The sequence below is a fragment of the Methylobacterium sp. D53M genome, from assembly GCF_053345625.1.
Genome location: NZ_JBKFAL010000007.1, coordinates 56,343 through 227,613, shown reverse-complemented (window position 1 = coordinate 227,613; position 171,271 = coordinate 56,343). Strand labels below are relative to the sequence as shown.

Below are 171,271 nucleotides of genomic sequence, written 5' to 3'. Positions count from 1 at the left end.
CAGGTAGAAGGCGCCGTCGACGAGGCGGCGGGCGAGGCGGTGGGCCTCGGCCGTGTCGGGCTTCGGCAGGGCGGCCGCCTCCCCCTCCCCTTCACGTCCGGCGCGGCGGCGCGCGAGGGCGTGCAGGAGCGGGTTGATGCCGGCGCGGACGAGGTGGGGATGGGCGGCGAGGTAGGCGGCGGAGTCGAAGTCGGGGCGCGGGTCGCGGCCCGCGCGCCAGCCGTGGACGAGGTAGTCGCGCACCGGGTCGGCCGCGATCCCGTACCAGTTCGCGTAGAACGCCGTGTCAAAGTGCGGGGCCAGGGCGGCGATCAGGCGCGCCTCGAGATCCGCGCCGGTCGCCGCGCCCGCCCAGCGTCGGTGCAGCGCCGCCGGCGTGGCCAGCGGGTCGCGCAGCCGGCCGAGGCGGCGTCGCATCCGCGTCAGGGCCGAGATCCGGCCGGTCCCGTCGGAGTCGCGGCGCATCTCAGGACTCTGCGGAGGGGCGTTCGCCGCGGGCCGTCACGGGGCGCGGGATCCATCGGCCGCCCGCCGGGCGGGCGCCGTCGAGGCGCGGGGCTCTGATCGGGTCATGGGCGGCAGCTGGCGGGCAGCGTCGGAGGCGCGAGGCGGCGCGGGAGCGATCGTCCTGTCGGACACAAGTCGCACTAGCGGAACCGGCCGAATCCGTAAACCGCGGGGCGCCGCCGGCGTCCGCGCCGCGGGCCATGCCGCGGGTCATGCCGCGGACCGGCGGAGGGGACTTGCTGTCGACCGTATTTCGATATATCTGAAAATTCGTCATATCGAAATCGAGTCGTCTCCATGCATCCCTATGTCTCGGACGGCCTGCACGCCGATCCCTTCGACGCCTTCCGCGTCCGCGCCCATCGCGGGCCGATGGGCGGCGACCCCCGCGGACGGCACGGGCCCCACGGCCACCCGGGTCGCGGTCCCGGCGACCGCCGGATGTTCGGCCGCGGCGGCCGCGGCGACCTCGCGCGCTTCTTCGCCCACGGCGACCTGCGCCTCGTCATCCTCCACCTGATCGCCGAGAAGCCGCGCCACGGCTACGAGATCATCAAGGCGATCGAGGAGCGGGTCGGCGGCGCCTACAGCCCGAGCCCCGGGACCGTCTACCCGACGCTGACCCTCCTGGAGGAACTCGGCCACGTCACGGTGACCCCCGGGGAGGGCACCAAGCGGCTGCACGCGATCACGCCCGAGGGGCAGGCCTTCCTGGACGGCAACCGCCCGACCCTCGAGGCGATCCTCGCCCGGATGGCGGAGGCCGAGGCCGCCCGGGGCGACGGTCCCCCGCCCTCGGTCGTGCGCGCCAAGGAGGGGCTGAAGCTCGCCCTGCAGATGCGGCTCGCCCGCGGCCCGCTCAGCGCCGAGCAGGCCGCCGCCATCACGGCGGCCCTGGAGGCGGCGACCGCCGCGGTGGAGCGGGCGTGACGGGCCGTCCCGCGCCCGTTACCGGGACGCGGCCGGTGCCCGACCCGCGGCTCGGCAGCCTCGTCCTCGGGATCACCCTGTTCCGGCCGCGGCCGGACCAGGTGGCGCGCGTCCGGGCCCTGGCCTCGGCCGGCGACGCCGCGGTGATCGCCTTCGACAATGGCGGCCTCCCGGCCGGGACGGCCGACCAGCTCGCCCGGGCCGGCGTGACCCTGCTGTCGGCGGGCACGAATCTCGGCATCGCCGAGGCGCTCAACCGGATCGCGGCGGCCGCCCGTGCCGCGGGGGGCGGGACCCTCCTCCTCCTCGACCAGGACGCCGAGCCGCCCGCGGATCTCGCCGCCGCGCTGCTGGCGGCGCGGGACCGGCTGCGGGAGGCCGGGATCCCGGCGGCGGTGGTGGGCCCGGCGCCCGCGCCGGCACCGGGCCACAAGGCGCCGGCCTACCCGCCCCGTCCCGGCGCGCCGGCACGCGACGGCCTCGCTCCCGTGCAGTTCCTGGCGACCTCGGGCTCGCTCCTCGACCTCGACGCCTTCGCGCGGGTCGGGCCGTTCCGCGGCGACTTCTTCATCGACGGGGTCGAGCTCGAATGGTGCTTCCGTGCCTGGAGCCTCGGCTACGGCTGCTACCGAGCCGACGCCGTCGCGATCCCGCACCGCGTCGGCGGCGGGACGATCCGGGCCTTCGGGATCACGATGCCGCGCCAGCCCCTGTTCCGCATGGCGACCTACCTGCGCAACGCGATCTACGCGTGGCGGCTGCCGCACGTGCCGCCGCGTTGGAAACTCGCCCAGGCCGCCTACCTGCCGCTCCAGGCCGGGCTGTACTGGGCGGATTCGGGCTTCCGGCCCGCCGTGCTGCTCAGGCTCCTCGCGGCCGCGCGCGACGGCGCCCTCGGGCGCCTCGGGCCGCCCCGGGACCTGCCCCGGGACCTGCCGTGACCGACCGCCCTGCCCTCGACGTCGTGATCGTCAACTGGAACGGCGGCGGCCTGCTGCGCGCCTGCCTCGCGAGCCTCGCGGCCGCGCGGGACGCCGCGGCCGTGCAGGTCACCGTGGTGGACAACGCCTCGACGGACGGCTCCGCCGAGACCCTGCCCGCCCTGCCCCGCCCGCTGCGGCTGATCCAGAACACCGCGAATCTCGGCTTCGGCCGGGCCTGCGACCAGGGCGCCGCCGCCGGCGACGCCCCCGCGATCCTGTTCCTGAACCCGGACACGCAGGTCGCGCCCGACGCGCTCGGCGTGGCCCTGGCCGCCCTGGCGGCCGACCCGCGGACCGGGATCGTGGGCGCGCGGCTCGTCGACCCGGACGGGCGGACCGCGCGCTCCTGCGCCCGGGCGCCCTCGGCGCTGGGCCTCCTCGGCCGCGCCCTGGCGCTGGACCGTCTCGGCCTCGTGCGGCCGCACTTCCTGCTGGAGTGGGACCATGCGGAGGACCGCGCCGTCGACCAGGTGATGGGCGCCTTCCTGATGATCCGCCGCGACCTGTTCCGGAGCCTCGGCGGGTTCGACCCGCGCTTCTTCGTCTACTGGGAGGATGCCGACCTCTGCGAACGGGCCCGGGCGGCGGGCTTCGCGGTGCGGCACGTGGCCGGGGCGGTCGCCCGCCATGTCGGCCAGGGCACGACCCGGCAGGTGCGGGCGCGGCGGCTGTTCTACTTCCTGCGCAGCCAGATCCTCTACGCCGGCAAGCACCACGGCGCCGCGACGGCCCTCGCCCTGGCGGCGGCGAGCTTCGGCGCGCAGGTGCCCCTGCGGCTCGCCCTGGCCCTCGCCCGCCGCTCCCCCCGGGAGGCCGCGGAGGTCCTGCGGGCGGCGGGCCTCCTGGCCGCGGCGCTGCCGGGGCTCGTGCCGGACCTCCTGCGGGCCGCGCGCGCGCGGCCCGCCGCTTGAGCGGGCCGGCGATGCCGCGCCCTGTCCGCGCGCCCGCCGCGCAGGGGCCGGCCGCCCGCGCGACCCGGACGGGGCCGTGAGCCTGCCGATCACCGGCGACGGCCGGTTCTGGGCCCTTGCCTTCCTGGGCCTCGGCTTCCCGGCCTGCCTCGCGCTGGCCTGGATCGGCCTCACCGGCGAGACCCCGTCCGCCCTCGCCGTCTGCGGCCGGCTCGCCGGCATCGCGGCGTTCCTGGGCCTGGGGCTCGCCGCCCTGGCCCTGGCGACCCGGGGCCGGGCCGCGCTGTTCGCGCTGCTGTGCTTCCCGGCCTCGCTCGCGGCCGCGCTGCTCAGCCCCCGGCCGATGACGGGCCGGCACGGATCGGCGCGCCGCGCCGGCGCGGCGCTGGCGATCGCCCTGGTGGTGCTGGCGCGGCCGGCCTGCGCGCCCCTCGTGGGGATGCTGCTGGTGCCGTTCCCGCCCCCGGGGCGACGCGTCCGCGCCTGGCGGGAGCGACTGCCGCTCGCCGCGCTCGCCCTGCTGCCGGCTCTCCTGCCGGCTCTCCTGCCGGCGCTCCTGCCGGCCGCGAGCCCCGGGCTTCCGCCCCCCGGCGCGGCGGGGGGCGGATTGGTGTCCCTGCCCGTCCCGCTGCCCGGGTTCCTCACCGGGGTCTGGGCCGCCGCGCTGCTGGTGCCGCCCGTCGCGCTGCGGCGCGGCCCCCTGCCCCCGCGCGCGGAGCGGCTGTGGCTCTCGGGCTGCGCGCTGCTCGGCCTCTGGCTGGCGGTGCTGCCGCAGGCCCTCGCCCCGGCGGGCGGCCTCGGGGGGATGCAGGCCCGGGACCTGCTGCCGCTGGCGCCGATGCTGATCCTGGCCTTCGCCCGGGGGCGGATCGGCACCGCGGCGGCCTTGCGCTGGCCGGCCCTGCTCCCGGTGCTGGCCGCCGCCCTCGACGCGGTGGTGCTGCCGATGATCGCGCTGCGGGCGTAGCGGGCGCTCAGTCCCGGTCCAGGAACTCCAGGAGCGCCCGGTTGAAGGCCTCGGGCCGGGTGACGCTGTGGGCGTGGCCGCCCTCCGGGGCGAGGGCGAGCCGGGCCTTGGGCAGCGCCGCCGCCAGCCGCTCGGACCGGGTGTAGGGCACCAGCACGTCGTCCCGGGCGGCCATGACCAGGGTCTCGTGGCCGATCGACCCGAGACGGTCCGCGATGGTGAAGCGCTCCAGGGCGGCGATGCGGGTCAGCACGGTCTCGGCGCCGGGGAAATGCGCCAGGGCCTGCGCCGCGTCGGCTTCGACCCGGTCGGCCTCCGCGGAGAGCCAGGGGGCCGGGTACAGGAAGATCGCCTGGGCCCGCACGTAGGCCTCCGGCCCGCCCCCGGCCAGGATCGCCCGGCGGGCCGCGAAGCAGCGGCGCGTGGCCGGGTCCATCGCGTCCCAGCCGTTGATCACGACGAGGCGCCCGACCCGCCCGGGGGCGTCCAGCGCCATCTGGAGGGCGATCAGGCCGCCGAGCGCGTGGCCGACCACGTCGGCCCGGTCGATCCCGGCCGCGTCCAGCACCCCGAGCGCGTCCCGCGCCATGGCGGGAACGTCGTGGTCCGGCGCGAGCCGGCCGGGCGAGCGCCCGGTGCCGCGGTGGTCGTAGGTGACGACCCGGAACCGCGCGGTCAGGGCCGCCATCTGCGGCGCGAAGTAGCCCGCCGCGCCGCCGAGGCCCGGCGAGAGCAGCACCGGCCGCCCGCCCGCCGGGCCGGCCACCGCGTGGGGGAGCGGGCCCATCAGCGGCCGATATGGGCGATCGCGGCGATCTCCACGCGGGCCTCGGGCTTCACGAGGCCGCACTGGATGCAGTAGCGCGCGGGCTTCTCGCCCGGGAAATACTCGGCGTAGACGGCGTTGATCGCCGCGTAGTCGGCCCAGTCCGCCAGGAAGACGTGGTTGAAGGTGACGTCGTCCATGGTGCCGCCCGCGGCCTCGACCACGCCCCGGATGGTCTCCAGCACGTGGCGGGTCTGGGCCGCCGCGTCGCCGACATGGACCACGTTGGCCTCCGCATCGAGCGGCAGCGTGCCCGAGACGTACAGGATCCCGTCGGCCAGGGTGCCCGGCACGTAGGGGGCCAGCGGCTTGCCGGTCCCCGGCGGTATCACGACCTGCTTGGGCATTCCCCTGCGCCTCCCGCGCGCGACCTGTCGGCCGGGCCGGGCAGGCCGCGCGGGAGGCCGCGTCGCGGCGGTCTTCGCGCACCCTGCCGGTCACCGGCCGGGGGCGCGATGCACTTATCCGGCCAGATCGCCGCCGGATGTACCGCCGGATGTATCGATCCCGGCATGTGAGGACGCCCCGAGGGCGGCCTCGAAGGCGGCGACGTCCGAGACCCAGCCGAAGAAGGTCTCGATGTTGGCGAGCGCCGCGTGCTGCAGGCTCTCCGGCCCGGCCTGGTGCGTGGCGTCGGCCAGCACGATCCCGAAATACTCCCGGTGGAACCCGTCCCGCAGCGTCGACTCGACGCAGACGTTGGTGGCGATGCCGGTGAAGACCAGCGTGGTCACGCCCCGGGCCCGCAGGGTGCTGTCGAGGGGCGTGTTGTAGAAGCCGCTGTAGCGCGACTTACCCATCACGATGTCGCCGGGCGCCGGATTCAGGGCGTCCACCAGCGCGTAGTCCCAGGATCCCTTGGCGAGGAGCTGCGCGTTCGCTTCAGGATTCCGCCGCATCGTCTTGAGCGCGTTGGATTTGTGCCAGTTCGGCGAGCCCGGGCCACCGGCCTCGACATAGGCCGGGTCCCAGCCGTTCTGGAACCACAGGACCCGGATGCCGGCGGATCGCGCCGCCGCCACCGCCCGGGCGATCCGGGCGATCACCGGGCCGGTGCCCGAGACGTCGAAGCCGGCCCGGTCGAGGTAGCCGCCCGGGCTCGCGTAGGCGTTCTGGACGTCCACCACGATGAGGACCGTGGTCGCGGGATCGAGGGCGATCGGCTCCGGGCGGGCCGGCAGGACGACGCCGCCGTGCCGGCCCTGGGCGTCGCGGAATCCGGCGGGGCGATCCATCTGGCGATCCATCTGGCGATCCATCGGGCGGTCCATCGGGCGGTCCATCAGGCGACCTCGGGCAGTGCCGCCGCCGTCACGTGCCGGCGCGACCGCATCAGGGGCTGGATCCGGGTCCCGAAATCGTCGAGGCCCTTGAGGAAATCGTCGAAGACGAGCAGCACGCCCTCGACGCCGTCGATGGTCATGACGGCGTCGAGCATCGCGGCCACGCTGGCGTAGCTGCCCACCAGGGTGCCCATGTTGAGGTTCACCGCCGAGGTCGGGTCGGCGAGCTGGCGCACGTTGGTGTCGCTGCCGGACTTGGTGTCGGCCGCGCCCTGGACGCCGAGCCACGCGATCGCCTCGGCATCCGCGCCCGCCTTGTAGTGCGCCCAGGTCGCCATCGCGGCGTCGTCGGTCTCGTCGGCGATGATCATGAACAGCGCGAAGGCGGTCACCCGCCGCCCGGTCCGCGCGCCGGCCTCGGCGAGCTTCTCCACCACGGGCGCGAAGGCGGTCGGCGTGTTGAGCCCCTTGCCCAAGCAGAAATTGTAGTCGGCGTACTGGGCCGTGAAGGCCAGTCCGGCGCCGCTCTGGCCGGCGCAGATGATCTTCACCGGCGCCTGCGGCCGGGGGCTCAGCCGGCAATCGTTCATCTGGAAGTACGTGCCCTTGCGGTCGCTGGCGCCCGTCTCCCACAGGTCGCGCAGTATCTGGGCGTACTCGGCCAGATAGTCGTAGCGCCTGGCAAAATACTCATCCCCGGGCCACAGGCCCATCTGGTCGTATTCCGGCTTCTGCCAGCCGGTGACGAGGTTCAGGCCGAAGCGCCCGTCGGAGATCGAATCGATGGTCGCGGCCATGCGGGCCACGATGGCGGGCGGCAGGCACAGGGTCGCCGCGGTGGCGAACAGCCGGATCCGGGTGGTGACGGCGGCGAGCCCCGCCATCAGGGTGAAGGATTCGAGGTTGTGGTCCCAGAACTCGGTCTTGCCGCCGAAGCCGCGGAGCTTGATCATCGACAGGGCGAAGTCGAGCCCGTAGCCCTCCGCCTTCAGGGTGATCGCCTTGTTGAGCGCGAAGCTCGGGCGGTACTGCGGGGCGTTCTCCGACAGCAGCCAGCCGTTGTTGCCTATGGGGATGAACACCCCGACACTCATGGCCTGTGCCGGACGGGCATCGGCGCTGTCGTCCGCGTGGCTCTGCATCGTCGTCCCGCGCTCCGCCCGGTCGGTTCCCCGCCGGAACCGAGTCGGCAAGCGGAGGCTCGCAAAACCGCCGCGGAGGGTCAAACCCGCGGCGCCCGTCGGGCGCGAAAATGCCTATCTTTCCAGCGACTTGCACAACCAGGGCGCGATGCCTGCCCAACCCATGCGCGCTTCCCGTCCGGCCGCACCTTCCCGCCGGCCCGCGCTTCCGCGCGGCGCGATGATCGGTCACGATGCGGTGACGGTGCGGCGATCACTGTCGGCAGGGTCACAAACATTGTCGTGGGCGTGGCGAAGACCATCTTCCCGTGACGATGACGGATCTCGGTCCGACCCTGCCGGACCTTGCCTGACCTTGCCGGAGTGACAGCGATGCGCGCGTGGCCCGCCCTGCTCCTCGTCCTCGGCCTCGCGGGGCCGGTGGCGGCCGACGAGGCGGGGCGCGCGGCGGCCCGGGCGGTCATCGCCAAGCAGGAGCAGGCGCTCGGCCGCGACGACGCGCAGACCGCCTACGAGCAGGCCGCGCCCGGGATCCGGGACCTGTTCCCGAATGCCGACCTGTTCATCAGCATGGTCCGGAACCAGTACCGTCCGGTCTACCGCCACCGCAGCTTCGTGTTCGGCGAGGCGCGGGACACGGACGCGGCGGGCGTGGTCCAGTCTGTGGCGATCCAGGACGAGTACGGCGACGACTGGACGGCCGAGTACAGCCTCGCCCGCGACGCGGACGGGCAGTGGCGCATCACCGGCTGCCGCCTCACCAAGGCGCCCGGCACGCGCGCCTGAGGACGCGCGCAGGAGAGCGCGCAGGAGAGCGCGCCCCCGAGGGGCACCCGCCGCCGGCACGGCGGGCGCGGAGGCCGAGCTCAGGGCCGGAACGTCCCGAGCTTCTCGAGCATCTGCAGGGTGACGTCGGCGCAGGCCTTGGTCGTGTCGTCGTCGGCGCACTTCACGTCGACCCGCGCGTCGCCGCGCTCCAGCACGATGTGGGCGGCCCGCGACGGCGGAGGTGGGGGCGGAGGCGGCGGGGGGCCGTCCGGGCCGGGACCGCGGCGCGGGTCGCCGGGGGGCGGGGGTGGCGCGCCGGCCTCGGGGCCGGGCCTCGGGCCGCCGGGCGGCGGCGGGGCCTGCGCGAAGGCGACGGTGCCGGACAGCAGTGCCGCGACGCCCGCGAGGGCGATGATTCGGGTCATGTCGGCTCTCTCCGAGACGGGATCCGCCCCGGCGGCTCAGGGCCGCGGGGCGGTCCGGCTCTAGGACGCGGCCGGGCAACCGGCCCTGAACCGGCCCGTTCAGCCCCGGTTAAACCGCCGGCCCCGCCCCGTGCGCGCCCGGCAGCCAGAGCGGCGGCGCTCGGCTTTCGACAGGTCCGCCGGCATCGTGTAGAGGGGGCGCCTTCCCTCGGAGGACCCCGTGCTCCACGTCTCGACTCGCGGCGCGGCCGCGCCGCTCTCGTTCTCGGACGCGCTCCTGGCGGGCCTCGCCCGCGACGGCGGGCTCTACGTGCCGCAGACCTGGCCGCAGATCGGCCGTTCGGAGATCGCCGACCTGGCGGGCCGGCCCTACGCGGAGGCCGCCAAAAGGGTGCTGCGCCCGCTGATCGACGGCGACGTCGCCGGTCTGGACCTCGACCGGATGATCGACGCGGCCTATGCGACGTTCCGCCACCCGGCGGTCTGCCCGCTGACCCAGCTCGACGACAACCTGTTCCTGCTGGAGCTCTTCCACGGGCCGACGCTCGCCTTCAAGGACGTGGCGATGCAGCTGCTCGGGCGGCTGATGGACCACGTCCTGGCCGAGCGCGGCGCCCGCGCCACCATCGTGGGCGCGACCTCGGGCGACACGGGCTCCGCCGCCGTGGAGGCCTTCGGCGGCCTCGACCGGGTCGACGTGTTCATCCTCTACCCGCACGGGCGGGTCTCGGAGGTGCAGCGGCGGCAGATGACCTCGGTGCCGGCGCAGAACGTCCACGCGCTGGCCGTCGACGGCACCTTCGACGATTGCCAGAACCTCGTCAAAGCCCTGTTCCAGCACGCCGATTTCGCCGACGCGGTGCGGCTGTCGGGCGTCAACTCGATCAACTGGGCCCGGGTCGCGGCGCAGGCGGTCTACTACTTCACCAGCGCCGTGGCGCTGGGCTCCCCCCACCGCCCGGTCTCCTTCGCGGTGCCGACCGGCAATTTCGGCGACGTGCTCGCCGGCTGGGTCGCCAAGCAGATGGGTCTGCCGGTCGAGCGGCTGATGATCGGCACCAACGCCAACGACATCCTGGTGCGGACCCTGGAGCACGGCGCCTACGAGCTGCGCGGCGTGGTCCCCACCACCTCGCCCTCCATGGACATCCAGATCTCGTCGAACTTCGAGCGGCTGCTGTTCGAGGCGCTGGGGCGCGACGCCGCGTCCCTGTCGCGGCTGATGGCCGGTCTGAAGCAGTCCGGCGGGTTCTCGCTGAGCCCCGAGGTGCTGGCGACGGTGCGGTCAGAGTTCGACGCCGTGGCGGTGCCGGAGCCCGACGTCATGGCGGAGATCGCCCTGACCCAGGCCGCCACCGGCGTGGTGCTCGATCCCCACAGCGCCATCGGCGTCCGGGCCGGGCGGCGGCTCCTGGAGCGGGACCCGGCGACCCCCGTGGTGGCGCTCGCCACCGCGCATCCCGCGAAGTTCCCGGACGCGGTCGCCCGGGCGACCGGCGGCCTGCGCCCCGCCCTGCCCCCGCACCTCGCCGACCTGATGGACCGGCCCGAGCGCCTGACCCGGGTCGCCAACGACCAGGCCGCCCTGGAGGCGCTCATCCGCGAGCGCGCCCGCATCACGAGGGGTGCGTGAGCCCGGCGCGCGTCACGCGACGCGCCCCCTCTCCCGTGCGGGAGCGGGGACCCGCGCCGCATCCGGCCCCCTCCGCGACGAGCCGTCGATGAACCAGCATTTCTCCACCCACGCCGCCTCGCCGTCCCTGCGCACCACGCGGCTTCCGAACGGCGTCACGGTGGTGACCGAGCCGATGCCCGGGGTCGCCACCGCGAGCCTCGGCGTCTGGGTCGGCGCCGGCTCGCGCAACGAGCGGGCCGACGAGGCGGGCCTGTCCCACCTCATCGAGCACATGGCCTTCAAGGGCACCCGCACCCGGTCGGCGCAGAAGATCGCGGAAGAGATCGAGAATGTCGGCGGCGAGATCAACGCCGCAACCTCCACGGAGGGGACGAGCTACACCGCCCGGGTGCTCGGCGAGGATGCCGGCCTCGCCCTCGACGTGATCGGCGACATCCTCACCGACTCGGTGTTCGACGCGGGCGAGCTCGCCCGGGAGAAAGGCGTCATCCTGCAGGAATACGCCGCCGTCGAGGACACGCCGGACGACGTGGTCTACGACGCCTTCACGGAGGCGGCCTTCCCGGACCAGCCGGTCGGCCGGCCGATCCTCGGGCGGCCCGAGACGATCCGGAGCTTCGACGAGGCCGGGATCCGCGCCTATCTCGACCGGGAATACACGCCGGACCGCATCGTCGTGGCCGGCGCCGGGGCCGTGACCCACGAGGCGATCGTGGCGGCGGCCGAGCGCCATTTCGGCGCTCTGCCGGCCAAGACCGCCCCCGCCTCGGTGCCGGGAATCTACGGCGGCGGCGAGCGGCGGATGCCGCGCAAGCTCGAGCAGGCCAACGTGGTGATCGGCCTGCCGGGCCTCTCCTTCCGGGACGACCGCTACTACGCGCTCCACATGTTCGCGCAGGTGCTGGGCGGCGGCCTGACCTCGCGGCTCTGGCAGGAGGTGCGCGAGACCCGCGGCCTCGCCTACGAGATCCAGGCCTTCCACTGGCCCTTCTCCGATTGCGGCCTGTTCGGAATCGGCGCCGGCACCGCCGGGGCGGACCTGCCCGAGCTCGTCGACGTGACCCTGGCGGCCACCGCCCGGGCGGCCCGCGACCTCGACGCCACCGAGATCGCCCGCGCCAAGGCGCAGCTGAAGGTCTCGCTGCTCTCGGCCCTGGAGACGCCGGGCGGGCGCATCGAGCGCAACGCCCGCCAGATCCTGGCCTGGGGCCGGGTGATTCCCGCCGGGGAGGTGATCGACAAGGTCGATGCCGTCACGGTCGAGGACGTCCGCGCCGCGGCGGCCGCGATGCTGCGGGGCACGCCGACGCTGGCGGCGATCGGCCCGATCCGCAAGCTGCCCGCCCTCGACAGGATCGCGGGCGCGCTCAGGGGAGCGTAGGGCAGCTTCGGTCGGTCGCCGCGCCACCGTCTTTGCGAGCGGAGCCCCCCGCAACGGCCGGCCCCCGCCCCGCCCAACTTGATTTGGCCGCAAAGGGGCGCGATCCGCGGGCGGTGGACCGGCCCCGGGGCGACCTTGCCCCAGGTCAGGTCCGCGCCTATCGATCGAGGCCGCCCGGGCGGCCGATGCCGAAGCTCGCACGGCCGGAAGTCAAGACACCCTTGCGCATCCTCGCCCTCCTCCTGACCCTGGTCGGCGGTCTCGTCGGTGCCCTCGCGCTCACGCTCGCCGCGAGCGCGCCCGCCCAGGCCGTGGAGGCGGTCCGCGTCACCCTCGACGCGCCGGTGATCGACCTGACCACCGCGATCGAGCGCTACCGCTCCGACGGCGACCTGATCCAGATCTCCACGGCGCCCGGCAAGGACGGCATCGTCCGGCGCATCGTCGTGAAGGCGCGCGACGCCGGCGCCCGGCCCGACTGGATCGTGTTCGCGCTCACCAACGACACCGACGAGCAGATCGACCGCATCCTGGTCGCCCCGCATTTCCGGCTGGTCGATTCCGGGGTGATCTGGCCCGATCTCGGCGGCTCGCGCATCGCCGCCATCACGGCGAGCCAGGGCATCCGGCCCGAGCGGGACGAGAACCCGGAGGCCGACCAGTTCACCATCACGCTCGATCCCGGCGCCACCGTCACTTACGTGGCCGAGCTGCGTGGCTCCAACGTCCCCCAGCTGCGCCTCTGGGACCAGGACGCCTACCGCCGCAAGACCGCCGGCCTGACCCTCTACAAGGGCATCATCATCGGGATCAGCGGCCTGCTGGCCCTGTTCCTGACCATCGTGTTCGTGGTCAAGGGCGCGATCATCTTCCCGGCCGCCGCCGCGCTCGCGTGGTCGGTGCTGGCCTATGCCTGCATCGATTTCGGCTTCCTGCAGCGGGTGTTCCCGGTCACCGAGCTCGCCGAGCGGGTCTACCGGGCCTCCGCGGAGGCGGTGCTCGGGGCGACGCTGCTGGTCTTCCTGTTCGCCTATCTCAACCTCGCCCGCTGGCACGTGCGCTACAGCCACGTGGCGTTCTTCTGGCTCGCCTTCCTGGCGGGCCTCGTCGGGCTCGCGGTGTTCGACCCGCCGGTGGCGGCGGGCGTGGCGCGGATCTCGATCGCCGCGGTGGCCGGGATCGGCCTGCTGCTGATCGTCTACCTCGCCGCCCATAACGGCTACGACCGGGCGATCCTGCTGGTGCCGACCTGGCTCATGCTCGTCGTCTGGGTGACGGCGGCGGGCTTCGCGGTCACCGGCCAGATCGGCAGCGACCTCGTGCAGCCGGCCCTGATCGGCGGCCTCGTGCTGATCGTGATGCTGATCGGCTTCACGGTGCTCCAGCACGCCTTCGCGGGCGGCGGCCTCAGCCACACCCTGGTCTCCGACACGGAGCGGCGGGCGCTGGCGCTGACCGGCGCCGGCGACGTGGTGTTCGACTGGGACGTGCCCGCCGACCGGGTCTTCGTCGGCCCTGAGATCGAGGGCCAGCTCGGCCTCGCCCGCGGCACCCTGGAGGGGCCGGCCACCAACTGGCTGGGCGCGCTCCACCCCTTCGACGTGGAGCGCTACTCGGCCGCCCTCGACACGGTGATCGAGGAGCGGCGCGGCCGCATCGTCCACGATTTCCGCCTGCGCTCGGAGGCCGGCACGTTCTTCTGGTACCGCCTGAAGGCGCGGCCGGTGATCGGCGCCGACGGCGAGGTGATCCGGGTGGTCGGCACCATCGCGGACGTCACCGAGATCAAGACCGCCGAGGAGCGCCTGCTCCACGACGCCGTGCACGACAGCCTCACCGGCCTGCCGAACCGCGAATTGTTCGGCGACCGCCTCGACGCGGCTCTGGCCTTCGCCGGCCAGGACCAGCGCCTCAAGCCCACCGTGATCGTCCTCGACGTCGACCGGTTCAAGGGCATCAACGACGCGATCGGCCTGTCGGCGGGCGACTCGATCCTGCTGACCCTGTCGCGGCGCCTCGGCCGCCTGCTGCGGCCGCAGGACACGCTGGCCCGGGTCGCCGGCGACGAGTTCGCGGTGATCCTGCTCTCCGAGCGCGACCCGGACCGGATCCTGGCCTTCGCCGAGATGATCCGCCGGGCGATCGCCACGCCGATCACCTACGCCGACCGCGAGATCTTCCTGACCGTCTCGATCGGCCTCGCCCTCTACGAGGCCGGCGCCAACCTGAAGCGCGACGAGGTGTTCAAGAGCGCCGAGATCGCCATGATCCAGGCCAAGCGCAACGGCGGCGACCGGATCGAGGTGTTCCGCGCTCACATGCGCACCGACCGCTCGGACCGGCTGATGCTGGAGAGCGACCTGCGCAAGGCGATCGAGCGCAACGAGATGCGGGTGCTGTTCCTGCCGGTGGTGCGGCTCGAGGACCGCACCGTGGCGGGGTTCGAGACCGTGCTGCGCTGGGACCACCCGAAGCTCGGGCGCATCCCCGCCTCGACCTTCCTGCCGCTCGCCGAGGAGAGCGGCTTCGTGGTCAATCTCGGCATCTTCGCCCTGGAGCGCACGGCTCTCGAACTCGCGGCGTGGCAGCGCTCCCTGGAGGTCGAGCCGCCGATCTTCGCGGCCTGCAACCTGTCCTCGCGCCAGCTCCTGCGCCACGACCTCCTGCACGACGTGAAGACCGTGCTGGCCCGCTCCGGGGCCCTGCCCGGCTCGCTCAAGCTGGAATTCAGCGAGAGCCTCGTGATGGAGAACCCGGAATACGCCGCCCAGATGCTGGCGCGGATCCACGACCTCGGCGCCGGCCTGTGCCTGTCGGATTTCGGCACCGGCTACTCGGCCCTCTCCTATCTCCAGCGCTTCCCGTTCGACACGATCAAGGTCGACGCGACCTTCGTGCGCCAGATCGGCACCGGGCAGACCGCGATCCTCCGCTCCATCGTGCGCATGGCGAGCGAGCTGAACCTCGCCATCGTGGCGGAGGGCTGCGAGTCCGAGGCCGACGCCCAGGCGCTCGCCGGTCTCGGCTGCGAGTACGCCCTCGGCCCGGCCTTCGGCGAGCCGATGACCATGCTGCAGGCCCGCCAGATCGTCGGGGCCGCCCCGGAAGCGGCCTGAGGGCTGCTCCCAGGACCCGATCCGGCGAAAGTCGCGGATCGGTTTAAGTCTGCCTTAACCATGTCCGATCAAGCTCCTGTTGATAGACGGGCCCTCCAGCGCCCGCGATGGGGATGGGTCGGATGGCCGAGGCGGCACGGCGTTACCAGCAGGCGGGCGGCTCGGACCTCGTGCGCCGCCTGATGGCCCGGCCGGTCCGGCTGGAGCAGCAGGTCCGGACCCGGATGCCCCTCCGCGACCCGCGCCGCGTCGACGCGTTCGCCGACGCCTATGCCGACGAGGCCGCGGACGACGCGGAGGCGCGGGACGAGGCCGACGCGATCGCCCGCCTCGAGACCGAGCTGCAGGTGATGAAGGCGGTGCTCCGGGCCCAGCGGCAGGAGGTCGAGTCGCTGCGGGCGCAGCGCCAGCTCCTGACCGAATCGGCCCCGACCGACGATGTCCGCGCGACCCGCGAGCGCTGGGCGGCCCTGGTCGACTCGCTCCTGATCCGCGCCCGCTGATCCGTCACCAGGGCATGCGGGGGAGAGCCATGGGGGCGCGCTGCTCGCTCGTCGTCAACGGTCGGTCGGTCCGCGTCTCGACCGGCGACACGCCGCTGGAGGCGGCGCTGGCCGAGGGCATGATCGCGCCGCTGCAGGCGCAGTCCGGCAACCTGCTCGCCGGCCAGGGGATCGCTCAGGGGATCGCTCAGGGCAGCGCGGCGCCGTCCGGCCGCCGCCATCCGGCCCGCCGGGCCCGGGCCGAGGCCCTGCGCCCGGCCCTCCCCGGCGCCCCGATCCAGGGCCAGGAGGAGGCGCCGCCGCCGCCGGTCGCCGTCCGCAAGGGCACGGTCACGGAGATCCGCCGGCTCAGTCCCGGCATCCTCGAGATCGTCGCGACCCTGACCCGGCGCCCGACCGGCGAGCCCGGCCACCAGGCACTGGTGACCTTCGCGGGTCTGCCGACGCGGACGCTGTCCCCGACCATGCGGCTCGACGGCACGACCGAGATCAACGACGTGGTGTTCCACGTCGCCCGCGACCCCGAGGGCGATCCCCTCGACGGGCTCCGCCTCGACCAGCCGGTGCGTCTCAAGGGCCCCGTCGGCCGGGGGCAGTACCGCCCCGGGGGCGGCCGGCTCGTGCTGGTGGCGGCCGGCGCCGGCTTCGGCGCGATCTGGGCGATCGCCCGGGCGGCCCGCTACGTCGAGCCCGCCCGCGAGATGGCCCTGGCCGTCGGCGCCCGCGACGCCCTGGACCTCTACATGCGCGAGAGCCTGGACTGGCTGCGCCGCACCGGCGTCGGCCGGATCGTGCTCTGCGCCGATCGCGGCCGCCAGCGGCCGCCGGACGTGCGCTCCGGCCCGCTCAGCGCCCACCTGCCGAGCCTGCGCGCCACCGACGTGGTCCACGTGGCGGGCGACCACTCGACGGTCGGCGCCGTGCAGGTGCTCGCCGCCGCGGTGGGCGCCCGCTGCTACCCGATCGTGATCGACTGACCGGCGTCGCCTCGACGCGGCGGCGCCCGGCTGCTACCGGCGCCGGGCCGGCCGCACGGGGCCGATCCCGAGCCCGATCCGAGTCCGATCCGAGCCCCGATGGTCCGCGTCCTCTGCCTCGGCTACAGCGTCACGGAGCTGCCGGGCTACGTCGAGCGGGCCAACGCCCTGGCCGAGGCCGAGGGGCGCCCGGTCACGTTCCTCCGCAGCGGCTGGGGCGGCCATTCCCTGCCCTCCATCGCCGCGCTGATCGACGAGATCCTGGACGCGATCCCCTGCGACCGCGTCCTCCTCGAGCTGTTCACCGGCAACGTCCGCTACTTCGACGGCGCGACGATGCGGGCCTATCTCGACGACATCCTCGCGGCGACCGCCCGGCGGGACCTGCCCGTCGCCTTCCTCAACCTCCACCAGGGCGGCGTCGACTACGCGGCCGAGCCCGTCGCCGGCCTGCTGGCGGAGTACCGCGCCCTCTACGGGATCCCCTATCTGGACATCGCCGCCCCGGTGGCGGCCGCGGGCGCGGGCGACATCACCTACCTGCTGAAGGACGCGACCCACGTCACGCCGGCGGGCGCCGACCTCTACGGCACCCTGGTCTACAGCTTCCTGCGCGCGCCGCCGCCGGGGCGGGCCTATATCGACCGGTTCCGGACCCTGCCGGGCCGGTTCGAGGTCTTGCCGCTGCGCGCCCTCCCCGGCCTGACCTGCGGGTTCGCCCTGCGCCGCAACGGCATCCCGCTGGACTTCCTGGAGATCCCGGAGGGCACGCGCGTCGCCGTTCCCCTGGGGCGCCCCCGCGACGTGATCGGGCTCCTCGTGACCTACGGGCCGCGGGCGGGCACGCTGACGGTCGAGGACCCGGCGACCGGGCGGGCGCGGACCCTCATCGCCTACGACGAGTTTTCCTACTACACGCGCGCGATGTTCCGCAGCGTGACTCTCCCGGCGGCGCGCGCGCTGACGATCGCGCAGTCGGCGGAGCGCCCGGACATCGCCCTGCGCAAGGGCGCGCCGGATCCGGGCCCGCGGATCGGGCGCGTGTCGCACGTCGTCTGCCGGCGCAGACTCGGCCTCGCCCCGCGCGCCGCCCGCCAGCTTCACCGGCTGCGGCGCGGCCTGCGCCGCGTCGGGTTGCGGCTCGGGCTCGTCCGAGGCGCCTGACCCCGGCCCCGTTCGGGCATAGTCATGCAGGCACGAGCGTTTGAATAACGCACCATTATGGCATTCGATTTATCGATCTCTGTAATTATCAATTCAGTCTCTGTATCGGTTCGCGTACTCATGCGCGCGAAGAGTGATCTGATCGATCGTGGCTTCCTGTTCGTAGCGTGTGATAAGCTGTGCCGGTGACGCCGGCGGAGATCGAACGGAATGCGGATCCTGCGCGATGCGAACCTGCATGTAAAAATGTCCGCGCCGCTCTTGTTCATGGTGATCGTGTGCGCCGCCTCTGCCGCGTACTCGCTCAGAGAACTCAGAGCGATCGAGGAGAGAGATAGATTTTTGGTGGATTACTATTTCGTGAGGCTCGAGATCTTCTCACGTGTCCGCGAAAAATTCGTCGATGCGGCGCTCATGAACCGCAATCTCATCATCGGCGAGCCGAAAGGCGACATCCCCCTCTTCCGCAAGCGCTACGACGCCTCCGTCAAGGCCGTGGCCGACGGCATCGAGACGCTGGAACAGGGCTCGCGGCGCGCGGAGATCGCGGCTCTGCAGCACCAGATCGGCACGGTCGCCCGGGACTATTTCGACCTGCTCGACCGCTCCAACTACCTCGCGCTCCGGAATGACCGGCCGGCGGCGATCCAGGTCGGCGTGGTCGCCAGCCGGGAGGTCCGGGCGCAGTTCGATCGCGCGGCCCAGGCGTACGAGGCGGCGGCGGCGGCCCGCCTCGGCGAGGCGAAGATCGCCACGCAGCAGGGGGCCGAGCAGGCCCGGTCGGTCCTGATCGGCGCCACGGTGGCGGGCCTGCTCGTCGCCCTGGGACTCTCCGCGGCCATCGTCGTGGTCGGTGTCACGCGGCCGCTCCACCGCCTCGTCGCCGCGCTGCGGCGCATGGCGCAGGGCGACGGCGCGGCCACGATCCCGGAGGCGCGGCGCGGCGACGAGATCGGAGCGGTCGGCCGGGCGGTCGAGGCGATCCGGAGCTTGATCATCCGCAACGCCGAGGCGGAAGCCGAGGGCCGGCGGCGCGCGGACGCCGCCGCGGCCGCGGCCCGCAAGGAGGCCACGATGGGCCTCGCCCGGACCTTCGAGGCGGCGGTGGCCAGGATCGTGGACCGGGTCTCGACCGCCGCGGGCGAACTCGAAGGCACCGCCCACCAGATGACCGCGACCGCCCAGGAGACGGCCAGCCAGTCCGGCGCGGTGGCGCTGGCGGCCGAGGCTGCGGCGGTCAACATCGGCGCGGTGGCGGCCGCGACCGAGCGGCTCGGCAGCGCCATCCAGGCGATCGGCCGTCAGGCGGGCGGCTCGTCCGAACTCGCCCAGCAGGCGGTCGGCGAGGCCGATCAAACCGCCGGGCTCGTGGCCGAGTTGCGGCAGGCGGCCTCCGAGATCGGCGAGGTGGTGCGGCTGATCGCGTCCATCGCCGAGCAGACCAACCTGCTGGCCCTCAACGCCACCATCGAGGCGGCGCGGGCCGGCGAGGCCGGCCGCGGCTTCGCGGTCGTGGCGGGCGAGGTGAAGGCCCTGGCCGAGAAGACCGCGCGGGCGACCGACGGGATCGCCGCGCAGATCGGCCGGATCCAGGGCGTGACCGGATCCGCGGTCGGCGCCATCGGCGCGATCATCGACCGGATCCGCGAAATCAACGGGGTGGCGATCGCGATCGCCGCGGCCGTGGAGGAGCAGGGCGCCGCGACCCAGGAGATCGTGCGCACCATCGCCCAGGCAACGCGGGGCGCCGCGGAGGTGACCGGCACCATCGCCGGGGTGGCCGAGGCCTCCGAGCGGACGGGGGTCGCGGCCGACCACGTGCTCACGGCCGCCACCGCCCTGTCCCGTCAGTCCGAGGGGCTCTCGGCGGAGGTCGGGCGGTTCCTGGCCGACGTGCGCGCAGCCTGAGGGCGGCGCGCGGCCCGCTCCCGCGCGGGAGCGGGCCGGTGGCGGCTCAGCCCAGGCGGACCCGCCAGATCTCCTCGGCGTACTCGCGCATGGCGCGATCGGAGGAGAACCACGCCATGCGGGCGGTGTTGCGGATCGCCTTCGCCCACCAGCCGCGGGGATCGCGCCACGCGGCGTCGATCGACCGCTGCACCCGCCAGTAATCGTCGAAATCGGCGGTGAGCAGGTACTGGTCGCGCCGGCGCAGGTCGTCGGTGAGCGGCCGGAACCGGCCCGGCTCCTCCGGCGAGAACCGTCCCGAGGCGATCATGTCGAGGGCGGCGGCCAGCCGCGGCGAGGCCTGGATCGCCCGGGCCGCGTAGTCCGGCTCGGCCTGCCGGGCGCGGACGCCGTCGGCCTCCAGGCCGAAGATGAAGATGTTGTCCGCCCCGACATGGTCGCGGATCTCGATGTTGGCGCCGTCGAGGGTCCCCACCGTGAGCGCGCCGTTGAGGGCGAACTTCATGTTGCCGGTGCCCGAGGCCTCCATGCCGGCGGTGGAGATCTGCTCGGACAGGTCGGCGGCCGGGATGATCGATTCGGCGAGGCTCACCGAGTAGTTCGGCAGGAACACCACCTTCAGCCGGTCCGCGACCTCGGGATCGTCGTTCACCGCCTTGGCGACGTCGCAGGCGAGCTTGATGATCAGCTTGGCCTGGACGTAGCTCGGCGCCGCCTTGCCGGCGAAGATCTTCACCCGGGGCGTCCAGTCCCGGTGCGGCTCGGCCTTGATCGCCTGGTAGAGCGCCACGGTCTCGACCACGTTGAGGAGCTGGCGCTTGTACTCGTGGATGCGCTTGACCTGGATGTCGAACAAAGCGGCCGGATCGACGTCGATGCCGGTGCGCTCGGCGATGATCGCCGCCAGGGCCTCCTTGCGCTCCCGGCGCACGGCCGCGTAGCGCGCCACGAAGGCCGGATCCTCGGCGTGGGCCTCCAGGCCCCGGAGCAGCTCGGGATTGTCGAGCACGCCCGCGCCCACCGTCTCCACGGCGAGCCGGGTGAGACCGGGATTGGCGTTGTGGAACCAGCGGCGGAAGGTGATGCCGTTGGTCTTGTTGACGATCTTGTCCGGATCCAGCGCGTGCAGGTCGGAGAAGACCGTCGAGCGCATCAGGTCGGTGTGCAGGGCCGAGACGCCGTTGACCCGGCGCGCGCCGTGGAAGGCGAGGTGCCCCATCCGGACCCGCCGCCCGTGCGACTCGTCGATCAGCGAGATCGACGCGAGGTAGGCCGCGGCATCCGCCGATCCCTGGCGGCCGTGCTTGGCCTGCTCCTCCAGGTGCATCCAGTTGATCAGGTAGATGATCTGCATGTGGCGCGGCAGCAGCCGCTCCATCAGCTCCACCGGCCAGGTCTCCAGGGCCTCGGGCAGGAGGGTGTGGTTCGTGTAGTGCAGCGTGTGCGTGGTGACGTGCCACGCGTCCTCCCAGGAGAGGCCGTAGACGTCGAGGAGGACGCGCATCAGCTCCGGCACCGCGATGGCCGGGTGCGTGTCGTTGAGCTGGATCGCCGCGTGGTCCGGCAGGGACCGGACGTCGCCGCGCTCGGCCACGTGGCGGGCCACGAGATCCTGGATCGAGGCCGCGGTGAAGAAGTATTCCTGGCGCAGGCGCAGCTCCTGGCCCTCGGCCGAGGAATCGCTCGGGTAGAGCACCCGCGAGATCGCCTCGGCGCGCATCCGCGCCGCGACCGCGCCGACATGGTCGCCGCCGTTGAAGCGGGCGAGGTCGACGGGCTCGCCGGCTTCGGCCTTCCAGAGGCGCAGGCCGTTGACGTGGCGGCCGCGCCAGCCGACCACCGGCACGTCGTGGGCCACCGCCCGCACGGTCTCGGCCGGCTGCCAGTGGCGCCGGATCACGCCCTCCTCCGGCGAGGACAGCGTGACGGTGCCGCCGAAGCCGATCGCGTAGGTCGCCTCGGGCCGGGCGAATTCCCAGGGGTTGCCCTCGGCCAGCCAGGTCTCCGGCGCCTCGCGCTGCCAGCCGTCCTCGAAGGACTGGCGGAACAGGCCGTGGTCGTAGCGGATGCCGTAGCCCATGGCCGGGATGCCGATGCTGGCCATGCTCTCCATGAAGCAGGCGGCGAGCCGCCCGAGGCCGCCATTGCCCAGCGCCGCGTCGGGCTCGGCCTCCTGCACGGCGTCCAGATCGATCCCGAGCTCCCGGAGCGCGCCGCGGGTCGTCTCGGTGAGGCCGAGATTGTTCAGCGCGTCCGACATCAGCCGGCCGATCAGGAATTCCAGCGACAGGTAGTAGACGCGCTTGTTCGGCACGCTCCGCTCGGAGGCCAGCGCGGCGGCCACGATCCGCTCGCGCAGGGCCAGCGCCGTCGCGGCGAACCAGTCGCGCGGGCGGGCGGTCTCGGGCGTGCGGCCGAGCGTGAAGGTGAGCTTGGCGCGGATCGCCTCGCGCAGGTCCACCACCGCGTCGCCGCTGCCGGACAGCGCCGGGGCGGTCCAGGCGGCCGAGGCGGGCGCCTCGGTTGCGCGCTCGTCGCGCGAGACATCTTGTGGCACAGGCCGGGTCAGAACATCGTTCAACACGTGCGGGTCCCCCAAAGTCGTCGCCCCGGATTCTAGCGCCGGGGGTATCGTGGGCGGATTATCTCTTTTGATGGATTGCCGCCGCATGAACGGACAAGCGATCCGTGCCCCGAAGCGTCCGACGATGCGGTCGGCTTCCGGCGAAGTCGTGGCAGCGCCGCTCCGGCGGAGTGCACGGGCACGCCGGAGGAGATATGGCAGGGCGGCGTGACATTCCAGGCACAGCCGCGCGGCGTCGCCCTGCGTGAGGGGCATGCGCACAGGTTTTGGGGGCCGCAGCCATTCCCTGGACGACGCTGGCCCGGGGCGTGCCGCGCGCGGCGCGCGCTCTGAGCGCAACCATCGCCGGTCGCCAGGGCGCGGGTCAGCGGTTAAGCGTGGGCCGCCGATGCGAGGGGCGCAGCATGACCGACACCGTCTGGTGGAAGCGCGGGACCGTCTACCAAGTCTATCCGCGCTCCTTTCAGGACACGAACGGCGACGGGGTCGGCGACCTGCCGGGCATCACGGCGCGGCTGGACTACCTCGCATGGCTAGGGGTCGACGCCGTGTGGATCTCGCCGGTCTACCCCTCGCCCATGGCCGATTTCGGCTACGACGTGGCGGATTACTGCGGGATCGACCCGCTGTTCGGCACGCTGGCCGATTTCGACGCCCTCGTGGCGGAGGCCCATCGGCGTCGGCTGAAGGTGATCCTCGACTTCGTGCCGAACCACTCCTCGATCGCGCATCCCTGGTTCTCCGAGAGCCGGTCGTCGCGCGCGAGCCCGAAGCGGGACTGGTACATCTGGCGCGACCCGGCGCCCGGCGGCGGCCCGCCCAACAACTGGCTGTCGAACTTCGGCGGCCCGGCCTGGACGCTGGATGAGACCACCGGCCAGTACTACTACCACGCCTTCCTGGCGGAGCAGCCGGACCTGAACTGGCGGAACCCCGCGGTGCGGGCGGCCATGCACGACGTGCTCCGCTTCTGGCTGGAGCGCGGAGTCGACGGGTTCCGGGTCGACGTGATCTGGCACCTGATGAAGGATGCGGGATTCCGCGACAACCCGGCCAATCCCGACTACGCGCCGGGCTCGCCCGAGATCAACCGCTTCACCCAGGTCTACTCCGCCGACCGGCCCGAGATCTTCGACGTGATCGCCGGGATGCGGGCGGTGCTGCGCCAGTACGGCGAGCGCGTGCTGATCGGCGAGATCTACCTGCCGGTGGAGCGGCTGGTCGCCTATTACGGCCCGGACCTGACCGGGGCCGACCTACCGTTCAATTTCCAGCTGATCCAGACCCCGTGGCGGGCCGACGCGGTGGCCGACCTCGTGGCGCAGTACGAGGCGGCCCTGCCCGAGGGCGGCTGGCCGAACTGGGTGCTGGGCAACCACGACCAGCCGCGCATCGCCGCGCGGGTCGGGCCGGCGCAGGCCCGCATCGCCGCGATGCTGCTGCTGACCCTTCGGGGCACGCCGACCCTCTACTACGGCGACGAGATCGGCCTCGGCCACGTGCCGATTCCCGCGGACCGCGCCCGGGATCCCTGGGAGCACAACGAGCCCGGGCACGGCCGCGACCCGGAGCGCACGCCGATGCAGTGGGACGACAGTCCGCAGGCGGGCTTCTCCACGGCCGAGCCCTGGCTGCCGCTGGCGGCGGATTGGGCCGCCTGCAACGTCGAGAGCCAGCGCTCGGACCCGGGCTCGATGCTCACCCTGCACCGGCGGCTGCTCGCCCTGCGCCGCGACCACGCGGCGCTCGCCGTGGGCGGCTACCGCGAGGTGCCGCTCGGGATCGCCGAGGTGTTCGCCTACGAGCGCTTCGCCGACGGGGACGTCCTGCGCGTGCTCCTGAATTTCGGCGCGGCGTCGCAGGACCTGCCGCTCCCCGAGGGGGCCTGGACCGTGCTGCTCTCGACCCGTCCGGGGCGCGCGGGCGAGCCGGCCGGCCTCACCCTCGCGCTGGAGCCCGCCGAGGGGGTGATTCTGCGCCGCGCCGGGTGACGCGAGGCCGCCCCGGCTCCGGCACCCGTCAGGCCGGGGACCGAATCAGGGGCTCGGCGGGCACCGCCGATCGGGCGAAGACGGACGTGCGGGACCCGTCCGGTTACGCCGGGCGCCGTCGTTCCGGGCCGAAGATCTGTATCCAGCGGCCGAAATCCGCCGTGGCGGCGCGATTTCTCGCTGCGATGCCACATAGGTAAGTGACGCTTAATCACCACGGTGGCCTATTTTGTGCGTCGCAACGGAACCGTCGCGGCGAAGGAGCATTGGCCGTGGTTGAGATCGTGACAGCCGTGCCTGCCCGGTCGACTGCCAGACCGGGGCATTCCGCCCGGCCAGGATCAATGCTGATGCTCGATGCGCGCCGTGGTGGTCCCTTCGCCGAGTGGTCGTCCGGCGAGAGGAACGGCGTCGGTCCCGTACCGGTTCCGGCCCGGCCGGCCTCGCTGCGCCGCCGCATCCTCTACGCGACGCCCGAGATGGCGGATTTCGTGAAGACCGGCGGCCTCGGCGAGGTCTCGGCCGCCCTGCCCCGGGCCCTGGTCCCGCACTACGACATCCGCGTCCTGATCCCGGGCTACCGGCAGGTCCGGGCCGCCTTCCCGGAGATCCCGGTCGTCGCCCGCCTCGAGGGCTTCGCGGGCATTCCCGCCTGCGACCTCGGCTTGGTCGAGGCGGCCGACGGCCTGCGGATCTACGTCCTGCTCAGCCCCGACCTCTACGAGCGCGACGGCACGCCCTACGGCGACCAGCACGGCGATTTCGGCGACAACGACCTGCGCTTCGCCCGCCTCAGCCTCGCGGCGGCGGACCTCGCCACCGGCGCCGATCCCGACTGGGCGGCCGACCTCCTGCACCTCAACGACTGGCAGGCGGCCCTGGCGCCGGCCTATCTCGCGTGGCGCGGCCGGCGGGTCCCGAGCGTGCTGACCATCCACAACCTCGCCTACCAGGGCCTGTTCCCCCGGGACGCCCTGCCCCGGCTCGGCGTGCCGGACGCGGCCTTCCAGGTCGACGGCGCCGAGTTCTACGGACAGCTCTCCTTCCTGAAGGCCGGCATCTTCTACGCCTCGCAGGTCACCACGGTGAGCGAGACCTACGCGCGGGAGATCCAGACGCCCGAGCTGGGCTGCGGCCTCGACGGGCTGCTGCGCACCCGCGCCGGCCAGGGCCGGCTCGCCGGCATCCTGAACGGCATCGACGAGAGCTGGGATCCGACCACCGACCCGCACCTCGCCACGCGCTTCGAGATCGACGACTGGAAGGGCAAGCGCGCCAACACCGAGGCGGTGCGCCAGCAATTCGGCCTCGCGGTCTCCCGCGGGCCTCTCTTCGCCATCGTGTCGCGCCTCGTGCACCAGAAGGGCATCGACCTGAGCCTGCAGGCGGCCGAGACCATCGTGGCCGGGGGCGGCCAGCTCGTGGTGATCGGCCAGGGCGAGGGCCGGTTCGAGCAGGCGCTCCGCGGCCTCGCCCAGCGCCATCCCAACGCGGTCGGCGTGCATGTCGGCTTCGAGGAGGCGCAGGCCCGGCGGATGTTCGCCGGCAGCGACTTCCTGCTGATGCCCTCGCGCTTCGAGCCCTGCGGCCTCGCCCAGATGTACGCGCAGCGCTTCGGCTCCCTGCCGATCGTGCGCCGGACCGGCGGCCTCGCCGACACGGTCGAGGACGGCGTGACGGGCTTCACCTTCGGGGAAGCCTCGGCCGCCTCCTTCGGGGCGGCGGTGCGGCGGGCGCTGGAGGCCTTCGGCCAGAAGAAGCGCCTCAACGCCATGCGGCGGCGGGCCATGGCGGCCCATTTCGGCTGGGACCGGGCCGCCGAGAACTATGCCGGGCTCTACGGCCGGGCCATCGGCAACAGCGTCGGGCTGCGCTGGCGAGCCGCGTAGGGACTTCTCGCGGGCCCCCTGCGGGGCGGGGAGGTCCGGTCGGGTCAGATCATCTCTGCCAACGGCGCGGGCGCTTCCCCTCGCGCCGCTTCACCGCGCCCGTCGTCCCGGGGCGTCGCAGCCGGACCCGGACGGATATGCCGGAGGGGGGCAACCCGGACCGCCGTCGGTGCGGACCTTGACCGCCGGCGGGCCTGGATCCCGGGCTCCGCTGCGCGGCCCCGGGACGACGCGGTGACGCCTGGGCGAAGGCGAAAGTCTCCTCACCCCTCCAGCAGGAAGATCATCGTGGCGAGCGGCGGCAGGGTCAGCGACAGGCTCTGACCCTGGCCGTGGCTCGCCTGATCGTCGGTGTGGCGGCCGCCCTGGTTGCCCAGGTTGGACCCACCGTAGACCCCGGCATCCGAGTTGAACGCCTCGCGATAGAAACCCGCCTGCGGCACGCCGATCCGGTAGCCCTCGCGCGGCACCGGCGTGAAGTTCGACACCACGATCGCCACCTCGCCGGGCTTGGCACCCTTGCGGGCCCAGGCGATGACGCTGTTGTCCTGGTCGTCCGCCACCAGCCACTGGAAGCCGGTATGCTCGACGTCGCGGCCGTAGAGGGCCGGGGTCGAGACGTAGAGCCGGTTCAGGTCGCGGATCACGCTCTGGACGCCCTTGTGCAGGGGATCGTCCAGGAGGTGCCAGTCCAGGCTGTTGTCGTGGTTCCACTCCCGCTCCTGGCCGAACTCGCCGCCCATGAACAGCAGCTTCTTGCCGGGATGCCCCCACATGAAGCCGTAATAGGCCCGGAGATTCGCGAATTTCTGCCAGCGGTCGCCCGGCATCTTGCCGAGCAGCGAGCCCTTCCCGTGCACGACCTCGTCGTGGGAGAGCGGCAGGATGAAATTCTCCGAGAAGGCGTAGAGCAGCCCGAAGGTCAGGTTGTGGTGGTGGTAGCGGCGATGGATCGGATCCTCCTGCATGAAATGCAGGGTGTCGTGCATCCAGCCCATGTTCCACTTGAAGCCGAAGCCGAGGCCGCCCGTGTAGGTCGGGTGCGAGACGCCCGGCCAGGAGGTCGATTCCTCCGCCACCGTGATCGTCCCCGGGGCGTGGCTGTAGGTCGCCTCGTTGGTCTTGCGCAGGAAGTCGATGGCGTCGAGGTTCTCGTTGCCGCCATAGCGGTTCGGGATCCACTCGCCCTGGCGGCGCGAGTAGTCGAGGTAGAGCATCGACGCGACGGCATCGACGCGCAGGCCGTCGAGGTGGTAGTGCTCCAGCCAGAACCGGGCGTTGGCGGCGAGAAAGGTCGCGACCTCGGTCCGCCCGAAATTGTAGATGTAGGTGCCCCAGTCCTGGTGGAAGCCCTGGCGCGGGTCGGCGTGCTCGTAGAGGTGGGTGCCGTCGAACAGGCCTAGCCCGTGGGCGTCGAGCGGGAAGTGGCCCGGCACCCAGTCGAGCAGCACGCCGATTCCGGCCTCGTGGGCCGCGTCCACGAAGGCGGCGAAGTCCTCAGGGCTTCCGAAGCGGCTCGTCGGCGCGAACAGCGAGACCGGCTGGTAGCCCCAGGACCCGTCGAACGGGAACTCGGTGATCGGCAGCATCTCGATATGGGTGAAGCCCAGATCCTTGACGTAGGGGATCAGCCGGTCGCCGAGTTCCTTGTAGGTGAGGTAGCGGTTGCCCTCCTCGGGCACCCGCGCCCAGGAGCCGAGATGGACCTCGTAGACCGAGATCGCCGCGTGGCGCGGGTCCTTGGCGCCGCGGGTGCTCATCCAGCCGGAATCGCGCCAGTCGAAGTCGCTCGACCCGTGGGTGACCGAGGCGGTCTCCGGCGGGTGCTGGGCCGCGAAGGCGACCGGGTCGGCCTTGAGCGGGACCAGGGATCCGTCGGGGCCGCGGATCTCGAACTTGTAGCGCACGCCGGCCTTGAGGCCCGGCACGAACAGCTCCCAGATGCCGCCGTCCTGCCAGAGGCGCATCGGGTGGCGCCGCCCGTCCCAGTCGTTGAAGTCGCCGACGACGCTGACCTTGCGGGCGTTGGGCGCCCAGACGGCGAAGCGGAAGCCGTCGATGCCGTCGAGCTGCCCCGACTGGGCGCCGAGCATCCGGTAGACGAGGTTGGTGCCGACCTCGCGGAGCGCCGCCACGTCGTACTGCTCGATCGAGGAGCCGAAGCCGTAGGGGTCGTAGCGGCGCCGCTTCGTCCCGTCCCAGGACTCGACCTCGATCTCGTAGAGCGGCCGGTGCTCGCCCTCGACCTTGGCGACCCAGAACCCGTCCGGATGGCGCTTCTCGAAGGGCGCGGTGCGGCCGTCCATCACCAGGGTGGCGGCCCGCGCCTCGGGCAGCACGGCGCGCACCTCCCAGGCCTTCGGCCCGACCCTGTGGGGCCCGAGCACCGCGAAGGGGTCGCCGTGGTTGGCGGCCATCAGCGCGGCGATCGCGTCCGGGTGGACGCTCGGCGGCTGCGCGGCGCCGGAGCCCGGGACATCCGCGGTCCGCGCCGTCCCCGCGCCCGGGTCGGCCCGTCGTGCGAAGGTCTCGTCGATCGCCGTCATTCAGATGCTCCGGGCTCGTGTCCGTCCGTGTCCAGAATGGTGAGAACCCCACGGGCGGGGATTTCGATCCAGTCCGGCCGGTTGTTGGCCTCGTAGTCGACCTCGTAGAGCGCCTTGGTCAGCAGGCAGAGGCGCAGCAGACGGGTCCGGCTCTCCGAATCGGTCACCGCCGCCCGGGAGCCCTCGACCGCCGTCTCGTAGCCGGCGAGGAACGCCGCCTCGATCATGCCGCGCCACGCGGTCGCCGCGTCCCGCGCCCGCTCCTCGGAATCGGCGAACCGCGCGGTGATCTCCCGGATCACCGTCTCGGCGCCGTACGCGAAGGAGCGCATCAGCCCGGCGACGTCCCGCAGGGGCATCGACTTGGCCCGGCGCTCGTCGGCCGGCCGCGAGGGCTCGCCCTCGAAATCGACGATGATCAGGTCGTTCTCGGCGACCAGCACCTGGCCCAGGTGGTAGTCGCCGTGGATGCGGGTCTTGTGGGCGCCCCGGACCGGCGCTTCGGTGAGCGCGGCGATCAGCGCCTCGACCTCGCCCCGGCGCTGGGCGAGCTCCGCGCAGGCCGGCTTGCCGGCGTCGAGGCCGCGGTCGGCGAGGCCCTTGAGCGCCCGGAAGGCGCGCTCGGCCTGGTGGCGGGCGTCGCGCGCCAGCACGGCGAGGTCGTCCCCGGTGAACGGCTCGGCTGCGAAGGCCGGGTCGTCGGTCTCGATGGCGAGCGCCGCGTGCAGCTCGGCGGTGCGCCGGCCGAGCAGGTCGGCCCAGGGCCGGTGGGCCTGGAACGCCTCCTCGGGGGTCGCGGCCTCGCTCTCGGGCGTGAGCACCACGGTCTCGAAGTCCCGGCGCAGGCCCTCCAGCATCAGGGTCCAGGCGTCGCCCTGGTTCATCACGAACTTCTGCAGGACCGCCAGGGCGGTCCGGGTGCCGTCCTCGGCGACGTGCTCCAGGGTGCCGAGCAGGGCGGGGGTGTTCGAGAACCCCGCCTGCTCGGTGAGGAAGCGGCCGACCTCGATCTCGGGGTGCAGGCCCGGCTGCAGGCGGCGCAGCAGCTTGAGCATCATCTTCGAGCCGATGGCGATCGAGGTGTTGCTCTGCTCGCCCGAGAGCCGGCGGATGTCGGCCACGTCGACCGTGACGTCCGGGTCGAAGGCCGAGGTGACGGCGAAGACGAGCCGCCCGGTCTCCGTGGGGATCTCGCGGGCCTGCCGCATGTCGTCGATCAGGCAGGCGGCGAAGTCGTTGGAGCCGGCCGCCCCGTAGAGCAGGCCGGTGCGCGGCCCCCGGCGCACCCGCGCCACCGCGAAGGGCATGAGGGTCTCGTCCTCGCGGCCCTCCTCGACGCCCACGGGCACGAAGTATTCCTGGGTCTCGCCGCTGGCGAGCTGCACCTGCAGCCGCGGCAGCAGGAAGCGCGCGCTGCCGTCGACGTCCTTCAGGGCGGCGCAGTCGACGACCTTCGTGGCCTTGATCCGCGAGCCCTTGGCGCCGAACCAGCGCCGGCTCGTCAGGAACGGCGGCACCACGGTGCGCTCGAAGGCGACGCGCTCGCGCCCGCTCATCAGGGTCTCGATCCCGCCGGTGAGCACGAGGGTGAACAGCTCGGGCGGCTCCTGCTGCGGGCCGATCACCCCCGACCGGGCGGCGCTCAAGGAGAACCAGTAGAAGCCGTAGGACGGCAGGGTCAGCAGGTAGGGCAGGTCGCCGATCGGCGGGAACTCGGTGCCGCCGGTCAGCTCGATTGGCACCGCGGTGCGCAGCTCCGACAGGTCGAGCTGCACCGCCTGCGGCGCGCGCGACAGGTTCGCCACGCACAGGATCCGCTCGTCCTCGTGCTCGCGGATCCAGGCGAGCACCTTCCGGTTCGACGGGTACAGGAACTGGATGGTGCCGCGCCCCAGCGCGACGCTGTTGTTGCGGATCGCGATCATGCGCCGCGTCCAGTTCAGCAGGCTCGTCTGGGCCTGGGTCTGCGCCTCGACGTTGATCGCGTCGAACCCGTAGATCGGGTCCTGGATCGCCGGCAGGAACAGCTTCTGCGGGTTCGCCCGCGAGAAGCCGCCGTTCCGGTCGGGCGACCACTGCATCGGCGTGCGCACGCCGTCGCGGTCGCCGAGGTAGATGTTGTCGCCCATGCCGACCTCGTCGCCGTAGTAGAGCACCGGCGTGCCGGGCATCGACAGGACGAGGGACTTCATCAGCTCGATCTTGCGCCGGTCGTTCTCGAGGAGCGGCGCGAGGCGTCGGCGGATGCCGAGGTTGATCCGGGCCCGCCGCTCGGCGGCGTAGAACGACCAGAGGTAGTCACGCTCCTCGGCCGTGACCATCTCGAGCGTCAGCTCATCGTGGTTGCGCAGGAAGATCGCCCACTGGCAGCCCTCCGGGATCTCCGGGGTCTGGCGCATGATGTCGGTGATCGGGTGCCGGTCCTCCCGGGCGATCGCCATGTACATCCGCGGCATCAGCGGGAAGTGGAAGGCCATGTGGCACTCGTCGCCGTCGCCGAAATACTGCGCGGTCTCCTCGGGCCACTGGTTGGCCTCGGCGAGCAGCATCCGGTCGGGGTAGCTCGCGTCCAGCGCGGCGCGGATCGCCTTGATGACGTCGTGGGTCTCGGCGAGGTTCTCGCAGTTCGTGCCGTCGCGCTCGATCAGGTAGGGGATCGCGTCGAGCCGCAGGCCGTCGACGCCCATGTCGAGCCAGTAGCGCATCACGTCGATGACCGCTTCCAGCACCTTCGGGTTGTCGAAGTTGAGATCCGGCTGGTGACTGTAGAACCGGTGCCAGAAATACTGCTTGGCGACCGGGTCCCAGGTCCAGTTCGACGCCTCGGTGTCGAGGAAGATGATCCGCGTGTCCTTGTACGGCTCGTCGGTGTCCGACCAGACGTAGAAGTCGCGCTCGGGCGAGCCGGGAGGGGCCTCGCGGGCGGCCTGGAACCAGGGGTGCTGGTCCGAGGTGTGGTTGATGACGAGCTCGGTGATGACCCGCAGACCCCGCTCGTGCGCCGCCTCCACGAAGGCCTTGAAGTCCTCCATGGTCCCGTAGGACGGGTTGATGTCCCGGTAATCGGCGATGTCGTAGCCGTCATCGCGCAGCGGCGAGGGATAGAACGGCATCAGCCAGATCGCCGTCACGCCGAGATCGCGCACGTAGTCGAGGCGCTGGGTCAGACCCTCGAAATCCCCGATCCCGTCGTTGTTCGAGTCGAAGAACGACTTGACGTGGATCTGGTAGATGATGGCGTCACGGTACCATTGCGGGTCGCTGCGATCGATCATCGCGTCGCTGCCTCATCGGTCGAGTCTGACGGGACCGGCGGGGGACCCGGCCGGGGCGCGGGCGGCGGGCCGCCGCGCGGGTGCGAGGGTCGGCGACGGGAATTCCCGCCGCCGCATTCAAGGGCCATGGCCGAGTGCCACGCGCGGCCTCAGCCCGCAACCCGCCGCGGCGCCCGGAGGCGCCAGATCACGCAGGATCGCTCGGCCGGATCGAGGGCGATGCGGTGGGTCTTGCCGCGCAACTCGAACGTGTAGCCCTGGAGCAGGTCCTCGACCTCGACGGCGCCGTCGTCGGGCAGGCCGAACAGCCAGAGCGGCACCTCGTAGGTGCATTCCTGGCGGTTCTTCGGGTCGAGGTTGACCATGGTGAAGACGCAGTTGTCGCGCTCCGGCGTCGCCTTGGCGTAGGCGATGATGTTGTCGTTCCAGGCACCCGTGAAGGTCACGTTGCGGAAGTCCCAGAGGGCGGGGTTCTCGCGCCGGATCCTGTTGAGCTTGACGATGTGCTCGCGGATGTTGCCCGGCCGGTCGTAGTCCCAGGCCTTCAGCTCGTATTTCTCGGAGTTGAGATACTCCTCCTTGCCCGGGTACGGCGCGGCCTCGCACAGCTCGAAGCCGTTGTAGATGCCGTAGACCGACGACAGGGTCGCGGCGAGCGTGCCGCGGATGACGAACCCCGCCCGCCCGCTGGTCTGGAGGAAGTACGGGTTGATGTCGGGCGTGTTGGCGAAGAAGTTGGGGCGGTAGTACTCGCCCATCTCGCCGGCCAGCTCCAGGGCGTAGTCGGTGAGCTCCTGCTTGGTGTTGCGCCACGTGAAGTAGGTGTAGCTCTGCTGGTAGCCGGCCTTGGCGAGCTTCATCATCATCTTCGGCCGGGTGAAGGCCTCGGCGAGGAAGATCGCGTCCGGGTAGCAGCCGTTGACCTCGCCGATCACCCATTCCCAGAACGGGATCGGCTTGGTGTGCGGGTTGTCGACCCGGAAGATGCGCACGCCGCGCGCGCACCAGCCGAGCAGGATGTCGCGCAATTCGATCCAGAGCGAGGGCAGGGCGCCCCCGTAGAAGTGGACGTTCGAGATGTCCTCGTACTTCTTCGGCGGGTTCTCGGCGAATTTCAGGGTGCCGTCGGGGCGCCACTCGAACCATTCCGGGTGGTTCTTGATCCAAGGATGGTCCGGCGAGCACTGGATCGCGAAGTCGAGGGCGATCTCCATGCCGTAGGCGTGGCTCGCCGCGACCAACCGCTCGAAATCCGCGAGCGTGCCGAGGTCGGGATGCACGGCCTCGTGGCCGCCCTCCTCCGCGCCGACCGCGTAGACCGAGCCGACATCGCCGGGCTCGGCCTTGAGGGTGTTGTTCTTCCCCTTGCGGTTGGTCCGGCCCACGGGGTGGATCGGCGTGAAGTAGAGGACGTCGAAGCCGAGCTCGCGGATCTCGGGCAGGCGCCGGATGACGTCGTCGAAGGTGCCGTGGCGGTTCACGTCCATCGACTGGGAGCGCGGGAAGATCTCGTACCAGGCGGAGAACCGGGCCGCGAGGCGGTCGGCGATCACCGGAAGGGTCACGGGATAGCGGGTCAGGTTCACCCGCTCGGCGTTCCGGCGCACGAGGCTCGACGCGTCGGGGGCGAGGATCCGGTCGAGCTGGGCGGCCGAGCCGGTCTCCTCGGCGGCGAGCGCGGCCACGAGCGCGGCGAGGCGCTCGGCGTCGCGGCCGCCGCGAGTCCGGGCGAGCGAGGCCGCGGTCCCGACGAGCGCCACGCCCTCGATCGTCTCGAGCCGCACGTCGACGCCGGCAACGCGCTTCTTCAGGGTGTCGCGCACCCAGGACGAGAAGGCGTCGCGCCACGCGATCAAGGTGAACTCGTAGCGGGCGTTCCGCTCCAGGGGGAAGTGCCCGGCCCAGCGGTCGTTGTCGACGAAGACCATCGGGTCCTCGCGCCAAGTCTCGCCTCCAGACGCCTCGGTGCCGGCGACCCGCGACAGGATCGCGGCGTCGATGATCTCGTGGCCGTCGGAGAAGATGTCGGCCTCGACCCGCAGGGACTCGCCGACGATCCGCTTCACCGCCGAGCGGCCGCCGTCGAGTTCGGGGCTGACCGCCTCGATCACCACCCGCCCCTCGCCGTCCGGGGTGCCGCGCCCGGGGAGCCGGGCGACCTCCTGGGTGCTTGCCGCGAGGATGCGCAGCTCGCCCGGCATCAGGTCGATGGCGCTGCCGGGATGGAACGCGATCGGCTCGGCCTCCGGGGTCCGGTCGACGAAGGCGCCGAGCATGCCGCCGGTGCGGGCGATGAGCGACCCGGCCTCGACCGGCACCGGCTTGTCGGTCGGGTTGTAGAGCACGATCAACCCGTGCCGCGCCGAGGCCGGGTGGCCGGTGTCGAAGCGGGCGAGCGCCACCAGATCGCTGTCGGGGGCCGAGATCCGGATCTGCGCGCCCTCGACATTGGCGGCCGGCAGCTCCGCCCGCAGGGCGTTGATCGCCCGAATGGAGCCGGAGATGTCGATGCCGGTCTCGTTCTCGCGGTCGCGCGGGGTAGTCTCGACCACGTGCAGCGCCCGCCGGTAGCCCCACTCGTAGCCGATCGGCATGAGCACGCCGGCCGAGAAGAAGGCCGCGAGCGCGTAGCGGGTGCGCAGGTGCGCCGCCACCGCCTCCGGGCCGCCGCCGATCTCGGCGGCGAGCCGCGTCATGTCGTGGTTCTCGGGGAAGGCGATCGAGGGGGCCAGCACCCGCAGGCGCTCGTACTGCTCGAGCGCCCAGGGCTTCCTCAAGTCCCACCACGCGAAGGAGTTGAACAGGTAGTCGAAGCCGGCGCCGGCCGTGGCCCGGGCCTCCTCGAAGGTGCAGCCCAGGGTCTCGGCGGCAAACAGGCAGGCGGGGTCTTGGCTCTTGGCCTGCCCGATCAGCACCCGCCAGGTCTCCGGCGGCACCTTGTAGGCGGCGTCGCACCGGAAGCCCTTCACGCCGAGGCCCTGGAGATGCGCCACGTAGGCGCCCCAGATCCGGGTGAGTTCGTCCCGGGCGGAGGGGGTGTGGTAGTCGAGCTCGGCCAAGTCGCCCCAGACGGTGCGGATCGACGGGTCGTCCGGGTCGACGGCCGCCGGGTGCATGATCGAGCCGTCGGGCTCCTTCATGAACAGGTCGGGCCGCTCGGTGGCGAGCCGGGCGTTGTCGGCGGTGTGGTTGATCACGAGGTCGGTCATCACCGACAGGCCCAGAGCCGCGGCGGCGGTGCAAAAGCGGCGGATTTGCTCGTCGTCGGGCGTGCCGTCGGGGTCGCGGAACCGCTCGTCCAGGCGCTCGGGATCGGCGACCGCGTAGAGGCTCCGCGAGCCGCCGGTCTGGTGGAACGGGTTGAGGTAGACCCAGTCGAAGCCGAGGGCGGCGATCCGCGGCAACTCGGCCGTCCAGTCCGAGACGCGCCCGACCAGGAGCGGGAACAGGTTGTAGATCCGCGGCCCCTCGGCCCGGGGGGCCAGCGCGGCCGGCAGGACGGCCGCGGCCCCGGACGTCGCAGCGGCTTTGGTCGGTGCGTTCATGCTGCCTCTCGGCTCCCGTTCCCAGTGTCGTAACGCCCGAACCGCCGGGCTGTGCCGCGCGATCCGGTCCGACGTGTCTCAGCAGAGGCGCGTGACAGGGCTGCGGCGGGGCCACCGGAAGACGCGCCCGGACCGCCGCCGTCTCTGCGAGCGGCGCCACGCTGATCCAGGTCGCGCTGCCCTGGGTCGCCTCGCTCCGCTCGCGATGACGGCGCGGTCACGGTTCCCGCCGCAGCACCGCGTAGGGGAGGTCGCGCAGGAGAGCGCCGAGATCGGCCCCCTCCCCCTCCACCACCCGCCCCGAGGCGAGGTCCCGCCAGCGCGTCCCCGCCCCGAGATCGACCCGGGTGCCGGCAAAGGCCTCGCCCGACCAGACGGCTTCCCCGACGAAGCCCGCCACCAGCCGCGGCACCGCCACGAACAGGTCGCCGCCCTCTTGGACGGGGTCGGTCCGCCGGTAGGCGATGACGTGGTCGGCCCGGGCGCCGGTGGCCGCGACGGGCTCGTAGGCGGCGCTGGCGTAGAAGTCCGGGCGCTCGGCCCGCTCGGCGAGGAGCCGCGTCAGCGTCGCCTGCTTGACCCGCCCGTCCGGCCAGTGGCCTAGCAGCTCCGCGGGCGCCCCGCCCTCTTCCAGCATCCGCTCCAGGGCCGGGTAATCCACCGGGCGGCGGTTGTCGGGATCGACGAAGGAGAAATCCCAGATCTCCGTGCCCTGGTAGGTGTCGGGCAGGCCCGGCAGGGTGCATTTCAGGACCGTCCGGCCGAGGCTCGCCAGCATGCCGAGATGGGCGAGCCGTCGGGCGAAGGGCCGGAGTTCGCTCAGGAAATCCGACCCCGGGGCGATCAGCGCCGTGAACAGCCGCTTGACCGCGCCCTCGTAGACCTCGTCGACGTTGACCCAGCTCGACCGGCGCTTGCCCTCCCGCATGGCCTTCTCGCCGTAGGCGATCAGCCGGTCCCGGAAATCCGCGATCGCCCCGGCCTCGTCCCGCTCCAGAAGCTCCAGCGGCCAGGCGCCCAGGATCGCCTGGAAGAACATCCACTGGTCGTTGGCGTCCGGGGCCGGCTCGCCGTCGATCCGGGCGAGGTGCGGGCCGGCGACCCGCTGCCACAAGTCCCAGGCCTTGGCCCATTCCTCGGGGATCTCCGAGAGGGCGAGCAGCCGCGTGCGGGCATCCTCGCCGCGCTTGGTGTCGTGGGTCGCGGTGGTGATCATGGCGCTCGGCCAGTCCCGGGCGCGGGCGATCTGCAGATCGTGGAAGTGCTCCGCGTCGATCCCGTACTCGCCCGGATCGCCGCCGACCTCGTTGAGGCCGAGGAGACAGGCGTAGCGGTAGAACAGCGTGTCCTCCAGGCTCTTGGCCATGACCGGGCCGGTGAGCTGCTGGAACCGGCGGCGGAAGCGCAGCACCACCCGCGGGTCCGGCCGGCCGGGCCCCGCCGTCTCGACCCGCCCGAGCAGGACGTCGGCGGCGAAATCGTGGACCGAGCGGTCGGGCAGGCTCGACCAGCGCTTGGCCTTCGCGACGGCGCCCTCGATCAGGCGGACATCCTCGGGCTCGACCTCGCCCTCCTCCAGATCCGACGGCAGGTAGCTCCGGTAGGTCGGGAAGCGCGCGATGATCTCGATCAGCGCCCGGCGCAGCGCGTTGACGGTGAAGTCGCGGGTGCGCCGGTCGGCGTCGGCGACCTCCTTGAGGTCGGTGGTCAGCACCTCCAGCTCGCTCGCGAAGCTGATCTCGAGAATCTCGGCCTTGGCGGCGCGGAGCTGGAAGCCGTAGGGCTCGTCGAACCCCGTGGCCCAGGTGTAGAGCCGCTCGATTTTCCCGCGCCGGCTCTTGTCGACCAGGATCCCGTCGAGCTGGTTGAGCACGTCGTAGCCCGTGGTCCCGGCCACTGGCCAGGGCCGCAGCCGCTCGCCCGGCTCCAGGATCTTCTCGACGACGACGTAGAAGCCCGGTCCGACAGCCGCCTGGAGCGCCCTTGCGTAGCCCAGCGGGTCGGCGAGGCCGTCGATATGGTCGATGCGCAGGCCGTCGATCCGGCCCTCGCGGACGTGCCGGAACACGGTCTCGTGCGAGCGGTGGAAGATGTCGGACAGCTCGACCCGCAGGCCGGCGAGCGAGTTCACGTCGAAGAAGCGGCGGTAGTTGATGTCGCTCGACGCCACCCGCCAGTGGGCCAGCCGGTAGGCCTGCGCCTCCAGCAGCCGGTGCAGCGGCCCGAAACTGTCCGGGCGGCCTTTGAAGCCGTTGAGCAGCGCCAGCGTGCTGGCGGTGGCCTCCTGGATCAGCGGCGACACGCCGTAGATCTCGGCGAGCCGGCGCTTCAGCCCCTCGGCCTCCTCGGGGAAGCCTTTGCGGCGGGTCTCGTCGGTATCGATCGACATCGCCCGCAGCCGCTCGGAGATGGCGAGCAGTTCCGCGGTGGTGTCGTCGTCCACCGCCCCGATCGCGGCGATCACCCGGTTGAGGATGGTCGGGTAGCTCAAGGGCCGGATCGGCAGCTGGTGCTCGTAGTGCCAGACGCTGAAGGCGCCCGTCTCGGGGTCGAACTTCAGCTCCAGCGTGCCCTTCTCCAAGGCCTCACCGTAGCGGTCGCCGAGGAACGGGATCACGAGGTTGCGCCCGGCCCCGAGCCGCTGCCAGTCGATGTCGAAGGCGTCGGCGAAGGGCGACAGGGAGCCCCATTCGAGCACCGAGAGCCACCACGGATTGTCGGAGCCGCCGACGCCCATGTGGTTCGGGACGATGTCGAGCAGGAGCTTGATCCCGTGGGCGTGGAGCGTCTCGGAGAGCGCGATGAAGCCCTCCTCGCCGCCGAGCTCCGGGTTGATCGCGCCGTGATCGACGATGTCGTAGCCGTGGGTCGAGCCGGGCCGCGCCTTCTGGAGCGGCGAGGCGTAGACGTGGCTGATCCCGAGCCGGTGCAGGTAGGGGACGATCCGGCCCGCATCCGCGAAGGTGAAGTCCTTGTGGAACTGCAGCCGGTAGGTCGCGCGCGGCGGCGGCGCGGCGAGCCGCGCGGCGCCCGAGCGCGGGCCCCGCGCCTCGGCCGAGAGGGACGCCGCGAGCTTCGCCAGCGGCCCGCCGGGGGCGGCGATGTCCACGAGATCCCGGTCGAGCTTGCGCCGCCAGTTCGGGTAGCCCTCGGTCGAGCCGGGCACGTTGGCCTGGGCGAGTTCCGAGACCACGTCCTCGTACTGGACGGCGGTGAGCATCGCGGGCGCGCGGGCGAGGTAGCGGGCGGCGGCCTCGAAGGGCGCGGAATCCGGCGGCTCGGCGGAGGGCAGCAGCTGCTCGGCCGCCAGCGCCTCGGCGAGGCGGCGGCGCTCGACGACGCGCTCGCCCCGCTCGGTCTCGGCCCGCTCCTGGTCGTAGAGGCCGAGCGACTGGCGGGTGTCGGTGTCGACCCCGCGCCACCAGCCGACGAAGGTCGGCAGGTCGTGGGTGGTGATGGCGGTGAGCGCGTCCCGCGGGTAGGCCGAGGGCGGCTTGAACCGGCCGTCGGCCTCGCGCTCGAAGGCGAGGATCCGGTAGCTCAGCACCCCGGCCCGCATCAGCGCGTCGGAGAAGCCCTCGGGCGCGGTGCCGAGGTCTTCCGCGATCACCAGGCACTTGTTGCGGTGGCTCTCCAGCCGCAGCACCGCCAGCATCGGCTCGAACGGCATGGCCACGTAGGCGCCGGCCTGGGCCCCCGCGCCCAGCGGGATCAGGAACAGCCGGGCGAGCTGGAAGGCGTGGTCGATCCGGATCGCGCCGGCGTGGCGCATGTTGGCCTGGACCAGGGCGCGGAAGGCCGCGAGCCCGTCGCGCTCCATCGCCAGCGGGTCGAAGGCCGGCAGGCCCCAGTTCTGGCCCTTCGGTGCCAGCAGGTCCGGCGGCGCGCCGATCGAGACCTTGTCGGCGAAGCGCTCCGGATGCGACCAGATCTCGGAGCCGCCCCGGTCGGCACCGACCGCGAGGTCGCGGTAGAGCCCGACCCGCATGCCCGCGCCGAGCGCTGCCGCGGAGGCCTCGGCGAGCTGCCGGTCGGCGAGGTATTGCAGCCACGCGTGGTAGCCGACCAGCTCGGCACTCTCCGCCGCGAAGGCGCGCACCGCCTCCGTGCCGGCGCGGCGATAATCCTCCGGCCAGTCGCCCAGCCAGTGGGCGCCCTGCTGCCGGAAATGCTCGGACAGCGCCTCGAACACGGCGTGCGACTCGAGATCCTCGCCGCCCTCCTGACGGAAGCGCTCGAAACCCGCATCGGTCCCGGCCCGAGCCGGCGACTCCGCCCAGAGCGCCCGGAGCACCGGATCGAGCACGTCATGCACGCCCTGGTGATCGACGAGGGCGGCCTCGCGCAGTGCCCGGATCGCGTCTTCCCGCTCGGCGAGCAGCGCCTCGGCCCGGGATCCGGCAAGCCCCGGCAGGCTGCGCGGCGCGATGAACAGGGTCTCCAGGAACAGCCGCGAGGAGGGCGAGTAGGGCGAGATCTTGGTCCGGTCTGATCCGAACAGAGCGTGGACCGGGCTGAGCCCCAGGAACGCCGCGCCGCGCAGGGCGGCCTCGCGGGCGGCCTCGCCGGCATCCGCGTAGGTGCCGATGCCGATATTGCTGCCCGAGCGCAGGCCGTAGAGCTGGGCGGCCATGCCCCAGTCCGAAGCCCCCTCCTCCGTGTAGGGGCGCGGGCGCCAGCAGCGCTGGGGCGCGGCGATCACCCAGGCTTCGGTGCGGGTCTGCCCGGCCTGGACGGTCAGGCGATGGTAGCCCGGGGTCAGGGGCGGCAGCTCGAAGCCCGGCTCGGACCCGTGCGGGTTGGCCCTGCCCTCCCGGGCCGTGCCGCGCTCGTCCACGAGGCGCCAGACCAGGGTGTGGGGCGCGCCGTTCTGCGGACGCACCGGGACGCGGGCCGCCCGGCGGGCCTCCACCGGCAGGAGCGGCGGGATCAGGCCGCGGCGCAGGCGCTCGACCTCCGCGAGGCTCGCGGCGATCGCCGCCTCGTCCTCCACCGCGAAGCCGAGGGCCGCCAGCAGGCCGCGGCGCACCTCCAGCGACGTCTCGACGGGCTGGCCGAAGGCGTCGGTGTAGCCGGGGGCGACGCCGACGAGGTCGGCGAGTGTCTCGAGGCGGCTCACGCGCGGGACTCCGTCAGGAACACGCCCGTCCAGGACGGGAGATCGCGTCCGGCCCCGTCCGGGGCGTTGGTCCAGACCGGCCGGGCACCGCCCGGATCCAGCGCGAAGGGTTCGGTCCCGACATTGGCGACGAAGCGCAGGGTGCCGGTGCCGAAGCGCCACGTGCAGTCGACCACGTCCGGGCGCGGCATCGCGGCGGCGGCGCCGTCGTAGCCGGACTTCGCCAGGGGCACGACCACGTCGCGGCGCAGCCCCAGGAGCCGCGTCGTCTCGGCCAGCACCTCGCGGTGGGGCGAGCGCTCCCGCTCGGACCAGTCGAGCTTCGAGGCCGCGAAGGTCTCGGCCTCGGTCGGGTCCGGGATCTTGGAGGTGTCGTCCGCGAAGGCCGCGAAGCTCTTGAACTCCCGGCGGCGTCCGTCGCGCACCGCCTTGTTCAGGTCCGCGTCGGGCGCGAAGTCGACGAAGAACAGGAACGGCGCGGAGGCCGACCATTCCTCGCCCATCCAGAGCATCGGGATCTGCGGCGCCAGGAGGAGCCCGGCCCGGGCGAGGTCGAGTTTCTTGGGATCCGCGAGGTGGTTGAGCCGCTCGCCGAGCGCCCGGTTGCCGACCTGATCGTGGTTCTGCAGGAAGGTCACGAAGGCGGAGGGCGGCAGGTGCCCGGAGGGCTCGCCGCGCGGGTGGTTGTCGAGCGTCGGGAAGGGCTCGCCCTGGTAGGCGAAGCCCTCGGCGAGGCAGCGGGCCAGGTGGGCGACCGGTTTGTCGGCAAAGCTTTTATAGTAGCCGGCGTCCTCGCCGGTGAGCAGGACGTGCCAGCAATGGTGCAGGTCGTCGGCCCACTGGGCGTCGTGCATCTTCGGGCGCCCGGCGGCGTCGCGCTCCAGCCAGCGGGCCTGGTTGGCCTCGTTCTCCAGCATCAGGTGGATCTGCCGGTTCGGGAAGATCCTCCGGACCGTCTCGCCGAGCTCGGCCAGGAAGTGGCGGGGCGAATCGTCGAGGATGGCATGGACGGCGTCGAAGCGCAGGCCGTCGAAATGGTACTCCTCCAGCCAGTACAGGGCGTTCTGGATGAAGAACTGCCGCACCGTGGCGCCGCTCTCCTTGCCGTCGAAGTTGATGCCCGCGCCCCAGGGGGTCTGGTGGCGCTCGGTGAAGAACGTCCCGGCATAGGCGTGGAGGTAGTTCCCGGCCGGCCCGAAGTGGTTGTAGACCGCGTCGAGATAGACCATCAGGCCGAGCCCGTGGGCGGCGTCGATCAGGCGCTTGAGATCGTCCGGTCGACCGTAGGCGCCGTCCGGCGCGTAGGGCTGGACGCCGTCGTAGCCCCAGTTGCGCGAGCCCTTGAAGTCGGCGAGCGGCAGCAGCTCGAGGGCGGTGACGCCGAGCGCCTTGAGGTCGGGAAGCCGGGCCTGCAGGCCGGCATAGGTGCCCTCCGGCGTCGCGGTGCCGACATGGCACTCGTAGATCACCGCCTCCTCGAAGGGCCGCCCGGTCCAGCCCGCGTCGGACCACTCGAAGCTCCGCGGGTCGATCACCTCGCTGAGGCCCGAGACGTCGTCCGGCTGGAAGCGGGAGGCGGGATCGGGCACGACGAGGTCGCCGTCGACGCGGAAGCCGTAGCGGGCGCCGGGCTTCACCCCCGGCAGGGCCGTGCGGCGCCAGCCGCCGCCGGATTCGGGCAGCGGGTGGTCGACGCCGTCGACGACGAGGTCGACGCTCCGGGCGGTGGGCGCCCAGAGGGCGAAGCGGACGCCGCCCCCGACCATCTCGGCCCCGAAATCCATGCTGTGGGCGCGCCGCATCGGGCCACCGTCCTCGTCATTGGCCGCGCGACCGGGACGCAAGCGCGGCAGGATCATCTGTCGTGGGAGAAGGCCCCGGGCCCGATCCGGTTCCCGCAGCGCAGCTATGGCGGAGCGGCCGCGTGGCAATGGGGTATCGGCGGGCGTGACGGCGAGGTGACGGCCAGGTGACGGCGGAGGGCAGCGGCGTGACGGCGGGCCGCGCGGAAACTAAGCCGCAGTTCCGTCCGCGCGGGGCGGCCCTATCTTGCCCGGCCGGCACTCTCGTCGGTCTGGGAGCGGACACTGGGTCGGGCGCACATCATCGGCATCCACGGGCTCGCCAACAAGCCGCCCCGGGACGAGAAGGCCGCCTGGTGGCGCGCCGCGATCCGCGAGGGGCTCGACCGCAATCTCGGGCTCCGGGTCGCGGAGCCCGACCTGCCCTTCACCTTCGTCTACTGGGCGGACCTGCGCTACCCGCAGCCGCTCGCGGGCGACCGCAACCGCGAGCCCTACCGCCCCGATCACGGCCTCGGGCCGTTCCCCTCCCCGGCGGGGGAGCCGGAGCGCGCCGAGCCGACCCTCACCGACCGGATCTACCGCGGCCTGTCGCATCTGCAGGAGGCCGCCGGGCTGACGCCGGTGGACGACCTGATCCTGGAATACCGCCTCGACGACCTCTGGGGCTACTACGAGGACGCGGACTTCCGGGCGGCGGCGCGGGCGCGCCTGCGCGACGCCCTGGCGGCGGCCGCGGCGGACCGCGTGCTGATCGCCGCGCACTCGATGGGCGGCCTGATCGCCTACGACGTGCTGCGCGCCGCCGAGGCGGACGGGATGCCGATGCCCCGCTGCGACCTCGTCACCCTCGGCGCGCCCCTCGGGCTCGCCGAATTGAAGCTGAAGCTCGCCGACGAGCACGGCGACCTCCGGGTGCCTGCGGCGCTCGCCGCCTGGACCAACCTGATGGATCGCCAGGACATCGCCACGGTGGGCGACGACCTCGCGGCCCTCTACGCGCCGAACGCCGCCGGGGTGCGGGTGCGGGACGTACCGGTGATCAACGCCTACCGGAGGCCGGACGGCGCCGAGAACCGGCACAAATCCTACGGCTACCTGCGGACTCCGGAATTCGCCCGGGTCGTGGCCCGGTTCCTGGACGCCGCGGCGTGAGCGATCCGGGAGAGGTGCCGCGCTCCGCCGCGCGCCGCCGCCCCGACCCGGGACGCGCGCCGCCCGGGTCGGGGCGCGGGCCTGCCGGGCCTCAGAGCCGGCCCGGCACCACCTCGCGCAGGACGCGCTCCGTGGCGGCGTCCTCGATCTTGTTGATCAGCCGCTTCGCCTCGTGCTCGTCGCGCAGGGTCTTGGCCAGGGTGAAGGTCGTGCCCGTGAGGAACAGCGACGCCATGGCGAGGTAGCCCTTGATCCAGATGTCGGCGGGCAGGAAGAAGATGCCGAACGTCAGCATGGCGGCGGCGACGGCGAAGCTGACCAGCGTGAAGGTCTTCCAGGCGCCGGTATGGGGCATCTGCGGTGTCATGGTGCGGTCTCCTGAGGAAGGATCGAAGGGGAAGCGGTGCGGCGCCGGTCAGGCGCCGGCCCTGAGGCGGTCGAGCACGGCCCGCGGGTCGGTGCGGCGGCGGCCGTAGCCCGCCGCCTCGAGATCGGCCTCGATCCCGCCCGCGGCCTCGGCCTCGAGCGCGGTCAGCGCGGCGGCGACGTCCGCCTCGGCCGCCTGCCGCTCGCGCAGGCGCGCCAGCGTCCGCTCCGCCTCCCCGAGCGCCCCCGCCGACAGGGTCGTCACCCGGCGGCCCTCCAGTCCGGCCCGCCGCAGCGCCTCGGTGGTGCGGGCGGTCTGGAGCCCGCGGTCGAGGTCCCGCAGGCGCTCGCCGCCCTGCGCGACCAGGCGCTTCAGCCGCTCGACCTCCGCGGCGAAGCGCTCGGCGGCGGCCCGGCGGTCGGCCCGCTCGTCCTCCAGGGCGGCGATGTGGATCGCCGCCTCGGTCCCGAGATCCTCGCGCCCGTCGCTGAGCGCCCGCCGCGCCCCGTCCGACAGGGTGTCGATGCGGGTGCCGATGGCGTCGAGGGCGCGCGCCTCGGCGGCGTGGTAGGCCATGGCGACGGCGAGTTCCCGCCGGGCGGTCGCCAGGGCGCCGGCGGCGTCCCGGATCTGCTGGCGCAGGATCGTCACGGCATGGGCGTCGTGGATCGCCTGGGCGTTGTCGGCGATCACGCCGCGCATCAGGAAGGAGAGGGTCCTCATCACGGTTCACCTCGCGGGAACGACGGGCCGGACCGCGTCCGGATTTGATTGAACGTCGTTCATGAAACAAGTAAACACGGGACGTGCCGGGCTGCAAGGGATAAAATGAACGAGGTTCATAAAAAAGTGAGGGGGCGGCCGCGGAAGGAGCCCGGCGATCGGGCGGCCGATCGCCAGGCCCTGATCGCGGCCGCGGTGGCGATCCTGAACGCGGGCGGCGCGGCGGCGCTGACCGCCCGCGGCGTCGCGGAGCGGGCCGGCACGGCGGTCGGCTCGGTCTACACGCAGTTCGACAGCCTGGAAGTGCTGCGCCTGGAGGCGAACGCCGTCACCATGCGCCGGCTCCGGGACACCCTCGCGGGGGCGCTGGCGGCCTGTCCGTCGCGGGAGACGGAGGCGCGGCTCCTGTGCCTGGCCGACGCGTATCTCGCCTTCGCGGCCGAGCACCACGCCGCCTGGGCGGCGATCTTCGAGCGGCGCACGGTGGCGGCGCCGGACTCGGTGCAGGCCGACATCGCGGCCCTGTTCAGGATCCTGGAGGGGGTGCTGCGCGACGGCGGCCGCCTCGGCGAGGCGGCGATCCCCGTGATGGCGCGGGCGCTGTGGTCCAGCGTCCACGGCATGACCTATCTCGCCGATCTCGGCAGCCTGGGTCCCCTCGGGGTCAGCGACGTGCGGCCGATGATCGACGCGCTGGTGCGGGCCGCGGTCCGGGGCTTCTCCGCGGGCTGAGCGCCGCCCTGCCCGCCCGCGGGGCCCCGCCCCTCAGGCCACCCTCAGGCCACCCTCAGGCCGCGCCCTCAGGCAGCCTGGACCTCCGCCAGGAAGGCCTTCACGGCGTGGTCGAGCTCGTCCGAGCCGCGGGTGAGGTCGCGGGCGGCCGCCAGCACCTGCTCGGAGGCGCTGCCGGTCTCGTCGGCGCCGCGGCGCAGGTCGACGACGTTCTCGGACACGCCCTGCGCCCCGGTGGCGGCGCTCGCCACGCCGCGGACGATCTCCTGGATGGCGGCGTTCTGCTCCTCCATGGCGGCCGCGACCCCGACCGCGATGCCGCGCATCTCCTCGATGGTCCGGCCGACCGCGCCGATCGCCGCGACCGCGTCCCGGGTCTCGCCCTGGATCCGGCCGATCTGGCCGGAGATCTCCTCGGTCGCCTTGGCGGTCTGCTCGGCCAGCGCCTTCACCTCGGAGGCGACGACAGCGAAGCCGCGCCCGGCCGCGCCCGCGCGGGCCGCCTCGATCGTGGCGTTGAGCGCCAGCAGGTTGGTCTGGCCGGCGATCGAGGCGATCAGGCCGACCACGTCGCCGATCTTCTCGGTGCCGGCGGCGAGCGCCCGCACGGTCGCCTCGCCCTGGCGGGTGCTGATCGCGGCCTGCCCGGCGATCTCCGAGGCGCGGTTCACCTGCCCGGCGATCTCCTGGACCGAGGCCGACATCTCCTCAGTGGCCGCCGCGGCGGTCTGGACGTCGGCGGAGGTGCCGGCCGCCTGCGCGGCCACCGCGCCGGTGCGCTCGGTGGTGTGGGCGGCCGTGACGGTCAGCGTCCGCGCCGTCGCCTCGAGGTCGGCGGCCGCCGTCGCGAGGCCGCGGCTCAGGGTCCCGGCCCGGGTCTCGAAGGACCGGGTCAGCCGGTCGAGGGCGGCGGCCCGCCGGGCATCCCCGTCGGCGCTGGCGGCGGCGCGGGCGTCGGTCTCGGCCTTGGCGATCAGCGCGTCCTTGAACACCTGCACGGCGCCCGCCATGGCGCCGATCTCGTCCCGGCGCTCCCGTGCCGGCACCGGCACGGCGGTCTCGCCGGCCGCGAGGCGGTGCATGGCGCCGTTCAGCGCGCGCAGCGGCCGCGTCAGCCGCCGGCCGATCAGCGCCGCGAGCAGGCCGATCAGCGCCACCACCACGAGCATGCCGGCCGCCGCCTTCCAGGCCGCGTCCCGCAGGATCGCCGCGGTGTCGTCGGCGTAGATGCCGGTGCCGATCACCCAGCCCCAGGGGGCGAAGCCGCGCACGTAGGAGAGCTTCGGCACGGGGGCGTCGGCGCCGGGCTTCGGCCAGTAATAGTCGACGAAGCCCTGCCCCTGCCGCTTCACCGTCTCGACGAAGTCGACGAACAGGCGCTTGCCGGTGGGATCCTGCACGGCGGCGAGATCCTTGCCCTCCAGCTCGGGCTTGATCGGGTGGGCGACCATGCGGGGCTGCATGTCGTTGACCCAGAAGTACTCCTTGTCGTCGTAGCGCAGGGCCTTGAGGGCCCGGATCGCGGCGCCTTGCGCGTCCGCCCGGGACAGGCGCCCGGCCCGCTCCTCGCCCTCGAAATAGGCCGCGACCCCGTAGGCGACGTCCGTGAGGTTCCGCGTCTTGGCCATCCGGTCCTGCTCGACCTGGGATTTCAGGCTGACGAGCCCGATGCCCGAGACCGCGACGATGCCGACCAGCGCGGTGGCCGTGATGGTGTGGAGCTTCGCTCCGAGCCCGATCTTCACCCGCGCCCCCACGATGATGATTGCAAGAAGATGATTTCAACCTGCGATATTTTGCAGCTTCTGCGTTAGCGGAGCGTGAAGACGGCCTTGCGCGCGCCGGCCCGAGCCTGTCCACTCCCCGTCCAACGAAAGCCCGGCGCCGCTCAGGATCGCGCCGGGCCACAGGGAGAAGCGTCATGGTGCGTACGTCTCGGACGGGCTCGCTGCTGCCGGGCCGCCGTCGGCTCCTGCGGGCGGGATCGGTCCTCCTGCTGGCCGGGCTGGCGCTCGCCACCCCCGCCCGGGCCGACGATGCCAAGGTCCGGATCAGCCGGCAGCCGGGCTTCGTCTACCTGCCCGCGGTGCTGGCCGAGCAGCACAAGCTGATCGAGAAGCACGCCAAGGGCGCGGGCCTCGGGGACGTCACGGTGGAGTGGGTCAACCTGACGAGCGGCGCCGCCGGCAACGACGCGCTGCTCTCGGGCAACATCGACATCGTCGACAGCGGCTCGACCAACATGCTGCTGCTCAACGACCGCACCAAGGGCGACGTGAAGGGCCTGTGCGGGGTCGGCACCACGCCGATGATGCTGCTCACCCGCAATCCGGACGTGAAGGAACTCAAGGACTTCTCGTCCAAGGACAAGATCGCCCTGCCCTCCGTGAAGGTCTCGTCCCAGGCTGTGCTGCTGCAGATCGCCGCCAAGAAGGCGTTCGGGCCCGAGAACGCCACCAAGCTCGACCCGCTCACCGTCCAGCTCGGCCATCCCGACGCCGTGGCGGCGCTGGCGAGCCCGCACAACGAGGTCAACAGCCATTTCTCGCTGCCGCCGTTCCAGCAGCGTGAGCTGCAGGACCCGGCGATCCACAAGGTGCTCAATTCCTACGAGATGGTCGGCGAGCCGGTGAGCAACGCGATCTTCTACGCCCGGACCGGCTGGTACAACCGCAACCCGAAGCTCGCCGCCGCTATCGTGGCCGCCATCGACGAGGCCAATGCCGAGATCGCCCGGGATCCGCTGAAGGCCGCCAAGGACTACGTCGCGGCCACCAACGAGAAGACGCCCCCCGAGACCCTGGTCGAGATCATGAAGGAGCCCGGGACGAACTTCTCCACCACGCCCTACGGCATCATGCTCCAGGCCCGGCACTTCTACGCGATGAAGACCATCAAGACCGAGCCCAAGGACTGGAAGGACACGTTCTTCCCGATCGTCCACAACCTGCCGGGGCGGTAGGACCCCGGCCGCTCAGTGCGCCTCCACGGGTCCGGCGGCGCGCTGCGGCTTCTTGAGGATGGCCACCACGGCGAGGCTCGCCACGAGGCTCACGCCCACCAGCCAGAACCCGTCCGCGTAGGCCATCACGTAGGCCTCGCGGCGGACCTGGGCGGCGAGCTGGCCCAGCGCGACGCCCTTGGCGGCCAGCGGGTCGGCGATGCGGGCGTGCATCCCGGCGGCGAGCGCCGCGAGCCGGTCCTGGGTGCGGGTGGCGTTGACGGTGATCGCCTCAGCCAGCATCGAGAAGTGGAAGTGCTCCCGCCGGTCGATCATCGTCGACAGCATGGCGATGCCGATCGAGCCGCCGAGGTTGCGCATCATGTTCGACAGGGCGGAGGCGTCCGCGGTGTCGCGCGGGGCGAGGCCGACGGTGGAGAGCTGCGACAGCGGGATGGTGAAGAGCGGCTGGCCGACGGCCCGCATCAGCTGCGGCAGGATCAGCTGGTCGGCGCCGACATCGTGGGTCAGGCCGACGTTGATCCAGCAGCTCGCGATGAAGAACAGCGTGCCGGTGACCACCAGCACCCGGGCGTCGAAGGTCCGCATCAGCAGTGGCATCATCGGGAAGAGGACGAGCTGCGGCAGGCCCGACCACATCACCACGTAGCCGATCTGCTGGGCGTTGTAGCCCTGGATCTGCGCGCAGTAGACCGGGATGATGTAGATCGACCCGAACGAGACTGCGCCCAGCACGGTCATCAGCACGCAGGCGCCGCCGACCGAGCGGTTGGCCAGGACCCGCAGGTTGATGAACGGGCGCTCGGTCGTGAGCTCGCGGACGATGAAGCCGGCGATGCCGGCCACCGCCAGCAGCGACATGTTCACGATGACCTGCGAGCCGAACCAGTCCTTGCGCTGGCCCTCCTCCAGCACGTAGGTCAGGGCCGGCAGGCCGATCGCCATCAGGCCGATGCCGATCCAGTCGCCCTTGAGCAGCTCGCCCCAGCGCGCCGGCACGCTGTCGAAGGCGCCGAGCTGGATCGCCGCCGCCACGGGTCCGAAGATCAGGTTCAGGTAGAAGATGTAGTGCCACGACAGGTTGTCGGTGAGCCAGCCGCCGACCGTCGGGCCGATCGCCGGCGCGAAGGTCGCGGTCAGCCCGAACAGGGCGATGCCGACCGCCTGCTGGCTCCTGGGCAGCCGCGTGCGCACGATCACGATCGCGGTGGGGATCAGCACGCCGCCCGTGAAGCCCTGTCCGGCCCGGAACAGGATCATCTGGCTCAAGGACGTCGAGAGCGCGCAGGCCAGCGAGAAGGCGGTGAACAGGATGGTGTTCACCGCGAGGTAGCGGCGCAGGCCGATCACCGAGGACAGCCAGCCGGTGAGCGGGATCACGATGATCTCGGCCATCAGGTAGGCGGTGGAGATCCAGCTGCCCTCCTCGGTGGAGGCGCCGAGCGCCCCCTGGATGTCGGCGAGCGACGCGTTGGTGATCTGGATGTCGAGGATCGCCGTGAAGGCGCCGAGGATCGCGCCGAACACGGCGAGCCAGTCCCGGGCGCTCGCCTTCGCCTCGGGCACGGCCACGGCCGGCACGGGGCTGGTCGGGGCCGGACTCATCGGGGCAGGGCCTCGCTGACGAGGGCCGGAGCGGGCCTCGGCCGGGCGGGCCGCACCGGCTCGACCGGATCCTGGGTGTGGACCGTGGCCTCCACCGACAGGCCCGGGCGCAGGCGGGCGATGAGCGGATCCGACGGGTCGAGGGCGACGCGCACCGGCACGCGCTGCACCACCTTGGTGAAGTTGCCGGTGGCGTTCTCCGGCGGCAGCAGCGCGAATTGCGAGCCGGTGCCCGGGGAGAAGCTCTCGATCCGGCCCCGGAACGCGTGGTCGCCGAAGGCGTCGACCGTGAAGGTGACGCGCTGGCCCTCGACCATGCGGCCGGTCTGGGTCTCCTTGAAGTTCGCCACGAGGTAGATGTCGCGGCCCATCGGCACGACGGTCAGGAGCCCGGTGCCGGCCGAGACGACCTGCCCGATCCGCAGCGCCCGGTCGCCGGCCACGCCGTCGATCGGCGCCACGATGGTGGTGTAGCTCAGGTCGAGCCTCACCCCCTCGACCTTGGCCTGCGCGCCCTCCAGGCTCGCGCGGGTGCTGGCCTCGAGCGCCTGCAGGCTGTCGATCTGCTTCTGCGCGGCGTCGAGCGAGGCGGCGGCCTTGTCGCGGGCGGCGTGGCGCTGGCGCAGGTCGGACTCCGCCTGCTGCTGGCGCTGCACCGTGCCGGACCCGGTCTGCAGCAGGTTCTGGTAGCGGGTGTATTCCTGCTGCGCGAAGGTGAGGGCGGCCTCGGCGTTGGCGAGGTCGGCCCGCGACGAGGCGACCTGCGCCCGCTGCTGGACGATCGCCGAGGCGACGCCCAGGATCTGCGCCCGGTCCTTCTCGACCTCGGCCTCGGCCTGCCTGAGCTGGACCCGGTAGGACCGGTCGTCCAGGCGGGCGATGACGTCCCCGGCCTTCACCGGCTGGTTGTCGCCGACCAGCACCGCCGCGACGGTGCCGGCGATGCGCGGCGCCACCGTGACCTTGTCGGACTGGAGATAGGCGTCGTCGGTCACCTCGAGGAAGCGCCCGACACTCCACCAGTGCCAGCCGTAGGTCCCGGCCCCGCCCAGCGCGAGCAGGCCGAGGAGGGGCAGCACGATCCGCGCGCGGCGGCGGCGCGGCGCCGGTGCGGAGACAGTGGCCGGGACCGGCGCGGAGACCGGGGGCGTGACAGCCGCGGTGGCCGGCGCGGTGACCGGCGCACCCGCGACCGGGTCGGCGCTCTTGAAGCTGTCGCTGCGACGTGCGTCCATCGGGTCTGGCCAGAATCAAAACGGTACGGTATCGTTTTAATAGGACGAACGGCGGTGGTGAGCAAGGAGGATCGCGGGGTGACGGTCACGGAGATCGAGCGGGCGGAGGCGGGCCCGCGGCGCGGCGGCCGGCCGACCCGCGCGGAGGCGGCCCGGCGCGAGGCGCACCTGATCGCCGTCGCCACGACCCTGTTCCTGGAGCGCGGCTTCGACGCTACCTCCATCGACGCGGTGGCCGAGGCCGCCGGGATGAGCAAGCCGACGGTCTACGCGCGCTACCGCGACAAGCGGGCCCTGTTCGAGGCGGTCCTGCGCGAGCGGATCGCCGCGTGGCTGGCGCCTCTCTCCGCCGCGGCCGAGGCCCAGGCCGCGCAGGGCGGGAGCGACGACGTCGAGACCGCCCTGGAGGATCTCAGCCGCACCCTGCTGGCCCACGGGCAGTCGCCGGGCGCGGCGATGCTCAAGCGCAACCTCGTGGCCCAGGCGCTGCAGTTCCCCGAGCTCGCCCGCCTCGCCCACGAGGAGGGCTGGCTGCGCGGCGTGCGCGCGGTGGCGCAGCTGCTCGACGCCTTCGCGCGGCGCGGGCGGATCGCCGTGGCGGATCCGGAGATCGCGGCCGACCTGTTCCTCAGCCTCGTCCTCGGCCGGTCGTCCCAGGCGACCCTCTACGGCATCGCCACCGACCCGGAGGCGCAGGAGCGGCGGCGGCAGGCGGCGGTGCGGCTGTTCCTCGACGGGGTGCGCCCGCGCTGAGGGCGACCAGTCGGCGCCGGTGATCCGGCCGCCGGTAGAATCGGCACGCCGGGCTCCGAACGGGTCCAACCCGCGATTGCGCCCCTCCCCGCCCGGGCCTATAGTGCGTCATCCCCATTCGACAGCGTGAGACGGGACATCCGGATCGGTCATCCGGAGCCCGCGGCCCGATGCCCGGCCCCCGTCCCGCCAGGCCGGAGCACGAGAAGCATGTCCCAGGGTCCGCTGATGCCGAAGGCGACCGCCGTCTGGCTGGTCGAGAACACCTCGCTCGCCTTCGAGCAGATCGCCGATTTCTGCAAGCTGCACCCGCTGGAGGTGAAGGGCATCGCCGACGGCGAGGTCGCGGCCGGCATCAAGGGGCTCGACCCGGTCTCCACCGGCCAGCTCACCCGCGACGAGATCGAGAAGGCCCAGAAGGCGCCGCACTACAAGCTCAAGCCCGCCGTCTCGAAGGTGAAGCTGCCGGAGGTGAAGCGCACCACCAAGGGCCCGCGCTACACCCCGCTCTCCCGCCGCCAGGACCGGCCGAACGCCATCCTGTGGCTGCTGCGCAACCACCCCGAGCTGAAGGATTCGCAGATCATCCGGCTCGTGGGCACCACCAAGTCGACGATCCAGCAGATCCGCGAGCGCACCCACTGGAACTCGGGCTCGCTCCAGCCGATGGACCCGGTCACCCTCGGCCTGACCACCCAGATCAACCTCGATTTCGAGGTCCAGCGCGCGGCGGCCGACCGCCCGGCCGCGGTGGCGGCCGAGTCCGGCGCCTCGCTGCTGCCGACCGAGGTCTCCACGGCCCGCGACGCCGACGAGCGGGACCACGAGGACGATCACGGCGGCCGCGAGGAGCGGCTCGACGCCGATTCGGTCTTCGCCAAGCTCAAGGGCCGGCACCAGGACGAGGACGACGAGGACTAGGACCAGGACCGGCCCCCGCTCCGACCGAGCGGGGGCCGGACCGACCTATTCCGGCAGCGGCCGGCCCCGCGTCTCCGGCATGAACCACGGCACCACGAGGCCGATCACGTAGACGCTCGACAGGGTCAGCGCCGCCGCGGCGACGCCCCCGAAGGCGGTCACGATCTGCCCGGCCAGGATCGGGAAGATCCAGGCGATCAGCCGCGCGCCGTTGAAGACCGCGCTCGACGCCGTCGCCCGGACCGCCGGGGTGAACAGCTCCGCGAGGTAGATCGCCATCCACGAGAAGGCGAAGCCCAGGGTGAAGAACCCGTTCAGGAAGGCGAGCGCCATGAACGGCACGAGCCCGCCGGTCCAGAGGTAGCAGGCGAGCGACGTGGCGATGCAGCCGGCATAGGTCACGAGCAGGAAGGCGCGGCGCCCGATCGCGTCGGCCACGAAGCCCGAGATCACGTAGGCGGTGATCGCCCCAATATTGTAGACGATGCCCATGCGCGGGCCCCAGACATTGGCCGGCGCGCCCGCGGCCTTGGCGAGCCCCTCCGTGTAGGCCGGCAGCCAGGACGAGACCGCCCACCAGCCCACCGTGGTGGCGAAGGACAGGAGCGTGGCGAGGAGGACCCGCCGCCGGCTCTCGGGCTCGCGGAAGATCTCCGTCAGGGAGAACGGGCGCCGCGCGCTCCGCGGGGCCCGGTCCACGTCCTCCGCATCCTCGGCGGTGGCCGCCCAGCGCTGCGCCTTGAGCGCCCGCATCCACTGCTCGGATTCCTCCAGCGCCCGGCGCAGGTACAGGCACACGAAGGCCGGCAGCGCGCCCAGCGCGAACAGGATCCGCCAGGATTCCGCGCCCAGGGGCTCGGTGGCGGCGAGCACGGCCCACACGATGGCGGCGAGCACCGCGCCGCCGCCGAAGCCCGATTGCAGGAAGCCGCAGCCCTTCGGGCGGGCCCGGTTCGGCCAGGTCTCGGCCACGAGGGCGATGCCGGTGGACCATTCCGAGCCGATGGCGAGCCCGGTGATGAAGCGCAGGACGGCGAGCTGCGTGAAGCTCTCCGCGAAGGCGGTGAGCCCCGTGAACAGCGCGTAGCCCAGGATCGACACCATCATCATGCGCTTGCGGCCGATGTAGTCGGCCGCGATCCCGCCGATCAGGCCGCCGATCCCCCAGCCGAGCAGCGTGATGCCGATGGCGAGGCCCACGTAGAAGGCCGGCGCCTGGGCCTGCTCGGGGGTGAGGATCGAGGCCAAAGCCGGGCGCAGGGCGTAGACCAGGGCCACCGCCTCGTAGCCGTCGAAGATCCAGCCGAGATAGCTGCCCCACAGGATCCGCCAGTGGCGCCGGGTGAGACCCGCGTGCCACGGGGCGCCGGCCGCCTCGCGCATGCCCACGTCGCCCGCGTCCATCGCCCGTTCCTCCCGCCCGGGACGCGTCTGCGGCGCCCGCCCCGCCCTGATAGGTCGGTTGTGGCATCGGGTCGACCATATCCGGGCGGCCGATCCGGCGCCCCGGCGATCACGATCGCATCACGCCTTCACTGCGCAGCTTCACTGCGCACCTTGCACTGGGCACCTTCTGCGCGCCCGCGGCGTTCGGCCTAGCGCGCGGCGTCGAAGGCGGCGAGGAAGGCCGCGAGGTTGTCCGGCAGGGCCGCGCAGAGGTAGCCGCCCTCCTGGACCAGCGCCGTGGGCAGCCCGGCCCGGGCGATCCGCTCCGCCGCCCCGACGAAGCCCGCCCGGGAGACCGCGAGGGCGCCGATCGGGTCGTCCGCGGCGGCGTCGAGGCCGAGCGCCACCACGAGCGCCCGGGGCCGGTGCGCGGCGATCGCCGCGAGGCCCGCCTCGACGGCCTCGAGCCAGGGCGCGTCCCCCGAGCCCGGCGGCAGCGGCAGGTTGCGGTTGAACCCCGCCCCCGCCCCGGCGCCGGTCTCGTCGGCGTAGCCGGCGAAGAACGGGAAGTAGTCGGACGGGTCGGCGTGGACCGAGACGGTCAGCACGTCGGCGCGGTCGTAGAAGATCCCCTGCGTGCCGTTGCCGTGATGGACGTCGATGTCGAGGATCGCCACCGGGCCGCCGGTCGCGGCGCGCATCCGCTCGGCCGCGATGGCGCTGTTGTTGAGGAAGCAGAAGCCGCCGGCGGAATCCGCGTAGGCGTGGTGGCCGGGCGGGCGGCACAGGGCGTAGGCGTGCCCCGCCGCCAGCGCAGCGTCGGCGGCCGCGACCGCGCACTGCGCCGATCCGTAGACCGCCGCCCAGGTGCCGGCGCGGATCGGCGTCGAGGTGTCGGCGGTGTAGAGGCCCAGGCGCCCGAGGAGGCCGGCGGGCTTCCGGTGCATCTGCGGCCGGGCGAAGGCCCCGGTCAGGATCTCGTCGCCGATGCCGGGGATCGCGTCCCGGCGCGCCCAGGCCTCGGCCAGGAACGCCACGTAGTCGGGATCGTGCACCGCCCGGATCGGGTCGAGGCCCTGATCGGCCGGCTCGGCGAGGTCGTGGCCGCCCCGGACGGCCGCGTCCCGCAGGATCGCGTAGCGGGCCGCCTGCTCGGGATGCGGGATCGGCGCGCCGCGGCGCATGTAGCGCTCGGGATCGTGCCGGCTCGAATCGGGCGTGTGGACGATGCGCATGCCGGCAGGTTAGGGCCCGCCGGGCCGCGCGTCATCCGCCCGGGACGGCCTCGCGGGGCGCGCCCGCATGGGATGCACCCGGATGGGACGGGCTCAGATGAGGTAGACGGTGCCGTCCGCGCGGAAGACCTTCGGGCAGTTCGCCCCGTCCACGAGGCGCTGGGCATCCTCCAGGGAGATCCCGTGCGCCAGGGCGATCTCCGGCAGCGTCTTCCAGGTCGGGGTCATGGTCCGGCTCCGTCCGTGATCCGTGCGGGTCGGGGATCAACGGCGCAAACGCCTCCGGGTTCGCCGACAGGGCCGATGACGGCTCCAGGATCCTGTCGAGGGTGTCGGCGCGCCACCCCGTCGGGTCGGGCGCGGCGGGGGCGACCTCGCGCAGGAGGGTCGGGACCCGGGCCCAGGGTTCCGTGACCGGCCCGGCGCTCGGCCGCATGCCCGCCCGGGTCCGCCCGCCGGCGACGCGGATGTCCGGGAAGCGCGCGCAGAACGCCGCCACGCAGTCGGGGTCGAAATGGCGGCCGCTCTCGGCGCGGATGCAGTCCAGGGCCGCCTCGAAGGGCATCGCGTCCTTGTAGGGCCGCGCCGTGGTCAGGGCGTCGAACACGTCCGCCACCGCGACGATCCGGGCCGAGAGGGGAATGGCGGCGCCGGCGAGCCCGTGCGGGTAGCCGCCGCCGTCCCATTTCTCGTGGTGGAACTCGGCGATCTCCGCGGCCAGCCGGATCAGCTCGGAGGCGCTCCCGCCCAGGATGCGCCGGCCGATCGCGGGGTGCGTCTTGACGAGGTCGAACTCGTCCCGGTCGAGCCGGCCCGGCTTCAGCAGGACGCCGTCCGGGATGCCGACCTTGCCGACATCGTGCAGCGGCGCCGCGAGGTAAAGGTTGCGGCAGATCTCCGGTGCCAGCCCGAGCCCCTCGGCCACGATCTGGCTGTAGCGGGCCACCCGCCACGTGTGATCGCCGGTGTCGTTGTCGCGGTACTCCACCGCCAGCGCGAGGCGGAAGATGATCTCCTCCTCGCGCTCGCGCATGTGGCGCAGGGCGGCCTCCACCTCGCCGTCGAGCCAAGCGGCCTGCTCGGCCAGCCGCCGCACCGCCCGGGCGAGCCGGATCAGGTTGCGCAGGCGGACGGTGAGCTCGACGCCCTGCATGGACTTGTCGAGGAAATCGGTCGCCCCGGCCTCCAGGGCGGCGAGCCGCACCGCGTCCGAGATGTCGCTGGTGACCATCACGATGGGCACCTGGGCGTAGTGCGGGATGGTCCGCATCTGCCGGATGAAGGCGATCCCGTCGATGTCGGGCATGTGGCAGTCGACCAGGACGAGGTCGAAGGCCCGCGTCCGCGCCTCGACCATGGCGGCGACCGGGTCGCCGTGATCGGTGACGGACACGTCGGGCTTGGCCTCCAGCAGCAGGCGCAGCCGCATCCGCATGGTGGCGCTGTCGTCGACGAGGAGCGCGTCCATCAGCGGCTCCCGGGCCGGCGCAGGCGATCCCGGGGCGGCCGCCGGACCGGGTATGTCGACACAGGAACCATCGCCGCGACGCCTCGCAAGACTGTCGAGCAGCATTGAATGATCCGGCATTAACGGGTGGTAAATCGTCGCTCTGGGCTATATTGAGGAGATTTACTTTACTCGGAGCCTTGGCGGGTGCGAATTCGGGTCTTCGTTTGTCGGAGACCGGTGGGGCCGCGGCGATCGACCCGCGGAGAGTTGGCTTCGCCCGCTCCGGGGCGCCTGAGGGATCGGCGTGTCTGTAACCGGGATCGCCGCGGCGGCCCCGGCGCGGCCCCGGGATGGCGGGGTTGACGCGGTCGCCAAGCCCCCCGACGGAGACGCGGATCAGGACGGGTCCCGGGCGGCCTGGGACGCGCCGGCCGGACGGCGCGGCGGGAGGCGCCTTCGCGATGATGCGGTTCGATCTCGTCGATCTCGGCCTGTTCCGGCACGTGGTCGAGGCCGGCTCGATCACCCACGGGGCCGCGCGGGCGAACCTCGCCCTGGCGGCCGCCTCGACGCGGATCCGGCTGATGGAGGAATCCCTCGGCGCCGCCCTGCTGACCCGGGGCCGGCAGGGCGTCAGCCCGACCCCGGCCGGGCGCGCGCTCCTCGTCCATGCCCGGGAGGTCCTGGCCGGGGTGGAGCGCCTGCGCGAGGAGATGGCGGCCTTCTCGGGGAGCGCCTTCGGGCAGATCCGGGTGCTGGCCAACACCAACGCGCTCACCGAATTCCTGCCGGAGGCGCTCTCGGCCTTCCTGGCCGATCACCCCGGGATCGGCGTCGAGATCGACGAGCGCACCTCCGAGGAGATCGTCGGGCTGGTGGCCGAGGGGGCGGCCGATCTCGGCATCCTGTCCGGCACGGTGGATACCGGCTCGCTGCAGACCTTCCCGTTCCGGGAGGACCGGTTCGTGCTGGTGGCGGCCCGGGACCATCCCCTGGCCGCGCGCGGGACGATCCCGTTCGCCGAGGTGCTCGGCCACGACCTCGTCGGCCTCGACCGGCGCAGCGCCATCAGCCGCTTCCTCGTCGCCCAGGCGGTGCGCGAGGGGCGGCCGATGCGCCTGCGTGTCCAACTCCGGGACTTCGACGCTGTCTGCCGTCTCGTCGAGGCGCGGGTCGGGCTGGCGATCCTGCCCGAGAGCGCCGCCGCCCGCGCCGCGCAGGGCCTCGCCCTCGCGGTGGTGCCCCTCGCCGACGCCTGGGCGCGGCGCGACCTGACCCTGTGCCTGCGCGACCTCGACGGGTTGCCGCCGTTCATCCGGGCCTTCGTGGCGGAGCTGCGCGCCTGAGCGGAACCCGCCCCGCCGCGGACGGGCCCGCGCGCGGCGGCGTCAGCGCCACCGCTCGTCCGTGCAGGCCAGCAGGTAGACGACGTGCATGCAGCGCGCCTGGGCGGCCTGCGAGGGCGCGTCGCCCATGCAGGCGCGCATCCCGACGGAGAGGAGGTCGCGATCGACGTCCTGATTGCGCGCGCAGGTGAAGATCGGCTGGAAACCCTCGAACCGGCTCACCTGCCAGAAGATGACCATGACCGCGAGCAGGCAGAAGGTGCAGACCAGGATCCGGCTGTCGTAGAACCAGTGCCGCCGTCCGGCATCCGCGGCGTCGCGCGCGCTCATCCCGTCACCAGGCCCGTCACCAGGCCCGTCACCGGGAGCGCCGACGGGAGCACCGCCCGGATCCCCACCCTTCTCGGCATCGGCTCGCCCTCTTCCTCGCGCCGGATCCCCGGCCGCCCGGGCCGCCCGGGCCGTCAGTCGATCACCTCCACGATCCGGCGCGACCGCGGGTCGACGAGGACCGGGTGGTCGTTGACGATCGTGTAGCTGTAATCCGGCAGGGCGAACTCCCGCGGGACATCGTAGTACACGATGCCGTCCTCCGGGAGCACCGTGCCGACCCGCACGGGTCCCGCGAGCGCGATGGAGGGGCGGCGCTCGCCGCGGGCGTAGATGCGGAACCGCTCCCGCCGGTCGACGCCGAGGATGCCGTTGGCGGTGCCCACGGCCGCCCCGATCGCGCCGCCGACGATCGCCCCGAGGGGGCCCGCCATCTCCTCGCCGCGCGAGGCGCCCTCCTGGGCCCCGCGCTCGAGCCCCTGCGCCCGCGCGCCCGCGGCGAGGCCCAGGGCGGCTGTCAGGGTGGCTATCGGGGGAGCCACCAGGGTGGCGAGGAGCGCGAGGGACGCCGCGATCCGCATGATGTTCGTCCTGGTCGGTGGCGTGGATCGGCAGGCCTGCGCCCGGGGGCGCGGGCGCGTCCCGGCCGGAGGCTACGCCAAAAAGGCTGCCGATCGGTTGCCGGTCAGTTGCCGCCCGGCGCGGGGTGGGGCGGGGTGGGGTGGGGCGGGGCCGGCATTGCCCCGGTCCGCCCATGGGGTAGCCTCCGGCTGATTCCGTCGGAGAGGACAGGGCATGCCGATCGAGACCGTGGAGACCGCCGGCCGCCGCCGGGGCGCCGACCTCCTGGTGGAGGTGCTGCGCTCGGAGGGCGTGCGCTACATCTTCGGCAATCCCGGCACCACCGAGTTGCCGCTCATCGACGCGCTCACCGAGGCGCCGGACATCGCCTACATCCTCGCCCTGCAGGAGGCGACCGCCGTGGCGATGGCGGACGGCTACGCGCAGGGCGCCCGCCGGCCCGCCTTCCTCAACCTGCACACGGCGGGCGGCCTCGGCCACGCCATGGGCGGGCTGGTGAATTCCCAGGTCTCCGGCACGCCGCTGGTGGTCACCGCCGGGCAGCAGGATCTCCGCCACGCCCTGACCGACCCGCTGCTGATGGGCGACCTCGTCGCCATCGCCGACCCGGTGATGAAGTGGGCCCGCGAGGTGACGAGCCCGGACCAGATCCCGATCCTGCTGCGCCGGGCCTTCCACGACGCGGGGGCCGCCCCCTCCGGGCCGGTCTTCCTGTCCCTGCCCATGGACGTGATGGAGGCGCTGTCGGCGGTGCCGGCCGGCGAGACCTCGACCATCGACCAGCGGGCCGTGGCGGGTTCCCTCGACCGCCTCGCGGAGAAGCTCGCCGCCATCGCGCCGGGCCGCCTCGCGCTGATCGCGGGCGACGAGATCGACGCCTCGGACGCCTCGGCGCAGATGGTGGCGCTCGCCGACCTGCTGGCGGCGCCGGTCTACGGCTCGTCCTGGCCGGCCCACATCCCCTTCCCCACCGCGCACCCGCTCTGGGCCGGGAACCTGCCGACCCGGGCCGACGCCATCGCCGAGATCCTCGGGCGCTACGACGCGGTGTTCGCGCTCGGCGGCAAGTCGCTGATCACCGTGCTCTACTCGGAGGTCTCGGCGGTGCCGCCGGGGGTGCAGGTGTTCCAGCTCTCGGCGGACGTGCGCGACCTCGGGCGCACCTACGCCACCTGCCTGTCGACGGTGGGCGACATCCGCGCCTCCCTCGACGCCCTGCTGCCGCTCCTCGCGCCCCGCCTCGCCGACCGGGCCGACGCCTTCGCGGGCCTGCGCGCCGGGGCGGTGACCGCCCGGGCCGAGCGCCGGGCGAAGCTCGCCGCCGCCGCCGACGCGGCCTTCGAGGATCCGGTGATCGCGCCGCTGGTCGCCGCCCGGGAGGTCGCCCGCGCGGTCGGGGCCGAGACCACCATCGTGGACGAGGCGCCCGCGACGCTCACCCACCTGCGCACCTTCCTCGACAGCCCCTCCGCGCACCAGTACGCGGCGATGCGCGGCGGCGTGCTCGGCTGGGGCATGCCGGCCGCGGTCGGCTTCTCCCTCGGGCTCGACCGGGCGCCCGTGGTCTGCGTGGTCGGCGACGGGGCCGCGCTGTACTCGCCGCAGGCCCTCTGGACGGCGGCGCACGAGAAGCTGCCGGTCACCTTCGTGGTGATCAACAACGCCGAGTACAACATCCTCAAGACCTTCATGAAGGGCCAGGCGCACTACGCCTCGGTGCGCGCCAACCGCTTCATCGCCATGGACCTCACCGACCCGCGGATCGACTTCCCGGCGCTGGCCGCCTCGATGGGCGTGCCCGCCCGGCGGGTGACCCGGGCGGCCGACATCGCCCCGGCGATCGAGGCCGGGATCCGCTCGGGGGGCGCCAACCTCGTGGAGGTGGTGGTGCGGGCGACCTGAGCGGGGCCGTCGTCAGGGCTGCCGGCGGGGCTCTCACTCCAGTCCCGGCACCGGCACCCCGAAGGCGACCGCCAGCAGCACCATGTTGAGGGCGAGCACCAGGGCGGCCCCCGCCACGGCGGCGGCCTGGGTGAGCGGGCCGTTGGCGAAGGGCCCCATCACGCTGCGGCGCCGGGTGAACACCACCAGGGCCACCATCGGCACCGGCAGGGCGAGCGACAGCACCACCTGCGACAGGACCAGCGCCTGCGTCGGGTCGACCCCGATCGCCACCACCGCGAAGGCCGGCAGCATGGTCACGAGCCGGCGGACGAGGAGCGGGATGCGCCAGCCGGTGAAGCCCTGCATCACCAATTGCCCGGCGAGCGTGCCCACCACCGAGGAGGAGATCCCGGAGGCGAGCAGCGACACCAGGAAGGCCGCCCCCGCGGCGGGCCCGAGGAGCGGCGTCAGGGTGCGGTAGGCCTCGCCGATCTCCGCCACCTCGCTGTGGCCGACGTGGAAGGCGGCCGCCGCCATGATCACCATCGCCATGTTGACGAGGCCCGCCAGCAGCAGCGCCACCACCACCTCGCGGTTCGAGTAGCGGACCAGCAGGCGCCGGTCAGCCTCGGTGCGGGGATTGCCCCGGCCTTGGGTCAGGCCCGAATGCAGGAACAGCGCGTGCGGCATCACGGTGGCGCCGATGATCCCGACCGCGATGGTGAGCGCCTGCGCGTCCGGGATCCGCGGGGTGACGAGGCCCTTGGCGGCCTCGCCCCAGGCCACGGGCGCGATCAGGAGCTCGACCGCGTAGCAGAGGCCGATCGTGCCGACCATCGCGCCGATGGCGATCTCCACCGGCCGGAAGCCCTCGTGCTCCAGGAGCAGGATCGCGTAGGTGACCACCGCGGTGATCGCCATGCCGGCCATGAGCGGCATGCCGGTGAGCAACGACAGGCCGATCGCGCCGCCGAGGAACTCCGCGAGGTCGGTCGCCATGGCGGCGACCTCGCTGATGCCCCACAGGGCGAGGCGCACCGGCCGCGTCGTCGCGTCCCGGCAGTGCTCGGCGAGGTTCTTGCCCGTGACGATGCCGAGCTTGGCCGACAGGGCCTGGAACAGCATCGCCGTCAGGTTGGCGAGCAGCACCACCCAGAGCAGGCCGTAGCCGTAGCGGGCGCCGGCCTGGATGTTGGTCGCGAAATTGCCGGGGTCCATGTAGGCGATCGACGCCGTCACGGCGGGGCCGGCGAACAGCAGGAACCGGGCCCGGCCGCCGGGACGGCCGTCGAGGACGTCGCGGATCGCGCCCTCGGTCCGCCGGCTCATCGCCCCGGGCGCGGCGCGCCCGGGGGCCGTCGCGGCGTTCGGCGCCACCATGCTCGAACCCTCTCCTCAAAGATATAGCGGAGGCTATATTCAGGGTTCGCGGCCAGGATTCAAGGGGTTGGATTCAAGGGGCTGGCAGCGGCCGCCGGTATCGGCCCCGCGGGACTCCCCTCGAGGTGGCGGTGTTTGCTAGACAGGGGTCGGGGCGGCCCGCGCGGACCGCGGTGGGGGAGAGCCGATGCAGGAACCGTCCGAGCCGGGCTCGCCCGAGACCGCGCTGGTCGATCCCGAGCGCCACGTGGAGAGCTTCCGCCAGGCCCGCGAGGCCCGGCGCTCGGAACTCGTGGAGGATTACGTCGAGCTGATCGACGACCTGATCGGCGACGGCGGCGAGGCGCGGCAGGTGGACATCGCGGCCCGGCTCGGCGTGGCGCAGCCGACCGTCGCCAAGATGCTGAAGCGCCTGTGCGAGGACGGGTTCGTCCAGCAGCGGCCCTATCGCGGCGTGTTCCTGACCGAGGCCGGCCGCCGGCTCGCCGCCCAGGCTCGGGAGCGCCACCGCATCGTCGAGCGCTTCCTGTGCGCGCTGGGCGTGAGTCCCGAGACCGCGCGGCGGGACGCGGAGGGGATCGAGCACCACGTCAGCGCCGAGACGCTCGCGGCGTTCCGCGCCTTCGCGGAGCGGCACGGGGGGGCGTGAGGCGCCCCTCCGACCGTCATCGCCTCGCGCCGCTCGCAGAGACGCTCGCAGAGACGTTGTGTCTGCCGCGACCGCCACCCTCACGCCGTCGGCGCCGCCACCTTCTGGCGCAGGCCCAGGATCACCGCGCGGAGCATCTCGGCGCCCGCCGCGCCGGCATCCGGCAGGGTGCCGGTGCGGGAGGCGTAGACCCGCTCGTGCACGAAGGCGAGCTTGGCGATCACCGCGGGTGTCAGCTTGAACGGGTAGAGCGCCGGCTGGCCCATGCTGTGGGACAGCGAGTTGATCGCGTAGGTGAGCGGCAGCCACGCGGCGATCAGCCGGTCGAGGTCGGCCGTGTTGTACGGGTCGAAGTCGATCACGGTCGGCGCCTGCGGCCCGGAAGGCCCCCGCTGGCGCAGGCGCGGGCGCACGTGCAGCTCGAAGGTCGAGGCGGTCTCCACCGTGTCGACGATATGCAGGTAATGCGCGAAGGTCTCGGCGAAATCCTCCCACGGATGGGCCGTGGCGTAGGCTGAGACGTAGGCCTCGTCCCAGTCGGCGGGGGCGCCCCTCGCGTAGTGGTCCTGCAGGGCCTGGACGTAGTCGCGGCGCTCGTCGCCGAACAGCGCCCGGAAGGCGTCCCAGTCGGGGCTGTTCAGCACCAGCAGGTACCAGAAGTAATGCCCGATCTCGTGCCGGAAATGGCCGAGCAGCGTGCGGTAATGCTCGCCGAACAGGATCCGGCGGCGCTCCCGCTCGACGTCGTCGGCCTCGGCGATGTTCATGGTGATCAGGCCGTTGATGTGGCCCGTCAGCACCGGCGGCCCGCCGGAGACGCTCTCGGACGGGTCGACCAGGAAGTCGAAGGCCAGCCCGTCCGTGTACTGGGCGCGGGTGGCGAGCGGCAGTTCCAGGCGCAGCAGCGAGTAGAACAGCCGGTGCTTGGCCGCCTCGATCTGGCGCCAGCGGACGAGGTTCCAGGGCTGCGACAGGTCCGGCACGACGCGGTTGTGGCGGCAGGCGGTGCAGTAGATGTCGGGGCTGTCCTCCGGCACCAGCCAGTTGCAGGCCTGCGCGAGGGCGTTGTTGCACAGCCGGTAGCGCCGGCCGGGATCGGCGTAGGCGTGGAAGACCTGCGCGCCGCCCATCAGCGGGTGGGACGAGAGCCCCTGCGGCTCCAGCGCCGAGACCTCGTGGACCGCGCAGGCGTAGCCCAGCGGCCGCGCGCAGCTCTCGCAGGCGGTCGCCTCGAAGGTGACCGGCTGGTCGCAGGCCTGGCACTGGAAGATCTTCATCGCGCGGTCCCGGGCCGGCGGCCGGCCCACCTGCCGGTCAAGCGGGGCCGGGCGGCAAAGTTCCTGCCAGCGCCCCGGACGGACGGGCGACGCACGGAAATTGCTTGTTGCGCGATCCGTGTCGCATAACCGTGCGGTGGGCGCCGGCGCCAGGGACCGGCAGCGCGACCGCGTTCGATCCTTCCGACGGAGCCATCGTGTCGATCAGAGCCGCCCTGCATCACGTCACGCATTACCGCTACGACCGGCCGATCAGCCTGGGCCCCCAGGTGATCCGCCTGCGCCCGGCCCCCCACGCCCGCACCAAGGTCCCGGCCTACGCGCTCACGGTCACGCCCGCCAACCATTTCCTGAACTGGCAGCAGGATCCGAGCGGCAACTGGCTCGCCCGCCTCGTCTTCCCCGAGAAGACCGACGAGCTGAGGATCGAGGTCGACCTCACCGCCGACATGGCGGTGATCAACCCGTTCGACTTCTTCGTGGAGGATTACGCCCAGGTCCGGCCCTTCGCGTACGACCCCGCCCTCGCCGAGGAGCTGGCCCCCTACCTCGCCCCGGTCGACGCGGAGTGTCCGGAGATGGAGGCGCTGCTGGCCCGTCTCCCGGAGGAGACCAGCACGGTCCAGTTCCTGGTGGCGCTGAACGGCCTGATCGCCCGGGAGACCGCCTACGGCGTCCGCATGGAGCCCGGCGTCCAGACTCCCGCCGAGACCCTGCGGCTGAAGAGCGGCTCCTGCCGCGACTCGGCGTGGCTGCTCGTGCAGGTGCTGCGCCGGATCGGCCTCGCCGCCCGGTTCGTCTCCGGCTACCTGATCCAGCTCGTGCCCGACACGACCGCGGTCGACGGGCCGACCGGCGCGTCGGCGGACTTCACCGACCTGCACGCCTGGGCCGAGGTCTACCTGCCGGGCGCCGGCTGGGTCGGCATGGACGCCACGTCGGGCCTGCTCACCGGCGAGGGCCACATCCCGCTCGCCGCGACGCCGCACTACCACTCCGCCGCGCCGATCTCGGGGGCGATGGAGCCGGCCGAGACCACCTTCGACTTCGCGATGACGATCACCCGCGTCGCCGAGACGCCGCGGATCACCAAGCCGTTCTCGGAGGACGTCTGGGCCGCCATGGACGCGCTGGGCGAGCGGGTCGACGCCGACCTCGCCGCGCAGGACGTGCGGCTGACCATGGGCGGCGAGCCGACCTTCGTGTCGGTGGACGATTTCGAATCGCCCGAGTGGAACATCGCGGCCGTCGGCCCGACCAAGCGCGGGCTCGCCGACCAGCTGATCCGGCGCCTGCGCGACCGGTTCGGCCCGGGGGGGCTGCTCCATTACGGTCAGGGCAAGTGGTATCCCGGCGAGAGCCTGCCCCGCTGGGCCTTCGCGCTCTACTGGCGCAAGGACGGCAAGCCGATCTGGCGCGACCCGGACCTGATCGCGCCGGAGGTGGCCGCCGGGGAGGCGGGGCACGCCACCATCGCGCAGGCCGAGGCGCTCGCCGACGCGCTGGCCCGCCGCCTCGGCCTCGCCGACTACGTCTTCCCGGCCTTCGAGGACGGGGAGCTCTGGGAGCGGAAGACCGCGGAGCTGCCGGTCAACGTCACGCCGGCCGACGCCAAGTCGGGCTCGGTGGAGTTCGACGCCCGGATCAGGCGGGTCTACGCGCGGGGCCTCGGGGAGGCGGCCGGCTACGTCCTGCCGCTGGCGAGCCTGCCCACCGGCAAGGGCGGCGAGGCCGACCGCGTCTGGATCTCGGAGACGTGGGACTTCCGGCGCGGCGCCGCCTTCCTGGTGCCGGGGGACTCGCCCGTGGGCTTCCGCCTGCCGCTGTCGTCCCTGCCCTACGTGCCGCCGGAGCACTACCCCTATTACCAGCCGCAGGACCCGCTGGAGCCCCGCGCCGCCCTCCCCGACGGTCATCAAGGCGCCACGGTGGTCAACGGCGCCGGCGTCACCGGCGTCGCGGTGCGCACGGCCCTGTCGTTCGAGCCCCGGGACGGGGTGGTGCGGGTGTTCATGCCGCCGGTGCAGCGCGCCGACGAGTATCTGGAACTCGCGGGCCACCTGGAGGCGGCCGCCGCCGCGCTGAAGCTGCCGATCCACCTCGAGGGCTACGAGCCGCCCTACGACCCGCGGATCGGCGTCATCAAGGTCACCCCCGATCCCGGCGTGATCGAGGTGAACGTCCACCCGGCCGCCTCGTGGCGGGAGGCGGTCGCCATCACCACCGACCTCTACGCCGAGGCCCGCCAGACCCGGCTCGGCGCGGAGAAATTCATGACCGACGGGCGCCATACCGGCACCGGCGGCGGCAACCACGTGGTCATGGGCGGCGTCACGCCGGACGATTCCCCGTTCCTGCGCCGGCCGGACCTGCTCAAGAGCCTCGTGCTCTACTGGCAGCGCCACCCCGCGCTCTCGTACCTGTTCTCGGGCCTCTATATCGGGCCCACGAGCCAGGCGCCGCGCATGGACGAGGCCCGCCACGACGGGCTCTACGAGCTGGAGATCGCGCTGGCCCAGGTGCCGGCCCCGGACGCGCCCAACATCCCGCGCTGGCTCGTCGACCGGATCTTCCGCAACATCCTCGTCGACGTCACCGGCAACACCCACCGGGCCGAGATCTGCATCGACAAGCTCTACTCGCCGGACGGGCCGACCGGGCGCCTCGGCCTCTTGGAGTTCCGCGCCTTCGAGATGCCGCCGGACGCGCGGATGAGCCTCGCGCAGCAGCTCCTGCTCCGCGCCCTCGTGGCGTGGCTGTGGCGCGAGCCGCAGACCGGCGGCTGTGTCCGCTGGGGCACGAACCTCCACGATCGGTTCATGCTGCCGCATTTCCTCTGGTCCGACTTCCTCGCGGTGCTGGAGGATCTGCGGGCGGCGGGGTACGATTTCGATCCGGTCGCCTTCGAGGCGCAGGCCCTGTTCCGGTTCCCGGTCTTCGGCACGGTCGAGCAGGGCGGGGTCCGGATGGAACTCCGCCAGGCGCTGGAGCCCTGGCACGTGATGGGCGAGGAAGGGACCAGCGGGGGCACCGTGCGCTTCGTGGACAGCTCGGTCGAGCGGCTGCAGGTCAGGGTCGAGGGCTTCGTGCCCGAGCGGCACGTCATCGCCTGCAACGGCCGCCGCCTGCCTATGACCTCCACCGGCCGCGGCGGCGAGGCCGTGGCGGGCCTGCGCTTCAAGGCGTGGCAGCCGGCCTCCTCGCTGCACCCGACCATTCCCGCGCACTCGCCGCTGACCTTCGACATCCTCGACGCCTGGAGCGGGCGCTCCCTCGGCGGCTGCCGCTACCACGTCGCCCATCCGGGCGGGCGCAACTACGAGACCCACCCGGTCAACGCCTACGAGGCGGAGGGGCGGCGCCTCGCCCGCTTCCAGCCGAACGGCCACACGCCCGGTCGGATGGAGATGCCCCGCCCGGAATCGAGCGCCGAGTTCCCGCTGACCCTCGACCTGCGGACGCCGGCCCCGCAATGACCCGCGATGTTCGGACATCCGGGGCGGACACCGGCACGGGCGGCAGAGCGCGACGCGCCCCCGCTCCCGTGCGGGAGAGGGACCCGCGCTCCGTTCTGCGGCCGCGTCGTCGTCCACGCTGCGTGGATCCGCGAGCCGCGATGACCCGGGATCCGTGATGGAGGCGGCGCTCGCGGGCAGCCGCGGCCGGGCCGAGCGGCCGGAGGGCCCGCGGGAGCGCGTCGCCCGCTGGAGCGCGGGCTACCGCCCCGCCCCCGGCCGGCCGGACGAGTTCCTGGGCCCCGACGGCGCGCCCCGCGGGGCGTGGCCGCGCCTGCTCGACCGTCTCGGCGGCCTCACCGAGCCGGAGATCATGGCCCGGTTCGTCGCGGCGGAGCGGCACATCCGGGACGCGGGCATCTCGTTCCGCATCGCCGGCGACCAGCGCGAGCACCCCTGGCCGCTGGGCTGCCTGCCCCTGGTGATCGAGGGGCCGGAATGGGCGGCGCTCAGCGCCGGCATCGTCCAGCGCGCGGAGCTGATGGAGGCGATTCTCGCCGACGCCTACGGCGAGGGCCGGCTGGTCGCCGAGGGGCTCCTCCCCGCCGCGATCGTGGCCGGCACGCCCGAGTTCCTGCACCCGCTCCACGGTGTCGCGCCCCCCGGCGGCCACTACCTCAAGCTCTACGCGGCCGATCTCGGCCGGGGACCGGACGGGCGCTGGCAGGTGCTCGCCGACCGGACCCAGGCGCCCTCGGGCCTCGGCTGGGCGCTGGAGAACCGCATGGTCCTGGCCCGGACCTTCCCGGACTTCTTCCAGGACCTCCACGTCGAGCGCCTGCCGGCCTTCTTCCAGGCGTTCCGCGACGGGCTGGCGCTGGGGGCGGAGCGCGCCGACCCGCGGATCTGCCTGCTGACCTCCGGCCCCTACAGCAGCACCTACGTCGAGCAGGCGGCGCTCGCCCGCTACCTCGGCCTGATGCTGGTGGAGGGCGACGACCTCGTCATGCGCGACGGGCGCCTGCACGTGCGCACCGTCTCGGGCCTGAAGCGGGCCGACGCCCTGTGGCGGCGGATCGACGCCGACTTCCTCGACCCCCTGGAGCTGAACCCGGCCTCGCGCCTCGGCGTGCCCGGCATCCTCGACGCCCTGCGCAACGGCTCCCTGGTGATGGCCAACATGCCGGGCGCGGGGCTCGTCGAGTCGGCCGCCCTCGCCCCCTACCTCGACGGCATCGCCCGGCGCGTCCTCGGCGAGCCCCTGCGGCTCGGCCATCCGCGCACGTGGTGGTGCGGCGACCTCGAGGGCCTGGCGCACGCGCGGGCCAACCTCGACAGCCTGACCCTGCGCCCGGCCGCCACGCCCCAGCGCGGGGCGGGGCGCGACGCGATCCTGGCCGGCCCGGTCCTGGCAGCCGAGCGCGAGCGGGTCGTGGCGGCCCTGCGCGACCGGCCCTTCGACTACGTCGCCCAGGAGGCGGCGCCGCTCTCGACGATGCCGGGCTGGGAGCGCGGCCCGGACGGCCTGTTCCTGACGCCCCGCCCCTTCGTGGTCCGCGTCTTCGCCGCGCGGACGCCCCTCGGCTGGCAGGTCATGCCCGGCGGCTTCTGCCGGGTCTCGGAGCGCGAGGACGTCGACCCGATCGAGCTGCGGCTCGGCATCCGCTCCGCCGACGTCTGGGTCCTGTCCGAGGAGCCAGTCGCCGCGCCCCTGATCGGCACGCAGGCGGCGCCGCGGGTGCGGCGGGTCGGCGGGCACCTCCCCGCCCGGGCCGCCGACGGCCTGTTCTGGCTCGGCCGCTACCTGGAGCGCGGCGAGGCGGTGATCCGGCTGGTGCTCGCCCACCTGCGCAGCGTCGGCGACGCCGTCGGGACCGACATCTCGGGCGCCCTCGACACGCCGGCGGCCCTGGCGCTCCGGGCGCTGCTGCACGAGTGGGGCGCCATCGCGGCCGCCGACCTGCCGACCGCCCGCCTCGCCCAGGAGGCGCTGGCCGGGCGCGATCGGCCGGGCTCGGCCCGGTCCCACGTCATCGCGGCCCGCCGCAACGCCGCCGCGCTCCGCGCCCGCCTGTCGGGCGAGGCGTGGCGGGTGCTCGCCGACCTGAACGAGTTCCTGTCCCTCAACACCGAGCGGGCCTTCACCGAGTCGCAGCTCGCGGGCCGGGCCGAGCGGGCCCTGAGCCAGCTCGCGGCGCTCGCCGGCCTCACCCACGAGAACATGAGCCGCGCCGAGGGCTGGCACTTCATCGAGCTCGGGCGGCGGATCGAGCGGGCGATCAACACCGGCGCCTTCGCGCTGGCCTTCGCCAACGACGAGGCGACCCCCGGCTGCCTCGGGGTGATGCTGTCCCTGTGCGATTCACAGATCAGCTACGGGCGGCGCTACCTGCAGGGGGCGGCCCTCGACCCCGTGCGCGACATGGTGCTGCTCGACCCCTACAACCCGCGCTCGATCGCCTTCCAGGCGGAGGCGATCACCCGGCACCTCGCCGACCTGCCGGCGCTCGCCGCGGACGGGATCCCCGAGCCCCATTGCCGCCTCGCGACCCGGATCCTGGCGGAGTTGCGCAGCGGCGAGGCCGCGGATTTCGACGCCGTGCGCCTGACCGCGCTCGCGACCGACCTCGAGCGCCTCGCCGACGGCATCGCGGCCCGCTACTTCCCCACCGGGCCGAACGCGCTGCGCCCCGAGAAGCTGACGGGGCTGGCTTGATGCTGTGTGTCCTTGACGCTGCCGCCTCAAGGACGATCCGCAGCACGGGCTGCGGCGCGCCTTCGCGCTTGCCGGCGACCGCAGGCGACGGACGTCGCGATGGGCGGTGGCCGGGATGATCTACACGCTGCGCCACCGCACCGCCTACCGCTACGGCCGGCCGGTGCACTTCGCCCGCTGCACCCTGCGGCTCAAGCCGCAGGATTGCGAGGGCCAGAGCGTGCTGGCGAGCGCGGTCACGATCGACCCGAGCCCCGCCCGCGCGGTGATGCGGCGCGACTATCTCGGGATCGACGCGGTGGCGATCACCCTGGAGACGCCCCACACCACCTTCAGCGTCGAGGCGCTCTCCACCGTGCGGGTCGAGCGCCCGGCCCCGCCGCCGCCCGAATCCGGGATGGCCTGGGAGCGGGTCCGCGACGCCGTTCTCGCCGGGCGCGACCTCGGCGGCCGGGCGCCGGTGCATTTCCTGTTCCCGAGCGGCCGGGTGCCGCTGCTGCCCGCGATCACCGACTACGCGCGGCCGAGCTTCGCCGCCGGCCGCAGCGCCTACGGGGCGGCCCACGACCTGATGCTGCGGATCGGCCGGGATTTCCGCTTCGATTCCAAGGCCACCACCGTCTCGACGCCGCTCGCCGACTCCTTCGCGCTCCGGGCCGGGGTCTGCCAGGACTTCGCCCACGTGATGATCGCGGCCCTGCGCGGCATGGGCCTGCCCGCGGCCTATGTCAGCGGCTACCTGCGCACGGTGCCGCCGCCCGGCCGCCCGCGCCTGCGCGGGGCGGATGCGAGCCACGCCTGGGTGGCGGTCTGGTGCGGCGCCGGCTGGCTCGGCCTCGACCCGACCAACGGCGTCGCGGTGCGGGACGACCACATCGTGGTGGCCCGCGGCCGCGATTACGGCGACGTGGCGCCGGTCGACGGCATCGTCAGCGGCTCGGGCAAGCAGCGCCTCAAGGTCGAGGTCGACGTCATCCCCGACACCGAGACGCGGGATCTCGCGCTGGTGGGATGAGGTGACGCTCCGTCATCGCGAGCGCAGCGAAGCGACCCAGGGCGGCGCGACATCCCCGAAGGTGGCGCGACACCGGATCGCTCCGCTCCGCCCGCAAGGACGGGGATGTCGCGGACGCCACCCTCACCACATCGACTTGGCCGCCCGCTCCGGCCATTCCGCGTCGTAGCGCTGGCCGCCGACCTCGCCCGCGGTCAGCGCCGCCAGGATCGCCCCCGGCGTCGGCAGGCTTCCCGGGTCGACGCGGGCTTCCGGATCCCACAGCCCGGCCCGGATGATCGCCCGGGCGCACTGGAAGTACACCTCCGCGACGGTGATCACGAGGGCGGTGCGCGGCGCGTGGCCGTCGACCCGGAACGAGGCGAGCAGGTCCGGGTCGGCCGAGATCACCGCCCGGCCGTTCACCCGCAGCGTCGTGCCGGAGCCCGGGATCAGGAACAGCAGCGCCACCCGCGGGTCGCGCACGACGTTGCGGAGCGAGTCGATCCGGTTGTTGCCCCGCCGGTCGGGCAGGATCAGCGTGCGCGGGTCGGCGACCCGCACGAAGCCCGGCCGGTCCCCGCGCGGGCTGCAATCGAGCCCCTCGGGACCGGCGGTCGCCAGCACCGCGAAGGGCGAGGCCGCGATCAGCGCCGCGTAGTCCGGCGTGATCGCGGCCGTCACCTTCACCGTGGAGGCTGGCGCCAGGGGCGCGCTGTAGAGCGCCTCCAGCGCGGCGAGATCGTCGACGATCATCGCGCCCTCACGCGACCGGGGCGGCCTTGCCGGCCGCGAAGGCTTCGTGCTCGGCGACCAGCGCCCCCGACAGCGCCGAGGCGATCAGGCCCCGGGTCTCGTCGACGCCGTAGAGGGCCACGAAGGAGCCGAACCGGGGTCCGCGCGCCTCACCGAACAGCACGTTGTAGAGGCTCGTGAACCACGCCTGCGACACGCCGGGCCGCCCGTCCGGGCTCTTGGCCTTGCCGGACGTGTCGGGGAAGTGGCGCCGGCCGACCTCGTAGACCGCCGCCTGCAGGGCCTCGGGATCGGTGGAGCCGGCATGCTCGGCCAGCGTCTCCGACAGGTCCTCCAGGGCCGCCCGCTCCTCGGGCGTCGGCGCCCGGTAGGTCTTGGCCGGCCGCACGAAGTCCGAGAAGTACTTCAGGGCGTGCTTCACCAGCCGGTCGAGGCCCGGATGGGTCTCCGGCCCGGTCCGCGGCGCGTAGCGGCGGATGAAGCCCCACAGCACCGCCGGATCCTCGGTGTTGGCGACCGCAGCGAGGTTGAGCAGCATCGCGAAGGTCAGGCTCGCGCCCTCGACCCGCTCGGGCTCCGGCGGGGTGCCGGCGTGGAGGTGCCAGACCGGGTTGCCCAGCCGCAGCTTCGCGTCCTGGCCGGCGTAGCGGTCGAGGAAGCCGATATACTCGTCGACGTGCCGGGGGATCACGTCGAAGAACAGGCGCTTGGCCTCGCGCGGCTTGTTGTACATGAACAGGGCGAGCGATTCCGGCGTGCCGTACTTGAGCCACGCGTCGATGGTCAGGCCGTTGCCCTTCGACTTCGAGATCTTCTGGCCCTTCTCGTCCAGGAACAGCTCGTAATTGAAGCCCTCCGGCGGCTCGCCGCCGAGCGCCCGGGCGATCTTGCCTGAGAGCTTCACCGAGTCGATCAGGTCCTTGCCGGCCATCTCGTAATCGACGCCGAGCGCCACCCAGCGCATCGCCCAGTCGGGCTTCCACTGCAGCTTGGCGTGGCCGCCGGTCACCGGAGTCTCGTAGCGCTCGCCCGTGGCGGGATCGCGCCACACGATCGTGCCGCTCTCCGCCCTCACCTCGTCGATCGGCACCTGCATCACGTGGCCGGTGACCGGGTGGAGCGGCAGGAACGGCGAGTAGCTCGCTGAGCGCTCGGCCCGCAGCGACGGCAGCATGATCTCCATCACGGAATCGTAGCGCTCCAGCACGCGCAGCAGCGTCGCGTCGAACACGCCCGCGCGGTAGCACTCGGTCGCCGAGCGGAACTCGTAACTGAAGCCGAAGGCGTCGAGGAAGCGGCGCAGCTCGGCGTTGTTGTGCGCGCCGAAGCTGTCATGGGTGCCGAACGGGTCCGGCACGCGGGTGAGCGGCTGGTTGAGGTGCGCGGCCAGCATCTCCCGGTTCGGGACGTTGTCGGGAACCTTGCGCAGCCCGTCCATGTCGTCCGAGAAGGCGATCAGCCGGGTCGGCACCGCGTCGCGGGTGAGCACCCGGAAGGCGTGGCGCACCATGGAGGTGCGGGCGACCTCGCCGAACGTGCCGATATGCGGCAGGCCCGAGGGGCCGTAGCCGGTCTCGAACAGAACCTCGGTCTTGCCGGATTTCTCCAGCCGCGCCACGAGCTTGCGCGCCTCCTCGAAGGGCCAGGCGGCGGCGTTGGCGGCGGCCTCGATCACGTCGGCGTCGAGGGTCAGGGCTGGGGGAGCGGCGGGCATGTCTTCTGGGATGTACGCGAATTGGACGCGCGCACCCTAGAGCGGTTCGCACCGGAGCGGAACGCCCGGTCGTGCAAGGCGCTGATCCATTCGTCTGCACGCGCTCCATTGCGGGCATGTCGCTCAGGCTAGAGGCCGCTGCGCCGCGTGCCGGATGGTGCGCACGACGACCTCATCGGCAGTGACGCGATAGGTCATGATGTAGGGGTAAGGCGACACCACGATGCGCCGAATGCCGCGCCGGTCGGTCATCTGGCCCGCATAGGGATGGCGGAGAAGGAGTTCCAAACACGCGCCGATCCGCAGCAGGACCGCGTCGGCACCCGATGGGTTATGGCGCGTGATGTCGGCCAGCACGTGGTCGAGCTGGCGCGCGGCGGTGCGGGTCAGCCGCAGCCTCACAGGCCATACTTCGCCCAGATGGCGCGCACCTCCGCCTCGGTGGCATACTCACCACGCGCCTCCTCGGCGTCGGCTTCGTCCTGCTCCGCCGCCTCCTCCGGGCTGAACCGGTAGACCGATCCCTCATCCCCCACGAAGGCCAGCATGAGGCGGGCAATCTCGTCCTGCATCTCCGGTGCGAGGACCCGTGCCTTCGCCACGGCCTTCTCGAGCAGATCGGTCATGCGCCGCTCCTGATCCAGGGAGATCCGACGCCGTGCAGGATCCCCGATTCGCGCGTCTGGTGGAAGCCTTTCGCCCCTGTCAGAACGGGCTGACGGGGAAGAACCGCAGGTACAGCTCGGTGTACTTGCCGTCGTCCCAGACCCGCTGGAGCGCGTCGTCCAGCGCCCGGGAGAGGGCGGCGTCCTCCTGGCGGGTGATCAGGCCGATCCCCTCCCCGAAATAGCGGTTCTCGAGGTAGTCGCCGCCGGTGAGCGCGCAGCAACTCTCCGCGTCCTGGCCGCCGACGAACAGGGCGAGGTTGAGGCCGTCGGCGAACAGGTAGTCGATCTCGCCGCGCTTGAGCGCGCTCTCGCCCGCCGTGAGATCGGTGAAGTCCTTCGGCACGGCCTTCGGGAAGAACGCCTTGAGGTAGGCCGCGTGGGCGCTGCCGGCGATGACCCCGACGCTGCGGCCGGCGAGCGCCGCCGCGGAGGGGACCGGCAGGCCCTTGTCGGCCCGGGCCGCGAAGCGCGCCGGCCAGCGGAAATACGGCCGCGTCGCCAGGAATCGCGACCGCAGGGACGCGGTCAGCGGGACGGCGGCCGCGACCACGTCGCCCTGCTTGCCGTCGAGGGCGTCGAGCAGGGTGTCGAAGCGGCGCGCCTGCACCGTGCAGGTGATCGTCAGCTTCTCGCAGACCGCCCGGGCGAGCTCGACCACGAAGCCCGTCGGGTTGCCGTCGGGGCCGGCGAAGTGCAGCGGCGGGAACTCGTCGTCCGTGAGGAAGCGGACCGCCCGGCCGGTCTGCGGCGCCTCCACGCGCTCGCCCCGGCTGCGCGAGTTCCAGAAATCCGGGATCGTGACGGCGGGGGTGGCGGTGACGCCCGTGGCCGGCGCGGCCGGGGGCGCCGCGGCGGCGGCCGGCCCCGCGAGGAGCGCCGCGACCGCGGCCGCCGCGATCCGGGATGGGATGGCTGTCCTATCGCCTCTTGACGACGGGGACGGGGCGGTGCTCCTCTCGGAGCGCGGGGGCGGGGACTGGCTCACCCCCCTCCTCTACCACGTCCTCGGGCCGCCGGGGGAGCGCGCGGCGTGTCGTTCCAGCGCCCGCCCGCGGGGCCGGAGGGCCTGCCGCCGGAGATCGCCTTCCTGCTGGACGAGGGCGTCGACGCGCGGCTGCTGGCCCGGGCCGCCGCCGCGGCGACCGCGGCCGGGACCGACGCGGCGACCGCGCTGATGAATGCCGGCCTGATCGCGGAATCGGCCTACTACGCGGCCCTGGCCCGGGCGCTCGGCGCCCCCTACCTCGACGGCCCGATCCCGTTCGGCCTGGGCCTGCGCTTCCCCGACAGCCTCGTGGCCGGCCTCGCGCCGCTGGCGCCGGGCGCGGTGGCGCCCTGGGTCCTGGCGCCCCGCGGGCGGGCGATCGCGGACCTCCTCGACGCCGCCGGCCGCGCCGCTGGCCACGCCGCCGTGCCGGCGATCACCAGCCCTACCCGCCTGCGCGAGGCCGTGTTCGCGTCCGTGCCCGGGCAGGTGGCGGATCACGCGGCGCACGACCTGCGGCGGCACGGCCCCGAGTGGGCGGCCGCCCCCGAGCCGGCCTTCCGCTGGCTGCTGGTCCTCGCCCTCGGCGGGACCGCCGCGCTCTGCCTGTGCGCGGCGCTGCCGGCCCCGCTGGCGCGCGCGGTGATGACGGCCGGGCAGGTCCTGTTCCTGGCCATGGCGACCCTGCGGATCGCGGCCCTCGCCATCGCGGCCCCGGTCGCCGCGGAGGCGGTGGTGCCCCTCGCCGAGGCCGACCTGCCAGTCTACACGATCCTCGTCCCCCTCCACCGCGAGGCGGCGGTGGTGCCGGACCTGCTCAGGGCGCTCTCCGCCCTCGACTATCCGGCCGCCAAGCTCGACATCAAACTGCTGCTCGAGGCGGACGACGCGGAGACCGCCGCGGCCCTCCCCCGCGACACCCTCCCAACCCGGTTCGAGGTGATCACGGTGCCGCCGGGCGGCCCGCGCACCAAGCCGCGGGCGCTCAACGCCGCGCTGCCGCTGGCTCGCGGCACCCTGATCACGGTCTACGACGCCGAGGACGTGCCCGATCCCGGGCAACTGCGGCTGGCGGCCGCCCTGTTCGCGCGCCTGCCCGCGCGGACCGCCTGCCTCCAGGGGCGGCTCGTGATCGACAATGCCGGCGATTCGCGCCTCGCCCGTGCCTTCGCCCTCGAATATGCCGGGCTGTTCGACGTGCTGAACCCGGCCTTCGCCCGCTGCGGCCTGCCGGTCCCGCTGGGCGGCACCTCGATGCACCTGCGCACCGACGTGGTGCGGGCTCTGCACGGCTGGGACGCCCACAACGTCACCGAAGACGCGGATCTCGGCCTGCGCCTCGCGCTGGCGGGCTACACCGTCGGCGACCTTCCCAGCCCCACCTTCGAGGAGGCGCCGGCCCGCCTCGGGCCCTGGCTCGGCCAGCGCACCCGCTGGCTGAAGGGCTTGGTCCAGACGAGCCTCACCCACGGGCGGCACCCGCTGGCCAACGCCCGCAGGCTCGGCGGCCTGGAGACGCTCTGCGCCGCCGCCCTGGTCCCCGGGACGGTGGTCTCTGCGCTCGCCTACCCGGCCTGCCTCGCCGCGGCGGCGTGGTCCTTCCTGGTCCGGGACATCCCGGCCGCCCCCGTCTTCCTGGACAACCTCTCCACGGGGCTCGCCATCACGCTGTTCGGGACGGGGCTTGCCGCCCTGGTCCTGCCCGCCCTCGTCGGCTGCGCCCGGCGCGGGTGGGGGGACCTCGCCCGGTCGGTCCCGTGGATGCCGGTCTACTTCCTGCTGGTCAGCCTCGCCGCGTGGCTGGCGCTGATCGAGCTGGTCCGGGCGCCGCTGCGCTGGAACAAGACCCGGCACGGCCTCGCGCGGACCTCCCGCAGCGGCCGCCGGCGGCGGGCGTACCCTGCGACAGCCTGCGACACCGGGACGTGACCGGGCGGCAGCGGATACGCGTCGGCTTGATCTGGATCAGTCGCGGACCCGCGCCGGGCTGCTAGCTTGGCGAGCCGGCTCCCGCCCGCGCCGCGGGCGACCGGTGACACGCCTCGCGGTGGTCCAAGCGATGCCGGCCTATCACCTCCGACGCACCCTCGAGCACGCGGACGGCCGCTGCGGCCTCGCCTTCGCCAGCGACCGCCTGGAGGCGGACGACGCGGAGGCGGCGATCCGCCGCGCCCGCGACCTGTGCCGGACCGCCGCCAACATGCTCCTGACCGGGGCGGTGCTGACCGATTCCCTCGGCCGGATCCTGTGGTCGTTCACCCTGGCGCTGGCCCGGGAGCCGCTCTGCGTCCGGCCGACGAGCTGAGGCCCCCGGCGGAACCCGCGCGGATCGGCGCGCCGTGCAACGCCCGCGGCCCGCGCGCCGTTGTCCCGCACGGGCGCGGCCCGGAGAGGCCGAGAGCGCTGCCGGGAGAGCTGCCATGAGCACGATCGCGATCCTGATCGGCACGAAGGCGGGGGCGCGCCTCCTGGCCGCCGCCTCCGAGCGGGAGGCGGCCCTCTCGGCCGAGGCCTTCCTGCTGCGCCTGCCCGTCCGCGCCCTCCCGGCGCCGCTCTGGGTGCAGTGCGCCGACCCGGCGGTCAGCGGCCGCCTCACCGGCTACCTGAACGGCCTGCAGGCCGAGCAGGTGCGCGAGCGCGACCCGAGCCGGGTCTGAGGCCCTGCGCTGAGGACCGGCGCTGAGGACCGGCGATCCGCGAGACGCATTTCCCTGCGCCGCGCCATGCTCTAACCCCGTCCGCATGAGCGAGACACGCGACGCGGACCGGTCCAGGGCGAAGGGGGGGCGGGACGCCGATCCCGCCACGGAGGCGCCCCTGGGCCGGCTCCTGCGCCTGATGGCGACCCTGCGCGATCCCGTCGCCGGCTGCCCCTGGGACGTGGCGCAGAGCTTCGCCACCATCGTGCCCTACACGATCGAGGAGGCCTACGAGGTCGCCGACGCGGTGGCGCGGGGCGACCTCCGCGACCTGCGCGACGAGCTCGGCGACCTGCTGCTCCAGGTGGTGTTCCACGCCCGCATGGCCGAGGAGCGGGGCGCCTTCGCGTTCGACGACGTGGCCCGCGCCATCGGCGACAAGCTGATCCGGCGCCATCCCCACGTCTTCACCCCGGACGGCCCGCCCCTGCCCGCCGGCTCGCCCCTGCGCGACCCCGCGGCGGTCGAGGCCCAGTGGGCGGCGATCAAGGCGCAGGAGCGGGCGGCCCGGCAGGCGGAGCGGCGGGACGCGGGGCTCGCGCCGGACCCGGCGCCCGACCCCCTCGGCGGCGTCGCGCGGGCGCTGCCGGCCCTCGCCCGGGCGGAGAAGATCTCCCGGCGGGCGGCCGCCTACGGCTTCGACTGGGACGACGCCGCCCAGGTCGTCGACAAGGTCCGCGAGGAGACCGACGAGGTCGCCGAGGCCCTGGCGGCGGGCGACCCGGAGGCCCTGTCCGAGGAGATCGGCGACCTCCTGTTCTCGGTGGCGAACCTCGCGCGGCACGCCGGGATCGACCCGGAGACGGCCCTGCGCGACGGCACCGCCAAGTTCGAGCGCCGCTTCGCCGCCATGGCGCGCCATCTCGCGGCGTCCGGGGGCGCCCTCGGCCGCTCCGACCTCGCCGCCATGGAGGCGGCGTGGCGGGCGGCCAAGCGCGACGAGGCGGCGGGCGGGGCCTAGCGGCGAGCGTCTCTGGCCGGCGCCCGGCCGTGCGTCAGGAAGGGCACACTTCGTCAAGGTAAAGCGGATATTCGAGGGATGATACCCGCGCGAATATCCGCTCAAGCCTCGCCTCCCGATGCCGCAGACTCCGAGACACACAGAGACGCTCGAGGCGCAGCTGTTCGATCTCGCGCCCGTGTCCCTCTGGTTGCAGGATCTCGGCGCGCTGAAGGCCCGGCTCGACGCGTGGCGGGAGGCCGGCCTGGTCGACCTCCGCGCGTGGCTGCGCGATCCCGGGCACCTGCGGACCTGCCAGAGCCTGATCCGGATCGTCCGGGTCAACCGCAGCACGCTCGCGACCTACGACGCCCGGGACGAGGCCGAGCTGTTCGCCCACATCCCCGCGATCTTCAACGATCCGCGCGCGGACGCCCTGATCGAGGTGCTGTGCCAGCTCTGGGCCGGGGCGACCCAGGTCCGCCTCGTCACGCAGAACCGCACCGTCGCGGGGCGCGTCATCGACGTCAGCTACGCGGGACAGATGCTGCCGGGGCACGAGGCCGACTGGGCGCGCTACCTGATCTCGATTGAGGACATCACGCAGCGCGAGGCGCTGCGGCGGGAGAGCGACGCGGACCGGCGCACCGGAACCCTGTTCCAGCACGCGCCGGTCCCGACCCTGATCCGCGACGAGTCGGAGCTCGCCGCCCGGCTGGCGGCGCTGCGGGCCGACGGGATCACGGACCTCGCCGGCCATCTGGCGGCCCATCCCGGCTGGCTCGCCGAGGCCGAGGCCTCCCGCCGGATCGTCGACGCGAACCGCCCCGCCCTGGCGCTGTTCGGCGTCGACACCCGCGACGCCCTCGCGCGGCACCTGGGCGGCGGGCTGGGCGAGGCGCCGCTGCAGCTCTTCCGCGAGGAGCTGGCCGAGCTCTGGGACGGCGCCGCGCCGCGGAGCCGGGATATCGCGGCCCGCGGCCGCGACGGGCGGGACCTGCACCTCAAGATGCAGCGCTCCCCGGTCCCGTCGGCCGGCGACGGGCGGCGCCTCGTCCAGATCGCCCTCACGGATATCGGCGATAACAAGCGCTCCGAGGCGCGCCTCGAGGTCCTGAGCCTCACCGATCCGCTGACCGGACTGCGCAACCGCCTGGGCTACGCGGCCGAGCTCGACCGGCTCGAGGCCGACCGGACCGTGCCGACCTCCGTGATCGTCGCGGACCTGAACGACCTGAAGGCGACCAACGACGACCGGGGCCACGAGGCCGGCGACGACGTGATCCGCCGGTTCGGGGCCGTCCTGGAGCGCCACAGCCCCGTCACGGCCCGTCCGGCCCGGATCGGCGGCGACGAGTTCGTGATCCTGCTGCCGGGTCTCGATGCCGCGGGCGCCGCCGCGCTGGCCCGGCGGATCTTGGACGGGATCGACGGCGAGAACCGGTCCGGCGCGGCCGTCATCAGCGCCGCTCTCGGCTCGGCCACGTGGCGCGGCGACGGGTCCCTGAAGGCCGCCGTGGCGTGCGCGGATTCCCAGATGTACGCGGCGAAGCGGCGCTACCGCGACGGCACGTGGGACGGCGGGCCACCCGTGCCGGGCACCTCCGTCTTCAGCCAGGCGTCGCTGTGCTGACGACGGCGGGGCCTCGGGCCGGAGATCGCCGCGGCGATCCTCCGCGCGCCCAGGGCTCGACACGTCGCGGCGCGCGGATATGTTCCGCGCATGCGCTTCGCCCTGCCCGCCCTCGCCGTCCTCGCCGTCACCGCCGCCCTGTCCCGGCCGGCCGCGGCCGAGACCATCCTCCAGGAGCGGTTCGGGTGCCACACCCAGGAGGTCACGGACCGCCTGTTCAAGCTGGTCATGGCGGGCGACGAGTCCGGGTTCGGCCAGCTGCTGCAGGGCAGCCTCGCCAGCGGCGAGTGCCGGTCGTTCAAGCCCGGCGAGGAGGTACGGCTCGAGTCCCGGACGATGAGCTACGGCTGCCTCGCCCTGAAGGACACCCAGGATCGCTGCTACTGGACGCCGCTGAGCGCCATCGAGAAGGCGAACTGACGCCGCCGGCCCGGGCCGCGGCGAACCGGCGCCCGGGGGCGCCGGCCCGCCCGCGCGGCCGGAACGCGGTCAGGCGGCCTTCCTGCCCCTGCCCTTCGACGCCTCCGCGTCCGGCTCCGCTCCGCCGGGCTCGCCCGCGGCGTTGATCGACTCCGCGATCTTCGAGAGCAGCGCGTCGGTCCGCTTCTCCTCCTGCAGGGTCTCGTCCAAGAGCTCGGCGGCGTCCGCGTAGCCGAGCTGGGCCGCCCAGGTCTTCAGGGTGCCGTAGCGGGCGATCTCGTAATGCTCCACCGCCTGGGCGCAGGCGGCCAGCACCGCGTCGGCGGCCGGGCTGTCGGCGAAGTCGTCGAGATCCTCCTCCATCTCCGAGACGATGCCCTGCATCGCCTCGCAGGTCTTGGCCCGGGCCGGCTTCCCGATGATCTCGAAGACCTGCGTCAGGCGCTCCACCTGCTGGGCGCTCTCCTCGGCATGGGTCTCGAAGGCCTGGCGCAGCTCGTCGTGCTCCGCCGCCTTGGCGGATTTCTTGAGGGCTTTCACCGACTGCTTCTCGGCGTAGTAGACGTCCTTCAGGGTCTCGTAGAAGGCGTCCTGCAGCGTCTTCTGCTTGGCCATTCGGTCTGTCTCCGCTGGGGTCCGCGCGCCGGGTTCGGCGGCGTCCTCCGGGGAACTCCGGTCCGGCCGGCCGTATCCGGGCGATATCTTCGCCCTGTGGAGGAACCTTTCGGGGCTCAGCCGCCCGCCCCGTCCGGGCGCGGCTTCCGGCTGCCCCGCGGCGCGCCGCCCGGCTTCGGGCGCAGGCGGTCGAGGACCGTTTCCAGGGCGCGCTCCACCGCGTCGCGGTCCGGCACGGTCTCCGGCACCGCGTCCGGCGGAGGCGGGGGCGATCGGCCCGGGTCGCGGCGCTTCGGCATGTCGTCCGCCCGTATCGCCGCCGGGCCGACCGGTCTTCCGGCCCGCGCGGCGGCTTCCGGCCGGTCGATCGGCCAGGATCTTGGGATCAAAGCCTGCCGGGATCCGGGGATCCCGGGATCCTGTGATCAAGGTTCGCGGATGGTTGCCGGCGCGTCGGGAGCCGGACCTTTCGGCGGCCGTGCCGGATCACCGGAGATCCCGGTCGCGGCCTCGGCGGATCTGCGGCGGCCGCCGAACGGCCAGTCGATCAGGCCGCCGGCCCAGAGCGCCGCCCAGACGAAGACCGGCTGAAACGCGAGCCGCGGCCCGTGGTACCACCAGGAATCCGGGATGCCCTCGACGTGGACGTGCTCGAACGCGTGCTTGAGGTTCGCCGGGTAGACGCAGACCGCGTAGAGGGCGAGGCCGAGCGCGGCCGCCCGGCGGACCCGCCCGGTGAGGAGGCCGACCGCGCCGGCGATCTCGCACAGGCCGGTCGCCAGGATGACGAGCCGCGGCTGCGGCACCCAGTCGGGCATGAGCGGCAGCATCGCGTCGGTCGCCACGAGGTGGACCACGCCGATGAACCCGTAGATCGCCGCGAGCGCGTAGCGCAGCCGGCGCCGCCAAGTCTCGATTGCCCCCTCGGTTGCCCCCTCGATCGCTCCCTCGGTCACGCGACCGCGTCCTCCGTGACGCCGCAGGCCTGCGCCACGCGGGCGCGCAGGGCCGCCACGAGGCGGGTCACCGCCGGATGGCCGGCGCCCGGGCCGGCGCTCGGGAAGGCCGTGTCGCCGACGGCCGTCACGGGGGCCAGGAGCCGCAGGGAGTTGGTCAGGAACACGGCCTCCGCGCCGAGGAGATCGGGCAGGCCGAGCGACTGTTCCTCGGCCCGCAGCCCGCATCCGGCGGCGAGACCCAGCACCTCCGCCCGCACGATGCCGGCGAGCACGCCGTCCCCGAGCGGAGGCGTCACCAGATTGGCGCCGAACAGGGCGAAGAGATTGCCGGTGCCCGCGCAGGCGACACGGCCCCGGGTGTTGCGGAACAGCGCCTCGTCGAACCCCGCGGCGGCGGCCTCGCGGGCGGCCAGCACCGCGTCGAGATAGCCCAGCGTCTTCAGGCGGGCGGCGGGGGAGGTGTCGTTGCGGGCGATGGCCGTCGGCCACAGGCGCAGGGGCGCGAAGGACGCGGTCCTGGCGCTCGCGGCCGCGGTGGCGAACAGGGTCGGGTTCGGCGCGTCCGGCGGCCTCAGGCCGCGCGGGCCGGAGCCGCGCGTCAGCGTGGTCCGGATCGCGAGCCGCTCCCCCTGACCCGCGAGGTCCCGCATGGCCGCACGGATCCGCTCGGGTTCGGCGGGGATCCCCAGCGTCTCCGCGGAGGCCACGAGCCGGGCGATATGGGCGTCCTCGAAGGCGACGCGGCCGCCGAGCGCCAGTGCGGTGTCGAACAGGCCGTCGCCGAGCGTCAGGCCGCGGTCGGTGTGGTCGAGCGGAGCCGTGGTTCCGGGCAGAAGCGCCCCGTCACGCCACAGCATCGCGGCGCCCCTCCGGCCTCTCCCGCCACGCGCGGGCGAGATCCAGGAAATTGGCGAACAGGGCGTGGCCGCCCTCGGTCAGGACCGATTCCGGGTGGAACTGGATGCCGTAGGTCGGGTGGGTCCGGTGCGACAGCGCCATCACCTCCCCCTCCTGCGAGACCGCGTCGACCGAGAGGTGTCTTTCCATGTCGGGACCGGGATTCACGACCAGCGAGTGGTAGCGCCCGACCGGCATCGGCGCCGGGATTCCGGAAAACAGGCGCTCGCCGGTATGGGCGATCGGCGTCATCTGCCCGTGGAGGGGGCGCTGTGCCCGCCCGACCGTGCCGCCGAAGGCCGCGCCGATCGCCTGATGGCCGAGGCAGACGCCGAGGATCGGCACCGCGCCCGACAGGTCGCGGACCGCCGGCAGGGAGATCCCGGCCTCCGCGGGGGTGCAGGGCCCGGGCGAGACCACCAGGGCCTCCGGCTCCAGCGCCCGGATGCCGGGGACGTCCAGCGCGTCGTTGCGCACGACCCGGACCGTCTCGCCGAGCTCCTCCAGGTAGCGGACGACGTTGAAGACGAACGAGTCGTAATTGTCGAGGACGAGGATCATGCGAAGGCCTCGAACACGCGGGCGGCCTTGGCCAGGGTCTCGTCGTATTCCGGGCCGGGCTCCGACAGCAGCGTCACCCCGCCCCCGGCCTGCAGGACCGCCTGCCGGTCGTCCATGAACACGGTGCGGATCGCGATCGACGTGTCGAGCGCCCCGTCGAAGCCGATCCGGCCGATGGCGCCGCAGTAGAGTTCCCGCGCGTCACCCTCGATCTCCGTGATGATGTCCATGGCGCGGATCTTCGGCGCGCCCGTGATCGAGCCGCCCGGGAAGGTCCCTTCCAGGAGGTCGAGGGCGTCGAGCCCGTCGCGGAGGTCGCCGGTCACCACCGACACCAGATGGTGGACGTTGGCGTAGGTCTCCAGGCCGCACAGGGTCGGCACGGCGACGGTGCCCGGCCGGCAGACCCGCGACAGGTCGTTGCGCAGCAGGTCGACGATCATGACGTTCTCGGCCCGCTCCTTGACGCTGGCCTGGAGCGCCTCGGCCGCCGCCCGGTCGGCCGCCGGGTCGTCGAGGCGGCGGGCGGTGCCCTTGATCGGGCGCGTCTCCACGTGCCGCCCGTCGAGGCGGATGAACCGCTCCGGCGAGGACGAGGCGACGGTCAGGCCCTCCTGTTCCAGGTAGGCCCCGAAGGTCGCCGGATTGGTCTCGCGCAGCCGCCGGTAGAGGGCGAACGGGTCGAAGCCGGCCGGCAGGTCGGCGACGAAGCGCTGGGCGATGTTGGCTTGGTAGATGTCGCCGGCTCGGATGTAGGCGCGGACCTTTTCGACTGCTTCCTCATAGCTTTGGCGGTCGAAGTTCGAGCGCCACGCGAGCGGCTGGGCCGGCCGGGCGGGGGCCGGGACCGGCGGCTCCGCGCCGCCGAGCAGGTCGGCGAAGCGGGCGAGCCGCGCCTCCGCGCGGGCCCGCCGCGCGTCCGGCGCAGTCTCGGGGAAACCCGTGGCGACGAGCCTGCCCGTGCCGGCGGCGTGGTCGACGACCAGCGCGGTGTCGTAGAGGTTCAGCGCGATGTCGTCGGTGAGCCCCGCCCGCCGGGCGGGCGGCGCCACCCGCTCCAGCGCCGCGCCGAGGTCGTAGGCGAGGTACCCGATCGCCCCGCCGGGGAACGGCTCCGGCCCGGCCTCGAGCCGGTAGGGTTCGAGGCAGGCCCGGAGCGCGACCATCGGGCCGCCCGCCACCGGCCTCCCGTCGAGGGTCGCGCGCCCGTCGCGGTAGCGGAACCGCGCGAACGGGTCGGCGGCCACGATCGAGTGCCGCCCCAGCGGGTCGTGCCGCATGGCGCTGTCGAGGAAGGCGAGCCCGGGCAGGGCGCGCAGCCGCGCCGCCGCCGCGACGGGATCGATGAAGGGGATCTCTCGGGTCCACATGACCGGGTTCGGGGCCGCCATCCTCGAGCTGTGCGTCGTGCGCTGCCGTCGCACAGGCGATGCCGCGGGGGAAGCGGCAGTTCCACGCAGGCCCCGCCGCCGCGCGCGGGCGGGCCGTGTCCGGGGCGCAGGGCCGCGCCGCCTAATCCTGATGTGGGGTCTGAGGAGGCCGCCGTAAAGCTCTGCCGTAACGATAGGATCTGCGCCTAGGCTCAGGCTCGCGCGCAGGGCCGGGCACCCCTGCGGCGGCCGGCCTCGCGCGGAGGCGCGGGAGCCTGTATAGGTGCCCGACCCCGAATTCCTGGTCCCGCGCGCCGGGCGGCCGATCGCCGGCCGCCCGGCCGGACCGTCCGATCCGAATGCCATGACCGCCACGCCCGCTCCCCGCGGCCCCGCTCCCGGCGCCGCCCCCAAGATCACGGCTCCCAAGATCTCGTTCGTCTCGCTGGGCTGCCCGAAGGCGCTGGTCGATTCCGAGCGGATCCTCACCCACCTGCGCGCCGAGGGCTACGAGCTGGCCCGGCGGCACGACGGCGCCGACGTGGTGATCGTCAACACCTGCGGCTTCCTCGATTCCGCCAAGGCGGAGTCGCTCTCGGCCATCGGCGAGGCCATGGCGGAGAACGGCCGCGTCATCGTCACCGGCTGCATGGGCGCGCAGCCGGAGGAGATCCGCGAGAAGTACCCCGACCTCCTGGCGGTGACCGGGCCCCAGGCCTACGAGTCGGTGGTGGCGGCCGTCCACGAGGCGGTGCCGCCGGCCCACGACCCGTTCCTCGACCTCGTGCCGCCGCAGGGGATCAAGCTCACCCCGCGCCACTACGCCTACCTGAAGATCTCGGAGGGGTGCAGCAACCGCTGCAGCTTCTGCATCATCCCGAGCTTGCGCGGGAACCTCGTCAGCCGCCCCGCCGCCGACGTGCTGCGCGAGGCCGAGAAGCTGGTGAAGGCCGGCGTGAAGGAGCTGCTGGTCGTCAGCCAGGACACCAGCGCCTACGGCGTCGACATCCGCTACAGTGAGAGCCCGTGGCGCGACCGGCAGGTCCGCGCCAAGTTCTACGACCTCACCAAGGAACTCGGCGAGCTCGGCGCCTGGGTGCGGTTGCACTACGTCTACCCCTACCCGCACGTGGACGAGGTCATCCCGCTGATGGCCGAGGGCAAGGTGCTCCCCTACCTCGACATGCCGCTCCAGCACGCGAGCCCCTCCGTGCTCAAGCGCATGCGCCGCCCCGGCAACCAGGAGCGCCAGCTCGACCGGATCCGCAACTGGCGGCAGATCTGCCCGGACCTCGCGATCCGCTCGACCTTCATCGTCGGCTTCCCCGGCGAGACCGAGGCCGAGTTCGAGGAGCTGCTCGCTTGGCTGCAGGAGGCCAAGCTCGATCGGGTCGGCTGCTTCGAGTACGAGCCGGTGGCCGGCGCCACCGCCAACGCGCTGGGCGACCTCGTGCCGCCGGCGGTGAAGGCCGAGCGCAAGCGCCGGTTCATGGAGGCCCAGAACGGCATCGCGCTCCGGCTGCAGCGGGCCAAGGTCGGCAAGCGGCTGCCCGTCATCGTCGATTCCGTCGAGGGCGGGGTGGCGCGGGGCCGGTCCAAGGCCGACGCGCCGGAGATCGACGGCAATGTCCACGCCGCGTTCCGGCGCCCGGTGCGGGTCGGCGACATCGTCACGGTGAAGATCGACCGGGCCGAGGCCTACGACCTCTACGGCAGCGTCGCCTGACGGCAGACCCCGTCTTTGCGAGCGCAGCGAAGCAATCCAGGGATGCGCTGCGCTCGGGGACGTCGCGCTGCGCTCGCGATGACGGGCGCGGACCGGACTCCTGTTGACGCCGCGTCCGGCGCGGCTTGACCCCGCCCGCCCCGCGCGGTCTTTCGGAACAGATCAGGAACTTGGTCGGGACCCGAGGCGGCGATGGATCCGGAGGTCGCGCTCCGAAAGATCATCCACATCGACATGGACGCGTTCTACGCCTCCGTGGAGCAGCGCGACGACCCGTCGCTGCGCGGCCGGCCGCTGGCGGTCGGCGGCTCCCGGGAGCGCGGGGTGGTGGCCGCTGCGAGCTACGAGGCCCGAAAATTCGGTGTCCGCTCCGCCATGCCGTCGGCCACCGCGCGGCGGCTGTGCCCGGACCTGCTGTTCGTGAAGCCGCGCTTCGAGGTCTACCGGGCGGTCTCCGAGGAGATCCGGGCGGTCTTCGCCCGGCACACGGCCATCATCGAGCCGGTGGCCCTCGACGAGGCCTATCTCGACGTCACCGAGAACCTCCTGGGCCTCCCGACGGCGACGGCCGTGGCGAAGGCGATCCGGGCCGAGATCCTGGAACGGACCGGGCTCGTCGCCTCGGCCGGGGTCTCGTACAACAAGTTCCTCGCCAAGGTGGCGTCCGACCACCGCAAGCCCGACGCCCTGTTCGTCATCACCCCCGCCATGGGGCCGGACTTCGTGGCCGCGCTGCCGATCGGCCGGTTCCACGGCGTCGGCCCGGTCACCGAGGCGAAGATGAAGCGGCTCGGGATCGAGACCGGGGCGGATCTGCGCGCCTGGACGCCGGAGCGCCTGCGCGAGACCTTCGGCTCCGCGGGCGCCTACTACCACGCGGTCGCCCGGGGCATCGACGCGCGGCCGGTGCGCGCCCACCGGGTGCGCAAGTCGATCGGCGCCGAGACCACCTTCTCGGACGACACCGCCGCCTTCGAGGTCCTGGCCGCCCGGCTGGCGCCGCTGTTCGACAAGGTCTGGGCGGGCGCCGACGCCAAGGGCATGCGCGCCCGGACCGTGACCCTGAAGCTCAAGTTCTCGGATTTCGCGCAGGTCACCCGGGCGAAGTCCCTCGCTGTGCCGGTGGCCGACCGGGCCGCCCTGGAGCGGATCGGCCTCGACCTGCTCGCCGGCCTGTTCCCCCTGCGCCGCAGCGCGCGGCTGATCGGGGTGTCGCTGTCGGGCTTCGCGCAGGACGCGCCCGAGGCGCCGCTCCAGCTCGGGCTGGCGCTCTGACACGGCCTCCGGGGCAGGCCCACGCTCCGTCATCACGGGCGCAGCGAAGTGGCCCCGGGCAGCAGGACATCGGTCAGCGTGGCGCTGGCTCTGGATCGCCTCGCTCCACTCGCAACGACGACGGTTGGGAAGCGATCAACCGGAAAGCGATAGAGCCGCCGCCGTCATGCACGACACGGCGCCTGTGCGGTTCCGCACGTCGGGAAGGCCGGGTCGATCGCAGGGCGGAGCGATCCGGTCCGGATCAGGGTTTCTCGAGCCCGCGCGAACACGAGGACCCTGTCGATGCCGAAGCATGCCCGCTTGGCCCTGGCCGCCGCGCTTCTATCGGTCCTCGCGGCGGGCGCCGCCCGCGCGGACGGCACATCCGCTTTCGGGGCCGCCAACGCGGCCCAGCTCCGGGGCTACACCGCGAGCCCGGCCCAGGTCTACGTTCCGGCAGGCGGCCCGAGCGCCAGGCCCGCGGCCCCCGCACCGCAGCGGCCGAAGGCGCCGGCGCGCAGTCGCTGAGATCGACCCGGGCCGCACCGGCCCGGGCATCCGGTCACGTGTTCTCGGTCACGCGTTCTTGCGCGGCCGGTGGTCCGGGTCGACGCCGCCGTCGAGCTTCGTCTCGTTGTCGACGTCGCCCTCGAAGGTCGAATCCGCCTGCAGATCCGCGGGGTCGGTGCCGCTCATCCCCTTCGAGGTGCCGATCCCGGGATTGCCCTTGAGGTCGGCGTCCGTGGGCGTGTCGGTCTTCGGGTGCTTGGATGACATGCAGGCTCCTGTCGGATGCTGATGTCGGGCCAACGCGTCGGCGCGGGGCCGGTCTCCCGCGCGGCGTGCGGCGGTTCGCCTCCCGGTCCCCGCACGCCCTCAGCCGATCTCCGCCGCCGCGATCCGGCGGACGCCCGCCGCCTCCATCCGCGCCCAGGCCCGCGCGAGCGACCCGTCCACGTCGATCCCGCGCACCGCGTCCGCCACCACGAGGACGTCGAACCCCGCGTCGCGCGCGTCGAGCGCGCTCCAGGCGACGCAGAAATCGGTGGCGAGGCCGCACACCGCGACCCGGGTGATGCCGCGCTCCCGGAGCGCCCCGGCGAGGCCGGTGCGCGTGGCCCGGTCGGCTTCCAGGAAAGCCGAGTAGCTGTCGACCCGCGGATCCAGCCCCTTGCGCACCACCAGGCTCGCCCGGTCGGTGGCGAGGTCCGGCGCGAAGGCGGCCCCGGGGCTGCCCTGGACGCAGTGGCGCGGCCACAGCACCTGCGGCCCGTAGGGCAGCGCCACGGTCTCGAACGGGGCCCGCCCCGGATGGGTCTCGGCGAAGGAAACGTGATCGGCCGGATGCCAGTCCTGCATCAGCACCACGTGCCGGAAGCGGTGCTGGAGGTCGTTGATCGGGCCGATCACCGCGTCGCCCCCCGGGACGGGGAGCGCCCCGCCCGGCAGGAAGTCGACCTGCACGTCGACGACGAGGAGCAGGTCGGCGTTGCCGGGCGTCACGGTCGGTCCCTACGGCAGCATCACGATCGAGCCGGTGGTCTCCCGGCCCGCGAGGTCGCGGTGCACCTGCTGCGCCTCGGCCAGCGGGTAGGTGGCGTTGACCGCGATCTTCACCGCGCCGTCGCGGACCACCTTGAACAGGCGGGCGGCCGCCTCCTCCAGGGTGGCGCGGTTCGACGAGAAGGTCGCGAGCGTCGGGCGCGTCACGTAGAGCGAGCCGCGCGGGGCCAGCAGGCCGAGGTCGAGCCCGGTGATCGCCCCGGAGGCCGAGCCGAAGCTCGCCAGCAGGCCGAGCGGCGCGAGGCTGTCCAGGGAGCCCATCAGGGTCGCCTGCCCGACGCCGTCGTAGACCACCGGCACGCCCTTGCCGCCGGTGATCTCGCGCACGCGCTTGGCCACGTCCTCCTCGCGGTAGAGGATGACGTGGTCGCAGCCGTTCTGCTTGGCGAGCTCCGCCTTCTCGGGGCTGCCGGCGGTGCCGATCACGGTGGCGCCGAGGTGCTTGGCCCACTGGCACGCGATCAGGCCGACGCCGCCGGCGGCGGCCTGCCACAGGATCGTGTCGCCGGGCTTCACCGCGTAGGTCCGGTGCAGCAGGTACTCGACGGTCAGGCCCTTGAGCATCATGGCGGCGGCGGTCTTCTCGTCGACCCCGTCGGGGATCGGCACGGCCGCCGAGGCCGGGATCACCGGCTCCTCGGCGTAGCAGCCGTCCGCCACCGAGCCGTAGGCGACCCGGTCGCCGGCCTTGAACTGGGTCACGCCCTCGCCCACCGCCGTGACGGTGCCGGCGCCCTCCTTGCCGGGGGTGTAGGGCATGTGCGGGGACTTGTAGGCGCCGGTGCGGAAGTAGATGTCGATGAAGTTGACGCCGATGGCGGCCTGCCTGACCCGGATCTGCCCGGGGCCCGGCTCGGCCAGGGGCACGTCCTCGAAGCGCATCACCTCGGGACCGCCGTACTCGTAGACCCGGATCGCCTTCGGCATCGTTGGACTCCCGCTCGCCGCCCCGTCCGGGGCGTTGCAGCCCGAGATAACGGACCGCCCGCCGGAGGCAATTCGTTTTTGGCCTCTCGCGCCCCGGTTGTAACCCGCCCGGCCGCGGTCCCGTTCTGGATCCGCCGGACCCAGACGCCTATCTAGGCCCTGCCAGTCCCTGAGCCGAGGTCCGACATCCATGTCCGGCACCACCCGCACGAGCGCCGACCTCGATCCGCGCCGCCGCCGCCTCCTCTACCGCGCCTGGCACCGGGGCATCCGCGAGATGGACCTGATCATGGGCCGCTTCGCCGATGCCGAGATCGGCGACCTGTCGGAGGCGGAGCTCGACCAGTTCGAGGCGCTGATCGAGGTGCCGGACCGCGACCTGTTCAAGTGGCTGACCGGCGAGGTCGAGACGCCCACGAACTACGACACGTCGGTCTGGCGGCGGGTGCGGGCGTTCCACCGGCACGACGCGCCGATCCACTCCTGAGAGCGACCGGTCGAGAGAGCCCGCGATGGACGAACCGAAGCCCAACTACGATCACCCGGCCCGGTCGATCGCCACCGAGCTGGTGGTGCGCATCATGCTGGAGATGATGGAGCGCTCCGATCCGGCGCTCCGCGCCGAGATCCTGCGGCAGGCGACGGCGCGCGCCGCCGCAATGACCGAGCACATGCCCAACGCGGACTTCTTCCGCGGCCGGGTCGAGGCGGCGCTGGCCGAGATCGTCGGGCCGGACGCCTGAGGGGCGTAAGCCGCGGGCTTCCGTCGCATCCGATCGAAAAGCTCGGCCGATGCGGCCCGCTCCGTCATCACGAGCGCAGCGATGTGACCCAGGGCAGCGCGACGTCCGAAGGTGCGGCGCCGCTGGATCGCTTCGCTGCGCTCGCAAAGACGATGGGGCCGTCTCTTCCCCCTGGGAGAGGCGATCCGCAAGGTGCTCTGGGCCGGGCCGCGCGTGTTCCCGAAGCGCGGCCGAACAGCCGTTCCATGCCGCGGCAGAACCGCCATATAGGATGCGTTCAGCCGTGACCGCGGGGACGCTTTATCGCGGCGGCCCGATCGGCTAACGCCACCCGACCTCCTCCCCTGACGCGCCCGGCGGGATTTCCCGCGAAAGACCCGATGGCCAAGCCTCAGCCGAAGCCCCCCGCCGCCAAGCCGCAGGTCGCGCGCTTCGCGCTGCCGAAATCCTCCGCGCTCGCCCGGGCGATCGACGCCCTCAAGCGCGGCGACAGCCCGGTCCTGGCGAACGCCCCGGAGGGCTTCGACGCGCTGGCGCTCGCCGACCTCGCCCGCGCCCTGGCGCCCACCGTCGACGCGCCGGCGGTGCTGGTCCACGTGGCGCGCGATTCCGGGCGCTCGGCGGCCTTCCAGGCGGCCCTCGGCTTCGTCGCGCCCGAGATGGACGTGATGAGCCTGCCGGCCTGGGACTGCCAGCCCTACGACCGGGTCTCGCCGACGACGGCGGTCGCCGCCGCCCGGATGACGGCGCTCGCCCGCCTCGCCCGCACCCGCTCGGCCGAGGACCGCCCGCGCATCCTCTGCACCACGGTCAACGCCCTGGTGCAGCGGGTCCCGCCCCGCGCCCACATCGCCAAGGAGGCGTTCTCGGCGGCGATCGGCAACGTCGTGTCGATGGACGACGTGGTGGCCTGGGTCGAGGCCAACGGCTTCCTGCGCACCGGGACGGTGCGCGACACCGGCGAGTACGCGGTTCGCGGCGGCATCCTCGACCTGTCGCCCCCCGGCCTGCCGGCCCCGATCCGCCTCGACTTCTTCGGCGACACGCTGGAATCGATCCGCGCCTTCGACCCGGAGACGCAGCGCACCACCGGGCAGCTCCGCTCGCTCGACCTGATGCCGATGAGCGAGGTCCAGCTCACCACGGAGACCATCCGCCGCTTCCGCCAGAACTACATCCAGAGCTTCGGGGCGGCGACCCGGGACGACCGGCTCTACGAGACGGTGAGCGAGGGGCGGCGCTACGCCGGCCTCGAGCACTGGATGCCGCTGTTCTACGACCACCTCGACACGCTGTTCGACTACCTCGGCGGCGTGCCGCTGGTCTTCGACCCGCAGGTGGAGGACGCTGCCGCCGAGCGGATCGCGCTCGTCCAGGACTATTACCAGGCCCGAGAGGGCGCGATGAAGACGCCGCAGCCCGGCGTCGCCCCCTACAAGCCCCTGCCGCCCCGCGCCCTCTACCTGACGCCGAACGAGCTGAAGGAGCGGATCGGCACCGCCACCGTGGCGCGGCTGACCCCGTTCGCGCAGCCCGAATCGTCCGAGCGCGCGGTGATCGATTGCGGCGCCAAGGCCGGACGGAGCTTCGCCCCCGAGCGGGCCGACGAGAATGCCAGCGTGTTCGACGCCGCGGTGGCGCATATCCGCGATCTCCAGGGATCCGGTCATCACGTGATCCTGGGAGCCTGGTCCGACGGGTCCCGCGACCGGCTCTGCGGCGTGCTCACCGACCACGGCCTGAGGAAGCCCGTGGCGATCACCCGGCTCACCGACGTCTACGCGCTCAAGCGCGGCACCGACGCGGCCGTGGCCGTCTGGGGCCTGGAGGCGGGCTTCACCGCGGGGGAGCTCGCCGTCGTCTCCGAGGGCGATATCCTGGGCGACCGGCTGGTCCGCCAGAAGCGCAAGGCCAAGCGGCCCCAGGACGTGATCCTGGAGGTGCAGGCGCTCCAGCCCGGCGACCTCGTGGTCCACGCCGACCACGGCATCGGCCGGTTCGTGGGCCTCAAGACGATCCACGCCGCCGGCGCCCCGCACGATTGCCTGGAGCTGCAATACACCGGCGGCCTGCTGCTCCTGCCGGTGGAGAATATCGAGCTCCTGACCCGCTACGGCTCGGAGGATTCCGAGGTCGCCCTCGACCGGCTCGGCGGCGGCGCGTGGCAGGCCCGCAAGGCCAAGATGAAGCGCCGCATCCTCGAGATGGCGGGCGAGCTGATCAAGGTCGCGGCCCAGCGCTTCGTCCGGAAGGCCCCGTCCCTGCAGGCGCCCGAGGGGCTCTACGGCGAGTTCGCCGCCCGCTTCCCGTTCGAGGAGACCGAGGACCAGGCCAACGCCATCGACGCGGTGCTGGACGACCTCAATGCCGGGCGTCCGATGGACCGGCTGGTCTGCGGCGATGTCGGCTTCGGCAAGACCGAGGTGGCGCTCCGCGCCGCCTTCGCGGCGGCGATCTCCGGCAAGCAGGTGGCGGTGATCGTCCCGACCACGCTGCTGGCCCGCCAGCACTACCGGACCTTCGCCGAGCGCTTCAAAGGGCTGCCGGTCCAGGTGGCGCAGCTCTCCCGCTTCGTCTCGGCGGGGGAGATGAAGCAGACCCGCGCCGGGCTCATCGCCGGCACGGTCGACATCGTGGTCGGCACCCACGCCCTCTTGGCGAAGAACATCGCCTTCAAGGATCTCGGCCTGATCATCGTGGACGAGGAGCAGCATTTCGGCGTCGCCCACAAGGAGCGGCTGAAGGCGCTCCAAGCGGACGTCCACGTGCTGACGCTCTCGGCGACGCCGATCCCGCGCACGCTCCAGCTCGCCATGACGGGGGTTCGCGAGCTCTCGATCATCGCCACCCCGCCGGTCGACCGGCTGGTGGTGCGCACCTTCGTGACGCCGTTCGACCCGCTGACCATCCGCGAGGCCCTGCTGCGCGAGCGCTACCGCGGCGGCCAGTCCTTCTACGTCGTGCCGCGGATCGAGGATCTGGCCGAGGTCAAGAAATTCCTCGACGCCGAGATGCCCGAGATCAAGGTCGCGGTCGCCCACGGCCAGATGGCGGCCGGCCAGCTCGAGGACGTGATGACGGCCTTCTACGAGGGCAAGTTCGACGTCCTGCTCTCGACCACGATCGTGGAATCCGGCCTCGACATCCCCACCGCCAACACGCTGATCGTCCACCGGGCCGACATGTTCGGCCTCGCGCAGCTCTACCAGCTGCGCGGCCGGGTCGGGCGCTCGAAGGCGCGCGCCTACGCGCTGTTCACGACCCCGGCGAACCGCCAGCTCACCGCCCAGGCCGAGCAGCGCCTCAAGGTGCTCCAGAGCCTCGACACGCTGGGCGCGGGCTTCCAGCTCGCCTCCCACGACCTCGACATCCGCGGCGCCGGCAACCTGCTCGGCGACGCGCAGTCGGGCCACATCAAGGAGGTCGGCTACGAGCTCTACCAGCAGATGCTGGAGGACGCGGTCACCGCGCTCAAGGCCGGCATCGAGGACGTGCCCGAGGAGGCGTGGTCGCCGACCATCGCGCTCGGCGCGCCGGTCACGATCCCGGAGGATTACGTCGAGGATCTGGGCGTCCGGCTGGCGCTCTACCGGCGGCTCGCCACCATCCAGGACGATGCCGAGATGGAGAGCTTCGGCGCCGAGCTGATCGACCGGTTCGGGCCGCTGCCGCCGGAGGTGGAGCAGCTCCTCAAGATCGGCACGATCAAGATCCTGTGCCTCAAGGCGAACGTCGAGAAGGTCGAGGCCGGGCCGAAGGGTGTGGTGGTCCATTTCCGCGACCGCTCCTACGCCAACCCGCAGGGGCTCGTCGCCTACGTGGCCGAGCAGGCCTCGTTCGCGAAGGTGCGGCCCGACATGAGCGTGGTGTTCGTCCGCGAGCTGAACACGGTCCCGGCCCGGCTCAAGACCGCCACCGAGGTGCTGCGCAGCCTCGTGAAGATCGCCGAGCGGGGGAAGAAGGCGGCGTGAGGGGCGGGGGCGTCGCGCCCCGGCGAGACCCCTCATCCTGCGGGGCGGCTTGAGGAGACGCGTGGATGGCAGACCCGGCGCCGATCACCGGCGCGCCCGAGCCGGTGAAGGCCGCGCCGGGCGCCTTCCTCACGCCCCTGTTCACCGACCGGCGCGTCGCCGCGGTGCTGGGGCTCGGCTTCGCGCAGGGCATCCCGTTCCTGCTCGTCTACGCGACGCAGTCGGCGTGGCTCGTCCAGGCGAAGGTGCCGCTCGCCACGATCGGGCTGATGAGCGAGCTCACCATCGCCTACAAGCTCAAGTTCCTCTGGGCCCCCTTCCTCGACCGCCACGACGCGCCGCTCATCGGCCGCTGGCTCGGGCGGCGCCGCGGCTGGATCGTCGCCACGCAGATCCTCGTCGCCCTGGCGCTGGCGGGCGTCGCCTTCGGCGACCCGGCCCACTGGCTCGCCTGGACGGTGGCGTTCTCCCTGGCGCTCGGCGTCGCGGGCGCCACCCAGGACGTGGTGATCGACGGCTGGCGCATCACCGCCGCGCCGCCCGAGCAGCAGGCGCTGATGTCGTCCTGGGCCGAGATCGGCTTCCGGATCGGCAACCTCGCGGCCGGCGCCGGCGCGCTCTACCTGTCCGACGCGTATGGCTGGCGCGTGGCCTACCTGTGCATGGCCGCGCTCATGGCGCCCGGCACGGTCGCGGCCCTGCTGGCGCCCGAACCCCCCGTCCCCGAGACCCCCGCCACCGGCGGCTTCGTCGAGACCGTCTGGGCGCCGATCCGCGATCTCCTCGCCCGGCTCGGGCCGCTCGCCCTGCCGGTGCTGGCGCTGGTCGCGGGCTTCCGGATGCCCGGCTACGTCTCGAATGCCATGGCGATCCCGCTGTTCAAGACGCTCGGCTACACCAACACCGACATCGCGACGGTGACGAAGCTGTTCGGCTTCTGGATCGCGCTCGGGGGCACCTTCCTGGCGAGCGCCATCATCCCGCGGATCGGCATGATGGCGAGCCTGCTCATCGGCACCGTGACGGCCTCGGCCTCCCACCTCGCGCTGGCCTACCTCGCCTGGCACGGCGGCCACGGCGGCGCGGCGTTCTGGACCTTCGCGCTGACCGTCGGGATCGACGGCTTCGCCTACGCCTTCGCGTCGATCGTGCTGATCACCTACATGTCGCGGCTCTCGGCCACCGCCCACGCGGCGAGCCAGTACGCCCTGCTGACCTCGCTCTGCGCCCTGCCCGGCAGCCTGCTCGCGGGGTTCTCGGGCTTCGTGATCGAGTGGACCGGGTTCGCGTGGTTCTTCGTCGGCACGTCCCTCATCGGCGTGCCGGTGGCCCTGCTCTGCCTGCTGGTCGCGCGCCGGCATGGGCCGATGGAGCCGGCGGCCGACGCGGCCGGGGACGCGCCGAATCGGGCCACCTGAGGCTGTGTCCCAACACGGGAACGCCCGCGGAAACTGTCTCTTTAGCGGGGATTAACCACAGCACGGCTTAATGGGGTGGACGGTTGATGTCCTCCCCAGACGGGTGACCCGGGCCACGTGCGCGAGAACGGCTCTCGCGGGCGAACGGCGGCGGCTGCCCAGGGGAAGCGCGTACGCGAGTTCCCGAATGGCCCAGGCTGCGTTGTCCCTCGCCGCGTTCCAGACCGCGTATCCGAGCGCGGAATCCCGGCGACCGGCGCCCCCGCGCCCCAGCTACGTCGAGACCGCCTACGACCCGGTCGTCCGCACCCGGGCGCCCTACCCGAGCGCCATGCGGCGCGCCCGTCGCCGCGCCCGGCTGACGACGCTCATCGCTCTCACCGGCGTGAGCCTCGCCGGCTGGGCCGTGTTCAGCCACCCGCAGGGGCCGGCCCGCCCCGAGGCGGAGTCCGTCGCGGCGGCCGGGCCGGCCGCCGTCCCGGTCCCGCAGGCCGCGGCGGCGCCGCGGCCGAGCCTCGCCTGGATGCTCGACCGGAGCCCGGCGCTGGGCGCCGGCACCGCCACGGCCTTCGGGGGCGAAACCCCGCCGGTCGCCGGCTTCCAGGTCGCCGCCGCCCCGTCCCCGGCGGTCCGGGAGATCGCCCGGCAGGTCGCGCAGGCGGAGCGGGCGCGGGCCGCCCAGGTCCGGATGGCCCAGGCCAAAGCTGCAGAGAAAGTCGCCGAGAGAGTCGCGGACAGGACCGGCGAGAGGACCGGCGAGAGGACCGGCGAGAAAGGGACGGGGGCGCCGGTCCGGATGGCCGCGGCCGAGCCCACGCCCGCCGCCGTCGCACCCGCCCCCGTTCCCGCCCTCGTGCCGCTGCCGGTGGCCCGCCCGCCCGAGCTGCGGCGCGCACCGGCGCCGCCCGCGCGGGTGGCGAGCCGCGCCCTGCCCCGGACCCGCGACGTGTTCCGCGCCGCGATGGCCGAGGAGCCGTCCTTCTTCGAGAAGCTGTTCGGCGTCGGCGCCGCGGCGCCGTCTCAGGACAGCCGCCAGGACAGCCGCCAAGACAGCCGCCAAGACAGCCGCCAGGAGCCCCGTCAGGCACTGGCCTATGCCAGCCCGGACGCCCTGCCGCAGGAGGCGCCGCGCACCCGGATCAGCCCGGAGCCCGATTCGGTGGCCGGAACGGCCGTCTACGACATCACCGCCCGCACGGTGACGCTGCCCTCCGGCGAGGTGCTGGAGGCCCATTCCGGCCTCGGCGAGCACATGGACAACCCGCGCTACGTCCACCTGCGCATGCGCGGCTCGACCCCGCCCGGCACCTACACGCTGACCGAGCGCGAGCGCCTGTTCCACGGGGTCCGGGCGATCCGGCTCAACCCGGTGGGCGGCAGCGCCGCGATCCACGGCCGCGACGGCCTGCTGGCCCACACCTACATGCTGCGGCAGCCCGGCGCCTCGAACGGCTGCGTCTCGTTCCGCGACTACAACCGCTTCCTGCAGGCCTTCCTGCGGGGCGAGATCCGGCGCCTCGTGGTGGTGGCCGGCAGCGGCGACGGCGGCGGTATCCTCAACCGGATCGGCCTCGCCGGGCGCCGGGGCGGCCGGGGCTGAGGCTCCGCGGGCCCTGCGGCGCGCCGGGCCGGAAGCCCGAGCGTCACGAAAGTCCGAGATCACTTCCGCGCGGCGCGGCTTTACGCGCCCGCCCAAGCTGCCTTAACGGGGCTCAGACGCCAGCCCTGACAAGAGGCACCCGATGAAACTGCCCCGCCGCTTCTTCCAGCCCCTCGCCACCGGCGCGCCGGCCCCGTTCCGCGAACTGCCGGTGCGGCTGGAGCGGATGATCCACTTCGTGCCGCCCCACAACGACAAGGTCCGGGCCCGCGTGCCGGAGCTCGCCGGGACCGTCGACGTGGTGCTGGGCAACCTGGAGGACGCGGTCCCGGCCGACCAGAAGGAGGCGGCCCGCAAGGGCTTCGTCGCCATGGCCCAGGCCACCGATTTCACCGCCACCGGCACCGGCCTCTGGACCCGGATCAACGCCCTCAACTCGCCCTGGATCTTGGACGACCTGTTCACGATCGTGGCCGAGGTCGGCGACAAGCTCGACGTCGTGATGGTGCCCAAGGTCGAGGGACCGTGGGACATCCACTACATCGACCAGCTGCTCGCCCAGCTCGAGGCGCGCCACGGGGTGACGAAGCCGATCCTGGTCCACGCGATCCTGGAGACCGCCGAGGGCGTCGCCAACGTCGACGCGATCGCGTCGGCCTCGCCGCGGATGCACGGCATGAGCCTCGGGCCGGCGGACCTCGCGGCGTCGCGCGGCATGAAGACCACCCGGGTCGGTGGCGGCCACCCGGATTACCGGGTGCTCAGCGATCCCTCCGGCGATGCCCCCCGCGCCACCGCCCAGCAGGACCTCTGGCACTACACCATCGCCAGGATGGTGGACGCCTGCATGGCCAACGGCATCAAGGCCTTCTACGGCCCGTTCGGCGACTTCTCCGACGGCGACGCCTGCGAGGCGCAGTTCCGCAACGCCTTCCTGATGGGCTGCGCCGGCGCCTGGACGCTGCACCCGAGCCAGGTGGCGATCGCCAAGCGGGTCTTCGCGCCGGACCCGGCCGAGGTCGCCTTCGCGGCCCGGATCGTCGAGGCCATGCCGGACGGCACCGGCGCCGTGATGCTCGACGGCAAGATGCAGGACGACGCCACCTGGAAGCAGGCCAAGGTCATCGTGGACCTGGCGAAGCTCGTGGCCGCCAAGGACCCGGATCTGGCGGCGGTCTACAAGCTGGGGTGAGCGGGTTGCCGTTCGGGCTCCCGGACTCGGGCGTCGTGCGCGGCGCCGCGGCGACGGGACGAGGCGCGGGTCCCCTCTCCCGTGCGGGAGAGGGGGCCTGGAGCGAATGGCGAGACCGGGCTCGCCGTCCTTCCCGACCGTTGCAACATGGTCGGATACGGCTCTAGTCCCCCCTCACCCGCCGAACCGCGCCCGGTACTCCTGCGGTGTCGCCGCGACGTGCCGCAGGAAGCTGCGCCGCATCGTCTCCTCGGAGCCGAAGCCGCAGGTCCGGGCGACGCGCTTGACCGGTTGCGCCGTCTCGGCCAGCGCGCGCCGCGCCGCCTCCACCCGCAGGCGCTCCACGGCCCTGGCCGGGGTCAGACCGGTCGCCGCGTGATAGTGCCGGCTCAGGCTGCGCGCGCTCATCCCGGCCGCCGCGGCGAGCGCCGGCAGCGACAGGTCGCCGGACAGGTTGTCGGCGATGTAGGCGTGGAGCCGCCCGAACCGCTCCTCGCCCGCCTGCAGCGCCAGCGCCGCGCTGAACTGCGCCTGCCCGCCGGGGCGTTTGAGGAACATCACGAGGTGGCGCGCCACCGTCAGCGCGGTCGCGCGGCCGAGATCCTCCTCGACCAGCGCCAGGGCCAAGTCGATGCCCGCCGTCACCCCCGCCGAGGACCAGACCGGGCCGTCGCGCACGAAGATCGGGTCGGGCTCGATCCGGGCGCGCCGGTAGCGGGCGGCGAGCGCCCCGCAATGCTTCCAGTGGGTCACGGCCCGCCGCCCGTCGAGGAGCCCCGCCGCCCCGAGCAGGAACGCGCCGGTGCAGACCGAAGCGACCCGGCGGGCCCGGCCCGCCCGGGCCCGCACCCAGGCCACCAGGGCGGCGTCGTCGCAGGCCGCGACGACGCCGGGGCCGCCCGCGATCACCAGCGTGTCCACCGGCGCTTCGGGTTCCGGCAATGGGTCGGCGACCAGCCGCAGGCCCGCCGAGGCGGTGAGCCCCGGGTCGCCGGCCGCGATCACCCGCGGCGCGTAGGGCATCCCGGCGCCGCCGTGCTCGTTGGCGGTGGCGAAGACCTGGAGCGGCCCGGCCACGTCGAGGAGCTGCACCGACGGGAAGGCCAGCACCTCGACCGGGCGCGGCGGATCTGGCGAGAAACGAGGGCTCTTTGGCATTTCGGCCAGATCCTGACGCGCTAGGATCACCCTGTCCACCACGGAGGCCCGGCATGATCCCGCCCGACACCCACCTGCAGATCGGCTCGCTCCTGTTCGAGGGGCTGGACCAGATCGACCTCACCGGCCCGTTCGAGGTCCTGTCCCGGGTGCCCAACAGCACCTACCGGGTCTACGCGCCGGGCCCGGAGCCCGTCCGCGACGTCCGCGGCCTCCGGATGCTGCCAGATGCCACGCTCGCGGAAGCCCCGCGGCTCGACGTGCTGCACGTCCCGGGCGGCACGGGCCAGGAGGCCCTGATGCGGGACCCGGCCGTGCTCGGCTGGATCCGCGATCAGGCGGCCGGGGCCGGCCACGTCCTCTCGGTCTGCACCGGCGCCCTGATCCTCGGCGCGGCCGGCCTGCTGGTCGGGCGGCGGGCCACGACCTACTGGAACGCCGTGCACCTGCTGCCGTTCTTCGGCGCCGAGCCGGTGGACGCGCGCGTGGTGATCGACCGCGACGCGGACGGGCGCACCTGGGTGTTCGCGGCCGGCGTCACCGCGGGCATCGACGGGGCGCTGCAGCTCGCCGCCGCGCTGCGCGGCGAGGAGGCCGCCCGGACCATCCAGCTCGGGATCCAGTACGCCCCCGAGCCCCCTTTCGACAGCGGCACGCCCCACACGGCTTCCCCGGACACCGTGGCGCGGGTGCGGGCGGCGGCGGCCGACATCACGGCCCGGCGCGAGGCCACCGCCCGGGCGATCGCGACCGAGCTCGGCATCCGGATCCCGTAGGAGACCTCCGATGGACCTGACCCGCGTTCGCGCCTTCGCGGCCGTCCTGGCGGCGAAGGACCGGGACGCCGTGCTGGCGCAGATGGCCGAGGGGGGCGTGCTCAACACCCCGCTCGCCGCCGAGCCCGTGCGCGGGACGGCGGCGATCCGGCCGGTGGTCGACGCCTTCGAGAGCCGCGCGATCCTGGAAGGCCCCGCGCACGCCGCCGCCTTCTTCGGCGCGGCGGCCGGCCCGCACCGGCTCGACGGGATGGATGAGCGGCGCCTCGACGCGGCCGGGCGCATCGCCGAGATGACCGTCCCGTGGCGGCCGCTGCCGGAGGCGATCGCCGTCCGGGACCGCTTGGCCCGCGCCGCGGAAACGCCGACTTCCGCGGCGACCGGGTGACACGATCCGTCATCGGACCTATCTGTCCGATCTGGACGGGTTGAACCATGTCGGACGTAACACTGAGAACCGCGAAATTCGCGATCGGCGCCGTGGTGCGCCACCGGATCTACCCGTTCCGAGGCGTCGTGTTCGACGTCGACCCGGTGTTCGACAACACCGAGGAGTGGTGGCTGTCGATCCCCGAGGAGGTCCGGCCGCGCAAGGACCAGCCGTTCTACCACCTGCTCGCCGAGAACGCCGAGACCGAGTACGTGGCCTACGTGTCGGAACAGAACCTCCTGCCCGACACGTCGGGCGAGGCCCTGCGCCACGCCGGCATCGCCGAGATGTTCGAGCGCGACGCCGCCGGCGCGTACCGGATGCGCGACCGCGCCACGAACTGAGGCGCCCGGTCCGTGAAGGTCCTGGCAAGCGGCGGGCGCTCGTCTGCCGCGACGGCCCGTGCCGTCGGACGAGCCCGCCCGATAGTCGCCAAACCCCGCTTCGCCGCCGCGTTCCTGCGCGCTGGCCTGCTCGCGGGCCTGCTCACGGGCACGGCGCGCGCCAACGACAGCGCGGCCGAACTCGATGCCGGCGGCCTCGTCCTGCGGCGCGAGCCCGGGATCGCGCTGGTGAGCGAGGACCTGTCGATCGCCCGCGACCGGATCGACGTGTCCTACCTGTTCCGCAATCAGGTTCAGGAGGCGCGCACGGTCCGGATCGCCTTCCCGCTGCCGCCGATCGACGGGCGGGAACTCAGCTTCTCGGCCCTGGCGCTGCCCCGGCCCGACAGCCCGAACTTCGTCGGCTTCACCGTCACGGTGGACGGCAAGCCCCTCGAGCCCGAGCTGGAGGAGCGCGCCTTCGTGGGCGAGCGCGAGGTGACGGACCTGCTGCGCCGGCACGGCCTGCCGCTGAACCCGCTGCGCTTCGAGGCGATCAGCGCGGCGGCCAATCGGATCGGCGCGCCCGAATGGGCCGCGCTGGTCGAGGCCGGGCTCTTCCCCGACGTCCCCGACACGCCGGACCGGATGACCGAGGGGCTGTGGCGCGGCGAGGCCAAGTTCCACTGGCTCCAGACCTTCCCGCCCGGGCAGGAGGTCCGCATCGCGCACAGCTACGCGCCGGTGACCGGTTTCCACCTGCTCGACCCGAAGGCGGCGTCCCGCGCGGCCTACCGGGCGACCTACTGCCTGGACGAGGCGGGGCTCGCGGCGATCCGGCGCCTGCACGCGAAGGCGCCGGATCCCGGCGGCACCCTGCGGGCGACCGTGGTGCCCTACATCGTCACCACGGCGCGCAACTGGGCCGCGCCGATCGGGCGCTTCACCCTGACGGTCGACAAGGGCAGCCCGGAGGCGGTCGTCAGCTTCTGCCGCACGGACATCCGGAAGACCGGGCCGACCACGTTCCGCTGGGAGGCCCGGGACTACGTGCCCGACCAGGACCTGCGCGTGCTGATCGTCCAGCCGGCTTCGGCGACCCCGGGGACGCGTTAGGTCCCGTCGCCGGGCGGCTCGAACGCGAAGGGCCGGACCTCGCGGCCCGGCCCCCGGTACGGACCCGCCGCGCGGCGGGTCGATGGCGCTTACTTGGCGGCCGGGGCCGGCGCCGGAGCCGCGCCGGCGGCCGGGGCGGCGCCCTGCTGCTGCTCGAGCTTCTTGCGCATATCCTCGGAGCGCTTCTCCAGCTCCGCCTGGAGCTTCTTCTGCTGTTCCTCGAGGACCTTCGGGTCGATGGCCGGGCCGTCGAAGGCCTTGCCGAAGCCGGCCAGCGGCACCGCGAAGGTGACCTCGCGCTGGGTCTGGTTCTGGACCGAGACGTTCAGGGTCGTGCCCTTCTTCATCGCGGCGATCACGCCGGCATCGACGCCGCCGGCCTCGGCGAAGCAGCCGTTCGGGAAGCAGACCGCGAAGCGGCCGGCGGTCGCCGCCTGGCCGTCGACGCTGAAGCGGATGCCCGGCTGCAGCAGCAGGCCGAGCGGCAGCAGGTAGCGCACCACGCGCACCTCCTGCTTCTGGGCGGCGTTCTTCATCTCGTAGACCGCCACGGCCAGCACCGGCTGGCCCTGGTCGGACACGAAGTCGCGGGTCGTGTAGCAGATGTCGGTGCCCGAACCCTGGTCCTTGCCGCAGACCTTGGTCCAGTCGGCCTGGCTCGGCTCGGACTTCACCGCGACGATCTGCGGGCCCGTCTGGGCGGCCGGGGTGTTGGCCGCGGGGGTGCCCGGGGCGGTCGGCGCCGGGGCGGCCGGCGCGGGCGCGGCGGGCTTCTTCGGCTGCGCCAGGGCCGGCGCGGCCGCGAGGCCGAGGCCCGCGAGGCCGAGGAGGGCGGCGCGGGCGAGCGTCGCGGTGCGGGTGAAGGACATCGGCTCTGACCCCTTGGAAGAGACGTGGTGTGGCTGGCAGGATGCGGAGCCGGCCTGGCGGCAGGTCCGCCGGAGCGTCCGGCTGCCCGCCGCGTTGGCGCGCCGCCCGGAACTCCGGATGAATCGGTCCGGCCATCGGGCGGGACGGGCGCCGTCTGCGCGCATCCCTCTCCCCGGCGACCGGGCGGCCTGCCTTTCCCCTCGAATGAGGCGAAGGCATGACACCGCGGCCGGGGAAGCTGTCGGAACCGTCCCGACCGCGCCCGGCCCCCGATAGGCTCCCATCCGCCCGGCCGCAAGCGCGACGTTGCGCGGCCGCGAGGCACGAGCGCGTGATCGGGCCGCGCCGCCGGACGCCGCCGAAGGCCTTCCGGACGCCCTCCGGCAGCGATCGGCAGCGATCGGCGGCGCGGCCGCTCTTAGCGGTCGGTTAACCCTGTCGGGCCGAGATGATAGGCGTTCTGCAGGATCGGCGGGGGCGGCGGGTTTGAGCGCGTTGGCGGTGGCGGAGTGGGCGGAAGACGCCGCACCGGACGCGTCCGCGCGATCCGAGGACGCGCCCGACGGCCTGTCCGGAGTCCTGTCCGGACGCCTGTCCGACGGTCTCGCGACCCGCCTGTTCGCCGCCGCCCTGGCGGGCCCGCAGCGCACCCTCCTGCGTGATTCGGGGGACCGGGTCGCGTGGTGCGGGCGCCCGTCCATCACCTGGACCTACGCGGCCGCCGCCGAGATCGTCGGGCGGCTCGCCCGCGGGATCGCCGCGTGGCGGCTCCCGGCCGGCAGCCGGATCGGGCTGTGGTATTCGGGCGGTGCCGAATCGGCCCTCGCCCACCTCGCCGTCGAGGCGGCGGGCCACCTGCCCTGCGCGATGCCCGCCCTCTGGGACGAGGCGGAGCTCTCCGCCGGGATCGAGGCCGCGGGCCTCGTGGCCGTGCTGACGGAGGGCCGCCGCGGGGCGCGCCGGCCCGCCGAGGACCTCACCCGCGCGGCCATGCGCCATTTCGCCCTGCGCTACCTCGCGGCCTTCGGCCCGAGCGTGCCGGACGGCGTGATCAGCCTCGACGCGATGGCCCTGGAGCGGGGCGTGGTCGAGCCGGCACCGGGCCGCGGCCTCGTCACCTTCGCGGGCGGCGATCCCGGCCGGCCGGTCTACCGCACCGCCGCGGCGCTGGCGGCGGCGGTCGCCGCCCATCTCGACGCGCTGCCCCTGACCGCGGACGAGCGGGTCCTGACGCTCCTGCCCGGCCACGACCTGCGCGGCCTCGTGACCGGCCTGGGCACCGCCCTGGCGGCCGGCGCCGGCCTTGAGACCGTTCTGCCCTTCGACGAGACCGGGTTCCGCGCCGCCCTGCTGCGGCCGGTTCCGACCCGGCTGGTGGTCCCGGCGCGGGTCGAATCGGCCCTCGCCGCCCTGCCGCTGCCCTGGACCGTCCGGGTCCTCGACGTGGTCCACCGCGCGCCCGCCCGGCTGACCCCGCGGGGCGCCGGGCCCGCGGGCCCGCAGCGCCTCGATTCGCTGGTCCTGGGTGAAGCGCTCGTGCTGACCCGCCCCGGCCCGGACGACCTCGCCGCGACCCTGGCCGAGCCCGGGCAGGCCTTCCTGCCCCGCGATCTCCTGGACCTCGCCGCCGGCGCCGACGGCGACCTCGCCTGCCGGGGGGCGGCCTGCGCGGCCTCCCCGCTCACCCGCGGCGCGATCCCGGCGACCGACCCCCTGGCGTGGCGAAGCACGGGCTTCCGCCCGCTCCGCGCGGACGGGCGCGCGAACGGGCGCGCGAACGGGGCGGTCGCGGCGATCGCCGCCGCCGTCGCGACCGTCCCCTCCGCCTGAACGGTGGACGATCGCCGGTTCATCCGGCACTCAGGCGGCGCGGATAATCTCGCATCTGCACACGAACCGACGGATCCGATCCGCCTCTTCGCGGGTTCTGCATCGGATTGTCGTGACGGCTATCTTTCCAAGCCGTCCGGGATGGAGTACCGCTCAAGCTTATGGGTGCGCTGCAACAAGTGCTCGTGGTCGACGACGGCGTCCGCGCCGTGGACCGGTCCCTCTCGGGCGAGCTGGCCAGCCTCGGATACGCGAGCGTGACCGCCTCGATGGAGGCGGCCGACGACGTCCTGACCGTGATCGCCCGTCCGGCGGCCGTGCTGCTCCAGGCGCCCACCCGCCGGAATCCCGCCTACGCCCGCCGCGCGGCCCGCCTCCGCGGCCAGCTGCGCGAGCGCGGCATCCCGGTGATCCTCATCGGTGATTCGGGCGAGGCCCGAGGCGGCGGCCCGGTCGATCTCGCGACCCGGCTCGGCGCCTACGTCGCCGCCCAGCCGGATCTCTGAGGCCCCCTCCGGCGCGCGCCGAGGTCGCGGCGTCCGGGCGCTCGCGCCGGGACTGAGGCCGCCTCCGGGAAGCGCCGTCCGACCGCTCCCTGTCACTGCCGGTGCCGCACGAGGCGCGGGTCCCCTCTCCCGCGCGGGAAAGGGGGCGCCGCTGGCGCGAGACGATCGGGAACGGTCCTAGCGCGCCGCGCGCATCAGCTCCGGCGCGCCGATCCGGGGCAGCACGCCCTCCCGCATCACCAGGCGCCGCAGCGGTCCGAGCTGCGTCATCGCCAGCAGGCCGAGACCGCGCAGCGCGTCGACCGGCAGCAGGTCGGTGAGCAGGCTGCGGTTGAGGAGATCGACCGCGGCGGTGCGCGCGGCCGTGTCGACGCGGCGCGCCCGCGCGTAGCCGTCGAGCACGGCGCGGGAGCCGGGATCGCGGCGGTCGCGGACGGCGGCCAGCACCGCGTCGCGCAGGGTCGCGGCGTCGCGCAGGCCGAGATTGAGCCCCTGCGCGCCGATCGGCGGGAAGACGTGGGCCGCCTCCCCGATCAGCGCCAGCCGCGGGGCCACGGGGGTCGCCACCGCGAGGCCGCGCATCGGCACGAGGCCGCGGGGGCCGTCGACCCGCATGACGCCGAGCATCGCCCGGGCCTGCCGCTCCACCGCCTGCCCCAGCGCCGCGTCGTCGAGGGCGGCGAGCCGCCGGGCCGCCCCCTCCCCGGTCACCCAGACGAGGCTGGACCGGTGGCCGCCGGGCAGCGGCACCAGGGTGAAGGGCCCCGACCGGGTGTGGAACTCGGTGGAGACGTCGCGGTGCGGGCGCGCGTGGGCCAGGATCGTGGTGATGGCGCTCTGCGGGTAGGTCCAGTCGCGCACGCGGACGCCGCTGGCGGCCCGCAGCGGCGAGCGGGCCCCGTCGGCCCCCACCACGAGCCGGGCCTCGACGGCACGCCCGTCCGCCAGCGCGACGCGGGCCGCCGCCTCGCCGGGCACGGCGCCGGCGGCGTCCGCCTCGACCAGGGTGAGGTTGTCCTGCGCCCGGGCGCGGGCGCGCAGGCTCTCGACCAAGCGGGCGCTCTCGACGTTCCACCCGAAGGCGTCGAGGCCGATCTCGGCGGCGCGGAACTGCGCCGGCGGCGGCCGGAACAGGCTGCCGGTGTCGTCGACGATCTGCAGCGTGCAGAGCGGGCTCGCGTGCGGCGCCGCCGCCTCCCAGGCGCCGAGGGCGTCCAGGAAGCGCACCGACCCGTCGAGGAGCGCGACGGTCCGTCCGTCCGCCACCGGGGCGTGGCGCCCGACCAGCGCCGTGGGGATCCCTTCGCGGGCGACCGCCAGCGCGGCGGCGAGCCCCGCGGCCCCGGCCCCGACCACGGCGACCTCGAAGACGGTGTTGGTGTCCTCCGGCATGGTGTCCTGCACGATCGACGCGTCCCACTCGGGACAGTGTGGCGTCGGGCTTCCCATGGTTCCGGTTGATGCGAGGACGGAGGTGTCGAATCCATCAACCGGGGACGCTGTTCGCGAGCCCGGCACGTCTCGTATCTGCGCTTTTCAACGGATCTGCCAAGACCGGCGACGCGCGTCCACGGCGCCGCAGTCCGTCAACCCAGGAACGCCGCCAGCTCCGAGACAACCGCGTTCGGCCGCTCCTCCTGGAGGGTGTGGCCGCAATCCAGCGCCCGGCCCGACACGTCGGTCGCCTTCTCGCGCCACGTCTCCAGCACGTCGTAGGTCCGACCGACCACGCCCTTCGCGCCCCAGAGCGCCAGCAGCGGCGCGGTGATCCGGGCCTCGGCATCGGCCGCGTCGTGCTCCAGGTCGATCCCGGCGGCCGCCCGGTAATCCTCGCAGATCGCATGGCGGCAGGCCGGGTCGGAATAGCAGCGCAGGTACTCGGCGAAGAGCTCCGGCGGGGTCGAGCCGGGGGTCTTCGACTGGCCCTCGACGTGGTGGCGCAGGAAGTATTCCGGATCGGCCCCGATCAGCGTCTCCGGCAGGGGATGAGGCTGGATGAAGAAGAACCACCAGAAATAGCGGGTGGCGAAATCCTTGTCGGTGCGCGCGTACATGGTCGCGGTCGGCGCGATGTCGAACACGGCGATCCGCTCCACCGCCCGGCTGTGGTCGAGGGCGAGGCGGTGGGCGACCCGGCCGCCCCGGTCGTGGCCGACCACCGCGAACCTTTCGTGGCCGAGCGCCCGCATCACCGCCACCGCGTCGGCCGCCATGGCGCGCTTGGCGTAGCTGGCGTGGCGCTCGCCTCCCGGGGGCTTGGCCGAATCGCCGTAGCCGCGCAGGTCCATCGCCACCACGGCGTGCCGCTCGGCGAGGCGCGGGGCGACGTGGAGCCAGGTCGACAGGGTCTGCGGGTGGCCGTGCAGCAGCAGCACCGGCGGCCCGGACCCGGCCGAGCGGGCGTTGATCGTCACGCCGGGCGCGGTCTCGATCCGGTGCCGGTCGAAACCCGGCAGGAAGTCGCGGGCCATGGATTCGGTCTCCGGGGTCGGTCTTCACTCGGCCGCACTGGCGCGCCGGGATGCACCGGATGATAAGGCGCCTCCGGCACCATGTCCGCCGAACCGCCATGACAGATGCACGCGCGACTCAGGACCCGGCCTTGAAGGATTCCGACGCGGCCGAGGCGCCGGCGGCGGAGGCCGCCCCCGCGCCTGCCGTCGCCCCGCCCCTGCGGCCGAGCATCCTCGACCCGCTCTTCGCGCCGGCCCGCGCCCTGCCGGGGATCGGGCCGAAGATGGCGCCGCTCATCGAGAAGCTGCTCGGCACCCCCGAGCGCGAGGCCCGGGTCGTGGACCTGCTGTTCCACCTGCCCCAGGGCGGCGTGGCGCGGAAGCTCATGGGCTCGATCAGCGAGGCCCCCACCGGCGAGCCGGTGACGATCGGCGTCACCGTGGTGGCGCACCGCCCGGCCCAGGCCGGGCCCGGCCGGCGCCCGCACCGGGTGCTGGTGGAGGATGCCTCCGGCGACATCTCCCTGGTCTTCTTCGGCATGCCCCGCGCCCGGGTGGAGAAGATGCTGCCGCTCGGGTCGCACCGCTACATCACCGGCCGGATCGACCTCTGGGACGGCACCCGCCAGATGGTCCACCCGTCGCGGATCGTGGACGAGGCGGGCCTCGCTGAACTCCCCGCCGTCGAGCCGGTCTACGGCGCCACCGAGGGGCTGACCTCCCGGGCGATCAACAAGCTCGCGGTCGCGGCCCTCGACCGGCTGCCGGTCCTGCCGGAATGGCAGGACCCGGCCTGGCTGGAGCGGAACCGCCTGCCCGCCTTCGCGGACGCGCTCCGCCTCGAGCATCGCCCCGAGGAGGCGCCCCCGAAGGCCGAGGACCCGCTCCAGCCGCCGCCCGCGACGCCGTCCCGGAAGCGGCTCGCCTACGACGAGCTCCTCGCCTCGCAGCTGGCGCTGGCGCTCCTGCGCGCCCGCCAGCGGCGCAAGGCCGGCCGGGTCAATGCCGGCGACGGCGCCCTGAGCGGGCGCCTCGAGGCCGCCCTCCCCTTCGCGCTGACCGGCGCGCAAGGCCGGGCGGTGGCGGAGATCCGCGCCGACCTCGCGGCGCCCCGGCGGATGCTGCGCCTGCTCCAGGGCGATGTCGGCTCGGGCAAGACCGCGGTGGCCCTGCTCGCCATGGCCTCGGCGGTCGAGGCCGGGCGTCAGGCCGCCCTGATGGCGCCCACCGAGATCCTGGCGCGGCAGCATTTCGAGCGGCTGAGGCCGCTGGCCGGCTCCTTACGCCTGCGCCTGATGACCGGCCGCGACCGGGCCGCGGAGCGGAAAAGCACGCTCGCCGACCTCGCCGCGGGCGAGATCGATATCCTCGTCGGCACCCACGCCCTGTTCCAGGAGGCGGTGACGTTCCGCGACCTCGGCCTCGCGGTGGTGGACGAGCAGCACCGGTTCGGCGTCCACCAGCGCCTCGCGCTCGGCGCCAAGGGCGAGGCGGTGGACTTCCTGGTCATGACCGCGACGCCGATCCCCCGCACCCTGGCGCTGACCTTCTTCGGCGACATGGACGTCTCGATCCTCGACGAGAAGCCCGCCGGCCGCCAGCCGATCCGGACGATCACGCTGCCGACCGAGCGGATCGACGAGGTCGTGGCCGGCCTCGCCCGGGCGATCGCCGGGGGCGAGCGGGTCTACTGGATCTGCCCCCTTGTGGAGGAATCGGAGTTCGTCGACCTCGCCGCCGCGGCCGAGCGCTTCGACGATCTGCGGAAGCACTTCGGCGACGCGGTCGGGCTGATCCACGGCAAGATGCCCGGCCCCGAGAAGGACGCCGCCATGGCGCGGTTCGCCGCCGGGGAGACCAAGCTCCTGGTCTCGACCACGGTGGTGGAGGTCGGAGTCGACGTGCCCGAGGCCACCATCATGGTGATCGAGCACGCGGAGCGCTTCGGGCTGGCGCAGCTGCACCAGCTCCGCGGCCGGGTCGGGCGCGGCTCGAAGGCCTCCTCGTGCCTGCTGCTCTACCGGGGGCCCCTCGGGCAGGTGTCCCGGGCCCGGCTGGAGATGATGCGCGCGAGCGAGGACGGCTTCCGCATCGCCGAGGCCGACCTGAAGCTGCGCGGCGAGGGCGAGGTGCTCGGCACCCGCCAATCCGGCATGGCGGCGTTCCGGCTGGCGCGGCTGGAGAGCGACGCCGCCCTGCTGGAGGCCGCTCGCGACGACGCGCGGATGATCGTGGAGCGCGATCCCGGCCTCAAGAGCCCGCGGGGACAGGCGCTGCGGGTGCTGCTCTACCTGTTCGAGCGGGAGGCCGCGATCCGGCTGATCGGGGCCGGATGAACGGTTTCCTGAACGGATTCGTTCAGGAAAGTCCGGCCTTCCTGAACGGCCGGATCCGGAATCGCCGCCGCGCGACCGGATCGGTACTCCGATGCGCCGATGTCACAGGCTCTCTGAAAAAGTGTTTCGTTTCAGAGGTTTAACGGGATCGCGCGGAAGCTTGGCGGCGCCGTACGGGCGGTCCGGGAGGCTCCGGACAGGCCTCGTGACCTTGCATCAGCCATATTCTTCCCTTAACTGGAGATGAACGAATGGCCCGGTAAGCCGGGACATCACGGACGAATCTGGAGGACGGACATGTCGAACGGACTGTTCCAAGGCCTGCCGGGCTCCCACGAGATGGCCGGTGCCCACGCCCTGCCGACCGAGCCCTGGCTCCTGCCGATCTCGGATCGCGCCGCCGAGGCGGCGGGCAAGACCGCGGACGAGCTGCAGGCCGCCGTGCGCCGGGCGTCCCGGCCCTTCTGGCTGGCCGCCAACGGGCTCTGCATCGCGCTGGGCCTCGCCCTCACCCTGCAATGCGCCTCCGGCTGGGGCCCGACGGCGCCCCGCAGCGCCGTGACGGTCGCGCAGGCGACGCCGCCGACCATCGCGCCGCAGACCGCCTCGCTGCAGCGCTGAGCCGAACAGCAGCCTGATTATCAGAGGCCGTCCCGCGCGCGGGGCGGCCTTTCTCGTGGGCGATGGCCGCCAATCCCACGGTCTCCCTCAAGCCGAGGAGCGGTGAGCTCGGCGCGCAGGAGGCCTGGATCGCGCGCCGGCGCCTCGGGAAGGCCCCTTGAGCGGACCGGAGGTCGTCCCCGCTTCGACGCTGCCGTCATCGCGAGCGCAGCGCAGCGACCCAGGGCAGCGGGACGTCCTGCACCGTGGCGCGAGACGGGGTGGCTCAGGCCGCCGAGACGGCGACGAAGCCGGCGACCGGGCGCCGCATCACGCGTCCTGCGGCTCCCGGCGGGGTAGCGGTCCGCCGGCCTGCTGGGCCGTCCGCAGGGTGGCCGCCATGGCGTTGAGGCGGCCCTGCGGGTCCTCCGGCTGGATCACCCCGGCCGACATCACCAGCTTGGCGGCGTCGTCGACGCTGATGGCGAGCTCCACCACCTCCGCGCGCGGCAGGTAGAAGAAGAAGCCCGTGGTCGGGTTGGGCGCGCAGGGCAGGAAGACGCCGACGAGGTCGTCCGCCGGCGCCCCCCGGGCCCGCAGCGCCCCCTCGACCTCGTGGGCCGCCGGGGCGGACAGGAACACCACCGACCACGTGCCCTTCACGGGGAACTCCACGAGCCCCACCGTGCGGAACGAGGTGCCGTTGGCCGAGAACAGCGTCTCGAAGATCTGCCGCAGGCCCTTGTAGAGGCCGGAGATCACGGGGGTCCGCGCCAGCAGGACCTCGCCGAACTCGATCACCGAGCGTCCGACGAGGTTCGCCGTGAGGAAGCCCAGCAGGGTCACCGCCAGGAACGCGATCACGAGGCCGAGGCCCGGGATCGAGAACGGCAGGTAGTGGTCCGGCAGGTAGCTCGCCGGGACCAGCGGCTTCACGAACGAATCGATCAGCGCGATGAACCACCACGTGATGTAGGCCGTGATGGCGAGCGGGCCGGCGACGATGATGCCGGTGAGGAAATAGGTGCGCAGCCGGCCGCGCGCGCTGACCCGCGTCTTCGGGGTGCCGCCGCCCGCCGCGGCGTCGGGCTCGGGAACCTGGATCGGCGGGGGAATCGGCGCCACGGGTGCCCTCTCGGCCGCACCACGCGCGGCGATGACGCTGCGGGGCCGTCCCCCGCTGGCAGAGAGGTAGCGGTTGCGCTTGTCCGCCTCAAGGGCGGCCCCGCCTCCCTCAGGCGTCCGCACCCGGCGGTCGGGCGGCGGGGACCGGCATCGCGTCCCGGGGAATCACGGCGCCGCGATGCCCGATCACCGCCCCGGCCAGGCGGTGCGCCTCGGCGGCGGCGGCTTCCGGCGCCAGCCCGGCGATGCGCGCCGCGAGGTAGCCCGCCGCGAAACTGTCGCCCGCCGCCGTCGTGTCGACGACCCGCGCGGCGCGCCCGGCCGGCACGGCGGTGTCGGCCCGGCCGTGCAGCACCCGGGCGACGGGGCCGGATCCGTCCGAGGTCTTGAGCACGATCTCGGCCCGGCCGCGGTGGCGCAGCACCTCGTCCTCGCCCGCCGCGCCGAACAGCCAGTCCAGATCCTCGGCCGAGGCGAAGATCACGTCGGCCAGGTCCAGGGCCGCGCGGAAGGCCGCCCAGGCCTCGTCCCGGTCGGGCCAGCCGCGGGGACGGTAATTGGTGTCGAAGGCGACCTGCCCGCCCCGCTCCCGCAGGCGCGACAGCGTCTCGAACAGGGCGGCGCGCCCGGTCTCGCCGTAGAGCGAGAGGCTGATGCCGGACAGGTAGACGAGGTCGTAGCGCTCCAGCTCCGCCTCCGTCTCGGCGGCGCCCGGCTCGGTGAAGAGGTCCCGGGCGGCGGCCCGGTCGCGCCAGTAGTGGAAGCTGCGCTCGCCGTCGACATCCGTGCGGATGATGTAGAGGCCCGGCATCCGGCCCTGCAGGCGCCGGACCCGGTCGAGGCCGATGCCCTCGCGGCCCCAGGCCGCCGCCATCTCGTCGCTCCAGATGTCGTCGCCCAGCGCGGTCACGTAGTCCACCGCGACGCCGAGGCGCGCGAGGTAGAGCGCGGTGTTCAGCGTGTCGCCGCCGAAGCCCCGGACCAGATTCCCGTCCGGGCGTTCGAACAGTTCGACCATGCACTCGCCGATGCAGGCGACCCTCATGCGGTTCCTCCCGGTGCGCGACCCCGTGTCCCCGCATTGTACGGCCCGGCCCGTCAATCGCCACCGGTCCCGGTCCCGACGCGTCGGCCGCGCTCGCATGGCCCCGTCGCGCGCCCGTCTGCGGAGCCTCGGCGATCCAAGGATCGGCGCGCCAGTCACTCGATTTCGTGGGATTTATATATCTATCATTTGCCAAGCGTATTGTAATATTCGCACCATGACCGATTATGTATCATATATAATCAACATAATTAACAATAAAATCTGTAATATTGGTGCATTACTCGTCATAGAACCTCGACGTCGCGCTTTTATGAAGTTCGATTCAATGCCGGAGCGGAAAATCACCATTCTTAAACAACGAAGGTCAGAGAAGATCCTTCTCGACAGGGGTCATTGTCGAGCGAGATCCGGTCGCGTTGCGGTCGTGACGGTGTGTGCCGAACACGCCGAGGGGCGGGATGCGGTCGGGGATCCCGGAAACCTCCGTTCACAGCGCGGCAGTAACGAATCCGTTCGATCGGGAACAAACCGCCTCGGGCTGGAATGTCGATGCAAGATGTTTGTCGATCGCGGGCGCCATCTCGATGGATATACGTGCCGGATCTGAAGAAATTCCGGATGAATGGTGAAGTGTTATGCCGGAAAAATTCTCGTGGCCGAACGGCGGGAACGGTGATACGGTTCGAACGGTGCTGAGATGTTCCATACTGCTTTAAGCGCTCTGACTTTCTCGTCGGGAGAGTTCCTGACTCTCACGGAAAGTCGGGGCGTGAGTGGGGCCTGGAGCTGGATCTTCGCGGGCGAGGAGCAGGTCTGGTCGCCCGGGTTCTACCGGCTGCTCGGGCTCGTTCCGAACGCCGCGAAGGCGCGCTACGACCTGTTGCTGAGCCTGATCCATCCCGAGGACCGGCCTCTCATGCCGGCGCTGGCGGACATCCGGCAGGGGCACGTGCCTCGCGAGGTCATCGTCCGGGTGATCCGGACGAACGGCACGGTGCGCACGCTCTCGCTGACGATGGAGGTGCGCGTCTCGGCGGAGGGGCGGCCCGTCGCCCTCAGCGGCACGGCGCTCGACGTGAGCGACCGCGAGCAGTTGGCGCGCCTGCGGCAGGAAGAGCGCCGCCGGCAGAGCGCGCTCTACCTCACGGAGCACATCACGACCTTCTCGATGGGGCTCGACCGCGTCCGGGACATCCCGTTCGCCGTCGCCCAGGTCCATGGGCTCCCGCTGGAGGAGATCTGCGCCGAGCCGTATATCCTGATCGTTCCCGAGGAGCGCGCGGGCTTCCGGGCAGCGGCCCTGGAGCAGATCGAGCGGCGGGCGTTCTTCCAGGGGGGCGCCCACGAGCGCCTCGCCAACGGCGAGCTCTGGCACTTCCGGATCCTCACGATGCCCGTCTGGGATCCGGACGGGACCTATCTGGGGCGCTGCGGGCTCAAATACCCCGTCCGCAACCACGCCCCGCCCCCCGGCGGCCTGCACGAGGGGCTGGAGCATTCCGTGAGCGGCCACCACCTGCGGGCCGCGCGGGCGCTCCTCGACTGGTCGATGATGGAGCTCGCTCAGGCGAGCGGCCTGTCGCATTCCACCGTGCGGCGTCTGGAAGAGGACAGCGAGCATCGAGGAAGCCGGTCCCGCCTGCACGCGGTCGAGGCGCTGCGCCGGGCGGGCGTCCGGTTCGTCCCCATCGATGACGGGACCCTGGCGGTCGCCCGGGTCTGAGCGGCCCGCGCGGCCGACGGGCGCTCGCGGGATCCGCCCTGTCCCGCCCCACCGGGTCATCGGGGTCGGTCTCCGCGCTGGCCCCCCGGGGGCCCCCCGACCCCAGCGCGGAGACCGGGACGGGCGGATCGGGCGATCCGCCGTCAGGCATTCCCGCGCCCGTGCCCCGCGGCGGCCCGGACGGGGCCGCCGATCCAGGGCGGTGCGGGCTTGGCCGCCTCAGGCCGCCTTGTGTCCGAGCTGGATCGCCTTGGCGATCTCCGAGCGCTTGGCGGCGTAGCCCGGGGCCACCATCGGGTAGTCGGCCGGCAGGCCGTACTTCGCCCGGTAACGCTCCGGCGTGAGGCCGTGCGCCGTGAGGTGACGCTTCAGGGTCTTGTAGGACCGGCCGTCGATAAAGCTGATCAGGCCGTCCTGCTGGATCGAAGCCTCGATCTGCGCCGCCGTCGGGCCGGTCCAGCCGGGACCGGATCCCGAGCCGCCGCCCTGCAGCACCGATATGGCCGTGTGCACCTGGTCGATCAGAACCGGCAGGTCGCCCACGCCCACCGCATTCCGAGACACGTAGGCCGCGACCAGTGATGCCGTGCACTTGATCAGGTCTGTGTTCAGGTCCGAGGTCTTTTCGTTCAGATCGATGGTGTTCATGAATCCCCCAGTACCGAAATTCGAAGCATGAAAACCGACGCATCGATAAAGATGAGGCTAGGATCAGATTTTACCGCCCAAGCATGCGCCGAATTGCTTCGAGTGTGCCAAGATTGGCGCGTAACTATACAAAAACTGTCTATTTTGTCTATACTTTATCTTAGGATGTTCTTTGAACATTTTCTGTTCTTGCGAGGCAACATGAGGTTGCCAGGCCGGCGGCGTCTCGCAAACAGTGCGCAGTTTCGGCCTCCGGTCCGTGAGGCTGTCCGCGATGACTGCGAACGGCCGCGCGATGACGGGCTGCAGGGGCGCGAATCAGCGGCGGAGACAGGGACGGATCGCGGATGCCGCCCGGTTACGGGTCAATCGGACCGCGGCCCGCGTCCCTGCTGACCATCGGTCGGGCGGCGCGCGACGGGATCCCGGGGCCGTGGCGCTTCTCCACGGCCGCTCCGCGGGCGCTGGCGCCGCGACCGGGCCGCGATTAACAAAGTTCTCAGGCAAGGCGTGGATCGTGCGCGCCGGGCGCGTCGCGAAACGCTCGCGCGTCGGGAGCCTCGTTCCGGCCGTGACGGCACGGCGGCATCCGTGCGAGAGGCCCGTCGACGCGCGCTATCGAGGGCGACCCCTATGTCCGGACCCTGTGCGACCACTATCCCGCGCGCGCTCTCCGCGCTCGAAGCGCCCGGACCGGGCGCCGCGGACGCGGTCGGCGGCCGGATGCCGCCCCTCTGGATGCTGCTCGTCGGCCGGGCCGCGGTCCGCCGTCACTGGCACCTCATCGCCGCCACCGGCCTGCTGTGGTCGTCGCTCGGCCTCCTGGTGGTGATCGATTCCCTCGACGGTGCGCTCCACGTCCCGGACCGGTGGTTCGGCCTGATCCTCCTGGCCGAGGGCGTGAGTTCCCTCCTCGTCGGCGCGTCCGCGATCGGCGCCGCGCGCCGCCTGCGCCTCGCCAAGGGCGCGCTGCTGTCGGTCATGGCCGTGCTGATCATGATGGCGACGAAGCACAGCACCTTCCTGCTCGCCATGATCTTCGGCGTCGCCTTCGTGGTCGACGGCCTCGTCCGGATCACGATCGCCGGCCTGCTGAAATTCGCTGGCTGGCGGATGTCGGTCGCCCTCGGCGGCCTCAGCATCGCCTTCGGCCTGTTCCATCTCCAGCCCTGGCCGACCTGGTACGCCGGCACGGTCGGCTACTGCATCGGCATGTTCCTGATCCTGAACGGCGCCAACCTCGCGCTGGTCGGGCTGCGCACCCGGCGCCTGGGCACCGCCGAGCCGGCGGTGTCGGTCGGCGGCGACGAGCCCGGCAGCCTGACGGTCTATGTCTGGACGCCCACCGGGCAGGCGACCACGCCCGCCGGCCAGCGGCTGATCCGGCGCTACGTCGCCTCCGTCGACAAGGCCGGGCGCTTCTCCACCGGCCACGCGGCCCTGCAGCAGGGCGACGACCTCTACGTCAGCCACTACCCCGCGGTGGAGATCGACCGCTCCCCCGCCAACCTGCGCTCGAGCCTGCGCGCGGGCCCGGAGAACGACGTGCCCGGGCGCTTCCTGCCCTCGCACGCCGCGGAGGTGGCGGACTGGTGCCCCGCGACGGTGGCGGTGACGCTGAACGGCATCGACGCCGCCCGGCTGCGGGCGTTCTGGGCGCAGTACAGCCGCGACACCACCTACAACTTCATCAGCCGCAACTGCTCCACCACGGTGGCGCGGGCGCTGGACATCGCCGTGGAGGGCGCGTTCAGCCGCGGCGGGCATCCCTGGCGGCGGCTCGCGGCGGCGCTGACCACGCCGGAATTCTGGGCGGCGGCCTTCCTGCGCAACGGGGCGCGGTCCATGACCTGGACCCCGGGCCTCGTGCTCGATTACACGCGGGCGCTGAGCGCCCTCGTGGATCCGGCCTCGCCGGTGCCGTCGATCGCCTGGAAGCGGGTCGGCTGGCGGCTCCTGCGCAACTGGCGGGCGCGGGACCTCGCGTCCCTGAGCCCGATCGCCCGGCAGCCCTCCGTGCCGGGAGCCGGCCCGACAGAAGCCTGATCCCGGCCCGATCGGGACTCGGGACCGCGGTCGCCCGCTCAGGGGTCCTTGCGGGCGGCGGGGCGGCCGGCGGCGAGGTCGCCCGCGATGGCCTGCATCACCGCCAGCGTGTCGACCTCGTCCTGCTCGGCGCCGTGGTCGCTGAGCTTCACGATCACCGTGCCGGTCGCGCGGTTCACGTAGATGTACTGGCCGTAGACGCCGATCGCCGAGATGTCGTCGTCCTCGCCGCCCGGGGCGTGCCACCACTGGGCCGAGTACTGCCAGCCGTCGACGTCGCGCCGGGCCGGCGTCATGATCCGCTCGATCCAGCGGCCCGGGATGATGCGGTGATCGCCCGACCGGCCCTGGTCGGCCACCAGAAGGCCGAGGCGGGCGAAGTCGCGGGCCGTCGCGTTGATGCAGCAGAACGCCTTCTCGATGCCGCCGGGCCGGTCGAGGTTCCAGGTGGCGTCGGCCTGGGCGCCCATCGGCTTCCAGATCCGCTCCGAGAGGATGTCGGCCAGCGGCTTGCCCTCGACCCGGGCGAGGATCAGGCCGAGCAGCTCGGTGTCGATGCTGCGGTAGCGGCCCTTGGTGCCGGGCTTGAACGCCAGGTGGGCGTTGTCGCGCACGAAGGCCGTGAGATCGCGCGTCAGGTACATGCCGGCGGTGCCGGTCAGGGGATGCCGGGGGTCGTAGTTCTCCGGCACGGCGATGCCGCTCGCCATGTCGAGGAGGTTGCGCACGGTGATCTGGCCGAAGACCGCGCCGTTCCGCAGCTCGGGCAGGAGGGTGGAGACCCGGTCGGTCTCGGCGAGCTGACCCCGCGCCACCGCGGCGCCGACCAGCAGCGAGACGATGGACTTCGCCACCGACCACGAGGGGAACAGCGTCTCCGGTCCGGTGCCCGCGCGCTGCCACTCGTGGATCAGGACGCCGTCCTGCAGCACCAGGAACGCGTTGGTGTGGGTCGCCTCCAGCACCGTCATCAGCGGGACCGTCTTCCCATTCCAGGGGACGCGGTCGAGGATCGGGCGCGGCCGCGCCGGCAGGTCGCTCGCCCGGGCAGGGGCCTGGACGATCCGGCTCGGGAACCACGTGCCCACCGACGACGGCTCGATGACCGCGAGCGCCGTCAGGGTGACGGGATCGGGGACGTTGATCAGCGCGGCCGCGGTCCAGGCGCAGCCCGCGATCGCGGCGCCGCCCGCCGCGGCGATCGCGCCCCAGCGGCGGCCCCGGCGCGCGCGGGCCGGAGAATCCGGGATCGCCAAGGACGCGGTCATGCTGGATCTGTGTCGCTCTGGATCGTCGCTGTCGCGCGGCCGGCCCCGGGGCGGGACGGCGCGCGGTCACCATGATCAGCAGGCCTTAACGAAAGCCCCAATCGGCCCCGGCGCCGGGCCGGTCCGTCGCCCGCGAAGCGGCGAGCCGCCGGTTCGGAAATGTTCACGGATCTGTGGCCTTGTGTCCGGCGGCCGCCGACGTCCCGCGGCCGTTTCGACGCGGATCCGGGCCGGCCCAGCGCCGCCCCGTCCGCGCGGGCGTCCGATTCGAACCTGGTTCTACACGCCTCGACCGCCCGACTCACCCAGCCCGCGCAGCCCGAAAGTCCGCCGTGCCATGAATCCGTACCTGATCCTCGGGCTCGCCATCGGCGCGGAGGTGACCGCCACCCTGGCGCTGAAGGCCGCCGACGGCCTCACCCGCCCGGGGCCGACGGTGATCGTGGCGCTCGGTTACGGCACCGCCCTGTGGCTGATGTCGACCAGCATGGACATGCTGCCGATCGGCGTGGTCTACGCGATCTGGTCGGGGATCGGCATGATCGGCGCGGCGCTCGGCGGCGCGTGGCTGTACGGCGAGGCGCTCAACCCGACGATGCTGGTGGGCATCGGGGTGATCGCCCTGGGCGTGACCGTCCTGGCCGCGGGTCAGGGCCAGCACTGAGGCTCCCGGTCCAGTCCCGAAACGGGACAGCCTCGCCACATCCTCGCCGCGAACGTGCCGTCAAGCTTGGCCTTCGTCCGGTCGGAGCGGAACACCGCCCGGCTGGTCAGGCTGGAGGAGCACGGAGCGCGGATGCATGCGGGGTAGCGAGAGGACGAAGGTCGGTCCTGCACTGATCGTTCTGGCGGCGGCCGGCGGCCTGGGGGCCTGCAACACCGCGTCGCCGGTGCTCACGACGGGATCGATCCCCGACCGCAAGCCGCCGATGGTCGTCAGCGACGCCGAGCGCGATTGTCTGGGCCGCGCCATGTACTTCGAGTCGAACAGGAGCGACAGCGACGGGCTGGTCGCCGTCGGCACGGTCGTGATGAACCGGCTCGAGAACGCGATCTTCCCGGGCGGCATCTGCGCGGTGGTCGGGCAGCCGGGCCAGTTCGCGCCGGGCGTCCTCACCAAGCCGATGCAGGAGAAGGACCTGCAGAAGGTCGCCGACGCCGCCGACGCCGTCCTGGCCGGCGAGCGGCACCCGAAGGTCGGGAAGGCGATGTTCTTCCACACCGCGGGCCACCGCTTCCCCTACACGAACATGCACTACGTGGCCGTCGCCGGCGGCAACGCCTTCTACGAGAAGCGCGACAGGCGCACGGCCAAGCTGGAGAAGCCGGAGAAGCCGGCTCAGCAGGACAGGCCGGCCACGCCCGCCCTGCCCGCGACGGCCCTGACCTTCGCGGCCGTACCCGCGCCGCCCGCCGCGGGCCCCTGATCGAGACGGCCCGATCCGACAGCCGCGTCCCGGATCTTCGCGCGGTGAGCTCCGGTCAGCCGGCCGCCGCGTCCTCCGCGCGGCTCGCCCGCAGGGTTCGGGCCTCCTGCCGGGCGGCGGCCAGCACCCGCTCCCGGCGCACCGGCTCCCGCAGCGATTCCCACAGACGGAGCAGTTCCAGCGTCGGCAGCGCGTCGCAATCCGGCGACGCGTCCCCGGATGTGCGCCCGGTCGCCGGCGCGCATTCGGCGAAGAAGATCTCGACCGGGCTCCCCAGGGCCTCGGCCAGTCTCCCCAGGAGCGCGTCGGCCTGGACGGTCGGGATCATGGGAAATCCTGTTTCTGCGCGGGCGGTCGAACCGGATCCTTACCTTTAAGTTGTATGCTCGGCATTCAACCAGGTTACTGCACCGCCATGTCCGACGACGACGGTTTTGACCGCATGGTGGAGGCGACGATCCTGGCCCATCAACTCGTGGCCGCGCACGGCACGGCGACGATGCAGCTCCTGTCCCGATTGCTGCTCATGGAGATCGGTACGGAGATCGCGGCGCGGCGCGATCCCGATCCGGCCGCCAACGACAATCCGGACGCCCTGGAGGATTAGAGCGCGCTTCGCCGGCATTCCGGTCGGATCGGGTCCCGGCGGAAGAACCGGCCTGGCCCGTAATCCTTGGCGCGATGCAATGGAGCGGGCGGCAAATCTGTTGATCGGCCCATCGATCCGAGCAGGCAGCATTTACAAGGATGGATAACGGTCTAGCTTCTGGGTAGAAACTACCCACGAATCACGGATCCCTCGCCGATGATCGCCGAACGGGTAGCGCTCGCTGGTGCGCTCCTCCTGCTGAGCATCACGCCCGCGGTCCCCCAGCTGCGCCGTCCGATGACGTGTACGGTGGAGGCGTCGACCAGTCTCGATGTCGCTGCACCCGAAGGCGCCAAACCGCAACCCCAGAAGGCCCGGACATTCTCGCTGGTCTCCAGCGGCGGCCTGCTGACCGTGATCTCGGCCGGGCGCTCCGACTATTACGAGTGCCAGACGGCCTCGCCGCGGCTGAACGAGCGCACGCCGCGCAACGCGATCAAGTGTCAGAACGGCGTCTACTTCCTTCTGATCGACCTCAACAAGATGAACTTCGTCGAGGCGCAGCTCAATCCCGAGGAGCGCAACGACGTCAAGGTCAGCTACGGGAATTGTCGGACCCTGTAGGGGCGTCGCCGGGCAACCTAGTCCATGTGGATCAGGACGTACGCGGCGGCGGCAACGGCCGTGAGGGTGAGGACAACCAGCAGCGCCGTTTTCCCGGGCGGTCCTTCCGGCGGGTCTGGGGCGTCGGTCATGCGGCTCCTCCGGGCCGGTGACGGGGCCTCTGCCGAAAGGGCCCGGTCCTTCGGTTGGTTCCCTGACCGAGCCCGGTCCGCATTCTTCCGCCCCGGCCGGGACAATCACCGGCAGAAATGGGCCGCGGCCGGCGTCCACTGGCCGAAGCCCGTGGCGACCATGTTGGCCACGACCCGGCAGATGTAGATCTTCTGCGCCGCGTTGTTGTGCGGGCCGGCATGATAGCGCGCCACGGCCATCGTCCAGCTGCCCTCCCGCCGCTTCAGATCCCGGAGAAATTGCGTCGCGTAGTCCACGTTCGCGCGCGGGTCGATCATGGCCTCGACCGAGGCGAACTTTTCGCCGTGATAGTGGTGGTTGATCTGCATGCAGCCGAGATCGATCAGGCGCGCGCCCCGGCGGCGCGCCGCGGCGAAGTGGGCCAGCACGTCCTGGGGCCCGGTCGCGAAATAGGCCGCCCCTTCGATGTTCATGGCGTAGGGCTGGAGCGAGCCGCGCTTACCCGTCTCCGTGAGGCCGACCGCGTAGAGCACGCCGAGGGGCACGCCGTAACGGGCCGCGGCACGGCTCATCTCGGCCTCGCACACGGTCCCGGCGACCGGGGCGGCGCTACAGATAAACGCCGCCGTCGCGAGGACGTACCGTCTCATCTGTCCGCTCCCCGTCGCGCCTGCCGAGCGTCGGCCGCTGCGCCGCGCGCTGGTCTGCCTGCCGCTGCCCGTCCCCGCCGTGACCCGGCCGGGCGCCGCCGTCGGTGAGCCCGGATTGGCCCTGGGACGGTGATCCGCCCGCGGAGAACCCGGCGTCGCCGGGGCGAACCGGCTCGACAATGATCTCGGGCCGGTAATGCGCGTGCTTGAGCAGTTCGGTGAGGATCGCCGAATCCCGCTGCAGCATCGCCGCCGTCTCGGGACGCGCGGCGCGCAGATGGGTCTCGAGCTGACCGTCGACGAGCCGCAATTCCACCGTGACGATCCCGAGGCTCTCCGGCCGGAGCTGGATCTTGAGCACCCGGAGCGGCCCGTCCTGAGCCGCGGGGATCGCCGGATCGGCGCCGACGCGACGCTCCGGTCCGGCCGCGGTCGCGCGCTCGATCTCCTCCGTGATGGCCGCCGCGATCGTCGGCAGGATGGCGGCGAGTCGGACCGGCTCGGTCCCGGATCCGTTGCCGGGACCCGGGATGGGGACGCCGGGCGGCCCCTGCCGGCCGGTGGGGGCGAGGAGGAGTCCGGCGATGCCGGAGCGGGGACGGTTGTCCTCGCGTGCCGTGAGCCCCCCCGGCCCATCGATCCCCGTCGCGGTGCGGGCCGACGCATCGGCGCGGGCCGACACATCGCCAGCTCGAGGCTCGGGATCGGTCGCGAGGGCGACCGTCGCCTTCGGCATTGCGTTCACCTTCCCGGCGACCGTCCCGGCGATCTGGGTGGCGACTTGCGCGGCAATCTGAGCGGCGATCTGGCCGGCCGGCGCGATCGGAGCAGGATCGGGCCCGGTGACGGCCGGAGCCACCGGTCCGGGGCGGACGGGTCGAGGCTGAGCGTCCGCCGCGTTCGGGACGGCCGGCAACGGGGACGTTGCCGCTGCGGCGGCCGGGAGGGCGTGCCGGGCCGCCTCGGGCAGGACGGGCTTGAAGTGAACCGCCCGGTCGAGGACCTCGACCTGCGGGGGGCCGCCCTGCAGCAGGGTGCCCGGGCTCGGCCCGGCGCGCGGCGACGCGTCCGCGCGGGCCGCCTCGAGATTTCCCACGAGGCTGGTCTCCGGGGCCGCGTCGGGGCCCGCCGGGGATGCGGCGGATGGGGCCGGTCCCGGAGCGCCGGTCCCGTGGCCCGCGGGCATTTCCGGACGGGCCGACAGGACGGCGGCGCTCAGGATCTCGGCGAGCGCCGCGGCGGCGCTGCCGGGATCGCCCGGTGACGGCGGCGGCGCGGGCGATGCGCCGGCTTCGGGCCGCCGATCCTCCCCGGTCGCGCCCTCCGGTTCGTCCATCTCACCCCCGTCGGTCTCGGGTCGGGCCGCGGGCGTTCCCCCTGAGACCGCGCGCAGGACCAGGTCGAAGGCGCCCCGCACCGCCGGATCCGGCAGCGCCTGAAGGTCGGCCGCCGGATGCGGGGACGGTGCGACATCCCGATCGGGTTTGGGGACGGGTTTCTGGACCGCGGTGGAGATCGTGTTCACGGGGTCGCCTTGCTGAGCATCAGATCGATCCGGTCGATCGTGGCCTGCGCCTTCGGGATCAGGCTCGCGGGCCCGTCGGCGGGATCCGGCGCCGCCCGCGCCGGCTTCGCGGCGGCGTCGGCCTCCGGCAGGCCGGGCCGGCCGGCGAGCCCGCGTCCGATCGCCTCGGCGGTCGAGAGGGCCGTCTCGAGGAGGGGCATGTCGCGGGCTGTGAGCTTGGCCCTGTCGAGCGATCTCAGCGTCCGCGACCCGGACTGGAACGTCGCCAGGCTCACGATCTCGGCGGCAGCCCGGTAGAGCTGGCCCCGGGTCGCCTCCGCGCTTCCGGGCGCGCATAGCGCGAGGGCCTTCTCGCTGGCGCGGAGCGCCGCGGCCGTCTGACCCGCCTGGATCGCCGTCTGGGCGACCACGAGATACAGGTCGCGCCGGCTCTCGGGACCGAGCTCGTCCAGGATCCTGTTGAGGGTCGCGAAGCGCTCCGCGTCGTGGCCGATATCGAACTGCGTCAGCTGATAGGCCAGTCGCTGCCGGAAGTTGCCCGCGTAGATCGAGTGCGGGAAGCGGCGCAGGTACTGGATCGCCAGCGCCTCGAACGTCTTCAGGTCGCCGATCTGACCGAGGGTGAAGATCTCGCGGCGCAGGGCGCCCTCCTCGGTCAGCGTGCCCGGCAGCAGCACCCGGACGCGGTCGAGCAGGGCGATCGCCCGGATCGGCTGGTCTGGCACGGCGAGCGACGCCTGCGTCAGGCCGATGGCGCCCGCGAGCGTCGGCGGCAGATCCGTCGTGTCGACGTCCTGGAGCAGGCGCCGCGCCTCGGCCTCCCGCCCCTCGACATAGGCGAGCGCGCCGCGCGCGAGCGTCGCTTCGGGCTCGCCGAGGCCGTCCTGCGCCGTCAGCCGGCGCAGGACGGAAGGACCGCCGCCGCTGAGGGCGAAGGTGATCGCGGCCCGGAGATTGCTCCGGCGGCCCCAGATCTCGGGCGGGGCGGCCAGGAGATCCGCGTTGATCCGGGCGATCAGCAGCGGCTGGCTCTCGTGGGCGGCCAGGGAGCCGGCGGCGACCCGATCCTGCAGCAACTGGAGCGTGCGCACCCACTGCACCGGATCGCCCGTCGGCGCCTGCGGCTCGGCGGCCGGGGCGGCGGGAGGGCCGCCCGCCGGTTCCGCGGCGACGGGGGCGGCCCTCCCCGCGATGAGCAGGCCGAGGGCGGCCGCCACGATCCGCCCGGTCCGGGACACCTTCATCCTGGAGATCCCTGCAGGAGAATCTCGATCCGCCGGTTCTCCGGAGCCTTCGGATCCGCGGCGTTGCGCGGCGTCCGGTCCGCGGCGCCCTCGACGCGCCAGATCCGCGCTTCGTCGATCCCGGCCCGGGTGAGCATGTACGCCGCTCGATCTGGGACCGCATCTCCAACGGGTCCGAGACCGCCCTGGCGGGCTACCTGATCAAGGAGCATCCTCAGACCGCGGCGCTCGTGCTGTCCAAGGTCAAGCCGGCCTGCGCCGCCAAAGTGATGGCGCAGTTGCCGGCGCCGCTGCGCAACGGCGTCATGCGGCGGATGCTGACGTTCAAGCCGATCGTCGACGCGACCATGAAGATGATCGAGCAGACCATCCACGAGGATTTCATGATCAACCTGGCGCGCAATGCCGCGGCGGATACCCACTCGCGCATGGCCGACATCGTCAACAAGATGGAGCGCCAGAGCATGGAGGAGGTCCTGGACAACCTCACGCAGACTCGCCCGAAATCGGCCGAGATCCTGAAGAGCCTGCTCTTCACCTTCGACGACATCATCCACATGACGCCGCGGGCGCGGACGACGCTCTTCGATCAGGTCCCGCACGAGAAGGTCATCCTCGCCCTGAAGGGCACGAACGGGCCGTTGCGGAACGTCGTGCTCAGCGCGCTGACCGCCCGCGCCCGGCGCCTCGTCGAGCACGAGCTGGAGGGAGGCGAGCCCGCCGCCCAGCGGGACGTGCTCGACGCGCGCCGCGCGATCACCGACCAGGCGCTCGAGATGGCGTCGCGCGGCGAGATCGAACTCACTCCGGCCGACTCGGATGAGACCTACTTCCGCTAGCACCGTCCCCGGTCGGGGACGGCTCCGGGGCGCCGCTCCGGCGGACGCGTCCCGCCGGGCCGACCGGCGCGGTGCCGTCGGCGCGAGTTCGGGGCGCCGCGATGTCTGAGGACAGGGAGAGCAAGACCGAGGCGGCGAGCGAGAAGAAGATCAGCGACGCGATCGCGGAAGGAAACACGCCGTTCTCGCGGGAAGCGCCCGTCTTCGCCTCCATCCTGGGACTGCTGATCTTCCTGGTCTTCGTGGCGCGGGATCAGGGGCTGCCGCTGGTGCAGAGGCTCGCGCTGATCTTGGAGCAGCCGCGCAACTTCAGCGTGGAGACGAGCCACGACGCGATGCGCCTCGTCCACGCCCTCGCCCTGGAGACGGGCCGCTTCCTGCTGCCGGTCCTGGTCATCCTGCTCGTGGCCGGCATCGCCGCCTCGATCTTCCAGAACGCGCCGCGCGTGGTGTTCGATCGGATCCAGCCGAAATGGTCCCGCATCTCCCCCGTCTCCGGCTGGAATCGGCTCTTCAGTCTGCAGGGGTTCGTCGAGTTCGGGAAAAATCTGTTCAAGTTCTTCGCGATCGGCGGCATGTCCTACATGGTCCTGCACGCGGATCGCCACGAGATCGTCAATGTCATGTTCGTGGATCCAGTCGGGTTGCCCGAATTCCTGCTGACCCTGTCGGTGCGCCTCGTCTCGGCCGTGAGCGTCGCGACGATCGCGCTGGTCGCCGGCGACCTGGTCTGGACCCGCGTGCGCTGGCAGCGCGACCTGCGGATGTCGCGGCAGGAGGTGAAGGACGAGTTCAAGCAGCTCGAGGGCGACCCGCTCGTGAAGGCGAAGATGCGCTCGCTGGCGCAGGACCGGCTGCGCAAGCAGATGATGGCGGCGGTGCCCCGCGCCACCATGATCCTGGCGAACCCGACGCACTACGCGATCGCGCTGCGCTACGACCAGAGCGAGAACGACGCCCCGACGGTTCTGGCCAAGGGCGCGGACCTGATCGCCCTCCGCATCCGCGAGATCGCCGAGAAGCACCGGATCGAGGTCGTCGTCGACAAGGCGCTCACCCGGGCGATGTACGACCATGTCGAGGTCAACCAGGCGATCCCGGCGGAATTCTACCGGGCGGTGGCGAACCTGCTGGTCTACGTGATGACGCGCAAGCGCCGCTGACCGGCGCGGCGGGCCGAGGCGTGGCAGCGGCGTTGACCGGTCGGCCCGTCCCGACCGGCAGAGGCCGCGGACCCTGGCAGATCCGCGGCGCGGCGTTTCAGGCCGCACAGGCCGTCGGCGGGCCCGGGGCGCGGTCTTGGGGCAGTCTTGGGGCGGTCTCGGGGCGCTGCGCGTCCGGGATCCGGGAGCGGCCTCAGGCCGCCCGAACGCGGGCGTCCAGCCGCTTCGCCTCCCGGCGGAACCGGTGCAGCACGAACTCGGTGTAGCCGTTCGGCTGGCCGGCGCCCTCGAAGACCAGGGCCTCGGCGGCGCGGAAGGCCGGCCCGTCGAAGCCCGGGGCCATCGGCCGGTAGGCCCGGTCGCCGGCGTTCTGGCGATCGACGACCTCGGCCATGCGCCGCAGGGCCGCGGCGACCTCGTCGCGGTCCACGATCCCGTGGCGCAGCCAGTTGGCGATGTGCTGGCTGGAGATCCGCAGGGTGGCGCGGTCCTCCATCAGCCCGACCTCGTGGATGTCCGGCACCTTGGAGCAGCCGACGCCCTGGTCGACCCAGCGGACCACGTAGCCCAGGATCCCCTGGCAATTGTTGTCGAGCTCCTCCCGCACCGCCTCCGGCGCGAACGCGCCCTCGGCGAGGGGCAGGGTCAGCATGGCGGCGCGGGTCGCGGGCGCCCGGCCGGCGAGCGCCGCCTGGCGGGCGCGGACATCCACCTGATGGTAGTGGAGCGCGTGGAGCGTCGCGGCGGTCGGCGACGGCACCCAGGCGGTGTTGGCGCCCGCCTCCGGGTGGGCGCCCTTGGCGTCGAGCATCGCCGCCATCCGGTCGGGGGCGGCCCACATGCCCTTGCCGATCTGCGCGTGGCCGGGCAGGCCGCAGGCGAGGCCGGCATCGACGTTGCCGTCCTCGTAGGCCTGGATCCAGGCGGTCGCCTTCATGGCATCCTTGCGGACCACCGGACCCGCTTCCAGCGAGGTGTGGATCTCGTCGCCGGTCCGGTCGAGGAAGCCGGTGTTGATGAAGAACAGCCGGTCCGACGCCGCGGCGATCGCCGCCTTGAGGTTGAGCGTCGTGCGCCGCTCCTCGTCCATGACGCCGATCTTGAGCGTCCGCGGCGCGAGGCCGACCAGCGCCTCGACCCGCCCGAACAGCGCCACCGCGAAGGCGACCTCGTCGGGACCGTGCAGCTTGGGCTTGACCATGTAGACCGAGCCGGTCCGGCTGTTGCGGAGCGGACCGGTGCCCTTCAGGTCGTGCAGGGCGATCAGCGCGGTGACGGCCGCGTCGAGGATCGTCTCCGGGATCTCGGCGCCGTCGAGGGTCACGGCGTCGGTGTACATGTGGTGGCCGACATGCCGGACCAGCATCAGCGACCGTCCCGGCAGGGTCAGGCGCCCGCCGTCGGGGGCCGTGAAGGTCCGGTCCTCGGCGAGCCGCCGCTCGACCGTGCGGCCGCCCTTGGACAGGGTGGCGGTCAGATCACCGCGCATCAGGCCGAGCCAGCTCCGGTAGACCGCGACCTTGTCGGCCGAGTCCACGGCCGCCACCGAATCCTCCATGTCCATGATGGTCGAGAGGGCGGCCTCCAGCACCACGTCGGCGATGCCGGCCGGGTCGGTGCGGCCGATCGGGCTCGCGCGGTCGATGACGACCTCGATGTGCAGGCCGTTGTGGCGCAGCAGGAGCGCGGTCGGCGCCGCGGCGTCGCCGGTGTAGCCCGCGAAGGCGGACGATCCGGTCAGGCCGGCGCTGCGGCCGGCGCCGAGATCGGCGGCCAGGCGGCCGTCCGTCACCGAGAAGCTCACGGCATCCGCCCAGGAGCCGACGCTCAGCGGCGCGGTCGCGTCGAGGAACGCCTTGGTCCTGGCCACCACCGCGGCGCCGCGGGCCGGGTTGAACCCGGCGCCGGGCGCGAGCTCGCCGTCCTGCGGGATCGCGTCAGTGCCGTAGAGAGCGTCGTAGAGGCTGCCCCAGCGGGCATTGGCGGCGTTCAGGGCGTAGCGGGCGTTGGAGATCGGCACCACGAGCTGCGGCCCGGCGATGGCGGCGATCTCCGCGTCCACGTTCTCGGTGGTCACCCGCACGGTCTCGGGCTCCGGCTGCAGGTAGCCGATCCGCGTCAGGTAGGCCGCGTAGGCCGCCGGGTCGTGCGGCGCTCCGCGATGGTCGCGGTGCCAGGAATCGATGTCGGCCTGGAGGCCGTCGCGCCGGTCGAGCAGCGTCCGGTTGTGCGGTGCGAGATCGCGGACGATCGCGGCGAAGCCTGACCAGAACTGGTCGGCCGAGAGGCCGGTCCCGGGCAGCGCTTCCTCGGAGACGAAGGTGCGGAGATCCTCGGCGACGACGAGCTTCGACATGGCGATCCTCGGGGATGCGTGGCGACGCGCGTCAGAAAAAATCGAACGCGCCGTGAAAAATTTTTGATGTCCTCTCGATAGATCGCTTGGCATCCGCGAGAAAGGCGGCAAAAGGGATTTGATTTTTTCCGCAGCGTTGACAATGCACGACCAGAGCGACCTGGAGATCTTCGCCCGGGTGGTCCGCACCGGCAGCCTCACCCAGGCCGGGTCGGAGCTCGGCCTGTCGGTCGCGGTGGTGTCGAAGCGGCTGAAGCGGCTGGAGGAACGGCTCGCCGTGCGCCTGCTGCATCGCACCACGCGGCGGGTGGCGCCCACGGATGTCGGGGCGGCCTTCTTCGAGCGGATCGCCCCGATCGTCGACGCCATCGCGGAGGCCGAGAGCCTCGTGTCGCAGACGGCGACGCGGGCGCGGGGGACGCTCCGGGTCACGGCGCCGAGCTCCTTCGGGCGCCTGCACATCGTCCCGCACCTGCGGGCCTTCTTCGCCCTCCATCCCGGCATCGTGCTCAACTTGGAGCTGAGCGACGATTTCGAGTCGATCGTCGAGCGCGGCTACGACCTCGCGATCCGGGTCGGCGCGCTGGAGAGTTCCGGGCTGACGGCGGTGCGCCTCGCGCCGGTGCAGCGGGTCCTCTGCGCGCGGCCGAGCTACCTCGACGCGGCCGGGCGGCCGCGGAGCCTCGACGACCTGCGCGGCCATGTCTGCCTCGCCACCGAGAACCAGAATCCCTGGCGGCTGGTCGGGCCGGAGGGCCCCTGCACGGTCGGCGCCTCGGGGCCGCTGCGCACCCATTCCAACGAGGTGGTGCGCGAGGCCGTGATCGGCGGCCTCGGGATCGCGCTGCGCTCCACCTGGGACGTGCACGCGGAGCTGCGCGACGGCCTGCTGGAGGTGGTGCTGCCGGCCTACGCGGCGGCGGCCTCGGCCGGCATCTTCGCGGTCTACCCGAGCCGGGCCTTCGTGCCCGCCAAGACCCGGGCCTTCATCGCGTTCCTCAAGCAGACCTACCGGTCGAGCGGGGCCTGGGCAGACGGGTGAGGTGCGTGCTGCGGCGTCTCGCTCCTGCTGAGCGGGAGACGCTCGCTCGACGTCTCACGCCGTCGCCGATCGCGGCACCGCCGTCGTTGCGGGTGGAGCGAAGCAGTCCGGTCGGCGTGACGAGGTCGGACGTCGCGCTGCCCTGGGTCGCTTCGCCGCGCTCGCGATCACGGAGAGCGGCGCATCGACCGAACGGCTCAGCCGGCGGCCGTGCCGCCCTCAGCCGTTCGCGAAGAAATCCGGATCCGTCCGCGCCAGCATCCGCTTGAACGCCGCCCACTCGTTGTCGGGCGCCCCCTGGACCACGACGCGGTCGTAGCCGGCGGCGTACTGCCCGGCGGTCTTGGTGGCGATGGCGGAGGAGGGCCGGATCACCGGCGCGCCCGCCGCCTGGATCGCCAGCTGCGCCCGGCACGAGCGCTCCAGGTTGTGCATCAGCCGGAACGCCTCGCCGACTGTGCGGCCGCAGGTCAGCAGGCCGTGATTGCGCAGCACCATCACGGGCTTGTCGCCGAGATCGGCCACCAGCCGCTCCCGCTCGTCGAGGTCGAGGGCGATGCCCTCGTAGGCGTGGTAGGCGACGCGCCCCGTGAACTGCATCGACCACTGGTTCAGGGGCAGGAGCCCCTCCTCCTGGCAGGAGACCGCCACGCCCGCGACCGTGTGGGTGTGCAGCACGCAGATCGCGTCATGGCGCGCGGCGTGGATGGCGCTGTGGATCGTGAACCCGGCCGGGTTGATGCCGAGCCCCATCGGATCCTCGAGCACCTTCCCGTCGATGTCGACGGTGACGAGGTTCTCCGGCGACACCTCCTCGAAGCGCATCCCGTAGGGGTTGATCAGGAACCGGTGCCCGGCGCCCGGCAGCCGCGCCGAGATGTGGGTGTAGATGCTGTCGTCGAGGCCCAGCCGATGGATCAGCCGGTAGGCGGCCGCGAGGTCGACGCGCATCGCGCGGATCGCGGCGCGATCGGCGGGGTCCGTATCCCGGTCCGCGACGGTCGACGGTGTGGCTGCGCTCATGCGACGGCTCCCTGCCGGTCGGCCCTGTCGGCCCTCCGGGATCGCCGCCCGGCGCAGGCGGTCCCGCGATCCCCGGGCGCCCGAGGCGGGGGCTCGGGGCGAGGTCCGGGAATCGCCGGCAGGGTGCACCAGGGCGGGCGGCCCGGCAATCCGGTGGGATGCGGCGGGACCTCCGGGGGAGCGACGGCCGCGTCCCACCGGATTGCCGGGCCGCGCGGGCGGTTGCCCGAGCCGTCTTCCAGTCCCTTACTTGGACGGGCGGTCGCCGGGCGGAAAGAGCGCGAGCGCCTCCTCCGCCAGGACGCCGCCCGTGATCGCGATCGGGCGGAACGGCGACCGGTCCGCGACCTCCGTGCAGGTGATCATGATCTGGTCGATCTTCGTGGCGAGCTGCTGCAGCGAGGCGGCGAAGACGACGCGCGAGATCCCGCACCAGACGATCGCGCCCATGCACATCGCGCAGGGTTCGCCGGACGTGTAGAGGGTCGTCCCCCGCAGCGCCTCCGGCCCGTGCTCCGCGAGGAAGCGGCGGATCGCCACCATCTCGCCGTGCGCCGTGGGATCGCGCTGCTGCTTCCCGAGATTCAGGCCCCGGGCGCGGATCTCGCCCTCCGCGACGATGACGGCGCCGAACGGGAAGTCGGCGCGGCGCGCCTCGGCGATGGCCGCCCGCATGAAGGTCTCGTCCGCGGCCGTGGCCGGCGCGGCGGTGGTCGCCGACGCGGGGCGCGCGCCCGTCGACAGCGCCACGCCGAGCGCCGCGGCCCCGAGGAACGCGCGCCGGCCCGCATCGGGCGCGACGGGCGGTGCGTGGCCGTGCTGCCCGGTGCCGCGGAGCTTGCTCGTCATGATCGGTTCCGCTGAGCTGTCTCGAGGGGCCGTCCCGGCGGCCGCGACCGCGGCCCGGGGCCGTCCTGGAAGCGCTGCCTGGAAGCGCTGCCTAGAAGCGCTGCTCCGTGCGGCCGGGGTTGGGGCCGCGGCCGTGATAGGACGCCATGCACAGGTGCCAGATCTGCGAACCGAGGTCGTAGAGGCTGAGGTTGTTCGGGTTGGGGTAGCTGAAGATCTGGGCCCGCGCCTGCTCGCGGCAGGCGGCGTCCTGCGGGCTCTGGATGGGTGGCTCCGGCACGGATTGCGCCGCCGCCCCCGTGGTCAGGGCAATCGCGGTCGCGAAGGCAATCAGCGGGAGGCGCATCGTCACAGGTCTCCGAATACGGCGCCGCGGTGGCCGCTGTCCGGCCGGCCGCGGATCTGGGAAGCGGTATGTGGGGCCGGCGGCGCTCCGGGCGAGACCGTCAGGAGCGCCGCCGGCGCGTTCGTCAGCGGCGACGCCAGTGGTAGCTGCGATGCCAATGATAGTTGCGGTGCCAGCGATAGTTGCGATGCCAGCGGTAATTGCGGTGCCAGCGATAGTTGTAGGTCCGGTAGAAGCGCCGGCCTCCGTAGTAGCGGGCTCCGTAGAAGGCCGGGCCTGGGCCGTAGAACCGGCGGGCGTTCGGGACGCACCGGCCCCACGGGTTGAGGTGGAATCCGGGCCCGCACCAGTAGCCGACCCGGGTCAGCCCGCTCGCGTCGCCGGCCAGCGGCGCCGGTGAGAGCGGGGCCGCCGACGCCGGGCCCGCCAGGCCCAGGCCGCTCAACACAAGGGCCACGAGCCCCATCATCCGCATGAAATGCACGGCGTGATCCTCCCGCGACCGGCACGCTGTCCGCGTCCGGATCGTGCATCATGCTGCTTGCGAGCCAAGATTAATGTCAATGGCCCGCACTCAGTCAATACCTGTATCAACTACGCATCATCATTTATGAGCCGCGCGATTTCCGTTCTGTATTCAGTGTTCGTCAATGCATCCGTTCCAATCTGACGCACCCGGCGCGCCGGTGACGGATCGGGAGGAGGACCATGAACAGCACGGATCGTCGGGCCGGCGGACGGTCTCGACCCATCGTGACGGCCGGCCTCGCCGCCCTCGTCCTCGCGCTCGCCGCCGGTCCCGGCGGCGCGCAGGACGGCTTCGGTGAGGGGGCCGGGCGCCCGGCCGACCTCGCGGCCGGCGCGGAGGTGGACGCGCTGCGGCCGGTCGTCGAGCGCTTGGCCGGCGCCTGGGTCGCGCGCGGGGCGATCCCGGGCCTGATCGTGGGCGTGAGCCACCGGGGGCGGCGCAGCTACTTCGGGTTCAACGGGGCCGGCGGCGCGCCCTACCGGTCCGACACGATCGTGGAGATCGGCTCGATCACCAAGGTGTTCACGACCGCACTGTTCGCCGAGGCCGTCGATGCGGGCCGCCTGCGTCCCGACACGCCGCTGCAGGAGCTGTTGCCGAACCTGCGGCTCCGGCCCTGCACGGCCCAGATCACGCCGCTGCAGCTCGCCGACTTCACCTCGGGGATGCCGACGCTGCCGGGCGACCTGCCGCGTGCCCTGGCGGAGCGCAGCGTCCGGACCTACCCGCCGGAAGCGTTCCTGGCCTGGGTGTCGCGCTGGAGCCCGGAGGGATCCGAGGCGGGCGGCTGCGCCCTGCCCGCCCCCTACCGGTACTCGAATGCCGGCATCGGCCTGCTCGGCTACGTTCTCTCCGAACGTCTCGGCGCGCCGTGGGAGAGCCTCTTGCACGAGCGGATCACCGGGCCGCTCGGGATGACCAGCACGGCGGTCACCGTGAAGCCGGCCGACCGCGCGCGTCTCGCGCAGGGCTACGGGATGGAGGGCCAGCCGGTCATGCCCTGGCCGGTCTTCGCGTGGTACGCCGCGGGAGCGCTCCGCTCGACCGCCACCGACATGCTCGCCTTCGGCGAGGCGGCGCTCGGGCACGAGGCGGTGAACGGCGCGCCCGTGCCGCCAGCGCTCACCCGGGCGCTGCGCGAGGCGATGACGCCGCTCTACCAGCCGGAGGGACAGACCTTCCGGCAGGGCATGGCCTGGATCGAGGAGATCGGCGACCCGGACGCGGGCCAGCGGCCGGTCTTCCTGAAGGTCGGGGGGACCGACGGCTTCAACAGCGTGGTCGTCGTCAATCCGGGCAAGGATCTCGTCGTCTTCGTGGCCGGCGGCCAGCCGAAGATCGGCGCGGAGCGCCTCGGCGTGGCACTGTCCCGCCAGATCCGCTGAGCGGGCCCGGGCCACGCGGGGCGCTCACCCCGCCAGCGCGGCCTCGATCCCGGCCCCGATCGCCAGGAGCCGGCGGTCCTGTCCGTGCCGGGCCAGCAGCATCAGGCCCGCCGGCCGGGGCAGGCCCGGCATCGGCAGGGACAGGCCGGTGAGATCGAAGAAGTTGCCGAAGGCGGTGTTGCGCAGCATCAGGCGATTGGCCGCCAGGAAGGCCGCGTCGTCCGCCGCCAGCGGGGCGGTGAGCGGCGCCGTCGCGGCGGTCGCCGGGAGCGCCAGCACGTCGAGCGGGGCGAGGTGCCGGTCGAAGGCGGCGATCAGCGCGGCCCGCCGGCGCATCGTCCGGATGTAGCCCGCGGCCGTCGCATTCCGGCCGGCCACGATGCGGCGATGCACCCGCGGGTCGTAGCGGCCGGCCGCGCTGTCCAGCCAGTCGGCGTGGATCGCCGCGGCCTCGATCGCCGCGAGGGAGCCGTCCGGGAGCGCCGCGTCCATGGCGGCGAGGTGGTCGTCGATCGGGTGATCGGCGATCCGGGCGCCGGCCCGGGACAGGCGGGACAGCACCCGCTCGAAGGCCTCGGCGACCGGCGCCTCCGTCTCGGTGAACAGCAGGCCCCGCGGCACGCCGATGCGCAGGCCGGCGACGGCGAGCGCCTCCAGCGGTGCGGGCTCCTCGCCCGCCATCACGGCGTCGGCGGCCGCGCAATCCGCGACCGTCCGGGCGAGCGGCCCCAGGGAATCGAGGGCGTAGGACAGCGGGAACGCCCCCTCCAGCGGCACGCGGCTTGCGGTCGGCTTGAAGCCGACGACGCCGTTCAGCGAGGCCGGGATCCGAACGGAGCCGCCCGTGTCGGACCCGATCGCGATGTCGCTCGTCCCCTGCCCCACCGAGACCCCGGCGCCGGAGGACGAGCCCCCCGGGATGCGCGCCGGATCGGCGGCGTTGCCGGGGGTGCCGTAATGCGGGTTGAGGCCGAGCCCCGAGAAGGCGAACTCGGACATGTTGGTCTTGCCCAGGATCACCGCGCCGGCGCGGCGCAGGCGGGCGACCACCGGGGCGTCGGACCGCGCCGGCGCCGCGTCGGCCAAGAGGACCGAGCCGGCGCGCGTCGTCTCGCCCGCCACGTCGAACAGGTCCTTGATCGAGACCATCGCGCCGTCGAGGGGGCCGAGGGAGATCCCGTCCCGGCGGCGCGCATCGGCGGCGTCCGCCGCCGCGCGGGCCTGCTCCGGGTAGAGGCGGGTGAAGACCGCCGGGTCCCCCGCGGCGATCCGGGCCAGCCGGGCCTCGAGGGTCTCGCGTACGCTCATGGTCCTCACCGCATGATCTGATCCGGCCCTGCAAGCGGAGGGCCGGTCGGGCCGGTCCGCGTCAGAACGTGCCGGGATAGGCGCCGCCATCCATCAGCAGGTTCTGCCCGGTGATGAAGCCCGCCTGCTGGCTGCACAGGAACGCGCAGGCGGCGCCGAACTCGTCGGGGTGGCCGAAGCGGCCGGCGGGGTTGTCGCGGGCCCGCGCCTCCAGGAACGCCTCCACGGAGGTGCCGGCCTTGGCGGCCCCCGCGGCGGCGTTGCCGCGGATCCGGTCGGTGTCGAAGGGGCCGGGCAGCAGGTTGTTGATCGTCACGCCGTGCCGCACGGTCTTGCGCGCCAGGCCGGCCACGAAGCCCGTCAGCCCCGAGCGGGCGCCGTTCGACAGGCCGAGATGCTCGATCGGCGCCTTCACGGCGCCGGAGGTGATGTTGACGATCCGGCCGAACCCGCGGTCGATCATCCCGTCGACCGTCGCCTTGATGAGCGCGATCGGCGCCAGCATGTTGGCGTCGAGCGCCCGGATCCAGGCGTCGCGGTCCCACTCGCGGAAATCGCCGGGGGGCGGGCCGCCGGCATTGTTGACCAGGATGTCGGGCTCGGGGCAGGCGGCGAGCGCGGCGGCCCGGCCGGCCTCGGTGGCGATGTCGCCCGCGACGGCGGTGACGGTGACGCCCGTCGCGGCGCGGATCTCGTCCGCGGTCCGCTCCAGCGTCTCCGCGGTGCGGGCCGTGATCGTCACCGCGACGCCCTCCCGGGCGAGCGCCAGGGCGCAGCCCTTGCCCAGTCCCTTGCTCGCCGCGCAGACGAGCGCCCGGCGTCCGCTCAAGCCGAGATCCATGGGAAGCCTCCGTGAGCCGGCCCTCGCCGCGAGGGCGTCCGGCGCGTCATAGCGCGCCGGGTGCCGTCCCCGGAAGCGGCCCGGGACGGGGCGCGGGGCCTCTCGGGGTCTCTCCGCCTCCGGAGGGCCGGTTCGGCGGCGGGCGCCTCACGGCCGGAACCGGGATCCGGCGCTCACCACGTGCGCAGGTCGCGGGCGCCGGGCACGTCCGGACGCTCCTCCCGCTCCGGAGCGACGAAGCCCGCCCACAGCAGGGCCACCGCCCCGGTGAGGAGCGGAAGGGACGTGCTGAGGACGAGGCTGAGGGTCACGGCGATCCTGCCAGGCGGACGGTGTCGAGGCGACGAGATCAGAATTCCATATCCTGAGAATTGTTTTCGACGACTTAAGGCGAGTGCTCGTAATTGCGGGACCCCGGAGGAGATCTGCGCGGCCGGCCCGCGTCGCGGCGGCCATCGCGCGTCATGGTGGCGTCGGACGCTCGGCCGAGGCCGACGCATCGCGGGTCCGCGCGATCCCGGCCGGATGTCCGGGTGACCGGGGCCGGTGCGCGCCGGCTCAGGGCTGATCCGCCGCTCCGGACAGGGCGCCGAACTCGTTGACCATGCACTCGTGCATCCGGCGCAGCCACGCCCGCGCCTCGGCCCGCTGGGCCTCCGCCCGTTCGGCCCGCTCGTCCGACGCACGGGCCTGCGCCTCGGCCCGCTCGGCCCGGGCGAGCGCCGCCTGCAGGAGCGCCTCGGCGTGGCGGGCCCGCTCCTCGGCCGCGCGGAGCGCCGTCTCGGCCGCCCGCACGGAACTCTGAGCCTCCCGGACGGAGTCGCGGGCGCTCGCCTGCAGGGCGCGGACCCGCGCCGCGGCGCCGCGCACGGCGGTCAGGGAGGTCGACCAGTCGTCCTCGGCCGCCGGGGAGGCGGGCGCGGGGGATGCGGCCGCGGCGCCGGAGAACAGCGCCACGACCCGGTCGATCGGGTCGGCGTGGCCGTCGCGCGGCAGGGCCGGGTCGGACAGGGGATGGGGCGCCGTCGGCTCGGCCCACGCGCGGGCGGCACTCATGCCGCGGCCTGCTCGGTGAGGTCCGAGAACTCGGACAGGATCGCCTGTTGGACACGGTCCAGCCAGTCCTCGGCCTGCCGGGCCCGATCCTCGGCGGCGCGGGCGCGGGCCTCCGCCGCCTTGGCGCGCTCCTCGGCGGCGACGACCTGCGCCTCGGCGCGCAGCTGGGCCTCGCGCGCCTGCATCTCGGCCATCCGGGCGCGCTCGTTGGAGGCGTGGACCTCCTCGCGGACCTGATCCAGCACCTGCTCGATCCGCGCCTCCCGCTCGCGCGCCTGGGCCTCGATCACGCGCGCTTGGCGGGCGGCGGTCTGCACCCGGTGGATCAGCGCGTCCCAGTCCCGCGGCGCGGCCGGCGGTGTCGGGGACTCGGCCCGCGCGTGCAGCGACGCGACGGCGCGCAGGACATTGCCGAGGTCGGGTTCGGACGCGGCGCCGCGCTTGGCCTTGTCCGCGGGCCGGAACCGAGGATCGCTCAGAAGCCTCTGCAGCTCGCTCACGGATCCCCTGCTCCCTGTGTACGCGATTCTGATCCGACTAAGCTGTTTAGAATGGTTAACGAAGGATTAAACGACGGGCGATCAGGTATTGGACAATTAATGACGGCGGCCGATCCGCGCGCGGCGGCCACGGCAGGGCGGGCCTCGCGCCGGGCCCCGGATCGCCGGATCGAAGCCGGCGGCAGGATTGCCGGCGCGCTCGCCGGATGTGCTGTTTGATACGGAATTCGCGCCCGGAATGACCGCGTATTCAGCTCATCGGTACGGGCTGAAATGGTTGTTCTGCAGGAGATCGCGATGGCCGGGAACCGCATGGAAGAGGCCTGGAGGCCGGCCTTCAAGACCGGACAGATCTTCTTCGGGCACCCGCAGGAATGCTGTGACTGCCTGATCTGGGAGCTCAGGACATCCGGGGCGCGGATCGAGGTCCAGCCGGAGGCGGTGCCACCGCAGGCCGTCCGGCTCGTCTCGATCGCCCTGCTGCTGAACCAGGCCTGCGAGGTCGTCGCGCGCGAGGGCCGGACGATCGAGCTGAGGTTCTCCCCCCGTCCGGAGCCCGCGGGCGGTGCGCCCGACGCGACGCGGCCCGTGCTCGGCCGCACGCTGTTCCCGCCGCACCGGCCATAAGTCTCCCGCATCACCGCGAAGCACCCGAGGAGGTGCGTCATGACCGCTCCGCAAGTCATCGCAACGATCTTCTTCCTGGTCTCGGTCGGTTCGGCGACGACGCTGGCCCTCATGGCGGCGGCCTCGGCCGTGCTGGACGCGGTCGCGAAGACCTGCGACCGCGCGCGGCCGGACGCGGGACGGGGCCGCTCGCGCCGTGTCACGGAGGCCGCCTGTCGGCTGCGCCGCGCGGCCCTCGCCCGCGCCGCGATCCCGTAGGATCCCGGTCCCGCCGCCGGGTCGGGCATCGGTTCTGCTCGAGCCTCGCCGTCTCGCCACGCGAGAGGAGGCACGAGCGACGCCGTGAGGGAGGAGCGGGCAGGCGCGATGCCGGAGGCCGCGACGGGTTCGGAGAACCCCTCTCGGTGGGCGATCCTGCCGTGACGTCAGTCTGGGGCGTTCAATCTGGAGACGGGCCGGGAGTCACGGCGTCGAATGGTGGAGACGACAGGGATCGAACCTGTGACCTTTCCCATGTCAAGGGAATGCACTACCGCTGTGCTACGTCTCCGTATCGACCGCGATCAGGTTCGACGAACCTGCAAGCCATCGAAATAGTCCAGACTGCTCAGTAACTTATGAGAGTGCCGACTACCGTGTCAAGGTAGTGCTCTCCCGCCGAGCTGCGCGTCCGGGCCGGCGCCGTTCGGGCTCCGGTGGGCGGGGCCTATAGCGGCTGCCCGGCGAGGGCGCAAGCGGAACCTGCGTGACCAGGCCGATCGATCGTGTCCCTCAATGGTCCGGCCGCGGCGCGCGCCGACCCGATCGCCCCGCGCCGCGCGCGGATAGCGCATTCTGCGTCAATGGCTTAGAGACGGGGAGAACGAGCCGGCGGGGGCAACCCGCCGGGATCCGTCTCCGGGCCGAACGCGCCATGGTGCACGCCGACGGGAAAATGCGCTATGGCCCTGCCGCTCGGCATCCGGCCGCGCCGCGACACATGGCGGACACTCGGCGCCGGCATGCCGCCGCCTCACGCTTCAGGACATGCGCTACTTCATCGACCACGATCAGGGCGACTCGATCCGCGGCTGGATCGTGCCGGACAATCCCCTCGCCATCAGCCGGGTCGTGGTCGCGATCGACGGCCGACGCGTGGCCGAGGTCCCGGCCAGCGTCATCGACGAGGCGTTCAAGCGCAACGGCTGGCACGCCACCGGGCAATGCACCTTCGTGGTCAGCGAGGCCGAGGTGCCGGGCCTGTCCGAGATCCCGCGGCTCGAACTCTACGATGCCGACACCAACGTGCTGGTCTACCGCCGCATGCCGGTCGAGGGTCAGATCCGGCTGCGGACCATGCTGATCAACACCGGCATCGAGCCCGAGACCGTCCTCCAGACGGCGCTCTTCCCGTATTTCCAGCACTGCTACTTCGGCATCCACAAGCTGCCGGACGAGATCCTGAGCTGCGTCCTGGCCGGCCCGGCCGCCCCGTCGGCCTTCCTGTCGGGCGCCGTGACCATCCCGCGCTACGAGAACTTCATGACGCCGGACCTGATGGTCACGGCCATCCTGCTCCAGGAACCGCAGATCGAGATGGCGGCCCGGATGCGCTGGCTGAAGGCCCGGGCCGCGGATGCGGCCGATCCGGCGCGCAGCTGGCGCCTGGGGCCGCTGGCCGAGGCCGCCGCCTTCGCGGACGGGTACGACTTCTCCGACGTGAAGAGCCTCAAGCGCTTCTTCCGGATGCTGCCCGAGCCCGCCTACCGGCTGCTCTACAACCCCCTGACCCGCCAGCTCGGGACCCGCATGCCGGACGACCGGCTGCATCCGGGCAACTCGATCGCGGCGATCGAGATTCTCGCCCGGGTCGGGATCGTCGGCCACAAGACCCGGTTCCCCGCCTTCGCGTCGACGCTGTTCGACCGCCTCGGGATCGGCGCGCCGATCCCGGCGCTGCCGCCGGTGCCGGCCGAGACGCTGGCGCTGGCCGAGCGCCTGAAGAGCGTCAAGGCGGTCGAGGACATGATCGTGTTCGACGTGGCCATGTCGGATGCCGTGAAGGCCTCGGTCGACAAGAGCTGGAGTTGATGGTGCGTTCGACCGGGCCGGCGGTGCCCGAATTCCGCCTCCCGACGGCGCAGGTCACGGGACTCTGGGGCAAGCGGCGCGCCCTCCCGGCGCGGGCGGGCTCCGACGGGTTGCGCGTCGCGCTGCCGGATCTCGCGGGCCGCTGGGTCGAGATCATCCTGTCCAACGACCCGGCCGAGGCCCGCGACACCCTCCCCGACATCAGCTTCGTCGGTCCCGACGGACGGGCGGGCACGCTGCTGCCGCAGGAGGCCCGGGGCGGCGGCGCCTTCGCGTGGATCGGCTGCCTGCCCGAGGACGTCGTCGAGCTGCGCGTCGCCGACCCGGCCGGGCGCGTCCCGGTCCGGCTGCGCCGGATCGCCGTGCGCCGCCTCGCCCGGCCGGTCCTGGCCGCCCGCGGGCTCCTGCGCGATCCCGGCCTGACCGTGCAGGCCTTCACCTGGCGGATCCTCGGCAAGAAGGTGCGCGCGCGGGGCTTCCTCGGCCGGGCGCTGCGCCACCGGCGCGTGAGCGGCTACGAGGCCTGGCTCGGGACCCACACCCTGCGCCGCGCGGAGCGGGACGGGATCGCCGCCGAGATCGCCGCCTGGACCGATCCGCCCCTGATCTCCGTGCTGATGCCGGTCCACGATCCGGACCCGAAGGTGCTGCGCGCCGCCCTGGCCTCGCTGCGGGCGCAGCTCTACCCCCACTGGGAGCTGTGCGCCGTCGACGACGCCTCCACGCGCCCCGAGATCCCGCGGATCCTGAGCCGGGCGGCCGAGGCCGACCCGCGCATCCGCGTCCTCGCCCGGACGGAGAACGGCCACATCGCCCGGGCGACCAACGACGCGCTGGGCATGGCCCGGGGCGCGGTCTGCGCCTTCATGGACCACGACGACGCGCTCACCGAGGACGCCCTCTACGAGGTCGCCCGGGCGCTGCGCCGCGACCCGGGCCTCGTGCTGATCTACAGCGACGAGGACAAGATCGACGGGCGCGGCCGGCGATTCGACCCGCACTTCAAGTCCTGCTTCGACCGCGAGCTGCTCTACGCCCAGAACTACATCAACCACCTCACGGTCGTGCGCACCGAGGCGCTGCGCGCCGTCGGCGGCCTGCGCCCCGGCTTCGAGGGCAGTCAGGACCACGACCTGCTGCTGCGGCTGACCGACGGGCTCGACCCCGCCCGCATCCGCCACATCCCGCGGGTGCTCTATCACTGGCGCGCCGCCCAAGGGTCCGGCACCTTCTCGGACCGGGCGCTCGCCCGGGCGGAGGCCGCGCGCCTGCGCGCCCTGGAGGAGGTGGTGGCGCCCTGGGGCGGCCGCGCGGAGCGCGGTCCCGGCGGCTTCAACCGCCTGGTCCGGCCGCTGCCGGCGTCGCCGCCGCGGGTCTCCGCGATCATCCCGACCCGCGACCGGGCCGAGATCCTGTCGGTGACCCTCGACGGGCTGCTCGGCGCGACCGACTACCCCGACATCGAGGTGATCATCGTCGACAACGACAGCCGCGAGCCCGAGACCGCCGCCCTGTTCGCCCGCTACCGGGACGATCCGCGGGTGCGCGTCGTGCCGGTGCCGGGGGCGTTCAATTTCTCGGATCTGTCGAATCGCGGCGCCGCCGCGGCCACCGGCGCGGTGCTCCTGTTCCTCAACAACGACATCGAGGTGCTCGAGCCCGGCTGGCTGGCCGAGCTGGTCCGCCACGCCGTGCGGCCGGAGATCGGGGCCGTCGGGGCCAAGCTCCTCTACCCGGACCACACGATCCAGCACGGCGGCATCGTCCTCGGGATCGGGGGCGTGGCCGGCCACAGCCATCTCGGCGTCGCGGACGCGGATCCGGGCTATTTCTGCCGCATGGTCATCGCCCACGAGGTCTCGGCGGTCACCGGCGCGTGCCTGGCCATGCGGGCGGACGTGTTCGCGGAGGTCGGCGGCTTCGACGCGCAGGCCCTGAAGGTCGCCTTCAACGACGTCGACCTCTGCCTGAAGATCGGCCGGGCCGGCTACCGGATCGTCTGGACGCCCTTCGCGAAATTGATTCATCACGAGTCGAAGAGCCGCGGGGCCGAGGACACGCCGGAGAAGCAGAAGCGCTTCGAGGGCGAGGTGCTGACCATGCTCGACCGCTGGGGCCCGGAGCTGCGTGCCGACCCCTATTACAACATCAACCTGTCACGGAATTCCGCCCATTACCGCGTGTGAGCGGTCCTCGCCCCGTGGCGACACCGGTGGTCGCGACCGCGCGGTGCTATGCATGCGTCAGTGGGTAAACTTGCGTCCGGAGCCGGTTGCGGTACCTCTGGACATGCCGCAAGAGGCAGTTCCGGCCAAGGCGTCCCCACGGGCGCGCGGCGAGGGCGACAATCAGAGATGAGTGCGAACACCCCTACGGTCGCGGGCCTGGAGCGCGACGCCCAGCAGGCGATGGGAGACCACAAGGTCCATCCCAACGAGATCGCCATCGGCGTGGTGATCGGACGCGCGTCCGAATACTTCGACTTCTTCGTGTTCGGCATCGCCTGCGTGCTGGTCTTCCCGAAGGTGTATTTCCCCTTCGTCGACCCGCTGAAGGGCACCCTCTACGCCTTCTCGATCTTCGCCCTCGCCTTCATCGCCCGGCCGCTCGGCACCGTGCTGTTCATGGCGATCGACCGGCGCCACGGCCGCAGCGTCAAGCTGACCACGGCCCTGTTCCTGCTCGGCGGGTCGACGGCGGCGGTGAGCTTCCTGCCGCGCTATGACAGCATCGGCATCTCGGCGGTCTACATCCTGGCCGGCCTGCGGATCCTGCAGGGCCTCGCCCTCGGCGGCGCCTGGGACGGCCTCGCCTCGCTGCTCGCCATGAACGCCCCGCGGGAGCGCCGCGGCTGGTACGCGATGATCCCGCAGCTCGGCGCGCCTTTGGGCTTCATGGTGGCGAGCGCCCTGTTCGCGTTCTTCATCGTCAATCTCGACGAGGCCGATTTCATCGACTGGGGCTGGCGCTTCCCGTTCTACTGCGCCTTCACCATCAACGTGGTCGCGCTGTTCGCCCGGCTGCGCCTCGTCGCCACCGACGAGTTCGCCCGGATGATGGACCTCGACCGGCTGCGCCCGGTCCCGGCCCTGGAGCTGTTCCGCCACCACGCCGGCGACGTGGTCCGCGGCGCCTTCGTGCCGCTCGCCGCCTTCGCGCTGTTCCACCTCGTGACGATCTTCCCGATCGCGTGGCTCGCGCTGAACAGCACGACCCGCTCGCCGGGCGAGTTCCTGATCGTGCAGTTCTCCGGCGCGATCGTGTGCGCCGGCGCGGTGGCGGCCTCGGGGCTGATCGCCGACCAGATCGGCCGCCGCAACTGCCTGATCATGAGCAGCTCGCTGATCGGCTTCTTCGCCGTCGGCAGCATCATCGCGCCGCTCCTGTTCGGCGAGAGCGCCATCGGCCAGACCATCTACGTCACGATCGGCTTCATGCTGCTCGGCCTCGCCTACGGCCAGACCGCGGGAGCGGTGAGCGCCCGCCTTGGCAACCGCTACCGCTACACCGGCGCGGCGCTGACCTCCGACTTCGCGTGGCTGATCGGGGCCGGTTTCGCGCCCCTGGTGGCCCTGTTCCTGTCGCAGCGCTACGGCCTGGCGATGATCGGCGTCTACCTCCTCTCCGGCGCGGTCTGCAGCCTCGTGGCCCTGTTCACCGACCGGTCGGAACTGCGCCAGATGTGAGTCGGCGGCCGGCGGCGCAGGCCGCCCGGCCCGCCCGTGAGCTGACTGGAACGCCGCCTCGCGCGGTACGGCAGAAGCGCCGCGGCAGCGGCATGGCAGAAGTGCCGCGGCAGCGGCCTGGGATGACGAGACGCGTGCTGTGACATCCACGATCCATCGACCGGACAGGACCGACACCGCGACCCGCCGAGGCGGTCGCGCTCGGCGCCTCCTGCCGCTCCTCGCCCTGCCGCTCCTGACCCTGCTCGGCGGCTGCAACTTCGTGGTCCTGCACCCGGCCGGCTACGTCGCCGAGCAGCAGCGCAACCTCGTGCTGGCGGCGACCGGGCTGATGCTCTTGATCATCGTCCCGGTGATCGCCTTCACGCTGATCTTCGCGTGGCGCTACCGCGCCAGCAACCAGGACGCGGTCTACGATCCCGAATGGCACCACTCGACGCAGCTCGAGGTGCTGATCTGGACGGCGCCGCTGATGATCATCATCGCCCTGGGCGCCCTCACGTGGATCGGGACCCACACCCTCGATCCGTTCCGGCCGCTCAGCAAGATCGACCCGAAGCGCGACGTCCCGGCCGGGACGGTGCCGCTCGAGGTCGAGGCCGTGGCCATGGATTGGAAGTGGCTGTTCCTCTACCCGCAATACGGGATCGCCACGGTCAACGAGCTGGCCGCGCCGGTGGACCGGCCGATCCGGTTCAAGATCACCGCCACCGACGTGATGAACACGTTCTACGTGCCCACGCTGGCCGGCATGGTCTACGCGATGCCGGGCATGCAGACCCAGCTCCACGCGGTGATCAACCGCGAGGGCGCCTACGAGGGCCGCTCGGCGCATTACAGCGGCGCCGGCTTCTCCAACATGTTCTTCAAGTTCCATGGCCTGACCACCGACAAGTTCGACCAGTGGATCGCCAAGGCCAAGGCCGAGGGCGGCGAGCTGACCCAGGAGGCCTACCTGAAGCTGGAGGAGCCGAGCGAGGCCGAGCCGGCGCGGTTCTACAAGTCCTACATGAAGGGCCTGTACGACCGGATCATCGGCATGTGCCCCCGGCCCGACCAGATGTGCGTCGGCGAGATGGCGAAGATCGACGCGCAGGGCGGCGCCACCGGCGCGGAGGCCGCGGAGAATTACGCGCGTCTCCGGTACGATAACCGGCTCGCCGAGCGCGGCGTCGAGGGGCCGGGCGCGACGGCGCCGGCCTCCGGAACGGCGCCGCACGGCCAGACGCAGCCACAGGGCATGCAGCCGCGACCCGACATGGGCAACCCGGACGTCCGGGGCCAGACGACGCCGCCCGACGCCACGGGCCAGGGCTCCGGCGGGGGTCGGAGCGGGGGCATCCAGATCGCCCCGAAGCAGCTGAACCAGTGAGGCCGCGCGTGCTGACAGCGGACTCCACACACACAACCGGCGGTCGCCGTCGAACCCACTGAACGGGCCGATCCCATGTTCGCAAACCTGGACCTACAGCAGCTGCTCGTCGGGCGATTCACGATCGAGCAGATCCCCTATCACGAGCCGATCCTGCAGGGGACGTTCGCCGGCGTGGCCGTCGTCGGCCTCACCGTGCTCGGCGTCATCACCTACTACCGCTTCTGGGGGCCGATGTGGCGTGACTGGATCACGTCGATCGACCACAAGAAGATCGGCATCATGTACTGCATCTTCGCGGGCATCATGCTGCTGCGCGGCTTCGCCGACGCGATCCTGATGCGCTCGCAGCAGGCGGTCGCGTTCGGCGACCAGCAGGGCTTCCTGCCGCCGCACCACTACGACCAGATCTTCACCGCCCACGGCATGATCATGATCTTCTTCGTGGCGATGCCGTTCGTCACGGGGCTCATGAACTTCGCCGTGCCGCTGCAGATCGGCGCCCGCGACGTCGCCTTCCCGTTCCTGAACAATTTCAGTTTCTGGATGACGGTCGCCGGCGGCATGCTGGTGATGGTCTCGCTCTTCGTCGGCGAGTTCTCCCGCGCCACCTGGCTGGCCTACCCGCCCCTCTCGGGGGCGGCGATGAGTCCCGGCGTCGGCGTCGACTACTACATCTGGGCCCTGCAGATCGCCGGCATCGGGACGCTGCTCTCAGGGATCAACCTGATCGCCACCATCGTGAAGATGCGGGCGCCCGGCATGACCATGATGAAGCTGCCGATCTTCGTCTGGTCGTCGCTGTGCACCAACATCCTGATCGTGGCCGCCTTCCCGATCCTCACGGCCGTTCTCGCGATGCTGTCGCTCGACCGCTACGTCGGCACGCACTTCTTCACGAACGACCTCGGCGGCAACGCCATGCTGTACTTCAACCTGATCTGGATCTGGGGTCACCCGGAGGTCTACATCCTGATCCTGCCGGCGTTCGGCGTGTTCTCGGAGATCACCTCGACCTTCTGCGGCAAGCGCCTGTTCGGCTACACCTCGATGGTCTACGCGCTGGTGGTGATCACCATCCTCGCCTACCTCGTGTGGCTGCACCACTTCTTCACGATGGGCTCGGGCGCGGACGTGAACTCGTTCTTCGGGATCACGACCATGATCATCTCGATCCCGACGGGCGCGAAGATCTTCAACTGGATGTTCACGATGTACCGTGGCCGGATCCGGTTCGAGGTGCCGATGCTGTGGGTGGTGGCGTTCATCGTCACCTTCGTGATCGGCGGCATGACCGGCGTCCTGCTCGCTGTGCCCCCGGCGGACTTCGTCCTGCACAACTCGCTGTTCCTGATCGCGCACTTCCACAACGTGATCATCGGCGGCGTGCTGTTCGGCATGTTCGCCGGCGTGACCTTCTGGTTCCCCAAGGCCTTCGGCTTCAAGCTCGACGAGTTCTGGGGGAAGATGGCCCTCGTGTTCTGGGTGACTGGGTTCTACGTCGCCTTCATGCCGCTCTACGTGCTCGGCCTGATGGGCGTGACCCGGCGCATGCAGCACTTCGACGACCCGTCGCTGCAGATCTGGTTCGTGATCGCGGCCATCGGCGCGGCGCTCATCGCCTGCGGCATCGCCTCGCAGATCATCATGTTCGTGGTCTCGATCCGGAACCGCGACAAGCTGCGCGACCTCAGCGGCGACCCGTGGGGCGGCCGGACGCTGGAATGGTCCACCTCCTCGCCGCCGCCGGAATACAACTTCGCCTTCACGCCGGTGGTCCACGATTCCGACGCGTGGTGGGACATGAAGAACCGCGGCTTCGACCGCCCGCTCAAGGGCTACCGGCCGATCCACATGCCCAAGAACACCGCGGCCGGCGCGATCCTGGCGGCGCTGAACTTCACCTTCGGCATCGCCATGGTCTGGTACGTCTGGTGGCTGGCGATCCTCAGCTTCGTGGCGATCTTCGTCGTGGCGATCGCCCACACCTTTAATTACAATCGCGACTACTACATTCCCGCCGACGTCGTCAGTCGGACGGAAGGTCAGCGGACGCGCGAACTGGAGATGGCGTGATCCGATGATGCACGCGGAGACTGCACCCCCCGGCGCCGCGGCGCCGGTCTTCTACCAGACCGACGAGGAGGGCCATCATTCCGAGGGCTCGACCATGCTCGGGTTCTGGCTCTACCTGATGAGCGACTGCCTCATCTTCGCGACCCTGTTCGCGACCTACGGGGTGCTCGGGCGCAGCTACGCGGCCGGCCCCACCCCGAAGGAGCTGTTCGACCTGCCGGGCATCGCGGTGAACACCGCCATGCTGCTGTTCTCGTCCATCACCTACGGCTTCGCCATGCTGGAGATGGACCGGGACCGGGTGAAGCAGACCCAGATCTGGCTCGCCATCACCGGCCTGTTCGGCGTCGCCTTCGTGGCCCTGGAGATCCGCGAGTTCGTCCACCTGTTCCACGAGGGCGCGCCGCCCTGGCGCAGCGCGTTCCTGTCCTCGTTCTACACCCTGGTCGGGACGCACGGCCTGCACGTCTCGATGGGCATCCTGTGGCTCGTCGTGCTGATGGTGCAGGTCAGCAAGCGCGGCCTGATCGTCGAGAACAAGCGCCGGCTGATGTGCCTGTCGATGTTCTGGCACTTCCTCGACCTGATCTGGATCGGCGTCTTCACCGTCGTCTACCTGATGGGAGTGCTCGAATGAGCGCCGACGTTCACAACGCCGCCGCCGGGCACGGCCACCACGACGCCCACAGCGAGGGCGGGCACGGCACCTTCCAGAGCTACATGACGGGCTTCGTCCTGTCGGTGATCCTGACGGTGATCCCGTTCTGGCTGGTGATGGGCAACGTGCTCGACAACAGCCTCGTCACCACCCTGGTGATCCTGGCGCTCGGCGGCGTCCAGATGGTCGTGCACGTCATCTACTTCCTGCACATGAGCACGAAGTCGGAGGGCGGCTGGACCTTCATGGCACTGATCTTCACCATCACGCTGGTGGTGATCATGCTCGCCGGCTCGGTGTGGGTCATGTACCACCTCAACCACAACATGATGCCGATGGATGCCCACGACGTCATGAAGAACGCCCGCTGAGCGCGCGTTCGGTTTCGAGACCCGCGGGGTCGGGAGGGGGGTCCGATCCGGGCCCCTCCCCGGCCCCGCTCTCGTTGCTGCGGCGCGCCGTGTTCGGCGCCGGCGCGGGCCTCGTCTTCCTGGTGCTGCTGGGGCTCGGGACCTGGCAGGTGGAGCGGCGGGCCTGGAAGCTCGACCTGATCGCCCGGGTCGATGCCCGGGTCCACGCGCCGCCCGTGCCGGCACCCGGCGCCGCCGCGTGGCCGCGCGTCGGCCCCGACGACGCCTACCGGCACGTCCGGCTCTCCGGCACTTTCCTGCACGATCGCGAGACCCTGGTTCAGGCCGTCACCGAGCTGGGCGGCGGCTTCTGGGTGCTGACGCCCCTGCGGCGGCCGGACGGGACCGTCGTGCTGGTCAATCGCGGCTTCGTGCCCGGCGACCGTCGGGACCCGGCGACCCGGGCGGCCGGGCAGGTCGCGGGCGAGACCGCGGTGACCGGCCTCCTGCGGCTGACCGAGCCCGGAGGGGCGTTCCTGCGCGCCAACGATCCGAAGGACGGCCGCTGGTATTCCCGCGACGTGGCGGCGATCGCCGCCGCCCGGGACCTGACCGACGTCGCCCCCTACTTCGTGGACGCGGACGCGACACCCAATCCGGGCGGCCTGCCGGTGGGCGGCCTGACGGTGATCGCCTTCCCCAACAACCACCTCGTCTACGCGATCACGTGGTACGGGATGGCGCTGATGCTCGCCGGCGCCGTGATCTACCTGCTGCGGCGCGGCCCGGGGGACCGGGACGCCGAGGCCCGCTGAAGCCTGCTGGGGCGCCGGCGCCGCGCGGCCTCCGCGCGAGGCTTGACCGATAGGGGAGTAGCCCGCTCCGAGCGGGTCCCTATAATGGCGTGACAAACGCCACAACGAGTCAACGCCATGACCTCCCGCATCCCGAACTTCGCCGAAGTCCCGTTCTCAGGCGAATCGCTCGCGGTGGCGGCCCCGGCGCTCGGCGAGCCCTGGTTGACGCCGGAGGGCATCCCGGTGAAGGGACGCTACGGGCCGGAGGACCGGGAGGGCATCGAGTTCCTCGACACCTATCCGGGGATCGCGCCGTTCCTGCGCGGCCCCTACCCGACCATGTACGTCACCCAGCCCTGGACGATCCGGCAATATGCCGGCTTCTCCACGGCCGAGGATTCGAACGCCTTCTACCGCCGCAACCTCGCGGCCGGGCAGAAGGGCCTGTCGGTCGCCTTCGATCTCGCCACCCACCGCGGCTACGATTCCGACCATCCCCGCGTCTCGGGCGATGTCGGCATGGCGGGCGTGGCGATCGACTCGATCTACGACATGCGCACGCTGTTCTCCGGCATCCCGCTGGACGAGATGACCGTGTCGATGACGATGAACGGCGCCGTGCTGCCGATCCTCGCCCTCTACATCGTCGCCGCCGAGGAGCAGGGCGTGCCGCCGCAGAAGCTCGCGGGCACGATCCAGAACGACATCCTCAAGGAGTTCATGGTCCGCAACACCTACATCTATCCCCCGAAGGGATCGATGCGGATCATCTCCGATATCTTCGCCTACACGTCGAAGAACATGCCAAAGTTCAACTCGATCTCGATCTCCGGCTACCACATGCAGGAGGCCGGGGCGACGAACGACCTGGAGCTCGCCTACACGCTCGCCGACGGCGTCGAGTACATCAAGGCCGGGCTGGCGGCCGGGCTGACCATCGACCAGTTCGCCCCGCGCCTGTCGTTCTTCTGGGCGATCTCGACCAACTTCTTCATGGAGGTCGCCAAGATGCGGGCCGCGCGCCTGATCTGGGCGAAGCTCGTGAAGGGATTCGATCCGAAGTCGGAGAAGTCGCTCGCCCTGCGCACCCACTCGCAGACGTCGGGCTGGTCGCTCACCGCCCAGGACGTGTTCAACAACGTCACCCGCACCAACATCGAGGCGATGGCGGCGACGCAGGGCGGCACGCAGTCGCTCCACACCAACGCGCTGGACGAGGCGCTGGCGCTGCCGACCGATTTCTCGGCCCGGATCGCCCGCAACACCCAGCTGTTCCTCCAGCAGGAGAGCGGCACCACCCGGATCGTCGATCCCTGGGGCGGCTCCTACTACGTGGAGAAGCTCACTGCCGACATGGTCGCCCGGGCCTGGGAGCACATCCGCGAGGTCGACGGGCTCGGTGGCATGGCCAAGGCGATCGAGGCCGGCATCCCGAAGTTGCGCATCGAGGAGGCCGCCGCGCGGGCGCAGGCGCGGATCGATTCCGGCCGCCAGACCATCGTGGGCGTGAACAAGTTCCGGGCCGACGACGAGATGGCGATCGAGCTGCTGCGGGTGGACAACGGCAACGTCCGCCGGCTCCAGATCGACAAGCTCAAGCGCCTGCGCGCCGAGCGCGACGAGGCGGCGGTCGCGGACCGGCTCGACGCGCTCACGAAGGCCGCCGACGGCACCGGCAACCTGCTCGAACTCGCCGTCGACGCGGCCCGCGCCAAGGCGACGGTGGGCGAGATTTCCGAGGCCCTGGAGAAGGCCTGGGGCCGGCACCGCGCCGAGATCCGCTCGATCTCCGGCGTCTACAAGCGCGAGGTGGGGGGCATGTCGCCAGTGGTCGAGGAAGTCCGGGCGCTGGTCGAGGCGTTCGAGGAGAACGACGGCCGCCGGCCGCGCATCCTGGTCGCCAAGATGGGCCAGGACGGTCACGACCGCGGCCAGAAGGTGATCGCCTCGGCCTTCGCGGATCTCGGCTTCGACGTGGATATCGGGCCGCTCTTCGCCACGCCGGCGGAGGCCGCCCGGCAGGCGGTGGAGAACGACGTCCACATCGTCGGCGTCTCGTCGCTGGCGGCCGGCCACCTGACGCTGGTGCCGGAGCTGAAGGCGGCGCTCACCGAGCAGGGCCGCGACGACGTGATGATCGCGATCGGCGGCGTCATCCCGCCGGGCGACTACGAGGCGCTGACGGCGGCCGGCGCGGCGGCGATCTTCCCGCCCGGCACGGTGATCGCCGAGGCGGCAGCCAAGCTGATCCGCGCGCTGAACGAGCGGCTGGGCTACGCGGCCCGGCAGGCGGCGGAGTAGGACGCGCCTCCCGCGGCGGCCAAGCTGGCCGCCGCGGACCTCATTGCCGAGGCGCCTCAGTTCAGCGCCTGCGGGTCCGCCTCCGTGAGGAACGCCCCGACGGCGTGGAGGAACTGCATGCGGTTCTTCTCCATCATCACCGTGTGGGTGCCCTCCCCCAGCTCGACGAAGCGCTTGTACGGGGCGTGGGTGAGCTTGGTGAAGTATTCCTGCGCCTGGTAGCTCGGCAGGTCCGCGTCCCACTCGGCGTGGATGATCAGCACCGGCACGCGGATCTCGCCCGGGTCGTAGAGCGGCTTGCCGGCCGCCCAGTAGGCGTCCTTGTCGGCGACCGTGCCGTTCGGCGCGCGCAGGACCGGCGGCGACCGCTTCGCGCCGGCCGCGTCGGTCGCGAAGGTCGCGTCGGCCCACTGGTCGAACCAGCCCGCCGGGATCAGGTCGGCCTTCTTGTCCTCGGGCACCCCGGTCAGCCAGCGGGCCCGGGCGCTGTCCCGGCTGACGGTGCGGTAGGCCCCGACCTTGCCACCGCCGCCGATCAGGCCCGGCGTGCGCGCGAGCCATTGCGGCGCGTAGAGGACGAGGCGGTTGACGCTGTCGTTGTGGGTGCTGGTGTAGAGCCCCATGGTGGAGGTCCCCCAGGACCAGCCCATCAGGTCGATCTTCTCGACGCCGCGCCGCTTCTTGATGAAGTCGACGACCTGCTCCACCACCTTGGCGGCGTCGGGCGTGCGCATCAGCGGCGGGTTGTCGTCCGGCGGCGCGTCCATGGCGGCCGGGCGCCCCGACAGGCCGTAGCCCGGCAGGTCCACGCAGTAGACGTCGAAGCCGAGGCCCGCGAGGTAGTCCATGGCCGACATCCCGCCGAGCGGCAGGTCGAAGGCCGTGGAGGACGGGTAGGTCGAGCCGTGCACGTAGAGCAGGATCCGGTCGCCCGGGAACGTGTCGGTGCCGGCCGGGCGCTTGTTGCGCACGTAGATGTCGACGCCCGGCTCGCTCCAGGGCAGGCGGAACTCTTCCGTGGCCAGCCGGGCCGCGGGAGCCGCGACGGCAGGGGCCGCCGCGGCCGCGACCGCCGCCCCGGCGGCGAGCGCCCCGACCAGCTCGCGCCGGGCCAGACCCCGGCCCGGTCGTGCCCCGTTCGGATCTGTCCGCATCGGTCTGTCCGCCATGGTTTCCTCCGGTCCGCCTTGTCTGGCGGCTCGGGCGATTGAACCGGCGGGTGCCGGCGGGCGCAACGCTCCGGGGCGGCCGGCGGCGGACAGGCGGCGGGTTCCGTCGCCCGATCCGGCGAAACCGCGTGATAAAAGCCCGCCCCTGTCGCCGGGGCTGGTGACGCCGCGCCTCCGCGCGGGCATTGAGGCGGGAGAGCCCGGGAGACGCCCGCTTATGACGACCCCGACGACCGTCGCGACCAAGCCCTTCCCCGACCAGAAGCCGGGCACCTCCGGCCTGCGCAAGAAGGTGCCGGTGTTCCGGCAGCCGAACTACGTCGAGAACTTCGTCCAGGCGATCTTCGACACCCTGCCCGACAGGGCGGGCGCCACCCTGGTGCTGGGCGGCGACGGCCGGTTCCTCAACCGCGAGGTGGTGCAGAAGACGCTGCGGCTGGCCGCCGGAAACGGCTTCGGCCGGGTTCTGGTCGGGCAGGGCGGCCTGCTCTCGACGCCGGCCGCCTCCTGCGTGATCCGGAAGGCCAAGGCGCTCGGCGGCATCGTCCTCTCGGCGAGTCACAACCCGGGCGGCCCGGAGGGGGATTTCGGCATCAAGTTCAACGCCGCCAACGGCGGCCCGGCGCCGGAATCCGTCACCGACGCGATCTTCGCGCGGGCCAAGGCGCTGACCGAGTACCGCGTCGTCGAGGCCCCGGACCTCGACCTCGACACGCTCGGCGACACCCGCCTCGGTGCCATGACGGTCACGGTGATCGACCCGGTGGCCGACTACGCCGAGCTGATGCGCACGCTCATCGACTTCGACGCGGTGTCGCGGCTGTTCGCCTCTGGCTTCCGCATGCGCTTCGACGCCATGAGCGCGGTGACGGGGCCGTACGCGACGGCGATCCTCGAAGGGATGCTCGGCGCCCCCGCCGGCACGGTGGTCAACGCAGTGCCGAAGGAGGATTTCGGCGGCCACCACCCGGACCCGAACCCGGTCCACTGCCACGACCTGTTCGACCTGATGCAGGGCCCGGACGCGCCGGATTTCGGCGCGGCCTCGGACGGCGACGGCGACCGCAACATGATCGTGGCGCCGGGCCTGTTCGTGACGCCGAGCGACAGCCTCGCGCTGCTCGCCGCCCACGCCCACCGGGCGCCGGGCTACGCCGGCGGGCTCGCCGGTGTCGCGCGGTCCATGCCCACGAGCCGCGCCGCCGACCGGGTCGCCGCCGCCCTCGGCATCGAGGCCTACGAGACACCCACCGGCTGGAAGTTCTTCGGAAACCTGCTGGATGCGGGCCTCATCACCCTGTGCGGCGAGGAGAGCGCCGGCACCGGCTCGAACCACGTGCGCGAGAAGGACGGGCTCTGGGCGGTGCTGCTCTGGCTCAACATCCTGGCCGCCACCGGCGAGCGCGCCGACGCGCTGGTGCGGGCGCATTGGCGCGCCTACGGGCGCGACTACTACGCCCGCCACGATTACGAGGAGGTCGATTCCGACGCCGCCAACGGCCTGATGGAGGCGCTCCGCGAGAAACTCGCCGGGCTGCCGGGCACGCGGATCGGCGACCTCACGGTGTCGACGGCCGACGAGTTCGCCTACCGCGACCCGGTCGACGGCTCGCTCACCGAGCGCCAGGGCGTCCGGATCGGCTTCGCCGAGGACGCGCGGGCGGTGTTCCGGCTCTCGGGCACCGGCACCGCCGGGGCGACGCTGCGGGTCTACCTGGAGCGCTACGAGAACGCGCCGGACCGGCTCGACTTGGCCGTGGCCGAGGTGCTGGCCCCGGTGGCCGCCGCAGCCCGCGCGATCGCCGAGATCGCGCCGCGCACCGGAAGGCCTGAGCCGAGCGTGGTGACCTGAGGGGAGCCGGAAGACGTCCCGCCTCTGCGCGGGGAGCGAAGCGACCCAGAGGCGCCACGCTCGACGGCGGCGCGACTCCGGGTCGCTTCGCTGCGCGCGCGATGGCGGCAGGGCCGGCGCCGATTCCTTAAACCAAGTCCTTCACCATGTGCACGGTGACGTCGTCGTCGCGGGTCCGGCCCGGTCCGTCATAGAGCTCCTCCCGCTCCACCCGGTAGCCGAGTGCCCCGTAGAGGCGCAGGTTCGCCGTGTACTTCTTGTTGGTGTAGAGGCGCAGTCGCGTCAGCCCGGCCTCGCCCGCGACCGCGTCGGCGCGTCCCATCAGCCGGCTGCCGAAGCCCCGGCCTTGGAAGGCCGGATGCACCGCGACGTTGACGACCAGAAGGTGATCGGCCTCGGTCCGCGTCTCGATCAGGCCGGCGAGATCCGGGCCGGCCACCAGCAGGTCGAAGCGGTGGTCCCGCAGAGCCTGCGCGTAGTCCGCCCGCATGGGGATCGGCAGGCGGCCGATCACCGGAATCCACTTCGTGTAGGCCGCCTCCACCAGCGCCCGGATCGCGTCCGCGTCCGCGGGCGCACCGCGCCGGAGCGCGACTGACTCGTTCATCTGACCTCTCACGGTTGACCGCGGCGCGTCCGTCCCCTAAAGACCCGCCCGTCGATGGGGCTCCGCACGGGGCCCCGTCGCGTTTTCACGCGCACCCGTGGGCGGGATCCTCCCGCCCTGTCGTCCCGAACCGCGAAGGGCCGGGAAAAGGAGGGCGCGTTCCTCATTCTCGTCACGAGAGGACGCGGAAGATATGTCGAAGCGGATTCAGGCGAAGCACAAGCTCGACCGCCGCATGGGCCAGAACATCTGGGGCCGCCCGAAGAGCCCCGTCAACCGCCGCGAGTACGGCCCCGGCCAGCACGGCCAGCGCCGCAAGGGCAAGATGAGCGACTTCGGCACGCAGCTGCGCGCCAAGCAGAAGCTCAAGGGCTACTACGGCAACATCACCGAGAAGCAGTTCCGCCGCTACTACGCCGAGGCGATCCGCCTGCGCGGCGATTCCGGCGAGAACCTCGTCGGCCTGCTCGAGCGCCGCCTCGACGCCGTGGTCTACCGGGCGAAGTTCGTCGCGACCCCGTTCGCCGCGCGCCAGTTCGTCAACCACGGCCACGTCAAGGTGAACGGCGTCCGCGTCAACATCCCGAGCTACCAGGTGAAGGCCGGCGACCTCATCGAGGTCAAGGAGTCGTCCCGCCAGCTCGAGATCGTCATCGTGGCGACGCAGCTCTCCGAGCGCGACGTGCCGGACTACATCGAGGCCGACCACGCCAAGATGACCGCCCGCGTCACCCGCATCCCCAGCCTGTCCGAGGTGCCCTACCCGGTGCAGATGGAGCCGAACCTCGTCATCGAGTTCTACTCCCGCTGATCCTGTCGCCCCGGCGACCGATGGAGGGGCTGCCCGTTCGGGCGGCCCCTTCGCGTTTCGATACCCTCGTCCCGAAGGCCGGCCTCCGGCACCCGGGACGGGGCGCGGGCCTCAGCAGCCGTGGCAGATCGAGCCCATCGTGTGCCGCATCTTGCTGTCCCAGGCCTTCGAGCGGGCCTCGGCGGCCTTCTGAGCCTTGATCATCTCGGCCTGGCTCACGGGCTGCGGCAACCCGGTGGCCGCGGCGTTGCCCGTCGGCTTGGTCTGGCTCATGGGGGTGACCCGGCGGCCGCCCACGATGGGGCCGGCCGGGGCGGCGGGGCCTGCGCCTGGAGCCGGGCTCTGGGCCAGCGCCGGCGTCGCCCCGAGCAGGAGGCCGAGAAGCAGCGCGGGACGAAGAATTGCCATGGACGTGATCTCCCCGGCGGAGGATCCTGTGCCGGCCCCGCCTCATCTGGCGGCGATCCTACCCGATCACACCTTTAAAATCATGCCGACGGCAGATCCCCGGTGAGCGCCGGTCCGCCCCTGAACCGCCGGGAGGCCGTCGCCGCGGCCCTGGCCCGCCTCGCCCCGCGCCTGCCGGATTTCGAGGCGGAGGCCGCCCTCGACCGGGCGCTCGCGAGCCCCGGCCTCCGCCGGGCCGCCCCCGAGACGGCGGCCCGCCTCGCCCTCGTGGCCTACGCGCGCCACGTCTTCACGGATTACGACGAACTCCTCGCGGAAGGCTACGACCGGGACAGCGCCCGGCACTTCGTCCTCGAAGACCTCAACGCCGCGCTCGCCGCCTGGGGCGCCGCGCCGGTCCCCGAGGACGAGCCCGGCGCGCCCGGGGCCGATCCGCGCTGAGGCGGTCGCGCCAGGCTCCGCCATGCTGTAGGAGACCGGCCCGGGGCCGCCCCGCGGCCCGTTCCGGTGCCGCTCGTGGAGATTGGCAGAAGACCATGAAGATCAGCGCGCGCAACGTTCTCAAGGGTACGGTCGTCTCGGTGGAGAAGGGGGCGACCACCTCCCACGTGAGGATCGAGATCAGCCCCGGCCAGGTGGTCACCGCCTCGATCACCAACGAGGCCGTCGAGGCCCTCAAGCTCGTCGCCGGCGGTCCCGCCTACGCGGTGATCAAGGCCTCCGACGTCATGGTCGCCGTCGACTGACGACGGCTCGCGCGCCGCCCTCCTGGACGGAGGGCGGCGCCCATTCACCACGCTCCGGGCCCGGGCGGGGACCGGCCGCCTTCGCGCCGCCGCCGCCGCCGGATAGGATGAGCCCGGACCAAGGAGTTCCGCGCGTGCAGAAGACCGTGCTCGGCATCGAGACCACCTGCGATGAGACCGCCGCCGCGGTGGTGTCGGTCGACGAGGAGGGTGGCGCTCAGATCCGCGCCAACGAGGTGCTCAGTCAGATCGCCGAGCACGCGGCCTACGGCGGCGTCGTGCCGGAGATCGCCGCCCGCGCCCATGTCGAGGTGCTCGACCGGCTGATCGCCCGCGCCCTCGACCGGGCCGGGACCGGCTTCCGGGACCTCGACGGCATCGCGGTGGCGGCCGGGCCCGGGCTGATCGGCGGCGTGCTGGTCGGCCTCGTCACCGCCAAGACTCTGGCGCTCGTGACCCGCAAGCCCCTGCTCGCCGTCAACCACCTGGAGGCCCACGCCCTCACGGCGCGGCTCACCGACGGCATCGCCTTCCCCTACCTGCTGCTCCTGGTCTCGGGGGGCCACACCCAGCTCGTCGCCGTGCGCGGCGTCGGCGACTACGTGCGCCTCGGCTCCACCGTCGACGACGCCATCGGCGAGGCCTTCGACAAGGTCGCCAAGCTCCTGGGCCTCGGCTATCCCGGCGGCCCCGAGGTCGAGCGCGTGGCCGAGGCCGGCGATCCCGAGCGCTTCGCCCTGCCCCGGCCGATGCTCGGCCGCCGCGAGGCCGACTTCTCCCTCTCGGGCCTCAAGACCGCCGTGCGGATCGAGGCCGAGCGGATCGCCCCGCTCGCCGAGCGCGACGTCGCCGATCTCTGCGCGAGCTTCCAGGCCGCCGTGGTCGACGTGGTGGTGGACCGCGCCCGGGTCGCCCTGCGCGCCTTCTCGGACGTCGCCGGACGCCCGACCGCCCTGGTGGCGGCGGGGGGCGTGGCGGCCAACGGCGCCGTCCGGCGGGCGCTCGCGTCCCTCGCGGGCGAGGCGGGCCTGAGCTTCGTGGCCCCGCCCCTGCCCCTCTGCGGCGACAACGGCGCGATGATCGCTTGGGCCGGGCTGGAGCGCCTGCGCCTCGGGCTGGTGGACGACCTCACCGCCCCGGCGCGGCCCCGCTGGCCGCTGGCGGCCGCCCCGGCCCGCGCGGCGGTCCCGGCCGGATGAGCGCGGCGGACCGGCGCGCCCACTGGCGGGACCTGGTGGAGCGCCGCCTGCCCGGGGCCGCCCGGCCGGGCTGGCCGGTGCGGCTCGACCATTGCTTCGCCCGAATCCTCCTGGACCACGCCTGCGGCGGTGCCTGGCGCGACCATGTCCGCCCGCCCGCCCACGCCACCATGCCCCTCGCGCAGCTGGAGCTGGCGATCGCGCTCGGCGAGGCGGTGCTCGCGGGGCGCGCGGATCTCGCCCTCCTCAACCGCCGCTCGCTCGCGTGGCGCGGCAAGATCGCCCTGGCGCCGGTGCCCGCGGCTCTCCGCGACGGCGACCTGACCCTGCGCCGCTGGCGCCCGGAGGACGCGGCGCCGTTCGCGGCGCTCAACGCCGATCCGGCGGTGATGGCCCACTGTCCCCGGACCCGGACCGCGACGGAGAGCGAAGCCGAGGCCGGCCTCCTCGACCGCCGCTTCGTGGCGGACGGGTTCGGCCCCTGGGCCCTGGAACACGCGGGCCGGTTCGTCGGCTTCGCCGGCGCGATGCGGATCCTGCGGCCCCTGCCCTTCCCGGGCGGCGACCGGCCCGGTTCGACGGTCGAGCTGGCCTGGCGCCTCGCGCGCGACTCCTGGGGCCGCGGCCTCGCCACGCGCGCCGCGCGGCTCGCTCGCGCCGACCTCGCGGAGCGCTGCGGGATCCGCAGCGTCGTGGCCTTCACGGCGGCCGGCAACGGCCGCTCCCGCGCCGTGATGGAGCGCCTCGGCATGCGCGCGGCCGGGACATTCCCGCACCCGGCGGTGCCGGAGGGGCCGCTGCGCGACCACGTGCTCTACCGGCTGGACTGCGCCGACAGGGAGGAAGCGGCATGAGCGCCGAGACCCCGATCAACGTCGTCGGCGGCGGGGCCTGGGGCACGGCGCTGGCCAACGCCGCCGCCGGGGCCGGCCATCCCGTCACCCTCTGGCTGCGCGACGCGGGGGCCGCCGCCGCCCTGCAGGCCCAGCGGGAGAACCCGCGCTACCTGCCGGGCGTGCCGCTCCACCCGGCGATCCGGGCGACGGGCGAGGCCGCCGACCTCGCCCGTGCCCGGGCGACGCTCCTGGTCGTGCCCGCCCAGACCGTGCGCGGCGTGCTGGAATCCCTGCGCGGACCCCTGGCGACGGCCGGGCCGGTCATCCTCTGCGCCAAGGGGATCGAGCGCGGCAGCGACAGCTTCCTCAGCGCGGTGGCCGAGCAGGTCCTGCCGCCGGGAACGCCCGTGGCGGTCCTGTCCGGCCCGAGCTTCGCGATCGACGTCGCCCGCGGCCTGCCCACGGCCGTGACCCTGGCGGCGGCCGATGCCGGCCGCGCCGCCGCCCTGAGCGCGCTGCTGTCGGGACCGAGCTTCCGCCTCTACCACACCGACGACGTGCGCGGCGTCGAGATCGGCGGCGCCGGCAAGAACGTGCTCGCCATCGCCTGCGGGATCGTGGCCGGGCGCGGGCTCGGCGAGAGCGCCCGGGCGGCGCTGATCGCCCGGGCCTTCGCCGAACTGATGCGCTTCGCCCGCACCTTCGGGGGCCGGCCCGAGACGCTGATGGGGCTCTCCGGCCTCGGCGACCTCGTGCTCACCGCCTCCTCGCCGCAATCGCGCAACTTCGCCTTCGGCCAGCGCCTCGGCGCCGGGGCGAGCCCGGCCGAGGCCGCGGGCGGCAAGCTCGCCGAGGGGGCGTTCACGGCCGCGGCGCTGGCCGGGCTGGCCGCCGCCAGGGGCATCGAGATGCCGGTGGCGGCGGCCGTCGCCGCCATCGTGGCGGGCACCGCCAGCGTCGACGACGTGATCGCCGGCCTGCTGGCCCGTCCGCTGCGCGGGGAGACCGACTGAGCGCCGGCCCCGCCCCGCAACCCGCGTCACGCCACCGAGGTCGCCGGCACAGCGTGGCCTTGTCCTTGTCCTTGGCCGTGGGTGTGGGCCGCGAAGCGCGCGATCGGCGCCGGCCGACCCAGCAGGTAGCCCTGGGCGAGGTGGCACTGCTCGCCGGCCAGGAAGGACAGCTCCTCGGCGGTCTCCACGCCCTCCGCCACCACGGCGAGCCCGAGGCCGCGCCCCAGCCCCAGGACGGAGCGCACGATCGCGGCCCCCTGCGGGTTGCTGTGGACCGCCCTGATGAACGAGCCGTCGATCTTGATCCGGTCGAACGGGAAGGCGCGCAGGTTCGACAGCGACGAGTAGCCGGTGCCGAAATCGTCCATGGCGATCCGCACGCCGAGGGCCTTGAGCTGGCGCAGGGTGAGGAGCGCCCGGGCCGGATCCCGGATCAGCGCGGTCTCGGTGATCTCGATCTCCAGGCGCTCCGCCCGCAATCCGGATTCGTACAGGGTCCCGTGGACGAACGGGACGAAGTGCGGGTTGTGGAGCTGCACCGCCGAGACGTTGACGGCGATCGCCAGCGGGTTCGGCCAGCCGGCCGCCGCCCGGCAGGCCTCTCGCAGCACCCAGGCGCCGATCTCGAGGATCGCCCCGGTCTCCTCGGCGATCGGGACGAACACGGCCGGTGAGATGCCGCCCCTCGCCGGATGGTGCCAGCGCAGCAGCGCCTCGAAGCCCGTGACCGTGCCGGACTCGATCTGGCTCTGCGGCTGGTAGACGAGCTCCAGCTCGCCCCGCGCCACCGCGTGGCGGAGGTCGTGCTCGAGCTGGCGCCTGTCGCGGATCTCGGCGCCCATGCTGGCGTCGTAGCGCCGGCAGGTGCCGCGCCCCTCGCTCTTGGCCCGGTAGAGGGCGGCGTCGGCGTGGCTCAGGAGCGCGCGCAGGTCCGCGGCGTCGTCGGGATAGACCGCGATGCCGATGCTGGTGGCGATCACCGGGCCGGAGGCGGCCGGCACCGCCGCCAGGGTGGCGAGGATCCGCTCGGCCAGCCGCTCGGCCCGTCCCTCCCCCTGTCCCTCCGCCTGTCCCTCCCCCTGCGGCGTCAGGATGGCGAACTGGTCGCCGCCGAGCCGCGCCATCAGCTGCTCGGCATCGAGGAGACCGCCGACCCGCAGCGCGAGGTCGCGCAGCATCGCGTCGCCGGCGGCGTGCCCGAACAGGTCGTTGACCTCCTTGAAGCGGTCGAGGTCCAGGCACAGCACCGCGAGCCGGCCGCCCTGGGCGTCCGCGGCGCGCATCGCGCGCTCGAGTCGGGCGTGGAAGCTCGTGCGGTTGGCGAGACCGGTGAGCGCGTCGTGGTGGGCGAGGTAGTGGATCTCGCTCTCGGCCCGGCGCCGCGCGCGCAGGTCGCGCACCGCCACGGCGTGGTGCGGCAGGCGCCCGTACTCGGCGACCGGGCGCATGATCACCTCGACGGGAATGGGAGCGCCCGCCGCCGGGACGAGTTCGGTCTCCAGGGGCTGGTCGGCCGTCCCTGAGCCGGGCACGAGGTCCGGCAGGTAGGCGCTGAGGCTCCGGCCCGTCAGGAGGGCCGCCTCCAGGCCCGCGAGCCGGGCGAAGGCCTCGTTGGCGCTGACGATCTCGCCGCCGCGGCAGACGACGAGGCCCTCCACGGCCGCGTTGGCGAGGCTGCGCAGGCGCTCGCGCTCGAGGTCGGCGCGGCGGCGCTCGCGCAGGTCGACCACGAGGGCGGCGCCGGCGAGCAGCAGGATCAGGCAGCTCGCCACCGCCACGGCCGCGGCGAGCCACCCGCTCCGGATCGCGCCCGAGGGGATCGCCACGGTGGGGTCGGGATGCAGGGTCACCGCGCCCATGCCGGCGAAGTGGTGGCCGCAGATCGCCAGGATCAGCAGCGCGGCGCCGCCGTACCGGCCCCGGAACGTGGTGGCCGACAGGCCGACCACCAGGGCGGCGGCGCCGAGCCCCGCCCCGAGGCCGACCGAGACCACGACCAGCGCGGGAGTCCAGGCGAGGTGCCCCGCCACCTGATAGGCGGCCATGCCGGTGTAGTGCATCGTCGCGATGCCGCCGCCGACCACGGCGCCGCCGAGGCCTGCCTGGACCGCCCGGCCGGAGACGGCCAGGGCGAAGCCGAGCCCGGTGATCGCGACGGCGTCCACGTAGGAGAGGAGCGTCAGCCCGACGCCGTAGCCCGACGGCAGCCCGGGCTCGAAGGCGAGCATCGCCAGGAAATGCGTCGCCCAGATCCCCGATCCCCCGGCGGCGGCGGCCACCGCGACCCAGACGTAGCGGCCGCGGCCGCCGGTCCGGCCGGCATGGGTGAGGAGCTCGATCGCGGTGCCGCTCGCCAGCGCGCAGACCAGGGCCGCGAGGCCTACCAGCCACAGGTTGTGTTCACCGATAAAGCAACCGATGACTGAGATCATGTATGCAACCGGCGATTGGTGCGTGACGCGCTATACGGCTATTTGCATGCAGAATTTAATATTTGCCCAAGGCTTGCGCTAGAAGAGCTGCGGCGTTCTACGCGGGTTCTGCTTGACCGCCGGTCCCGCGCGCGGCCGGGGCCGGACCGGCCTGTTCCCGGGAGGCGAAGCTGGGCTATGGCGGGGCGCGCCGCCCGGCCGGGCGGTCTACTGGGACTTCAGCGATGGCGTACTGGCTGTTCAAATCCGAGCCCGCGACCTGGTCGTGGGATCAGCAGGTCGCGGCCGGGGAGGCCGGCACGCACTGGAACGGCGTGCGCAACCACCTCGCCAAGAAGCAGCTGATGGCCATGCAGGTCGGCGAGGAGGGCTTCTTCTACCACTCGAACGAGGGCAAGGCGGTGGTGGGCATCGTGGCGGTGATCCGCGCCTACTATCCCGACCACACCGACGAGACCGGCCGCTTCGGCATGGTCGACGTCAGGGCCGTGCGGGCGCTGCCGAGCCCGGTCACGCTCGAGGCGATCAAGGCCGACGCGGCGCTCGCCGACATGGTGCTGGTCAACAATTCCCGGTTGTCGGTGCAGCCGGTGACCGAGGCCGAGTGGGCGCGGGTCTGCGCCCTCGGCGGTCTCGGCTGAGCCGGGGCCCGCGGCCCGACGGGCCGCTCAGGCGGCGCGGTTGAGGGGGCCGCGCACGGGGCCCACGAAGTCCGGCTCGACCTCGACCGGCGGCAGCGTGTCCATGACCCGGGCGGCCGGCAGGGTCACCACCACCTCGGTGCCCTCGCGGGGCTTGGAGGACAGCTGGAACTGCCCGCCGTGCAGCTCCACGAGGCCCTTCACGATCGGAAGGCCGAGGCCGGAGCCCTGCTCGGCGGTCTTGATCGCGAGCGAGCCGCGCCCGAACGAGGACAGGACCGTGCCGAGCTCGTCCTCGGGGATGCCCGGGCCGCTGTCCTTCACCGAGACGTACTGCCCGCCCGAGGCGGTCCAGCCGACCTTCAGCCAGATCTCGCCGCCCGGGGGCGTGAACTTCACGGCGTTCGACAGGAGGTTCAAGACGATCTGGCGCAGAGCCCGCTCGTCGGCCCAGAGCCGCGGCAGCGAGCCGTCGACGAGGTCGTGGAAGGTCTGGTTCTTCGCCTTGGCCCGCAGGCCCATCATGTGGCGGCACTCCTCGACCACGTGGGCGAGCTGCACAGGCTCCTCGTTCAGCTCGTAGCGCCCCGCCTCGATCCGCGACAGGTCGAGGATCTCGTTGATCAGGTTCAGGAGGTGCATCCCGCTGTCGTGGATGTCGTGCGAGTACTCGCGGTAGGACGGCGCCGTATGGGTGCCGAACACCTCGTTCTTCATCACCTCCGAGAAGCCCAGGATGGCGTTGAGCGGCGTGCGCAGCTCGTGGCTCATCGTGGCGAGGAAGCGCGACTTGGCGAGGTTGGCCTCCTCGGCCCGGCGGCGGGCCTCGTCCGAATTGGCCTTGGCCTGCTCCAGCTCGCCGAACACCGCGTCCTTCTCGGCGCGGGAGCGCAGGGCGCCCACCGTCGAGGTGTAGAGGCGGCGGGACAGGCCGAGGAAGAAGACCTGCGCCCCGCCGGCCATGACCACCAGCATCAGCAGGTCCATCCCGCGGGAGAAGGCCGCGAGCGAGGCGGTGGCGAGGGCCAGCGGCACCAGGGCGGCGACGGCGGCGAGCGGCACCGTCGCGGCCAGCATGGTGGTGACCGCGGAGGCGATGACGAGGCCGAACAGCGCGAAGGTCCAGCCGCCGGTGGTTCCGAGCCCGATCATCGCGGCCCACGACAGGCTCTGCAGCACCTCGCCGACCAGGAAGCGGCGGCGCCAGCGGGCGAGCGGGATCGTCGCCGGGTCAGCGCGGAGGAAGCGCCGGCTCAACGTCGTGTTGAGCGAGATCATCAGGACCACGCCGAGCGCCCAGATCGCCGCCACCGGCGGCGCGATCCAGAAGGTCGACGCCGCGGCCAGCACCGCCGCGAACCCCACCAGCGGGATGCCCGCGCCGACCCGGTACTGGGCGTAGTGGCGCAGCAGCTCGTAGTCGAAGGCCCGTTCGAGGCCGGTCCGCGAGGTCAGCTTCTCCCGGGCCGAGCGGATTTCCCGGGCGACCCCGCGGCGGCGCGCCGCCTCCTCCGTCGAGGGGCCGCGACCGCGCTGGACCATCTCGACGGTGAGATCGGACATGCGCGTCTTCAAACTCGGCTCGAATGCGCGGACGGGCGGCGGTGGCGGGGAAGCACTCCGTGAGGATGGGGCGGATATGTTAAGAAGCGGCTGCCGACATCCCTGCAATCTTAAGCATCGCGGGCTGTATCGAGACTGTCGTGCCGCCGGATCGACGTGCGGTGCCGCACATCGTGTCGGGGTCCGCGCCCGCTAGTCTCGGGTGGAGGCCCGCCGGCCCGAGCGCGGTCGCACGCCGCGATCCGGGGCGCCCGGACACGCGCGTCGAGAGAGGGTCGCCGACCATGCCGAATCTCACCGTCAACGGCGTCGCGCACGCGATCGACGCCGATCCCGACATGCCCCTGCTCTGGGTGCTGCGCGACCGGCTCGACGCCACCGGCACCAAGTACGGCTGCGGCATCGCGCAGTGCGGCGCCTGCACGGTCCACCTCGACGGCCAGCCGGTCCGGGCCTGCCAGACGCGGCTGGGCGATGTCGGCGCGGCGCAGGTGACGACCATCGAGGGCGTGTCGGGCCGGGTGGCCGAGGCCGTCCAGGCGGCTTGGCGCAAGCTCGACGTGGTCCAGTGCGGCTACTGCCAGTCCGGCCAGATCATGTCGGCGATCGGCCTGCTCTCGGGCAACGCCAAGCCCACCGACGCCGACATCGACGGTGCCATGGACGGCAACATCTGCCGCTGCGGCACCTATCAGCGCATCCGCGCGGCGATTCACGAAGCCGCGCGCAGCCTCGCCTGATCCGTCCCGGCGCCCACCTTCCCGCCCTCCCCCGCGGTCCCGACCGGAGCCTCGCCGCCATGCTGAACGCCCGTCGACCGAACCCCCTCCCCGTCCGTCCGAGCCGCCGCGGCCTGCTCGCGGGCGCCGGCGCCCTCGTGGTCGCGTTCCGGCTCGACCCGAAACCCGCCCGCGCCGCGCCCGGCCCGAACCTCGCCGACGTGAAGGCGCAGCCCAACGCCTTCGTGCGGATCGGCGCGGACGACACCGTCACGGTGGTGATCAAGCACCTCGACATGGGCCAGGGGAACACGACCGGGCTCGCCACGATCCTGGCCGACGAGCTCGGCGCCGACTGGCGACACGTCCGCACCGAGTTTGCGCCCGCCGACGCGGCGCTCTACAACAACACCCTGATGGGCCCGATCCAGGGCACCGGCGGCTCGACCGCGGTGGCCAATTCCTGGTTCCAGCTGCGCAAGGCCGGCGCGGCCGCCCGCGAGATGCTGATGGCCGAGGCCGCCTTCCGCTGGAAGGTGCCGGTCTCCGAGATCACGGTCGCCGACAGTCTCGTGCGCCACGCCCCGTCCGGCCGGCAGGCCCGGTTCGGGGAGCTCGCGGCCTCGGCCGCCTCGCTGCCGGTGCCGTCCGAGCCGCGGCTCAAGGACCCGAGCGAGTGGACGCTGATCGGCCAGAAGGTGCCGCGCCTCGATTCCGTCGCCAAGACGAACGGCACGGCGGTCTACTCCCTCGACATCCGCCGCCCGAACCAGGTCACGGCCCTCGTCGCCCGGGCCCCGCGCTTCGGCGCCACCGTGAAGAGCTTCGACGCCGCGGCCGCCCGGAAGGTCGCGGGCGTCCTCGACGTGGTGCAGGTACCGACCGGCGTGGCGGTGATCGCCCGCGACACGTGGTCGGCCATGAAGGGCCGCGAGGCGCTCACGGTCGCCTGGGACGACAGCACCGCCGAGACCCGCTCGTCCGACGCGATCCTGGCCGAGTACCGCGAGCGCGCCAAGGGTCCCGGCCTGACGGCCTCCGAGCGCGGCGACCCGCAGGCGGCGCTCAAGGGCGCCGCCAAGGTCGTCGAGGCCGAGTTCACCTTCCCCTACCTCGCCCACGCGGCGATGGAGCCCCTGAACGCCACGATCGAGAAGGGGGCCGACGGCGGCTACGACGTCTACGCGGGCTTCCAGTTCCAGACCGTCGAGCAGGCCACGATGGCGGCGATCCTCGGCGTGACGGCCGACCGGGTCCGGCTGCACAGCAACTGGGCCGGCGGCTCGTTCGGGCGCCGGGCGACGCCCACCGCCGACTACCTCGCGGAAGCCGCCACCGTCTTCAAGGCGTCCGGCGAGAAGGCCCCGCTCCACCTCGTCTGGACCCGCGAGGACGACATGGCCGGCGGCTATTACCGCCCGACCGTGCTGCACAGGGTCCGGGCCGGTATCGACGGCAAGGGCGCGGTGGTCGGCTGGGACCACGTGATGATCGGCAAGTCGATCATGATCGGCTCGCCCTTCGAGGCGATGATCGTCAAGAACGGCATCGACGCCACCACCGTGGAGGGCGCCTCCGACACCGCCTACGCGCTGCCGGCCTACCGGTTCGGCGTCCATAACGGCCGCGAGGGCGTGCCGGTCCTGTGGTGGCGCTCCGTCGGCCACACCCACACGGCCCACGTGATGGAGGTGATGATCGACGAGCTGGCCCACGCCGCCAACGTCGATCCGGTGGCGTACCGGCTGTCCCTCCTGACCCAGGCGCCGCGGCTGTCCGGCGTGCTCAAGCTCGCCGCCGAGAAGGCCGGCTGGAGCGCCAAGCCGCAGGACCAGGGCCGCGGCCTCGGGGTGGCGGTCCACGAATCCTTCGGCTCCTACGTCGCCATGGTGGCCGACGTCACGGCGCACGACGCCGCGATCCGCGTCAACCGGATCGTGGCGGCGGTGGATGTCGGCGTTCCGGTCAACCCGGACGTGATCCGCGCGCAGGTCGAGGGCGCGGTCGGCTTCGCCCTGTCGGCGGTGCTGCGCAACCGCATCACCCTCAAGGACGGGCAGGTGCAGGAGCACAATTTCGACGCCTACGAGCCGACCCGGATGAGCGAGATGCCGAAGGTGGAGGTGCACATCGTGCCGAGCCAGGCGGCGCCCACCGGGATCGGTGAGCCGGGCGTGCCCGTGCTCGGGCCGTCGATCGCCAACGCGGTCTTCGCCGCGACCGGCCGGCGCCTGCGCTCGCTGCCGCTCGACCTCTCCGGCGTGAAGGGCGCGTGAGGAAACGCACGTTCCGCCGGCCCGGATCGGCGTAGGAAGGGTGGGCCTTCCCCCCAAGGCAAGAGACCCGACTGACGACGGCGCGGCGCGACACCGCGCCGTTTCTTTTTCGCGCGCCGCGACGCCATCTCCGGGCCATGCCCGCCTTCGACGACACCGCCGCGCGCCTGCGCGCCTGCCGCCTCTGCCGCGACACGCCGCGCTACGGGCCGCCCCTGCCCCAGGAGCCCCGGCCGATCGTCCAGGGCTCGGCCACGGCCCGCCTCTGCATCGCCAGCCAGGCCCCCGGCACCCGCGCCCACCGCACCGGGCAGCCCTTTACCGACCCGTCGGGCGTGCGGCTGCGCGCCTGGCTCGGCCTCGACGCGGCGCGGTTCTACGATCCCGCCCGGGTGGCCATCGTGCCGATGGGGTCGTGCTTCCCCGGCCTCGACGCCAAGGGCGGCGATCGGCCGCCCCGCCGGGAATGCGCCGAGCGCTGGCGGGCGGAACTCTTCTCCGGCCTGCCGGACCTGGAGCTGATCCTGGTGATCGGCCAGTACGCGCAGGGCTGGCACCTCGGACGGATGGAGGGCGGCCTCACCGGAACGGTGCGGCGCTGGCGGGAGATCCTGGCCGAGCCGCGCCGCCCCCGGGTCCTGCCCCTGCCCCACCCGTCCTGGCGCAACAACGGCTGGCTGAAGCGCGAGCCCTGGTTCGAGGCGGAGCTGCTGCCGGTGCTCCGCGCCGAGGTGGCGCGGGTGATGGCGGGGTGAGGGGCCTCGTCCAGGCAGCGACGACATGCGCATCCCATATCCCGCGGGACTGAAGGGGCGCGCCCGTCTTTGCGAGCGCAGCGAAGCAATCCAGCGACACATCAAATCCGAGACCGGCGCGCCGCCCTGGATTGCTTCGCTGCGCTCGCAAGGACGGCGCGGGTCGGGGCGCGCACGGCGGGTCGGGGACGGCGTCGCCCGGACCCGCCCGCATTGACAGGCATCGCCGGCGCGTGATCCGTGCCGCGACCCCCGAAGGACGCGCCGATGACCGAGATTGCCGACCCCCGCGACCGCCTGATCGTGGCCCTCGACCTGCCGAGCGTGCAGGCCGCCGAGGCGCTGATCGACCGGATCGGCGACGCCGCGACCTTCTACAAGATCGGCTACCAGCTCGGCTACGCGGGCGGCCTCGCCCTGGCCGAGCGGCTGGCGGCCCGCGGGCTCAAGGTCTTCCTCGACCTGAAGCTCCACGACATCGGCAACACCGTCGAGGAGGGCGTGCGCTCGGCCTCGGGCTCCGGCGCCACCTTCCTCACCGTCCACGCCTACCCGCAGACCATGCGGGCGGCGGTCCGCGGCCGGGGCGCGGGACTCAGGATCCTCGCCGTGACGGTGCTCACCTCCTACGACGACGCCGACGCCGCGGAGGCCGGCTACGGCCTGCCGGTGGCGGAGCTCGTCGCCAAGCGCG

Annotated in this window: 145 protein-coding genes, 1 tRNA gene and 2 pseudogenes (1 of these 148 running past the window's edge); 81 read left to right on the top strand and 67 right to left on the bottom strand. The window is 72.8% G+C overall.

Annotation, left to right across the window (positions count from 1 at the left end):
* Positions 1–465: pseudogene (locus tag ACLBYG_RS13775) on the bottom strand (glycosyltransferase); the annotation flags it as partial.
* A 339-nt stretch (positions 466–804) separates the two neighbouring features.
* Here ACLBYG_RS13775 and ACLBYG_RS13770 point away from each other — a divergent pair.
* The 4 genes from ACLBYG_RS13770 (at position 805) to ACLBYG_RS13755 (ending at position 4,298) form a co-directional block, all read left to right on the top strand.
* On the top strand, positions 805–1,437 hold the full coding sequence (locus tag ACLBYG_RS13770) for a PadR family transcriptional regulator (RefSeq protein ID WP_020093357.1): 633 nt from the start codon (positions 805–807) through the stop codon (positions 1,435–1,437).
* Positions 1,434–2,378, top strand: a complete 945-nt coding sequence (locus ACLBYG_RS13765; RefSeq protein ID WP_447681807.1) for a rhamnosyltransferase — start codon at positions 1,434–1,436, stop codon at positions 2,376–2,378. The genes ACLBYG_RS13770 and ACLBYG_RS13765 overlap by 4 nt, the downstream gene beginning before the upstream one ends.
* The gene (locus tag ACLBYG_RS13760) at positions 2,375–3,331 is read left to right on the top strand and encodes a glycosyltransferase family 2 protein (RefSeq protein ID WP_447681806.1); all 957 of its coding nucleotides are present in this window, start codon (positions 2,375–2,377) and stop codon (positions 3,329–3,331) included. Before ACLBYG_RS13765 ends, ACLBYG_RS13760 begins: the two co-directional genes overlap by 4 nt.
* A 76-nt stretch (positions 3,332–3,407) precedes the next feature.
* Positions 3,408–4,298, top strand: a complete 891-nt coding sequence (locus ACLBYG_RS13755; RefSeq protein ID WP_447681805.1) for a hypothetical protein — start codon at positions 3,408–3,410, stop codon at positions 4,296–4,298.
* Between the two features lie 7 nt (positions 4,299–4,305).
* On the opposite strand, the gene rutD is transcribed toward ACLBYG_RS13755, so the two are convergent.
* From rutD to rutA, 4 genes are all read right to left on the bottom strand, one after another.
* Positions 4,306–5,085: a pyrimidine utilization protein D gene (rutD, locus tag ACLBYG_RS13750; protein WP_056523173.1), complete on the bottom strand. Its 780-nt coding sequence runs from the start codon at positions 5,083–5,085 to the stop codon at positions 4,306–4,308.
* Complete coding sequence (gene rutC / locus ACLBYG_RS13745) at positions 5,085–5,471, bottom strand: pyrimidine utilization protein C (RefSeq protein WP_100252122.1); 387 nt, start codon at positions 5,469–5,471, stop codon at positions 5,085–5,087. Before rutC ends, rutD begins: the two co-directional genes overlap by 1 nt.
* Before the next feature lie 114 nt (positions 5,472–5,585).
* A complete protein-coding gene (rutB, locus tag ACLBYG_RS13740) occupies positions 5,586–6,383 on the bottom strand; it encodes a pyrimidine utilization protein B (RefSeq protein WP_447681812.1) in 798 nt (265 codons plus the stop codon).
* Positions 6,384–6,406: 23 nt separating this feature from the next.
* Positions 6,407–7,501, bottom strand: coding sequence for a pyrimidine utilization protein A (rutA, locus tag ACLBYG_RS13735; RefSeq protein ID WP_447681811.1), 1,095 nt, complete (start codon positions 7,499–7,501; stop codon positions 6,407–6,409).
* Between the two features lie 420 nt (positions 7,502–7,921).
* Here rutA and ACLBYG_RS13730 point away from each other — a divergent pair, with 420 nt between their 5' ends.
* Positions 7,922–8,335 (top strand): DUF4864 domain-containing protein, encoded by a 414-nt coding sequence (locus tag ACLBYG_RS13730; RefSeq protein ID WP_447681804.1) that lies wholly within the window; start codon positions 7,922–7,924, stop codon positions 8,333–8,335.
* Positions 8,336–8,415: 80 nt separating this feature from the next.
* Here ACLBYG_RS13730 and ACLBYG_RS13725 read toward each other — a convergent pair whose 3' ends face one another.
* A complete protein-coding gene (locus tag ACLBYG_RS13725) occupies positions 8,416–8,742 on the bottom strand; it encodes a hypothetical protein (RefSeq protein WP_447681803.1) in 327 nt (108 codons plus the stop codon).
* 220 nt (positions 8,743–8,962) lie between these two features.
* On the opposite strand from ACLBYG_RS13725, the gene thrC reads away from it, so the two are divergent.
* The 7 genes from thrC to ACLBYG_RS13690 all read left to right on the top strand — a co-directional run bounded on the left by thrC (position 8,963) and on the right by ACLBYG_RS13690 (position 19,427).
* Positions 8,963–10,375 carry a threonine synthase gene (thrC, locus tag ACLBYG_RS13720; protein ID WP_447681802.1) on the top strand — a complete coding sequence of 471 codons (1,413 nt, stop codon included), beginning with the start codon at positions 8,963–8,965 and terminating at the stop codon, positions 10,373–10,375.
* 88 nt (positions 10,376–10,463) lie between these two features.
* A complete protein-coding gene (locus tag ACLBYG_RS13715; protein ID WP_447681801.1) occupies positions 10,464–11,759 on the top strand; it encodes a M16 family metallopeptidase in 1,296 nt (431 codons plus the stop codon).
* 185 nt (positions 11,760–11,944) lie between these two features.
* Positions 11,945–14,875, top strand: coding sequence for an EAL domain-containing protein (locus tag ACLBYG_RS13710; RefSeq protein WP_447681800.1), 2,931 nt, complete (start codon positions 11,945–11,947; stop codon positions 14,873–14,875).
* A 122-nt stretch (positions 14,876–14,997) separates the two neighbouring features.
* Positions 14,998–15,378: a hypothetical protein gene (locus tag ACLBYG_RS13705; RefSeq protein WP_447681799.1), complete on the top strand. Its 381-nt coding sequence runs from the start codon at positions 14,998–15,000 to the stop codon at positions 15,376–15,378.
* 29 nt (positions 15,379–15,407) lie between these two features.
* Positions 15,408–16,355 (top strand): ferredoxin--NAD(+) reductase, encoded by a 948-nt coding sequence (locus ACLBYG_RS13700; protein WP_447681798.1) that lies wholly within the window; start codon positions 15,408–15,410, stop codon positions 16,353–16,355.
* 99 nt (positions 16,356–16,454) lie between these two features.
* On the top strand, positions 16,455–17,519 hold the full coding sequence (locus tag ACLBYG_RS13695) for an SGNH/GDSL hydrolase family protein (protein WP_447681797.1): 1,065 nt from the start codon (positions 16,455–16,457) through the stop codon (positions 17,517–17,519).
* A 210-nt stretch (positions 17,520–17,729) separates the two neighbouring features.
* Positions 17,730–19,427 carry a methyl-accepting chemotaxis protein gene (locus ACLBYG_RS13690; RefSeq protein WP_447681796.1) on the top strand — a complete coding sequence of 566 codons (1,698 nt, stop codon included), beginning with the start codon at positions 17,730–17,732 and terminating at the stop codon, positions 19,425–19,427.
* 46 nt (positions 19,428–19,473) lie between these two features.
* On the opposite strand, the gene ACLBYG_RS13685 is transcribed toward ACLBYG_RS13690, so the two are convergent.
* Positions 19,474–22,011: a glycogen/starch/alpha-glucan phosphorylase gene (locus ACLBYG_RS13685; protein ID WP_447681795.1), complete on the bottom strand. Its 2,538-nt coding sequence runs from the start codon at positions 22,009–22,011 to the stop codon at positions 19,474–19,476.
* Positions 22,012–22,415: 404 nt separating this feature from the next.
* Here ACLBYG_RS13685 and ACLBYG_RS13680 point away from each other — a divergent pair, with 404 nt between their 5' ends.
* Positions 22,416–24,002, top strand: a complete 1,587-nt coding sequence (locus ACLBYG_RS13680; protein WP_447681794.1) for an alpha-amylase family glycosyl hydrolase — start codon at positions 22,416–22,418, stop codon at positions 24,000–24,002.
* Positions 24,003–24,352: 350 nt separating this feature from the next.
* Entirely contained in the window at positions 24,353–25,891 is a 1,539-nt protein-coding gene (glgA, locus tag ACLBYG_RS13675) for a glycogen synthase GlgA (RefSeq protein WP_447681793.1), read from the top strand.
* A gap of 263 nt (positions 25,892–26,154) precedes the next feature.
* On the opposite strand, the gene glgB is transcribed toward glgA, so the two are convergent.
* From glgB to treZ, 5 genes are all read right to left on the bottom strand, one after another.
* Positions 26,155–28,437 (bottom strand): 1,4-alpha-glucan branching protein GlgB, encoded by a 2,283-nt coding sequence (gene glgB, locus ACLBYG_RS13670; protein WP_447681792.1) that lies wholly within the window; start codon positions 28,435–28,437, stop codon positions 26,155–26,157.
* Positions 28,434–31,712, bottom strand: a complete 3,279-nt coding sequence (gene treS, locus ACLBYG_RS13665; RefSeq protein WP_447681791.1) for a maltose alpha-D-glucosyltransferase — start codon at positions 31,710–31,712, stop codon at positions 28,434–28,436. The genes glgB and treS overlap by 4 nt, the downstream gene beginning before the upstream one ends.
* A 149-nt stretch (positions 31,713–31,861) precedes the next feature.
* A complete protein-coding gene (locus ACLBYG_RS13660; RefSeq protein WP_447681790.1) occupies positions 31,862–35,257 on the bottom strand; it encodes a maltotransferase domain-containing protein in 3,396 nt (1,131 codons plus the stop codon).
* A gap of 217 nt (positions 35,258–35,474) precedes the next feature.
* Positions 35,475–40,376, bottom strand: coding sequence for a malto-oligosyltrehalose synthase (locus ACLBYG_RS13655; RefSeq protein ID WP_447681789.1), 4,902 nt, complete (start codon positions 40,374–40,376; stop codon positions 35,475–35,477).
* Positions 40,373–42,178 (bottom strand): malto-oligosyltrehalose trehalohydrolase, encoded by a 1,806-nt coding sequence (gene treZ, locus ACLBYG_RS13650; protein ID WP_091677702.1) that lies wholly within the window; start codon positions 42,176–42,178, stop codon positions 40,373–40,375. Before treZ ends, ACLBYG_RS13655 begins: the two co-directional genes overlap by 4 nt.
* A gap of 285 nt (positions 42,179–42,463) precedes the next feature.
* Here treZ and ACLBYG_RS13645 point away from each other — a divergent pair, with 285 nt between their 5' ends.
* Positions 42,464–43,333, top strand: coding sequence for a hypothetical protein (locus tag ACLBYG_RS13645; protein ID WP_447681810.1), 870 nt, complete (start codon positions 42,464–42,466; stop codon positions 43,331–43,333).
* 91 nt (positions 43,334–43,424) lie between these two features.
* On the opposite strand, the gene ACLBYG_RS13640 is transcribed toward ACLBYG_RS13645, so the two are convergent.
* Together ACLBYG_RS13640 and ACLBYG_RS13635 are read right to left on the bottom strand one after the other, a co-directional pair.
* Positions 43,425–43,700 carry a YiaA/YiaB family inner membrane protein gene (locus ACLBYG_RS13640; RefSeq protein ID WP_020093331.1) on the bottom strand — a complete coding sequence of 92 codons (276 nt, stop codon included), beginning with the start codon at positions 43,698–43,700 and terminating at the stop codon, positions 43,425–43,427.
* 48 nt (positions 43,701–43,748) lie between these two features.
* Entirely contained in the window at positions 43,749–44,423 is a 675-nt protein-coding gene (locus ACLBYG_RS13635; RefSeq protein ID WP_447681788.1) for a PspA/IM30 family protein, read from the bottom strand.
* Between the two features lie 105 nt (positions 44,424–44,528).
* Here ACLBYG_RS13635 and ACLBYG_RS13630 point away from each other — a divergent pair, with 105 nt between their 5' ends.
* Positions 44,529–45,155: a TetR/AcrR family transcriptional regulator gene (locus ACLBYG_RS13630; protein WP_447681787.1), complete on the top strand. Its 627-nt coding sequence runs from the start codon at positions 44,529–44,531 to the stop codon at positions 45,153–45,155.
* Between the two features lie 68 nt (positions 45,156–45,223).
* On the opposite strand, the gene ACLBYG_RS13625 is transcribed toward ACLBYG_RS13630, so the two are convergent.
* Positions 45,224–46,900, bottom strand: a complete 1,677-nt coding sequence (locus ACLBYG_RS13625) for a cache domain-containing protein (RefSeq protein ID WP_020093328.1) — start codon at positions 46,898–46,900, stop codon at positions 45,224–45,226.
* A gap of 176 nt (positions 46,901–47,076) precedes the next feature.
* On the opposite strand from ACLBYG_RS13625, the gene ACLBYG_RS13620 reads away from it, so the two are divergent.
* A complete protein-coding gene (locus ACLBYG_RS13620; RefSeq protein ID WP_447681786.1) occupies positions 47,077–48,117 on the top strand; it encodes an ABC transporter substrate-binding protein in 1,041 nt (346 codons plus the stop codon).
* A gap of 12 nt (positions 48,118–48,129) precedes the next feature.
* Here the strand turns inward: ACLBYG_RS13620 and ACLBYG_RS13615 are convergent, their stop codons facing one another.
* Together ACLBYG_RS13615 and ACLBYG_RS13610 are read right to left on the bottom strand one after the other, a co-directional pair.
* The gene (locus ACLBYG_RS13615) at positions 48,130–49,722 is read right to left on the bottom strand and encodes a DHA2 family efflux MFS transporter permease subunit (protein WP_447681785.1); all 1,593 of its coding nucleotides are present in this window, start codon (positions 49,720–49,722) and stop codon (positions 48,130–48,132) included.
* Positions 49,719–50,957: an HlyD family secretion protein gene (locus tag ACLBYG_RS13610; RefSeq protein ID WP_447681784.1), complete on the bottom strand. Its 1,239-nt coding sequence runs from the start codon at positions 50,955–50,957 to the stop codon at positions 49,719–49,721. Before ACLBYG_RS13610 ends, ACLBYG_RS13615 begins: the two co-directional genes overlap by 4 nt.
* 78 nt (positions 50,958–51,035) lie before the next feature.
* Here ACLBYG_RS13610 and ACLBYG_RS13605 point away from each other — a divergent pair, with 78 nt between their 5' ends.
* Positions 51,036–51,710 (top strand): TetR/AcrR family transcriptional regulator, encoded by a 675-nt coding sequence (locus tag ACLBYG_RS13605; RefSeq protein WP_091926397.1) that lies wholly within the window; start codon positions 51,036–51,038, stop codon positions 51,708–51,710.
* 210 nt (positions 51,711–51,920) lie between these two features.
* Entirely contained in the window at positions 51,921–52,631 is a 711-nt protein-coding gene (locus ACLBYG_RS13600; RefSeq protein ID WP_020093323.1) for a DUF1013 domain-containing protein, read from the top strand.
* Positions 52,632–52,676: 45 nt separating this feature from the next.
* Here ACLBYG_RS13600 and ACLBYG_RS13595 read toward each other — a convergent pair whose 3' ends face one another.
* The 3 genes from ACLBYG_RS13595 to ACLBYG_RS13585 all read right to left on the bottom strand — a co-directional run bounded on the left by ACLBYG_RS13595 (position 52,677) and on the right by ACLBYG_RS13585 (position 56,720).
* Positions 52,677–54,035, bottom strand: coding sequence for an MFS transporter (locus tag ACLBYG_RS13595; RefSeq protein WP_447681783.1), 1,359 nt, complete (start codon positions 54,033–54,035; stop codon positions 52,677–52,679).
* Positions 54,036–54,226: 191 nt separating this feature from the next.
* The gene (locus tag ACLBYG_RS13590) at positions 54,227–55,252 is read right to left on the bottom strand and encodes a histone deacetylase family protein (RefSeq protein WP_447681782.1); all 1,026 of its coding nucleotides are present in this window, start codon (positions 55,250–55,252) and stop codon (positions 54,227–54,229) included.
* 31 nt (positions 55,253–55,283) lie between these two features.
* A complete protein-coding gene (locus tag ACLBYG_RS13585; protein WP_447681781.1) occupies positions 55,284–56,720 on the bottom strand; it encodes an HD domain-containing phosphohydrolase in 1,437 nt (478 codons plus the stop codon).
* 443 nt (positions 56,721–57,163) lie between these two features.
* Here ACLBYG_RS13585 and ACLBYG_RS13580 point away from each other — a divergent pair, with 443 nt between their 5' ends.
* Positions 57,164–58,048 (top strand): LysR family transcriptional regulator, encoded by an 885-nt coding sequence (locus ACLBYG_RS13580; protein ID WP_091677452.1) that lies wholly within the window; start codon positions 57,164–57,166, stop codon positions 58,046–58,048.
* A 42-nt stretch (positions 58,049–58,090) separates the two neighbouring features.
* Here the strand turns inward: ACLBYG_RS13580 and ACLBYG_RS13575 are convergent, their stop codons facing one another.
* Together ACLBYG_RS13575 and ACLBYG_RS13570 are read right to left on the bottom strand one after the other, a co-directional pair.
* Complete coding sequence (locus ACLBYG_RS13575; RefSeq protein WP_020093318.1) at positions 58,091–58,378, bottom strand: hypothetical protein; 288 nt, start codon at positions 58,376–58,378, stop codon at positions 58,091–58,093.
* A 134-nt stretch (positions 58,379–58,512) separates the two neighbouring features.
* On the bottom strand, positions 58,513–58,959 hold the full coding sequence (locus ACLBYG_RS13570; protein ID WP_447681780.1) for a DUF1236 domain-containing protein: 447 nt from the start codon (positions 58,957–58,959) through the stop codon (positions 58,513–58,515).
* Between the two features lie 214 nt (positions 58,960–59,173).
* Between ACLBYG_RS13570 and ACLBYG_RS13565 the strand changes: the two genes are divergently transcribed.
* On the top strand, positions 59,174–60,862 hold the full coding sequence (locus tag ACLBYG_RS13565; RefSeq protein ID WP_100252112.1) for a thiamine pyrophosphate-binding protein: 1,689 nt from the start codon (positions 59,174–59,176) through the stop codon (positions 60,860–60,862).
* Positions 60,863–60,895: 33 nt separating this feature from the next.
* Here the strand turns inward: ACLBYG_RS13565 and ACLBYG_RS13560 are convergent, their stop codons facing one another.
* The gene (locus ACLBYG_RS13560; RefSeq protein ID WP_447681779.1) at positions 60,896–62,224 is read right to left on the bottom strand and encodes an Nramp family divalent metal transporter; all 1,329 of its coding nucleotides are present in this window, start codon (positions 62,222–62,224) and stop codon (positions 60,896–60,898) included.
* Positions 62,225–62,411: 187 nt separating this feature from the next.
* Between ACLBYG_RS13560 and mntR the strand changes: the two genes are divergently transcribed.
* The gene (gene mntR / locus ACLBYG_RS13555) at positions 62,412–62,873 is read left to right on the top strand and encodes a manganese-binding transcriptional regulator MntR (RefSeq protein WP_020093314.1); all 462 of its coding nucleotides are present in this window, start codon (positions 62,412–62,414) and stop codon (positions 62,871–62,873) included.
* Positions 62,874–62,953: 80 nt separating this feature from the next.
* Here the strand turns inward: mntR and ACLBYG_RS13550 are convergent, their stop codons facing one another.
* Positions 62,954–64,150, bottom strand: coding sequence for a zinc-binding metallopeptidase family protein (locus ACLBYG_RS13550; protein ID WP_447681778.1), 1,197 nt, complete (start codon positions 64,148–64,150; stop codon positions 62,954–62,956).
* A gap of 197 nt (positions 64,151–64,347) precedes the next feature.
* Here ACLBYG_RS13550 and ACLBYG_RS13545 point away from each other — a divergent pair, with 197 nt between their 5' ends.
* From ACLBYG_RS13545 to ACLBYG_RS13535, 3 genes are all read left to right on the top strand, one after another.
* Positions 64,348–67,626 carry a transglutaminase family protein gene (locus ACLBYG_RS13545; RefSeq protein ID WP_447681777.1) on the top strand — a complete coding sequence of 1,093 codons (3,279 nt, stop codon included), beginning with the start codon at positions 64,348–64,350 and terminating at the stop codon, positions 67,624–67,626.
* A 157-nt stretch (positions 67,627–67,783) separates the two neighbouring features.
* Positions 67,784–70,321, top strand: coding sequence for a circularly permuted type 2 ATP-grasp protein (locus tag ACLBYG_RS13540; protein ID WP_447681776.1), 2,538 nt, complete (start codon positions 67,784–67,786; stop codon positions 70,319–70,321).
* A 115-nt stretch (positions 70,322–70,436) separates the two neighbouring features.
* A complete protein-coding gene (locus tag ACLBYG_RS13535) occupies positions 70,437–71,336 on the top strand; it encodes a transglutaminase-like domain-containing protein (protein ID WP_132367660.1) in 900 nt (299 codons plus the stop codon).
* Positions 71,337–71,459: 123 nt separating this feature from the next.
* On the opposite strand, the gene ACLBYG_RS13530 is transcribed toward ACLBYG_RS13535, so the two are convergent.
* The 5 genes from ACLBYG_RS13530 to ACLBYG_RS13510 all read right to left on the bottom strand — a co-directional run bounded on the left by ACLBYG_RS13530 (position 71,460) and on the right by ACLBYG_RS13510 (position 75,438).
* On the bottom strand, positions 71,460–72,071 hold the full coding sequence (locus ACLBYG_RS13530) for a pyridoxamine 5'-phosphate oxidase family protein (protein ID WP_447681775.1): 612 nt from the start codon (positions 72,069–72,071) through the stop codon (positions 71,460–71,462).
* A gap of 7 nt (positions 72,072–72,078) precedes the next feature.
* Positions 72,079–73,785 carry a lysine--tRNA ligase gene (locus tag ACLBYG_RS13525; protein ID WP_447681774.1) on the bottom strand — a complete coding sequence of 569 codons (1,707 nt, stop codon included), beginning with the start codon at positions 73,783–73,785 and terminating at the stop codon, positions 72,079–72,081.
* Positions 73,786–73,908: 123 nt separating this feature from the next.
* Positions 73,909–74,187 carry a type II toxin-antitoxin system RelE/ParE family toxin gene (locus ACLBYG_RS13520; protein ID WP_447681773.1) on the bottom strand — a complete coding sequence of 93 codons (279 nt, stop codon included), beginning with the start codon at positions 74,185–74,187 and terminating at the stop codon, positions 73,909–73,911.
* Positions 74,184–74,411 carry a hypothetical protein gene (locus ACLBYG_RS13515; RefSeq protein WP_447681772.1) on the bottom strand — a complete coding sequence of 76 codons (228 nt, stop codon included), beginning with the start codon at positions 74,409–74,411 and terminating at the stop codon, positions 74,184–74,186. Before ACLBYG_RS13515 ends, ACLBYG_RS13520 begins: the two co-directional genes overlap by 4 nt.
* A gap of 79 nt (positions 74,412–74,490) precedes the next feature.
* Complete coding sequence (locus ACLBYG_RS13510) at positions 74,491–75,438, bottom strand: transporter substrate-binding domain-containing protein (RefSeq protein WP_447681771.1); 948 nt, start codon at positions 75,436–75,438, stop codon at positions 74,491–74,493.
* Between the two features lie 45 nt (positions 75,439–75,483).
* Here ACLBYG_RS13510 and ACLBYG_RS13505 point away from each other — a divergent pair, with 45 nt between their 5' ends.
* The 6 genes from ACLBYG_RS13505 to ACLBYG_RS13480 all read left to right on the top strand — a co-directional run bounded on the left by ACLBYG_RS13505 (position 75,484) and on the right by ACLBYG_RS13480 (position 81,130).
* Positions 75,484–77,367, top strand: a complete 1,884-nt coding sequence (locus tag ACLBYG_RS13505; protein ID WP_447681770.1) for a glycosyltransferase family 2 protein — start codon at positions 75,484–75,486, stop codon at positions 77,365–77,367.
* A 130-nt stretch (positions 77,368–77,497) separates the two neighbouring features.
* The gene (locus tag ACLBYG_RS13500) at positions 77,498–77,743 is read left to right on the top strand and encodes a hypothetical protein (RefSeq protein WP_042672728.1); all 246 of its coding nucleotides are present in this window, start codon (positions 77,498–77,500) and stop codon (positions 77,741–77,743) included.
* A gap of 115 nt (positions 77,744–77,858) precedes the next feature.
* A complete protein-coding gene (locus ACLBYG_RS13495) occupies positions 77,859–78,095 on the top strand; it encodes a hypothetical protein (RefSeq protein WP_056523116.1) in 237 nt (78 codons plus the stop codon).
* A gap of 85 nt (positions 78,096–78,180) precedes the next feature.
* Positions 78,181–79,098, top strand: a complete 918-nt coding sequence (mazG, locus tag ACLBYG_RS13490) for a nucleoside triphosphate pyrophosphohydrolase (protein ID WP_447681769.1) — start codon at positions 78,181–78,183, stop codon at positions 79,096–79,098.
* Between the two features lie 178 nt (positions 79,099–79,276).
* Positions 79,277–80,710, top strand: coding sequence for a diguanylate cyclase (locus ACLBYG_RS13485; RefSeq protein WP_447681768.1), 1,434 nt, complete (start codon positions 79,277–79,279; stop codon positions 80,708–80,710).
* Between the two features lie 90 nt (positions 80,711–80,800).
* On the top strand, positions 80,801–81,130 hold the full coding sequence (locus tag ACLBYG_RS13480) for a hypothetical protein (protein ID WP_447681767.1): 330 nt from the start codon (positions 80,801–80,803) through the stop codon (positions 81,128–81,130).
* Between the two features lie 69 nt (positions 81,131–81,199).
* Here the strand turns inward: ACLBYG_RS13480 and ACLBYG_RS13475 are convergent, their stop codons facing one another.
* The 6 genes from ACLBYG_RS13475 to pabB all read right to left on the bottom strand — a co-directional run bounded on the left by ACLBYG_RS13475 (position 81,200) and on the right by pabB (position 85,532).
* The gene (locus ACLBYG_RS13475; RefSeq protein ID WP_447681766.1) at positions 81,200–81,745 is read right to left on the bottom strand and encodes a YciE/YciF ferroxidase family protein; all 546 of its coding nucleotides are present in this window, start codon (positions 81,743–81,745) and stop codon (positions 81,200–81,202) included.
* Positions 81,746–81,861: 116 nt separating this feature from the next.
* Positions 81,862–82,044: a hypothetical protein gene (locus tag ACLBYG_RS13470; protein WP_026604943.1), complete on the bottom strand. Its 183-nt coding sequence runs from the start codon at positions 82,042–82,044 to the stop codon at positions 81,862–81,864.
* Between the two features lie 126 nt (positions 82,045–82,170).
* Positions 82,171–82,701 carry a DoxX family protein gene (locus ACLBYG_RS13465; RefSeq protein WP_447681765.1) on the bottom strand — a complete coding sequence of 177 codons (531 nt, stop codon included), beginning with the start codon at positions 82,699–82,701 and terminating at the stop codon, positions 82,171–82,173.
* The gene (locus ACLBYG_RS13460) at positions 82,698–83,561 is read right to left on the bottom strand and encodes an aminotransferase class IV (protein WP_447681764.1); all 864 of its coding nucleotides are present in this window, start codon (positions 83,559–83,561) and stop codon (positions 82,698–82,700) included. The genes ACLBYG_RS13465 and ACLBYG_RS13460 overlap by 4 nt, the downstream gene beginning before the upstream one ends.
* Positions 83,548–84,162, bottom strand: a complete 615-nt coding sequence (locus ACLBYG_RS13455) for an anthranilate synthase component II (RefSeq protein ID WP_447681763.1) — start codon at positions 84,160–84,162, stop codon at positions 83,548–83,550. Before ACLBYG_RS13455 ends, ACLBYG_RS13460 begins: the two co-directional genes overlap by 14 nt.
* Positions 84,159–85,532, bottom strand: a complete 1,374-nt coding sequence (gene pabB / locus ACLBYG_RS13450) for an aminodeoxychorismate synthase component I (RefSeq protein WP_447681762.1) — start codon at positions 85,530–85,532, stop codon at positions 84,159–84,161. The genes ACLBYG_RS13455 and pabB overlap by 4 nt, the downstream gene beginning before the upstream one ends.
* A gap of 364 nt (positions 85,533–85,896) precedes the next feature.
* On the opposite strand from pabB, the gene rimO reads away from it, so the two are divergent.
* The 3 genes from rimO (at position 85,897) to ACLBYG_RS13435 (ending at position 89,043) form a co-directional block, all read left to right on the top strand.
* Positions 85,897–87,258 carry a 30S ribosomal protein S12 methylthiotransferase RimO gene (gene rimO / locus ACLBYG_RS13445; RefSeq protein ID WP_447681809.1) on the top strand — a complete coding sequence of 454 codons (1,362 nt, stop codon included), beginning with the start codon at positions 85,897–85,899 and terminating at the stop codon, positions 87,256–87,258.
* A 192-nt stretch (positions 87,259–87,450) separates the two neighbouring features.
* Entirely contained in the window at positions 87,451–88,533 is a 1,083-nt protein-coding gene (dinB, locus tag ACLBYG_RS13440; RefSeq protein WP_447681761.1) for a DNA polymerase IV, read from the top strand.
* A gap of 285 nt (positions 88,534–88,818) precedes the next feature.
* Positions 88,819–89,043 carry a hypothetical protein gene (locus ACLBYG_RS13435; RefSeq protein WP_447681760.1) on the top strand — a complete coding sequence of 75 codons (225 nt, stop codon included), beginning with the start codon at positions 88,819–88,821 and terminating at the stop codon, positions 89,041–89,043.
* Between the two features lie 48 nt (positions 89,044–89,091).
* On the opposite strand, the gene ACLBYG_RS13430 is transcribed toward ACLBYG_RS13435, so the two are convergent.
* From ACLBYG_RS13430 to ACLBYG_RS13420, 3 genes are all read right to left on the bottom strand, one after another.
* Positions 89,092–89,292 (bottom strand): hypothetical protein, encoded by a 201-nt coding sequence (locus ACLBYG_RS13430; protein ID WP_447681759.1) that lies wholly within the window; start codon positions 89,290–89,292, stop codon positions 89,092–89,094.
* Positions 89,293–89,391: 99 nt separating this feature from the next.
* Entirely contained in the window at positions 89,392–90,018 is a 627-nt protein-coding gene (gene pncA / locus ACLBYG_RS13425; RefSeq protein ID WP_447681758.1) for a bifunctional nicotinamidase/pyrazinamidase, read from the bottom strand.
* A 9-nt stretch (positions 90,019–90,027) separates the two neighbouring features.
* On the bottom strand, positions 90,028–91,005 hold the full coding sequence (locus tag ACLBYG_RS13420; RefSeq protein WP_020093289.1) for a quinone oxidoreductase family protein: 978 nt from the start codon (positions 91,003–91,005) through the stop codon (positions 90,028–90,030).
* Positions 91,006–91,195: 190 nt separating this feature from the next.
* Between ACLBYG_RS13420 and ACLBYG_RS13415 the strand changes: the two genes are divergently transcribed.
* The 6 genes from ACLBYG_RS13415 (at position 91,196) to ACLBYG_RS13390 (ending at position 99,929) form a co-directional block, all read left to right on the top strand.
* Entirely contained in the window at positions 91,196–91,492 is a 297-nt protein-coding gene (locus ACLBYG_RS13415) for an FAD assembly factor SdhE (RefSeq protein ID WP_020093288.1), read from the top strand.
* Positions 91,493–91,517: 25 nt separating this feature from the next.
* On the top strand, positions 91,518–91,748 hold the full coding sequence (locus ACLBYG_RS13410; RefSeq protein ID WP_020093287.1) for a hypothetical protein: 231 nt from the start codon (positions 91,518–91,520) through the stop codon (positions 91,746–91,748).
* A gap of 380 nt (positions 91,749–92,128) precedes the next feature.
* Positions 92,129–95,719, top strand: coding sequence for a transcription-repair coupling factor (gene mfd, locus ACLBYG_RS13405; protein WP_447681757.1), 3,591 nt, complete (start codon positions 92,129–92,131; stop codon positions 95,717–95,719).
* A 65-nt stretch (positions 95,720–95,784) separates the two neighbouring features.
* A complete protein-coding gene (locus ACLBYG_RS13400; RefSeq protein ID WP_020093285.1) occupies positions 95,785–97,137 on the top strand; it encodes an AmpG family muropeptide MFS transporter in 1,353 nt (450 codons plus the stop codon).
* Positions 97,138–97,324: 187 nt separating this feature from the next.
* On the top strand, positions 97,325–98,737 hold the full coding sequence (locus ACLBYG_RS13395) for a DUF2778 domain-containing protein (protein ID WP_447681756.1): 1,413 nt from the start codon (positions 97,325–97,327) through the stop codon (positions 98,735–98,737).
* A gap of 142 nt (positions 98,738–98,879) precedes the next feature.
* Complete coding sequence (locus tag ACLBYG_RS13390) at positions 98,880–99,929, top strand: HpcH/HpaI aldolase/citrate lyase family protein (RefSeq protein WP_447681755.1); 1,050 nt, start codon at positions 98,880–98,882, stop codon at positions 99,927–99,929.
* A 174-nt stretch (positions 99,930–100,103) separates the two neighbouring features.
* Here the strand turns inward: ACLBYG_RS13390 and ACLBYG_RS13385 are convergent, their stop codons facing one another.
* Positions 100,104–101,087 (bottom strand): GlxA family transcriptional regulator, encoded by a 984-nt coding sequence (locus ACLBYG_RS13385; RefSeq protein ID WP_091677520.1) that lies wholly within the window; start codon positions 101,085–101,087, stop codon positions 100,104–100,106.
* Positions 101,088–101,140: 53 nt separating this feature from the next.
* Here ACLBYG_RS13385 and ACLBYG_RS13380 point away from each other — a divergent pair, with 53 nt between their 5' ends.
* Genes ACLBYG_RS13380 through ACLBYG_RS13365 form a run of 4 tightly spaced genes read left to right on the top strand, consistent with a single transcriptional unit; the run spans position 101,141 to position 103,732 of the window.
* Positions 101,141–101,863 carry a DJ-1/PfpI family protein gene (locus ACLBYG_RS13380; protein ID WP_020093280.1) on the top strand — a complete coding sequence of 241 codons (723 nt, stop codon included), beginning with the start codon at positions 101,141–101,143 and terminating at the stop codon, positions 101,861–101,863.
* A 10-nt stretch (positions 101,864–101,873) separates the two neighbouring features.
* On the top strand, positions 101,874–102,251 hold the full coding sequence (locus tag ACLBYG_RS13375) for a hypothetical protein (RefSeq protein ID WP_091926331.1): 378 nt from the start codon (positions 101,874–101,876) through the stop codon (positions 102,249–102,251).
* Positions 102,252–102,298: 47 nt separating this feature from the next.
* The gene (gene hspQ, locus ACLBYG_RS13370; protein ID WP_012318638.1) at positions 102,299–102,637 is read left to right on the top strand and encodes a heat shock protein HspQ; all 339 of its coding nucleotides are present in this window, start codon (positions 102,299–102,301) and stop codon (positions 102,635–102,637) included.
* Positions 102,638–102,649: 12 nt separating this feature from the next.
* Positions 102,650–103,732 (top strand): DUF4424 domain-containing protein, encoded by a 1,083-nt coding sequence (locus ACLBYG_RS13365; protein WP_447681754.1) that lies wholly within the window; start codon positions 102,650–102,652, stop codon positions 103,730–103,732.
* 89 nt (positions 103,733–103,821) lie between these two features.
* Here ACLBYG_RS13365 and ACLBYG_RS13360 read toward each other — a convergent pair whose 3' ends face one another.
* Positions 103,822–104,601 (bottom strand): invasion associated locus B family protein, encoded by a 780-nt coding sequence (locus ACLBYG_RS13360; protein ID WP_020093277.1) that lies wholly within the window; start codon positions 104,599–104,601, stop codon positions 103,822–103,824.
* Positions 104,602–105,088: 487 nt separating this feature from the next.
* Here ACLBYG_RS13360 and ACLBYG_RS13355 point away from each other — a divergent pair, with 487 nt between their 5' ends.
* The gene (locus tag ACLBYG_RS13355; protein WP_447681753.1) at positions 105,089–106,432 is read left to right on the top strand and encodes an AMP-binding protein; all 1,344 of its coding nucleotides are present in this window, start codon (positions 105,089–105,091) and stop codon (positions 106,430–106,432) included.
* 161 nt (positions 106,433–106,593) lie between these two features.
* Positions 106,594–106,938 carry a hypothetical protein gene (locus ACLBYG_RS13350; RefSeq protein WP_020093275.1) on the top strand — a complete coding sequence of 115 codons (345 nt, stop codon included), beginning with the start codon at positions 106,594–106,596 and terminating at the stop codon, positions 106,936–106,938.
* A 177-nt stretch (positions 106,939–107,115) separates the two neighbouring features.
* On the opposite strand, the gene ACLBYG_RS13345 is transcribed toward ACLBYG_RS13350, so the two are convergent.
* Both ACLBYG_RS13345 and ACLBYG_RS13340 read right to left on the bottom strand, forming a co-directional pair.
* Entirely contained in the window at positions 107,116–108,330 is a 1,215-nt protein-coding gene (locus ACLBYG_RS13345; RefSeq protein ID WP_447681808.1) for a UbiH/UbiF family hydroxylase, read from the bottom strand.
* Between the two features lie 194 nt (positions 108,331–108,524).
* Positions 108,525–109,409, bottom strand: a complete 885-nt coding sequence (locus tag ACLBYG_RS13340) for an alpha/beta fold hydrolase (RefSeq protein WP_447681752.1) — start codon at positions 109,407–109,409, stop codon at positions 108,525–108,527.
* Positions 109,410–109,507: 98 nt separating this feature from the next.
* Here ACLBYG_RS13340 and recG point away from each other — a divergent pair, with 98 nt between their 5' ends.
* Both recG and ACLBYG_RS13330 read left to right on the top strand, forming a co-directional pair.
* Positions 109,508–111,727 carry an ATP-dependent DNA helicase RecG gene (gene recG / locus ACLBYG_RS13335; RefSeq protein WP_447681751.1) on the top strand — a complete coding sequence of 740 codons (2,220 nt, stop codon included), beginning with the start codon at positions 109,508–109,510 and terminating at the stop codon, positions 111,725–111,727.
* Positions 111,728–112,024: 297 nt separating this feature from the next.
* Positions 112,025–112,348, top strand: coding sequence for a hypothetical protein (locus tag ACLBYG_RS13330; protein ID WP_012318646.1), 324 nt, complete (start codon positions 112,025–112,027; stop codon positions 112,346–112,348).
* 309 nt (positions 112,349–112,657) lie between these two features.
* Here the strand turns inward: ACLBYG_RS13330 and ACLBYG_RS13325 are convergent, their stop codons facing one another.
* Both ACLBYG_RS13325 and ACLBYG_RS13320 read right to left on the bottom strand, forming a co-directional pair.
* The gene (locus ACLBYG_RS13325; RefSeq protein ID WP_042672775.1) at positions 112,658–113,452 is read right to left on the bottom strand and encodes a DUF502 domain-containing protein; all 795 of its coding nucleotides are present in this window, start codon (positions 113,450–113,452) and stop codon (positions 112,658–112,660) included.
* A gap of 109 nt (positions 113,453–113,561) precedes the next feature.
* Positions 113,562–114,497: a sugar kinase gene (locus ACLBYG_RS13320; protein WP_447681750.1), complete on the bottom strand. Its 936-nt coding sequence runs from the start codon at positions 114,495–114,497 to the stop codon at positions 113,562–113,564.
* 772 nt (positions 114,498–115,269) lie between these two features.
* Here ACLBYG_RS13320 and ACLBYG_RS13315 point away from each other — a divergent pair.
* Positions 115,270–116,223 carry a PAS domain-containing protein gene (locus ACLBYG_RS13315; protein ID WP_244491817.1) on the top strand — a complete coding sequence of 318 codons (954 nt, stop codon included), beginning with the start codon at positions 115,270–115,272 and terminating at the stop codon, positions 116,221–116,223.
* A gap of 219 nt (positions 116,224–116,442) precedes the next feature.
* Here the strand turns inward: ACLBYG_RS13315 and ACLBYG_RS13310 are convergent, their stop codons facing one another.
* Entirely contained in the window at positions 116,443–116,871 is a 429-nt protein-coding gene (locus ACLBYG_RS13310) for a MucR family transcriptional regulator (RefSeq protein ID WP_020093268.1), read from the bottom strand.
* Positions 116,872–117,504: 633 nt separating this feature from the next.
* Between ACLBYG_RS13310 and ACLBYG_RS13305 the strand changes: the two genes are divergently transcribed.
* The gene (locus ACLBYG_RS13305) at positions 117,505–118,917 is read left to right on the top strand and encodes a DUF4105 domain-containing protein (RefSeq protein ID WP_447681749.1); all 1,413 of its coding nucleotides are present in this window, start codon (positions 117,505–117,507) and stop codon (positions 118,915–118,917) included.
* A 38-nt stretch (positions 118,918–118,955) separates the two neighbouring features.
* On the opposite strand, the gene ACLBYG_RS13300 is transcribed toward ACLBYG_RS13305, so the two are convergent.
* Positions 118,956–120,185, bottom strand: coding sequence for a serine hydrolase domain-containing protein (locus ACLBYG_RS13300; RefSeq protein ID WP_447681748.1), 1,230 nt, complete (start codon positions 120,183–120,185; stop codon positions 118,956–118,958).
* A gap of 337 nt (positions 120,186–120,522) precedes the next feature.
* On the opposite strand from ACLBYG_RS13300, the gene ACLBYG_RS13295 reads away from it, so the two are divergent.
* Positions 120,523–120,849: a DMT family transporter gene (locus ACLBYG_RS13295; RefSeq protein ID WP_020093265.1), complete on the top strand. Its 327-nt coding sequence runs from the start codon at positions 120,523–120,525 to the stop codon at positions 120,847–120,849.
* Positions 120,850–120,985: 136 nt separating this feature from the next.
* Positions 120,986–121,612 (top strand): cell wall hydrolase, encoded by a 627-nt coding sequence (locus ACLBYG_RS13290; RefSeq protein ID WP_056523258.1) that lies wholly within the window; start codon positions 120,986–120,988, stop codon positions 121,610–121,612.
* 55 nt (positions 121,613–121,667) lie between these two features.
* Here the strand turns inward: ACLBYG_RS13290 and ACLBYG_RS13285 are convergent, their stop codons facing one another.
* Positions 121,668–121,940 (bottom strand): hypothetical protein, encoded by a 273-nt coding sequence (locus tag ACLBYG_RS13285; RefSeq protein WP_020093263.1) that lies wholly within the window; start codon positions 121,938–121,940, stop codon positions 121,668–121,670.
* Between the two features lie 87 nt (positions 121,941–122,027).
* On the opposite strand from ACLBYG_RS13285, the gene ACLBYG_RS13280 reads away from it, so the two are divergent.
* A complete protein-coding gene (locus tag ACLBYG_RS13280) occupies positions 122,028–122,219 on the top strand; it encodes a hypothetical protein (protein WP_091677546.1) in 192 nt (63 codons plus the stop codon).
* A gap of 198 nt (positions 122,220–122,417) precedes the next feature.
* Positions 122,418–122,825: a hypothetical protein gene (locus tag ACLBYG_RS13275; protein WP_091926340.1), complete on the top strand. Its 408-nt coding sequence runs from the start codon at positions 122,418–122,420 to the stop codon at positions 122,823–122,825.
* Positions 122,826–123,061: 236 nt separating this feature from the next.
* On the opposite strand, the gene ACLBYG_RS13270 is transcribed toward ACLBYG_RS13275, so the two are convergent.
* The 4 genes from ACLBYG_RS13270 to ACLBYG_RS13255 are packed head-to-tail and all read right to left on the bottom strand — an operon-like array spanning position 123,062 to position 126,513.
* Complete coding sequence (locus tag ACLBYG_RS13270) at positions 123,062–123,607, bottom strand: transglycosylase SLT domain-containing protein (protein ID WP_132367638.1); 546 nt, start codon at positions 123,605–123,607, stop codon at positions 123,062–123,064.
* Positions 123,567–125,132: a flagellar hook-length control protein FliK gene (locus tag ACLBYG_RS13265; RefSeq protein WP_447681747.1), complete on the bottom strand. Its 1,566-nt coding sequence runs from the start codon at positions 125,130–125,132 to the stop codon at positions 123,567–123,569. Before ACLBYG_RS13265 ends, ACLBYG_RS13270 begins: the two co-directional genes overlap by 41 nt.
* Entirely contained in the window at positions 125,129–126,376 is a 1,248-nt protein-coding gene (locus ACLBYG_RS13260; RefSeq protein WP_447681746.1) for a chemotaxis protein, read from the bottom strand. The genes ACLBYG_RS13265 and ACLBYG_RS13260 overlap by 4 nt, the downstream gene beginning before the upstream one ends.
* The gene (locus ACLBYG_RS13255) at positions 126,373–126,513 is read right to left on the bottom strand and encodes a hypothetical protein (RefSeq protein ID WP_020093256.1); all 141 of its coding nucleotides are present in this window, start codon (positions 126,511–126,513) and stop codon (positions 126,373–126,375) included. The genes ACLBYG_RS13260 and ACLBYG_RS13255 overlap by 4 nt, the downstream gene beginning before the upstream one ends.
* A 6-nt stretch (positions 126,514–126,519) precedes the next feature.
* Between ACLBYG_RS13255 and ACLBYG_RS13250 the strand changes: the two are divergent.
* Both ACLBYG_RS13250 and flhB read left to right on the top strand, forming a co-directional pair.
* A pseudogene (locus ACLBYG_RS13250) lies at positions 126,520–127,215 on the top strand (flagellar motor switch protein FliG); the annotation flags it as partial.
* Positions 127,216–127,316: 101 nt separating this feature from the next.
* Complete coding sequence (gene flhB / locus ACLBYG_RS13245) at positions 127,317–128,378, top strand: flagellar biosynthesis protein FlhB (RefSeq protein ID WP_447681745.1); 1,062 nt, start codon at positions 127,317–127,319, stop codon at positions 128,376–128,378.
* A gap of 193 nt (positions 128,379–128,571) precedes the next feature.
* On the opposite strand, the gene ACLBYG_RS13240 is transcribed toward flhB, so the two are convergent.
* Positions 128,572–130,734: a malate synthase G gene (locus tag ACLBYG_RS13240; protein ID WP_447681744.1), complete on the bottom strand. Its 2,163-nt coding sequence runs from the start codon at positions 130,732–130,734 to the stop codon at positions 128,572–128,574.
* Positions 130,735–130,876: 142 nt separating this feature from the next.
* Between ACLBYG_RS13240 and ACLBYG_RS13235 the strand changes: the two genes are divergently transcribed.
* Positions 130,877–131,776: a LysR family transcriptional regulator gene (locus ACLBYG_RS13235; protein WP_042670683.1), complete on the top strand. Its 900-nt coding sequence runs from the start codon at positions 130,877–130,879 to the stop codon at positions 131,774–131,776.
* A gap of 219 nt (positions 131,777–131,995) precedes the next feature.
* Here the strand turns inward: ACLBYG_RS13235 and ACLBYG_RS13230 are convergent, their stop codons facing one another.
* From ACLBYG_RS13230 to ACLBYG_RS13215, 4 genes are all read right to left on the bottom strand, one after another.
* Positions 131,996–132,799, bottom strand: coding sequence for a class II aldolase/adducin family protein (locus ACLBYG_RS13230; RefSeq protein ID WP_091978273.1), 804 nt, complete (start codon positions 132,797–132,799; stop codon positions 131,996–131,998).
* A 246-nt stretch (positions 132,800–133,045) separates the two neighbouring features.
* Positions 133,046–133,648: a nucleoside deaminase gene (locus ACLBYG_RS13225; RefSeq protein WP_020093250.1), complete on the bottom strand. Its 603-nt coding sequence runs from the start codon at positions 133,646–133,648 to the stop codon at positions 133,046–133,048.
* 91 nt (positions 133,649–133,739) lie between these two features.
* A complete protein-coding gene (locus ACLBYG_RS13220; protein ID WP_020093249.1) occupies positions 133,740–133,994 on the bottom strand; it encodes a hypothetical protein in 255 nt (84 codons plus the stop codon).
* 124 nt (positions 133,995–134,118) lie between these two features.
* Entirely contained in the window at positions 134,119–134,469 is a 351-nt protein-coding gene (locus ACLBYG_RS13215) for a GCG_CRPN prefix-to-repeats domain-containing protein (protein WP_234082999.1), read from the bottom strand.
* Between the two features lie 233 nt (positions 134,470–134,702).
* On the opposite strand from ACLBYG_RS13215, the gene ACLBYG_RS13210 reads away from it, so the two are divergent.
* A complete protein-coding gene (locus ACLBYG_RS13210; RefSeq protein ID WP_132367632.1) occupies positions 134,703–135,908 on the top strand; it encodes a serine hydrolase in 1,206 nt (401 codons plus the stop codon).
* 24 nt (positions 135,909–135,932) lie between these two features.
* Here ACLBYG_RS13210 and ACLBYG_RS13205 read toward each other — a convergent pair whose 3' ends face one another.
* The 5 genes from ACLBYG_RS13205 to ACLBYG_RS13185 all read right to left on the bottom strand — a co-directional run bounded on the left by ACLBYG_RS13205 (position 135,933) and on the right by ACLBYG_RS13185 (position 139,613).
* A complete protein-coding gene (locus ACLBYG_RS13205; RefSeq protein ID WP_020093246.1) occupies positions 135,933–137,216 on the bottom strand; it encodes an amidase in 1,284 nt (427 codons plus the stop codon).
* 61 nt (positions 137,217–137,277) lie between these two features.
* Complete coding sequence (locus ACLBYG_RS13200) at positions 137,278–138,057, bottom strand: SDR family oxidoreductase (protein ID WP_020093245.1); 780 nt, start codon at positions 138,055–138,057, stop codon at positions 137,278–137,280.
* Positions 138,058–138,230: 173 nt separating this feature from the next.
* Positions 138,231–138,368, bottom strand: a complete 138-nt coding sequence (locus ACLBYG_RS13195; protein WP_020093244.1) for a hypothetical protein — start codon at positions 138,366–138,368, stop codon at positions 138,231–138,233.
* A gap of 247 nt (positions 138,369–138,615) precedes the next feature.
* On the bottom strand, positions 138,616–139,113 hold the full coding sequence (locus ACLBYG_RS13190; RefSeq protein WP_056523291.1) for a hypothetical protein: 498 nt from the start codon (positions 139,111–139,113) through the stop codon (positions 138,616–138,618).
* The gene (locus ACLBYG_RS13185) at positions 139,110–139,613 is read right to left on the bottom strand and encodes a hypothetical protein (RefSeq protein WP_020093242.1); all 504 of its coding nucleotides are present in this window, start codon (positions 139,611–139,613) and stop codon (positions 139,110–139,112) included. Before ACLBYG_RS13185 ends, ACLBYG_RS13190 begins: the two co-directional genes overlap by 4 nt.
* A 297-nt stretch (positions 139,614–139,910) precedes the next feature.
* Here ACLBYG_RS13185 and ACLBYG_RS13180 point away from each other — a divergent pair, with 297 nt between their 5' ends.
* Both ACLBYG_RS13180 and ACLBYG_RS13175 read left to right on the top strand, forming a co-directional pair.
* A complete protein-coding gene (locus ACLBYG_RS13180; RefSeq protein WP_020093241.1) occupies positions 139,911–140,240 on the top strand; it encodes a hypothetical protein in 330 nt (109 codons plus the stop codon).
* Positions 140,241–140,279: 39 nt separating this feature from the next.
* Positions 140,280–140,498, top strand: a complete 219-nt coding sequence (locus ACLBYG_RS13175) for a hypothetical protein (protein WP_447681743.1) — start codon at positions 140,280–140,282, stop codon at positions 140,496–140,498.
* Positions 140,499–140,715: 217 nt separating this feature from the next.
* Here the strand turns inward: ACLBYG_RS13175 and ACLBYG_RS13170 are convergent.
* Positions 140,716–140,790, bottom strand: a tRNA-Val gene (locus ACLBYG_RS13170).
* Positions 140,791–141,266: 476 nt separating this feature from the next.
* On the opposite strand from ACLBYG_RS13170, the gene ACLBYG_RS13165 reads away from it, so the two are divergent.
* The 9 genes from ACLBYG_RS13165 to scpA all read left to right on the top strand — a co-directional run bounded on the left by ACLBYG_RS13165 (position 141,267) and on the right by scpA (position 153,550).
* Positions 141,267–142,310 (top strand): hypothetical protein, encoded by a 1,044-nt coding sequence (locus ACLBYG_RS13165; RefSeq protein WP_447681742.1) that lies wholly within the window; start codon positions 141,267–141,269, stop codon positions 142,308–142,310.
* Positions 142,310–144,496: a glycosyltransferase family 2 protein gene (locus ACLBYG_RS13160; RefSeq protein WP_447681741.1), complete on the top strand. Its 2,187-nt coding sequence runs from the start codon at positions 142,310–142,312 to the stop codon at positions 144,494–144,496. Before ACLBYG_RS13165 ends, ACLBYG_RS13160 begins: the two co-directional genes overlap by 1 nt.
* 168 nt (positions 144,497–144,664) lie before the next feature.
* Positions 144,665–145,996, top strand: a complete 1,332-nt coding sequence (locus ACLBYG_RS13155) for an MFS transporter (RefSeq protein WP_020093237.1) — start codon at positions 144,665–144,667, stop codon at positions 145,994–145,996.
* Positions 145,997–146,135: 139 nt separating this feature from the next.
* Complete coding sequence (gene cyoA, locus ACLBYG_RS13150; protein WP_042670818.1) at positions 146,136–147,368, top strand: ubiquinol oxidase subunit II; 1,233 nt, start codon at positions 146,136–146,138, stop codon at positions 147,366–147,368.
* Between the two features lie 75 nt (positions 147,369–147,443).
* Positions 147,444–149,444: a cytochrome o ubiquinol oxidase subunit I gene (cyoB, locus tag ACLBYG_RS13145; RefSeq protein WP_447681740.1), complete on the top strand. Its 2,001-nt coding sequence runs from the start codon at positions 147,444–147,446 to the stop codon at positions 149,442–149,444.
* A gap of 4 nt (positions 149,445–149,448) precedes the next feature.
* Positions 149,449–150,081, top strand: coding sequence for a cytochrome o ubiquinol oxidase subunit III (gene cyoC, locus ACLBYG_RS13140; RefSeq protein ID WP_020093234.1), 633 nt, complete (start codon positions 149,449–149,451; stop codon positions 150,079–150,081).
* Complete coding sequence (gene cyoD / locus ACLBYG_RS13135; protein WP_020093233.1) at positions 150,078–150,473, top strand: cytochrome o ubiquinol oxidase subunit IV; 396 nt, start codon at positions 150,078–150,080, stop codon at positions 150,471–150,473. The genes cyoC and cyoD overlap by 4 nt, the downstream gene beginning before the upstream one ends.
* A gap of 74 nt (positions 150,474–150,547) precedes the next feature.
* Entirely contained in the window at positions 150,548–151,267 is a 720-nt protein-coding gene (locus ACLBYG_RS13130) for an SURF1 family protein (protein ID WP_091978267.1), read from the top strand.
* Between the two features lie 117 nt (positions 151,268–151,384).
* Positions 151,385–153,550: a methylmalonyl-CoA mutase gene (gene scpA / locus ACLBYG_RS13125; RefSeq protein WP_447681739.1), complete on the top strand. Its 2,166-nt coding sequence runs from the start codon at positions 151,385–151,387 to the stop codon at positions 153,548–153,550.
* 56 nt (positions 153,551–153,606) lie between these two features.
* On the opposite strand, the gene ACLBYG_RS13120 is transcribed toward scpA, so the two are convergent.
* Positions 153,607–154,719, bottom strand: a complete 1,113-nt coding sequence (locus ACLBYG_RS13120) for an alpha/beta hydrolase (protein ID WP_447681738.1) — start codon at positions 154,717–154,719, stop codon at positions 153,607–153,609.
* A gap of 217 nt (positions 154,720–154,936) precedes the next feature.
* Here ACLBYG_RS13120 and ACLBYG_RS13115 point away from each other — a divergent pair, with 217 nt between their 5' ends.
* Positions 154,937–156,571, top strand: a complete 1,635-nt coding sequence (locus ACLBYG_RS13115; RefSeq protein ID WP_447681737.1) for an alpha-D-glucose phosphate-specific phosphoglucomutase — start codon at positions 154,937–154,939, stop codon at positions 156,569–156,571.
* A 127-nt stretch (positions 156,572–156,698) separates the two neighbouring features.
* Here ACLBYG_RS13115 and ACLBYG_RS13110 read toward each other — a convergent pair whose 3' ends face one another.
* Positions 156,699–157,178 (bottom strand): GNAT family N-acetyltransferase, encoded by a 480-nt coding sequence (locus tag ACLBYG_RS13110; protein WP_020093228.1) that lies wholly within the window; start codon positions 157,176–157,178, stop codon positions 156,699–156,701.
* A 193-nt stretch (positions 157,179–157,371) separates the two neighbouring features.
* Between ACLBYG_RS13110 and rpsD the strand changes: the two genes are divergently transcribed.
* Positions 157,372–157,989 (top strand): 30S ribosomal protein S4, encoded by a 618-nt coding sequence (gene rpsD / locus ACLBYG_RS13105; RefSeq protein WP_010686187.1) that lies wholly within the window; start codon positions 157,372–157,374, stop codon positions 157,987–157,989.
* A gap of 111 nt (positions 157,990–158,100) precedes the next feature.
* Here rpsD and ACLBYG_RS13100 read toward each other — a convergent pair whose 3' ends face one another.
* Positions 158,101–158,397 (bottom strand): hypothetical protein, encoded by a 297-nt coding sequence (locus ACLBYG_RS13100; protein ID WP_447681736.1) that lies wholly within the window; start codon positions 158,395–158,397, stop codon positions 158,101–158,103.
* 102 nt (positions 158,398–158,499) lie between these two features.
* Here ACLBYG_RS13100 and ACLBYG_RS13095 point away from each other — a divergent pair, with 102 nt between their 5' ends.
* The 5 genes from ACLBYG_RS13095 (at position 158,500) to ACLBYG_RS13075 (ending at position 162,191) form a co-directional block, all read left to right on the top strand.
* Positions 158,500–158,838, top strand: coding sequence for a DUF2293 domain-containing protein (locus tag ACLBYG_RS13095; RefSeq protein WP_042670839.1), 339 nt, complete (start codon positions 158,500–158,502; stop codon positions 158,836–158,838).
* Positions 158,839–158,933: 95 nt separating this feature from the next.
* Positions 158,934–159,143: a TOBE domain-containing protein gene (locus tag ACLBYG_RS13090; RefSeq protein WP_020093225.1), complete on the top strand. Its 210-nt coding sequence runs from the start codon at positions 158,934–158,936 to the stop codon at positions 159,141–159,143.
* A 134-nt stretch (positions 159,144–159,277) separates the two neighbouring features.
* A complete protein-coding gene (gene tsaD, locus ACLBYG_RS13085; RefSeq protein ID WP_091978264.1) occupies positions 159,278–160,342 on the top strand; it encodes a tRNA (adenosine(37)-N6)-threonylcarbamoyltransferase complex transferase subunit TsaD in 1,065 nt (354 codons plus the stop codon).
* Positions 160,339–161,196 carry a GNAT family N-acetyltransferase gene (locus ACLBYG_RS13080; RefSeq protein WP_020093223.1) on the top strand — a complete coding sequence of 286 codons (858 nt, stop codon included), beginning with the start codon at positions 160,339–160,341 and terminating at the stop codon, positions 161,194–161,196. Before tsaD ends, ACLBYG_RS13080 begins: the two co-directional genes overlap by 4 nt.
* A complete protein-coding gene (locus ACLBYG_RS13075) occupies positions 161,193–162,191 on the top strand; it encodes an NAD(P)H-dependent glycerol-3-phosphate dehydrogenase (RefSeq protein WP_042670844.1) in 999 nt (332 codons plus the stop codon). The genes ACLBYG_RS13080 and ACLBYG_RS13075 overlap by 4 nt, the downstream gene beginning before the upstream one ends.
* Before the next feature lie 26 nt (positions 162,192–162,217).
* Here the strand turns inward: ACLBYG_RS13075 and ACLBYG_RS13070 are convergent, their stop codons facing one another.
* Positions 162,218–164,623, bottom strand: a complete 2,406-nt coding sequence (locus ACLBYG_RS13070; protein ID WP_447681735.1) for a bifunctional diguanylate cyclase/phosphodiesterase — start codon at positions 164,621–164,623, stop codon at positions 162,218–162,220.
* 224 nt (positions 164,624–164,847) lie between these two features.
* Here ACLBYG_RS13070 and ACLBYG_RS13065 point away from each other — a divergent pair, with 224 nt between their 5' ends.
* Positions 164,848–165,264, top strand: a complete 417-nt coding sequence (locus ACLBYG_RS13065; RefSeq protein WP_020093220.1) for an EVE domain-containing protein — start codon at positions 164,848–164,850, stop codon at positions 165,262–165,264.
* A 27-nt stretch (positions 165,265–165,291) separates the two neighbouring features.
* Here ACLBYG_RS13065 and ACLBYG_RS13060 read toward each other — a convergent pair whose 3' ends face one another.
* Positions 165,292–166,827, bottom strand: coding sequence for a sensor histidine kinase (locus tag ACLBYG_RS13060; RefSeq protein WP_020093219.1), 1,536 nt, complete (start codon positions 166,825–166,827; stop codon positions 165,292–165,294).
* Positions 166,828–167,111: 284 nt separating this feature from the next.
* Between ACLBYG_RS13060 and ACLBYG_RS13055 the strand changes: the two genes are divergently transcribed.
* The 4 genes from ACLBYG_RS13055 to pyrF form a co-directional block, all read left to right on the top strand.
* Entirely contained in the window at positions 167,112–167,567 is a 456-nt protein-coding gene (locus ACLBYG_RS13055) for a (2Fe-2S)-binding protein (RefSeq protein ID WP_020093218.1), read from the top strand.
* 59 nt (positions 167,568–167,626) lie between these two features.
* Positions 167,627–169,822, top strand: coding sequence for a molybdopterin cofactor-binding domain-containing protein (locus tag ACLBYG_RS13050; protein WP_447681734.1), 2,196 nt, complete (start codon positions 167,627–167,629; stop codon positions 169,820–169,822).
* A gap of 137 nt (positions 169,823–169,959) precedes the next feature.
* On the top strand, positions 169,960–170,577 hold the full coding sequence (locus tag ACLBYG_RS13045) for a uracil-DNA glycosylase family protein (RefSeq protein ID WP_056523320.1): 618 nt from the start codon (positions 169,960–169,962) through the stop codon (positions 170,575–170,577).
* Between the two features lie 267 nt (positions 170,578–170,844).
* Positions 170,845–171,271, top strand: partial view of an orotidine-5'-phosphate decarboxylase gene (gene pyrF / locus ACLBYG_RS13040; protein WP_056523322.1) — the 5' portion only. It continues 266 nt past the right edge of the window; only the first 427 of its 693 coding nucleotides appear in the window; it begins with the start codon at positions 170,845–170,847; the stop codon falls past the right edge of the window.

Bases quoted from the DNA above. Each gene is read 5' to 3' on its own strand.
- ACLBYG_RS13515 (WP_447681772.1), bottom strand. From the start codon at position 74,411: ATGACCGATCTGCTCGAGAAGGCCGTGGCGAAGGCACGGGTCCTCGCA.
- ACLBYG_RS13525 (WP_447681774.1), bottom strand. From the start codon at position 73,785: ATGCCCGCCGCTCCCCCAGCCCTGACCCTCGACGCCGACGTGATCGAG.
- ACLBYG_RS13680 (WP_447681794.1), top strand. From the start codon at position 22,416: ATGACCGACACCGTCTGGTGGAAGCGCGGGACCGTCTACCAAGTCTAT.
- ACLBYG_RS13590 (WP_447681782.1), bottom strand. From the start codon at position 55,252: ATGCGCATCGTCCACACGCCCGATTCGAGCCGGCACGATCCCGAGCGC.
- ACLBYG_RS13345 (WP_447681808.1), bottom strand. From the start codon at position 108,330: ATGCCGGAGGACACCAACACCGTCTTCGAGGTCGCCGTGGTCGGGGCC.
- ACLBYG_RS13175 (WP_447681743.1), top strand. From the start codon at position 140,280: ATGACCGCTCCGCAAGTCATCGCAACGATCTTCTTCCTGGTCTCGGTC.
- ACLBYG_RS13045 (WP_056523320.1), top strand. From the start codon at position 169,960: ATGCCCGCCTTCGACGACACCGCCGCGCGCCTGCGCGCCTGCCGCCTC.
- ACLBYG_RS13050 (WP_447681734.1), top strand. From the start codon at position 167,627: ATGCTGAACGCCCGTCGACCGAACCCCCTCCCCGTCCGTCCGAGCCGC.
- ACLBYG_RS13705 (WP_447681799.1), top strand. From the start codon at position 14,998: ATGGCCGAGGCGGCACGGCGTTACCAGCAGGCGGGCGGCTCGGACCTC.
- ACLBYG_RS13635 (WP_447681788.1), bottom strand. From the start codon at position 44,423: ATGAGGACCCTCTCCTTCCTGATGCGCGGCGTGATCGCCGACAACGCC.
- ACLBYG_RS13615 (WP_447681785.1), bottom strand. From the start codon at position 49,722: ATGAGTCCGGCCCCGACCAGCCCCGTGCCGGCCGTGGCCGTGCCCGAG.
- rutA (WP_447681811.1), bottom strand. From the start codon at position 7,501: ATGAGTGTCGGGGTGTTCATCCCCATAGGCAACAACGGCTGGCTGCTG.
- ACLBYG_RS13220 (WP_020093249.1), bottom strand. From the start codon at position 133,994: ATGCGCCTCCCGCTGATTGCCTTCGCGACCGCGATTGCCCTGACCACG.
- ACLBYG_RS13560 (WP_447681779.1), bottom strand. From the start codon at position 62,224: ATGGTGGCGCCGAACGCCGCGACGGCCCCCGGGCGCGCCGCGCCCGGG.
- ACLBYG_RS13350 (WP_020093275.1), top strand. From the start codon at position 106,594: ATGGGTGCGCTGCAACAAGTGCTCGTGGTCGACGACGGCGTCCGCGCC.
- ACLBYG_RS13385 (WP_091677520.1), bottom strand. From the start codon at position 101,087: ATGCCAAAGAGCCCTCGTTTCTCGCCAGATCCGCCGCGCCCGGTCGAG.
- ACLBYG_RS13305 (WP_447681749.1), top strand. From the start codon at position 117,505: ATGTCCGGACCCTGTGCGACCACTATCCCGCGCGCGCTCTCCGCGCTC.
- ACLBYG_RS13475 (WP_447681766.1), bottom strand. From the start codon at position 81,745: ATGGCCAAGCAGAAGACGCTGCAGGACGCCTTCTACGAGACCCTGAAG.
- cyoC (WP_020093234.1), top strand. From the start codon at position 149,449: ATGATGCACGCGGAGACTGCACCCCCCGGCGCCGCGGCGCCGGTCTTC.
- ACLBYG_RS13180 (WP_020093241.1), top strand. From the start codon at position 139,911: ATGGCCGGGAACCGCATGGAAGAGGCCTGGAGGCCGGCCTTCAAGACC.
- cyoD (WP_020093233.1), top strand. From the start codon at position 150,078: ATGAGCGCCGACGTTCACAACGCCGCCGCCGGGCACGGCCACCACGAC.
- ACLBYG_RS13715 (WP_447681801.1), top strand. From the start codon at position 10,464: ATGAACCAGCATTTCTCCACCCACGCCGCCTCGCCGTCCCTGCGCACC.
- ACLBYG_RS13500 (WP_042672728.1), top strand. From the start codon at position 77,498: ATGCCGGCCTATCACCTCCGACGCACCCTCGAGCACGCGGACGGCCGC.
- glgA (WP_447681793.1), top strand. From the start codon at position 24,353: ATGCTCGATGCGCGCCGTGGTGGTCCCTTCGCCGAGTGGTCGTCCGGC.
- ACLBYG_RS13360 (WP_020093277.1), bottom strand. From the start codon at position 104,601: ATGTCCTTCACCCGCACCGCGACGCTCGCCCGCGCCGCCCTCCTCGGC.
- ACLBYG_RS13290 (WP_056523258.1), top strand. From the start codon at position 120,986: ATGCGGGGTAGCGAGAGGACGAAGGTCGGTCCTGCACTGATCGTTCTG.
- ACLBYG_RS13260 (WP_447681746.1), bottom strand. From the start codon at position 126,376: ATGAAGGTGTCCCGGACCGGGCGGATCGTGGCGGCCGCCCTCGGCCTG.
- ACLBYG_RS13725 (WP_447681803.1), bottom strand. From the start codon at position 8,742: ATGACCCGAATCATCGCCCTCGCGGGCGTCGCGGCACTGCTGTCCGGC.
- ACLBYG_RS13115 (WP_447681737.1), top strand. From the start codon at position 154,937: ATGACGACCCCGACGACCGTCGCGACCAAGCCCTTCCCCGACCAGAAG.
- ACLBYG_RS13215 (WP_234082999.1), bottom strand. From the start codon at position 134,469: ATGCGGATGATGGGGCTCGTGGCCCTTGTGTTGAGCGGCCTGGGCCTG.
- ACLBYG_RS13415 (WP_020093288.1), top strand. From the start codon at position 91,196: ATGTCCGGCACCACCCGCACGAGCGCCGACCTCGATCCGCGCCGCCGC.
- ACLBYG_RS13210 (WP_132367632.1), top strand. From the start codon at position 134,703: ATGAACAGCACGGATCGTCGGGCCGGCGGACGGTCTCGACCCATCGTG.
- treS (WP_447681791.1), bottom strand. From the start codon at position 31,712: ATGATCGATCGCAGCGACCCGCAATGGTACCGTGACGCCATCATCTAC.
- ACLBYG_RS13595 (WP_447681783.1), bottom strand. From the start codon at position 54,035: ATGGACGCGGGCGACGTGGGCATGCGCGAGGCGGCCGGCGCCCCGTGG.
- ACLBYG_RS13420 (WP_020093289.1), bottom strand. From the start codon at position 91,005: ATGCCGAAGGCGATCCGGGTCTACGAGTACGGCGGTCCCGAGGTGATG.
- ACLBYG_RS13055 (WP_020093218.1), top strand. From the start codon at position 167,112: ATGCCGAATCTCACCGTCAACGGCGTCGCGCACGCGATCGACGCCGAT.
- hspQ (WP_012318638.1), top strand. From the start codon at position 102,299: ATGTCGGACGTAACACTGAGAACCGCGAAATTCGCGATCGGCGCCGTG.
- ACLBYG_RS13630 (WP_447681787.1), top strand. From the start codon at position 44,529: ATGAACGAGGTTCATAAAAAAGTGAGGGGGCGGCCGCGGAAGGAGCCC.
- ACLBYG_RS13460 (WP_447681764.1), bottom strand. From the start codon at position 83,561: ATGCTGTGGCGTGACGGGGCGCTTCTGCCCGGAACCACGGCTCCGCTC.
- ACLBYG_RS13165 (WP_447681742.1), top strand. From the start codon at position 141,267: ATGCGCTACTTCATCGACCACGATCAGGGCGACTCGATCCGCGGCTGG.
- ACLBYG_RS13230 (WP_091978273.1), bottom strand. From the start codon at position 132,799: ATGAGCGCAGCCACACCGTCGACCGTCGCGGACCGGGATACGGACCCC.
- ACLBYG_RS13285 (WP_020093263.1), bottom strand. From the start codon at position 121,940: ATGATCCCGACCGTCCAGGCCGACGCGCTCCTGGGGAGACTGGCCGAG.
- rutC (WP_100252122.1), bottom strand. From the start codon at position 5,471: ATGCCCAAGCAGGTCGTGATACCGCCGGGGACCGGCAAGCCGCTGGCC.
- ACLBYG_RS13455 (WP_447681763.1), bottom strand. From the start codon at position 84,162: ATGATCCTCGTCCTCGACAATTACGACTCGTTCGTCTTCAACGTCGTC.
- ACLBYG_RS13700 (WP_447681798.1), top strand. From the start codon at position 15,408: ATGGGGGCGCGCTGCTCGCTCGTCGTCAACGGTCGGTCGGTCCGCGTC.
- ACLBYG_RS13430 (WP_447681759.1), bottom strand. From the start codon at position 89,292: ATGTCATCCAAGCACCCGAAGACCGACACGCCCACGGACGCCGACCTC.
- ACLBYG_RS13200 (WP_020093245.1), bottom strand. From the start codon at position 138,057: ATGGATCTCGGCTTGAGCGGACGCCGGGCGCTCGTCTGCGCGGCGAGC.
- ACLBYG_RS13530 (WP_447681775.1), bottom strand. From the start codon at position 72,071: ATGATCGTCGACGATCTCGCCGCGCTGGAGGCGCTCTACAGCGCGCCC.
- ACLBYG_RS13375 (WP_091926331.1), top strand. From the start codon at position 101,874: ATGGACCTGACCCGCGTTCGCGCCTTCGCGGCCGTCCTGGCGGCGAAG.
- ACLBYG_RS13390 (WP_447681755.1), top strand. From the start codon at position 98,880: ATGAAACTGCCCCGCCGCTTCTTCCAGCCCCTCGCCACCGGCGCGCCG.
- ACLBYG_RS13340 (WP_447681752.1), bottom strand. From the start codon at position 109,409: ATGGCCCGCGACTTCCTGCCGGGTTTCGACCGGCACCGGATCGAGACC.
- ACLBYG_RS13240 (WP_447681744.1), bottom strand. From the start codon at position 130,734: ATGTCGAAGCTCGTCGTCGCCGAGGATCTCCGCACCTTCGTCTCCGAG.
- ACLBYG_RS13060 (WP_020093219.1), bottom strand. From the start codon at position 166,827: ATGTCCGATCTCACCGTCGAGATGGTCCAGCGCGGTCGCGGCCCCTCG.
- ACLBYG_RS13470 (WP_026604943.1), bottom strand. From the start codon at position 82,044: ATGCCGAAGCGCCGCGACCCGGGCCGATCGCCCCCGCCTCCGCCGGAC.
- ACLBYG_RS13160 (WP_447681741.1), top strand. From the start codon at position 142,310: ATGGTGCGTTCGACCGGGCCGGCGGTGCCCGAATTCCGCCTCCCGACG.
- ACLBYG_RS13280 (WP_091677546.1), top strand. From the start codon at position 122,028: ATGTCCGACGACGACGGTTTTGACCGCATGGTGGAGGCGACGATCCTG.
- ACLBYG_RS13540 (WP_447681776.1), top strand. From the start codon at position 67,784: ATGGAGGCGGCGCTCGCGGGCAGCCGCGGCCGGGCCGAGCGGCCGGAG.
- flhB (WP_447681745.1), top strand. From the start codon at position 127,317: ATGTCTGAGGACAGGGAGAGCAAGACCGAGGCGGCGAGCGAGAAGAAG.
- treZ (WP_091677702.1), bottom strand. From the start codon at position 42,178: ATGCGGCGCGCCCACAGCATGGATTTCGGGGCCGAGATGGTCGGGGGC.
- ACLBYG_RS13660 (WP_447681790.1), bottom strand. From the start codon at position 35,257: ATGAACGCACCGACCAAAGCCGCTGCGACGTCCGGGGCCGCGGCCGTC.
- mfd (WP_447681757.1), top strand. From the start codon at position 92,129: ATGGCCAAGCCTCAGCCGAAGCCCCCCGCCGCCAAGCCGCAGGTCGCG.
- scpA (WP_447681739.1), top strand. From the start codon at position 151,385: ATGACCTCCCGCATCCCGAACTTCGCCGAAGTCCCGTTCTCAGGCGAA.
- mntR (WP_020093314.1), top strand. From the start codon at position 62,412: ATGCAGGAACCGTCCGAGCCGGGCTCGCCCGAGACCGCGCTGGTCGAT.
- ACLBYG_RS13640 (WP_020093331.1), bottom strand. From the start codon at position 43,700: ATGACACCGCAGATGCCCCATACCGGCGCCTGGAAGACCTTCACGCTG.
- ACLBYG_RS13435 (WP_447681760.1), top strand. From the start codon at position 88,819: ATGCCGAAGCATGCCCGCTTGGCCCTGGCCGCCGCGCTTCTATCGGTC.
- ACLBYG_RS13480 (WP_447681767.1), top strand. From the start codon at position 80,801: ATGCGCTTCGCCCTGCCCGCCCTCGCCGTCCTCGCCGTCACCGCCGCC.
- rimO (WP_447681809.1), top strand. From the start codon at position 85,897: ATGACCGCCACGCCCGCTCCCCGCGGCCCCGCTCCCGGCGCCGCCCCC.
- ACLBYG_RS13580 (WP_091677452.1), top strand. From the start codon at position 57,164: ATGATGCGGTTCGATCTCGTCGATCTCGGCCTGTTCCGGCACGTGGTC.
- cyoB (WP_447681740.1), top strand. From the start codon at position 147,444: ATGTTCGCAAACCTGGACCTACAGCAGCTGCTCGTCGGGCGATTCACG.
- ACLBYG_RS13400 (WP_020093285.1), top strand. From the start codon at position 95,785: ATGGCAGACCCGGCGCCGATCACCGGCGCGCCCGAGCCGGTGAAGGCC.
- glgB (WP_447681792.1), bottom strand. From the start codon at position 28,437: ATGACGGCGATCGACGAGACCTTCGCACGACGGGCCGACCCGGGCGCG.
- ACLBYG_RS13695 (WP_447681797.1), top strand. From the start codon at position 16,455: ATGGTCCGCGTCCTCTGCCTCGGCTACAGCGTCACGGAGCTGCCGGGC.
- ACLBYG_RS13410 (WP_020093287.1), top strand. From the start codon at position 91,518: ATGGACGAACCGAAGCCCAACTACGATCACCCGGCCCGGTCGATCGCC.
- ACLBYG_RS13120 (WP_447681738.1), bottom strand. From the start codon at position 154,719: ATGGCGGACAGACCGATGCGGACAGATCCGAACGGGGCACGACCGGGC.
- rutD (WP_056523173.1), bottom strand. From the start codon at position 5,085: ATGGGCCCGCTCCCCCACGCGGTGGCCGGCCCGGCGGGCGGGCGGCCG.
- ACLBYG_RS13575 (WP_020093318.1), bottom strand. From the start codon at position 58,378: ATGAGCGCGCGCGACGCCGCGGATGCCGGACGGCGGCACTGGTTCTAC.
- ACLBYG_RS13300 (WP_447681748.1), bottom strand. From the start codon at position 120,185: ATGACCGCGTCCTTGGCGATCCCGGATTCTCCGGCCCGCGCGCGCCGG.
- ACLBYG_RS13080 (WP_020093223.1), top strand. From the start codon at position 160,339: ATGAGCGCGGCGGACCGGCGCGCCCACTGGCGGGACCTGGTGGAGCGC.
- ACLBYG_RS13565 (WP_100252112.1), top strand. From the start codon at position 59,174: ATGCCGATCGAGACCGTGGAGACCGCCGGCCGCCGCCGGGGCGCCGAC.
- ACLBYG_RS13620 (WP_447681786.1), top strand. From the start codon at position 47,077: ATGGTGCGTACGTCTCGGACGGGCTCGCTGCTGCCGGGCCGCCGTCGG.
- rpsD (WP_010686187.1), top strand. From the start codon at position 157,372: ATGTCGAAGCGGATTCAGGCGAAGCACAAGCTCGACCGCCGCATGGGC.
- ACLBYG_RS13730 (WP_447681804.1), top strand. From the start codon at position 7,922: ATGCGCGCGTGGCCCGCCCTGCTCCTCGTCCTCGGCCTCGCGGGGCCG.
- ACLBYG_RS13550 (WP_447681778.1), bottom strand. From the start codon at position 64,150: ATGAAGATCTTCCAGTGCCAGGCCTGCGACCAGCCGGTCACCTTCGAG.
- ACLBYG_RS13275 (WP_091926340.1), top strand. From the start codon at position 122,418: ATGATCGCCGAACGGGTAGCGCTCGCTGGTGCGCTCCTCCTGCTGAGC.
- ACLBYG_RS13070 (WP_447681735.1), bottom strand. From the start codon at position 164,623: ATGATCTCAGTCATCGGTTGCTTTATCGGTGAACACAACCTGTGGCTG.
- rutB (WP_447681812.1), bottom strand. From the start codon at position 6,383: ATGGATCGCCAGATGGATCGCCAGATGGATCGCCCCGCCGGATTCCGC.
- ACLBYG_RS13155 (WP_020093237.1), top strand. From the start codon at position 144,665: ATGAGTGCGAACACCCCTACGGTCGCGGGCCTGGAGCGCGACGCCCAG.
- ACLBYG_RS13710 (WP_447681800.1), top strand. From the start codon at position 11,945: ATGCCGAAGCTCGCACGGCCGGAAGTCAAGACACCCTTGCGCATCCTC.
- ACLBYG_RS13090 (WP_020093225.1), top strand. From the start codon at position 158,934: ATGAAGATCAGCGCGCGCAACGTTCTCAAGGGTACGGTCGTCTCGGTG.
- recG (WP_447681751.1), top strand. From the start codon at position 109,508: ATGACAGATGCACGCGCGACTCAGGACCCGGCCTTGAAGGATTCCGAC.
- ACLBYG_RS13585 (WP_447681781.1), bottom strand. From the start codon at position 56,720: ATGGACGCGCTCCTCGTCGACGACAGCGCCACCATGCGGATGCGGCTG.
- ACLBYG_RS13110 (WP_020093228.1), bottom strand. From the start codon at position 157,178: ATGAACGAGTCAGTCGCGCTCCGGCGCGGTGCGCCCGCGGACGCGGAC.
- ACLBYG_RS13190 (WP_056523291.1), bottom strand. From the start codon at position 139,113: ATGAGTGCCGCCCGCGCGTGGGCCGAGCCGACGGCGCCCCATCCCCTG.
- ACLBYG_RS13295 (WP_020093265.1), top strand. From the start codon at position 120,523: ATGAATCCGTACCTGATCCTCGGGCTCGCCATCGGCGCGGAGGTGACC.
- ACLBYG_RS13235 (WP_042670683.1), top strand. From the start codon at position 130,877: ATGCACGACCAGAGCGACCTGGAGATCTTCGCCCGGGTGGTCCGCACC.
- ACLBYG_RS13310 (WP_020093268.1), bottom strand. From the start codon at position 116,871: ATGAACACCATCGATCTGAACGAAAAGACCTCGGACCTGAACACAGAC.
- ACLBYG_RS13770 (WP_020093357.1), top strand. From the start codon at position 805: ATGCATCCCTATGTCTCGGACGGCCTGCACGCCGATCCCTTCGACGCC.
- ACLBYG_RS13600 (WP_020093323.1), top strand. From the start codon at position 51,921: ATGTCCCAGGGTCCGCTGATGCCGAAGGCGACCGCCGTCTGGCTGGTC.
- ACLBYG_RS13225 (WP_020093250.1), bottom strand. From the start codon at position 133,648: ATGACGAGCAAGCTCCGCGGCACCGGGCAGCACGGCCACGCACCGCCC.
- ACLBYG_RS13320 (WP_447681750.1), bottom strand. From the start codon at position 114,497: ATGAGGGTCGCCTGCATCGGCGAGTGCATGGTCGAACTGTTCGAACGC.
- ACLBYG_RS13395 (WP_447681756.1), top strand. From the start codon at position 97,325: ATGGCCCAGGCTGCGTTGTCCCTCGCCGCGTTCCAGACCGCGTATCCG.
- ACLBYG_RS13100 (WP_447681736.1), bottom strand. From the start codon at position 158,397: ATGGCAATTCTTCGTCCCGCGCTGCTTCTCGGCCTCCTGCTCGGGGCG.
- ACLBYG_RS13380 (WP_020093280.1), top strand. From the start codon at position 101,141: ATGATCCCGCCCGACACCCACCTGCAGATCGGCTCGCTCCTGTTCGAG.
- mazG (WP_447681769.1), top strand. From the start codon at position 78,181: ATGAGCGAGACACGCGACGCGGACCGGTCCAGGGCGAAGGGGGGGCGG.
- ACLBYG_RS13205 (WP_020093246.1), bottom strand. From the start codon at position 137,216: ATGAGCGTACGCGAGACCCTCGAGGCCCGGCTGGCCCGGATCGCCGCG.
- ACLBYG_RS13535 (WP_132367660.1), top strand. From the start codon at position 70,437: ATGATCTACACGCTGCGCCACCGCACCGCCTACCGCTACGGCCGGCCG.
- ACLBYG_RS13330 (WP_012318646.1), top strand. From the start codon at position 112,025: ATGTCGAACGGACTGTTCCAAGGCCTGCCGGGCTCCCACGAGATGGCC.
- dinB (WP_447681761.1), top strand. From the start codon at position 87,451: ATGGATCCGGAGGTCGCGCTCCGAAAGATCATCCACATCGACATGGAC.
- ACLBYG_RS13255 (WP_020093256.1), bottom strand. From the start codon at position 126,513: ATGCTCACCCGGGCCGGGATCGACGAAGCGCGGATCTGGCGCGTCGAG.
- ACLBYG_RS13270 (WP_132367638.1), bottom strand. From the start codon at position 123,607: ATGAGACGGTACGTCCTCGCGACGGCGGCGTTTATCTGTAGCGCCGCC.
- ACLBYG_RS13075 (WP_042670844.1), top strand. From the start codon at position 161,193: ATGAGCGCCGAGACCCCGATCAACGTCGTCGGCGGCGGGGCCTGGGGC.
- ACLBYG_RS13570 (WP_447681780.1), bottom strand. From the start codon at position 58,959: ATGCGGATCGCGGCGTCCCTCGCGCTCCTCGCCACCCTGGTGGCTCCC.
- pabB (WP_447681762.1), bottom strand. From the start codon at position 85,532: ATGTGGACCCGAGAGATCCCCTTCATCGATCCCGTCGCGGCGGCGGCG.
- ACLBYG_RS13065 (WP_020093220.1), top strand. From the start codon at position 164,848: ATGGCGTACTGGCTGTTCAAATCCGAGCCCGCGACCTGGTCGTGGGAT.
- ACLBYG_RS13495 (WP_056523116.1), top strand. From the start codon at position 77,859: ATGAGCACGATCGCGATCCTGATCGGCACGAAGGCGGGGGCGCGCCTC.
- ACLBYG_RS13690 (WP_447681796.1), top strand. From the start codon at position 17,730: ATGCGGATCCTGCGCGATGCGAACCTGCATGTAAAAATGTCCGCGCCG.
- ACLBYG_RS13610 (WP_447681784.1), bottom strand. From the start codon at position 50,957: ATGGACGCACGTCGCAGCGACAGCTTCAAGAGCGCCGACCCGGTCGCG.